The organism is Castellaniella sp. WN (assembly GCF_054457555.1).
The window spans coordinates 2163578-2387749 of sequence record NZ_JBTKZC010000001.1; the positions used below are offsets into that span (position 1 = coordinate 2163578).

Consider the following 224172-nt stretch of genomic DNA (forward strand, 5'->3'; position numbering starts at 1 on the left):
GTTGGCTAGCTCTCTCTCCGCGTATGTCGATCCGACCCCCCTTCCTTTATCCGCTTCGTTGGACAGATTGGCTCCTGTGTATGTTGTCGAGCCACCCGCAAAGGGTGGTATTGCTACGCTGATGACTTCTCGGCTAACGATCATGGTGGTAGGCACCACCCCTGAAGATGAAAGAGACTTTGGGGTGGAAGGTGTTGGGTGAAGGTCGTAAAAGTTTTTGGCGGCTCGACCCCCCGCGGCTAACGTGACCGGCCGGACTGACTCGCACCCCGGATTGCTTCCCTAGAGAGCGCACGCTAAACAGGCCGTTGGCGACATGTCGCCTTCAGGCACGTTCAGTCCCGGCACCCGCCACCTTCCACCCTTAAGTCTAATCGACAGGAGGTGGTATGGAACTGGGAGCGTTATACAAACGGGTGATCGGTCTGGACATTCATCAGGCGCAGATCACGGCCTGTGCGCTGATCGAGGAAGCAGACGGCTGCGCACGCATCGAGCAACGTCAATTCGGCGCGTTCAAGCGAGACCGTCGGGAACTGGCCGACTGGGTGGCGTCACTACGCCCCGACGAAGTCGTGATGGAGAGCACCGGCATTTACTGGAAGAGCCCGTATGCGGCACTGGAAGCGCGTGGCATCTGCGCCAAGGTGGTCAATGCGCGACATGTGAAGAACGTGCCGGGCCGCAAGACCGATGTGGGTGATGCCCACTGGTTAGCGACGCTGGCGCGAGCGGGATTACTGCGCGGCTCGTTTGTACCGCCGGCCAAGCTGCGGGAACTGCGCCTGATCGCCCGCCAACGACAGAAACTTGTCGGGCAACTGGCCAGCGAGAAGAACCGTCTGCACAAGGTGCTCACCGATAGCGGCGTGCGCCTGGGGGTGGTGGTCAGTGATCTGCACGGCCAGTCGGCACGCGCCATGGTCAAGGCGATCATCGCCGGACAAGCGCCGCAGGAGCGGTGATTGTCAACCTATCTGTCGCATTTTCTGAGTGACTCAAGCCGCCCGCTTGAGGTCTGAATTTCGCTTGGCACAGGACGCGTGACCCTTCTGCGGGTTGAGGAAGACCTCGTCGACTCTTGTCCAGTTGCGGGTCCTGCCGCTCCAGCGCTCCGGGTGCTTTTCGCGGGCCGCCCGATAGAGGGCATGGCGCCGTTCGAGCAGGCCGCGATCGCGCCCACAGTGACGCTGCTCAGGCGTCACGAAGCCGATAGCGCTGTGCCGGTGCTCGGTGTTGTACCAGCGCACGAACTCACCGACCCAGGCCCGGGCAGCCAGCAGACCGGTGAAGGGCTTGCGAGGGTAGCGGGGGCGGTACTTCAGAGTCCTGAACAAGGACTCTGAGTACGGGTTGTCATTGCTCACCGCTGGCCTGCTGAACGATGGCGCCACACCCAGCTCCCGTAGTGTCGCCAGCATGGTGGCGCCCTTCATCGGGGAGCCATTGTCGCTGTGTAACACCACCTGCCCTGGGAGGATGCCCTCGCGGCGGCAGATATCGCGCATCAGCTCACTGGCACGGGCGCTGTCCTCGGTGTCATAGACCTGCCAGCCCACGATGTGACGGCTGAACAGGTCAAGAAACAGGTACAGGTAGTAGTACTGGCCCCGCACGGTGGCGGGCAGATAGGTGATGTCCCAGCTGAAGAGCTGCCCTGGCGCAGTAGCCGTCAGCGCCCGAGGCCGATGCACCGGGCCAGGCGTGCGATCAGGCGTGCGATGCACCAGTTGCCCGGCGGTACGCATCAGCCTGTAGATCGTCGATTCACTGGCCAGATAGACCCCCGTATCCGCCAGGCGTGGCACGATCTGAGAAGCGGGCAGGTGGCCGTACTCGCTGCTGTTGACCACCCGCAGGATGCGATCACGCTCGGCATCGCTCAGGCGGTTGCAGGGCCGCTGTACCCGCGTGGGGCGCCCATCGCCTTGCTCCGGGGCCCGCCGCCAACGTTGCAGTGTGCGTGCGCTCAGATTGATTGCTTCACAGGCGCGTGCCTGTCGAGCACCAGCCGTGACCGCCTCAGTAATCAATGCCATGATCTGTCGGCGCTGTGTCAGTGAGGTCATTTGTCCTCGTCCTCCCACAGCGCCTGGTATTTTTTTTGCAGTACCAGCAGGGCTGCCGCCTCCGATAACGCCTTGTCCTTGCGGGCCAAATCACGGCGCACGCCAACCAGTTCCTCTTTGAGCCGACGCAGCTCCTGGATATCGGCTGCGGGCTTGTTCCCCGACTGTTCGAGCTCATGCTTCCAGGCCGTGAGCTGATGGGCGAAGATGCCCCGTTCCCGGCACCAGGCGTTGCGCGCCTCTTCGGCCAGAGAATGGGTCTCAAGCAGGGCCTGCAGCCGCTGTGCGGATGTCCACCGACTGGCGGGGGCCTCTTCTGAGGATTGCCTGCGCAAATGAGCCATCTTCGGATTGCGAATCCAGTTCTTCAGCGTATGGACCGACATGTTCAACTCCTGGGCCATGTCAGCCACCGTGCGCGTGCCGCGCTGCAGGGTCTTGCGGATCGCCTCCTCTTTGAAGGCCGTGCTGTAGGTCGTCAAATTCATCTAATCGTTCCAAATCCGATGCGACAACTAGTCTGACACAGGGGGGGAGGTGCTCAAGCTTGCCAGTCGCCGCCTGAAGGCCAGCCGCGAGGAAATCTTCGACGCCCTGCAAGGCGACCTGACGGCCAGCCATCACTTCGTCCTGGATGAACTGATGCAGCATGTCGAGGAAATCGAGGCCCGTATCGTTCGCTTCGATACCCGGCTGCTCGCCGAACTGAAATCCGAACACAACGCCTTGGCCCTGCTGCAAACCATTCCCGGCGTCGATCAGATCGGGGCTGCCATGCTGTTGGTCGAAATCGGCTCCGACATGGATGTCTTTGGTAGTGCCGATCGTCTTGCCTCCTGGGTCGGCATCTGCCCCGGCAACAACGAATCAGCCGGCAAGCGTAAATCCGGTCGTGTTCGCAAGGGCAATCTGTATGTCCGGCGCCTGTTGTGCGAGTTCGCTCACGCCGCTAGCCGTACTCAATCCGTCTTCAAATCGAAATTCCAGGCCTTGATGGTGCGCCGTGGCTAACGATCATGGTGGTAGGCACCACCCCTGAAGATGAAAGAGACTTTGGGGTGGAAGGTGTTGGGTGAAGGTCGTAAAAGTTTTTGGCGGCTCGACCCCGCGGCTAACGTGACCGGCCGGACTGACTCGCACCCCGGATTGCTTCCCTAGAGAGCGCACGCTAAACAGGCCGTTGGCGACATGTCGCCTTCAGGCACGTTCAGTCCCGGCACCCGCCACCTTCCACCCTTAAGTCTAATCGACAGGAGGTGGTATGGAACTGGGAGCGTTATACAAACGGGTGATCGGTCTGGACATTCATCAGGCGCAGATCACGGCCTGTGCGCTGATCGAGGAAGCAGACGGCTGCGCACGCATCGAGCAACGTCAATTCGGCGCGTTCAAGCGAGACCGTCGGGAACTGGCCGACTGGGTGGCGTCACTACGCCCCGACGAAGTCGTGATGGAGAGCACCGGCATTTACTGGAAGAGCCCGTATGCGGCACTGGAAGCGCGTGGCATCTGCGCCAAGGTGGTCAATGCGCGACATGTGAAGAACGTGCCGGGCCGCAAGACCGATGTGGGTGATGCCCACTGGTTAGCGACGCTGGCGCGAGCGGGATTACTGCGCGGCTCGTTTGTACCGCCGGCCAAGCTGCGGGAACTGCGCCTGATCGCCCGCCAACGACAGAAACTTGTCGGGCAACTGGCCAGCGAGAAGAACCGTCTGCACAAGGTGCTCACCGATAGCGGCGTGCGCCTGGGGGTGGTGGTCAGTGATCTGCACGGCCAGTCGGCACGCGCCATGGTCAAGGCGATCATCGCCGGACAAGCGCCGCAGGAGGTGCTCAAGCTTGCCAGTCGCCGCCTGAAGGCCAGCCGCGAGGAAATCTTCGACGCCCTGCAAGGCGACCTGACGGCCAGCCATCACTTCGTCCTGGATGAACTGATGCAGCATGTCGAGGAAATCGAGGCCCGTATCGTTCGCTTCGATACCCGGCTGCTCGCCGAACTGAAATCCGAACACAACGCCTTGGCCCTGCTGCAAACCATTCCCGGCGTCGATCAGATCGGGGCTGCCATGCTGTTGGTCGAAATCGGCTCCGACATGGATGTCTTTGGTAGTGCCGATCGTCTTGCCTCCTGGGTCGGCATCTGCCCCGGCAACAACGAATCAGCCGGCAAGCGTAAATCCGGTCGTGTTCGCAAGGGCAATCTGTATGTCCGGCGCCTGTTGTGCGAGTTCGCTCACGCCGCTAGCCGTACTCAATCCGTCTTCAAATCGAAATTCCAGGCCTTGATGGTGCGCCGTGGCTATAAACGGGCCATCATCGCCATCGGCCACAAAATACTGCGAACGATCTTCTTCATACTCCAGCGTGGCGAACACTACCGGGACAGCGCCACCGACTATGAGGCCCTATCCGTTCAACGCAACGCTCCACGCTGGATCAAGGCTCTGACCAAGTTCGGATTTATCCAACCTGCCAGCGCCTGAGCCGCACCGCCCTAGCCCTTACAGCCTTCGATGGCTGGGGGGGCGCTCGGTCAGAAATGCCTGTCTTTCACGCTATAAACGGGCCATCATCGCCATCGGCCACAAAATACTGCGAACGATCTTCTTCATACTCCAGCGTGGCGAACACTACCGGGACAGCGCCACCGACTATGAGGCCCTATCCGTTCAACGCAACGCTCCACGCTGGATCAAGGCTCTGACCAAGTTCGGATTTATCCAACCTGCCAGCGCCTGAGCCGCACCGCCCTAGCCCTTACAGCCTTCGATGGCTGGGGGGGCGCTCGGTCAGAAATGCCTGTCTTTCACGCTAAAGAAGGCCAGATACAAGTACAGAAGTTTCAATCCAGCCGAGGATTCAAGGCTTTCTGCGACAGACGCGATGCGCCAGGTCGGCGCATCCGCAGGTGTCCTGCTTTCGCTACTGGGCGGGGAGCACGACGAGAATCTTGTTCACGACACACGAACACTCTTCGTCGCCGGTCTCGCGCATGGGATGGATAAGCCGACACTGATTCTCGCCCACGCAAATGCAAAGATTCCGTTGGATGTGCGCGACGCCGTCAAGACATATTCTCGATCAGAAGACATAGTGCAGCACATTGCTGCCTTCTCGCTTGAAATCACCGAGCATCTGCAACAGGGGGACCCAACCCCGTTGAAAGGTCTTACGCCGCTGCAATCACTGCAAATCGGCGACCCTACTGCAGAGAACGAGATGACCACTCTCGATAGTTACTTTCTGGCGACGGACCAGTTCAGAAAGGCATTGAGAGGTGAGGTGGATATCGTCGTTGGGCGAAAGGGCGCAGGAAAGACTGCGCTTTTCATTCAGGTCCGGGACAAGATTCGATCCGACAAGCGCAACGTTGTGGTGGATCTGAAACCGGAGGGGTATCAGCTACTCAAGCTCAAGGAAGACATTCTTGCCCATGTGACCCAAGGCGCGAGCCATCATTTGGTGACGGCATTCTGGGAATATCTGATACTGCTTGAGATTACGTACAAATTGCTCGAAAAGGATCAGAACACTCACAAATTCAATCACGAGATTCGGGATCTGTACCTCGAGCTCGAGCATACCTATCGTACCGAGGGATATTCCGTTGAGGGCGACTTCTCTGAACGGTTGTTGGCGTTATCCCAGCGCATTGCTTTAGACTACGGTCAGCGTTACGGAAATAATGACGGCACCAAACTGACGACCGATCAGGTGACACAACTCGTCTACTCCCATGACGTGAAGGCGCTACGTGCCCAAGTCGTTCAGTATCTAGGGCACAAACAAGGAGTTTGGGTGCTGTTTGACAACCTCGATAAAGGGTGGAGCACGCAAGGCGTTGACGTCGTCGATGCAATGGTTCTTCGTTGCCTTATCGATGCCGGCCGGAAGGTCGAGCGTGACATGCGAAAGGCTGGGCACACGGTACATTGCATCGTGTTCATTCGGAACGACGTCTACGAACACCTGATGCGCCAGAGCGCTGACTACGGCAAGGAGATGCGTGTGACACTTGATTGGACTGATGCCGACATGCTCAGAGAACTTCTTCGTTTGCGTCTGGCCACATCACTCCCGAGCGGATCGAGTGAACTGACCTTTGATCAGCTCTGGCCCAAGCTATGTGTTTCTCACTACAAGGGTGAAGAAACGTCTTCGTACATCATTGAACGATCTCTGATGAGACCACGCAATATCATCAAGATATTTGCGCATGCCAAGGGGTTTGCGGCGAATCTCACACACGCGAAAATTGAAGAGACTGACTTGGAGAAAGGTGTTCGCACCTACTCACAAGATTTGCTGGTGGAGCTGGACCACGAACTTACCGATGTTTTCCCTGCGGCAAAGGATCTTTTGTACCAATTCATCGATGCTCCGGCGCGCATGTCGAGAGCGGAGCTGGAGTCATTCATACGCAGCGCAGAAATTGAGGATGACCAGATTGGCCGAGTCATCGATTTTCTTCTCTATTACGGAATTCTAGGCGTAGCAGTACCTGACGATCAAGTTCATTACATCTTCAATGTGAACTATGACCTAAAAATTCTTCAGGTCCGCGCAGCAAGAGCCTTGGACGAAGACGTGTATGTCATGAACCCCGCATTTTCCCCTGCTCTGGGAATTCGCGGCTCTGACTAGTACATCATCCTGTAAATAGGTTTAATAATTATCGGGTTGCAAATACGGCTGCAAGAGTGTGGCGACCACCTGTGCCATCTCGTCGAGCGAGCCTGTACCTGGCAACGGTTCCCAACGCCCACTATGGCTTCGAAAAGCCGCGCCATAATGATTGCGGCCCAACTCGGTCAGCCGCGCCACCACGGTCAACTGTTCATCGTCCACACGTTTGATCAGCAGATGGTGCCCGTAGGTTTGCGTAGCGATCTGCTCATGGCCGAGCAGGTGGCGCAGTTGTCGTTGCAAGTGGGTGGCGTGTTCTTTGGCGGATAAGGCTGGCATGTCGCTCCTCGTTATGATTCGCCGGTTTGTAGCGGATAGCCCCGGAAACTCCATTTGAACGGGCGTGCCGCCTGATTATGCGTGCGGACAAATTGTGCCGTGCGCTCGCGCAGGTGCGCAGTGCTGGTGTGACTGGCATGGCGCAGCACTCGGCGTGTATACCGGGCAAACCAGAGTTCGATCTGATTGACCCAGCTCGCGTGCAATGGCGTGAAGTGAAAGTGAAACCGTCCGGCATGCCGCGCATTGAACGCCTGCCAGACGGCCTGGGCGCGATGCGTGTTCAAATTATCCCAGACGACATGCACCTGCTGGTCAGGGTACGCAGCGGCCAGACGCCCCATTGTTCGGCGTCGTACTGGGCCAGCCAGCGGCGCACTGCGCTGTCAATCAGGTCCAGATCGCGACAAACCTGGCCCACGCTCAGACCTTGCTCTCGGATCATCTGCGCCACTTGGAGCTTGAAGGCGGCGTCAAAACTTCTACGAATACGGGTCATATCTTGCTGGCTCTCGTTGGGAAGGATGATCCCCTATCGAGGTGTCCACCAGAATTAGACCAGAACAGCATGTGCCTCTTGCTCGGCCAGTCCACAGATCACTATCACGGGCAGAGGCCTGCGGGACATCGGCGCTGGCATGTGCGTCAGGAAAAACGTCGATTATCACGACTCCTGAATCTCATAGAGGACCTCGCATGACGGAACCAGTATTCGGCGCACCTCCCATGGCCCAAACAGGAGAAGCTACTCACCGATACGCGTGTTGGTCAGCAAGGTAGTGGAGGCGTTGACCAGCGCCTGGACGGCCCGTGTTGCAGCGGGCTCATTCGCGTCGGCCTAAAATTCATACAAGCGCGACAGACTGGAAACCGCCTCGCTTGACTACTTGAGTGCCATCAGCGGGGCACTGGGAGCTCTTGGGCCGTGCCCAAACTATCCGCCCAAGATTTCACCGCCTGATGTTCGATGACCCGACCTGCGTCTACATCAGCCAATGCCTCGTAGGTGAGCCGATCCCGTTCTTCTTCCTGGGCGATCCAGGCGGCCAGTGCCTGCTTCACGACCCAGTCACGTGATCGATCAAGTCGCGCCGCCACCTTGTCCACCTTGTCGGCCAGCTGCAGCGGCACATGTGCGGTCAACACCTTGGTTGTCACCGTCATGTCACACTCTCCATCTAGGTTGGTTAGGAAATCATCCTAGTAATTAGGAATAAATTGATCAAGAGGCGCTCATATCCCACGCATTGGCCATGCGTAGGCCAGCCATGGACCAGCGGGGTAGCGCCCATGCATTCCAAGCAGCAAAAAACACAGAAATGCCCCATTTTTGAACCCCACCTCAACCCCATTTTTGCCTCAAAATCCGCAACAATGCGGGATCTAGCCATTTTTCAGAGTTCAAAACTGAACGGCGGAAGTTCAAAACTCAGTGGCGTTCGACAGCGTTCGACAGCTTCACTCACTTGTAACAACCCCCTTCCCGCTCTTGAAATGCCTGAAATCATCCTTATAATTAGCACTCGATGGGGTTGAGTGCTAACAACGCCTCGCCCCCGCTCCCTTCAATTTCTACGTACAGGAGTTCCTCCATGGCACTGCGTCCTTTGCACGATCGCGTGATCGTCAAGCGTCTGGACAACGAGCGCACCACCGCCTCGGGTATCGTCATCCCTGACAGCGCGGCTGAAAAGCCCGATCAGGGCGAAGTCCTGGCCGTCGGCCCCGGCAAGAAGACCGAGGACGGCAAAGTGATCCCGGTCGATCTGAAGGTCGGCGACAAGGTCCTGTTCGGCAAATACGCCGGCCAGTCCGTCAAGGTCGATGGCGAGGAAGTGCTCGTCATCCGCGAGGAAGAAGTCCTCGCCGTGATCCTGTAAGCCACCTCACCATTCAATCCCAAGGAATTTCGACATGGCTGCAAAGCAAGTTTATTTCGGTGACGATGCCCGCACCCGCATCGTCCGTGGCGTCAACATCCTCGCCAACGCCGTCAAGACCACCATGGGCCCCAAGGGCCGCAACGTGGTGCTGGACCGCTCCTTCGGCGCCCCCACCGTCACCAAGGACGGCGTCTCCGTCGCCAAGGAAATCGAACTGAAGGACAAGTTCGAGAACATCGGCGCCCAACTGGTCAAGGAAGTCGCTTCCAAGACCTCCGACAACGCCGGTGACGGCACCACCACCGCCACCGTGCTGGCCCAGGCCATCGTCGAGGAAGGCCTGAAGTATGTGGCCGCCGGCATCAGCCCCATGGACCTGAAGCGCGGCATCGACAAGGCCGTGATCGCCGCCGTGGACGAACTGCACAAGCTGTCCAAGCCCTGCACCACCAGCAAGGCCATCGCCCAGGTCGGCTCGATCTCGGCCAACAGCGACACCTCCGTCGGCGAGATCATCGCCAACGCGATGGACAAGGTCGGCAAGGAAGGCGTCATCACCGTCGAAGACGGCAAGTCCCTGGACAACGAACTGGATGTCGTCGAAGGCATGCAATTCGACCGCGGCTATCTGTCGCCCTACTTCATCAACAACCCCGACAAGCAAGTCGCCGTGCTGGATGACCCGTTCATCCTGATCTTCGACAAGAAGATCAGCAACATCCGCGACCTGCTGCCGGTGCTGGAACAAGTCGCCAAGTCCAGCCGTCCGCTGCTGATCGTGGCCGAGGACGTCGAGGGCGAAGCCCTGGCCACCCTGGTCGTGAACAACATCCGCGGCATCCTGAAGACCACTGCCGTCAAGGCCCCGGGCTTCGGCGACCGCCGCAAGGCCATGCTGGAAGACATCGCCATCCTGACGGGCGGCACGGTGATCTCCGAAGAAACCGGCCTGTCGCTGGAAAAGGCGACCCTGGCCGAGCTGGGCCAGGCCAAGCGCATCGAAGTGGCAAAGGAAAACACCACCATCATCGACGGCGCCGGCGATGCCAAGAACATCGAGGCCCGCGTCAAGCAGATCCGCGCGCAGATCGAGGAAGCCACCTCGGACTACGACCGTGAAAAACTGCAGGAACGCGTCGCCAAGCTGGCCGGCGGTGTCGCGGTGATCCGCGTGGGCGCGGCCACCGAAGTCGAGATGAAGGAAAAGAAGGCCCGTGTCGAAGACGCCCTGCACGCCACGCGCGCGGCCGTCGAGGAAGGCATCGTCCCGGGCGGCGGCGTCGCACTGATCCGCACCAAGGTCGCCGTGGCCAAGGTCAAGGGCGACAACGCCGACCAGGACGCCGGCATCAAGCTGGTCCTGCGTGCTATCGAGTCCCCGCTGCGCACCATCGTCTCCAACGCCGGCGACGAAGCCAGCGTGATCGTCAACGCGGTTGAACAGGGCGAAGGCAACTACGGCTACAACGCCGCCACCGGCGAGTACGGCGACCTGGTCGAACAGGGCGTGATCGACCCGACCAAGGTCACCCGCACCGCGCTGCAGAACGCCGCCTCGGTCGCCAGCCTGCTGCTGACCACCGAAGCCGCCGTGGCCGAGATCGTCGAAGACAAGCCCGCCGCTGCGATGCCCGACATGGGCGGAATGGGTGGCATGGGCGGCATGGGCGGCTTCTAAGCCCCTGCCCCTCCCGGTCCGGCGCCTCGCGCGCCGGCCGGCACCCGGCCTCATCCCCGTCACGGTTCGCCGTGGCGGGGATTTTTTCATCTGACTCACCCTGTCTCCCCCATGGGCACTTCCGCGCCGCGATGCGCCGGCATGTGCCATCGCCGGCTATTCCGTTCATCAAGAATCCATGCCAGCCGCTCATCGGAAAACGCATGTCTCTCGATGAAAATGCAGGGATGACCTTTGTTGTAAAAGCAAACAACGCTCGACAAGCTTTACGCCATGGAGCGACACGACAGCCAAACTCGCCATCAACCACAGATCCATTGATGAAGCCGGCCGCAAGACGGCCGTCGGTATCGCGACAGACCGTGCACAAGGAGAAACCTTGGAACTGGAAAAGGACGGCAAAGACACCCTGCGCTGCCCCTACGACCGAATCCATATGAGCGCGACACATCATGTCGCCTCCCCCCTCGCACAATCGATGCTCCAGGGCCGCCTGCCCCGTACATCGCCGCCTTCCGTCGAGAATGGCCAACCATCCTCACGTCCGGCTTCTCACACGGCGGCCAGACTCGCCGGCACCCCCATCCATTACAATGCCTGCACCACCCGGACCAGCCGACACATGACCCAGCCCTCCCCCTACAAGAGCACCGGCGGACTGCTGCGCATCGCGCGCGCCTTCGGCTATTCGCTGCAGGGGCTGGGCGCTGCGTGGCGTCACGAGGCCGCGTTCCGCCAGGAAACCGTGCTGGCCGCGATTCTGATCCCGCTGGGCCTGTGGCTGGGCGACACCGCTATCGAACGACTGCTGCTGGCCGGCTCGCCGGTGTTGGTGCTGATGGTGGAGCTGCTCAATTCCGCGATCGAGGCACTGGCCGACGCGATCAGCGCGAACCATCATCCCCTGCTGGGACGCGCCAAGGACATCGGCAGCGCGGCGGTGCTGCTGGCGCTGCTGCTGGCGTGCGCCTCCTGGGCGGCGGTGCTGGCGCCGCGCTGGTGGCCGTCCTGAACACATGAAAACGCTCGCGGCGTGAAATACGCGACGGCGAGCCCGGCCCGCCCTTCCCCGAACCCCTACGACATACGGCCCGATCCCCATGACATTCATCGACAAGCTGAACCGCGCCTGGGCCGCCCAGGATTCCCTGCTGATGGTGGGACTGGACCCCGACCCGCGGCGCTTTCCCAAGGAACTGGAAGGCCGCCCGGACGCGGTCACCGAATTCTGCCTGCGCATCGTCGAGGCGACCGCGCCCTATGCCTGCGGCTTCAAGCCGCAGATCGCGTATTTCGCCGCCCTGGGCGCCGAAGACCAGCTGCAGGACATCTGCCGGACGATCCGGGAGCGGCATCCGGACCTGCCCATCGTGCTGGACGCCAAGCGCGGCGACATCGGCAGCACCGCCGAACAATACGCCCGCGAGGCCTTCGAGCGCTACGGAGCGGACGCGGTGACGGTCAATCCTTACATGGGCCGCGATTCCGTACAGCCTTACATCGACTACGGCGAACGCGGCGTCATCATCCTGTGCCGCACGTCCAACGTCGGCGGAGCCGATCTCCAGGACATGCGGCTGGCCAATGGCACCCCGCTATACCTGCATGTGGCCGATCAGGTGGCCCGCGTCTGGAACACCAACGGGCAATGCGCCCTGGTGGTGGGCGCCACCTTTCCGGAAGAAATCGCCCAGGTGCGCCGCCGGGTGGGGAACATGCCCCTGCTGATCCCGGGCATCGGCGTCCAGGGCGGCGACATCCAGGCCACGGTGCAGGCGGGCCGCACGCCGGAAGGCCGCGGCATGATGATCAATTCATCACGCGCCATCCTGTATGCCAGCGCCCGGGAAGACTGGGAGCAGGCGGCCGCCAAGACCGCGCGCGCCACACGCAGCGCCATCCGCGCGGCACTCCAGGATTAGGGACGGAACACGCATGGCCCTAGACTATTGCTGGCTCCGCGACACGGTACGCGCGCGCTTCGCATCCGACGAGGCCATGGAGGCCATCCTGCCCCGTGCCCTGACACCCGAAGACTTGAAGCGCAAGGGCGACGACCGCTATCTTTCCGCCATGACGCAACGGGTCTTCCAAGCCGGCATGCAGCACACGGTGGTCGATGCCAAGTGGCCCGAATTCGAGAAGGCCTTCCAGGGCTTCGTGCCCGAGGTCATGGCGCGGCTCGGGCCTTCGCTGATCGAAGGCCACATGAAAAACGACCGGATCATCCGCGACCGAGCCAAGCTGAAGACCATTCCCGAGAACGCCCGGTTCATCCTGGAGATCCGCCAGGAGCGGGGCGCCGGCTTCGGCGCGTTCCTTGCCGATTGGCCGGATACCGACATCATCGGCCTGTGGCGCCTGCTGGCCAGGCGAGGCGCGCGCCTGGGTGGGCGCTCGGGCGCCGGCTTCCTGCGCCTGGCCGGGAAGGACACCTTCCTGCTGACCAGCGACGTGGTCGCGCGCCTGATGGCCGCGGGCATCATCGACCGCGAGCCCACCAGCCAGCGCGACCTGCGGGCCGTGCAGGATGCCTTCAACGCATTGCGACGGGACTCGGGCCGCCCGCTGTGCCAGCTGTCGGCCCTGATGGCTCTGAGCACCAATCCCGCATTCTAGTGTCCTGACAGGACACTGGGCGGCCCCGCCCCAGGCTGTCCTCGCGCGCCGGACCGCCAGCGTGCAATCCGGGCGTCAGGCCTTGCCCAGTTCGACCAGCGCCGCCTGCAGGGCGCGGCGCACCGCCGCAGCGCGCACGGCCTCGCGGTCGCCCTCGAAGACCTGGGTGACGGCCCGAGTCACGATCCCGGGACCGGCACGGCGCGCGATACCGAAACACACCATGCCGACCGGCTTGCCCGGCGTGGCGCCGCCCGGCCCGGCGATGCCGGTGGTGGACAGGGACAGATGGGCCCGGGGCACCGCCGCCAGCACACCCCCGGCCATTTCCATGGCGGTTTCCTCGCTGACGGCCCCGAAGCGCTCCAGGGTGTCGGGCGACACCCGCAGCTGCTCGACCTTGGCGGCATTGCTGTAAGTGACGAAACCTCGCTCGAACCACAGACTGGAACCGGGGCAGGACGTGATGGCGCCCGCCAGCAGCCCGCCGGTGCAGGATTCCGCCGTGGCGCACAGCCAGCCTGCGGCGCGCAGCGCGGCGCCCACCTCGCCCGCCAGGGCACGCGTTTCGCGTTCGTTCATGACAACACCCCCAGGCGGACGAGCAGCGCCCCCGCCAGCAAAGCATACAAGGCCGCGACGATGTCGTCGATCATGACCCCGAAGCCGTTCTTGAAGCGCCGGTCGAACAGGCTGACCGGCGGCGGTTTGACGATGTCGAAGAAGCGGAACAACGCCACTGAGACGGCCTGGGCCCAGAAACCCTGGGGCATCAGCCACAGCACCAGCCAGATGGCGACGATCTCGTCCCAGTTGATGCCGCCGTGATCCGGCACGCCCAAAGCATCGCCGCAGCGCTGGGCCGCCCAGCAGCCGACCCCGAAGGACAGCAGCAGGACCAGGATCATCCAGCCGTCGGACAGGCCGCGCAGCAGGACGGCCCACAGCAGCCAGCCGGCCAGCGTGCCCCAGGTTCCGGGAGCCGGATAGATCAGGCCCGAGCCCAGGCCGAAGGCCAGGATCCGCTCGGGACGGGAGAAGACCCAGGCGGCGGACGGACGCAGGATGGGCCGGACGGGGCTTGTATCCTTCGGGTCGGCCTGGTCCATCATGCAATGTCTCCGCGGGGTTCGGCAAAATGATCGAAGCCCCGGCGCGTCACCGACACAGCCCGGCCGGCACCATCCAGTACGCGCACGCCCTGGCCGCGCACCAGCGAGCCCACCCGGGTCACTGGCACATCCAGCTGCCGCCCCAAGGCCTCGATCTGCTCGCGCCACAGGGGCCGGGCCGTAAAGCACAATTCGTAGGCGTCCCCTCCGGCCAGCAGGGCCTCGCGGCGCAGGGTCTCGTCCAGGCCGGCCAGCGCCGGATGCGCCGGCAAGGCGTCCAGCCACAACTCGGCGCCGCAATGACTGGCCTGGAGGATGTGGCCGAGATCCTGCAGCAGGCCGTCGGACACGTCGATGGCGGCATGCGCCACGCCGGCCAGGTACCGGCCCAGCTTCAGGCGCGGGGTCGGGCGATCGAGGGCGGGCCGGGTGGCCCGCAGGCGTTCGGGATCGGGAGGCAGCCGGCCCAGCAACAGGCGCAGGGCCAGGTCGGCTGCGCCCAGTGCGCCGGATACCCAGACGTCGTCGCCGACACGGGCCGCGTCGCGGCGCAGGGCATGCGAGCGGCGGACTTCGCCCAGCACGGTGATGCTGAGCACCACGCCGGACATGCCCCGGGTGGTGTCCCCGCCTACCAGCGGGCAATGGGACTCGCGGGCCAGGGCGTGAAAGCCTTCGGAGAAGGCAGCCAACCAGGCGTGATCCACGGCGGGCAGCGACAGCGCCAGCGTGCAGGCCAGGGGCCGGGCGCCCATGGCGGCCAGATCGGACAGATTGACGGCCAGGGCCTTGTGGCCCAGGGATCCGGGGTCGGCGTCTGGCAGGAAATGCCGGCCCTCGACCAGCATGTCGGTGCTGACGGCCAGTTCGCAGCCCGACGACAGGGGCATCAGGGCGCAGTCGTCGCCCACGCCCAGCATCCGGTCCGGCGAGGGCCGCTTGAAATAACGTGCGATCAGGTCGAATTCGCCATCCGCCCGCATAAGCCCTTCCTGTGCCGCGTCAGCGGCGCGCCGTCGCCTGGACCTCGGGGGCGCGGACTTCGGCCGCGAGCTTGTCGAGCACGCCGTTGACGAAGCGGTAACCGTCCGTGCCGCCAAAAGACTTGGCAAGCTCGACGGCCTCGTTGATGGCCACGCGGTAGGGGACTTCGACGTGCTGGACGAGCTCGAAGCTGCCGATCAGCAGCACGGCGTGTTCGATGGGGGACAGTTCGGCCAGGGGCCGGTCGATGTAGGGCACAAACCGTTCGCGCAACGCGGCGGCCTGGGTGGCCGCCCCCTGGAGCAGGGTCTGGTACCACTGGGCGTCGGCCTGGTCGAAGTCCTCGCCGTCGCGCACATGAGCGTCGATCTCGCCCAGTTCCGCCAGGTCGGCGCCGCCGCGCAGCAGCCAGGCGTACACGCCCTGCAGCGCGAATTCGCGCGCCAGGCGGCGCGCGCTGCGGGCATTGGCGCGACCGGCGCGCGCGGGCTTGGCTTCAGTCATCCACATCCTCTTCGTCTTCGTCGTCCTCACCGTCGAAGTCGTCATCATCCTCATCGTCTTCCGACTCCGGCTCGAGGGCCGCCACCAGATTGGCCATTTCGACAGCGGCACGGGCGCAGTCGCGGCCCTTGTCGGCCGCGCGGGCCAGGGCCTGCTCGTCGGTGTTGGTGGTCAGCACGCCATTGGCGACCGGAATGCCGGTCTCGAGGGCGATGCGGCTGATCGCCGACGCCGATTCGTTGCTGACGATCTCGAAGTGATAGGTTTCGCCGCGGATCACGGCGCCCAGGGCGATCAGGGCGTCGAACTCGAAGGTTTCAGCCATCTGGGCCAGGGTCACGCCCAGCTCCAGCGCGCCGGGCACGGACACCACCATGACGTCGCGTTCGTCCACGCCCAGAGCGGCCAGTTCGTCCAGGCAGGTCTGCAACTCGGCCGTGCCGATTTCCTCATTGAACCGTGCACGCACGATGCCGATATGCAGGCCTTCCCCGTTCATGTCGGGGGTCATCACGTAGGGGTTCATAGTCGCGATTCCATGGTCAGGTCGCGGCGTCGGATACGCCGGGTTCACTATGGTAACCCGTAATGGTCAGGGAGAACCCTGCCATGCTGGGCATTTTGCGCGGTCGCGCCAGCAGCCGGGCCCGACCCACGCCGAGGTCGCGCAGGATCTGCGCGCCGATGCCGAAAGTGCGCAAACCGTGGCGTTCGCCGTCGGCGACCGCTTGCGCGGTCAGGGTATCGCTACCGCTGCGAGCCCAGGCGTCGAACTGCACAAACAGCAGGTCGGCGCCGCCGTGGCAGTTCAGCAGCACCAGCGCGCCGCTGGGCGCCTGCGCGATGGCCCGCAGAGCCTGGGGAATGGTCCAGCTGTGGCGGGTGGCCCCCTCGCAGAGGAGGTCCAGCACGCTGGCCGGCTCATGCACCCGCACCAGGGCTTCCCGGTCGGGATGGATGTCGCCATGGACCAGGGCCAGATGCGGCGCGTTGGCGGCGCGGTCCCGGTAGGCCACCGCCTTGAACGACCCCCAGGGCGTCGCCACCGGACGTTCGACCAGGCGCTCGATCATGGACTCGTGCTCGCTGCGGTACTGGATCAGGTCGGCGATGGTGCCGATCTTCAGCCCGTGCTCCCGGGCGAAGACCATCAGGTCCGGCAGGCGCGCCATGGAGCCGTCCGGCTTGAGAATCTCGCAGATCACGGCGGCCGGGGTCAGGCCCGCCATGGCGGTCAGATCGCAGCCGGCTTCCGTGTGACCGGCGCGCACCAGCACACCGCCCTGAACGGCGCGCACGGGGAAGATGTGTCCTGGCTGGACCAGGTCGGCCGGCCGGGCATCGCGCGCCACGGCCGCCTGGATGGTGCGGGCGCGGTCGGCGGCGGAGATGCCGGTCCCCACGCCCTCGGCGGCCTCGATGGAGACCGTGAAATTGGTGCCGTAGCGGGTGCCGTTCTGGCTGGACATCATCGACAGCTGCAACTGCTCGCAGCGTTCGTGCGTCAGCGTCAGGCAGACCAGCCCGCGCGCGTGGGTCACCATGAAATTGATCGCGTCGGGCGTGACGAAGTCGGCCGCCAGGACCAGGTCGCCCTCGTTCTCGCGGTCTTCCTCGTCCACCAGGATGACCATGTGCCCGGCCCGCAGCTCGTTTACGATCTCCTGGACCGGGGAAATGTCGAAGGACGGCTCGATCGAAGCCGCGCCGGATGCCATGTTCATGCCATGCCTGCCAAATTGAAAATGAATGCGGCCATTTTAGCCCTTGCCGGCCTCCGGCCCGCCCAGCAGGGCGTCGGCGAATTCCGCCGCGACGAAGGGCTGCAGATCCTGCATGCCCTCGCCCACGCCGATCCAGTACACGGGCACGGGCCGCACCCCCTGGCTGCCCGCCGCCACCGCCGCCAGGGTCCCGCCCTTGGCCGTGCCGTCGAGCTTGGTGACGACCAGGCCGGTCAGGCCCAGCGCGGCGTCGAAGGCGCGGATCTGCGCCAGCGCGTTCTGGCCGGTGTTGCCGTCCACCACCAGCAGGATCTCGTGGGGCGCCGTCGCATCGGCCTTGCCGATGACGCGCTTGATCTTCTTGAGCTCTTCCATCAGGTGCAGCTGGGTCGGCAGCCGGCCCGCCGTGTCGACCAGGACCACATCCGCCGACCGCGCGCGCCCGGCGTTGACCGCGTCGAACGCCACGGCCGCCGGATCGCCGCCTTCCTGGGCGATGACGGTGACGCCGTTGCGCGCGCCCCAGGCCACCAGCTGCTCGCGGGCCGCCGCGCGGAAGGTGTCGCCGGCCGCCAGCAGCACCGAGGCCTGGCGCTCCCGCAGGGCATGGGCCAGCTTGCCGATGGACGTGGTCTTGCCCGCCCCGTTGACCCCCGCGATCATGACCACCATGGGCGCGGCCTCGCCCACGACGAAGGGCTTTTCCAGGACCTTCAGGTGCTCGGCCAGGATGTCGCGCAACGCGGCGCGCACGGCCTCGGGCTGCTCGATGCGCTGGCGCTTCACGCGCGCCCGCAGTTCCGCCAGCAGCTTTTCCGTGGCCTCGACCCCGGCGTCGGCCATGATGAGCGCGGTTTCCAGTTCCTCGAACAGGGCCTCGTCGACGCGCCCCCCGGTGAACAGGCCGCCCAGGCTCTGGCCGGTGCGCGACAGGCCGCGCCGCAGCCGACCCAGCCAGGACCCGGAGGACGCGGGCGCGGAGGCGTCCGCGTCCCTGGCCGAGCGGTCCAGCCGGACCAGGGGATCGGCCGCCTCGTCCGGCCGGTCCGACCAGGCGTCGGGAGGCTGGACGGGCTCATCGGCGGGCGCGGACTCGGCACCGGCGGCGAATTCGGGCACCGGCTCGGCCGCCGCGGGCCGCGCATCGGCGGGGACCGAAGCGGCTCCGGCCGCCGATGCGCCGGGTCCGGAGGTACGGGCCTCCCACGAATCGGGCAATTCGGTCGGCGCGACCGGAGCCACTTCCGGCGCGTCCTGAGCCTCCGGCGCGCCATCCTGCCCGAACTCCGATTCCTGCGGCGCGGGCGCCCTCTTGCGTTTAAAGAAACTGAACATAGGCTTTACACTGAAAAAGATCCGGCCAAGGCCCGGCACGGACTTGGCGCCGTGAATCGGCGGACCGCGCATGAAAAAAAACCAGATCCGTATTGTAGGCGGTGCCTACCGCCGCACGCCCATTTCCGTCCCGGACGGCGATCACCTGCGTCCGACGCCCGACCGGGTGCGGGAAACCCTGTTCAACTGGCTGGCGTATTTCTGGGACGGCACATTCGCCGGCCGCCGGGTGCTGGACCTGTTCGCCGGCACCGGGGCGCTGGGCTTCGAGGCCGCGTCACGCGGCGTGGAGACCGCCCAGCTGGTCGAGCAGGCTCCAACCGCCCTGGCCGGCCTGCGGGCCGTCCAGGCTCGCCTGCGGTCGCCCGCCGTCCGCATCCACGCGGGCGATGCCCGCGCCTTCCTGCGCGCCCAGCCGGCCCCCTCCTACGATCTGGTGATGCTCGATCCGCCCTTCGGGGCGGGCTGGCTGCCGCGCCTGCTGCCCCTGCTGGACCGGGCCCTGCTGCCGGGCGGTCTGCTGTACCTGGAATCGGAGGCCCCCCTGGACGCGCCGCCGGAATGGGAATTGCTGCGCCAGGGACGAGCGGGCCAGGTCCACTACGGGTTGATCCGGTTTGCTGCAACGCAAAAAAATATGAATAATGATCGTCTGGAGACTCCTTGAACGGCCGGCCGGGCTTGTGCGCCCGCCCTCCGGAACTCCAATGATCCGAACACCGATTCCGTCAACTCATACGGAGACCGCATGATCACCGCCGTCTACCCGGGCACTTTCGACCCGCTCACCCGTGGGCACGAGGACCTCGTGCGACGGGCGGCCAGCCTGTTCGACCAGGTCGTCGTGGGCGTGGCCCACAGCCAGAACAAGCGACCGTTCTTCACCCTCCAGGAGCGCCTGGAGATCGCCGAGGAGGTCCTGGGGCATTATCCCAACGTGCGGGTGCGCAGCTTCGGCGGCCTGCTCAAGGATTTCGTGCGCGAGCAGGACGCCCGCGTGATCGTGCGCGGCCTGCGCGCCGTGTCGGATTTCGAGTACGAATTCCAGATGGCCGGCATGAACCGCCACCTGCTGCCCGAAGTCGAAACCCTGTTCATGACCCCATCGGACCAGTATCAGTTCATCTCCGGCACCATCGTGCGGGAAATCGCCATCCTGGGCGGAGACGTCAGCAAGTTCGTGTTCCCGTCCGTGGAACGCTGGCTGCACGCCAAGGCCAAGGCCCTGCGCGACGCTCAGGAAACCGCGAACGGGAAGTAGGCCCTAGTGTCCTGTCTGGCTAATTCCGATCCTTACCTTCGGCGCCCGGGCTGGCCATGCTGCGTTGCTTGTCCACCTCACCGCTTGCAAGCGGTTCGGATTCGTCAGGCACGGAGCAGTCCGCAGGGACTGCTCCGTGTCCAGACTCATCCTCGCGATAGCACCGGCCATCGCCGCGGTTCGCGCCTTGCCTGACAAGCCCATGCATCCGAATTCAAGTGACCAAACTCACCAGACAGGACACTAGGCGGGCCAGCTCACGGGATCGGCGTCCGGGTGCACCTTCACCAGCCGGCAGGGCTGGCCCAGCCACTGGGAAAGCCAGGCCGAGGCCAGGTCGCCCTCGTCCACGACCCGCACCGCGCGCCCGCCGATCAGCGCGGTACGTTCGACGCTGTCATCGTCCTCGATCACGTCCAGCGGCACGTCCAGGCGCAGCATGCCGGGCGCGCGGATCACCAGATAGCCGAAGCGCAGGCCGATTTCCAGACCGGCCAGGCCTGGCGCCCGGTTCGCATCCAGCCAGCGATCCTGATCGTCCACCGCCAGCCAGCGGCGGTCGTAGGCTCGGGCTGCCTCGTCGGCCAGGACGATCGCCCCGGCGATCGGCTGAAAAGCGGGTTCGGTCGTCATCGTGCGTTTTCCATCGTGATCGTCATTGTCCCAGCAGGCCCTTGATGGCCTTGCCGATGCGCTCCACCGGATCGGCGCCGGACCCCGCCGGCGCCGCGGAACTCTTCGGAGCGGCGCTCGGCGCCTCGGGTTCCGGCAACGGCAGCGCCTGGTCGATCAGGTCCTTCCCCTTGAGCAGTTCCATCAGTCCCGACTTCAGGGCGCGCTGAATGGACGGGTTGCGGATACTCGACCAGTTCACCTCGTATTCCGGACGATCCCAGGCGCCGGTGATGCGGACGGGAATGGTCGCGCCCAGCAGCGGCATCAACGCAATATCCAGGCCCTTGGGCAACCGCGCCGCCACCTGGGCTAGCAGGACCAGGTCCAGACTGCGGCCGGGCACATCGATGCGCGCCGGCTTGCCTTCGGACACCCTCACCAGGTCGGTCACCAGAGACAGCTTCGACAGGGTGCCCTGGCCATCCTTGAGGTCCAGGCGGCCGTCCAGACTGCTGAAGGCGGTGCTGCGGCGGCTGTCGAACGGCGAAGCCAGGGCATCCAGGCGGCCCTTCAGGACATTGCCCAGCGCCGCCGCCACGTCCACGAGAGTCTGCACGGCATCCACCCCGTGCACCGCCCCGTCCTTGACCTGGAGGGAGGCCCGGCCCGCCAGCGACCGCTGCAGGGCATCGGCCGTCGCGCCCTGCGCGCGCAGGTCGAACTGCGCCGCGCCGCGCCCCGACAGCGGGCTCCAGCCCATCGCGGCCTGCATCAGGGGCGCCACGGCGACCTTGTCCAGGTTCAGTTTCAGGCCGAATGTCTGGTCGGCCGTCGCGCTGAACTGGCCCGACAGCGTGCCTTCGTACAGGCCGGCCGACAGCTTGGAAACGATCAACTCGCCCTTCTGGACACGCGCCTGGAGGCCGACGCCCGTCAACTGCACGTCGCGCACCCGCAGGTCGCCGATCCGCACGTCGCCCTCGACATCCAGCCCCTGCAGGAAAGACAGATCGATCGGCGCGGGGGCCGGCGGCGCCTTCGCATCGCCGCTCCGCGCCTTATCCTGCGCCTTGTCGTCCTGATCCTTGTCCGCTTCCCGGGCCGCGCCGTCCGACTTGGCCGCGGCGGCCGGCGGTGCGGGCAGCCAGCGATTCAGATCGAGCTTTTCCGTGTTCAGGGCGAACCGGGTCCGGGGCTGGGACGTGGCCAGCTTCGTAGTCTGGGACTTGAAGGAGGCCTGTCCGCCGTCGATCACGGCGTTCAGATCCGCCGACAACTGATCCTGCACCAAATCCAGGTGCACGCTGCCGATCATGGGAAACTCATAACTGCCGGACGGCAGCGCACGGTCGCGCACCCCCATGTCACCCTTGATGGCGCTCAGGGACCCCTTTCGCAGGGACATGTTCCAGGTCAGCGGCGACGTCAGTTTCAGACGCAGCAGGCGATCGCCCTGGGTCAACGCCCCGTCCAGGCTGGCCGCGCGGAATTGCCATTCGTTGGCATTGCCCGACAGTCCTTCCAGCCCCAGGGAGACGGCCATCGTATCCTCGCCGGTCCATTTCAGGGTGCCGGTCACCGGATCGGCCTGGGCGGAATCGGGCGAGATCGCCAGGGCCGGAGCGTCCAGGGCCAGGTCCAGAGCGCGCTGGCGGTCCTGACCCACGGCGCGCAGAGCGAGCTTGTCGATCTTGAGCGCGGCATTGCGCTGGTCCAAGCGCAACTGCGCGGCCGTCAGACTGGCCTTCAGGCCCTGGATCGGATGCGCGCCGACGATATCGCCGCTCAGGGCCAGTTCCAGGTTGTCGGCCGAGAAGTGGCGAGCCTTGCCGTCGTAGGCTAGATTGCCCTTCAGGGTGGCCTGCGACCGGTCCAGATTGCCCAGGCGGCCGCCCAGCTGCACATTGATCTTCTGCGCCGAATAGCCGAGCCCCCCCGGATTCAGGCGCAGCAGCGCCTGGGCCTGGAGCTGGGCATTCTGCACCGGATCGTTGCCCGTGATCGCGGCCTTCAGGGACACGTCGAAAGGCTGGTCGTAAGTGACCCGGCCGGTGTTCGCCTCGATCCGGTCGAAGGTCGTGGACAGGCCGTCGCGCTGATCGACGTACTGCACCCGGCCCGCCTTCAGTTCGAGGCCGGCGATGTCGATGTTGAAATCCGACCTGGCGCCGGGCGCCGCGGCGACAGCCATGGGCGCGGGCGCCGAGGCGGCGACCGCCGCTGTGTCGGCATCCAGCAGATCGCTGAAGTTGAACCGGCCCTGGGCGTCGCGCACCACATAGGCCTTCAGGCCCGTGACGGCCACGTGGTCCACCACCAGCTGGTTCGACAGCAGGGGCCAGATCGCCACCGCGAAGCGGGCGCTGTCGATGGACACGAAAGTGTCCTTGGCGTCACGGTCGGACAGGGCCACGTCGCTGACCGACAGGCCGATGCGGGGGAACAGCGACAGACTGATGTCGCCGCCGATGGTCAGCGTGCGGGCGGTGCGCTCGAATACCAGGGATTCCAGCCTGGATTTGTAAGCGTTCGGATTGAAGGTCAGCAGGAAAATCGCCAGCCCGACCACCGCCAGCAGCAGCGCCACGACCAGGCTGAACAGCACCCGCTTCAACCAGACATTCATTTTTTAACCCACACCTTCGATCGGCAGTCCGCCACAGGCCGGACAACAAACGAAATGCTAACCCATGCCCGCGCCCGGCACGGCCGTTTACGGCGTCCGGCCGCATTCTATTGCACCGCATTGCATTTCGTAGAAGAATGCACAGGACTTTATATGACTCACGGCTATATTGAAATAGGGCCATAGACCTTATGCTGTAACGGCATTCGCCGGTACGATGGCTGATTGCCCCAAATCATGCTGCACAGGAGACACACCCCATGACCCGCCGCTTCGAGACTCTGGCGATCCACGCCGGCTACACTCCCGACCCCACGACCAAATCGGTCGCCGTGCCGATCTACCAGACCACCTCGTACGCATTCGACGACACCCAGCATGGCGCGGATCTGTTCGACCTGAAAGTGGCCGGCAACATCTACACCCGCATCATGAACCCGACCACCGCCGTCCTGGAAGAGCGCGTCGCCGCCCTGGAAGGCGGGGTGGCCGCGCTGGCCGTGGCCTCGGGCATGACGGCCATCACCTACGCCATCCAGACCCTGGCGCAGGCGGGCGACAATATCGTCTCCACCAGCAAGCTCTACGGCGGCACCTACAACCTGTTCGCCCACACGTTCCCGCGCCAGGGCCTGGAGGTCCGCTTCGCGCCCCACGACGACGTCGCCGCCCTGGAGGCCCTGATCGACGGGCGCACCCGCGCGGTGTTCTGCGAATCCGTCGGCAACCCGGCGGGCAATATCATCGACATCCAGGCGCTGGCCGAGGCCGCGCACCGCCACGGCGTGCCGCTGATCGTGGACAACACAGTCGCTTCGCCCGCCTTGTGCCGTCCCATCGAATGGGGCGCCGACATTGTGGTGCATGCCCTGACCAAGTACATGGGAGGGCACGGCACCAGCATCGCCGGGGCCGTCGTGGACAGCGGCAAGTTCCCCTGGGCCGAGCACCGCGACCGCTTCCCCATGCTGAACGAACCGGATCCGTCCTACCACGGCGTGGTCTACACCGAGGCCTTCGGGCCGGCCGCCTTCATCGGCCGCTGCCGCGTCGTGCCCCTGCGCAACACCGGCGGCGCGATCTCGCCCTTCAATTCCTTCCTGGTGCTGCAGGGCATCGAGACCCTGGCCCTGCGCATGGAGCGCCATTGCGCCAACGCCCTGGCCGTGGCCCGCTTCCTGAAGGACCATCCGCAGGTCGCCTGGGTGAACTATGCCGGCCTGCCGGACCACCCCGAACACGCCCTGGCGCGGAAATACATGGGCGGGCTGCCCGCCAGCATCCTGTCCTTCGGCATCCAGGGGGGTCTCGCCGCGGGCGCCCGCTTCATCGATGCCCTGCAACTGATCCTGCGGCTGGTGAACATCGGCGACGCGAAATCCCTGGCCTGCCATCCGGCCTCGACCACGCACCGACAGCTCAGCCCCGAAGAACTCGATCGCGCCGGTGTAGGCGAAGACATGATCCGCCTGTCCATCGGCATCGAGCACATCGACGACATCCTCGACGATCTGCGCCAGGCGCTGGACGCCAGCCGCTGACCCCGGCCCCGTCACGCCCCAACCTTCAAGACATCAAGGAACCCCCCATGCAGCAATACAGCCGCACCCCCGCCGGGAGGCCACCATGCAGGTAGGCATCCCCCGCGAGACCCTGCCGGGCGAGACCCGGGTCGCCGCCACCCCCGAAACCGTCAAGAAACTGGTCCAGGCGGGCCATCGGGTGCTGGTCGAACGCGGCGCCGGCACGGCCGCCCGCCATCCCGACGCCGACTATGAAAAAGCGGGCGCCGAACTGGCCGACGCCGGCGCCGCCCTGGGCGGCGAGCTGGTCCTGAAGGTACGCCGCCCCGACGCGGCCGAACTGGGCCGCATGAAGCCGGGCGCCGTGCTGCTCGGCATGCTCGACCCCTTCGACCCCGACGGCCTGAAGGCGCTGGCGGAGGCGGGCCTCACGGCCTTCGCCCTGGAGGCCGCGCCGCGCACGACCCGCGCCCAGAGCCTGGACGTGCTCTCGTCCCAGGCCAACCTGGCCGGCTATAAGGCCGTACTGCTCGCCACCCAGTACTACGGCCGCATCTTCCCCATGATGATGACCGCCGCCGGCACCCTGAAGGCGGCCCGCGTGGTCGTGCTGGGCGCGGGCGTGGCCGGCCTGCAGGCCATCGCCACCGCGCGTCGCCTGGGCGCCGTGGTGGAAGCCTCCGACGTGCGCCCCGCCGCGCGCGAGCAGGTCGAGTCGCTGGGCGGCAAGTTCATCGACGTGCCCTACGAGACCGACGAGGAACGCGAAATCGCCGAAGGCGTCGGCGGCTATGCCCGGCCCATGCCGGCCGCCTGGATGGCGCGCCAGGCCGCCCTGGTGGCCGAACGCTGCAAGCAGGCCGACATCGTCATCACCACGGCCCTGATCCCCGGCCGCCCGGCGCCGACCCTGATCCAGCCGGACACGGTGGACGCCATGAAGCCCGGCTCGGTCATCGTCGACCTGGCCGTGGAGCGCGGCGGCAACTGCCCGCTGTCGGTGCCGGGCGAGGTCGTCGAGCGCGACGGCGTCACCCTGGTCGGGCTGGCCAACCTGCCCGCCCTGCTCGCGACCGACGCTTCCGCGCTGTATGCGCGCAACGTGCTCGATTTCCTGAAACTCGTCATCGACGCCGAGGGCCGCTTCGCCCTCCCGGCGGACGACGACATCGTCACAGCCTGCCTGGTCTGCAAGGACGGCCAGGTCCTGAGGAGCGTCTGATGGAAGCCGTCAATCCCACCCTGATCAACATCATCATCTTCGTGCTCGCCGTCTACGTGGGCTTCCACGTGGTCTGGAACGTGACCCCGGCCCTGCACACCCCGCTGATGGCCGTGACCAACGCCATCTCGGCCATCGTCATCGTCGGCGCCATGCTGGCGACCGGCCTGACCGACGGCGGCCTGGCCCAGTCCATGGGCGTGTTCGCCGTGGCCCTGGCGGCGGTGAACGTCTTCGGCGGCTTCCTGGTCACCCAACGCATGCTGGAGATGTTCAAGAAGAAGGAACGCAAGGGAGGCCAGGCATGATCTCGGCCAATCTCGTCACCCTGCTCTACCTCGTCGCCTCGGTCTGCTTCATCCAAGCGCTCAAGGGCCTGTCCCATCCCACCACCTCGCGCCGGGGCAACACCTTCGGCATGATCGGCATGGCGATCGCCATCCTGACCACGGCGGCGCTCATCGTCGGCCTGGCGCGCGACGGCGCCACCGCCACCGGCCTGGGGCGCGTGATCCTCGGGCTGCTGGTCGGCGGCGCCATCGGCACCGTGCTGGCGCGCAAGGTCCAGATGACCAAGATGCCGGAACTGATCGCCTTCATGCACAGCATGATCGGTCTGGCGGCCGTCGCCATCGCCACGGCGGTCGTGGCCGAGCCGCACGCCTTCGGCATCGCGGCCGACGGCGCTCCCATCCCCACGGGCAACCGGCTGGAATTGTTCATCGGCACTTTCGTCGGCGCCATCACCTTTTCCGGCTCGGTGATCGCCTTCGGCAAGCTGTCGGGCAAGTACAAGTTCCGCCTGTTCCAGGGCGCGCCGGTGGTCTTCCCCGGCCAGCACATGCTGAACCTGCTGCTGGCGATCCTGATGCTGGCCTGCGGCTTCTGGTTCATGGCGACGCAATCCTGGCTGCCCTTCATCGCCATGACGATGATCGCCTTCCTGCTGGGCGTGCTGATCATCATCCCGATCGGCGGGGCCGATATGCCGGTGGTGATCTCCATGCTGAACAGCTACTCGGGCTGGGCGGCGGCGGGCATCGGCTTCTCGCTGAACAACCCGATGCTGATCATCGCCGGCTCGCTGGTGGGCTCCTCCGGCGCGATCCTGTCCTACATCATGTGCAAGGCGATGAACCGGTCGTTCTTCAACGTGATCCTGGGCGGCTTCGGCGCCGAACCTTCCGCGGCGGGCGCCGCGGGCGACGGCGCGCCGCGCAATGTCAAGTCCGGCAGCCCGGACGACGCCGCCTTCCTCATGAGCAACGCCGAGACCGTCACCATCGTCCCGGGCTACGGCCTGGCCGTGGCGCGCGCCCAGCACGCCCTGAAGGAACTGGCCACGAAGCTGTCGGCCCAGGGCGTGACGGTGAAATACGCCATCCACCCGGTGGCCGGCCGCATGCCGGGGCACATGAACGTGCTGCTGGCCGAGGCCGAGGTCCCCTATGACCAGGTGTTCGAGATGGAGGACATCAATGGCGAATTCAGCCAGACCGACGTCGTGCTGGTGCTGGGCGCCAACGACGTGGTCAACCCGGCGGCCAAGAACGATCCAAACTCGCCCATCGCCGGGATGCCGATCCTGGAGGCCTACAAGGCGCGCACGGTGATCGTCAACAAACGCTCGATGGCGGCGGGCTACGCCGGCCTGGACAACGAACTGTTCTACATGGACAAGACCATGATGGTGTTCGGCGACGCCAAGAAAGTCCTGGAGGACATGGTCAAGGCCCTGGAATAGGGTCGTCACCCCCTCGGGAAGGCCCGCGCATGCGGGCTTTCCCGCAGTCCCGGAGCACCGTTTTCCGGAGCCCCATCGTTTAGAATTCATCCTAGTCGCACTCTAGGCGCAGTCCACGACCATGGCCTTCCAGGAAGACGATCCCTGTCTGGTATCGCAATCGCTCGAAATCAGTTCCATCCTGCATGGCCTGCTCAGCCAGCGGGTGCTGGTGCGCCTGGACATTCCCGGCATGGCCGTCTCGATCATTTCCACGCTGCTCGAAGTTGACGCGAAAGCCGGCACGCTGCTGCTGGACAACGCCTCCGAGGACCTGATCAACACCCGGCTGCTGCGCGCGCCCGCCGTGCGCCTGCAGGGCACGCTGGACCGGGTGATGATCGAATTCTCGGGACCGCTGAGCCCCGCCATGCACGAAGGCAAGCCGGCGCTGTCGATGGCCTGGCCCACACAGCTGCGTCGGGTCCAGCGGCGCGCATTCTTCCGGGTCGACGTCCCGGCCAACAATCCCGCCCACTGCCTGATCGAAGACGCCTCCCTCCCCTCGGGCAAGGCCCGCTTCCGGATCGCCGATATCAGCGCGGGGGGCCTGCAGCTGGTGGACCGGGACAACCTGCTCGCTGAAACGCCCATGGGCACGATCTTCGACGAATGCACGCTGGAACTGCCCGGCTCGGGCGACCTGGACGTCGCCCTGCGAGTGCTGCGCTCCACACACCTGACCCAGGACAACGGCAAGCCGCAGCACCAGGTCGCCTGCCGCTACTTCAACCTGCCGGACAACCGCCAGATCGCCATTCAGCAATACATCGGCTCGCTGGAACGCGCCGTCCTCGCCCGCCGCTGGGGCATCGAATGAATGAATCCCGGGTCTCCGGACCTGGAATCCCCTGATAAATATATTATTTGCATATTTGTTGCGTCTGTGAAATCATCCCCGGTACCGGATCCATGCGGGATCCTGACCGGCAACCATCATGAACGCTTCCTCCTGTGACGTCGCCATCGTAGGCGGCGGCATCATCGGCCTGAGTTGCGCCCTGTACCTGCGCGAGGCGGGACACGACGTCGTCGTGGTCGAACGCGACGACCCCGCCAGCGGCGCCAGCCGGGGCAACGCGGGTGCCCTGGCCTTCGCCGAGATCCTGCCGCTGGCATCCCCTCGCATCATCCGCAAGGCGGCCCACTGGCTGTTCGACCCGCTGGGACCGCTCAGCCTGCCGCCCGCCTATCTGCCGCGGATCGCGCCCTGGCTGCTGCGCCTGTGGCGGGCCAGCTGGCCGTCGCACTACCAGGCCAATATCCGGGCGCAGGTCGCCCTGATCGGCCTGGCCCGGGAGGAAATGATGGCCATGCTGGCCCGCACGGGGCTGGACCGCCACCTGCACACCGAAGGCGTGCTGGAAGTCTACGAGGGCGCCGAACGCTTCGCCGCCGCCCGGGAAATCGCCCGCCAGCGGCTGGCCTACGGCATCGAAAGCCATCCGGTCCAGGGCGCCGAGCTGGCCGAACTACAGCCCGGCCTGGCGTCCCGGTTCACCCATGGCATGCTGGTGTCCCGCTGGCGCAACGTCGACGATCCCCAGGCCCTGGCCGTGGACATCGGCCTGCGGGCGCAGGCGCTCGGCGCCCGGTTGCTGCGCCGCGAAGTCCGCGCCGTCGAACCCTCCACCGAGGGCGGCCTCCTGATGCTGGACGACGGCGCCACGCTGCGGGCGCGCCGCGTCGTCATCGCCGCCGGCGCCTGGTCGCACCGGCTGAGCCGCCCGCTGGGCGACCCCATCCCCCTGGAAACCGAGCGCGGCTACAACACCACCCTGCCGCCGGACGCGCTGGACCTGCGCCGCCAGATCACGTTCTCCGATCACGGCTTCGTGATCTCGCCGCTCACCTGCGGCATTCGCGTAGGCGGCGCCGTCGAACTGGCCGGCCTGCGGCGGCCGCCCGACTACCGCCGCGCCCAGGCCATGCTGGACAAGGCCAAGGCCTTCCTGCCGGCGCTGCGCACCGAGGGCGGGGAGCAATGGATGGGCTTCCGGCCCAGCCTGCCCGACTCGCTGCCGGTGATCGGCCGCGCCCGCCGCCATCCGGACATCTTCTACGCTTTCGGCCACGGCCACCTGGGTCTGACGCAGTCGGCCGCCACCGCCCGCCTGATCCGCGACCTGATCGGCGGCCAGGCGCCCGCCATCGACCTCGCCCCCTACCGGCCGGAACGCTTTTTCTGAGGACTCATCATGCATCGTATCTCCATCCTGGACTCCCACACCGGCGGAGAACCGACCCGGCTGGTGCTCGACGGCTTTCCCGACCCGGGTGCCGGCTCCATGGCCGAACGCCGCCGGCGGCTGGCCGAACGGCACGACGAATGGCGCAAGACCGTGATCCTGGAACCGCGCGGCAGCGACGTGCTGGTCGGCGCCCTGCTGTGCGCCCCGGAGGATCCCGCCGCCACGGCCGGCGTGATCTTCTTCAACAACACCGGCTACCTGGGCATGTGCGGCCATGGCACCATCGGCCTGCTGGCCTCGCTGGCCTGGCTGGGCCGCATCGAACCGGGCGAGCACCGCATCGAGACCCCGGTGGGCACCGTCACCGCCACGCTGCACGACGACGGTTCGGTCAGCGTGCGCAACGTCCCCGCCTACCGCCACCGCAAGGCGGTCGCCGTGGACGTCCCCGGCCACGGCATCGTCCACGGCGACATCGCCTGGGGCGGCAACTGGTTCTTCCTGGTGGACGCCCCCGACCGGGTCGTCCCCGGGGCCGACCGGACCGCTCTGACGGAATACGCCTGGGCGATCTGCCAGGCCCTGGACGCCCAGGGCATCCGCGGGCGCGGCGACGCGCGCATCGACCACATCGAATTGTTCGGTGCCGACGAGGACACCGACAGCCGCAATTTCGTGCTGTGCCCCGGGAAAGCCTACGATCGTTCGCCTTGCGGCACCGGCACCAGCGCCAAGCTGGCCTGCCTGGCCGCCGACGGCAAGCTCGCGCCAGGGCAGATCTGGCGCCAGTCCAGTATCATTGGCAGCCAGTTCCAGGCCAGCTACGAGCCGGGCGAGCACGGCGAGGTCGTCCCGACCCTGCGCGGGCGCGCCCACATCAGCGGCGAAACCACCCTGATCCTGCAGGACGACGACCCCTTCCGGTGGGGCATCGAACCGCAGTCCTGACTCTTCCGTGACATGACTTCCGCATCCCCCACCGTCAAGATCCGCGCCACCGAGGCGGCCTACGACCGCATCGAGCAGATGATCGCCACGCTGCAGCTGGAACCCAACCAGCCGATCGTGGAAAGCGACCTGATCCAGATGACCGGTCTGGGCCGCACGCCCATCCGCGAGGCCCTGATGCGGCTGATCGCCAGCGGCCTGATCGAACAGCAGCCCCGGCGCGGGCTGCGCGTCAGCGAGATCCGCATCGCGGAGCACCTGATCCTGATCGAGACCCGCCGGGTGCTGGAGCGGCTGATCGCGGGGTCGGCGGCCCGCCGGGCCACGACCGGACAGCGCGCCGCCCTGCTGCAATGCGCGCACGACATGACCGAGGCCGCGCGCCAGGGTGATCTGGCGGGCTACATGCGGGCCGACCAGGCGCTGGACCGCGTGACCCACGAGGCCAGCCGCAACCCCTACGCCGTGCAGGCAATCATCCCGATGATCATCCAGTGCCGGCGCTTCTGGTATGCCTACCAGCACGAGGGCGACCTGGAACGCGGCGCCCGCTGCCACCTGATGCTGGCCGAGGGCATCCACGCCAACGACCCGGAGCGGGCTATCGCCGGCGCGGACGCGCTGATGGACTACCTGATGGAATTCACCCACACCGTCATCGAAGGATGAAAAAGGCGCCTCACGGCGCCTCAGAATGTTGATAAACCCCCTGTTTTTTGGACAGCGGGGTTTATTTTTTGGTCACAGGCAATGCGCAGGCCGTTGCATCGCTGAAGCCAGAATCGACCTCACAATGAGGCTCCGTGCGGTATTGAAGACTAGAGCAGACCGTGCGGCGCCGTAAAACGACGCTAAAAGCCGCGCCAGCAGCAGCGCGATCTTCTTCATGTTCTGCGCAGTAGCGGCCAACAAGCACTGCTCCATCACTTTTTTCAGTCCGCGCAGACGCGCATACCGATGCCCGTGCAATTGCTTGGCGTCGGCGAAGCTGCGCTCCACCGTCTCTTTGCGCCGGGCGTAGAGTTTTTTGCCCGCCGGAGTCAGGCGACGTGCCTCGACCCGCTCCTTGGCCTGCTCCCACACATGACGCACCAGCACTTTGACATGGTTGGCGCTTCGCGTGCAGCGTGATCGTCCAGGGCAACTGGCACACAGATCCGGATCCGAGTGGTACTCACGATAGCCTGCGCGACTGGTCGTCTTGTACGGTATCTCTTGGTGATGCGGGCAAGTGTAGGTATCGCTTTGCGCATCATAGACATACTCACGCTTATAAAAATAACCGTCCTTGTGGCTCGGGCGACGATACCCCATCACCCCGGCAATCGACCGATCCTCCAGGCCCTTACACACCATCGAGGTGAAGTACCCCGCATCCAGCCCCACCGCATACGGGTTCAGATTAAAACGCTCGCTCTGACGATCCAGCCGTGCCAGATACGGTTGACTGTCATGCACATTGGCCGGTGTCACATGCGTGTCGGTGATGATCGCGTGCTTGGCATCGACCGTGCGATGGTCCAGGTAAAAGAACCCTTTGGGCTTGCCCTCGCGCACCATGTAGCCACTCTCGGGATCGGTGCGGCTGACCTTGAATCACCCCGGGAATCGCGGAGGCTGTTTGGTTAAAGTAAAACCGCCTCAGCAGCGGGTGTTGCAAGCACTTGATAGTACCGTTGTTCGGCCTCGGCGGGGGGGATGTCGCCAATCGATTCCAGCAGCCGCTGATGATTGAACCAGGCCACCCATTCCAAGGTGGCTAATTCCACGGCAGCCTTGGTCTTCCAGGGGCCACGCTGATGAATCAGTTCTGCCTTGTACAGGCCGTTGATGGTCTCGGCCAGGGCGTTGTCATAGGCGTCGCCCGTGGCCCCCACCGAAGGGCTGATACCCGCCTCGCCCAGCCGTTCGGAATAACGGATCGACACGTACTGCGAACCGCGATCCGAATGATGGACAAGGCCTGCGGCCGGATCGGGGTGCCGGTCGTAGAGCGCCTGCTCCAGGGCATCGAGCACGAAGTCTGTGGTCATCCGCGAGCTCGTGCGCCAGCCCACGATGCGCTTGGCATACGCATCGATGACGAAGGCCACGTACATCCATCCCTGCCAAGTGGATACGTAGGTGAAGTCAGCCACCCACAGGCGGTGATTGTCAACCTATCTGTCGCATTTTCTGAGTGACTCAAGCCGCCCGCTTGAGGTCTGAATTTCGCTTGGCACAGGACGCGTGACCCTTCTGCGGGTTGAGGAAGACCTCGTCGACTCTTGTCCAGTTGCGGGTCCTGCCGCTCCAGCGCTCCGGGTGCTTTTCGCGGGCCGCCCGATAGAGGGCATGGCGCCGTTCGAGCAGGCCGCGATCGCGCCCACAGTGACGCTGCTCAGGCGTCACGAAGCCGATAGCGCTGTGCCGGTGCTCGGTGTTGTACCAGCGCACGAACTCACCGACCCAGGCCCGGGCAGCCAGCAGACCGGTGAAGGGCTTGCGAGGGTAGCGGGGGCGGTACTTCAGAGTCCTGAACAAGGACTCTGAGTACGGGTTGTCATTGCTCACCGCTGGCCTGCTGAACGATGGCGCCACACCCAGCTCCCGTAGTGTCGCCAGCATGGTGGCGCCCTTCATCGGGGAGCCATTGTCGCTGTGTAACACCACCTGCCCTGGGAGGATGCCCTCGCGGCGGCAGATATCGCGCATCAGCTCACTGGCACGGGCGCTGTCCTCGGTGTCATAGACCTGCCAGCCCACGATGTGACGGCTGAACAGGTCAAGAAACAGGTACAGGTAGTAGTACTGGCCCCGCACGGTGGCGGGCAGATAGGTGATGTCCCAGCTGAAGAGCTGCCCTGGCGCAGTAGCCGTCAGCGCCCGAGGCCGATGCACCGGGCCAGGCGTGCGATCAGGCGTGCGATGCACCAGTTGCCCGGCGGTACGCATCAGCCTGTAGATCGTCGATTCACTGGCCAGATAGACCCCCGTATCCGCCAGGCGTGGCACGATCTGAGAAGCGGGCAGGTGGCCGTACTCGCTGCTGTTGACCACCCGCAGGATGCGATCACGCTCGGCATCGCTCAGGCGGTTGCAGGGCCGCTGTACCCGCGTGGGGCGCCCATCGCCTTGCTCCGGGGCCCGCCGCCAACGTTGCAGTGTGCGTGCGCTCAGATTGATTGCTTCACAGGCGCGTGCCTGTCGAGCACCAGCCGTGACCGCCTCAGTAATCAATGCCATGATCTGTCGGCGCTGTGTCAGTGAGGTCATTTGTCCTCGTCCTCCCACAGCGCCTGGTATTTTTTTTGCAGTACCAGCAGGGCTGCCGCCTCCGATAACGCCTTGTCCTTGCGGGCCAAATCACGGCGCACGCCAACCAGTTCCTCTTTGAGCCGACGCAGCTCCTGGATATCGGCTGCGGGCTTGTTCCCCGACTGTTCGAGCTCATGCTTCCAGGCCGTGAGCTGATGGGCGAAGATGCCCCGTTCCCGGCACCAGGCGTTGCGCGCCTCTTCGGCCAGAGAATGGGTCTCAAGCAGGGCCTGCAGCCGCTGTGCGGATGTCCACCGACTGGCGGGGGCCTCTTCTGAGGATTGCCTGCGCAAATGAGCCATCTTCGGATTGCGAATCCAGTTCTTCAGCGTATGGACCGACATGTTCAACTCCTGGGCCATGTCAGCCACCGTGCGCGTGCCGCGCTGCAGGGTCTTGCGGATCGCCTCCTCTTTGAAGGCCGTGCTGTAGGTCGTCAAATTCATCTAATCGTTCCAAATCCGATGCGACAACTAGTCTGACACAGGGGGCAGGCGATTGGGTCGATCAGCATGGAAGGCCCGACGCACCAGATCGCGCGGGCAGGGTTTGGAGGCATCGGGAACCGTCGTGCGTATCCGCTTGCCCCGGCGCACTCCCTCGATCCCCAGGCGGCCCATGAGTCGCTCGACCGTACAGCGGGCAATGGGCATGTTCTCCCGATGCATCTGGCGCCAGATCTTGCGCGCGCCGTAGACTTGGAAGTTCTGATCCCAGACGCGGTAGATGTCGACCATGCGCTGCTCGTCCCGTTTGGCCCGGTGGCTGCGTAGATCTGGATTGCGACACCGGGCGGCATGGCGCCTGTAGGCTGACGGGGCGACCTGCAATACCTTGCAGATCGGCTCGACCCCGTACAAGTCTCGGTGCTGATCGATGTAGGCGTTTATTTCTTCAGGACGCGGTCGAGCTCCGCCTGGGCGAAAAAAGCGCTGGCCGTCTTTAGAATCTCGTTGGCTCGGCGCAGCTCCTTGACCTCGCGCTCCAGCGCCTTGATGCGTTCCTGCTCGGCCTGCGGGATACCGGCACGTACACCCGTCTCCACCTCCTGGGCCCGAACCCATTTGAGCAGCGAATGCGGCGAGCAGCCAATCTTGGGTGCAATCGATGTGACGGCAGCCCACTGCGACGCGTACTCGTCGCGGTGTTCCAGGAGCAGGCGCACGGCCCGTTCACGGATCTCAGGTGAAAATTTGGTTTGATTGTTGACCATGGCTCCATTCTCTCAAAGCTTGGAGCCTCCTCAAAACCCGGGGTGATTCAGTTCTGGCTGATCGTCGAGGCATCAGGCACCTTGTCGGTCAACCGCAGCCCCAGAAACCACCGATAGGCCACGTTGACTTGAACCTCTCGGATCAACTGACGTTCGCTGCGGATACCAAACAGGTACCCCAGCAACAGCAGTTTGAACAACACCACCGGGTCGAGCGCCGGGCGTCCGTTGTTGGGGCAATAAAGGTGGGACACGCGATCCCGGATGAACTCCAGGTCGATTGCCGCAGCAATCTTGCGCACCAGGTGATCGGCTGGAACCAAGGATTCCAGCGTCACCATCTCCAGCTCGTGCTGGTAAGCCGTCGGGGTCTTGAGCATGACCCCATTATGAACAAACCCTCCGTTTTATGGGAGGGTTTGTCAGCAGTCTGGGCGCCTCACGGCGCCTTTTTCATCCTCGGTTCAACTCAGTTCACATACCAGATCGTCTTGACCTGCTGGTACTGGTCCAGAGCCTCCAGACCGTTGTCGCGACCGCCGAAGCCGGACTGCTTGTAGCCGCCGAACGGGGTGGTGATGTCGCCTTCCGAGAAGCCGTTGACCGACACCGTGCCCGCCTGGATGGCGCGCGCCACGCGCTGGGCACGGCCCACGTCGCGGGTGTACAGGGACGCAGCCAGGCCGTAGTTGCTGTCGTTGGCCAGGTCGATCGCCTCGGCTTCGGTCTCGAAGGTGGATACGGCCAGGATGGGGCCGAAGACCTCTTCGCGGAACAGCCGCGATTCACGCGCGACGCCGTCGAAGATGGTCGGTTCGACGTACCAGCCGCTGCCCAGGTCCGCATGGATGCGCCCGCCGTGCGCCAGACGCGCGCCCTCGGCCGCCGCGCCTTCCAGGAAGCCGCGCACCTTGTCGAAATGCGCGCGTTCGACCATGGGACCGATCTGCACGGATTCGTCCGTGGGCAGGCCGACCTTCCAGTTCGACAGGCGTGCGCGCAGGCGGTCCAGCACGGCGTCCTTGACGCCCGCCTGGACGATCAGGCGGGAACCGCAACTGCAGTTTTCGCCCATGTTCCAGAAGGCGGCGGCCAGCACGTGGTCCACCAGCCCGTCCAGATCCGCGTCGTCGAAGATCACCTGGGGACTCTTGCCGCCGCATTCCAGGACGATTTCCTTCAGGTTGCTCTCAGCCGAGTATTTCAGGAAATAGCGGCCGACCTCGGTGGAGCCGGTGAAGGACACCACGTCCACATCCATGTGGCGCCCGAGCGCCTGGCCGACTTCCTCGCCCAGGCCGGTCACCAGTTGCAGCGCGGACGCCGGGACGCCGGCCTCGTGGGCCAGCTGGGTCATGCGGTAGGCGCTGAGCGAGGTCAGTTCGGCCGGCTTGACGATGACCGAATTTCCGGCCGCCAGGGCGGGCGCGACCTTCCAGGCGTACATCTGGGCCGGAAAATTCCAGGGCAGCACGGCCCCCACCACGCCGATAGGCTCCTTGACGATCAGGCCCGTGGCGGCCGGCCCGGTCGGCGCGATGCGGCCGAAACACTTGTCGATGGCCTCCGCGTACCAGCGGAAGGTGTCCAGCGTGGCCGGCAGGTCCGTGTTCAGGCATTCGGTGATCGGCTTGCCGGCGTCGATGCAGTCCAGCGCCGCCAGCTCCTCGGCGTGGGCCTCCATCAGGTCCGCCCAGGCCAGCAGGACGCGCTTGCGTTCGGCGGGAGCGCGCTGCGACCATTCGCCGGACTTGAAGCCGGCGCGCGCCACGCGCACCGCCAGGTCCACGTCGGCGGCGGTGCCCGACTCCAGGGCGCCGATCACGCTGTTGTCGATCGGCGTGGTGTTGTCCATCCGGACGCCCGGCGCATCATGTCCGGGAATCAGGTGGCCGGCCCACAGGCCGCCCGCGCGGGCCTGGGCGAAAATCTGTTCCTTGGTTTGCGGCATGGCGGTCTCCTCAGCCCTGATAGGCGTTCAGCAGCGCCAGGAAGGCGCGTTCATCCTGTTCCGACAGCGGCGCCAGGGGCAGGCGCACCGGGCCGGCCTCGATGCCGTGGCGGCGGCAGCCCAGCTTGGCCTTCTGGTTGTAGTCGCCGGATTCCATGGCCTGGATCACCGGATACATGCCGCTCATCAGGCGGCGGACCTCGTCCCACCGGCCCTTGCCGGCGGCCTCGACCATGGCGGCCTGCTCGGCCGGGAAGACGTTGGCGCCGCCGCTGATCCAGCTGCGCACGCCCCAGAACAGGAAATCGGCCGCCATGTCGTCGGAACCGCTGATGATCTGGAAATCCGGGATGCCGGCCTGGATCAGGGCCAGGGCGCGGTTGAAGCTGCCGCTGCTTTCCTTGATGCCGACGATGTTGGGGATGCGCGCCAGTTCGATCACCGTGTCCACGGCGATCTGCACGCCCACCCGCGCCGGAAAGTCATACATGATGATGGGCAGCTTCGTAGCCTGTGCGACGGTGCGGAAGTGCTGCGCGATCCCGGCTTGCTCCGGCAGGCTGTAGGGCGGCGTGGACAGCATCAGACCGTCGTAACCCAGGGCCTCGGCCTGATGCGCATTGCGGATGGCCTGGGTCGTGGACAGGGCGTTGATGCCGGCGATCGCCGTCACGCGGCCCCGCGTGGCCTCCGCCACCGTGCTCAGCACCAGCTCGCGCTCGTCGTCTTCCAGCGCATAGTATTCGCCCGTAGTGCCGCAGGCCACGATGCCGGCGACGCCGGCGTCGATGAAGCGCTCCACCAGCCGGCGCAGCGCGTCGGCGTCGACGTGGCCATCCGCCGCGAACGGTGTGACGATGGGGACCAGGACTCCTTCGGTTTTCATGTGCTTTCCTAAAAGCTAAAAAGACGGCCCGGGCGACCGGGCGGGAACGGGGCGCGATGCCCCGGCATCGGATTCAGAACCCCGAGACACGCTGCGGCAGCCAGGTGGCCAGGGCCGGGAACAGCACCACCAGCGCCAGGGTCGCGAACTGGACCAGGATGAAGGGCACCACGCCTTTGCAGACCTGGCCATACTTCATGTCCGGCGGTGCGATCGACAGCAGGTAAAAGATCGAGGACGCCATCGGCGGGGTCAGATAGCTGGTCTGGATGACGATGATCACCAGCGTGCCGAACCAGATCGGGTCCACGCCGGCCGCCGTGAGCACGGGCAGGAACAGCGGCACGCAGATCAGCACGTTGGCGGTCCAGTCCAGCACGAAGCCCAGCAGGAACACGATGAACAGGAACAGCACCAGCGTGCCCGACAGCCCGAGGCCCATGTCGGAGATCAGGCTCTGGATCAGGCGCGAGCCCCCATTGGCGGCGAAGATCCCCGTGAACATGATACCGCCGGCCACGATCAGCAGGATCATGGCGGAGATCCGCACCGTGATCGCCAGCGCTTCCCGCATCATGGGCACGCTGAACTTGCCGTAGCAGATGCACAGGATCAGCGCGCCGACCGCGCCGACGGCCGCGGCCTCGGTGGGCGAGGCGATGCCGGCCATCAGCGAGCCCAGCACGGCCACGATCAGCAGCATGGTCGGCAGCAGACCGCTGAAGGTGATCTTGAGCTTTTCCATCACCGGCAAGCGCATGTCCGGATCGTCGGCCCGGGGGCCTTTCCTCGGGTCCAGGATGCAGACGACGACGATGTACAGGATGAACAGCCCCACCATCACCAGGCCCGGGAACAGCATGGCGGCGAACAGCTCGCCCACCGAGATCTGGGCCAGCGAGGCGTACACCACGGCCACCACCGAGGGCGGGATCATGGTGCCCAGCGAACCGCCCGCGCAGATGGTGCCGGCGATCAACGAATTGTCATAGCGGAAGCGCTGCATGGCGGGAATGGCCATCAACCCGACCATGACCTCGACCGCGCCCACCACGCCGGCGGCGGCCGCGAAGGTGGCGCCCATGGCGATGGTCGCCACGGCCAGCCCGCCGGGCAGCCGCCCCAGCCATAGCTGCATGGTGCGAAACAGGCGCGCGGCGATGCCGGAACGTTCCAGGATCGCGCCCATCAGCACGAACATGGGAATGGCCGACAGGATGTAGTTGGTGGCCGCCGAATACAGGCCGCCGTAGAGTTGATTGAACACCTGGTCGCCGAAGGCGAACCAGCCCGCGATCAGGGCGGGAATGATCAGGGACAGGGAAACGGGGATGCCCAGGAAAATCAGCAGGAACATCCCCGGGAACATCAGGGCGGCGATGGTCGGATTCATCAGTGATCCTTCTTGGCGGCGGAATCCAGGCCGCGGAAGGCCCGCAGGCCCTCCACCGCCAATTGCAGGGTCAGGGCGACCAGCCCGATCGCGATGCACAAGTAGAACGGCCACATCAGCGGCGCCCAGGGACTGACCGTCTCGACCTCATGCCGCACCCAGGCCCGCCAGGTATGCGACACGGCGATCCAGGACAGCATCCCGAAGAACGGCGCCAGGATCAGCAGGTAGGCGATCCCCTGGACTGCGCGATCGACATGGACGGGCAAGCGGTTGCGCAGCACGTCGATGCGGATGTGCGCGTCCTCCCGCAGGACGTAGGCCACGCCCAGCAGGAAGACGGCGCCGTTGGCCATGTAGGCGACATCGAAGGCCCAGACCGTGGGCGCGTCGAACACGTAGCGGGCGAAGACCTCGTAGACCATGGACACAGTCAGGACGGCCGCCGCCACGCTGGCCAGCTGGGAGGCGCACCAGGACACGCCGTTCGCGAATCGGGTCAGGGCATTGAGCATCTCGGCCTCGCTTGGCGGCGATCGCGGATCAATCGCGCATCAGATAGTTGCTTTCGGCCTTCCAGCGCTTGTGGTAGGCCTCGTAGTCGGCCAGGACCTCGGCCATATCCGGCTTGCCGGCGGCCTTCTGCGCTTCGGCCGTCTTGTGCATCCAGTCGTAGCCCGCGTCGGACAGCTGCTTCACAAATTCCGGACTGAGGGTGATGATCTCGTTGCGGCCGGAACGGTACTTTTCCATGGCCTTCATGTCCGCGTCATAGAAATAGTCCAGGCTCTGTTCGGTGGTCAGTCGGGCGGCGGCCTCGATCAGCGGCTTCAGGTCCGCCGGCACCTTGTCCCAGGTGTCCTGCTTGACGACCACTTCCCACATGAAGGTCGGCTGATGCACGCCCGGCACGACGATGTACTTGGCCGCCTGGTGGAAGCCTTCGGGCATGTTGGCCGACGGCGGCGCCCATTCCACGGCATCCACACCCTTGCGCTGCAGCAGCGTATAGGTCTCGCCCGGCGGCACCACGGTCGGGACGGCGCCGAAATAATCGCGCATCACCTCGGCCCAGGGGCCGGACGTGCGGTATTTCAGGCCCTTGAGGTCTTCCGCGCTGCGGATGGGTTTATTGGCATGGGCCAGGATCTCGGAGGAACCAATACCGACGATCATGGTCTTCAGGCCTTGGCCGGCGCGCAGCTTTTCCAGCTTTTCCTTGCCGCCGCCCTGGTACAACCAGGCCTTGTAGGCGTCCGGTCCCATGCCGCCCGGAAAACCCGAGAAAATGGCGTTTTCCGGATCCTGATTGACCAGGTAGCTGGACGTGGAATGGCCGGCTTCGACCACGCCGTCGCGCACCGCGTCGAACACCTTCAGGGCCGGCACGATCACCCCGGCGCCAAAGGGCTGGATCTCGACCCGGCCGGACGTGATGGTCTTGACGTTGGAGGCGAAGCGCTCCAGGAAGTTCTGATAGAAGGGCGAGCCTTCGGGCACGGAAGTCGGCACGCGCCAGGTCACGTCGGCCGCCGTCGCGGCGCCCGCCATGCACATTGCCAGGGCCGTCACGGCCAGGGTGCGGAAAATCTTCTTCATGGTCTCCCCCTTGAATTGGAATACGCGATCGCCGGACAGCATTCGCGCTGCCGTCAGTCTAATATCCATTAAATATATTTACAACATATTGAGGGTAAACACCAATGCCGCCCGACCATCCGGGCAGGCGGCTCGGGAAAGGCACGGGATATGCTAGTGTCCTGTCTGGTGAGTTTGGTCACTTGAATTCGGATGCATGGGCTTGCCAGGCAAGGCGCGAACCGCATCGATAGCCGGTGCTATCGCGAGGATGAGTCTGGACACGGAGCAGTCCCTGCGGACTATGCCGTGCCTGACGAATCCGAACCGCTTGCAAGCGGTGAGGTGGACAAGCAACGCAGCATGGCCAGCCCGGGCGCCGAAGGTAAGGATCGGAATTAGCCAGACAGGACACTAGACTCCATCCCCGACTTCAAAGGAGCCAGGCCATGCCGACCATGCACATCGAATTGTTCGAGGGCCGCACCCCCGAAAAGAAACGCGAACTCGTTCGTGCCCTGACCGAACGCACCTGCGAAGTCCTGGGCTGTCAGCCGGACTCGGTGGACATCATCCTGACGGAAATCAGCAAGGACCGCTGGGCCACGGGCGGCGTGCTCTGGTCCGAAAAGGACTGACCTCGTCCCGGGAAGGCGCCCGCGCGGCGCGCGGCCCGGGCGCCCGGGAACGGAACCCCGCCGGCCTGGCGTCCCGGCCGCCGGCAGCCCGGGCCGGGGGATGGACAGCGGCTATCGCCGCCGTCACTGGCCGACCAGGCGCTCGACCTTCTGGCGCAATTCCGGATTTTCGCGCACAGCGCGGCTGATGCCGTTGTATTCGGCGACGCTCATGCCGTCCGCCTCGACCTGATCCACCATCTTCTGATCGGCCTCGACGCGCACCGCCTGCCTGGCCGGTTCGTCCTGGGCGGCCTCCAGCCTGGGCTGGTATTCCGCCGCTACGGCGCTGACCTTGCGCACAGCGGCCGCGTAACGCCGCAGTTGCTCGTCGGTCGGCCGGTCCACGGCCTCGTAGGCCGCCTGGGCGCTCGCCGTCCGGGCGACCGTCAGAGGCCCCGCCAAGCCCAACGCAATGACGGAAGCGGCTAACGATCATGGTGGTAGGCACCACCCCTGAAGATGAAAGAGACTTTGGGGTGGAAGGTGTTGGGTGAAGGTCGTAAAAGTTTTTGGCGGCTCGACCCCGCGGCTAACGATCATGGTGGTAGGCACCACCCCTGAAGATGAAAGAGACTTTGGGGTGGAAGGTGTTGGGTGAAGGTCGTAAAAGTTTTTGGCGGCTCGACCCCGCGGCTAACGTGACCGGCCGGACTGACTCGCACCCCGGATTGCTTCCCTAGAGAGCGCACGCTAAACAGGCCGTTGGCGACATGTCGCCTTCAGGCACGTTCAGTCCCGGCACCCGCCACCTTCCACCCTTAAGTCTAATCGACAGGAGGTGGTATGGAACTGGGAGCGTTATACAAACGGGTGATCGGTCTGGACATTCATCAGGCGCAGATCACGGCCTGTGCGCTGATCGAGGAAGCAGACGGCTGCGCACGCATCGAGCAACGTCAATTCGGCGCGTTCAAGCGAGACCGTCGGGAACTGGCCGACTGGGTGGCGTCACTACGCCCCGACGAAGTCGTGATGGAGAGCACCGGCATTTACTGGAAGAGCCCGTATGCGGCACTGGAAGCGCGTGGCATCTGCGCCAAGGTGGTCAATGCGCGACATGTGAAGAACGTGCCGGGCCGCAAGACCGATGTGGGTGATGCCCACTGGTTAGCGACGCTGGCGCGAGCGGGATTACTGCGCGGCTCGTTTGTACCGCCGGCCAAGCTGCGGGAACTGCGCCTGATCGCCCGCCAACGACAGAAACTTGTCGGGCAACTGGCCAGCGAGAAGAACCGTCTGCACAAGGTGCTCACCGATAGCGGCGTGCGCCTGGGGGTGGTGGTCAGTGATCTGCACGGCCAGTCGGCACGCGCCATGGTCAAGGCGATCATCGCCGGACAAGCGCCGCAGGAGGTGCTCAAGCTTGCCAGTCGCCGCCTGAAGGCCAGCCGCGAGGAAATCTTCGACGCCCTGCAAGGCGACCTGACGGCCAGCCATCACTTCGTCCTGGATGAACTGATGCAGCATGTCGAGGAAATCGAGGCCCGTATCGTTCGCTTCGATACCCGGCTGCTCGCCGAACTGAAATCCGAACACAACGCCTTGGCCCTGCTGCAAACCATTCCCGGCGTCGATCAGATCGGGGCTGCCATGCTGTTGGTCGAAATCGGCTCCGACATGGATGTCTTTGGTAGTGCCGATCGTCTTGCCTCCTGGGTCGGCATCTGCCCCGGCAACAACGAATCAGCCGGCAAGCGTAAATCCGGTCGTGTTCGCAAGGGCAATCTGTATGTCCGGCGCCTGTTGTGCGAGTTCGCTCACGCCGCTAGCCGTACTCAATCCGTCTTCAAATCGAAATTCCAGGCCTTGATGGTGCGCCGTGGCTATAAACGGGCCATCATCGCCATCGGCCACAAAATACTGCGAACGATCTTCTTCATACTCCAGCGTGGCGAACACTACCGGGACAGCGCCACCGACTATGAGGCCCTATCCGTTCAACGCAACGCTCCACGCTGGATCAAGGCTCTGACCAAGTTCGGATTTATCCAACCTGCCAGCGCCTGAGCCGCACCGCCCTAGCCCTTACAGCCTTCGATGGCTGGGGGGGCGCTCGGTCAGAAATGCCTGTCTTTCACGCTAACGTGACCGGCCGGACTGACTCGCACCCCGGATTGCTTCCCTAGAGAGCGCACGCTAAACAGGCCGTTGGCGACATGTCGCCTTCAGGCACGTTCAGTCCCGGCACCCGCCACCTTCCACCCTTAAGTCTAATCGACAGGAGGTGGTATGGAACTGGGAGCGTTATACAAACGGGTGATCGGTCTGGACATTCATCAGGCGCAGATCACGGCCTGTGCGCTGATCGAGGAAGCAGACGGCTGCGCACGCATCGAGCAACGTCAATTCGGCGCGTTCAAGCGAGACCGTCGGGAACTGGCCGACTGGGTGGCGTCACTACGCCCCGACGAAGTCGTGATGGAGAGCACCGGCATTTACTGGAAGAGCCCGTATGCGGCACTGGAAGCGCGTGGCATCTGCGCCAAGGTGGTCAATGCGCGACATGTGAAGAACGTGCCGGGCCGCAAGACCGATGTGGGTGATGCCCACTGGTTAGCGACGCTGGCGCGAGCGGGATTACTGCGCGGCTCGTTTGTACCGCCGGCCAAGCTGCGGGAACTGCGCCTGATCGCCCGCCAACGACAGAAACTTGTCGGGCAACTGGCCAGCGAGAAGAACCGTCTGCACAAGGTGCTCACCGATAGCGGCGTGCGCCTGGGGGTGGTGGTCAGTGATCTGCACGGCCAGTCGGCACGCGCCATGGTCAAGGCGATCATCGCCGGACAAGCGCCGCAGGAGGTGCTCAAGCTTGCCAGTCGCCGCCTGAAGGCCAGCCGCGAGGAAATCTTCGACGCCCTGCAAGGCGACCTGACGGCCAGCCATCACTTCGTCCTGGATGAACTGATGCAGCATGTCGAGGAAATCGAGGCCCGTATCGTTCGCTTCGATACCCGGCTGCTCGCCGAACTGAAATCCGAACACAACGCCTTGGCCCTGCTGCAAACCATTCCCGGCGTCGATCAGATCGGGGCTGCCATGCTGTTGGTCGAAATCGGCTCCGACATGGATGTCTTTGGTAGTGCCGATCGTCTTGCCTCCTGGGTCGGCATCTGCCCCGGCAACAACGAATCAGCCGGCAAGCGTAAATCCGGTCGTGTTCGCAAGGGCAATCTGTATGTCCGGCGCCTGTTGTGCGAGTTCGCTCACGCCGCTAGCCGTACTCAATCCGTCTTCAAATCGAAATTCCAGGCCTTGATGGTGCGCCGTGGCTATAAACGGGCCATCATCGCCATCGGCCACAAAATACTGCGAACGATCTTCTTCATACTCCAGCGTGGCGAACACTACCGGGACAGCGCCACCGACTATGAGGCCCTATCCGTTCAACGCAACGCTCCACGCTGGATCAAGGCTCTGACCAAGTTCGGATTTATCCAACCTGCCAGCGCCTGAGCCGCACCGCCCTAGCCCTTACAGCCTTCGATGGCTGGGGGGGCGCTCGGTCAGAAATGCCTGTCTTTCACGCTAAAAAGCCTCCCATGCTGCGCAGCCCATGGCCGCTTGCCGTCCACCTCGCGGCCTGCATGCCGCCCGGGTTCTCCAGGCGCGGGCCAGTCCGCGGGGACTGCCCCGCGCCCAGACGCATCTCCCCAAGGGGGGCGCTTTTCGCCTTGGGGTGGTCCGGCGGCAAAAATGTCTTGATCGGCTGATCCATCCTGTACTCCTGCATCGCATGATCAACCGTTTCATGATCGCGGCGGAGACGGGACGTTTCAAGTTTCCCGATGTACAGTCCTGTGTCATCATGCCACCGGCCACCGCCGGAGCCGGACGCTCCTCAATCCGGCATGCACACCCCCACCCCCACGAAGAGACACACATGGATACGGATTTCTGGCTGCAACGCTGGGAGCACGGACAGACCGGCTTCCATCAATCCCGCGTCATGCCCCTGCTGCAAAAACACTGGCCCGGGCTCGGCCTGCCGGCCGGCAGCCGGGTACTGGTGCCTCTGGCCGGCAAGAGCCTGGACGTCGCCTGGCTGGCGGAGCAAGGCCATGCCGTGCTGGCCGTGGAGCTTTCCCCGATCGCCGTCGAGCGGTTCTTCGAGGAACATGCGCTGCGGCCCGAAATCCGGACCACGCCCCAGGGCACCTCGTACCGCGCCGGCTCGATCGAATTCCTGTGCGGCGACATCTTCGGCCTGGACGCGATGTCCCTGGCCCGCTGCGCGGCCTGCTACGACCGCGCGGCCCTGATCGCCCTGTCCCCTGAACTGCGCGTCCGCTATGCGCGTCACGTCTACGGGCAACTGCCCGCCGGCTGCCGCACGCTGCTGCTGACTCTGGACTACCCCCAGGAGGAAATGGACGGGCCGCCGTTCTCCGTGCCGGAATCCGAGATCCGGACGCTCTACGGCGACCGCTGGCGCATCGAACGCCTGGAGACCCGCGACGTCCTGGCCCAGGAACCCAAATTCGCCGAACGCGGCGTGTCCCGCATGAACACCTGCGTCTTCCGCCTGACGGCCGCCTGATCCGCCTCCCCGCCCCGTCCTCGCCTCGATCGCACGAGGCCCGTTTGATGCGACTCCCGCATGGACAAAGGGGTTATACGCCGATAAACAAAATACTGGGGGCGTTATTGCCCACTGCTGGATCGATCAGAATTCAAGGGTTTTCCCTAGTATTGAGGGTATTCTTTCCACGAGCGGCGCACGCCGCCAAACCCTCATGAAAAACCTCAAGATCAGCACGCGGCTCGCCACCGCTTTCGGTTTCATCCTGTCTCTGGCCCTGATCCTGGCGCTGATCGGCATCTGGAACGCCCTCAACGCCCAATCGATCGCCGAGGAAATCAGCCAGCGCCGTCAAGCCGGGCAGCTGATGGACCAATGGGCCCGGGATGTCGATGTCCGGGCCAATCAGGTCATAGCCTACGCACTGGTCTCGGATCCGGAAATGATCGGGTATTTCAAGCAGGGGATCGACGGCGCGACCGTCAGGATCAAGGACTACACCGAGCAGGCGGACGCCCTGTTCACCGTGCCCGAATCCAGGCGCCTCTTCCAGCACATCATGGACCTGCGCGCCAGCTACCTGGACATCCTGGGCACCATCTACAAGGCGCTGGACGATCACCAGGCCATGGTCGCCAACGACATCGTCCGGGAACGCTTGCCGGAGATCAACCGGACCTACCTCGCCAGCATCGAAGCCCTGCGCGCCTATCAGGAGGAACAGACCAACCTGGCCCAGCAACGCGCGGCGGACCAAGCCGTGCTGAGCGAACGCATCCTCGCGCTGGCCACGATCCTGGCCTTCATCCTGGGCCCCCTGTTCGCCTGGCGCGTCATGCGCGCCATCACCGGGCCGCTGCGGCGTGCGGTCGAGGCCGCCGAAACCATCGCGCACCGCGACCTCAGCCATGAAGTCCATGCGGACTCGACCAATGAAATCGGCCAATTGCTGAGCGCCCTGGCCACCATGACCCGCAACCTGCGCGGCGCACTGGGCGAAGTACGCAGCGGCTCGGACGCCATCGCCTCGGCCTCGGCCCAGATCAGCGCCGGCAACCTGGACCTGTCCTCGCGCACCGAGCAGCAGGCCAGTTCCCTGGCCGAGACCGCCGCCACCATGGAGCAGATCACCGCCACCGTGCGCCAGAACGCCGACAACGCCCAGCAGGCCAACACCCTGGCCGCCTCCGCCGCCAAGACCGCCACCGACGGCGGCGCCATCGTCGCCGAGCTCGTCTCCACCATGAGCGAGATCAACACCAAGTCCCAACAGGTCGCCGACATCATCGGCGTCATCGATTCCATCGCTTTCCAGACCAACATCCTGGCCCTGAACGCCGCGGTCGAGGCCGCCCGCGCCGGCGAACAGGGACGCGGCTTCGCCGTGGTCGCCTCCGAGGTCCGCGCGCTGGCCCAGCGCTCGGCCGGCGCGGCCAAGGAGATCAAGGGCCTGATCGACACCTCCGTGGAATCCACCGCCAAGGGCAATGAGCAGGCCTCGCGCGCGGGCGCCACGATGCAGGACATCGTCGATGGCATCAACCGCGTCACCGACATCATGGGCGAGATCAGCGCGGCCAGCCGCGAACAGACCACCGGCATCGAGGAGATCAACGCGGCGGTCACGCAGATGGACGACGTCACCCGGCAGAACGCCAGTCTGGTCGAGGAATCGGCCGCCGCCGCCTCCAGCCTGCAGGCGCAGGCCGACACCCTGGCCAAGCTGGTCGCCACATTCACCCTGAGCCAGGACGAGGCCGCCACCGGGGCGGGCGCCGGCACGAATGCCGCCCGCACCCATGCGGGCGCCGGCGCGGGGGCCCATGCGGGCGGCGCTTCCGCCTCCGCACCGGGGGCCGGCGCCGCGCGGTCCGCCCAGCCGGCGCGCCTGCCCTCGGCGCCCGAGAAGGTCGTCAGTCCCGCGCCGGCGCGGCCTCGCCACGACGCGCGGGCCGGCGCGCCCGCGCCCCGCGCCGCCGCGAAACCGGCTCTGCGCGCTCCCGGCAAGCCCGCGCCGGCCTCGGCCGACACCGAGGAGTGGACCGAGTTCTAGCGGCCGTCCGGATCCGGCGGGTTCCCCCAAAGCTTTTCATTACATTTTCGCGTGATTCGCGCACGGCCCCCGAGGGGCCGTTTTTACGTGCGCCCCCCTTTCCCGACTGAACTGTGGCAGCACCGGGCGCCTGTTATCCGATTTGAAATCGGGCCGACTTCGTACAATCGGACACAAACGACTGTTTGATCCGAATCGGATGGCTGCCGGACGGATCGAGGAGACATTCCAGCCATGACGCGAGTACACCATGCGTAATCTGAAGATCGGCACCCGACTGGCCCTGGGCTTCGGGCTCATCATCATCCTGCTGCTCATCATGTCCGGCATCGGAGCCTGGCGCATGATCGACAGCCAGCGGGCCAACGACAATCTCGAAGAGCGACAGACCGCGAACGCCCTGATCCTGCAATGGGCTCGCCAAGTGGAGGTCAACGCCAACCAGGCGCTGGCGGCCGCCAACCTGACCAATCCGGACGTGCTGGCGGTTTTCAAGAAAGGCATGGACGCCTCGGACAAGCAGGCGGCCGACATCCGGGCGAAGATCGAGCCCATGATCACCAGTCCCGAAGCCCAGACGCTGTACGCGAACACGATGAAGGTCCGCGAAACCTACATCCAGGGTCGCACTCAGGCCTTCAAGGATCTGGACAACGGCGACTACGCCAAGGCCGATAATTTCTTCAACCAGGAAATGCCCAAGATCACGGCCCACTACATCGCCGAGATCGACAAGCTGTCCCAGTTCCAGGGCGACTTCGTCACCCACCTGTTCGACGAAAGCGAGCAAGCCACCCGTCTGGGCCTGACTGTGCTGGCGGTCGCTACCCTGCTGGCCCTGATCCTGGGACCGCTGTTCGCCTGGCGGGTGACGCGGTCCGTCACCCATCCGCTGCTGCATGCCGTGAAGCTGGCTGAAGCCGTGGCGCACCGGGACCTCAGCGCCGATGTCATCGCCCGAGGCACCGATGAAATCGGCCAATTGCTGAACGCCCTGGCCACCATGACCCGCAACCTGCGCGGCGCACTGGGCGAAGTGCGCAGCGGCTCGGACGCCATCGCCTCGGCCTCGGCCCAGATCAGCGCCGGCAACCTGGACCTGTCCTCGCGCACCGAGCAGCAGGCCAGTTCCCTGGCCGAGACCGCCGCCACCATGGAGCAGATCACCGCCACCGTGCGCCAGAACGCCGACAACGCCCAGCAGGCCAACACCCTGGCCGCCTCCGCCGCCAAGACCGCCACCGACGGCGGCGCCATCGTCGCCGAGCTCGTCTCCACCATGAGCGAGATCAACACCAAGTCCCAACAGGTCGCCGACATCATCGGCGTCATCGATTCCATCGCTTTCCAGACCAACATCCTGGCCCTGAACGCCGCGGTCGAGGCCGCCCGCGCCGGCGAACAGGGACGCGGCTTCGCCGTGGTCGCCTCCGAGGTCCGCGCGCTGGCCCAGCGCTCGGCCGGCGCGGCCAAGGAGATCAAGGGCCTGATCGACACCTCCGTGGAATCCACCGCCAAGGGCAATGAGCAGGCCTCGCGCGCGGGCGCCACGATGCAGGACATCGTCGATGGCATCAACCGCGTCACCGACATCATGGGCGAGATCAGCGCGGCCAGCCGCGAACAGACCACCGGCATCGAGGAGATCAACGCGGCGGTCACGCAGATGGACGACGTCACCCGGCAGAACGCCAGTCTGGTCGAGGAATCGGCCGCCGCCGCCTCCAGCCTGCAGGCGCAGGCCGACACCCTGGCCAAGCTGGTCGCCACATTCACCCTGAGCCAGGACGAGGCCGCCACCGGGGCGGGCGCCGGCACGAATGCCGCCCGCACCCATGCGGGCGCCGGCGCGGGGGCCCATGCGGGCGGCGCTTCCGCCTCCGCACCGGGGGCCGGCGCCGCGCGGTCCGCCCAGCCGGCGCGCCTGCCCTCGGCGCCCGAGAAGGTCGTCAGTCCCGCGCCGACGCGGCCTCGCCACGACGCGCGGGCCGGCGCGCCCGCGCCCCGCGCCGCCGCGAAACCGGCTCTGCGCGCTCCCGGCAAGCCCGCCCCGGCCTCGGCCGACACCGAGGAGTGGACCGAGTTCTAGCGGCCGTCCGGATCCGGCGGGTTCCCTCAAAGCTTTTCATTACAATCTCGTGTGATTCGCGCACGGCCCGCAATCGCGGGCCGTGCTTCATTCAGGAGACATTCGCCGTGAATATCCGCATCCCCGGCGCCGCCCTGGCAGCCGCTCTGACCCTGGCCATCCCGTTTCACGTCCATGCCCAGGTAAAAATCGGCGTGGTCGTGTCCGCCACCGGCCCGACCGCCCTGGTCGGCATCCCCCAGAAAAACACAGTGCCACTGCTGCCGGCCAGGGCGGGCGGCCAGGACATCGAATACATCACTCTGGACGACGCCAGCGACCCGACGCAGACGGTCACGGCCTTCAAGAAACTGATCAGCGAGGCGCACGTCGACGCCCTGATCGGCCCCACCGGATCGCCCAACGCCATGAGCGTGCTGCAATTCGTCGCCGAATCCGGCACGCCGATGCTGGCTCCCGTGGGCGCGGCCTCGGTGGTGCTGCCCATGACCGAACAGAAAAAGTGGGCCTTCAAGACCACCCAGAACACCGACATCATCGCCCAGGCCCTGATCCAGGACATGGTCGGGCGCGGCATCAAGACTGTCGGCTTCATCGGCTTCGCCGACGCCTACGGTGACGACTGGTATCAGGTCTTCAGCCGCATGGCCAAAGACAAGGGGCTGGACCTGACCGTAGCCGAACGCTACCAGCGCACCGACAGTTCCGTCACCGGGCAGGCCCTGAAGCTGCTGGCCGCCAGACCCGACGCCATCCTGATCGCCGGCACGGGCGGCGCCGCCGCCCTGCCGCAGACCGCACTGGCGCAACAAGGCTACAAAGGCCGCTTCTACCAGACCCACGGCGCCGCCCTGCCCGCCTTCCTGAAGTTCGCCGGCACGTCGGCCGAAGGCACCATCCTGGCCGCCAGCCTGATGCTCGTGCTGCCTGAAATCCCCGACAGCAATCCGTCCAAACCCATCGTCCAGGACTATATCCAGCGCTACCAGGCGATGTACGGCGAAAAGCCGGCGACGTTCGGGGCCAACGTCTACGACGCCGGCCTGCTGCTGCGACACGCCATCCCCACCGCCCTGAAATCCGCCAAGCCGGGCACACCGGAATTCCGCCGCGCCTTACGCGACGCTCTGGAACAGACGCATGAGCTGGTCGCCACCCAGGGGGTCTACACCATGACGCCCGAGGACCACAGCGGCTTCGACCGGCGCGGCCGCGAGCTGATCACCGTCAAGGACGGCGCCTGGACGCTGCTGAAGTGACCATCATTCAGTGCGCATCCGGCGCCCAACGAAAAACCCCCGCGTTCATCGCACGACGGGGGTTTTTCGCTTTCAGCGCCGCCAGAACGGTCAGGACTGCGCGTCCAGTTTCTTTTTCAGCGCCTCCAGCGGCAGCGCCCCGTTGACGCGCGTGCCATCGGCGAAGAACAGGGCTGGCGTGCCCTGCACGTTCAGCTTGCGGCCCAGGGCCAGATTGTCCTGGATCGGCGTGTCACACTCGGCCCTGGCCGGATCCTTGCCGTCCAGCATCCAGGCCTTCCAGGCCTTGGCCGGGTCGGCCGCGCACCAGATGTCGCGGGAACGGGTGGTGGAATCCGGCGTCAGGATCGGAAACAGGAAGGTATAGACCGTGACATCGTCGACGTCTTCCAGGGTCCGGTGCAACTGCTTGCAATAGCCGCAGTTGGGGTCCTCGAACACGGCAACCTTGCGCGCGCCGGTACCCTTCACCTGCTTGATCGCGTGATCCAGCGGCAGGCTGCCGAAGGCCACCTGCTGCAGAGCCTCGAGCCGCTCGGCCGTCAGATCACGGCGAGCATGGGCATCGATCATCGAGCCTTGCAGCACGTAATCCACCTGGGCATCGGTATACAGCAGATCCATTCCGACCTGGACCTCGAAGATCCCGGTCATGGGCGTCACCCGCACGGCGTCCACATGGATCCCGGGAAAGCGCTGCTCGAAAACGCGACTGACGGCCTGGACCGAATCGGCTTGGGCGGGCGCGGTGGACAAGACCCGGTCCGCAGTGCCGTCGCGCGCGGGCGCTGACGACCCGGACGGCGCCGACTGATCGGACGACGGCCGGGTGCTCAGGATCTGGTCGCCGGAAGGTTGCGCCAAGGCGGACAGACTGCCACACAACAGCAGCGCGGCCAGGCTCAAGGAATATTTCATGGGAAGGACCTCGGAAAAAACCCCCACGCTGCGCCTTCGGCTCGCTGCCCCCCGAGGGGGCCGTTTTTGCCTTAGGGCGGCCTGGCGGCAGAAAAGACCCCCACGCTGCGCCTTCGGCTCGCTGCCCCCCGAGGGGGCCGTTTTTGCCTTAGGGCGGCCTGGCGGCAAAAAAACGGACCGACGTTCAGTCGCCGGCGGCCGCCCGGATCAGGCGGCGTTTCAGGAAGGGCAGGCCATCGACGAGACGCATGCCCTGGTTGCGAGCCCAGGCCGTAGGGGCGTTCGAGGCGCCGAACAGCCGGTGCAGACCGTCGGTGACCAGGCCCATGGCCCACACGGGCTCGGCCCGGCGGCGACGATAGCGCGCCAGGACATGCGGATCGCCCGGCGCGCGATGGGATTCGCGCGTCCGCAGGACGTCTACCAGGTCCCGCACGTCGCCCAGCCCCAGGTTCAGACCCTGGCCGGCGAGCGGATGGACCCGATGCGCGGCGTCGCCCACCAGGGCGACGCCCGGGGCGATCATGGCGCTGCGCTCGAGCGTCAGCGGAAAGCCCTGGGGGCGCGTGCGCAGGCGCAGCGGCCCCAGCCGGCCACCCGTGATGGCCTGCGCGTGTCCGGCGAAAAACGCCTGCCGGGCGCCGGCGTCCAGCGCCAGCCATTCGCGCGCCCGGCCTTCGGGCATCGACCACACCAGGGACGCCTGCGGACCGTCCGCCGTGTCCGGCATGGGCAGCAGGGCGAACACGCTGTCGCCCGTGAACCACTGGCAGGCGCGGTTCTGGTGGGGCAGGCCGATGTCCAGGTGCGCGACCACGCCCATGTCGCCATACGGCGTGTAATGGTGTTCGATGCCGGCCGCCAGCCGCACCGGGGACTGTGCGCCATCCGCGCCCACCAGCAGCGCCGCATCCAGCGCGCGGCCCTGTCTGGTCGTCACCCGCACGCCCATGCCCCTGGATTCCAGGCGCTCGAAGCGGTCCTCGTGCCAGGCGACCCCCATGACCTGGACGGCCTGCTGAAGCGCCCGCTCGATCTCGCCGGATTCGACGATCCAGGCCAGCGTGTCGCGCGCGTCCTGCCAGGCGGACAGATCCAGGCGGCCGTCGGCGTCGCCCTGGATTTCCATGGCCTCGACGGCGGCGACGCGGCGCGCGTCCATCAGCCGCCAGGCGCCCAGGCGATCGAGCAGATCGCGGCTGGCCGGCGAAATCGCATAGACGCGCGGATGGTAGTCGTCGGCCGCGCGCGCGGCCGGGACCTGGCGCGGTCCCAGCAGGGCGGCGGGCAGGCCCGCCCGGGCCAGGCCCAGCGCGCAGGCCAGGCCGGCGATGCCGGTGCCGCAGACGAGTATGGGTTCCTGATTCATCATCCGATCATCTTACCGCGCCGTATCGCGGCGCGCTTCGTCCCGGCGGGATTTTCGCCCGCACGCCATCCACATGCCATCCGCATGCCTCAGCGCGCCGAGGGCGCCCCGGCCCGCACGGGCCACAGCAGCCACATCCGGCCGGACTGCTTCATGCGGCCGGCGCGCGCGCCGGCCTCGTCGCCGGTACCCCAATAAAAGTCGGCCCGGCCCGCGCCCTTGATCGCCGCGCCCGTGTCCTGGGCGAACACCAGCCGCCGCAGCGGCTCCGCGCCACTCTGGGGCACGGCCTCCAGGAAGACCGGTGCGCCCAGCGGCACGTAGGCCGGATCGACCGCGATCGCGCGCCGCGGCAGCAGCGGCACGCCGTAGGCGCCCCGGGGGCCGAGTTCCGGATCGACGATGGGTTCCTCGCGGAAGAACACCATGGCCGGATTCACATTCAGCAGTTCCGGTACTCGATCGGGATGCGAGCGCGCCCAGGCCTTGATGTTCTGCATGGACGCCTGGGCCAGCGGCATCTCGCCTTGCCGGGCCAGCCACTGGCCGATGGAGACGTAGGGCCGTCCGTTATGGTCGGCGTAGGCCAGCCGCAGCATACCGCCATCGGGCAGGACGGCCCGCCCCGACCCCTGGATCTGCAGGAAGAAAGCCTCGACCGGGTCGTCCGCCCAGACGATCACGGCCGGCTGGCGGGCCGGGTCGGACGTGATCTGGGCCCGCGTATCGTAGGGCACCACCCGGCGGCCCTCGAGCTTGCCGCGCACCCGCTTGCCGGCCAGTTCGGGGTAGACCGCCCCCAGGTCGATGGTCAGCAGGTCGTCAGGCGTGGCGTAGAGTGGCCACTGGTACGCGCCTTCGCGGGTGCGCGACGCCCGGATGAGGGGCTCGTAGTACCCCGTCACCATGCCGCTGGCGGCCCGCCCGGAGGCATCGTCCAGCCGCCAGGGGCGCAGTTGCTCCTGCAGGAACCGGCGCACGGCGGGACCTCCGGCCTCGGCTCCGAGACCGGACTGCGCCACCGCCCGACAGACCGGCTGCCAGGCCCGGGGCGCCGCGCGCGCCGGCAGCGCCAGCGAACCCGACACGGGCCGCATCAATCCCCGGCAATCATTGAGCAGCGCCTTCCAGACATGGTTCAGATCATCGTCCGCCCAGCCCGGCAGGCTGTCCCAGGAAGCCGCCGCATAGCGCCCCTGCAGCGGCCGCACGGGCGTTTCCGGCAAGGCGGAGAGCGGGGGAACGACCAGGGGCTGCTCGACCGATACGGGGGCGCCGGATTCGCCGCCGGGGGCGGGTTCTTCGAGCGGCACCGTGGAGCAGGCGCTCAGGACGACCAGCGCGGCCGCGGACAACCAATGGATTTTCATGCCGGATCGCTGCACCGGGAGGTGCACTAAAATGAAGGAAACGTAAAGACCGTCATCATGACATATCCGGACCCTCCTTCGCCATGACCGAACTGCCCGCCGCCCGCATCGCCCCCAGCCTGCTGTCCGCCGACTTCGCCCGGCTGGGCGAAGAAGTCGCCGCCGTGGTGGCCGCCGGCGCCGACTGGATCCACTTCGACGTCATGGACAACCACTACGTCCCGAACCTGACCATGGGGCCCATGGTGTGCGCCGCCCTGCGCCCCCACACCACCGCCCCCATCGACGTGCACCTGATGGTCGAGCCCGTCGACGCGCTCGTGCCCGCCTTCGCCAAGGCCGGCGCGGACATCATCAGCTTCCACCCGGAGGCCTCCCGCCACGTCGACCGTACGCTGGCCCTGATCCGCGACCATGGCTGCCGCGCCGGCCTGGTGTTCAATCCGGCCACGCCGCTGGAATGGCTGGACCATGTCATGGAGCGCCTCGACCTGGTCCTGCTGATGTCGGTCAACCCGGGGTTCGGCGGCCAGTCCTTCATCCCGCACACGCTGGAGAAGCTCGCCCAGGCCCGTGCCCGCATCGACCGCTGGCGGGCCGAAGGCGGCCAGGCCATCGACCTGGAAGTCGATGGCGGCGTCAAGGCCGACAACATCGCCGACATCCGCGCGGCCGGCGCCGATGCCTTCGTGGCGGGCTCGGCCATCTTCGGCCAGCCCGACTACCCGCGCGTGGTCGCCGACCTGCGCGACGGCATCGCCCTGGGCGACGCCCGGCGCCACGCGGCCACCGGCCAGGATTCGTGACCCCCCGCCAAACAGGGCGGCATATTCCCTGCGGTAATGATACGATGACGCCCGCCCAGGGCACCCCACCCGCCCCCGGCGCTCTCATGATTCACCTGGCCGCCGATCCGGTGCGGCCGCTTTCCCCGGCGCGCGACACCATGCAATTTTCCGGAATTCTGTTCGACCTGGACGGCACCCTGCTGGACACCATCCCCGATCTGGCGGACGCCGCCAACGCCATGCGACAGGACATGGGCCTGGCGCCGATCGCCGAGGACATCATCGCCACTTACGTCGGCAAGGGCGTGGAGCAACTGGTCATCCGCACCCTGGGCCACGAAGGCAGCCCCGCCAGCGTGGACATGGTCATGCGCGGCCTGGCCCGCTACCAGGACCACTACCGTGCCCTGAACGGCCAGCGCAGCCGCGTGTATCCCGGCGTCATGGCGGGCCTGCAGGCCTTCCGCGAGCAGGGCGCCCGCCTGGCCGTGGTCACCAACAAGGGCACCGAGTTCACCGGCCCCCTGCTGCGCCAGATGAGCCTGGACGGCTATTTCGACGCCGTGGTCTGCGGCGACACCTGCGAACGCAAGAAGCCCGACCCCATGCCCTTGTTCCACGCCTGCGACCTGCTGGGCATCGCGCCCGCTCAGGCCCTGTTCATCGGCGACTCGATCAACGACGCCCTGGCCGCCAACGCCGCCGGCATGCGCGTGCTGGCCCTGCCCTACGGCTACAACGAGGGCCGCCCCGTGCAGAGCCTGCCGGTGGATGCTATAGTTGACTCCATCGTCGAGGCCGCTCAGTGGGCCGCCGACGCGACCTCGCAGACCGAACACGCATGAACGTCATCCGCTATTACCCGATCACCGCCGGCGCCTATTGGCGCTGGTGGTGTTCTTGTTCCGGGTAATGACGGTCACCCGGCGCGCGGGCCTACCCGCGCCGCCCGCCCCACAGCCCGGACCCTCGATCGGCCGGGCTGTTTCGTTTCTGTCCCGGCCTGCACCCCACCCAGAGACCACCATGACGGAAATCGAATTCAACGCACTGGCCGCCCAAGGCTACAACCGGATTCCGCTGATCGCGGAAACCTACGCCGACCTGGACACACCCCTGGCGATCTACCTGAAGCTGGCCCATGCGGGACCGGAGGCCGGGCGCAACAGCTGCCTGCTGGAATCGGTGGTGGGAGGCGAGCGCTTCGGCCGCTATTCCTTCATCGGCCTGCCGGCCAAGACCCTGATCCGCGCCACCGGCACCACCACCGAAGTCGTCACCCGCGGACAGGTCGTGGAAACCCACGAAGGCGATCCCCTGGCCTTCATCGAGGCCTTCCAGAAGCGGTTCCGCGTGGCCCTGCGTCCCGGCATGCCGCGCTTCGCCGGCGGTCTGGCGGGCTATTTCGGCTACGATACCGTGCGTCACATCGAGCCGCGCCTGGGTCCCTGCGTCAAGCCGCGTCCGGCCGGCCAGCAGCCGGGCACGCCCGACATCATGCTGCTGCAGATCGATGAACTGGTCATCGTCGACAACCTGGCCGGCCGCACCTACCTGATCGTCTACGCCGACCCCCGGCAGCCGGAAGCCTACGCCCTGGCCCGCCGCCGCCTGAAGGCCCTGCGCGAAAAGCTGCGCACGCCCGTGGTCATCCCCTATGCCTACGCCAGCATGCAGACGCCCACGGAGCGCGACTTCAAGAAGGACGACTACCTGGCCGCCGTGCGCAAAGCCAAGGACTACATCGCCGCCGGCGACCTGATGCAAGTCCAGATCGGTCAGGTGATCGCCAAGCCCTTCCGCGACTCGCCGCTGTCACTGTACCGGGCGCTGCGGTCCCTGAACCCCTCGCCCTACATGTACTACTGGAACTTCGACACCTTCCACATCGTGGGCGCCTCGCCGGAGATCCTGGTGCGCCAGGACCGCGAATTCGAGGATGGCCGCGCCCGTGAAATGGTCACCATCCGCCCCCTGGCCGGCACGCGCAAGCGCGGCGCCACCCAGGACGAGGATCTGCACCTGGAGCAGGAACTGCTGGCCGACCCGAAGGAACGCGCCGAACACGTGATGCTGATCGACCTGGCGCGCAACGACATCGGCCGCGTGTCCAAGCCCGGCACGGTCGAGGTCACCGACACCATGGCCATCGAACGCTACTCCCACGTCATGCACCTGGTGTCCAACGTGCGCGGCGAACTGAACGACGGCATGAGCAATATCGACGTGCTGCGGGCGACCTTCCCCGCCGGCACGCTGACCGGCGCGCCCAAAGTCCGCGCCATGGAAATCATCGACGAACTGGAGCCTGTGCGGCGCGGCATCTACGGCGGCGCCGCCGGCTACATGAGCTACGGCGGCGAAATGGATCTGGCCATCGCCATCCGCACCGGCATCGTCCGCGACGGCATGCTGTACGTGCAGGCCGCCGCAGGCATCGTCGCCGACTCGGACCCCGAAAAGGAATGGCAGGAAACCGAGGCCAAGGCCCGCGCCCTGCTGCGCGCGGCGGAGCAAGTGCAGTTCGGACTGGACGAGCCGATCTAGGTTCCCCCCCCACGCTGCGCAGGCTGCGCCCGCTTGCTGCCCCCCGAGGGGGCGCTTTTTGCCTTGGGGCGGCCCGGCGGCAAAAAAAGGCCCCCCCACGCTGCGCAGGCTGCGCCCGCTTGCTGCCCCCCGAGGGGGCGCTTTTTGCCTTGGGGCGGCCCGGCGGCAAAAAAAGGCCCCCCACGCCGCGCGGGCTGCGCCCGCTTGCTGCCCCCAAGGGCGCTTTTTGCCTTGGGGCGGCCCGGCGGCAAAAAAGGCCCCCCCACGCCGCGCAGGGCAAAAAGGCGGGCTTACGCGGCACAGTTCCCATCGCGGACCAGCAACTCCCGCGTGATGTCGGCGATGGTGCGCGCGCCGGTCAGCGTCATGGCCACGCGCATTTCCTTTTCGATCAGGTCCAGCAGGTTGGAAACGCCCGCCTCGCCGCCCACCGCCAGGGCGTACAGCCAGGCGCGGCCCAGGAGCACGGTATCGGCGCCCAGCGCCAGCATGCGCACCACATCCAGGCCGGTGCGCACGCCCGAATCAGCCAGCAGCGTGATATCGCCCTTGACCGCGTCGGCGATCGCCGGCAGGGCGCGAGCCGTGGACAGCACCCCGTCCAACTGCCGCCCGCCATGGTTGGACACCACGATGCCGTCGGCGCCGAAGCGCACGGCGTCGCGCGCGTCGTCCGGGTCCAGGATGCCCTTGATGATCATCGGCCCCTTCCAGAAATCACGGATCCACTGCAGGTCCTTCCAGGAGATCGAGGGATCGAAATTGGCTCCCAGCCAGCCGATGTAGTCCTCCAGGCCGGTCGGCTTGCCCAGGTATTTCGACACATTGCCCAGGTCGTGCGGCCGGCCCCGCAGGCCCACGTCCCAGGCCCAGCGAGGATGCAGCACGGCCTGGACGTAGCGGCGCAGGGCGGCGTACGGGCCGCTCATCCCCGCGTGGGCGTCGCGATAGCGGGCGCCCGGCACCGGCATGTCCACGGTGAACACCAGCGTCGACACCCCGGCCGCCTGGGCGCGCTCCAGCACGCTCTTCATGAAACCCCGGTCCTTCAGGACGTAGAGCTGGAACCACATGGGCCGGCCGATGGCGGGCGCGACCTCCTCGATGGGGCAGACCGACACGGTGGACAGGGTGTAGGGGATGCCCTTGCGGTCCGCCGCCCGCGCCGCCTGGACCTCGCCCCGGCGGGCGTACATCCCGGTCAGACCCACCGGCGCCAGGGCCACCGGCATCGACAGGGTCTCGTCGAACAGCCGCGTGGACAGATCCAGGTGCGACATGTCGTTCAGCACCCGCTGGCGCAGCGCCACGCCCGCCAGGTCGCTGACGTTGTGCCGCAGCGTGTATTCGGCATACGCCCCGCCGTCGCCATAATGGAACAGGAAGGAGGGCAGGCGACGCCGGGCGGCTTCGCGGTAATCGGTGGAGGCGGAAATGATCATGATGTCAGTGTGAAAGGGGGCAAACGGGAGGAACGGGCGCGCCGCGCCTCGTCTTCGTCGAGCTTGCGCACGCTGCCGTGCACGAACTCCAGGTGCCGCCAGACAGTCGCCCGGGCGGCTTCGGCGTCACCGCGCAGGATGGCTTCCATCAGCGCCTGGTGCTGGGCAGTCAACTGATCCTGGGTATGCTGGATCAGGTACATGCGCTGGCGGTTCTCGGTGACGGTGGATCGCAGCAGTTCGAACACGCCGCGCATCATCTGCAGCAGCACCGCATTGTGGGAGGCTTCGGCAATGGCCAGATGGAACCGGGCGTCGGCCTGCGCCGACAGGTCCGGGTCGCCGCGGCTCTGAAAGCGCAGCATGTCCTCGAAGCGCCGCTGGATCGCCTGACGGTCCTGGGCCGTGGCGCGCAATGCGGCATGCCAGGCGGTGCCGCCCTCCAGCGCGTGGCGGGCTTCCAGCACGTCGTAGCGGTATTCGGGATCGTCGGAGACCAATTCGTCCAGCGGGCGCACCAGATGCCGCCCTGGCCAGTCGTCCGTGGCGGCCACGCCGGCCTGGACGTAGGTGCCCCCGCCCTGCCGGCTGCGCAGCAACCCCTGGCTGGCCAATTGGCGGATGGCTTCCCGGATCGAGGGCCGCGAGGCGCCCAGATCCTCGGCCAGCCGGCGTTCGGCCGGCAAGCGGTCGCCGGGCTTCAGGCCCTGTTCGTCGATCAGGGCCCGGAGCTGTTCCGCGAGTCGGTCGGAAAGGCGCATGGGCGGCGTAAATTTGTTTTATTGGTCTTACCACAACCCGGATTTCTGGGTTGGTCACCGGATTATAGAAATGCGGCATTCCCAGGGTCAATCATTATCCAGGTCCGCATTTACCCTTGAATCGCACTGAAAATCTGATTTATGGCCCTTTCCAAACGAGGCCTGGAGCGATCCGGTTTGAGCATTCCTGCAATGATTCGCGCGACAAGCTGGATTTCCATATTCAAAATGGTATTACCACTTGCAGAACGATATCTTTTGCACCCGGGAGGATCAGGCGCCGCCGCCACCCGGTATTTACCCCGCTCGACAGCGCTCGCGCCGCACAGTAGAATGCTTCCCATGATTTCACACGCGACCGTGCACGCTTCGTTCTGGTGGCGCCCCTCCTAGGGGCGGCATCCTCATGCGTGATTCATCGCACCTTGCCGCCGTTCTGGCAGGCATAGGTCTTCGTGAATCTATCTCCGGTGCGGCGGCTCCTGACTCCAAGGAAGACCATGTCCGTATCACTCTCCCCTCCCCGCTCCCACCGGCTTCCGCAGCCCGTCCCGACGCGCGCGCTCGTTTCCCGACACTGACCAGGACGACCCGATCATGAAGCTGCTGATGCTGGACAACTACGATTCCTTCACCTACAACCTGGTGCAGTATTTCGGCGAACTCGGCGCCCGGGTCCAGGTCGTGCGCAACGACCAGATCGACCTCGCCGGTATCGAGGCCCTCGATCCCGACCGCATCTGCGTGTCGCCGGGACCGTGCTCGCCGGCCGAGGCCGGCATCTCCATCGAACTGATCCGGCATTTCGCCGGCAGGAAGCCCATCCTGGGCGTCTGCCTGGGGCACCAGGCCATCGGCGCGGCCTACGGCGGGCGTATCGTGCGCGCCCGGGAAATCATGCACGGCAAGGTCTCGCCCATCACGCACCGGGGCACCGACGTCTTCGCGGGGCTCCCCTCGCCGTACACCGTCACCCGCTACCATTCCCTGGCGATCGAGCGCGACTCTCTGCCCGACTGCCTGGAAGTCACCGCCGAGACCGCCGACGGCGAGATCATGGGCGTCGCCCACAAGTCCCTGCCCGTCTACGGCGTGCAGTTCCACCCGGAATCCGTGCTCAGCGAGCACGGCCACGCGCTGCTGCGCAATTTCCTGGAACTCTGAAGCCCCGAACCGGCCTATCTGAAAAACACGAAGACAGAAGGAACCATCCATGCCGCCGATCACCCCCACCGAGGCCCTGGCCCGCTGCATCGAACACCGGGAAATCTTCCACGACGAAATGCTGGAACTGATGCGCATGCTGATGCGCGGAGAAATGTCCCCCCAACTGGCCAGCGCCCTGCTGATGGGCCTGCGCGTCAAGAAGGAAACCGTCGGCGAGATCACCGCCGCCGCCCAGGTCATGCGTGAATTCGCCCTGGGCGTCGACACCCCCTACCCCGAGGAGCTGCTGGACATGTGCGGCACGGGCGGGGACGGCTCGCACACCTTCAACATCTCCACCGCGGCCATGTTCGTGGCCGCCGCGGGCGGGGTCAAGATCGCCAAGCACGGCAACCGCAGCGCCTCTTCCTCGTCGGGCAGCGCCGATGTGCTGGAGGCCCTGGGCGTCCAGGTCACCGCCACACCCACCCAGGTCGCCGAGTCCATCGAAGCCACCGGCATCGGCTTCATGTTCGCCCCGTCCCACCACGGTGCCATGAAGAACGTCGCCGCCGTGCGCCGCGAACTGGGCGTGCGCACGATCTTCAACATCCTCGGCCCTCTGACCAACCCGGCCGGGGCCGCCAACCAGCTCATGGGCGTGTTCCATCCCGACCTGGTCGGCATCCTGGTACGGGTGCTGCAACGCCTGGGCTCGCGTCACGTGCTGATCGTGCACGGCAAGGACGGCATGGACGAGGCCTCGCTGGGCGCGGCCACCCTGGTGGGCGAACTGAAGGACGGCGAGGTCCGCGAATACGAGATCCACCCCGAGGATTTCGGCATGGCCATGGTATCCAACCGCAGCATCAAGGTCGCCAACCGCGACGAATCCGCCCAGCTGGTGCGCGCCGCGCTGAACAACACGGCCGGCACGGCGCGCGACATCGTCGCCCTGAACGCCGGCCTGGCCCTGTACGCCGGCAACCGCGCCGACTCGATCGACGCCGGCATCCGCCAGGCATTCGATCTGATCGCATCGGGCGCCGCGCGCGACAAGCTGGAACAATTCCGCCAACACACGCAAAGGTTCTCCGCATGAACGACATCCTGGCCCGGATACTGGACACCAAGCGCACCGAAGTCGCCACCGCGCGGCAGATGCGCAGTGAATCCGAAGTCCTGCGCGAAGCCCAGAGTCGCCAGGACATCCGTGGTTTCGCTCGCGCGCTCGAAGACAAGATCGCGCAGGGCAAGCCCGCCGTGATCGCGGAAATCAAGAAGGCCTCGCCCTCCAAGGGCGTGATCCGCGAGGATTTCCGGCCGGCGGACATCGCCGCCAGCTACGCCGGCCACGGCGCCGCCTGCCTGTCGGTCCTGACCGACGTGCAGTATTTCCAGGGCGGCTACGACCACCTGCGCCAGGCGCGCGCGGCCTGCAGCCTGCCCGTGCTGCGCAAGGACTTCCTGATCGATCCCTACCAGGTCATCCACGCCCGGGCGCTGGGTGCCGATTGCGTGCTGCTGATCGCCGCCGCCCTGGCGCCCGCACAGTTGCGCGAGCTCGAGACCGTGGCCGCCGACCTGGGCATGGACGTGCTGGTCGAGATCCACGACCGCGACGAACTGGATGCGGCCCTGTCCCTGGACACGCCGCTGATCGGTATCAACAACCGCAACCTGCGCACCTTCGAAACCCGCCTGGAAACCACCCTGTCGATGCTGCAAGACATGCCGGCGGGCAAGCGGATCGTGACCGAGAGCGGCATCCTGCTGCCCGGGGACGTCGACCGCATGCGCGAGCACGGCGTCCAGGCCTTCCTGGTCGGCGAGGCCTTCATGCGCGCGCCGGACCCCGGCGCCGCCCTGCACGAACTGTTCTTCGCCCACTGACCCAAAGCCCGCCCCACCCCGCATCGCATCCGCGCCGACGGGCGGCGGGCCGCCGAACCCGTGCCCTGTTCCACCATGACCTTTTCCCCCGACTGCCCGCTCTGCATCCCCGACCACGACACCCTGCTCTGGCAGGACGACAAGCTGCGGATCGTCCGCGTGGACGATCTCCGGCACCCCGGCTATCTGCGCGTCGTCTGGCAGCGCCACGTGGCGGAAATGACGGACATCGACCCCATGGACCGCCTGCATCTGATGCGCACCGTATTTCAGGTCGAACGCCTGCAGCGGATCTTGCTGCGGCCTGACAAGATCAACCTGGCCAGCCTCGGCAACCAGGTGCCCCATCTGCACTGGCACCTGATCCCCCGCTGGCGCGGCGACCCTTGCTTTCCGGACGCCATCTGGGCGCCGCCCCGGCACGACCCCGCCCGCGAGGCCGCCTGGCCGGATGCCTGCGCAACGCTGGCCCCGCAAGTCGAACGGCTGCACCGGATCCTGGCGGCCCACGGCCCCGCGGTGGACGTTCCAGGCTCCGAAGACGACGCCCAAGGCGCCTGAAACATCCGGCGCGCCCCAGGCGCCCGATACCACCTGGGCGCCTCCGACCCCCTACGCACACTCCTCCCATGTCCGCTTCCCCTTCCGAATCCGGCACACCGCCCGCCACCCTGGCGCGCAGCCTGAAGAACCGCCACATCCAGATGATCGCCCTGGGCGGCGCCATCGGCACCGGCCTGTTCTACGGCTCGGCCGCCTCCATCCGGCTGGTCGGCCCCGGCATCATCCTGTCCTACCTGATCGGCGGCCTGGCGATCTATCTGATCCTGCGCTTCCTGGGGGAAATGTCCACCCAGGAACCCGTCAGCGGCGCCTTCAGCCATTTCGCCTACCGCTACTGGGGCGGCTTCGCGGGCTTCCTGTCGGGCTGGAACTACTGGCTGTTGTACATCCTGGTCAGCATGGCCGAGCTCTCGGTGGTAGGCATCTACGTCAACTACTGGCTGCCCGATTTCCCGGCCTGGGCCAGCGCCCTGGCGGTGCTGCTGGCCGTCACGGCGCTGAACCTGCTGAACGTGCGCCTGTACGGCGAAAGCGAATTCTGGCTGGCCTTCATCAAGATCGCCGCCATCGTCGGCATGATCCTGCTGGGCGGCGTGCTGGTCGCGCGCGGCGCCGGCGGCGCGGGCCTGAGCAATCTCTGGGCCCATGGCGGCTTCCTGCCCAACGGCGCGCACGGCCTGCTGCTGTCCCTGGTGGTGGTGATGTTCTCCTTCGGCGGCACCGAACTGATCGGCATCACGGCGGGCGAGGCCGACGATCCCCGGCACAGCATCCCGCGCGCCGTGAACCAGGTGATCTGGCGCATCCTGATTTTCTACGTCGGCGCGCTGGCGGTACTGGTGACCCTGTACCCATGGAACGAGGTCGGCCTGAACGGCAGTCCCTTCGTGCTGATCTTTTCCCGCCTGGGCATCCCCGCCGCGCCGGACATCCTGAACCTGGTAGTGCTGAGCGCCGCGATCTCGGTCTACAACAGCGGCATGTACAGCAACGGACGCATGCTCCACAGCCTGGCCGAACAGGGCAACGCCCCGCGCATCTTCCTGCGCCTGAGCCGGCGCCAGGTGCCCTGGGTCGGCGTGCTGTTCTCGTCGGCCTGCACGCTGCTGATCGTGATCGTCAATTTCCTGGTGCCGGAAGGCGCCTTCATGCGGATCATGGCCGTGGCGACAGCGGCGGCCGCGATCACCTGGATGATGATCGTGCTGGTCCATCTGCGCTTTCGCAAGGCCCATGCACGCGACACGCTGCTGTTTCCCGCGCCCTTCCACCCGTGGACGAACTACCTGTGCGCGGCCTTCCTGGCGCTGCTGGTGGGACTGATGACGCAACTGGACGATACCCGGCCGGCGGTCTACGTGCTGCCGGTCTGGCTGGGCGTGCTGTACGCGGGCTACCGGCTGAAGCGGCCGGCCGCCTGAACGGCGCGGCGGGCCGCTACGCGGGCTTGCGCGACTGCGTGCCCAGGTAGGTGCCCATCAGCACCGCCGCGAGTCCCGCCAGGTGGTTCCAGCCCAGCCGCTCGCCGAGCAGGAGCGCGGCGAAGGCCGCGCCGAACACCGGCACCCAGTACAGGAACACGGCGGCGCGCGCCACGCCGATGCGGGCGATGGCGTTGTTCCAGATCAGGTTGACGAGGGCGGTCGAGACGGCCCCGGAGAACACGATCAGGAACCAGAGCCACGGACTGTCCGGCAGCGCGCCGCCGTATCCCGGGCCCCAGAGCCCGGCATGCGCGATCAGCATCAGCGTGCCCATCGCGTAGATGATCCCGCTGATCGACAGCGCGTCGAGCCGGCGCGCGATCCCCTGGATCAGGGCTCCGCCGCAGGAAAAACTGAGGACGCCGGCCACCACCAGCAGATCGCCGGCGCCCATCACGGCAAGCTGCGCGCCGCTGTGGCCGAGGATGATGACGGCGACGCCGCCGAAACCCAGCAGCACACCGAATAGGCGCAAAGGCCCCAGCCGTTCGCGGAAGGCGAGCGCGGCGAGCAGCGCCGACACCAGCGGGCCGAGCGCCATGATCAAGGCGCCGTTGGTGGCGCTGGTGCGCACCATGCCCTCGGTGAAGAGGATCTGATTCATGTAGACCATCAGGAAGGCGCAGGCGATCAGGCCGGTCCACTGGCGGCGGTCCAGACGGGCCAGGACCGGACGCCGGACGAACCAGATCGCGATGAGCGTCGTGCTGGCGACCAGCATGCGCAGCATCGCGATCGTGGTCGGATCGAGCGTGTTCGTCAACTGCTTGACGATCGTGACGTTCAAGCCCCAGATCGCCATGGAGCCGAGCAGGACCGCCTGGACGGCGAGCGCGCCCCGGACGTGGATCATCATGAGGTGCTTTCCTTGAGCGCGCGTGCCCGGAACCGCCGGGCCGCGACCAGGGACAGCATCAACAGTCCCGGGCCGGCGACGGCGAAGATCAACGTATCCGACAGATGATCGGCGATCCAGGCGGCCGCCAGCACACCCACCGACTGGCCGAGGAACAGCACGCAGGCGAACAGCGCCATGGCGGCGCCGCGTGTCGAGGGCGCCATCTGGGTGGCGTTGGTCTGCAGGGTGTTGTGCAGGCAATAGAAGCCGAAGCCCGACAGCGTGCCGGCCGCCGGAATCCAGACGAGGCTCGGCGCATGGGCAAAGGCCAGGAGCCCCAGGCATAGCGATGCGCCCCCCAGGCGGGCCAGGCCCGATTCGCCGATACGGCGCAGCAGCCGGCCGGCCACCCGAGAGTAGACGAACCCGCCGACCCCGTAGAACGCCGTGAGACCGCCGGCCATCGAAAGCGAGGCCGCATGATGGCGCTGCAGCAGGCTGGGCATGAAGGCCAGGGCGCCGAAGGCCAAGGCCCCTTCGAGAGCGGTGACGGCGAGCAGCCAGCGCGCCGCGGGCAACGCCAGGATGCCCAGCAGCGCGGGACGCCCCTGCCCGGCCGTCCGCGCCGGGAGCGCGTCGCCGCGCGCCGCGCGCAGCAGCAGGCCGCCCGCCACGAGGAACAGCCCCGCCAGCAGGGCGAACATGGGGCGCCAGCCGACCCACTCGGCGATCAGCCCGCTCAGCCACTGTCCGGCCAGCGTGCCCAGGACGCTGGCGCTCACCAGCCGCGCCAGGGCCACCTGGCGCTCGCCGTAGGCCACGTTGTCGCCCACCCAGGCCATGGCCATCGGGTAGATGCCCGCCGCGAAGGCGCCCGAGACGACGCGCGCCGCCACCAGCCAGTCCAGGGTCGGGGAGAAGAAAGCGATGCCGTTGCCGATCACGCAGGCCAGGGCGCACAGGGCGATAACCCGCAGTTTGCCATAACGGTCGCCCAGGGGACCGAAGCAGAGCTGGAACACACCGTAGGCCACCGCGAAGACGAAGATGACCCGGGACGCCTGGCCCACCGTGACCGAGAACTCGGCCGCCAGCGCGGGCAGCAGCGTGTCGCAGGCCCGCATCGAGGCAATGCTGGCGAAGCAGCAGGCGCCCAGAAGCCACGGCACGGCGGCCTGGGATCCGGAGCCCGCGCGGGGCGGGTCGGCCCGAGGATCGGTGGGGTCTTGCCGGTGGGATTCCAGAGGATGCTCCGTCATATCCTGTTGGCTGGGTTCACGCCCACGAACGGATGCGCGCGCATGTTCCGGATACGGCCGAGAAACCGCTTGCCGCGCCCCGGCCGCATCATCTTACCGCCGTAAAGGAAAAAGCGCCCCGAGGGCGCCTTTCCATGGCCGCGCAACCGGCCGGATCAGTGCGAACTGCGCTTCTGGCTGAACTTGCGCGCGGCGGCGGCCTGGGCCGCCAGCATGGCGAGTTCGGCTTCGACCACGGCGATGTCGGACTTTTCCTTGGTGTTGCGCAGGGCTTCCTCGGCGCGCTCGCGCGCGGCGACGGCCTTGGCCTCGTCCAGATCGGCCGCGCGGATGGCCGTGTCGGACAGCACCGTCACGGCGTGCGGCTGGACTTCCAGGATGCCGCCGGCCACGAAGATGTGTTCCTCGGTGCCGTCGTCACGCCGGATTTTCAGCGTGCCGGGACGCACGCGCGAGATCAGCGGAGTATGCCCCGGCAGGATGCCGAGGTCACCCGATTCGCCCGGCAGGGCGACGAAGGCCGCCTCGCCGGAAAAGATCGAGGCTTCCGCGCTGACCACTTCGATGTGCAGAGTCGCCATGTGCAATCCTTATTGGAGGGTCTTGGCCTTCTCGAAGGCCTCGTCGATGCCGCCCACCATGTAGAAGGCCTGCTCGGGCAGCGCGTCGCACTCGCCCTCGACGATCATCTTGAAGCCGCGCAGGGTCTCGGCCAGCGGCACGTACTTGCCGGGCGAGCCGGTGAAGACTTCGGCCACGTGGAAGGGCTGCGACAGGAAGCGCTGGATCTTGCGGGCGCGGGCCACGGCCTGCTTGTCTTCCGGCGACAGTTCGTCCATGCCCAGAATCGCGATGATGTCGCGCAGTTCCTTGTAGCGCTGCAGCGTCTGCTGCACGCCGCGGGCGATGTTGTAGTGCTCTTCGCCGACGATCTGCGGGTCGAGCTGGCGGCTGGTCGAGTCCAGCGGATCCACGGCCGGGTAGATCCCCAGGGCGGCGATGTCGCGCGACAGCACCACGGTGGAGTCCAGGTGGAGGAAGGTGGTGGCGGGCGACGGGTCGGTCAAGTCGTCGGCCGGCACGTACACGGCCTGGATGGACGTGATGGAGCCGGTCTTGGTGGACGTGATCCGTTCCTGCAGCTTGCCCATTTCCTCGGCCAGCGTCGGCTGGTAGCCCACGGCGGACGGCATCCGGCCCAGCAGGGCGGACACTTCGGTACCGGCCAGGGTGTAGCGGTAGATGTTGTCCACGAAGAACAGCACGTCGCGGCCTTCATCGCGGAACTTTTCCGCCATCGTCAAGCCGGACAGGGCCACGCGCAGACGGTTGCCCGGGGGTTCGTTCATCTGGCCGAAGACCATGGCGACCTTGGATTCCGCCAGGTTGTCGAGCTTGATGACGCCCGCGTCGGACATTTCATGGTAGAAGTCGTTGCCTTCGCGGGTACGCTCACCCACGCCGGCGAACACCGAAAGACCGCTGTGGGCCTTGGCGATGTTGTTGATCAGTTCCAGCATGTTCACGGTCTTGCCCACGCCGGCGCCGCCGAACAGGCCGACCTTGCCGCCCTTGGCGAAGGGGCACACCAGGTCGATCACCTTGATGCCGGTTTCGAGCAGTTCGACCGAAGGCGACAGTTCGTCGAACTTCGGGGCGGCCTGGTGGATGGCGCGCTTCTCATCGGACTGGATGTCGCCGCGCTCGTCGATGGGACGGCCCAGCACGTCCATGATGCGGCCCAGGGTGCCGGTGCCCACGGGCACGGAGATCGGCGCGCCGGTGCCGGCCACGGACATGCCGCGGCGCAGGCCGTCGGACGAGCCCATGGCAATGGTGCGCACCACACCGTCGCCCAGTTGCTGCTGGACCTCGAACGTCAGGCCCTGTTCCGCGAATGCGGAGGACTCGTCGGTCAAGGTGAGCGCGTCGTAGATGTTGGGGATGCCGTCGCGGGGGAACTGAATGTCCACCACGGCGCCGATGCACTGAACGATGGTACCGTTGCTCATGTTTAGTCCTATAAGTATCTCTGGGTTGCCGGTGCTTGCGTCGATCAGACCGCGGCGGCGCCGCCCACGATTTCCGAAATTTCCTTGGTGATGGCCGCCTGGCGGGTCTTGTTGTAGACCAGCTGGAGGTCGCCGATGACTTTCTTGGCGTTGTCCGACGCGGCCTTCATGGCGACCATCCGGGCGGACTGCTCGCTGGCCATGTTTTCCGCCACGGCCTGGTAGACCAGACCCTCGACGTAGCGCAGCAGCAGCTCGTCGATCACGGTCTGGGAGTCCGGCTCGTACAGGTAGTCCCAGCCGTACTGGCTCTTCAGGGCGTCCTCGTCCTGGGAACCCGTCTGGAAGGGATCTTCCAGGCCCGAGGGCAGCGGCAGCAGGCGGATGAAGCTGGGATCCTGCTTCATGGTGTTCACGAAGCGGCTGGTCGCCAGATAGACCGCGTCCACCTTGCCATCGACGAAGTCGTCGAGCTGGACCTTGATGGCGCCGATCAGGCGTTCCAGGTTGGGCGCGTCGCCCAGCTGGACTTCCGAGGACACCACATTGACACCGACGCGGTTCAGCAGACCCAGGCCCTTGGAACCCAGGGCCGTGGCCTGGACGCGCACGCCCTGCTGCTCGAATTCCTTGATCCGCGCGAGCACCAGGCGCGAGATGTTGGTATTCAGGCCGCCGCACAGACCTTTGTCGGTGGTGACCAGCACGACGCCCACGGACGACAGCTTCTGGCGTTCCACCATGTAGGGGTGGGTGTAATCCGGGTTCGCCTGCATCAGGTGGGCCGCGATGGCGCGCACCTTGGTGGCGTAGGGGCGGCCCGTCCGCATCCGGTCCTGCGCCTTGCGCATCTTGGACGCGGCGACCATTTCCATCGCCTTGGTGATCTTGCGCGTGTTTTGCACGCTCTTGATCTTGGTTCGAATTTCCTTGATTCCGGCCATTCCACTATCCTGTCAGGGCTGTCCGGGACGCGCGCCGCGCGCCCCGGGCGCTACTTAAAACGTGCCGTGCTTCTTGAATTCCTGGATGGCGGCGCCCAGGGCGGCGTCGTCTTCCTTGGAGAGTTCCTTCACGTCTTCGATGCGCTGGATCAGGGCTTCGTGCTTGGCCTTCAGGTAGTCCTTCAGGGCCTTTTCGAAGGCCAGCACCTGGCCGACTTCGAGGTCGTCCAGATAGCCGTTGTTCACGGCGTACAGGGCCACCGCCAGTTCCCAGACCTGCTGCGGCTGGTACTGAGGCTGCTTGAGCAGTTCGACCACGCGCTTGCCGCGTTCCAGCTGGCGGCGGGTGGCGTCGTCCAGGTCGGAGGCGAACTGCGCGAAGGCGGCCAGCTCGCGGTACTGGGCCAGGTCGGTCCGGATGCCGCCGGAGAGCTTCTTGACGATCTTGGTCTGGGCCGAGCCGCCCACGCGCGACACCGAGATACCGGCGTTGATGGCGGGCCGGATGCCGGCGTTGAACAGGTCGGTTTCCAGGAAGATCTGGCCGTCGGTGATGGAAATCACGTTGGTCGGCACGAAGGCGGACACGTCGCCGGCCTGCGTCTCGATGATCGGCAGCGCGGTCAACGAGCCGGTCTTGCCCTTGACGGCGCCGTTGGTGAATTTTTCCACGTACTCGGGGTTCACGCGGGCGGCGCGTTCCAGCAGGCGGGAGTGCAGGTAGAACACGTCGCCGGGGTAGGCCTCGCGTCCGGGCGGGCGGCGCAGCAGCAGGGACACCTGGCGATAGGCCCAGGCCTGCTTGGTCAGGTCGTCGTACACGATCAGGGCGTCTTCGCCGCGGTCGCGGAAGTATTCGCCCATGGTGCAGCCCGAGTAGGCGGCCAGGTACTGCATGGCGGCGGAGTCGGACGCGGCGGCGGCCACGACGATGGTGTATTCCATGGCGCCGTGTTCTTCGAGCTTGCGCACCACGTTGTTGATGGTGGAAGCCTTCTGGCCGATGGCGACGTACACGCAGGTGACGCCCTTGCCCTTCTGGTTGATGATGGTGTCGACGGCCACGGCGGTCTTGCCGGTCTGGCGGTCGCCGATGATCAGCTCGCGCTGGCCGCGGCCGACGGGCACCATGGAGTCGATGGCCTTCTGGCCGGTCTGCAGCGGCTGCGACACGGACTGGCGGGCGATCACGCCGGGCGCGACCTTTTCGATCACGTCGGTTTCCTTGGCGTTGATCGGACCCTTGCCGTCGATCGGGTTGCCCAGCGCGTCGACCACGCGGCCGCACAGCTCGGGGCCGACCGGCACGGAAAGGATCTTGCCGGTGGTCTTGACGGCATCGCCTTCGGAGATGCCGACATAGTCGCCCAGCACCACGGCGCCCACGGAATCACGTTCCAGGTTCAAGGCCAGGCCGAACTTGTTGTTGGGGAATTCGAGCATTTCGCCCTGCATCACGTCGGACAGGCCGTGGATGCGGGTGATGCCGTCGGTGACGGACACGACCGTGCCCTGCGTGCGGACATCGGTGGATGCGCCCAGGCCTTCGATGCGGCTCTTCAGCAGTTCGCTGATCTCGGACGGGTTAAGTTGCATGGTAAGACTCCTGGAATCCTGTTGGTTGGCCCGCCATCACGCGGCCAGCGTATCGCGCAGACCGGCCAGCCGGGCCTGCACGGAAGTGTCGAGCACGTGATCGCCGACGGCGACGCGCACCCCGCCGATCAGTTCCGGGTCGACCGTCACCTGGGACTTGAGCTTGAGGCCGAACTTGCGTTCCAGCCCCTGCAGCAGGCCGGCCACCTGGGCGTCGTTCAGCGGGTAGGCGCTGGTGATGCGCGCCAGGGCGGTGCCCTCGAGCCTGTTGCGCAGCAGCTCGAATTGTTCGGCGACCTGGGGCAGCGCCTGGACGCGGCCGTTCTCGACCACCAGGGCGACGAGGTTGGCCGCCTGCGCGGGAAGTTCCTGGGGCACCAGACCCGTCAGCAGCGTGGTGCGCTGCGCATCGGACAGGCGCGGATCGGCCATGGCCTCGAGCACGTCGGGCATGCCGGACACCTGGGCCAGCAGCGACATCACGCCGGACCAGTATTCGAGCCCGCGCGCGTCGCCGCGCACGGATTCGAACAGGGCCTCGGCGTAGGGCCGCGCGATAGTAGACAGTTCAGCCATGACTCGCCCTGGTTCAGAGTTGCGCCTGGAGCTGGTCGAGCAGCTCGGCGTGCGCCTTGACATCGACCTCGCGACGCAGGATCTGTTCAGCGCCCTTCACGGCCAGCACGGCCACTTCGGCGCGCAGGGTTTCACGCGCGCGCTGGACTTCCTGGGCGGCGTCCTGACGGGCCTGGGCGACGATCCGGGCCTTTTCGGCTTCAGCCTCGCGGCGGGCCTGGTCGATCAGCGCGGAGGCCTGCTTTTCGGCTTCGGCCAGACGCGCATGGTTTTCCGTCTTGGAGGCGGCCTCCATCAGACTGACGCGAGCCTGGGCCTGGGCCAGGTCGGCCTTGCCCTTCTCGGCGGCGGCCAGACCGTCGGCGATTTTCTGGCGACGATCATCCATTGCCTTCGTCAGGGGCGGCCAGATGAATTTCATCGTAAACCAACCCAGAACGAAAAACACGATCATCTGGAAAAAGAGAGTCGCGTTTAAATTCACGGTCGTTTTCCTAATTTACCCGTTCGTGCCTTGCGGCGATTCCGCAAGGCACCTAATCGGCCGTCCACGGCCCGCAGGCCGCCGACGAACCCCTGGCCCGCAAAAGCGCAGGCCTACGCCGTCATCAGCCCACGAAGGGGTTGGCGAACGCGAACAGCATGGCCAGACCCACACCGATCAGGAAGGCCGCGTCGATCAGGCCGACCAGCAGGAACATCTTGGTCTGCAGGGTGTTCATCAGTTCGGGCTGGCGCGCGGAGGCTTCGAGGTATTTGCCACCCATCATGCCGATACCGATGCAAGCGCCGATGGCGCCCAGACCGATGATCAGACCGCAAGCGAGAGCAACGAACGCAACGTTGGTCATAACAACTCCTTGGTAAGTAAACGTTGTTTAGTCAAAAAATCAAAAACCAGAAATCAGGGCAAGCCCCGCGAGCCCGCCCGGGAGGCCCGGGCGAATTTTTAGTGGCCTTCGTGCGCCTGCCCGATATACACCAGGGTCAGCATCATGAAGATGAACGCCTGCAGCAGCACGATCAGAATGTGGAAGATCGCCCATGCCGAACCGGCGAGCACGTGTCCGAACGCAAGGCTGATACTGGAAGCATTCGCCCCCGTCCAGGCACCACCCAGCAAGGCGATCAGCATGAACAGCAGTTCGCCCGCATACATATTGCCGAACAGCCGCATGCCCAGCGACACGCACTTGGCCGCATATTCGATGAGGTTCAGCAGGAAATTGAAGGGCGCCAGGATCAGCGCCGCGACGCCGTGCGCGTGGAAGGGCGCGGTGAAGAGTTCCTTGACGAAGCCGCCCGGATGCTTGATCTTGATGCCGTAGTACAGCATCAGCACCAGCACGCCCAGGGACATGCCGATGGGGACGTTCAGGTCGGCGGTCGGCAGGATGCGGTGGTAGTACAGCGGGTCGGCGTGATGAGCGCCCAGGCCGGTGATGCGGAAGATCCAGCCGGCCAGATCGACCGGGATCAGGTCGAGCGTGTTCATCAGCGTGATCCAGAGGAACACGGTCAGGGCCAGCGGCGCGGCGAACTTGCGCGTGGTCTCGTTGGGGATGATGCCCTTGGCTTCCTCGTGGACCATGCCCACGAGCATTTCGATGGCCATCTGGAAGCGGCCCGGCACGTCGGTGGTGGCCCGGCTGGCGGCTCGCCAGAGGAAGAAGATGACGATGGCGCCCATCAGGATCGACCAGAACAGCGAGTCGTAGTTGACGACATCGAAGTTGGCGATGATGTCCTGCTTGTGCCCGAGGTTGTTCAGGTGGACCAGGTGGTGCTGGATGTATTCGGACTGAGGCGTCGTTACAGCGTCGGTCATCGGAAACCCTTTTTCGTATTCAAATCATGGCAGGCGGCGCAAGGCCAGCAACACCACGTACCCCTTCATGACGCCCAGCAGGCCCAGCAGGAAGGCCGGCCAGTTCAGCCAGCCGCCCCACCGCCACGCCACCAGGACCACCACCCCCGCCACCGTCAGCAGCTTGAGGAATTCGCCCCAGAAAAAGGCGAGCGATCCCGGGCGTTTCGGCCCGAAGTACCCCAGCAGCAGCCGCAAGGCGAACAGCGCGTTGGGTACGAAATAGGCCCCCGCCCCGATCAGGGCGGAAACCCCGGCGTCCTTCCCCGCAATCCCCCAGGCGCCCAGCACCACCAGCATTCCCGTGAATGCCTGCGCCGCCAGCGCCCGAAACAGGCCGACCCGCGAACGGCGGGCGATCAGCGCGCGTTCCGCATCGCCGAGCACCAGCATGCCGAGCGGACCGGACGACCCGCCATCCAACCCACAGCGCGGATCCGATGCGGACCGATCACCCATAAAGCCCGTCCACAGCCCGGCGCCCACGGCGCAAGGCGATACAGTCAAACCATTGAATTATAGCTTTTTTTGGTCTGGCGTTCAGCACGCCGCCCCAAAAGGCGCACCATTTTAACGCAGTTTGTATTCGCGTGCCCATCGCCCTCACGGACAAAGGGCTACGCCTTTTGGCCGAAAGGGAATGCCCTGCCACCAAAAAGCGTAGCCCTTCCGTCCTATAGGTCTCACGCAGGCGGGCTCTTAACATTTCTCCCACGGATCACAGTTCGATACGTTCAGAAAAAGACGTATCCCATCGGGGAGATCGCTGTGTTTTTCGACGAGTTCCGCCTCGCGTTGGTGATGATGTCGCTGCTGACCTCGCTGGTCGCGGCGCAGGAGCCTGAGCCGCCCAGGCGCAACCTCGACGAGGGTCGGATCAACAGCGACCCCCTGAAGGGCCTGATCATCAATCGCACCGTCACCGTGATGGGATGGGACTTCTACAGCAACTTCACGCAAGTGTGGCAAGCGCTGTACCCGGATTCGCGGGACACGATGACGGTCATTGAACGCCCGACCGCGCAATTCGGCAGCGAGATCTGGATCAGCTACCTGGATCAGACCGTTTTCCACACATTCCTGTCCCCGGCCCGTTCGCGGGCAAAGGATCAGAGCCGGGAAGTCGTCCAGGCGGTCCGGGAGAACATCGACATCATCAATGCCCAAAGGCAGTTCATCCAGAACACCGATCTAGGGCCCGAGGAGATGTAAATGAGCCAGTCCACACGCACCCCCCGCATCAGGCCCCGCAAGCCCGCCGCGATCCTCCTGAGCGCATTGATCGCGCTGCCATGGGCATCGCTGCCCGCATCGGCGGAACAGCTGCTCTACACCCCGGTCAACCCCAGCTTCGGCGGTAACCCGCTGAACGGCCCCACCCTGTTGCAGAGCGCGCAGGCGCAGAAGCGATACCCCTACCCCATGGACGATCTCGGCCTGGACAACATCGGACAGATCCTGCAAACCGACAACGGCTTCCTGATCCAGAAAGGCGACAAGCTCTACTGGGTCGACCTGAATGGCAATTCACACCCCATCGATCTTGGCAATGCCGATGCCGGCAACGCCCCCATCAACTGATCCGGAACCGGAAAGGCCCGTCATGGACACCCTGAAGATGCCTGGAGCCCGCGCATTCACGTCGGTACGCGGTTCATGGATCGCTCCGGTACTGGCGCTGACCCTGTCCGCGTGCGCGATCCAGAAGCCCGCCAATGTTTCCAACGAAGCGCAGCTGACTCCTCCGACCCCATCGGCCACCGCATTGCTGCAGCTGCCCCCGCCACAGAAAAAGATCGTGGCCGCCGTCTACGGTTTCCGGGATGAAACCGGCCAATACAAGCCTTCCCCCAGCAGCGCGTTCTCCACGGCGGTGACCCAGGGCGCGGCATCGATGCTGATGAAGGCCCTGAAGGACTCCGGCTGGTACATCCCCGTCGAACGCGAGGGCCTGCAATCCCTGCTGACCGAGCGCCGGGTGCTGCGGGCCGTGGACGAGGGCACGCAGCACGGCGGCGGAGTCCCGAACCTGCTGCCCGCCTCCATCATCCTGGAGGGCGGCGTGATCGCCTATGACACCAACACAAGAACCGGCGGCCTCGGCGCGAAGTTCCTGGGGATCGGCATGAGCACGCAGTACAGCGTCGATCAGGTCACGATCAGCCTGCGGGCCGTGGACGTCACGACAGGAGAAATCCTGAGCAGCGTCTCAACCACCAAAGCGATCTTCTCGTACGAGATCCATCCGAGCTACTTCCGCTTCGTCAATTACTACGACCTGCTGGAGATCGAAGGAGGCTACACCCACAACGAGCCCGCCCAGCTGGCCGTGAAAGAAGCCATCGATGCCGCCGTCATGCACCTGACAGTGCAGGGGATCAAGAACAACCTGTGGCGCCTGAAGAATCCGGCGGACTGGAACAGCACGCTGATTCAGCGTTACCTGGCTGCCGAAAACAGCGAGGTGGTGACGGTGACGCCGCGCCAGGCGGTCGACACGGACACCGCGGCCACCCCGGCCCAAACCCAATAACCGCCTTGAACACGGCCTGGGGCCTGTTCACACGAATCAAGGAGTCGCGAAGCCATGAACACATCCTCTCTTTCCCGCTTCGGTCCACCTCTCGGTCGCCTCTGCTTGTGTCTGAGTCTCGCGGCCCTGCTGAGCGCCACTCCTCTGCCCGGCCACAGCGCCGACTCCGATCTTTCCACCCCCGGCGAACTGCCGCCCCTGGAGCTGGTCAACGCTGGCATCCGGGCGCACATCGCCCAGCGAGGCGGCCTGAACACCGGCGAAATCACCCAGAAAGGCGCAGATTCCGCAGCATCCATCTTCCAGGACGGCATCCACAACCGAGCGGACACCTCGCAGTCCGGCGTGGGCAACACGGCCGTGATCCAGCAGGCCGGGGCCAACAACGACGCCCAGATCATCCAGGCTGGAATGGGGATCTGGGGCGAAATCCATCAGACCGGCGTATCCAACCGCGGCCGGCTGGAGCAGTACGCCAGCAACAGCTACGCGAACCTGAATCAGATCGGCAATTTCAATCAGCTGTCGGTGACGCTCACCACGCCGGGCCCGCTGGCGCCCATCACCCAGATCGGCAGCGGCCTGAGGCTTTCCGTGTACCGCTGACGCACTCGAACTCTTTCTTTCGACGACGCCCGGTTCCAAGACCGCCGGACAGCGTTTTTCTCTCACTGGTCTTGTCGACTCAAGGAGCTTCAACATGAAACACTCTCTTTGCGCACTGGCGTCCGGTCTTGCGTTGGCCTTCGCCGGCACGGCGGCATTCGCGGGCAGCACCGGCAATACCTACCAGAACGGCTTCAACAATGACGCCGAGATCACTCAGGCATACAACGGGAATGCCACCACGCTCATCACTCAGATCGAGGCGAGCAACGTGGCCAAGGCCAACCAGTCCAACAACTTCTTCGGCACAGCCCAGATCGACATCTATCAGAAGGGGTACAACAACTACGCCAACGCCAAACAGTCGGACAACGTGGGCGCCAGTTCCAAGGTCGTGCAAAAGGGCTGGAAGAACGTGGTCAACACAGACCAGAACCACAATGTGAACGCCCGATCGGATGTCTACCAGGAAGGCGTGAACAATTCGGCCGACGTCAAGCAGACCTGGACCGGCGATGCCAGCGCCAAGATCGTCCAGACAGGCTGGAAGAACGTCGCGAACTCCACCCAGGAGCACAGCCTGGATGCGACGACCGACATCTACCAAAGCGGCATCAACAACTCCGCCGACGTCAAGCAGAAATGGACCTACGATGCCGACGCGAAGATCGTCCAGGCCGGCTACAAGAACACCAGCACGGTGACGCAGCAGTTCGGGAGCAACCAGAAAGCCGATCTTTACCAGGACGGATGGGTCAACTCGGCGACTGTGATGCAGACGGGCTCCAACCTCTCCGCCACGGCGGTGCAGATCGGGTACGGCAACACCGCCACGTTCAATCAGACGGGCTGGTAAACACGCGGGCCTTTGCGCCAGGATCTCTGGCGGGACCTCCATGGCCCGCCAGAGATATTTCTCCCTCTTCCGGAGCATGGTCATGATGGCGGCGGATCTGAATCTCCAGGTATGGCTGGACAGCGGGACCGAAGCGCGGGCCGGCATGATCGTGCCCTACGTCCAGAGCCCGGAACGCCGCATGATCGACTATCGGATCCAGGCCATCAAGCAAGGGCCTTCGGGCACCTCGCGGATCGTGCAGAGCGGTTCCATCGACCTTCCGGCCGACCAGCCAACCGCGCTGACGCAATTTTCCATGTCGCTCGGGGTCCGCGATCAGTGCCGGATCGAGCTCCTCATCTTCTCTCAGGGCGTCCGGGCGGGCACCTATCGCTTCGCCTGCCCCCGTTCTCATTGACATCTCCATGCCATGAGACCCGCAATGAACGACGCCCTGCGCTCCGTCGCATTTACCTTTTGTACGCTCCTGGCACTTCCTGCCACCGGCGAGGAAGCGGCGGCCTCCGATTACCAGGCTCGCATCCGCGAAGCCCGCACGGGGCACTATGCCCCGGCGCTGCACATGCTGAAGCTCCGGCTGGACCGGAACCCCGAGGACAGCCGGACCGTAGCCGACTACCTGGTGATCGCCGGATGGGCCGGTGATCGCGCCGCCGTCCTGCGGGCATACGAACAAGCCGGATCGCCCGCGACGCTTCCCGCCCCCGCCCTGGATGCGGTGGCGCGCGCATACCGGGACGCGCGGCAGTGGCCAATGGCCATCCGTCTGTTCAGCCAGGGAGAGCGCCGATTTCCCGGGCAGGCGATGTTCGCCTACGGGCATGTCATGACCTTGGCGGATGCGGGACACCCGCACGATGCGATCGAACGCGGCAAGACCCTCGTGACGCGCCGTCCCGGCGACCCGGATGCGCATCTCGCACTGGCTTACGCATATGGCCGTAACGCGGAACCGTATGCGGCCCTGGCACACGCATCCCAGGCTTACTCGCAGGCCCCGGACCGTCCTTACGTCGTGCGCGCCTACGTGCTGGCCCAGCAGGATGCGCGACTGCCGCAAAGCGCACTCCAACTGGCCACCGCGCATCCGGGCCTGCTGAGCCCGTCGCAGACTCGATCCCTGCAGGCCGACGTCGCCGCCCAGTTGACCCGGGCGGCGTCGGCCGACGCCCGGGGCGAAGCCGACCGGCACGTTCTGGCAGACCGTGCGCTGGCCCAGTATGACCGGCTGATCCCGCAATGGCGCGCACTGGGTCCGGAGGCCCGCGACGACGTGCGGCGCGCCGAGGCGGATCGCCTGCAGGCCCTGCGCGCGCGAGGCCGCATGCGGGAACTCGCGGCCAGCTACGAATCCATGCGGGCGGAAGGTGCGCCCGTTCCGGATTACGCGCTGGGCGATGCGGCGAACGCCTACCTGGCCCTGCGTCAGCCGGAGGCCGCGGCCCCCTTGTTCCAGCGATCCCTGGCCTCCGACGCCGCGAGCCAGGAGTCGGCGCAGATGGCCGACCGCATTGGCCTGTCCTACGCTCTGGCCGAATCGGGCCGGCACGACGAAGCCGGCGCCGGGCTGGACAAGACGCTGGCCGCGCTGCCGACCTGGGTCCGCTACAAGGGCAACCCCGTGCGCCGCCCGAATCCCGCGAAGCTGGATGCCGAGTTGGCGCGCGCTCTGGGCACGCTGTACCAGGACGACACGCCAAAGGCCCAGGCCGACCTGGACCGGATGGTCGGGGAGGCGCCCGGCAACACCAGCCTGCGCGTCGCGCGGGCCGAGGCCTGGCGTGCCCGGGATCTCCCGCGCCAGGCGGAGCTGGACCTGAAGATCGCCGAAACCCAGGCGCCCCGGTCCGTCGAGGTCGAAACCGGTCAGGCGGAAACCGCCCTCGCCCTGCAAGAATGGCATCAGGCTCAGTTGCTGCGCGACGACCTGGTGGCCCGTGTCCCGGAGAACCCTGCCGTGCGGCGGCTGGACCGGGAATGGACCGCGCACGAGAAAGCCGAATGGCGGACGACCGCCAGCCGGGGCGCGGCCACCGGCAGCCCGGTGCTGGGCAGCCGCGATGCGAGCATCGACTCCGTACTGTATTCGCCGCCCATCGGCGAGAACTGGCGCGTGTTCGCCGGCACGGGCTATTCCGAAGGCCGGTTCGACGAAGGAGACGGACATTACACCTGGGCCCGCGCCGGCCTCGAATGGCGCGGCCGGGACCTGACGGTCCAGGCCGAGGCCTCCGGAAACCGCTACGGCCACGGCACCCGGGCCGGGGCGGCGTTCTCGGCCTTCGTGGACCTGGACGACCATTGGCAGGCGGGCGCCGGCGCCGCCCTGCTGTCGCGCGACACGCCGCTGCGTGCTCTGAAGCACGACATCAGGGCCAATACGCTGAACGCCACCCTCCGCTGGCGCGGCGATGAACGCCGGGAATGGATCCTGACCCTGACGCCCTCCTTCTTTTCCGACGGCAACCGCCGTCTGGAAGCCGGCTTGTCCGGCCGCCAGCGCCTGTACACCGCTCCCCGGGTCCGGATCGACGCGCTGCTGGACCTGTCCGCCTCCCGCAACACGTCCGACGACGCGCCGTACTTCAACCCCAGGTCGGACCTGACGATCCTGCCGGCCCTGCGGATGACGCACACCCTGTACCAGCGCGACGAAGCCCGCTGGGAACAGCAATTCCTGCTCGCCGCCGGCGCCTATGCGCAGCAGGGGCACGGCACGGGCGGCCTCTACACCCTCGGCTACGGCCAGCGCTACCACTATGGCCGCGCGTTCGAGATCGGCTTCCTGGCCTCGGACACCTCGCGGCCCTACGATGGCCGGCGCGAGCGCAGCTTCAACTTCCTCGTCGACATGACGGTCCGGTTCTGACTCGGGAGCGCGCCATGCCACGATCCTTCACCTTCGGCCCGCGCCTGTTCTTCCTGGCCTGCTGCCTGGCGCTGTGCGCCGGATGTGCGCGCGACATCCCGGCATTCGTGCCGCCCGCCGACCGGCCGGTGGCCAGCGTCGACCGGCCCTGGCCCGCCAATCACGTGCTGGCGCTGGCCTACCACGACGTCGAAGACGACGATCCCGACCAGCGCTTCCTCGCCGTGCGTACGGACCAGTTGGTTGCCCAGCTCGAATGGCTGCGGGACAACGGCTACCAGGCCGTGTCCGTCGACCGAATCCTGGCCGCCAGCCAGGGTGGCGAGCCCCTGCCGCCCAAGGCCGTGCTGCTCAGCTTCGACGACGGCTACCGCAGCTTCCGCAGCCGGGTCTTCCCCATCCTGAAGGCCATGGGCTGGCCGGCCGTCTGGGCCCCTGTGGGACGCTGGATCGACACCCCGCCCGGCCAGCCCGTGCGCTTCGGCGACCTGCGCGTGCCCCGGGACCGCTTCGCGACGTGGGAGGACATCCGGGAAATGGCCCGATCCGGCCTGGTCGAGATCGCTTCGCACAGCGACGATCTGCACCAGGGCATCCCGGCCAACCCCCAGGGCAACGAAGAACCGGCCGCCGCCACGCGCCGCTACGACGCCGGAACGCGCGCCTACGAGACCGACGCCGCCTACCGTCGGCGGATCGAGAACGACGTCCGGCGCATCACGCGCAAGATCCTCCGGGCAACCGGCAAGGCGCCCCGTGTCTGGGTCTGGCCCTACGGAGCCGCGAGCGGCGAGGCGCTGGACATCATCCGCGATCAGGGATACCGGATGGCCCTGACCCTCGACGAGGGCCTGGGCGACGTGGACGCCCCCCTGTCCATGCCCCGCATGCTGGTGACGGACTCGCCCGACATGCAGACGTTCGCGCGGTCCGTGCTGGGCGCCGAGTCCCGGGGCGACTTCCGGGTGGCGCAAGTGGACCTGGATTACGTCCACGATCCCGACCCGGCCCAGGAAGACAGGAACCTGGGGGCCCTGGTGCAGCGGATCGCCGACCTGCGGATCGACACGGTCTTCCTGCAAGCCTACGCTGATCCCGCGGGCGACGGCCTGGCGCGCGCGGTCTATTTCCCCAACCGCCGGCTGCCCATGCGCGCCGACCTGTTCAACCGCGCCGTCTGGCAGTTGCGGAACCGCGCCCACGTGAAAGTCTACGCCTGGATGCCGGTCCTGAGCTTCGACCTGCCGCCCGACATCGCCCGCGTCGTCCGGCAGGATCCCGGTCATCCGGACGACCCGCCCGGTCCGGACCCCGTGCAATACCGCAGGCTGTCGCCCTTCGATCCCAGGGCCCGGGCGGCCATCGCGGACCTGTACGAAGACATGGCGCGCGCCGCGCCGATCGACGGCATCCTGTTCCACGACGATGCCGTGCTGAGCGACTTCGAGGATGCCGGTCCGGCGGCGCTCGCCGCCTACCGGCAAGCGGGCCTGCCGGACTCGATCCCGGCGCTGCGCGCCGATCCGGCCACTCTACGACGCTGGACCCGCTTCAAGAGCCGCGCGCTGGTCGATTTCACCCTCGAACTGGCGCAGCGCGTCCGCGCCATCCGCGGACCGCAAGTGAAGACCGCCCGCAACCTGTACGCCGAGCCGGTCCTGAACCCGGCCAGCGAAGCCTGGTATGCGCAGAACCCGGACGACTTCCTGCGTGCCTACGATTGGACCGTGCCCATGGCCATGCCGCTGATGGAAAGGATCCCCGCTTCGCGGGCCGACGCCTGGATCGACCGCCTGGTCGCGGCGATCCGGCGGCGACCCGGCGCGATGCAGCGCACCGTGTTCGAGCTCCAGGCTCGCGACTGGGGCCTTCCGGGCCAGCCGCCCGTGGACAGCCAGGTCCTGGCCGAGTGGATGCGGCGCCTGCAGCGCGCCGGCGCCCGGCATTTCGGCTACTACCCGGACGACTTCGCGCAGAACCGGCCGGCGCTGGAAACCATCCGGCCCGCGATCTCGACCGCCTGGTATCCCCACCGCTGAGGAGAGCCCGCGATGACGGACCGACTGCTCGCCTTCCTGCTCCTGTGCCTCGTCGCGGGCGTGCCCTTCGGGGCGGCCCTGCTGTGGACGGGCAACCTGATCCTGGACTTCATCTTCTTCTATCCCCTGCTCATGTCGGGCCTGTGGATGTTCGGCGGGCTGTACTACTGGTTGCACTGGGAGCGGCGCTGGCCCTGGGGACCGGAGATCGCTCCGCCGGAACTGAAGGGCCAGCCCTGGATCTCCATCCTGATCCCCTGCCACGACGAGGCCGAACACGGGGCCGACACCGTGCTGTCGGCGCTGAGCCAGCGCTACCCGCGGGTGGAGGTGATCGCCATCGACGACGGCTCCACGGACGGCACGGGCGCCATGCTGGACCGGCTGGCCGAAACGCGCCCGCGCCTGCGCGTGATCCATCTCGCCCGCAACCAGGGCAAGGCGATGGCCCTGCGCATGGGCGCGCTGGCGGCCCGCGGAGAGTACCTGGTCTGCATCGACGGCGACGCCATCCTGGAGCGCGACGCCGCAGCCTATCTGGCGGCCCCCATGATCGACCACCCCCGGGTCGGCGCGGTCACCGGCAACCCGCGCGTGCGCACCCGGTCCACGCTGATCGGCCAGGTCCAGGTGGGCGAGTTCTCTTCCATCGTGGGCCTGATCAAGCGCACCCAGCGCGTCTACGGCCAGATCTTCACGGTATCCGGAGTAGTAGCCGCCTTCCGGCGCAGGGCGCTGGACCGGGTCGGCTACTGGAGCCTGGACATGGTGACGGAGGACATCGACATCAGCTGGAAGCTGCAACGCGACCACTGGTCGATCTTCTTCGAACCGCGCGCGCTGTGCTGGATCCTGATGCCGGAGACGCTGCGCGGCCTGTGGAAGCAGCGGCTGCGCTGGGCGAAGGGGGGCGCCGAGGTCTTCCTGAAGAACGTCCCGGGCATCAGGGCCTGGCGCCACCGCCGCCTCTGGCCCATGGCGCTGGAGTACTGCGTTTCGACGATCTGGGCCTTCGCCCTGGCGCTGTCCGTGGCGCTGTGGGCGGCCGGCCTGTTCGTGGCGCTGCCCGGCCACATCCGTATCGAAACGCTGATGCCGCCCGCCTTCACGGGCATGGCGCTGGCCGCGACCTGCCTGCTGCAATTCTGCGTCAGCGTCTTCATCGACCACCGCTACGAACGCGGCCTGTTCCGCTCGTTGTACTGGGTGATCTGGTATCCCCTGGCTTACTGGCTGATCAGCCTGTTCACCACGCTGTGGGGCTTCCCCCTGGTCATGCTCGGGCGGCGCCACGCCCGGGCCCGCTGGGAAAGCCCCGACCGCGGCATCAAGGCGCCCTCATCATGATGATCGTCAAGACCCCCCGCTCCGCCCTCGCATCCGCGACCGACGGCCTGCTCACGGCGCTGGCATGGGCCGCGTTCGGTTCCCTGTTCGCATCGGGCATCCACTCCCTGCTGACGGACCCGGCGCACGCCGCCGTCCCCGCCGTGTCCCGGCTGCTGCCCGATGTGCAGGCCCTGGTGGCATATGCACTGGCGGTGGCCTGCATCGGGCTGCTGCTATCCGCCTGGGCCTGCTACAACGCCGTGCGCTTCGGCGGTCTGGACCGACGCAAACCGCCCGGCGACACGCTGTCCACCGCACTGGCCGGCCACTTCGACGTCAGCCCGGCGCAGCTCCAGATCCTGCGCGCCAGCCGGACGATCCTCGTCCACCATACCGACGAGGGCCGGATCAGCATGATCGATTTCGCCCGCGGCCAGGACTCCGCCCGCAATTTCATACAAATGAAACAATAGTGCACATAATTTGATTACGAACAGAAAAATGAGTCACACATGGCAAATCAAGGATTGCCAAAACGTACTCTGGAATAAAGAATGAACATGCGCCTCACAGTGTGTGCGGCGCGGGGTCCTTCGAAAGGGGAGCTTCACGATGGTGAACGTCACTGTAGTGGAGCCCAACGCGCTCTTGCGCATGGGCCTCCTGACCCTGCTGAGAACGCTCGGCTGTGCCCTCACCAGCACGGGCATCGACTATGCGCAGCTGTTCCACAGCGCGCCGCGACGCACGGACGTGGACCTGATGCTGCTGTCGGTGCCGGATGCCTACGACAGGATGATCGAGCTCGTCACCGCGGCGCAGGAACACTACGCGCCGCGCCACCTCCTGCTGCTGTCCGAAGCCCCGACCCTGCCCTATTCGCTCCTCAACCTGCCCCCCGTGCTGGCCGGGTACATTTCCAAGCACGCATCGCAGGAAGTGCTGAAGACGTCCGTCATGCTCGTCCTGGCCGGCGGCAAATGTTTCCCGCACCCCGACATGTGCCATGCCGGCGACCCGCAGCCGGACGGTCGCGACCAGCCGAGACGGCGCTGGTACGATCACCAGGGCGCTCCCCCCGCGGTCCGGCACGACGAAACCATCCCCGACAATCTCCTGTGTCTTCCGGGAGCCGCGCCTGCGCCGGCCGCGCCGCAGGCCGGAATCCAGACGATCACCCGGGAACTCATCGTCCGGGAAGCCGTCCTGCTGCACCTGACACATCGGCAGTACGAAGTGCTGGTGCTCCTGGCCAAGGGCTACCCGCTGAAGAAGATCAGCCGGGAGCTGAACATCTCGGTAGCGACCGCCAAGACCCACGCTGAAGCGCTCTACCAGCGCCTGGCGGTCAACAGCCGCAATGCCGCAGTCTACGCCGCCGTATCGCGCGGCGCGACGCTGGGATGGCACGACCCCGCCGCGGCGCCGCGCGATACGGCGGCGTAGGTATCTGTTCACACCGACAGGCACCATTGCGCGATGGATCGCGCCGCCCGGCTCGCGGCGGCATCGGGCCGATAACGCGTGACCGGCTGCTTGCACGCAAGGGCTTCGTGCAGGCGCTCGTCGCGGCAGATGGCCTGCGGCAGCACGCGCGCGCCATAGTGATGGCGCCAGTCCAGCACGACGGCCCGCTCCAGCGGCCGGGACGGTTCGAAGTCGTTGATCAGCAGGTGCCTGGTGGCGTCGAGCCCGATCTGCGCCAGCAACACATGGGCGGCGATGTCCGGGCGGGCGACCAGCACGTCCAGCGTGCTGTGGAATCTCAGGGCGGGCGCCTGGCGGCCCGGATAGGACGGGCAATCAAACAGCACCCAGTCGAAATCCCCCGCCAGGCCAGGCAAGGCCCGCACCCAGAAGTCATCGCCATGCAGCAGGGGCGACACTCCGGAGTCTTCGACGGCCGTGCGCCCGAACGGAACCAGCATCAGGCCGGGCGCCAGTTCGAACGCCTGACGCCGCCATTCGAACGGAAACCCGGCGACGATCCAGCCATGACCGTCGCCATGCGCGACGTCGAAATGCAGGCGCAGCAGATCCGAGGCATTCAGATCCACCAGCAGCACCCGCTGACCCAGCGCATGCAGGGCGTCCCCCAGCATCCCCGCGACCGTCGTGGTGCCACCGCCCCCGCGCACCCCCGTCAAGGTCAGGATGTTCATCGCGAGGCACCCGGATCATCGTCCCGCATGGCCGGAGCCCGCCGTTCCCAGCCCAGGTATCGGTCTATTTCCGCCAGCAGCGGCCAATGGGCCAGAGCCCTCCGGAACGCCTTGCGGTCGGCCGGATCGGCCTCGCGCGGCGCCCTCGCGACCGGATGCTCCCGCAGGGCGGCCGGTGCATCGTTGCGGCCATGCGGCAGTTGCGTCTCAGCCATCGCACCCCCGTAACCAGGATCAAGTCATTCAAGACATTCTGTATCTGGCGACGATAAGGGTTTTCCGGCGCGTCCGTAAGGGACGAATGGCCGATCGGCCATTCGGGCTAGGCCCGCCCATCCGCAGAATGGCCGGGCCGCGACCCTGTATGACCCGGCCGGAGGTTCCTTAGCGGTGCTTGAAGTCCGGCTTGCGCTTTTCCACGAAGGCGCGCATGCCTTCCTTCTGGTCCTCGGTGGCGAACAGGGCGTGGAAATTGCGCCGCTCGAACAGCAGCGCTTCGTTCAGCGTGGCCTCGAAGGCGCGGTTGACGCATTCCTTGGCCATCATCACGGCGGGCAGCGACATCGAGGCGATCACCGCGGCGGCCTCGAGGGCCTCGTCGAGCAGTCGCTCGACCGGCACGACTCGCGACACCAGCCCGGCGCGCTCGGCCTCGGCGGCATCCATCATGCGGGCCGTCAGCACCAGGTCCATGGCCTTGGCCTTGCCCACCGCGCGCGGCAGGCGCTGGGTACCGCCATAGCCGGGGATGACGCCCAGCTTGATTTCCGGCTGGCCGAACTTGGCGTTCTCGGCGGCGATGATGAAGTCGCACAGCATGGCCAGTTCGCAGCCCCCGCCCAGGGCATAGCCGGACACGGCCGCGATGATGGGCTTGCGGGCGCGGCGCAACGCGTCCCAGTTGCCGCCCAGGTAGTCGGACTTGTAGACGTCCATGTAGGACCAGTCCGACATGGCGCCGATGTCGGCCCCGGCTGCGAAGGCCTTCTGGCTGCCGGTCAGCACCATGGCGCCGATGCCGTCGTCGGCTTCGAAGGCGCGCACGGCGGCCGACAACTCATCGATGACCTCGTTGCTCAGGGCGTTCAGGACCTGGGGACGGTTCAGGGTCAGCAAGCCGACACGGCCCCGGACCTCGACCTTGACGAACGATTCGCTCATGATGCCTCCAAAGTAAACTATCAGTATGAAAAACGAACAGATGATCCAATACCAAGTACTGCTGGCCGACCCGGCCGGGCACCGCTACGCCATCCGCCTGACAGTCCCGCGCCCCGATCCGGCCGGCCAGAGCCTGCGCCTGCCCGCCTGGATCCCCGGCAGCTACCTGATCCGTGATTTTGCCCGACAGATCGAAACTTTGCAGGCTTCGTCCGGCGGCGTCCCGGTCGCCGTGCGCAAGATGGACAGCCACACCTGGCGCTGCGCCCCCTGCGCCGGACCGCTGACCGTGGACTACCAGGTCTATGCCTGGGACCTGTCCGTGCGCGGCGCGCATTTCGACGAAAGCCACGCCTTCTTCAACGGCTGCAGCCTGTTCCTGGCCGCCGTCGGCCAGGAATCGCAGCCCTGCCTGCTGGACCTGCGTCCACCCGTCCACGCGCGCGGCTGGCGGGTCCACACCAGCCTGCCGTCCGCCGCCGGCCATCCAGGCGCGGCCCCCCTGCGAGGCTTCGGTCTCTACCGGGCCCGCGACTACGATGAACTGATCGACCATCCCGTCGAGATCGGCACGCCCCAGTGCATCAGTTTCGAGGCCCACGGTGCGGTTCACGATCTGGTGTTCACCGGCCGGGTTCCCGGACTGGACCTGGAACGCATCGCCGCCGATGCGCAGAAGATCTGCACCGCCCAGATCGAGTTGTTCGAACCCGACACCCGCCGCGCGCCGTTCCTGGACGGCGCCAGCCGCTACGTGTTCCTGGTGACGGTCACGGGCGACGGCTACGGCGGCCTGGAACACCGCGCATCCACGGCCCTGATCACCCGCCGCGCCGACCTGCCCGCGCGGGGCCGCGAAGCGCCCGAAGGCTATGTCACCTTCCTGGGCCTGCTCAGCCACGAATACTTCCACACCTGGAACGTCAAGCGCATCAAGCCCGCCGCCTTCGTCCCCTACGACCTGAGCCGCCCGAATCACACGGAACTGCTGTGGGTGTTCGAGGGCTTCACGTCCTATTACGACGATCTGATGCTGCTGCGCGCGGGCGTGATCGACGAACCCGCTTATCTGAAGCTGGTCGGCCGCGCCCTGGACCAAGTGCTGCGCGCCGGAGGGCGCCTGAAGCAATCCGTGGCGGAAAGCTCCTTCGACGCCTGGACGCGCTACTACAAGCAAGATGAGAACTCGCCCAACGCCCTGGTCAGCTATTACACCAAGGGCGCGCTGGTGGCGCTGGGACTGGACCTGGAAATCCGCCACCAGTCCGGCGGCGCACGCAGCCTGGACGACGTCATGCGCCTGCTGTGGCGGCGCTACGGCCGCGACTTCTACCAGGGCCGCCCCCGGGGCGTGGCCGAAGGCGCCATGCCGGACCTGATCCGTGCCGCCACCGGCGCCGACGCGACGGACTTCATCGCCCGCCATGCCCTGGGCCGAGAGGACGTGCCCCTGAAAGCCGCCCTGGCCCGCGTCGGTATCGAGCTATCCGCGCAGCCCGAGAACGACCGCCCCTCGCTGGACGTCCGCACCCAGGCGGATCCGGCGGGCCTGCGCCTGGCCACCGTGTACGAACACGGCCCCGCGCACCGCGCCGGCTTGTCGGCCGGCGACCTGCTGGTCGCCGGCGACGGCCTGCGCATCGCCGACACCGCCGGCCTGGACCGCCTGCTGGACGCGCGCCGCCCGGGCGAGCGCCTCACCCTGCACGTGTTCCGGCGCGACGAACTGCGCCAGTACACAGTGCGGCTGGGCAAGCCGGCCCCCCCGCGCCACCAGTTGCGGCGGGTCGGCGGCGGAGCGCCATGAGCGCGCCGGGCCGCCCCAAGCGCGAATTCCCCCCCGGGGGGACGGCGCGCCAGCGCCAAGGGGGCGCCATACGCGTGAACACCCGGCGCGTGATCCTGGACGACCTGCGCGTCCAGGCTCCCATCGGAATGCTGGACCATGAGCGCCGCGCGCCGCAGCCGCTGACGATCCGTGCAGAATTCGACACCGACGCCTCGCGGCCCGTGGACGACGCCGACATCGGCACGGTGCTGGACTACCGCCCGCTGCGCGCCGCCCTGGTCGAGGAAGCCACCCGCGCCCACACCGATCTGTTGGAGACCCTGGTGGACCGTGCGCTGGACCGCATCCTGCGCGATTTCCCCGGCGTCCTGGGCGTTAAAATCCGCATCTGCAAACCGGCGGCCTTCGGCGATTGCACCGTCTGCGTCGAACAGTCCCGCCGCCGCTGAACCCGTCCCCACCCGCTCTATGAACACTCCTTTTCCGGCACCGTCCGTGGCGGCCCCCGGCACCGCTCCGCTCCAGCCACCCGCCGCGCAGCCGCGCACGCCGCAGCGCCGCAGCGTCAACGAGAACAAGCTCGCCAAGCGCCTGCTGCGCGAAACCGGCAAGGCCATCGGCGACTACGGCATGATCGAGAATGGCGACCGTGTCATGGTCTGCCTGTCGGGCGGCAAGGACTCCTACGGCCTGCTCGACATCCTGCTCGCCCTGCGCCAGCGCGCGCCCATCGACTTCGAGATCGTCGCCGTCAACCTGGACCAGAAGCAGCCCGGGTTCCCGGAACACGTCCTGCCCGACTACCTGAGCGCGCGCGGCGTCCCCTTCCACATCGAGAACCAGGACACCTATTCCGTCGTCAAGCGCCTGATCCCGGAAGGCAAGACCACCTGCTCCCTGTGTTCGCGCCTGCGGCGCGGCATCCTGTACCGCGTCGCCCGTGAACTGGGTGCGACCAAGATCGCCCTGGGCCACCACCGCAACGACATCCTGGCGACCTTTTTCTTGAACCTGTTCTACGGCGGGCGCATGAAAGCCATGCCACCCAAGCTCGTGTCCGACAACGGCGAGCACGTCATCATCCGGCCGCTGGCCTACGTGCGCGAAAAGGACCTGGCCGCCTACGCCAGGCTGCGCGAATTCCCCATCATCCCCTGCAATCTGTGCGGCTCCCAGGAAAACCTGAAGCGCAAGGAAGTGGGCCGCATGCTGGAGGAATGGGACCGCCATTTCACCAATCGCACCTGGAACATCTTTCGCGCCCTGTCGCACGTGGTGCCCTCGCACCTGATGGACCCGCGGCTGATGGACTTCGCCGGCCTGCGGCCCACGGGACGCGCCGACGCCGACGGCGATCTCGCCTTCGACGAGGAAGACTTCTCCGCACCCGCCTTCTCCGAGGACGAGGACGACGAGATCCGCGACGCGGACGTCCCCGTCGAACAGGTGATCGCCCGGCCGCGCGTGCGCAGGCCGGACGCGCCCTAAGGCCGCCATGGTCCGCTGGATCCTCGTCGCCTTCGCCCTCGCCCTCGTCGTGCCGGCGGTCTGGTGGCTGAACCTGAAGCCATCGAACGACCGCGACTGGGCCGACGAAGTCTCGCGCCCCCTGCGCGGCGACATCCAGGGCTCCCTCGTCACGTTGCGCGACATCCGCGATTTCGACTGGCGCAGCGACACGGACTACACCGCGCGCTGGCGCGACGGCGTCTACGACCTGGAAGCTCTGGCGTCCGTGGACATGGCGCTGTCCTACTGGATGGGGCCAGCCATCGCGCACACACTGGTGTCCTTCGGTTTCACGGACGGGCGCCATGTGGTGTTCTCCGTCGAGATCCGCAGGGAGCGCGATGAAGCCTTCTCCACCCTGGGCGGTTTCCTCAAGCAGTTCGAACTGGCCATCGTAGCCGCCGAGGAACGCGACATCCTGCATGTGCGCGCCGGCCCCCGGGGCGAGCGGGTCTTCCTGTATCCGATCCGGATGCCCGCACCGGCCATGCGCGCCCTGTTCCGGTCCTACGTGGAGCGCGCCAACCGACTCGCGGACGAGCCGCGCTTCTACCACACGCTGACGGCCAACTGCACGACCCTGGTCTACGACATGGTCCGCCCGCTGGTCCCCGGCCTGCCGCTGGACATCCGGCTGATCCTGTCGGGCTACCTGCCCGAATATCTGTACAGTCACGGCGGCCTGGACACGAGCCTGCCTCTGGAGGCCCTACGCGCCCGGGCCGACATCACGCGCCGCGCCGCCCAGCCGGGGGCCGCGGAGGAGTTCTCCCGGCGCATCCGCGCGCCGGAACCGGCGGCCGAGCCTGCGCATCCGTCATGACCCCCCTGGAAACCGGACGCCGGAGCGCATCCCCGGCCCGCCTTTCACGCTGGATCGGCCTGCTGCTGGCGGGCTGCCTGCTGGCCGGCTGCGCCGGCGTCCGGACCCGCCCCGTGAGCACCCAGGAATTCATCACCCAGCGCCGGGGCGACATCCTCAGTTCCGGCACACTCAGCATCGCCGCCCGCGATGCCCTGTCCATCACGGGCCGGGACCCCGCTCCCTGCCGCCGGAACCCCGCTCCCTGCATCGAAGCGCTGTCCAGCCCTTCGGGCCTGGCCACGGAACAACGGCTCTCGGCGCTGGCGGAGCTCTGGCTGGCACAGGCCCTGAATGAGGAAGCATCCGACGGCGCCACCGGCCTGGACACCTATCTGCAAGCGGCCCGGTACGCCTATGCCTACCTGTTCCGCACCGCGAGACCGCCCGCCCTGCGCGCCTTCGAGGACCGCCAGACCCAGGTGCGCGACTACTACAACTACGCCACCCAGCAGGCTTCCCTGAAAGCCTACCGCCACTACCTGGAGCACCCGGCCGAGTCCCTGCGCGGCGGCGCCGTGCTGCGGACATCGGACTGGCGGCTGCGCATTCGCAACGCCGACTTGCGCCTTCCAGAGGGTGAGCGCCTGCCCAATGAACTGATTCCCGCCAGCACACTGACATTCAGGGGCCTGCGCAACATCTACCGGCGCGATGGCCTGGGCGCCGAACTGGTCGCGGTCACCCGGGCCAGCCGCAAGGACACGGGGGACTTCCCGCATCCCTGGAATGAACCCGCCTTTCCGGCCGTGACCGCCGTCCTGTCGTTTCCGGGAGACGACCTCGAGACCGTCCTGCGCACCCGCGAGGCCGTCCTCACGGTCTACGACCCCTATCGGCACGACGCCATCCGGCTGGCCGGCGACACGGTGCCGCTGGCGGCCAACTTCACCTCAGGCTACGGCCTGTGGCTCGCCCGCTCGGGCTTCTCCATCCAGGCCATCCGCAACGTCCTGGGCAGCGCCGACGGCCTGCGGGCGCCGCGCATCTACCTCTTGCAACCCTACGACCCCGAACGGCGCATCGTCCTGATGCTGCACGGCCTGGCCAGCAGCCCCGAGGCCTGGGTGAACGTGTCCAACGAAGTCCTGGGCGACGAGGAGCTGCGCCGCAACTATCAGATCTGGCAGGTCTACTATCCCACCGGCCAGCCGCTGGCCTACAACAACCGGGCCATCCGCCAGGCATTCCAGGACACCCTGGCCCACTTCGACCCCGGCCGCGCGGCGCCCGCCGCCCGCGACATCGTGCTCATCGGCCACAGCATGGGCGGCGTGCTGGGTCGCCTGCTGGTGTCCTCGTCGGGCAACATCCTGTACGACGCCATCCAGGCGCGCTACCAGCCGGGGCCGGATCTGCAGGCCCGGATCGTCCGCGACTTCGGCGGCCTGCTGCACTTCACCCCGGTCGCGGGCATCAGCCGCGCGGTGTTCATCGCCGCGCCGCATCGCGGCACCCCCTACGCCGACAACAACCTGGCACGGCTGGCCTCGTCCCTGGTCCGCCTGCCACTGACTCTCATCGAGCAGTTCGGCGGCCTGACCCGGCTGGCGCAGCCGGGCAAGGCTGACCGCGCCCTCGTCGCCAACGGCATCGACAATCTGAGCGAGAAGGACCACTACCTGCAACTGAGCAACGGCATGTCGATCTCACCCGCCGTTCACTACCACAGCATCATCGCCCGCCGCTCGGAGGCCGGCCCGCTGGAGGAATCCGACGACGGCCTGGTGTCCTGGCGCAGCGCTCACCTGGAAGGCGCCGAATCGGAGAAGGTCATTCCGGGCTCGCACAGCATCCAGGAAACCCCGCCGGCCATCCTGGAAATCAGACGGATCCTGCACGAACACCTGCGGACGCTTGCACCGCATCGCTGACGGCGCGATCGGGGACCTGACGCGAGTGCCGGGCCCGCCATTCGCTGGGCGACAGCCCGAAGCGGCGCCGGAAGGCATGGCTGAACGCCGAAGTGTCGGTGAATCCATGCGCATACGCCAGTTCGCCGATCTGCCGGGCGCAGGCTGGATCCGCCAGAAGATCCCGGCACCGCTCCAGGCGGGCCCCCAGGATGTAGTCCGCCGGGGTGAGACCCCGGGCGGCGAACAGCTTGTACAGGTAGCGTCGGGACATCCGGAAACGCCCCGCCAGCGTATCGGCATTCATGCCGCCATCGTGCAGGTGCTCGTGCACATGGCGCAGAATGACGCGCAACTGGCCCTGGCGGACCTCCTCCAGACTCGAAACGCCGCCCCCGTCGGCATGTTCGCCCAGGCTGAGGGCGAAGAGCCGCATCACGGTCGAGGACACCTCGAACGCCAGCTCCGGACCCAGCGCCGGACCCTGGGACACGAACGCCCGCAAAGCATCCATGGCGACCCGCGCACTGCCGCTGCCAGACCCGAAGCGCCGGGCGAGCTGCGACTGGATGCAGGATTCCCACACGGAGAGCACATGCGCCGGCACCTGCAGCACGAGGAAATGGGCATCCGGTTCCTCGCTGATCTCGTAGGGCCGCGACGTATCGTAGATGCCCCAGTCGCCCGGATCGAGCAGGGCCGAACGCCCGTCCTGCGCGATCAGGGTACGGCCGGAGATCTGGACACTGAACTTGTATTGCGCGCTTTCGGAGCGGCTGGCCAGCACGCGCGTCCGCCGCACCCGCTGCGCCGAGGTCACCAGTTCGGAGACCTGGAGGCAGCCGAACGTCTCGTTGGCCGCCAGGTTGCGGAACGGACCATTTCCCCTGGGCTCGACCTCCAGGGGCACGAAATGCTCGGAAATGGTGTCCGCCCAGGCGCCGCGCGTATCGAACCGACGCAACGGCGCGCTCAGCCACATCGGGGCGGAGGCGGATACCGCGGACTTCGGCATGGGAGCGGACATGATGTCGATCTCACTTCCTGATATTCAGGGAATCTAGCCTCCGGAAAGGATCACGGCCAGCAGGGCAAACCCCTAGCCAGACGCCGGCACCGAATACCCCGGCACGGACCGGCGATCATCCGGAAAACCCCGGACCGCGCGTGGAGTCAGTTCGACCCATAGAGGTACGGAGCGGGCGTCAGGCCCAGTTGCCCGAGCCTGGCTTCCAGCCGCCGCCGCTCGGCCACCACGTCGTCGAAGCGATACGGCCGGGCCGCCCCCACTTCGCCGGCCGTGAACGGCCTGAAATCGGGTGCCGGCTCGTCGGGGCTGTAGTTGGCGACCATCCAGTTCAGGACGTCCGCGAGCTCGGCGTTGCCCAGTTGCGACTGGGCGGCGCCCGGGACGCGGATCATGTATTCCCTACCCTCGGGCAGGCGGGTGAACAAGCCGATGGAGTTGCGAAAGCTGGGCACCGCGTTGCGGGCGACGCCCTCGCCATCGTAGCGATGGCAGCCCCCGCAATTGAGCATGTAGTCTTTGTAGGCCGATACGCTGGCCCCCATGGACTCCAGCATCGCATGCGGCGCGGGCCCGGTTTCCCCGGCCCCGGCCGACAGGGCCGGCGCCAGGCAGAGGAGCAGGCCGACCCGGATTCCGCTCATGAACTTGGACACGATCCGCCCCCTGCGAAAGTCAATTCTTGCCCAGCCCCACGATGGTGGAAACCGTGCAATGGTAGGTCGTGTTGCTGTTGGCCATGCACCAGTTCACATCGTTGTGCAGGAAGAACTCGTAGCCCGGCCGTTCGCGCACCTGCCCGCCGCAGTAGCACCGGCCGCACGCCGTCTTGCCGCAGCAATCGTGGTAGCTGACCAGATAATCCTTGCCATCCTTGGGATTATGGCAGGTGCCGACCCACGAGATGGGCGAAGGCTCGCTGCCCGGCGGGCAGGTGGTGGCCGAACCGCCACAGCAGGTGCACAGGAACCCGTCCACCGCGCAATAGCGCCAGTAGTCGCACGAGGCCAGTTCTTCCTCGGTCGCGGTTTCCAGGTCGGTCTTGGGCGCCGCTTCCGCGGCCCGCGCGATCCGGGCGACCGGCAAAACCGGCATGACGAAGGCCGTGCCCACGAAGACCTTGCCGATCGAGCACAGCACGCTGCGCCGGGACGAAGCATGGGCCACCTTGCGGGTCAGGGATTCCCCGAAATGATCAAGCCAGCGCATTGCCATTCTCCTTGCGTGAAATTTCCTGGACCGGCACGCCGCGCTCCAGCCACTCCTGGGCCGAGGCCACGCCGATTTCCTTGGCCGTGAACAGGCTTTCGAGCTGTTCACGCGAATTGACCAGGCCCTTGGCCCGGACGATGCCCTGCTCATCGATCAGGATGGCGTAGGGCAGCTTGCTGACCTGGAAGCGCATGCCGATCTCGGTGGAGAGAACATAGGGGAAGGACTCCAGGCCGGCCTTGCGGTAGAAGGCCAGGTGCTCGGGCATCTCACCGTCGCTGGCCAGCACGATGTCCAGCCAGGCGCCCTCGGTCCGCGCCACAGACTTCAGGATGGGCAGCAGCTTCTTGCACACCGGGCACGAGGGAGACACGAAGAACAGCAGCTGGCTGCGCACGCCACCATGGCCGATGCGCAGGGCGCGGCCCAACAGATCGTCGAGCTCGAACCGGGGCGATGCGGCGCCCACCGCCGGCCCCTTGTCGATGGTGAGGGCTCCCATCGGGGCGACCCGCTCGTACAGGACGCCGATCTGCCGGGACAGGGCCAGCACCACCAGCAGCAGAGCCAGTATCACGGCCCACAACACGATATTGGATACGATCAATGCCGTCATGATTGACTCCTTTCTCGCATCTCGAGATGGGATGCGAGCAACTGATTGAAAGCGAGGTAGAGGCCGAGCAGAGCCAGCGACAGGCCGAAGAAAGTCACGCCATCCAGCCACGCCAGGTCGCGCGTGGCGGAACCATCCACCCGCGGCCAGGAGAGCAGGGCCAGTGCGGCCAGCAGGCCGTTGCGCGACACCATCCACCAGGACAGGCTGCCCGGCGCCCGGGACAGGCCGCCGCAACCGCAGTCGATGTCGGTCCGCCCGCGCAACAGGTTCACCGCCACGCCCAGCGAAGCGGCGGCCAGGACGGCCAGGGCCGCAAGGACGCCCTCCGCGCGCGCGGAGGGCCACAGCAGGAGCCCCCCGGCGAGCAGTTCGGCCGCGATGAACGCGAAGGCGAACGGCCGATGCAGGACGGCGGGCAGCAGACGGTAGCCGGCGACGGCCGATTCGAACCCGGCGAAGTCGCGCAGCTTGTGCAGGGCGCCCAGCCAGAAGATCGCCGTCAGCACGGCCAGCGCGGCATACGCGATGACGGGATCACCCATTGCCGCCTCCCGCGTAGCCCATCAGTTGCAAGGATGTCTCGGCCGCTCCCGTAATCGTGCGCACCAGCTTCGGCTCGGGGCCGGAGATGTCATAGATATTGACGTTTCCGCCGTCGAGCGTCAGCAACTGGGGCTTCTTGCCCGGGATGACTGACATGGACAGCGCATCCTTGCCCGGCACACGGGCCACGCGCTTGCGGGTCTTCAGGTCGTAGACCCAGATCTCGGCGGCGGGATGCTTGTGGGAACCCTCGACGCCATCGGGGTGCATGAAGATGTACAGCCGTTCGCTGCGCGGTTCGATCGCCAGCAGGTTGTAGCCGCCCGGCACCCAATGCTTCGCCCGGTCCCCTTCGTCGAGCAGCGACCAGACGGGCTCGAACTTCATGGCGCCGTCCTTCTGCGGTCTGGCCGTGTAGACATTGCCGTAGAAAGACACGAACACCAGCCCGTCGGTCAGGCGGCCCGGAGTGATGAAGATGGGATCGTCCTTCACCGGGAACATGGGCTCGCTGCGCTTCTGGGACGCTACCTTGCCGTCGTCTCCCAGCGTGACGGTCAGCAAGGCGCCGTCGCCGCAGATCGTGGAGAAGCTGCGCGGCGTGCCCGGCAAAGGAATGATGCTCCAGCAGCCCGCCGTGGCGGTGATTTCATCGACAAAGGCGTTCTTCCGCATGTCGACCACGCTGACCGAGGCGGCCGGCGTGGCATTCTGCACCAGGACGAAATGGCCATCGCCCGTCTGGCGGAACATGCCGTCGTAGTTCAGGGAACCCGCCCGCTTGGGCGGAATCTTGATTTCACGCACGAAACTGAGCTTTTCGTTGTCCCAGACCTCGACCACATCGGTGCGTTCGCCCCGGGTGATGCGCTCGAAGTAGGTGGTGGCGACGTAGACCTGCCTGCCGTCCTTGGATAATTGCGCATGGCCGTTGAAAGCGGTCGGAATCATCCCCAGGAATTTCCCGGTGCCGCGATCGAACATGTTGAGGCGGCTGTCGGTCAGGTGGAAGAACACGGCATCCATCACATAGATGCGCTCGGCCGGGGCGACCTTGACCGAATGGCCGCCCGTCAACTGCTCGACCGGCAGGGGCGGAGCGGCCTGGACGCCCGGGGCGGACCCCAGCAGCAGGGCCGCCGACAGCAGGCCCGCCCCGGTTGAGATCCTGAAGGCTGGTTTTTTCATGGCATGAGTCTCCTGGGTTCGGCCTAGAAGGCGTAGACGTAGCGCAACTGCACGCCGCGCATGCGCGGGCCGTTCTCGACCTTCAGGTCGTGGATATACTGCAATTGCACCTGATTGGCGTCATTGATCTGGTGGGTGATCTCGAAGGCCAATTGGTGGTTGTTGGCTCGGGAAACTGTCTCGACTCCGTCGACCTTTTCGCGACCGCCCGTTTCGTAGCGGTAGCGCATGCCGACGTAGGTGCTTTCGGTGATGTTGGTCGACGCCAGCGCCATCAGGCGGATGGCCGGCGCCTTCTTCAGGGTGCCGCCGTAGTAATTGCGGTTGTCGCCGAAAAACTCGAATTCGGCGACGGCTTCGAGGAAGGTCGATTCCCCGACCCCCTGGACGAAGGCGAAATCCTGCACGGTGGTCCAGCGGTTCCTGCCCGGCGAGGCGTCCGCATGGCCGCTGCGATACAGGCCCGTGGGCGCCGTGATGAAAGGCTCCCAGGCGAACCAGGTCCTGGTTTCCTGGTTGTTGACGAACCAGACCGCCGCGCCCAGCTGGGCATCGCCCACACCCGTGACGCGATCGTCGGGCAAGCCGTCGAGCCCGATGGTGGTGCGCAGGGCGGGCAGGATCAATTCGTACTGGACGGTCTTGCCCAGGACCTCGCTGAAATACATGGGCCGCAGGACCAGACCCTGCACATCCACGGAGGGCCCGTCGGGGACCCGCTGGCCATGATCGTAGAAGCCGTGGGAATTCAGGCCCAGCAGGTAGGCCGCGAACACGCCGGTGCCCGGCGGCGCCGGAATCCAGTCCCGCGCGCTGGGATCCCCCGCATGGGCGGAAGAACCTGCCGCCGCCAGGGCAGCGGCCAGCGCAAACCGGCGCATATTGCGCATCATCGTCATTCTCTGTCTCCTCGTGGCCGGCTTCAGGGCCGGCTCTGATGGAATAAAAAAATCGTGGAAGCTAAACCATGGAACTCATTCGATAAAACCCGCCCGGAAGGCGATCCATCGCCCGTCCGGGACCGTCCATCAGGCCACCCCTGGATAAGCGATGCAGACCGACTTGGTCTCGATGTAGTTGCTGATCACGGCATGGCCATGCTCGCGCCCGATCCCGGATTGCTTGTAGCCGCCGAACGGCATGCTCGGGTCCAGCATGTTGTGGGTGTTGACCCAGACCGTGCCGGCCTGGATGCGCGGCACCAGGCGATGCACGCGCCCCAGGTCGTTGCTCCAGATGCTGGCCCCCAGGCCGAACCGCGTGTCGTTCGCCAGAGCCACGGCCTGGTCTTCGTCGCGGAAGCGCGCCGCCACGACGACCGGACCGAAGATTTCCTCGCGGACGATGGCGGCGTCAGGCGCGGCGCCGTCGAACACGGCCGGCCGCACGAAATAGCCCGGCCCATCCCAGTCCCGCCCACCCGCAAGCAGGCGCGCGCCTGACGTCTTCCCGGACGCGATGAATTCGGAGACCCGCTGACGGTGGCGGGCGGACACCATGGGACCGATCTGCGTGTCCGGGTCGAAACCGGAACCGATCTTGAGGCTGTCGGCCGCCGCCGCCAAGCCTTCCAGCACCCGGTCGTAAAGGCCCTCCTGGATGAACAGCCGCGACCCCGCCGTGCAGACCTGGCCCTGATTGAAGAAGATGGCGTCGGCCGCGCCCCGGATAGCCTGGTCGAGCGGACAATCGTCCATGATCAGGACCGGCGACTTGCCGCCCAGTTCGAGCGAGACCCGCTTCATGCCGTCCATCGCCACATGGCCGATGAGCTTGCCGACCTCGGTGGAACCGGTGAAGGCGATCTTGTCGACGCCGGGATGGGCGACGAGCGCCGCGCCGGTCGTCTCGCCCCGGCCCGTGACCACGTTGATCACCCCGGGCGGAAACCCCGCCTCGAGCGCGAGTTCCGCCAGACGGATGGCTGTCAGCGGGGTTTCCTCCGCCGGCTTGAGCACGACCGCGCAGCCCGCCGCCACGGCCGGCGCGATCTTCCAGACCGCCATCAGCAACGGAAAATTCCAGGGCACGATGGAAGCGACGACTCCCACGGGCTCCGCCCGAGTATGAGCATCGTAATGAACGCCCGGCGGGAACGGGATGGACAGGCTCAGGGTATCGCCCGTGATCTTGGTCGCCCAACCCGCCATGTAGCGCAGCCATTGGACGCTGGCGCCGACCTCGAGCATCCGGGACAGACCCAGCAGCTTGCCATTGTTGAGCGTCTCGAGCCGGGCCAGGGATTCCCCCTCGGCCTCGACGCGGTCGGCCAGTGCCAGCAGCAGGCGCTCCCTGCCCGCCGGCGGCATCGCACGCCAGGCGTCGAAGGCCCGGCGCGCGGCGCGCACCGCCTGGTCCACCTGGGCCGGCCCGGCCTCCACCTGATGCGCGATGATCTCGCCGGTGGCCGGATCATGGACCGGCAGACGGCCTTCTCCCTGCACGCAGGGCCGGCCATCGATGATCATGTGTTCGCGTATGGCGGCCAGTTCGGGACGCGTGTCCGTCGCGGTCATGTCTGCCTCTCTTCCAGGTTTGGTTATTTGAAGCTTAACCATCCCCGGGGGCCGCCAATTGTCCACCCGTGCACAGAAAAATGTCCGGGCGTGCACGAGGGGCCCGGTCGTCCCGGCGCGGCGCTACCCCTGCGAGATCCACGCGGTGCCCGCCAGGAGGTCCACCCCCGCGAGCTGTTCCTTGACGAAGTCAATGAACACCCGGGCCCAGGCCGGCATCATCCGCGAAGGGAACAAAGCCACCATGGGCACGGGCGCGAAGGACCAGTCCGGCAGCACCCGGACCAGGCCGCCGCCCTTCATGTCCTGGATGGACAGGGGCACGATCCCCATGCCCGATTCCCCCATGCGGCGCAGCATCATGAACTGATTCAGCGCGATCCGTCCCTTGACCCGGACCTGCTGTTCCTGGCCATCCCCGGAAAACAGCGTCCAGACGGAATCCCCCCGCTCGGTGGTGGCGCGCAGGCACTCGTGGCGCGCCAGGTCCGCCGGACTGGCGGGGATGCCACACGCATCCAGATACCCTCGGGACGCGTACAAGCCCAGGACGAGAGTCCCGAGCCGCCGCGCCACCACTCCGGAATCGGGCGGCTGCCCCACCCGGATCACCACGTCATAGGGATCCGATTGCAGATTGATCCGGCGGATGCTGAGGTCGTATTCGCACTCGATTTCCGGATAGCGCAGCGAGAATTCCCGCAACGCATCCGAAAGGAAGGACATAGCCAGGGAGGGCGGCATCGAGACCTTCAGGCGCCCGCGCGGGTTGCATGTCTCGTCCATGAGCATCTCATGGGCGATGCGCGCTTCTTCCACGATGCGCTGACAGCGGGCGAAATAGGCCGCGCCCGCCTCGGTCAGGCCCACCTTGCGGGTGGAGCGGTTCAGCAACCGCACGCCGATGGACTTTTCAAGCAGGGAAACCCGCCGCGAAATCGTGGAGGCGGGCATGTCCAGCGCCTCGCTCGCGCGAGTGAAACTGCTGCCGCGCGCCACCTCGACGAACAGTTCGATATCGTTCAATGAAGGAGACATGGCTTCTTTCCTGGGCGGAGCCCGGCGGCCCCGGCACGGCATTGTCCCGCATTCCCACCTTCATTGCCTTCATCAGTGGAAAACTGAATTCGCATCCGGCTCATTTATCGCGAGGCAGCCACAGCGCAAAATACGTTTCAACGAAGCAGGACATAGCGCGCAAAACGGAAAGCCCGCAGCGCCCTGCTCCATTCACCCACCTTGATTGAAGGAAACCATCATGAAAGTCGCCACCACCCTCGCCGCTCTCACGCTCGGCCTCGCCACTGCCGGACTGGCCCAGGCCCAGGGCATCGCCACCATCGGCGAACAGTCAGGCTACCCGGTCGAAAACACGCCCAGCACTCTGAGCCGCACGGAAGTGGTCAACGCGCTGCGCCTGGCCCAGGTCCAGGGCCAGGTCGAGTTCGGCGAACAGACGCACTATCCTCAGGCCCGATCCGAAGGCGCCTCCATGACCCGCGCCCAGGTCCTGGATGAACTGGCCGCCGCGCGCGCCGACGGCTCACTGATCATCGGCGAAAGTGAACACTATCCGCTGTAACCTCCGGCGACCATTCCGGCGGCGCCCCGGGCGCCCGCGCCGGCTCCCTGTCCGCCCCCGCGCGGCGCCCTCCCGCGGCGCGCGGGGGCGGCGCCGCTCCGGGACGCCGCCCGCTCATTCCCAGTACATGGCGCCCACGTCATGGGCGAAGACCGGATAATCCATCGGCACGCCGTTCAGGCCCTTGCGCACCACCGAAATGATTTCCGGCGAAAAGATCCAGACGTTGACCGCGTCGTCGGCCAGATGGCGCTGGATCTGCCGGAACAGGCGGCTCTGCACGCGCGGATTGGTGCTGGCGGCATGCTGTTCCACCAGCGTGCGGAACGCCGGATTGTCATAGCCGAAGTAATAGTCCGGCCGGGTGTAGATATCGTAGTCCAGCGGCTCGACGTGCAGGATCAGGGACAGGTCGAACCGACCGCGAAACACGCCGGACAGCCATTCGGCCCAGGAAACCCGCACCAGGCGAACCTGGATGCCGATGGCGCCCAGGTCGCGCGCGATCACCGGCCCCCCCGCCAGCGCATAGGGCGTCGGCGGCAGGGTCAAGTCCAGTTCGAGCGGCGTCCGCACGCCGGCTTCCCGCAACAGCGCCCGCGCCCGGTCCGGGTCGTAGGGATGAACCGCCGTCAGGTTGACGTAGTCCGGGTCGGTCGGCACGAAATGGCAGCCGATGGCCCGGCCCCGGCCATGCAGCACCTCGCGGATGAAGGCCTCGCGGTCGATGGCGTGCGTCAGCGCGCGCCTGACGCGCACGTCGCCCAGGGGCGCGCGCCGATGATTGATGGCCACCATGCCCTTGCCGGACGAGCTGCCGGCCAGGACCTCGTAATCGCTGCTCGCGTCGAACCGGTCGATGCTGGTGGTCGCCGCCCGGAACAACAGATCGACCCGCCGATCCAGGACCGCCTGGATCTGCTGTTCAGGATCGGGAATGAAATGGAAGGCCGCCGCATCGATCCGGATCCGGCCGGAGTCGCGAAATCCTTCCCACCGCTTCAGCTCGATGTCGCCGTCCGGCCGCCGCGCGAGCCGGTAGGGGCCCGTGCCGACGGGGAGCTGCGCGGCCCGCTGCGCGCTGTCCGGATGCAGGATCACAGCCGGCGGTTCACCCAGCCGGAACGGCAGGAAAGGATCCGCATGCCGCAGGCTCAGTTCGACGGTCCGCGCGTCCGGCGTCCGGACAGCCTCGACGTTGGCCAGCGTCCCGGCCAGCTTGTTCGCATGGCCCAGGGACTTCGCCCGTTCGAGGCTGTAGGCGACGACCGCCGCATCCAGCGCCGCGCCATCGTGGAACCGGACGTCCGGACGCAGCCGGAAGCGGTAGCGGAGCCGGTCATCGGACATGTCCCAGTCCTGCGCCAGCAAGGGAGCGGCCTTGCCGTTTTCCTCGATCCGGGTCAGGCCTTCGAGGACATTGCCGTGCACGACCTCGCCGACGGCGGCCGAAGCCACCGAAGTCGGGTCCAGGCTCTCGGGACGCAGGGACAGGCAGATGACGAGCGACCGGTCCCGCGCCTCCGCCCGCAAGGGCGCTCCGGCGGCGACGGCCACGAACGGCAAGGAGAGGAGCATACGACGGGAAATCACCTGGAGATTCCTCGGCTGGATCCGGATGCTTCAGCCATCAAGCGTCGCGGGGGTGCGGTAAGATGCGATCGTCGCCGCCGGAGCAACCGCGCGACGCGGAGCGGGAAGAGCAGGACCCCGGCCTGGAAACAGGCTCGTCAGGCATGAAGATGGCCCATGATAACTTGAACCCCTGGCTGCGGTCAGCCCTGCTGATGGTACTCGGCTCCGGCCTGCTGCTGATCCTGGGCGGCTGCCTGATCTACCAGGACATCAAGGAGCGTCACCAGCACTTGGCCGAACGTGAGTTGCTGCTGGTCAACAGGCTGCAATTGCAGACCCTGAGGACCTGGCGGGAATCCCGGCTGGCCGATGCCCAGACCCTGATGGGCGACGTGCCGTTCAGCCGCGTCGTGGCGCAATGGCGGCTGGCCGCCGCCGCAGGTCTGGCCGACGAGCCGGCGCTGCGCGCCCTGATCCAGGGCAGGCTGCGCCTGCTGCGCGAGCAGGCCGGCTACGATGCCGCCTTCCTGGTGGATCCCGGGGGCACCCTGCTGCTTTCGCCTGAAGGCGACGCCACGGGCCGCCTGCCCGCTCCGGAATCCCGCGCGTTGAGTCGGGGATTCTCCCTGGCCCAACCCGCCACGGTCGAGCCCCGCCGGGACCCGGTGTTCGCCTTCCCCTTTTTCAGCCTCCTGGCGCCGGTCTACGCTGACGACGAGCCCGTCGCGGCCGTCTGGATGGCCGTGGACGTGCGCGCCTCGCTGTATCCCCTGCTCGAAAAATGGCCCTCCGCCAGCCGCACGGCGGAATCCGCCCTCGTCGTGCTGGAGGACGATCACGCGCGGGTGCTGAGCCCGCTGCGCGACCGACCCGACGCGGCGCCGAACCTGCGCATCCCGCTGGCCCGGGCGGACGACCCGATGGTCCGGGCCGTCACCGGCATGCGCGGCCTGTTCTATGCACACGACTACCGCGGCCAACCCGTCATCGCCATGGCCTCGTCCATGACCGGCTCACCCTGGTACCTGGTTTCCAAGATCGATACGCAGGAAGCACTGACCAGCCGCTGGCGGGAACTGCTGCGCATCGCCGCGCCGATCACGTCCGGGATGCTATGCGTATGGCTCGTCCTGGCCTACGTGCAGCACCAGGCCTGGCGCCGTGAACACACGCTCAAGCGCCTGCTGGAGCAGCAGGTGCGGCGGGATCCCCTGACCGAGGTCGCCAACCGGCTGGCGCTGGAGGAGCGGCTCCGGGAAGATTGGCACCGCGCGATCCGGCACGGCCGGCCCCTGTCGGTGCTGATGATCGACGTCGACGACTTCAAGCACTACAACGATCACTACGGCCACGTCACAGGCGATCACTGCCTGCAACATGTCGCGAAGGCGATTTCCTCGGTGGCGTCCCGCACGACCGATCTGGTGGCCCGCTACGGCGGCGAGGAATTCGCAGTGCTGCTGCCGGACACCGGCCCGGACCAGGCCATGGCCATGGCGCAGGCCATCCGCGCGTCGGTGTCCGACGCCGCCCTGGAACACCCTCTTTCGGCCCATGAACGGCGCGTCACGGTCAGCATCGGAGTCGCGAGCATGACGGACGTTCCCGCTCCGAACGTATATTTCGATGAAGCTCGAAAGGGTCTGCTGGAACGTGCGGACGCCGCCCTGTATGCGGCGAAGCGCGCGGGCAAGAATCGGATCGAGATGGGGTGACGAAGGCTGGATGGTGGGCGGTACTGGGTTCGAACCAGTGACCCCTGCCGTGTGAAGGCAGTGCTCTACCACTGAGCTAACCGCCCAATCGGGCTGTTCAGGATCCGCGCGGAACGCCCGGGATCAGCCGACTGGAAAGACGGCTATTGTACATGGTTTTTCGTCGGCCCGCCGGCGCCGTCTCAGCCCGCCACGCCGTCCACTTCGGCGGGAACCTCGATCCGGCGCCACAGGCAGGGCCTGCCCGCGGCCTTGTCGAGTCCGTCCAGATAAGCCTCGTGGGCCCGCAGGGCCTGGGCGTCGACCTGGATGACCGGCAGGCTGGAGGCATCGAACCTGCCCGGGGCTCCGGCCGCGCCGGCGCCGGCGCGGCCCGCCGCGTCGTCGGGAGCTTCGTCCAGCAGGGAATCCTGGCCGCGCGTCATGGCCAGCCACACCTCGCCCAGCAACTCCGAGTCCAGCAAAGCACCGTGCAGGGTCCGGTGCGCGTTGGAAATGCCGAACCGTTCGCACAGCGCATCCAGATTGTTGCGCTTGCCCGGGAACATTTCACGCGCCACCAGCAGGGAATCGGTGATCTTGCCGCACAATTCAGTAAACGGCGGCAGCTTGGCGCGGCGCAACTCGGCGTTCAGGAACTTCACGTCGAAGGCCGCGTTGTGGATGATGACCTCGGCGTCGCGCACGAAATCCACCAGTTGCTGGGCGACTTCCGGAAAACGCGGCTGGCCGGACAGGAATTCGGTCTCCAGTCCGTGGACCCGCAGCGCCTCGGGGTCGCTGTCGCGATCCGGGTTCAGGTACAGGTGCAGGTGGTGGTCGGTGACCCGCCGATTGAGGATTTCGACGCAGGCCAGTTCCACCACCCGGTGGCCCTGATCGGGCTCCAGGCCCGTGGTTTCAGTATCCAGAATGATTTGACGCATGGGATCCCCCGCCGGCCCGCGAGAGCCGGCCGTATGGCGAAATTCAGGAGGCGCGGGTGCCCTGCGGGTCCTCGACGCCGAGATTGGCCAGGGCGTCCGCCCGCTCGTTGCCCGGGTCGCCGGCATGGCCCTTGACCCACCGCCAGTGTAATTCATGCCCGGCGGCCAGCCCGTCCAGGAGCTGCCACAGATCGGAATTCTTCACCGGTTTCCTGTCCGCCGTGCGCCAGTCGCGCCGCTTCCAGTTGGGCAGCCATTCGGTCATGCCCTTCTGGACATAGGAGGAATCGGTATGCACCGTCACCACGCAACGCCGCTTGAGCGCCCGCAGGGCCTGGATCACGGCCATCAGCTCCATGCGGTTGTTGGTCGTGTCCGGCTCGCCACCGTGCAGAGACTTCTCGTGCCGGCCCTGGCGCAGCAGCACGCCCCATCCCCCCGGACCCGGATTGCCCTTGCAGGCGCCGTCCGTCCAGGCATCCACCCTGGGTTCGGAGGGCTCGTTCTTCAGACCGTCCCTGGAGTCAGCCATGTGTATCCTCGTTGATTCGATTGGCGACGGGCGCCACGGCGCCTCGGCGCACGCGGCGGCGGCGCGGCTGGCGCCAGGCCGGCCCGACCAGACGCATGCCCGCCACCCGCTTGACCGCCGCGATCGCGTACACGGCACCGCCGGCGGGCCACCAGCGGTCGCCCGCATGCTCCATGAAGCGCCAGCGATGCAGCCAGGCCCGGGTCGCGCACAAGGGGGTATAGCAGCCGAAGCGGCCCCGGTCCAGTTCGAAGGACAGCAGTCTGAACCAGTCCTTCAGGCGCGCCGGCGAAACCTGGGACGGCACAGGCACCGGCAGGCGCAGGTCCAGGCCCGGAAGGGATTCGCGCAGCCCCCACAGACTGTAGGGATTGAAGCCGGTCAGCACCACCCGTCCCTCGGGCATCAGGACCCGCTCGACCTCGCGCAGGACCTGATGAGGATCCACACACCATTCCAGGGTGTGCGGCATGACCACCAAGTCGATGCTTTGCGTGTCGAAGGGCAACTGCTCCGGTTCACAGACCAGGCGGCCGGCCTGCGTACCGAAAGGCGCGCTGGGACTGTGCGCCCAGGCCTTGTAGGGGATGCGGTTGGCCTGCAGCAGGTTCCAGTGCGGCAGCCCGATTTGTATGGCATGATAACCGAACGCATTGCTGACCATGCCATCGACCTGGCGCTGTTCCCAGGCGCGCACATACCGCCCCGCCGGGGTTTCCAGCCATTCGGCCAATTCGATCGGCATTTCGCGCTGCGCTGCCACCCTGACTCCTTCGCCATGAATCCGTCCGCCCCCTCCCAAGCCGCGCAGGCCATCCTGACGCCCATCCCGGCCCTGTCGGACAACTACATCTGGATGGTACAGAAAAACGGCTACGCGCTCGTCGTGGACCCCGGAGAACCCGGTCCCGTCGAGGCCCTGCTGCGCGACGGGCCGATCCTGGAAGCCATCCTGATCACGCACCATCACGGCGACCACGTCGGCGGGGTGCGTGCATTACAACAGCGAACCGGGGCGCGCGTCTACGGGCCGCGCCACGAAAACATCCCGGTCCGCGACGTGGCCCTGTCCGAGGGCGACACCGTGGACCTGCCTGGAACGGGACTGCGGCTCCAGATTCTGGACATCCCCGGCCACACGGCCGGCCACATCGCCTACGTCGGCCAGCTGGACCCCGGACGGCTGGCGGTCTTCTGCGGCGACACGCTGTTCGCCGCCGGCTGCGGACGCCCGTTCGAAGGCACCCCCGACCAGATGCTCGATTCCCTGGACAAGCTCGCCCGGCTGCCGCCGGACACCCTGGTGTGCTGCGCGCACGAGTACACGGAATCCAATGTCCGCTGGGCCCTGCAGGTCGAGCCCGGCAACGCCGCCCTGCTGCGGCGCGCCCGGGACGTGGCCCGGCTGCGCGCCCGGAACCTGCCCACCGTGCCCTCCACGATAGGCCTGGAGCGGGAAACCAATCCGTTCCTGCGCACAGGCCGGGCCGACGTCCGCGCGGCGGCCGACCGGCATGCCCGGGCATCCCTGGACACGCCCCAGGCGGTCTTCGCCGCCCTGCGGCAATGGAAAAACGACTTCCGGTAGGACAACGCTGCCCGACCGACGCGGCGCCACCCGGCGAGGCCGCCTCCGGGGCCGGACCGGATGCGACGATTCGGGCGATTTCTCAAATACCTCGCACAAACATGTGATTCCCTGGGTAAAATCGGGAAATTCGCGCCCTGAAATCCCCCGATGATCCACCCATGAAAATCCTGCGACTTCTCCTGCCGCTGATCCTGGTGGTGCTGGCCGGCTGCGCCACCCGCCACCAGACGGCCGATCAGCGCCAGGCCTATGTGGCGGAAGACACCTCACGCACCGTCGACCTGACCCATCCGCCCCGCGACATGTGGGACCGCATCCGGCGCGGCTTCGCCATCCCCAATCTGCGCAACGAGCGGGTCGACTACTGGACGGACTACTACGCCTCGCACCCGCAATCGGTGCTGCTCATGAGCCAGCGGGCGGGCAAGTACCTGTACTACATCGTCGACGAGCTCAACCGGCGCGGCCTGCCCACGGAACTGGCGCTGCTGCCTTTCGTCGAATCCGCCTACAATCCCAACGCCCTGTCGCGGTCCCAGGCGTCCGGCCTGTGGCAGTTCATCCCCAGCACCGGCCTGCACTACAAGCTGGAACAGGACTGGTGGCGCGACCAGCGGCGCGATCCGGTGGCCTCCACCCAGGCGGCGCTGGACTATCTGAGCTACCTGTACGATTTCCAGGGCGATTGGTACCTGGCGCTGGCTTCGTACAACTGGGGCGAAGGCGCCGTGAAGCGCGCCATGGACAAGGCAGCCGGAGCCGGTCAGCCGACCGGCTACACCGCCCTGGACATGCCCGACGAGACCCGCAACTACGTGCCGAAGCTCCAGGCCATCAAGAACATCATCGCCCGCCCGGAAAAGTTCGGCATCACCCTGCCCAACGTCAGCAACGCCCCGTACTTCACCACGGTGCGCAAATCACGCGACATGGACATCGCCGTGGCCGCGGCCCTGGCGGAAATGCCGCTGGAGGACTTCCAGGCGCTGAATCCCTCGTACAACCGGCCCGTCATTCTGGCCGCGCACAATCCCGCCCTGCACCTGCCCCTGGACAAGGTCGGCGTCTTCAACGAAAACCTGGAATCCTACACGGGCCGCCTGTCGTCCTGGCAGGTCGTCCACCCGAAAAAGGGCCAGTCCCTGGCCAGCATCGCCAAGGCGCACGGCATCACCCTGGACCAGTTGCGCCAAGCCAACAAGCTGGGATCGAAGCAGACCCGCGCGACCGTCGCCACCTTGCTGATCCCCGCCCGGGAAGTCCCCGCGGGCGGCCTCATGCTGGCGTCCTACCAGACCTCCGCCACGGAACCGGCGGCCGGGGCGGCCCCGGCCAGGCGGGCGGGCGCTCCGACCCAGGCATCAGCCCGGCTGAACGCGCCGAACCTGCGTCCCAAGCCCAGCGTCCGCACTCACACGATCCGCCAGGGCGACACCCTGTATTCGCTGGCGCGGCGCTACAACACCTCGGTGGACGCCCTGCGCAAGCTCAACAACCTGAAGGGCTCCTCCCTGTCGGCCGGCCAGCGCCTGCGCGTGCCGGGGACCGAGGTGCAAGGATGAGACAGTACATGGTCCAGTCCCCTGCGGACTGGACCGTGCCTGACGAATCCAAGCGGCTTGCAAGCCGCGCGGTGGGGAGATCTTCGCTCCAATTGAACTTTCTAGACAGGAACACACCATGGGCTTTCTGAACGGCAAACGCATCCTGATCACCGGCGTACTCTCGAACCGATCCATCGCCTACGGCATCGCACACGCCTGCCGCGCCCAAGGCGCCGAGCTGGCCCTCACCTACGTCGGCGAACGCTTCGAAGGCCGTGTGCGCGGCTTCGCCGAGGAGCTGGGCAGCAGCATCGTCATCCCCTGCGACGTCGCCGACGACACCCAGATCGAAGCCACCTTCACGACTCTGCGCGAGCACTGGGACGGCCTGGATGGCCTGGTGCATTCCATCGGCTTCGCTCCGCGCGACGCCCTGGAAGGCGATTTCCTGGACGGCATGACGCGCGAGAACTTCCGCATCGCCCACGACATTTCCGCCTACAGCTTCCCCGCCCTGGCCAAGGCCGCGCTGCCCATGCTGGAAGGCCGCAACGGTTCGGTCCTGACCCTGACCTACCTGGGAGCGGAAAAGGCCATCCCCAACTACAACATGATGGGCCTGGCCAAGGCGTCCCTGGAAGCCAGCGTGCGCTACCTGGCCAAATCCATGGGCAAGAAGAGCCTGCGCGCCAACGGCATCTCCGCCGGCCCGATCAAGACCCTGGCGGCCAGCGGCATCCGCGACTTCTCCAACATGCTGAAATACGTGGAATCCCAGTCTCCCCTGGGCCGCAACGTCACCATCGAGGACGTCGGCAATGCCGCCGCCTTCCTGCTGTCGGACCTGGCCAGCGGCATCACCGGCGAAATCCTGCACGTGGACTGCGGTTTCTCAAACACTGTGCCGGGCATGGATTGAGGCCCGGCGGCGAAGCCGCCGGGCACGCTGTCCGCCAAGGTACGCGACCAGTCAGGCCGGTCGGCACGCCAACGCAACCGGGTCGCAGCGCGTGATCCCAGGCGGCGCAGCCAGCAGCGCATCGAAGCGCTCCAGCGCCTCGCGCACCGGAGCCAACGCCATGTGCGTCTCCCAGGCGGCCTCGTCCCGATACCATTCGCACAGCAGAAACACGTCGGGCCGGTCCTCGCGGCGCTGCACGGCATAACAGGCGACCCCGGACTCGGTCTCCGCCACCGTAACCAGCGAGCGCAGCACCGACTCCAGTTCGTCCAGCCGCTCCGGGCGGCCGCGTAATTCCACCATCAAAATATGCATGGCATGTTTCCTTCATCTGAACGGGATGGAGCACACAGCATGCCAGCCGCCTCCAGGCGAGTATTGTAGAAATGCGTCCTGGCCCGCGCCGATGCCAGGTAGGCGCCCGGCGTGATGCCTACCCGGCACCCGAAATCCCGGACGAAATGCGCCTGATCCCAGTACCCGCCCTCCAGCGCCGCGTCGACGACGCGCGCCCGCGGGTCCAGCATCAAGCGGCGCACCGTGCGCTGGAATCTCGCCAGGCGGGCGAACTCCGCCGGCGACTGGCCCGTCAGCGCCCGCCAGCGCCGTTCCATCTGCCTGCGCCCCAGGCCCAGTTCGGCAGCCAGATCGCCGATCCGCAACCGCCCGCCTTTCCGGTACGACAGAGCCATGCCCGCCTCGACCCACGGGTCGGGGGCATCGGGACGCAAGCGGGCCAGCAGGAAACGCTGGAGCAGCCCGGCACGCTCGACCCGGTCCGCCGCATCCGACAGACGATCCCGCAAGAGCCGACCCTCGGGCCCCCAGATCCGGGAGAATGAAGGCGCCTCGTCCCGGAGCACGGACTCCGCCGTCGGCATGAACCGGCCCACTGCGCCGGCCCTGAAGCGGACCGCGACGAACCCGACTCCGGACTGAGGCGCCAGATCCAGGACGGCGCGACGCAGGCAGAGCAGGTGGCCCGACGCCAGGGGCGCCGCCCGAGCGCCCGGCACGCGCGGGCGGAAGGGGACGCCGTAGTGGAAATACAGTTCGGCGCCGGTGCCCGGCAGCAGGACCGGCAGCGCGATGGACTCACCCGGAGCCGCTTCCCAGCCCCACAGGCGATCGATGAAGGGACGCAGCGCCGGCACCGGCGCTTGCTGGAACGTGATCATCGCGACAGTACCAATGAAAAAGCCCCTGGTTCCAGCAGATATGGAACCAGGGGCTCGATGGATCCTGGCGGACAAGGGGGGATTCGAACCCCCGATACGCTATTCACGTATACACGCTTTCCAGGCGTGCGCCTTCAACCACTCGGCCACCTGTCCTGCACGTCCGCACGACATGGCGGCAGACGAAGTCCGCTATTCTAACAGAAGAACGCCCGATCTGTCTGAGCACGGAACCAGGACCCGGAACCGGGCCGCGGCCAGTGCGATCAAGCGACACCACGGCCCGCGGGCGTGGCCATCCCCATGCCGCCCACCATGCGCTCGACGTAGCGGGCGATCAGATCGATCTCCAGGTTGACCGGGGAGCCGACCTCCAGGTTGCGCAAGGTCGTGACCTGAACCGTGTGGGGGATCAGGTTGATGGAAATTTCCGTGCCCTCCTCCTGGTCGTCCACGCGATTGACCGTCAGGCTGACGCCATTGACCGTGACCGAACCCTTGTAGGCCAGGTACTTCGACAGGTGGGCCGGGACGATGATGCGCAGTTCCGTCGATTCCCCCACGGCATCGAAGCAGGTCACGCGACCCACGCCGTCGACATGGCCGGACACCAGGTGCCCGTCCAGGCTGTCGCCCAGCCGCAGGGCATGTTCCAGGTTGACCTCGCCGGGGCGGTCCAGGCCGCAGGTGCGGTCCAGGCTCTCGCGCGAGACATCGACCTCGAATGCGTCCCCATGCAAGGCGACGACCGTCATGCAGGCTCCCTGGATGGCGATCGAATCGCCCAGCCGGGCCGCCGCCAGCGGCAGGCCGCCGGCCTGAATGGACAGGCGCACGCCCGCATCCTCGCCACCCCCCAGGGGGTGGACCTCGGTGATGCGGCCCACGGCCGCGACGATTCCAGTGAACATGGGACTATCCTATTTTCAAACCGCAGGCTTCGACCAGCGTCCTCCAGCGGGCCGGATCGCGCAGGCGCAGCCGCATGTCCCGGTCCAGTTGCAGGACATCCAGGAACTCGTACCGATAGGCCCGGTCCAGGCCCGCGACAGGGTCGGGCAGCGCCGCCAGACCCTGGCCGTCGCCCAGGACACTGGGCGCCAGATAGGCCACCCATTCGTCGACGAGCCCGGCCTGGACCAATGCGCCCTGCAGCCGCGCACCGGCCTCGACATGGACCTCGTTGATCTCATGGTCACCCAGCCAGCCCGTCAGTGCCTCCAGGGACAGGCCGCCGCGGTCGTCCGCGGGCAGCACGATGACGCGCACGTTGCGCGCCGCCAGGCGGGCGGCCTTGCCGGCATCGGGCCGCGTGGTGAAGATCCAGACCGGATCGCCGTTGATGATGCGGGCCTGTTCGCCCAGTACGAATTGCGTGTCCAGCACGGCGCGGACCGGCTGGCGCGGTGTCTCGACCGCGCGCACATCGAGCATGGGATCATCGGCCAGGACCGTGCCGATACCGGTCAGCACCATGCAAGCCCGGGCCCGCCAGCGGTGGCCGTCGTCGCGGGCGGCGTCCCCCGTGATCCACTGCGAGCGCCCATCGGGCAAGGCCATGTGCCCATCGAAGGACGAGGCGGACTTCAGCCATAGCCAGGGCGTGCCGCGCGTCATCCTGGCGCAGAAGCCGGGATTCTGCGCCAGAGCGTCCTCGGCGAACAGGCCGACGTCTACCTGGATGCCGGCTGCGCGCAGCCGTTCGATCCCGCCGCCGGCCACCTTGGGGTTGGGGTCCCGAAGCCCGATCACGACCCTCGCGACGCCGGCCGCGACCAGCGCATCGGCGCACGGCGGAGTGCGGCCCGTGTGACTGCAGGGTTCCAGCGTGACATAGGCCGTGGCGCCGCGCACGTCCACGCCCTGAAGGGCGGCCTCGTGCAGAGCCTGGGCCTCGGCGTGGCGCCCGCCCGCCCGCTGGGTGCTGCCCTCGGCCAGCCAGCGGCCGTCGCGCACCAGCACGCAGCCGACGCGCGGATTCGGGCTGCTGACGAACAGGGCCTGCTCGGCCACCCTCAGGGCGCGCCGCATCCAACGGTGGTCCTCGGTGGAGAAGGTGGATTCAGGCCGTGTCATCGGCATCGTCCGCACGGCGAAATTCGTCGATGGCCTGGACGAATTCGCGGATGTCCTCGAAACTGCGATAAACCGAGGCGAAACGCACGTAGGCCACCGGGTCGAGCTGGCGCAATTCCGACATGACCAGTTCGCCGATGTAGTCCGAAGGAACCTCGCGCCGACCGCTGGTCAGGAGGCGTTCCTGGATACGCGCCGCGGCGGCGTCCACCGCCGAGGCGCTGACCGGGCGCTTGCGCAGCGCCAGGGCCATGCTGCCGCGCAGCTTGGACGGATCGAAATCGACCCGCGTGCCGTTGCGCTTGACGATGGCGGGCATCATCAGATCGACCCGCTCGTAGGTGGTGAAACGCCGGTCGCAAGCCGTACAGCGGCGGCGGCGGCGGATCGTGTCGCCTTCCTCGGAAACCCGGGAATCCACGACCTGCGTATCGGCACAACTGCAGAACGGACACTTCATCTGCGCTACGGGCGCCCATGGGCGCCCGTTCCGGTTGGTTTAGCGATAGACCGGCAGGCGCGCGGTCAACTCGTTGACCCGCGCGCGCACCCGGGCGACGTTGTCGGCATCATTCGGATTGTCGAGCACGTCGGCGATCAGGTTGCCGGTGAGTTCGGCCTCGGCCTCCTTGAAGCCGCGCGTGGTCATGGCCGGCGTGCCCAGACGGATGCCGCTGGTGACGAAGGGCTTTTCCGGGTCGTTCGGGATGGCGTTCTTGTTCACCGTGATGTGCGCCTGGCCCAGGACGGCCTCGGCGGCCTTGCCGGTGATGCCCTTGGCGCGCAGGTCCACCAGCATCACGTGACTTTCGGTGCGGCCGGACACGATGCGCAGGCCGCGCTTGACCAGGGTGTCGGCCAGCACGCGAGCATTGGCGGCCACCTGGGCGGCATAGGCCTTGAATTCGGGTTGCAGGGCTTCGCCGAAGGCCACGGCCTTGGCGGCGATGACGTGCATCAGCGGGCCGCCCTGGATGCCGGGGAAGATCGAGGAATTGACGGCCTTTTCGAATTCGGCCTTCATCATGATCACGCCGCCGCGCGGGCCGCGCAGGGACTTGTGCGTGGTCGAGGTGACGAAGTCCGCATGCGGCACCGGATTTGGGTAGACGCCGCCGGCCACCAGGCCCGCGTAGTGGGCGATGTCCACCATGAACAGGGCGCCGTTGTCGTGGGCGATGCGCGCCATGCGCTCGAAGTCGATGTGCAGCGAATAGGCCGAGGCTCCGCCGACGATCAGCTTGGGCTTGTGGGTGCGGGCGAGTTCTTCCAGTTTGTCGTAGTCCAGGACCTCGTTGGCGTCCAGGCCGTAGGAATGGAAGTTGTACAGCTTGCCGGAGGCGTTCACCGGCGAGCCGTGCGTCAGGTGGCCGCCTTCGGCCAGGCTCATGCCCAGCACGGTGTCGCCCGGTTTCAGGACCGCCATGTACACGCCCTGGTTGGCCTGGGAGCCGGAGTTCGGCTGCACGTTGGCCGCTTCCGCGCCGAAGATCGCCTTCAGGCGGTCGATGGCCAGCTGTTCCACCACGTCCACGTATTCGCAGCCGCCGTAGTAGCGCTTGCCGGGATAGCCTTCGGCGTACTTGTTGGTCAGTTGCGTACCCTGGGCCTGCATGACGGCCGGGCTGGCGTAGTTTTCCGAGGCGATCAGCTCGATGTGCTGTTCCTGGCGGGTGTTTTCCTGCTGGATGGCGGCCCAGATGTCCGGGTCGGCCTGATCGAGGGTGCGGGAACGGTCAAACATATGAGGTAGTGGTCCTGGATGCAGAAAGGTCAGAAAAATCAGGGAAGTCAGGTCATTCTAGCGCGAACCCTCCACACCCCTACAGGGCGTGCAGGCGAGGGTTCAGGGTATAGGTTCCGGTCAGGGATGCCTGCGCAAGGACATGCCCCCGCATGGCCTCCAGGGCCTGCGCGCCCGTGAAGCGGCCGGATACACCCAACTCGGCCACGTCCAGCGCATAGACCGTGAAGACGTAGCGATGGACCCGCGCGTCGTTCCAGGGCGGGCAGGGACCGTCATAGCCGAAGTAGTCGCCATTCATATCGCGGTCGGCGGCAAACCAGCCGGTGTAGTCGTTCAGACCCTGGCGCGTGCCGTCCAGGGCCAGGGGGCCGGCCTTGCCGCGCGGCGTGATGCCGTTGGAGTAGTCGCCTTCGGCGACGGCGCGCGTGTCGGGCGACACGTCCACCAGGACCCAGTGGAAGAAATCGGTGCGCGGCAGATCGGCCGGGACCTCGCGACCCTCCTGGTTGACATCGTCGGGCCGCGTCGGCACGTCAGGATCGACGCACAGGATCGCGAAGGATCGCGTGCCCTCGGGCACGTCCGCCCAGGCCAGGTGCGGATTGCGGTTGCCGGCCAGGGTGACGTGGGCCTGCGAATCGATCCGCGCAAAGGCGTTGCGTTCGGGAATGACCCCCTGGTCGGGGAAGGATTCGCTGTGCAGTTTCATGGGGGCCTCCGTGGGTGCTGCGGGCTCAGGTCAGGGTGACCCGGGCGAACTTGCGCTTGCCGACCTGCATGACGTAGGTGCCCGCCGGCAGCAGCAGTGACTTGTCCTCGACGCGGTCGCCGTCGATGCGCACGCCGCCCTGCTCGATATTGCGCTGGGCCTCGGACGCCGAGGCCGCCAGCCCCGATTCGCGCAGCACCTTGAGGATGCCCATGGGCGCGACCCCGGCGGTGACTTCGGGCATGTCGTCGGGAATCACGCCATCGCGGAACCGGGCGTTGAATTGCTCCAGCGCGCGCGCGCCCGCTCCGGCGCCATGGAACCGGTCGACGATCTCGCTGGCCAGCAGGACCTTGGCGTCGCGCGGATTGCGGCCGGCGACGATTTCCGCCTGCAGGACGCCGATATCCTCCAGGGAGCGGAAGGACAGCAGATCGAAATAGCGCCACATCAGGGTATCGGAGATCGACATCAGCTTGCCGAACATGGAATCCGGCGCCTCGGTGATGCCGATATAGTTGCCCTTGGACTTGGACATCTTTTCGACCCCGTCGGTGCCTTCCAGAAGCGGCATCGTCAGGACGCACTGGGGCTCCTGGCCGTATTCCTTCTGCAGTTCCCGGCCCACCAGCAAATTGAACTTCTGGTCGGTGCCGCCGAGTTCGAGGTCTGCCTTCAGGGCCACGGAATCGTAACCCTGCAGCAGCGGGTACAGGAATTCGTGCACGGAGATCGGCACGCCGCCCTTGAAGCGGCGGGTGAAATCATCGCGCTCCATCATGCGGGCGACGGTGTAGCGCGATGCCAGCTGGATCAAGCCGCGCGTGCCCAGCGGATCGCACCATTCGGAGTTGTAGCGGATTTCCGTGCGGTCGGGGTCCAGCACCAGACTGGCCTGGGCGTAATAGGTCTTGGCGTTTTCACGGATCTGTTCCGGCGTGAGCGGCGGGCGGGTGGCGTTGCGGCCACTGGGATCGCCGATCTGGGCGGTGAAGTCGCCGATCAGGAAGATGACTGTATGGCCGAGATCCTGCAGCTGGCGCATCTTGTTGAGCACCACTGTATGGCCCAGGTGGATGTCGGGTGCGGTGGGGTCCAGGCCGAGCTTGATGCGCAAGGGCGTGCCGGTGGCGCGGCTGCGCGCCAGTTTGGCGGCGAATTCGGAAACGACGAGCAATTCGTCGCAACCCCGCTGGGCCACGCGCAGATCTTCGGCGATCCGGGGGTCGGCAGGGTCGGAGGGGGACGACATGATATACGCTTTTACCAGAAAAAAATGAAAAACCGCTCGAAAAAACAGCAGGTATGCGCTAGCATAACGTGCCATCGCAGCTTCTGTACAACACATTCGACGCCAGTCCGGGCGGCGGGGATCTCATGTTAGCAGAACCCCCCTTTTCACCCAGGATGCGCGCAGCCCGAATCCACCGCACCGATTCCGCCCATGATGCCTGAGGCCACCCCGCCGCAACGCCACCGCCACGTTACCCGCAGTTTGTTGTTCGCCGCCGGAGGCCTGTTCCTGACCGCGGCCGCGCTGGCCGTCGTCCAGCCCTCCGCTCCTCCGGAACCCATCTTCCAGGCCCGCCAGACGCTCGACCTGCCGCCCCTGGATGCCCGGGCCGGCCACGACGCCGCGCCCTATATCGCCTCGACCCGCATCCGCCGCGGCGATACGGTGGCCGATCTGCTGAACCGCCTGGGAGTGAACGAGGACGGCCTGCTGGCCTTTCTGACGCACGACGCCCGCGCGCGCTCCATCTACAAGCTCTACCCGGGCCGTACCGTGCAGGCCGCCCTGGACGACCAGGGCCGGATGGTGTGGCTGCGCTACACCCACACGCCGGGCGCCACCAGCAAAGCGGGCCTCGACTCTTCCTGGCTGGAAGTCCGGCCCGCCGCCGACGGAGGCTTCTCCGCCCAGGAACGCACCATCGCCGCCGCCCGCGAGACCCGCATCGCCGAAGGCGAGATCGCCACTTCCCTGTTCGGCGCCGCCGACCAGGCCCAGGTCCCGGATGCGATCACCATGGAAATGGTGGACATCCTGGGCAGCCGCATCGACTTCCTGAAAGATCTGCGCAAGGGCGACCGCTTCCGGATCGTCTACGACGCCTACATGCACGACGGCGAAGAAGTCGGCACCGGTCACATCCGCGCCCTGGAATTCATCAACCGGGGCAAGACCTACAGCGCCGTCTGGTTCCAGAATGGCCAGGCGCCGGGCGGCTATTATGATTTCTCCGGCGCCAGCCTGAAGGGCGCCTTCCTGCGCACCGCGATCAAGTTCACCCGCATCAGTTCGGGCTTCGGCATGCGCATGCATCCGATCCACAAGCAATGGACCGGTCACAAGGGCGTGGACTACGCGGCGCCCTCGGGAACGCCGATCCACGCCACGGCCGATGGCACGGTGGAATTCATCGGCCGGCAGAACGGCTATGGCAACGTCATCATCCTGAAGAACTTCGGCAAGTATTCCACGCTGTACGCTCACCAGAGCCGATTCGCCAAGGGCCTGAAGAAGGGCGATCGCGTCCAGCAGGGCCAGCTGATCGGCTATGTGGGATCGACCGGCTGGGCGACCGGCCCGCACCTGCACTATGAATTCCGCATCGACAAGCGGCCGGTCGATCCGCTGTCCGTGGACCTGCCGGTGGCGCGCACCCTGGAAACGGCCGATCGCAAGGCTTTCCAGGCCGTGGTGGCCCGCTACCAGCCTCAGATCGAACTGATGGCGCGACTGCAGGACAGCCGCATCCAGGTCGCCCAGCAATAGGGCGGCCCGCCGCGAACAGGCCCGGGAAACCGCCGCATGGCCCCCGATCGGGCGACCGAACCGTACATCGGCCTGATGTCGGGCACCAGCACGGACGGCGTGGACGGCGTGCTGGCGGACCTGGGCGGCGGCTCGATCCGGATGCTGGCCAGCGCCGGCCTGGCCCTGCCGGACGAACTGCGTCATGAATTATTGGCCCTGAACGCCCCCGGCCCCGACGAGCTCGCCCGGGCGGCCCGGGCGGCCAACGCGCTGGCGGACTGCTACGCGGCCGTCGTCCGCGATCTGCTGGCGCAGGCCGGCCTGCCCGCCACCCGCGTCCTCGCCATCGGTGCCCACGGGCAGACGGTGCGCCACGCGCCTGAATCGGGCTATACCATCCAGATCAACGCACCGGCTCGACTGGCGGAGCGGACCGGCATCGCGGTCGTGGCGGATTTCCGCAGCCGCGACGTCGCCGCCGGCGGCCAGGGGGCTCCTCTGGTGCCGGCTTTCCATGCGGCGCGCTTCGGCCGCGGCGAGGGCCGCGCGGTCCTGAACCTGGGCGGGATTGCCAACCTGACCGTGCTGGAAGACCCGGTGCGCGGCTTCGACACCGGGCCGGCCAACATGCTGATGGATGCCTGGACCCGGCGCCACCGGGGCCAGCCCTACGACCGCGATGGAGCCTGGGCGGCGCAAGGCCGCTGCCACGGCGGCCTGCTGGCCGCGCTGCTGGCCGAACCCTGGCTCGATGCGACGCCGCCGAAATCCACCGGGCGCGACCTGTTCAGCCTGGACTGGCTGGACAGCCGGCTCGATGCCCTGCCCGCCGGCGACCGGCCGCAACCCGCCGACGTCCAGGCCACCCTGCTGCGCCTGTCGGTGGACTCGATCGCCGACGCCGTGCGCCGCCATGCGCCGGACACACGGGAAATCCTGGCCTGTGGCGGCGGCGCCCGGAACCCGGTGTTCATGGCTGCCCTGGCGCGGGCCCTGCCCTGCCGCCTGACGACCACGGATGCCTACGGCGTACCCGCCCAGGATGTCGAGGCGCTGGCCTTCGCCTGGCTGGCGCAGGCGCACATCCGAGGCCGCTCCGCCTGCCTGCCCGCCGTCACGGGCGCGCGGCGCGCGACCATCGCCGGTTGCCTGTATCCCGCATAAGCAGGTCTTCGCCCACCCCGCGGCCTGCGTGCCGCCCGGATTCGTCAGGTCGGACACACGGCAGTCCGCGGGGACCGCCGTGTCCGGGCTCACGCCGGCGGCGCAATCAAGGCGAGAAAGAGGAACCGCAGCCGCAGGTGGTGTTGGCGTTGGGGTTGCGGATGACGAACTGCGAGCCTTCCAGGTCGTCCTTGTAATCGATCTCGGAACCGACCAGGTACTGGAAACTCATGGGGTCCACCAGCAACTGGACACCGTCGCGTTCGATGGTGGTGTCGTCCTCGGCCACGTCCTCGTCGAATGTGAAGCCGTACTGGAAGCCCGAGCAGCCGCCCCCCTGGACGAAGACCCGCAGCTTCAGATCAGGGTTGTGTTCCTCGATCAGCAATTCGCGGACCTTGGCGGCGGCGGCATCGGTAAAGATCAGGGGGCTGGGCGGAACGTCGAGATCCGCATGTTCGATGGTGCTCAAGGCAAGACTCCTGCGCGTTCGGGGGACGCGCGGTTCAGGTCGGCGTCCTGGGAGGCCCGGACCGTGTCGCCTTCGAGGATTTCGAGGCGGACCGACTGGATCGAGAGATCCGGCACCCGCCGCAGGACGCCCGTGCTGCGCTGGAACTGGTCGAAGACCAGGGCCAGCGGATCCGCCCCCGGGGCGGACGCGGAGACCTCGCCGGCGGCGGAGGCCACTGGCGGGCTCAATTCGATTTTAACGTCTTTACCCTGCGAACGGCCATTGGCCACGAATCGCATGCGGCCTTTGAAGGGTTCGGCCTGGGGCGCGGCGTTGCGCGTCAGCAGCACCCGGTAGCGCAGGAACTCGCCATCCGCCTGGATGTCGAAGGCGCGCACCGCCACGGCGCCCGCAGGCCCCGGCGGGATCAGTTGTTCGTAGAAGGCCAACTGGTCGCGGGTACGGCCCAGCTCCTGCTGCAGCTCGGCGTTCTTGTCCTGGAGCACGCGCTGGGTGCCCGCCTGGACTTCGGCTTCGCTGCGCAGGGCCGCCAGATCGGCCTGGACCCGGGCCAGTTCGGCCTGGAGGGACTCGACCTGGGATTGCCGCGCCTGGAGCGCGTCGCGTTCCCCCGAGTGCATGCCGAAATGCATGGCCAGCGCCCCGATGGCGAACACCACCGCCAGCAGCATGAGCCGGGACAGGCCGCGCACCAGCCACAGGCTGAGACCGCCGCCGCGCGCCGTGGAGGATTGCGTCATGCGTGTCTCCTCAGGGCAGCACCGCCACGTGCCGCAGACCGGTGGTTTCCGGCAGACCGAACATCAGGTTCATGTTCTGCACGGCCTGGCCCGCGGCGCCCTTGACGAGGTTGTCCTGGACCACCAGGACAACCAGGGTATCGCCGCCGGCCGGCCGGTGCACGGCGATGCGCAACATGTTCGAGGCGCGCACCGAGCGCGTCTGCGGCAGGCTGCCAGCCGGCATGACGTCCACGAAGGGCTCGCCAGTGTAGCGCTGCTCGTACAGCGCCTGGAAATCAGTGTCCAGGGCGTCCGGCAGGATGCGCAGGTACAGGGTGGAGAACATGCCTCGGATCATGGGCACCAGGTGCGGCACGAAGGTCAGGCCCACCGGCGCGCCCGCGATGCGGGCGAGGCATTCGGAGATTTCGGGATGATGGCGGTGCCCCGCCACACCGTAGGCCGCGAAATTGTCGGCCGCTTCGGAAAACAGGGAGCCGACCTGGGTCTTGCGCCCCGCCCCGGACACCCCGGATTTCGAATCGGCGATGACGTGCGCGGTGTCGATCAGGGGCCGGCCGGCCTGCAGCACGGGAGCGAGTCCCAGCAACACCGTGGTCGGATAGCAGCCGGGATTGCCCACGACCCGGGCTTGGCGGATGCGATCGCGATCCAGTTCCGGCAGGCCGTAGACGGCGTCCTTGAGCACGTCGGGGCTGCTGTGCGGCATCTTGTACCACTGCTGAAAGGTATCGACGTCCTGCAGGCGGAAATCCGCCGCCAGGTCGATCACCCGCACGCCGTGCTCCAGCAGGCCGCGCGCCTGTTCCATGGCCACGCCGTGCGGGGTGGCGAAGAACACCACGTCGCACTGGCTCAACGCGGCTTCCTCGGGCGTCTGGAAGCGCAGGTCCACATGGCCGCGCAGATTGGGGAACATGTCGGCCACCGGCATCCCCGATTCCTTGCGGGACGTGATGGCGCGCAGCCGGACATCGGGATGCTGCGACAGCAGACGCAGCAGTTCCACGCCCGTGTAGCCGGTCCCGCCGACGATGCCGGCCTTGATGGGGGTGGAGGTATTCTTGCTCATGCGAGGGATCCTGTCTGGAAACACAGCGGCCCGCTCGTCTGTCCGGGCGGAACCGCTTCACGGTTCATCTTCCAGATTATGGCATGCCCTGTAAGCCGCGGCAGGCCGCGAAAACGAAAAACGCCGCCCGAAAACCGGAGCGGCGTTTTTCTTCGCGCCAGGCGGCAGGCCGCCCGGATGCCGGATCAGCGCTTGCTGAACTGCTTGCGCCGGCGGGCCTTGTGGAAGCCGACCTTCTTGCGCTCGACTTCGCGGGCGTCGCGGGTCACCAGGCCCGCCTGCTTCAGCGGCGACTTCAGGGTCTCGTCGTAGTCGATCAGGGCGCGCGTGATGCCGTGACGGACGGCACCGGCCTGGCCGGATTCGCCGCCACCGTGGACGTTGACGTGGAAGTCGAACGATTCCAGGTGGTTGGTCACTTCCAGCGGCTGGCGCACGACCATGCGGCCGGTTTCGCGAGCGAAATATTCATCGACGGGGCGGCCGTTGACGACGATCTTGCCCGTGCCTTTTTTCAGGAACACACGCGCCACAGACGTCTTGCGGCGGCCAGTGCCGTAATTCCAGTTACCGATCATGATGGCCTATCCTCAGAAGTCCAGGGGTTGCGGCTGCTGCGCGGTGTGCGGGTGCTCGGCACCGGCATAGACCTTCAGCTTCTTCGCCATGGCGTAGCCCAGGGGGCCTTTGGGCAGCATGCCCTTGACGGCCTTCTGCAAGGCACGGCCGGGGAAGCGCTGCTGCATCTTCTGGAAGTTGGTTTCCGTGATCCCGCCCGGATAGGTGGAGTGACGGTAGTAGCGCTTGTCCTGCGCCTTGGCGCCCGTGACGACGATATCGGCGGCATTGATGACGACGATGTAATCGCCCGTGTCCACGTGCGGCGTGAATTCCGGTTTGTGCTTGCCACGCAGGCGGCGTGCGACTTCGCTGGCCACACGACCCAGGACCTTGCCCTTGGCGTCGATCACAAACCAGTCACGCTTGACTTCATGCGGCTTGGCCACAAAGGTCTTCATGATGGTGTTCCTGATGAAATGAATGAAAGGATTTTCGCCGACCCGCCAGGGCTTTATAGGAGGGCGGGCAAAGCCGGCCCCGCAACCCGTACGGTACGAACTCGAACGAAAATCCTACCATTGTACATGGAAGACGCTGGATGGACAAACCGAAACCAGCTCCGAACCGGAGAGCACAGGACGGTCCACGCCGGGTGGCCACGCGGGCCGGACACGCCGGCGCGATCCCCGGACATGCATTGAAAAGGGGGCGCTCCTCGCGAAGCACCCCCTTTCCGTGCGGCCAGGAAACTATTTCTTCCGGGCCAGGGCGGCGCCCAGGTAGTTGTCGTAGGAGCCTTCGGCCACCCGGAACCAGGGCACGATGTTGTCGCGGAAGGCCATGTAGTTGTCGAAGATCTTCTTGAAGCCGGGATCCTTGTCGCAGAATTCCTTGTAGACCTTGTTGGAGGCCTCGAACGAAGCATCCATGACTTCGCGCGGGAAGCTCTTGAGCACGGCGCCCCCGGCGATCAGGCGGCGCAGAGCCTCGGGATTGTGGGCGTCGTAGTCCTGGACCATCTTCGAGCCAGCGGCGCGCGAGGCAACGTCGATGACGCGCTGGTAGGCCTTGGGCAGTTCGGCGTAGGCCTTGTCGTTGACGTACAGCGAAACCTGGGCCGAGCCTTCCCACCAGCCCGGGTAGTAATAGTATTTGGCGACCTTCTGGAAGCCGAGCTTTTCGTCATCCACGGGGCCGACGAATTCCACCGCGTCCAGCGCGCCCTTTTCCAGGGACGGGTAGATGTCGCCGGGAGGGATCTGCTGCGGAATCACGCCCAGGCGCGACAGGACTTCGCCCGCGAAACCGGCCGTGCGCATCTTCAGGCCCTTCAGGTCCTCGATGGTCTTGATTTCCTTGCGATACCAGCCGCCCATCTGGGTGCCGGTGTTGCCCAGGGGGAAATTGACGATGCCGCGCGGCGCGAACAGCTCGCGCATCAGCTTCAGGCCGTCGCCCTCGTACATCCAGGCGTTCATCTGGCGCACGTTCAGGCCGAAGGGCACCGCCGTGTCGAAGCAGAAGGAGGGATCCTTGCCGTAGTAGTAGTAGGACGCGGTCTGGCCGCATTCGACGGTACGGTTGCCGACGGCGTCCATCACGCCGTAGCCCGGCACCAGTTCGCCTGCCGGATACAGGCGGATGTTGAAATTCCCGTCGGTGATTTCCTTGACCATGTCGCAGAACATCTGCGCCGTCGAGAAGAGCGGCGGCAGCGACGGCCCGTAGGTCGAGGTCATCTTCCAGTTGATCTGGGGGGCCGACTGGGCGATGGCCGGGGCGGCCACCGCCGCCGTGCCCGCCACCGCGCCCAGGCCCGCCTTTTTCAGAAATGCGCGACGCTGCATGATGAAGGATCTCCTGTCTGTTGGAATATTCGGTAGAGGTCGCTACCAAGCCCTTCGATATTACACTGCACGCCCCCGCGCTGCACGCCGCGCCACATGGAAAACCGCGCGGGCTAAAGCCCGGCAACCGCCATGTCCTCGATCAGCACCGAGCCGGTGGCCTTGGCGCCCCGCGCATGGACGTCGGCCCCCACGGCGACGATCCGGCGGAACATGTCCGCCAGGTTGCCGGCAATCGTGATTTCCTGGACGGGGTGGCGGATGACGCCATCCTGCACCCAATAGCCGAAGGCCCCGCGCGAATAATCACCGGTGACGTAGTTCACGCCCTGGCCGATGAGCTCGGTGACCAGCAGCCCGGTACCCATCTCGCGCAACAGCGCGGGCAGGTCGTCGTCCGGCCGGGTCAGGCGCGAGCGCAGGCTGAGGTTGTGCGAGCCGCCCGCGTTGCCGGTGGTCGGCATGCCCAGCTTGCGGGCCGTGTAGGTGGACAGGAAATACCCCGTGAGCACGCCTTGGTCCACCACCCGGCGGGCCTGCGGGCGGACCCCTTCGGCATCGAAGGGCGAACTGCCCTGGGCGCCGGGGACGTAGGGGTTCTCGACCACGTCCAGATGATCGGCCAGGACGGGCTTGCCCAGCGTGTCCAGCAGGAAGCTGGCCTTGCGGTACAGCGCGCCGCCGCTGGCGGCCTGGACCAGCGCGCCCAGCAGGCCGACGGCCAGGGGGGCCTCGAACAGCACCGGGTAGCGTCCGGTCCTGACCGGACGCGCGCCCAGGCGCGACAGGGCGCGCTCCGCCGCGTAGCGGCCCACCGCGGCCGGCGCGGCCAGGTCGCTGGCCCGACGCGCGGACGTGTACCAGTAGTCCCGCTGCATGCCGTCGCCGCGCCCCGCGATGGGAGCCACCGACAGGCTGTGTCGCGAATAGGGGTAGCCTCCCAGGAAGCCGCGCGAATTGCCCAGGACGAAATGGCCTTCCATCGTGTCCAGGGAGGCGCCCTCGGAGTTGGTGATCCGCTTGCTGGTCGCCAACGCGGCGCGTTCGGCCCGGATCGCCAGGCGGGCCGCGTCCTCGGCGTCGATAGCCCACGGATGGTGCAGGTCCAGATCCGGATAGTGCAGGGCGAAGAGTTCGGGCTCGGGCAGGCCCGCGGCCGGGTCCTCGGCGGTGTAGCGGGCGATGTGCCAGGCGGCGTCCACGGTGCGGCGCAGGGCCTCGGCGGAGAAATCGGAGGTCGAGGCCGAACCCCGGCGCTGACCGGCGAACACCGTCACGGCCATCGACCGGTCGCGTGTCTGCTCGATGGTCTCGATGGCACGATGGCGGACCGAGACGGACAGCCCCCGGCTTTCGGAAATCTCCACGGCGGCATCCGTGGCGCCGGCCTGTTTCGCATGGCGCAGCGCATCGCCGGCCAGTTCGCGGAAATGGGCCTGCTGGGCGGGAACATCGAGGAAATCGTCGGTTCGTTGATTCATGCAAAATCCGCTGGTGTCGAGACGGTTGTTCGGGACGGTTATCATAGACAATCACGGACCATTTTATGCCCGAACCCATGGATGACACGCCCCTGCCCGCCCCGCCGGACGACTTCCCGGAAGACCGGCGGCCCAGCAAATCCCAGGTCAAACGCGACATGCACGCCCTGCTGGACCTGGGCCGCGAGCTGATCGCGCTGCCTCCCGCCAGGCTGGCCCGGCTGCCGCTGGACGAGCCGCTGCGCGAGGCCATCGCCCTGGCCCAGCGCATCCACAGCAACGAGGGCAGGCGCCGCCAGGTGCATTACGTCGGCAAGCTGATGCGCCATGCCGACGCCCAGGCCCTGCGCGCCCAGCTCGACCTGTGGGCCAACGGCTCTCGCGAGGAGACCCGCGCCATGCACCGGCTGGAGGAACTGCGCGACCGTCTGATCGACAGCGACGAGGTCCTGACGCAACTGCTGGAACGATTCCCGGGACTGGATATCCAGTCCCTGCGCGCCCAGATCCGCGCCGCCCGCAAGGAAGCCCGGGACAATGCCGCCCTGCCCCAGGGCCGCGAACCGGCTCGCAGGCACTACCGCGCCCTGTTCCAGACCCTGAAGACCCTGGATTTCGAGGACGAGACTTCCCGATGACCCCGACCCTGGAAACCATCGAACGCACGACCAGCCCCGAGCCCACGCACAGCGTGATCTGGCTGCACGGCCTGGGAGCCGACGGCCACGACTTCGAGCCCATCGTGCCTGAGCTGACCCGCCCCGGAAACGGTCCCCTCCTGCCTGCGCTGCGCTTCGTGTTCCCGCACGCGCCGGTGCGCCCGGTGACCCTGAACCAGGGCCTGCCGATGCGCGCCTGGTACGACCTGTATGGCCTGGACCGCGACATGCGCGAGGACATCGACGGCCTGCGCGCCGCCCGCCACGCGATCACCGAGCTGATCGAACAGGAGAACCGGCGCGGCATCCCCGCCGCACGCATCGTGCTCGCAGGTTTCTCGCAGGGCTGCGCCACGGCGCTGTACACCGGCCTGCGCCACCCGGAACGCCTGGCCGGCCTGATCGGCCTGTCGGGCTACCTGCCGCTGCGCAACACCCTGGCCGCGGAACGTCATCCCGCCAATGCCGGCACGCCGGTCTTCATGGCGCACGGCACGATGGATACGGTAGTACCCATGACCTACGCGGAAACCAGCCGGGACGCGATGGCCGCGCAGCGGCAGCCGGTGGAATGGCACACCTACCCGATGCCGCACGGCCTGCATCCGCGGGAACTGGACGACATCCGGGCGTTTCTGGCACGGGTGACAGGCGCCTGACCCGACGCTCCGATGCGCCAGGCGCCTGACAGTCCGCAAGGGACTCTTGGATTGAGACATCCCTCCACGTCGCGGCTTGCAAGCCGCTCCGATGCGCCAGGCGCCTGACAGTCCGCAAGGGACTGTCAGGCGTCCAGGCGCATCCAGAGCCTTCGCATGCCGGGGTCCGATTCGTCGGGATCGTTCCGCATGCCCAGGGACGTCATCAAGCCCAGCATGGGCCGATTGGTCGCCAGGACAATGCCTTCGATGTAGCTCAGGCTCTGGCGCCGCGCGACGTCGATCAGGCTGCGCATCAGCGCCGCGCCGACGCCGCGCCTCTGCCAGTCATCGGCGATCACCAGCGCGTATTCCGCTCCCTGGCCATCGGCGTTGCGCAGGTAGTGCGCGAAGCCCACGATGCGCTCGCGCAACAGGCCGCGGTTTTCCGGATTGGACACCTGGGTCGTGGCGACCAGGGCGACCTCGCGGTCGTAGTCGATGCGGGTATAGCGCGCCAGCATGCGCGGCGTGAGTTCGCGCAGCATCGATACGAACCGCATGTAGCGCGACTCGTCGGACAGGTCCCGCACGAATTCCTGCAGCAGCACGGCGTCCTCGGGCCGGATGGGCCGCAGCAGCCATTCCTGGCCGTCTTCCCGGATCATCGGCAGGACCAGGCGGCGCGGATACGGATGGATCGCCATGTGGCGATAGGCGCGGTTCTCGGGGCGCTCGCCGTCGTAGTCCGGATCCAGCCCGACCCGGATGCCGCCGGCGTACAGACTGGTGTCATCCCACCAGACCGGATCGATCGACAGCGTGCGGATGCCGGGCAGTTCGCTGACGATCTCGGAGATCCGCTCCAGCGCCTCGCGCAATTGCTCGAACGCGGCCGGACTGAGGTCGCGCTCCAGCACGCGAGACCAGAACTTGCCCCGCTGGATCAACTGGCGCGCCAGGTAGTTGTTCAGCGGCGGCAGCTCGATTTCCCTGTGAGGGGACGCCAGCCGGGCGGCATCGCCGCCCGGGCCGAATTGCATGTACGGCCCGAAGCGCGCATCCTGGCGCACGCGGATGGCCATGGGCACATGCTCGCGGGCGGCGTCGGGCACGGGCTGGTCGTCCAGCCGGATCGGCACGTGGAAGCAGTCCAGCAGCCAGCGGCAACTGGATTGGTCCAGTTCGGATCGGCCCGACATGATGGCGTCGTTGAGCAGCGCGCGGGCCTCGTCCAGGCGCGGAGGCCGGCTGAGCATTTCCGGCGGCAGCGTCTGCTGCGCCAGGGTCTGGTTGTACTGGTAGGACGCCAGGATGCCGAAGGCGTTGGCGGCCGATTCCGGTGTGCGGAAGGCTGGCAGCCCCACCGAGTCCAGCCGATGGCGCTGGGCGCGCATCGCGGCGTCGCCCAGAAAGCAGGACATGATGGGCTTGGAGGATGCCTCGGAGAACCGGGCCAGGGCCTCGGCGGCGCCATCCATGTCCGACAGGGCGTCCGGCGCGATCAGAACCAGCACGCCGTCCACGTTGGCGTCGCCAGCCAGCACGCCCAGGGCCTGCTGCAGCCGCGCTGGATCCAGCGGGGCATGACTGATGACGGGATTGCCCAGGGCCGCGCCCGGCTCCAGGAGCGCCGCCAGATCGCGCTGCGTCTGCATGGACAGGTCTGCCCGCGATACCGGGCCGCTGCCGCCGATGACATCCAGCGCCAGATGGGCCGCGCCGTAGCCGTTGGAGAACAGCGCGATGCGGCGCCCCCGCTGGCGCTTGGCATGGACGAGGACCTTCAGTGCCGAAAAAAGCTGCACGAAGAACCGGATCCGCACCGCGCCGGTGCGCCGCACCAGCGCGTCGAACACCGCGTCGGCGGCCGGGTCCATGTCCGAACGTCCGGCCTTCAGCAGGATGACCGGCTTGACGCTGGCTGCGGCCATCAGCGCGCTGGTGAAACGGCGCGAGGAATCGGCCTCTTCGAGATACAGCACGATGCTGTCCGTGCGCGGATCCATCGACAGATATTCGAGGACCTCGGCCACGGTGACGCCATCCGAGTCGCCGGCCGACACCACGGCGGAGAAACCGAGCTGGATGTCGCCCGCCCAGTCCAGCACGGCGGCGGCCACCATGCGGGACTGCGCAACCAATGCGACCCGGCCCACGGGAGCGCCGCGCTGATCGAGCCCCAGGTTCAGCCCCAGATGCGGGCGCTGGACACCCAGGGCGCCGGGGCCGAGCACCAGGCAGCCGTTCATCCGTCCCCAGGACTGACAGTAGGCGCGGGTCTCGATGGGATCGGCCGCGGGCGTCGAGTGCGGCAACAGCACCAGGGCGCGCGGCTGGTGCTGCTTGAGGGCCCCCAGCGCGGCCGGCAGCCGGGCGGGATCCAGGCACAGCAAGGCCATGTCCAGGCGCTGGCCTTCTTGCAGGAAGTCCAGCCGCTGGGGCATCCGCCATCGGCCGTCGCCCCCGATCCGCACATCGGCGATCCTCCCCTTGAGAAGGGCGGGCGGCGTTCGCACGATGGGCAGTTCGCGGGAACTCAGGATCAGCAGAGAGCGCGGCTCGAACAAGGCCGCCAGGCGGTGGCGCAGCATGTGAAGGACTCCGGACGCCCCCGAACGGGTCGTCCCTTAAAATAGCACATCGACCTTCCGATTCTACAGGGGTTCCTCGGTGTTTTGTTGCACTGCACCAACCCCCATTCGAACCATCACCATGACCGACTCCTCCTCGCGCCCCGTGCGCACGCGCTTCGCCCCTTCCCCCACTGGCTACCTGCACCTGGGCGGCGCCCGCACCGCCCTGTTTTCCTGGGCCTTCGCCCGCCACTTCGGCGGCACCTTCGTGCTGCGCATCGAGGACACGGACCTGGAGCGTTCCACGCCCGAAGCCGTGCAGGCCATCCTGGACGGCATGCAATGGCTGGACCTGAAGGCCGACGAGGGGCCGTTCTACCAGATGCGACGCATGGACCGCTACCGCGCCGTGATCGCCGACATGCTGGCCCAGGGCACGGCCTATCATTGCTACAGCACGCCCGAGGAAGTCGAGGCCATGCGCGAGCGCGCCCGCGCCGTCGGCGCAAAGCCGCGCTATGACGGCACCTGGCGGCCCGAGCCCGGCAAGACCCTGCCGCCGATCCCAGCCGACGTGAAGCCCGTGGTGCGCTTCCGCAGTCCGCAGGACGGCGTCACCGCCTGGGACGACCTGGTCAAGGGCCCCATCAGCTTCGACAACGGCGAACTCGACGACCTGGTGATCGCCCGGCCCGACGGCACGCCCACCTACAACTTCTGCGTGGTGGTGGACGACTGGGACATGCGCATCACTCATGTCATCCGCGGCGACGACCACGTCAACAACACCCCGCGCCAGATCAACATCCTGCGCGCCCTGGGCGGCGAACTACCGCGCTACGGCCACGTGCCGATGATCCTGGGGCCGGACGGCGAAAAGCTGTCCAAGCGCCACGGCGCCGTCAGCGTGATGGAATACGACCGCATGGGCTACCTGCCCGAGGCCATGATCAACTACCTGGCCCGGCTGGGCTGGAGCCACGGCAACGACGAGCTCTTCACCCGCGAACAATTCGTGGAATGGTTCGACCCGCGCAATCTCAGCCGCTCGGCCGCCCAATGGGATCCGAAGAAACTGAACTGGGTCAACGCCCACGCGCTGCGCGCGCTCGACCCGGCCGACCTGGCCGCACGCGTCGCGCCACGCATCGCCCGCCGGGGCGGCGACCCGGCGTCGACCGACCTGCCGGCCATCATGTCGCTGCTGCGCGACCGCGGAGAAACCCTGGAAGACCTGGCCGAAGGCGCCATGCTGTTCTGCGGCCCCTACACACCGGCCGACGACGCCCTGCGCGCCGAAGTCCTGGATGACGCGGCCCGAATCCTGCTGGACGACTTCCGCCAGCGGGCCGGCGCCTTGCCCGGCTGGACCGAGGCGGAACTCGACGACCTGATCAAGACCATCCTGCAAGACCACGGGGTCAAGATGCCGAAGCTGGCGATCCCCCTGCGGGTGGCGGTCACCGGCCGCAAGCACACCCCGTCCATCGGCGCCGTGTTGACCCTGCTGGGCCGGGAAACCGTGCTGGAACGCCTGGCCCGGCTGTGATTTCTAGAACGGCAGGCGGTAGCCCGGCGACATGCGCCGCGCCTTCACGGCGCCGTCCGGGCCGCTCAGATGCAGTTCCGTCGCATCGGCCCGGTCCACGCGATAGCGGTTGGTGTAGATCGGATCCTCCAGGTTGATGGGCGAACCGTTCGATTCCAGGGTACGCAGAATCAGCGTCCGCCCCTCGTGCGACCAGCAGCCGGATTCGTACAGGCCCTGCGACGGCGCGCGCGGACGCTTGACCTGCTCGACGTAATTCATGGTGCCGTCGGGATTCAGCGTATAGAGCGTGCGCAGCGCGCCCGCGACGCCTTTCTGCGAACTGACCGACAGCCAGTTGCCGATCACGGGATCGCCCGCTGCCGCCGCGGAGCAGGAAGGCCGGACGACGGGGGCTTCGGCCGGCGCAGAAGCGGGCTTGATCGGCGCGCAGGCGGTCAGGGTGCCCAGAACAGCTGCGCAAGCGGCCCAGGCATGAATACGAATGCGATCCATTGCTTGATTCCCATCCACGACAAATGTCATTCAATACCCGGGATCGGCGCAGGGCCGCGGCGGGGAGGCCGGACCTTCCGGCCTACAATTTCCCGGTGCGCGCGCGTTCCGCGGGCAAGTCACCATTCTACCGACATGAGCCACTCACTACTCGTTACGCTGCACCTGTTCGCCGCCATCCTGTTCGTGGGCACGGTATTCTTCGAAGTCCTCATCCTCGAAGGCATCCGCAAGCCGCTCGGCCGCGAGGCCATGCGCAACGTCGAGCTGGCGATCGGCCGGCGCGCGCGTCGCATCATGCCCTTCGCCATGATCGTGCTGTTCGGCGCGGGTCTGGGCATGGCCTGGCAATTCCGCGAGGCGCTCGCCCATCCCTTCGCCAGCAGCTTCGCCACGCTGCTGTGGATCAAGATCATCCTGGCCTTCAGCGTGCTGGGCCATTTCATCACCGCCATGACGCTCAGCGGCACCGGCAAGCTGAAGTCCCGCCACTTCCAGATCATCCATCTCAGTGTCTTCTGCCACGTCGTCCTGATCGTGTTTCTCGCCAAGGCCATGTTCTATCTGCAGTGGTGATCACCGCCGGGAACGCGTCTTTTTCGAGACAGGCGCAATCGAATATCGATCCCGTGGCACGCCGCGCCGGGAATAATGCTTGGAACGCGACAGGGCTTACGCTAGACTTGAAGGCGTGCAATATTCATGATATTGCGCGCCTGCGCCATTTGAGATGAGCCGCGCATCCCGCGGGGGTCATATCAAATGGGTGGACACTCTCTTCGATCCCAAGGAGCATGACGATGGCAACCGCCAAGAAATCCGCAGCCCCGAAGTCCGCACCCAAACCGGCAGCCAAGAAGTCCGCCCCGGCCGCCAGAAAAACCTCCCCCGCAAGCACCGCCAAGAAAGCCGCCCCTGCCAAGAAAGCCGCGCCCGTGAAGGCCGCTGCCAAAAAGGCCCCGACAGCCAAGAAGGCCGCGCCCGCCAAGAAAACCGCCGTGAAGGCCGCCGCCAAAAAAACTGCGCCGGTGAAAGCCGCGGTGAAGAAGGCCGCGCCCAAGACGGCGGTGGCGAAGAAAGCCGCGCCCGCAAAAAAGGCCGCGGTGAAGAAGGCCGCTCCAGCCAAGAAGGCCGCCAAGAAAGCCGCGACGAAGACCGCCGCCGTAAAAAAGGCGCCGGCGAAAAAAGCCGCCGCCAAGAAAGCCGCCGCCAAGAAAGCGCCCGCCAAAAAGGCGGCCAAGGCCCCCGCCAAAAAAGCGGAAAAGCCTGCGCCCGCCAAATCCGAGCCTGCCGCGGGCAAGCCGGCGGCCCGGAAGGCCACCAAGCCCGCCACCCCGGCCCCGGATGCCCGCACGGATGCCAATCCGGCGGGCGCTTGGCCGTTTCCCACCGCGAAGCGCCCCTGAGCGCATCGTTCCCGCCCTTTCCGGGGCGGGAACGGACTCCGGCACACCAGGCCCGGCGGCATCCGCCGGGCCTCTTCATTTACCGGAGTTCCATTCGCCAGACGGGGGTGCTTGATGCGACAATGACCGCTTCTTTTCCGCAGCCCACGAGCACCGCATGGCCCAAGACATCCTGCAATTCCTGATCGACATCGTTTTCCAGCTCTTCGGCATCGGCCTGATCCTGCGGGCCTGGATGTTCGCCATCCGCCTGCATCCCTTCAACCCGTTCTCCCAGGCCATCCTGCGCGCCACGGACTGGCTGGTGCAGCCGATCCGGCGGATCGTCCCCGGCGGCGGCCGGTTCGACTGGCCCAGCATCCTGGCCTGCTGGATCACGGCGATCCTGTACCTGCTGCTCACCTGGCTGGTCGCCATGGGCGGCCTGATGCCCGCCGCCTCGGTCATCGGCCCCCTGCTGCTGTCGGGCCTGCTGGTCGGCCTGAAATGGCTGTTCAACGTGATCGTCTGGGTGACGCTGATCCAGGCCATCCTGTCCTGGATCAACCCCCTGTCGCCCATCATGCCGGTGCTCTACACCCTGACCGCGCCGCTGCTCGACCCCATCCGCCGGCTGCTGCCGCGCATGGGCGGGCTGGACCTGTCGCCCCTGGTGCTGCTGGTGCTGGCACAGATCGCCATGATGATGCTGAACCACCTGGTCTTCACGACCTTCGGCGCCTGATCCGGATCCGCATCCGGGCGAATCACGCCGCTGGTTCGCCTCCAACGCGAAGGCCCGGCAATCGCCGGGCCTTCGCGCATCCGGAAGCCGGATCGATTACATCGGCACCACGCGGGTGGGACCGCCACCGCTGATGACCTGAACACGCTGGCCGGAACTGAGCGCCACGTCGGCCGCCTGGGCGATGACACGGGTTTCGCCGTTGTCCAGGCGCACGGTGATTTCCAGGCCATTGGTCTTGCTGACCTGGTTCTCGACCGCGTTGCCGGCCAGGCCGCCCAGCAGGGCGCCGCCGATCGAGGTCAGGATCTGGCCGCGGCCGCCGCCGATGGCGCTGCCCGCCACCCCGCCCAACGCCGCGCCACCGAGCGCGCCCACGCCAGAGGACTTGTCGGACTGGATGACCACGGGACGCACGGACACCACGGTGCCGTAGCGCACGATCTGTTCCTGCTGGGCCTGACCGTAGGTGTAGACGGAACTGGAGGCGGACTGGCTGGCGCAGCCGGCCAGAACGAGAAGGGACAGGGATACCCCGGCGACGGCGGCGAGGCGCGCCGTGCGGGAATGAAGAGCATGCGTGAGGATCGCCATGGGCTGACTCCTGAAATGAAAAGGGGGGGCCGTGTCCGGATCAGGCGAGCAGGCCCGCATCGATGCCGTAGTGCGTCTGCAACGCCGTCGCGATGTCGGCTCGCGACGGACTATGGTTCTGCGGACCTCTGTGGGCAATTTTAAAGCCCCCCATGACGTTCGCCAAGCAGCAGGCATCCCGCATGGACCAGTCATTCGCCAGGCCGTACAGCAGGCCGGCGCGGTGCGCGTCGCCGCAGCCGGTCGGGTCCACGACCCGGGCCACGGGCGGAGCAGGAATGTCGGTGCGGGCGTCGCCGATGAAGAGCGAGGCGCCCTCGCCACCCCGGGTCACCACCACCGCCCGCAAGCCGGCGGCGAGTTCCTGGACGGACCGGCCTGTGCGCTCCTCGATCACGCTGGCCTCGTAATCGTTGGCGGTCAGGATGCTGGCCATGTCCAGCATGCGCCGCAGATCGTCCCCGTCGAACAGCGGCATCGCCTGCCCCAGGTCGAAGATGAAGGGGATCCCGGCGGCCCGAAGGCGTTCGGCATGGCTGAACATGCCGTCCTTGGAATCGGGCGAGACAATGGCCCAGCGCGCGGGGTTGCCGCTCAGGTCGTTCTCGGCCGAGCGCAGCATCGCTCCCGGGTGGAACGAGGCGATCTGGTTGTTTTCCTGATCCGTGATGATGTGGCACTGGGCCGTGTAGGTGTCGGGCAGCACGCGCACCAGGCGGGTATCGATGTCCAGGTCGCGCAGACGCTGCAGATAATCGTCGGCGTCCTGGCCCACGGTGCCGACGGGCACGGGCCGGCCGCCCAGCAGCTTCAGGCTGTAGGCGATGTTGCCCGCGCAGCCACCGTATTCCTTGCGCAGCGAAGGCGCGAAAAACGACACGCTGAGGGACTTGATGCTGTCGGCCAGGATATGGTCGCGGAAACGCCCCTCGAACACGGCGATGGTATCGAAAGCGATGGAGCCGCAGATCAGGACGTCCTTGGACATGGCGATGGAATTCCTTCAGGGATAGAAGAGATCGAGCTGGTAGCCGTTGATGCGGACGCCGCTCAGGGTCAGGGGAATGCGCACCAGGATCTCGCTACGGGCGGCGAAGGGCCTGGCGGCGCGGGCCGGGCCCAGGTAGTCGGCGGGCGAGAGATTGCGGCGCACCAGCAGCGTGCCTGCGGCGTCCTTCAGGTCCAGGACCAGGGTGGGCCATTCCTGCGGCTGCTCGGCCTGATTGCGCAGGGTGGCGTGCAGCACGAAATGCTGCTCGGCGGGTTCCTGGGCGCTGGCGGGCCGATCCGCCATGGCGTCGGCATCGGCCGCCTTGAGCGCGGAGCCCGTGATGGCGATCCGGGCGATGTCCCGGGCATAGGGCACCTGGCAGCGCAGCGGCCCGCAGGCCCGTTCGAGCGCGGGCCGCAGGGCCGGCACCATCCGGGCGATGCCGGCCCGGTAGACGTAGACAGCCTGCGCGGCCAGCAGGAGGAGCAGCAGGACGAACAGCAGCCGGGCACAGAAACGCACCAGAGCATCCCACCAGCCCAGGGCACCCTCGTCCCGCAGCAAGGGGGCTGCGGACCCGCCCTGGCTGCGATGGCCTGGCCGGGGCTCGACCACGAAGGGCGCCTCCTGGGCGGGCGGCTCGCCCCGGCCGAAGGCCGGCTTGCCGCCGGGATCGGGCACCCACCCGTCATCGGCCAGTATCTCCTCGACAGGACGCGGGTCGGCCCGTCCCGCCGCTTCCCCGATCCGGGGCTCGGGCCGGTCGTCGGGCCAGGGCGCCACGCCGATGCGGAACGCGGGCGCGGGATCGGACGGCGCCGGAGGCCGGCCGCTGCGGATCACCTGCGGCGGCGAGACGGCGGGCGGTTCGGGCGCGGCGACCGGACGCGGCGCGGACGTCGTTTCGGACCCGGTATCCGAGACCACCTCGGCATAGCCGTCGAAGATATGAGCGCATTGCACACAACGGATATAGCCCTTGCGCAATTGCAGATCCGACAGGCCCGCCTGGAACACAGTCCCGCATTTCGGGCAGCGCGTGGTCAGGTCCATCACCGTCGCACCCCGTCAGGCCTTGCGCCCCGCCAGGCAGACCCAGCCGTCGCGGGCCGCCCAGACCCGCAGGGGCAGATGAGGCTCGTAGGCCCGGCGGACCTCGTCGGCCTGGCGTTCCAGCACGCCGGACAATGCCAGCCGGCCGCCGGGGGCGACCCGGGCGGCCAGCATCGGAGCCAGGAGCTTGAGCGGATTGGACAGGATGTTGGCGACCACCACCTGGCTGGTTCCGGCGGGCAGGGCGTCCGGCGGGCAAGCCTGGACGTCCACGCGGTTGGCGGCCGCATTGCGGGCCGTGGCCAGCACCGCCTGCTCGTCGATGTCCACACCCCGGGTCGGACCGGCGCCCAGCAGGCGCGCGGCGATCGCCAGGATGCCGGAACCACAGCCGTAGTCCAGCACAGTCTCGCCGCCTTGCAGATGGGCCGCCAGCCATTCCAGACACAGGTGCGTGGTGGGATGGCTGCCGGTGCCGAAGGCCAGTCCAGGGTCGAGCTCGATGCGTACGACGCCATCCCGAGCCCCGGCCGAAGGCAGGCCCGCATCATCCCGGTGCCAGCTCGGCACGATCCAGATGCGCTCGCTCACCACGATGGGACCGAACTGGGACTGCGTCAGGCGCACCCAGTCGGCATCCGGCACGTCGCGCAGGAACCAGTCGTCCGCGCCAGGCGCCGGCCCGGCCAGGCCGTCCAGCGCGGCCAGCAGCAGGGCGGGATCGTCACCATCGGCCAGCAGGGCCACCAGGCGGTTGCGCCGCCAGGCCAGGACCTCGGGTTCCGTGCCCGGTTCGCCGAACAGCGCCTGTTCATGCTCCGTGTCGCCGTCGGCGTCCTCGACCGACACAGACAGGACGCCGGCTTCCAGCAAGGCGTCGGACCAGGCCTCGGCCTGGTTTTCCGCGCAGTTCAGCACCAGCTCTCGCATGCCGGACCTCAGGCGCGCGCGGCGAGCTTCTGTTCGAGGTAGTGGATGCTGGTGCCACCTTCGACGAACCGGGCATCCTGCATCAACTCGCGGTGCAGCGGAATATTGGTGTGCACTCCCTCGACGATCATTTCCGACAGAGCGATGTCCATGCGCATGATCGCCTGGAGGCGATCGTCGCCATAGGTGATGAGCTTGGCGATCATCGAGTCGTAGAAAGGCGGCACGGTGTAGCCGGTGAACACGTGCGAATCCATGCGCACGCCCGGACCGCCCGGCGTGTGCCAGTTGGTGATCTTGCCCGGGCTGGGCGTGAACTTGTAGGGATCCTCGGCATTGATCCGGCACTCGATCGCATGGCCGCGCAGATGGACGTCGCGCTGGCGCAGGGTGAACTTCTCGCCGGCGGCGATGCGCAACTGCTGCTGAACCAGGTCGATGCCGGTGATCATTTCGGTGATCGTGTGCTCGACCTGGATACGGGTGTTCATCTCGATGAAGAAGAATTCCCCGTTCTCGTACAGGAATTCGAAGGTGCCGGCGCCGCGATAGCGCATCTGCCGGCAGGCCTCGGCGCAGCGCTCGCCGATGCGCTCGACCAGAGCGCGGTCGATACCCGGAGCGGGCGCCTCTTCGATGATCTTCTGGTGGCGGCGCTGCATGGAGCAATCGCGCTCGCCCAGCCAGACGGCCTTGCCTTCGCCGTCGGCCAGCACCTGGATCTCGATGTGACGAGGGTTCTCCAGGAATTTCTCCAGGTAGACCTCGGGGTTGTTGAAGGCGGCGCCGGCCTCGGTGCGCGTCATGGCCACCGCGTTGAGCAGGGCGGCCTCGGTGTAGACCACCCGCATGCCGCGCCCGCCACCGCCGCCCGCGGCCTTGATGATGACCGGATAGCCGACCTCGGCGGCGATGCGCCGGATTTCCTTGGGATCGTCGGGCAGCGCGCCGCCCGAGCCCGGCACGACCGGCACGCCGGCGGCGATCATCGCCTGCTTGGCGCTGACCTTGTCGCCCATGGTGCGAATGCTTTCGGGGCGCGGCCCGATGAAGACGAAGCCGCTCTTCTCGACCCGCTCGGCGAAATCGGCATTTTCCGACAAAAAGCCGTAGCCGGGGTGGATGGCCTCGGCATCGGTGACTTCGGCGGCCGAGATCAGCGCCGGCATGTTCAGGTAGCTGTCGCGCGGCGTGGCGGGCCCGATGCAAACGGATTCGTCGGCCAGGCGCACGTATTTGGCCTCTCGGTCGGCCTCGGAGTGCACGACCACGGTCTTGACGCCCAGTTCGCGGCAGGCGCGCAGGACCCGCAGGGCGATTTCACCGCGATTGGCGATCAGGATTTTTTCGAACATGGCGCTCAGGCAATGATGAACAGGGGCTGGCCGTACTCGACCGGCTCGCCGTTCTCGACGAGGATTTCCTTGATCACGCCGGACTTGTCGGCCTCGATCTCGTTCAGCAGCTTCATCGCCTCGATGATGCACAGGGGATCGCCTTCCTTGACGGCCTGCCCGACCTCGACGAAGGCCGCCGCGTTCGGATTGGGCGAACGATAGAACGTGCCCACCATGGGCGCCTTGACCTGGTGACCTTGCGGGGCGGCCGGCACCGGCGCGGCGGCCGGCGCGGCGGCGGGAGCCGCCGCCACGACCTGGGCGGGCGCGGCGGCCACGACCGCCGGAGCGCCCGCGACGGTCTGGGAGAACTTGACGATGCGGACCTTGCCTTCGCCCTCGGTGATTTCCAGTTCGGCGATGCCCGAATCGGCCACCAGGTCGATCAGCGTTTTCAGTTTTCGGAGATCCATGACGATAAATTCCTGTGTGCTGGCCCGCGCATGAGGGGGCCGTCCGATGATCGGATCCGGGCGGCGAAAACAAATACGCCGTCGGTCCGACCCCGACGATGCGGGGAGAATCCACGACGGCCACATGTGTTGCTGCTGCCAGCGGGCAGTCTTCGGTTACTGCCCGAAGCCGCCTGATCCTGGGTATGGGGGTACCCTTCAAAGCGCTTTTTTACGCTAAAACCGCCGATTTGTCCATAAAAACAGGCCCCGCGAGGAGCCGCAAGCTGAGTATTGAAACTTAGAGTATCTGGCCCAGGCGCCTCTCGATGTCGTCCGGATCGAGTTCGCCCATGATCGAATCGGCAACGCGGCCCCCGCGGTCGAACAGCAAGGTGAACGGCAGACCGCCGCCCTTGTTGCCCAGTTCCCGCATCAGCGGGATCCCCTGGGTGCCGGTCAGCAGCAGAAGGTAGGACACCTGGACTTTCTGCAGGAAGCGCTCGACGTTGGCCCGGGTATCGATGGCCAGCCCGAGCAGGGCCAGGTCGGGATAGCGCTGGTGCAAGGTCTCGAGCAGAGGCATCTCGCGCACGCAGGGCGCGCACCAGCTGGCCCAGAAATTCATCAGCACCGGCCGTCCCACGTAGGCCGACAGGGCCTGGTCGCGCCCCTGCAGATCGGCGAACGAACGCCCGAACACCGGGTCGGCCGGCAGGATCGAGGCCCCCGCACCGCGCACCCCGCCCGCGAGCCCCAGCGCCGCCAGGGAAGCCGTGCACAAGAAATTCCGCCTATCCATTTGAGAAATGCCCCCACGCTGCGCCCTTCGGGCTTACATCCACCTCGCAGCCTGCATGCTGCCCGGATTCGTCAGGCTCGAAATAATCTCGTGTCCTGGCTCATCCCCCCGAGGGGACGTTTTTACCTTGGGGCGGCCCGACGGTAAAAAACGCCGTCCATCCAGTGATACCGGCTCATCATAGCATCGGGTCCTTACAACCTTACAATACAGGCCGGAGGATGCGATGCACGTACATATATTGGGAATCTGCGGCACGTTCATGGGCGGCCTGGCCCTGATCGCCCGCGCGGCGGGCCACAGGGTCACCGGCTGCGACGCGGGCGTCTACCCGCCCATGAGCACGCAGCTGCGCGAACAGGGCATCGACCTGATCGAGGGCTTCGACGCCAGCCAGACCGGCCTGGGCGCGGACCTGTACGTGGTCGGCAACGTCGTCAGCCGGGGCAACCCGCTGATGGAGGCCATCCTGGACCTCGGCCTGCCCTACACGTCCGGCCCGCAATGGCTGGCCGACCACGTCCTGGGCGGCCAGCACGTCCTGGCGGTGGCGGGCACGCACGGCAAGACCACGACCAGCGCCATGCTGGCCTGGATCCTCGAACAGTCCGGCGAGCCCGCCAATTTCCTGATCGGCGGCGTGGCGCCGGACCTGGGCGTCTCGGCCCGCTACGACCCCGCCCGCCGCCACTTCGTGATCGAGGCCGACGAATACGACACGGCCTTCTTCGACAAACGCTCGAAGTTCGTCCACTACCGGCCCCGCACCGCCATCCTGAACAACCTCGAATACGACCACGCCGACATCTTCCCCGACCTGGCCGCGATCGAGACCCAATTTCATCACCTGGTACGCACCGTCCCGGCGTCCGGGCACCTCGTCCGCCCGGCGGCAGGCGACGCCCTGGACCGCGTCCTGGCGCGCGGCTGCTGGACTCCGGTCGAGACCTTCGGTCCCGGCGGCGACTGGCGGGCGGAACCGGAAACGGATGACGGCCGTCGCTGCCGCATCCTGCACCGGGGCCAGCCGGTCGGCGTGCTGGACTGGTCGCTCGCCGGCGCCCACAACCAGGCCAACGCGCTGGCGGCCCTGGCGGCCGCCCGCCATGCCGGCATCTCGGCGCAAGACGGCATCGCCGCCCTGAACCGCTTCCAGGGCGTGCGCCGTCGCCTGGAACTGCGCGGCACGCAGGATGGTGTGGCCGTCTACGACGATTTCGCCCACCACCCCAGCGCCATCGCCACGACGCTGGACGGCCTGCGCCGCCGCGTCGGCCCCCAAATCCGCATCCTGGCGGTGATCGAACCGCGCTCCAACACCATGAAGCTGGGCACGATGGCCGCCCGGCTGCCGGAAGCGCTGGCCGGCGCCGACATGGTCTTCTGCCACGGCGCCACCCAGGGCCGGCACGCCCTGGGCTGGGATCCCCGGCAGGTGCTGGCCTCCCTGGGCGAACGCCTGTGGACGGGCGACGATCTGGACGCCCTGGCCGACGCCGTCTGCGACGTGGCGCAGCCCGGCGACCAGGTGCTCGTCATGAGCAACGGCAGCTTCGGCGACATCCACCAGACCCTGCTCGACCGGCTGGCGCGGCGGCGCCTCCGGTCCCCCCACTGAACCCCGCGGTCCCTTCTCTCATTTATGCACGTTCTCTACGAAGACGCCGGCAAACTCAAGGCCGAAACCATTTTCTCCGAAGCCGACACCTCGCTGCAGGTCGAGTCGGCCAGCGGCAAGCGCAGCAAGATCAAGCGCAACGCCGTGCTGTTCACCTTCGAACGACCGTCCCCCGACGGCCTGCTGCCCGCCGCCGAGGCCCTGGCGGCCACGCTGGACGCCGGCTTCCTGTGGGAATGCGCGCCGCAGCAGGAATTCGAGGCCGCCGCCCTGGCCGAGGACTACTTCGGCCACACGCCCGACGCGGTGGAAAAGACCGCCACGATTCTGGCCCTGTCGGCGGCGCCGGCCCACTTCCACCGGCGCGGCAAGGGCGCCTTCCGTCCCGCGCCGCCCGACATTCTGCAGGCCGCCCTGGCCGCCATCGAGAAAAAACGCCGCCAGGCCGAACTGCAGGACGAATGGACCGAGGCCATGCTGGCGGGCACGCTGCCCGAAGCCCTGCGGCCCGTCGCCGCCACCTTCCTGGACCGGCCCGACAAGAACACCCTGGAATGGAAAGCCTTCGACGCCGCCGTGCAGCGCTCGGGCATCAGCCCCGAACGGCTGCTGCTGTCGCTGGGCGTCTGGCCCCATCCCCTGGCCATGATGCGCGACCGGTTCCTGTCGGCCCACTTCCCCCGCGGCACAGCCTGGCCGCCCGTGGAGATCCAGGGCTGGGGCGCGGACCTGCCGCAGGCCGAGATCGAGGCCTATTCCCTGGACGACGCCAGCACCACCGAGATCGACGACGCCCTGTCGGTCTCGATTCCCGCGCCCGGCACGGTCCGCGTCGGCATCCACATCGCCGTGCCGGCCCTGGCTGTCACGCGCGGCGGCACCCTGGACGAGCAGGCGCGCGCGCGCATGTCCACCGTCTATATGCCGGGCGACAAGATCCCCATGCTGTCGCCCGAGCTGATCGCCGCCTTTTCCCTGGACGAAGGCCAGTGGCGCCCGGCCCTGTCGCTGTACGTCACCGGCCGCCTGGAAGACGGCGAGATCCTGGACACCGAAACCCGTCTGGAACGCATCCGGGTGACCGCCAACCTGCGCCACGGCCTGATCGGCGGCGACGTCACGGAGGCTGCGCTGGCCGACCCCGACGCACCCCTGCCGCACGGCCACTGGCTGCGCCCCCTGTGGCAATTCGCCCAGGCGCTGTGCGCCGTGCGCGACCGCGTGCGCGGCAAGCCGGAAAACAACGACCGCATCGAATACAGCTTCGAGATCGATGGCCCGCCCGGCGACCCGGACTCGATCGTCCGCCTGGTGCCGCGCCAGCGCAACGCCCCGCTGGACCGGCTGGTGGCCGAATACATGATCCTCGCCAACACGCAATGGGGCGCGCTGCTGGCCCGCCACGGCGTACCCGGCATCTACCGGTCCCAGCAAATGGGACGCACCCGCATGTCCACCCAGGCGCTGCCGCACGAATCCATCGCCGTGCCGCAGTACATCTGGTCGACTTCGCCGCTGCGCCGCTACGTGGACCTGGTCAACCAGGGCCAGATCCTGGCGGCGGCCGAGCACGGCGTCTCCGCGCGCCTGGCGGCGCCCTTCAAGCCCAAGGACGCGGACCTGTACGCCCTGATCGGCGCCTTCGACTCGCAATACACACTGTGGGGCGAATTCCAGTCCTCGATGGAACGCTACTGGTGCATCCGCTGGATGCGGCAGCAGGGGCTGAAGGAAGTCCGGGCCCATGTGCTGCGGGAGAACCTGGTCCGGCTGGCCTGCGCGCCCTTCGTCACCCGCATCAACGGCCTGCCCGAGTTCGAACGTGGCGAGGAAGTGCGGCTGGATATCCTGGGCTACGACGAGATCGGACTGGAAGTCGAATTCCGCCTGCGGGAAACAGGCTGAGGGGGACGCCATGGACACGCTGCCGCTGCAACTGCTGGAGCGCCGGCATGAGGGCCGAGGCCGCATGGCGGCGGCCCTGCTGCTGTCCCTGGCCTCGCACGCGGCGCTGCTGGCCTGGCGCGTCCTGCCCGAGCAGCCGGCGACGCAGTCGTCCACGCTCGAAGTCACCCTGGTCAACAGCCGCAGCGAACAGGCGCCCCTGAATCCCCAGGCGCTGGCCCAGCAGAACCTGGACGGCGGCGGCGACCAGGCGCGGGGGATGGCCTCTTCCCCCCTGCCCCGGACCACCGACGACAGCGCCGAGGAGACCGTGCTGGCCGCCCTGCGGCGGCGGCAGGCCGAACTCGAGGCCGAACAGCGCCGCCTGCTGACGCAACTGGAATCCCTGGACACGGTCGCCGCGGCCCGGCCGTCCCAGGAACTGCTGGGACGCAGCGCCGACCCGGGCGAGGACGACCGCCAGCAGGACAGCCTGGTGCTCAGTGCCCGCATCGCCGCCCTGAAAGAGCGCATCGAACGCTACAACGCCCTGCCCCGGCAGACCTTCACCGCCCCATCGGCCCGGGCCTCGGACGACGCCCGCTATGTGGAGGCCTGGCGCCAGCGCATCGAACTGATCGGCACGCAGCACTACCCGCCCGAGGCGCGCGGCCGCATCTACGGCGACCTGCAACTGACCGTCTACATCCGGCGCGACGGCAGCCTGGACCACATCCAGTTCGACCGCCCCTCGAACCAGGCCGTCCTGAACGGTGCCGCCCGGCGCATCATCGAACTGGCCGCGCCCTTCGACCCGTTGCCGCCGGAACTGGCGCGGCACACCGACATCCTGGCCATCACGCGGACCTGGCACTTCACCCGCGACGGTCTGGACACAGGGGCGCCATGAGCGCGCCGGGCCGGAAGATCATCACCACCGCCCTGCTGGCGGCGCTGTGCGCGGCCTTCCTGTACCAGATCGGCCTGCTGGGCATGGTGGTCTGGTTCAACTTCCGCAACCCCGCCAACACTCCCATCATGCAGGACACGCTCAACACCCTGCGGGCCGAGGATCCCCAGGCCAGGCTGGTGCACGAGTGGGTGCCCTACGAGCGCATCAGCCCGAACCTGAAACGCGCCGTGATTGCCTCGGAGGACAGCGGCTTCATGGATCACGACGGAGTCGAATGGGACGCCATCCGCAAGGCCTGGAGCTACAACCAGCGCCAGGCCGACCTGGGCCGCTCACGGCGGCGCGGCGGATCCACGATCACCCAGCAACTGGCCAAGAACCTGTTCCTGTCGAATTCACGCAACTACCTGCGCAAGGGCCAGGAACTGATCCTGACCTACATGATCGAGGCGGTCATGAGCAAACGCCGCATCCTGGAACTCTACCTGAACGTGGCTCAGTGGGGCGCCGCCACCTTCGGCGCCCAGGCCGCCGCCCGGCATTACTTCCGCACGGACGCGGCACGCCTGTCGTCCGGCCAGGCCGCGCAACTGGCCGCCATGCTGCCCAACCCGGCCTACTACGACCGCCACGGCGCCACCGCCTTTCTGCGGTCGCATGCGGCCACCGTACGCGCGCGCATGTCGCAGGTCGCAGCCCCGTAGGCGGGACGTGCCCCGGGAGAGATGGGCGCCGGCACGGCGCGCGGTTCCGGCCTTCGCCGCCGTTCAGGGTACTATTGAGGTTTCCACCGCATTTTCCTCCATGCGCACGGCACGACGCTACATCGCCCGCGAAATCTACCGTTCGACCGCCGTCGTCCTGGTGGCTCTGGTGGGCCTCTTCATGTTCTTCGCGCTGATCGAGGGCCTGGACAAGGTCGGCCAGCGCCTGACTCTGCTGAACCTGTTCTACCTGCAGGCCCTGGACCTCCCCAACCATTTGTACGAACTGCTGCCCATCGGCCTGCTGATCGGCGCGGTGCTGGCGCTCGCGGGGCTGGCGCAGCGCAACGAGCTCACCATCCTGCGGGCTTCCGGCGTCAGCGGCATGCGCCTGCTGGGCGCCCTGTGGCTGATCACGATCCCGCTGGTGCTGGGCGCCTTCATCCTGTCGGAATTCATCACGCCGGCGGCTGAACTGCGCGGCAGCGAATCCCGCCTGGCGCTGCTGGGCCGGACCGACGGCGGCCGTCTGTCCAGTGGCTACTGGTTCAAGGAAGCCGACGACCAGGGCGGCACCCGCATCATCAACATCGGCCAGCTCACCGGCCAGGGCCGGGTCGACGACGTGGTGCTCTACGAATTCGCGCCGGACGATACGCTGCGTGACGTCGTCCAGGCCGCCAACGGCCAGTTCGAACAGGGACGTCTGGTGCTGCGCGACCTGACCGAGACCCGCATCCACCCGCAGTCGGCCAGCGCCCTGGCCGACGCCCGCATCCCCGATGCGCCCATCAGCGAACTCGTCCGCCTGGACGAGCGCAGCATCCCCACCTCGCTCACGCCCGAACGCCTGATCGCCCGCATCCTGACGCCCGAACGCATGGCGATCTCGGACCTGCTGGACTACATCCGCTACCTGAAGAACAACCAACTGGAGGCCAGCCGTCAGGAAGTCGCCCTGTGGCGCAAGATCGCCTATCCCTTCACTCTGCTGGTCATGGTCACCATCGCCGCGCCGATCGGCTTCATGCAGACGCGCCGGGGCGGAGTCGGCCTCAAGGTCTTCGCCGGCATCATCCTGGGGGTGGGCTTCTTCATGCTCAACCAGCTGGCCCTGAACGCCGGCATGCTGGGCGACTGGCCGCCCTGGGCCACGGCCCTGGTGCCCAGCCTGGCCGGCCAGGCGGCCGCCCTGCTGGCCCTGCTGGGCATGGAGCACCGCCACCCGCTGTCCCTGTGGCTGCGCCAGCGCCGACTCCAGCGGAGCCCCGCATGACATTTTCCGGAACAGCCCCGGCGGCGGGCGATTCCCGGGGCGACGTCTGGGTCATCGGCGACGTCCAGGGCTGCGCGGGCGCCCTGCGCGCCCTGCTGGCCCATCCCGAGCTTTCCCGCCCCGACACCGAGTTGTGGTTCGCCGGGGACTTGGTCAACCGCGGCCCCGATTCCCTGGGCGCGCTGCGCCTGATCCGTTCTCTCGGCCTCCGAGCCCGCGCCATCCTGGGCAACCACGACCTGCACCTGCTGGCCGTGGTTGCCGGCGTGCGCCCGCCCGGCAGATCCGATACGATCCAGGACGTCCTGGACGCGCCCGACGCCGCCGAACTGATCGACTGGCTGCGTCATCGGCCGCTGCTGGTGCGCGACCGGGGCCACGTCCTGGTGCACGCCGGCATCCTGCCCGCCTGGACCCTGGACCAGGCCCAGACCCTGGCGGGCGAGATCGAGGCCGCCCTGCGCCGGCCCGACTGGCATCCCGCCCTGCACGACCTGTACGGCGAGGAACCCCTGCAATGGGACGACACCCTGCGAGGGCCGGACCGCATGCGGGTGATCGTCAACGCCCTGACCCGCATGCGGGTCTGCCATGCCGAAGACGGCCGCATGAACTTCCACCACAAAGGCGAACCCCACGCCACGCCGGGCCTGGTGCCCTGGTTCGAGATCCCCGGGCGGCGCGATCCGGCCGAGCCGGTGGTTTTCGGCCACTGGTCCGCCCTTGGACTGCTCATCCGCCCGGACGCGATCTGCCTGGACACCGGCTGCGTCTGGGGGCGCTCGCTGACCGCGCTGCGGCTGCGCGACCACCGCATCATCCAGCAGGACTGCGCCGCCTGCCGCTGAGGCTGCGCGAGGACATCGCGTCCCGCGATTTCCGTCAGAGCCGGCCCGCGCTCATTCACCCAGCACGGCCGCACGGATGGCGGCACGCGCGCGATGCGCCAGTTCTCCCCGCACCTGAACGTCCGCCGCGGGGATCGGCGCCAGGAAGACGCATTCGACCGACACGCCCCGGGCCCCGAGCAGGAACCACAGATTCGCCACCAGGGTCTGCTCACCGACGAAGGCCAGCTCCGGCGCCCATCGCCCGCGCTTCAGAAAACGCAGCGCCACCGGTTGCGTGGGCACGCCGGCCCGCACGGCGGCATCGAACAGGCCCGCATGAAAGGGCAGCACGTCAGAACCGTCCGTGGTCGTGCCCTCGGGGAACAGCCCTACGGCGTCGCCCCGGTCGAAGCAGGCGCGCATCTGGCGGCCGGCCGCACGCACCGCGTGCCTGTGGCGCCGGTCGATGAACAGCGTGCCCGCCCATGCCACCAGCAGTCCGATCACCGGCCAGCGCCGGATGTCGCTCTTGGCCACGAAGGACGTCGTGCGCACGCCGTTGAGCACGAAGATATCGACCCAGGACACATGATTGGCCGCCCACAGAACGGCGCCCCGCGTCACGGGCTCGCCCTGGCGGCGCACTCGGATCCCGCACAACCGCAGCAGCCCCCGGGACCATGCGCCCACGACCCGGCGCCTCCCTGCGCGGCTCAGGCCCGGGAACACGACCAACTCGATCAGCAGACCCAGCAGGATCCAGACCGACACGCAGACGAAACGGAACAGGAAAAGAAACGGCGCCACCGGCATCCTCCGCCCGGAATGGGCAATGGCGCCCATCATACCCGGCCGAAGATCAAGCCGTCCGGGCCGGGTCGTCGAGATAGCGCTGCAAGATCACGGCGGCGGCCACGGCGTCATCGGGCGCGTGGGTGCCCAGGATGCGCTGGGCTTCCAGGCTGGAACCGCGCTCGTCCACCAGCACGACGCGCACGCGGAAACGGCCCTCGATCTGGTGCGCGAAGCGGCGGCTGTGCCCCGAAGCGGGCTGCTCGCCTCCATCCAGCGTCAGGGGCAGGCCCACGACCACCCGGTCGGGCTGCCATTCGGCCAGCAGGGCGCCGACCTGGGCGAAGCGCTGCTCGCGTGTGGCCGGCGTCAGGATGCACAGCGGACGCGCCTGGTTCGTCAGGGTATTGCCCAGCGCCACGCCGATTTTCTTCAGGCCGAAATCGAAGGCCAGCAGCGTCTGCTCGGATTGAAGAACTCCGGCCCGGGGGCCGGAGTTCTTCCGCCACCCAATGGGGGTGCCTTCGGCACCGGATAGGAATGGCCTCGCTTGATCTTGCCCTGAAGGGCAAGACTGGCGCTTTGGCACGTGGTCAGGCATGGCCCGCGTCGCTGGCCAGCATCGAGGCGCGAATGCCGAGCTGGGCCAGGGCGGCGTCGTAGCGGTCCTCGGCGGGCGTGTCGAACAGGATGTCGTTGGACGACAGCACGTTCAGCCAGGCGTTGCGGGCGAGTTCGTCTTCCAGCTGGCCCGCGCCCCAGCCGGCATAGCCCAGCGTCACCAGCAGCCGGGCCGGACCGTGGCCGGCGGCGACATCCTGGAGCACGTCGCGTGAGGTGGTCAACGCCACGTCGTTCCCGAGTTCGATGCTGGAACTGTACTTGCCGCGCGGCACGTGCAGCACGAAGCCTCGGTCGGTCTGCACCGGCCCGCCGAAGAAGACCGGCGATTCCCGCACCGGACCGATTTCCAGCGACAGGGGCAGGTCGATGCGCTGCAGCAGGTCGCCGATCGTGAGATCGGTGGGCCGGTTGATCACCAGCCCCAGCGCGCCGTGTTCCGTGTGTTCGCAGACATAGATCACGGTATTGGCCAGTTCGCCCGACACCATTCCCGGCATGGCCAGCAGGAACTGCCGGGACAGGTCGATGCGCGAACCGGTGTCGGAAGCATGCGGTACTTTCGTCATGGCAATCCCCTGTAGTCCGGCCCCGCGGCCCATGACGCTAGAGTATCAGAAACGGGCCGAATCACGAACGGATCGTCGGGGATCATATTTCGATCAGTTCGAAGTCTTCCTTCCGGGCGCCGCATTCGGGACAGACCCAGTTGGGTGGCACGTCCTCCCAGCGCGTGCCGGGCGCGATCCCGTCTTCCGGAAAGCCGGCCGCCTCGTCATAGATCCAGCCGCAGATCAGGCACATCCAGGTTCGCATGGCAATGAAATCCTATCTTTGAAAAAATCCTCGCGTCGCATGCATCTGCGGCTTCGGGCCGTCCGCAGCGTTGCGTGTCCACCTCGCGCCTTGCAGGGCGCTCGGATTCGGCAGGCACAGGGCATCTCCAACCGTGGCAGCTCTCCACCTCGCCGCTTGCAAGCGGCTCGGATTCGGCAGGCACAGGGCATCTCCGGCCGTGGCAGCTCTCCACCTCGCCGCTTGCAAGCGGCTCGGATTCGGCAGGCACGGGGCATCTCCAACCGTGGCAGCTCTCCACCTCGCCGCTTGCAAGCGGCTCGGATTCGGCAGGCACGGGGCATCTCCAACCGTGGCAGCTCTCCACCTCGCCGCTTGCAAGCGGCTCGGATTCGGCAGGCACAGGTCAGTCCGCGGGGACTGACCTGTGTCCGGCCTCATCCATTAGAATGGATGCCATAGTACACAAACCGCCGGCCATGGCGACCGGCTTCCTTTCCGCCATCATGTCCGCGCCCGATTCCCCTTCCGTCCCCCTACCCTTGATTTTCGGCCCGTTCGATCCCAGCGGAGCCAGTCACCTGCCCATCGACGCGGTCATTTGCGCCGGTCTGGGCGCGCACGCGGGTTCGGTGGCCACCGCCATCCACGTTCAGGACACCGCCGGCACCGAGACCATCCAGCGGCTGGCTCCCGAACTGATCGACGACCAGGCCCGATGCCTGCTGGAAGACATGGCCATCGGCGCCCTGAAGATCGGCCCGCAATACGATCCCGAGACCATCTCGACGCTGGCGCAAATCGCGGCCGACTACAGCGCCCTGCCCCTGGTGCTGCAACTGTGCGCGCCGCCGCCGGTGCCTGACCTGGAAGACCTGGATCCAGAGGAAACCGTCGGCGCGCTGCTCGAATTGCTGGTGCCCCAGGCACATCTCGTCGTCGTCGACGCCCGCCTGCCGGAACAATGGGCTGGCCAAGGCCTGCTGTCCTCCGCACGGGCCGACGATCCGATCGGCGCCCTGCACGAGTTCGGCGCGCCGCTCGTCCTGTGCTGCAATGCGGCGCTCGGACCCGGGCTGAACGGCCTGATCCTGCACACGCGGGACGAGGCCGGCCGCCGCTGGCCCTGGCCCGCTCCGCGCGTGCGCACGGGCGACGCCGAAAGCCTGCTGGCCACGGTGCTGTGCTGCCTGCTGGCCCGCGGGCTCGACCCGGCCGAGGCCGTCTCCCAGGCGGTGGCCGCCTCCACCGCCCTGCTGGACCGGCATTTCCACCCCGGCATGGGACAGCGCATCCTGCTGCACGCGGCACCGAGGGGGTAGCATGAACGCACCGGATACGCCCCTGTTCCCGCGCGGCCTGTACGGCGTCACGCCGGACTGGGCCGACACTGACCGCCTGCTGGCCGCCATCGAACAGGCCCACGCGGGCGGCATGACCGCTCTGCAATGGCGCCGCAAGCACGGCGCCCCGGCCGACCTGCGCGCCCAGGCCCACGCGGTCCGCGACCTGTGCCTGCGGCTGGGCCTGGTCCTGATCGTCAACGACGACTGGCGACTGGCGGCCGACCTGGACGCCGACGGCGCCCATCTGGGGAAGGACGACGGCGCCGTCGCCCAGGCACGCCTGGCGCTGGGCTCAGACAAGCTGATCGGCTGTTCCTGCTACGACCAGCCCGAACTGGCCGCCCGACGGCTGAGGGAAAACGCCGACTACATCGCCTTCGGCGCGATGTATCCGTCCAGTATCAAGCCCGACGCCGCGCGCGCCACCCTGGGTCACGTCCGCGCCGGCCGGGTCCTGGCCGAAGCACACATCAACGGCGCGCCCGCCAGCGGGATGACCGGCAAGGCGCCCTCCGGGAGGATGCGGCGCGCGGCGGTCGTCGCCATCGGCGGTATGACCCCCGACAACGCCGCCCCCGTGATCCAGGCGGGCGCCGACAGCATCGCCGTCATCAGCGCCCTGTTCGACGCCCCCGACATCCGCGCCGCCGCGCGGCGCTGCGCCGCCCTGTTCGACACCGATCTTTCCTGAAACCCCGCAGCAACCGGAATCCTGCCATGTCCCGCAACACAGAACTCTTCGAACGCGCCTGCCGCGCCATCCCGGGCGGCGTCAACTCCCCCGTGCGCGCCTTCCGCTCCGTAGGCGGCACCCCGCCCTTCATCCAGCGCGCCCGGGGCCCCTTTCTGTGGGACGCCGAAGGCACCCGCTACATCGACTACATCGGTTCCTGGGGTCCCGCCATCCTGGGCCACGCCGATCCCGAAGTCGTCGCCGCCGTGCAGGCCGCCGCCGTGGACGGCCTGTCCTTCGGCGCGCCGACCGAGGCCGAAATCGATCTGGCCGAGGCCATCATCGAGCGCATCCCCTCGATCGAACAGGTGCGCCTGGTCAGTTCCGGCACCGAGGCCACCATGTCGGCGATCCGGCTGGCGCGCGGCCATACTGGCCGGCCCAAGATCATCAAGTTCGAAGGCTGCTACCACGGTCACGCCGACAGCCTGCTGGTCAAGGCCGGCTCGGGCATGCTGACCTTCGGCAACCCCACCTCGGCCGGCGTACCGCCCGAATTCGTCCAGCACACCTTGGTGCTCGATTACAACGACCTGGCCGCCGTCGAGGCCGCCTTCGCCCAGTACCCCGAGGACATCGCCTGCATCATCGTCGAGCCGATCGCCGGCAACATGAACCTGGTGCGTCCGGCGCCTGGCTTCCTCGAAGGCCTGCGCACCCTGTGCACCCGCCACGGCGCCGTCCTGATTTTCGACGAGGTCATGACCGGGCTGCGCGTCGGCCCACAGGGCATGCAGGGCCTGTGCGGCGTCACGCCCGACATGACGACGCTGGCCAAGATCATCGGCGGCGGCATGCCGGTGGGCGCCTTCGGCGGCCGTGGCGACATCATGGCCGGCATCGCGCCGCTGGGCACGGTCTACCAGGCGGGCACGCTGTCGGGCAATCCGGTGGCGGTCGCCGCCGGGCGTGTCACCCTGCGCCGCCTGGCCGAGCCGGGCTTCTACGACGCCCTGCACCGGCAGACCGGCCTGCTGATCCAGGGCCTGGTCGAACGCGCGCGGCGCCACGGCGTGGCCTTCAGCGGCGACTGGCAGGGCGGCCTGTTCGGCCTGTACTTCCGCGACACGGTGCCGACCAGCCTGGCCGAGGTCTCCGCCTGCGACATCGACGCTTTCAAGCGCTTCTTCCACGGCATGCTGTCCGAAGGCGTGCATTTCGCACCCTCGGCCTTCGAGGCCGGCTTCGTCTCGGCCACCCACGACGACGCCGTCATCCAGGCGACGCTGGACGCGGCCGACCGGGTCTTCGCCCGGCTTAAATAATCCGAACTTCAAGTTTCTTGACGCAGGACAAGGACACGCCTCCGGCGGTTCCCTAAACTGGGGACGCTCTGATCAAGTCCGCCCGGAGGCGCGTCATGACCGACTACACTCAATACGTCGCTACCCAGCATCCTTCCGTCACCCCTCCGGTGCCGGATCTCGAAACCCAGGCCACCGGCCAGGAGCCGCAGGACCTGCGCCTGTGGCTGCGCATGCTCAGCTGCTGCACGCTGATCGAAAACGAATTGCGCAGCCGTCTGCGCGCGGAATTCCAGACCACGCTGCCGCGCTTCGACCTGATGTCCCAGCTCACCCACGCCCCCAAGGGCCTGAAAATGAGCGAGCTGTCCCGTCTGATGATGGTCACCAACGGCAATATCACCGGCATCACCGACCAGCTCGAAAAAGACGGCCTGGTCGAACGCCTGAAGGACGACACCGACCGCCGCAGCTCGCTGATCCGCCTGACGCTGAAAGGCCGCCGCTACCACCGCCGCATGCAGCGGGCGCACGCCTCGTGGATCCAGTCCCTGCTGGGCGGCCTGGCGCCGAACGCGCGCACGGCGCTGTTCGAGCTCCTGGGCGACCTGAAGCAATCCACCTACGCGCGCCTGCCGGCGATCTGACCCCCGCGCGCGGCATCCCCCACGCCCCCATTCGGCATAGAATGGGGGCTGTTTTTTTGCCGACGAACCCTACCGCCTCCGGACTCCCTCGCCATGGCCATCAACCTGATCATCCCGGCGCAAGACGCCATCCACCCGATTCCCGGCATCCGCATCGGCACGGCCGAGGCCGGCATCCGCAAGGCCGGACGTCGCGACCTGACCGTCCTGCTGCTGGACGAAGGGACCTCGGTGGCGGGGGTCTTCACGCGCAACCGCTTCCGCGCCGCGCCGGTCCAGGTCAGCGAAGCGCACCTGGCCGCCGGCGCCGGCATCCGCGCCCTGGTCATCAACACCGGCAACGCCAACGCGGGCACCGGAGAACCCGGCCTGCGGGCCGCCCATGACACCTGCCGCGCCCTGGCTGACCGGCTGGGCGCCGCGCCGGAGCAGATCCTGCCTTTCTCCACCGGGGTCATCCTGGAACCGCTGCCCGTGGACCGCCTGATCGCCGGCCTGCCGGCCGCCCTGGACGACGCCCGCCCGGACCACTGGTTCCAGGCGGCCCACAGCATCATGACCACGGACACCCAGCCCAAGATCCACTCCACCCGGATCGACCTGGGCGGCACCCAGGTCTCGATCACAGGCATCAGCAAGGGCGCCGGCATGATCCGCCCCAACATGGCGACCATGCTGGGCTTCCTGGGCACGGACGCGGGCCTGCCGCCCGCGCTGCTGCGCGGCCTGGCCGGACGCATCGCCGACCAGTCCTTCAACCGCATCACGGTGGACGGCGACACCTCCACCAACGACTCCTTCATCCTCATCGCGACCGGCGCCAGCGGCGCGCGCATCGAATCCGAGCAGGATCCGCGCTTCGCCGTCCTGGCCGAGGCCCTCACGGCCGCCGCCCGCGACCTGGCCCAGAAGATCGTGCGCGACGCCGAGGGCGCGACGAAATTCATGACCATCCGCGTCGAGCAGGCCGCCTCCACGGACGAAGCCCTGAAGATCGCCTACGCCATCGCCCACTCGCCGCTGGTCAAAACCGCCTTCTACGCCTCCGACCCCAACCTGGGCCGCATCCTGGCGGCCATCGGCTACGCCGGCGTCGAAGACCTGGACGTCTCGAAGCTGACGCTGTGGCTGGGCGACGTGCGCGTGGCCTCGCAAGGCGGCCGCGACCCCGGCTACCGCGAGGAAGACGGCCAGCGCGTGATGAAGGAATCCGAGATCCTGGTACGCGTCGCCCTGGGACGCGGCGACGTGGCCGACACGGTGTACACCTGCGACTTCTCGCACGAGTACGTCAGCATCAACGCGGACTACCGGTCGTAGAGGCGGCGGCGCAGGCCATGCCGTCTCATTCGTTGATCTCCGCGAACTTCCACCAGCCCTCGCGCGACTTGGCCTTGAGCAGATCCCGCAGGATCATCTCGACGCGCCTCGCCGTGCGCGTAAGCGGCCGGTCCGAAGCGTAGGCCAGGGATATCCGGCGCTCGATCACTGGATCGACGATGTGGGCGGTATAGAGTTCGCCCTCGCGCAGCCGGGTCCCCTGCAGGGCGGCCAGAGAGAGAATGGTCGCGTCGGACGTCCGCAGGACCCACTGCACCAGCAGTTCGGATGCGTCCAGTTCGGTACGCACGTCGAGCTTCAGGCCGACGCCCGCGGCGACTTTCTCGGCCAACGCCCTCAGGCCGTGTTCGCGGCTGGGCATGACCAGCGGAGTATGGCGCATGTCGGCAAAGGCGAGGTCCCCCCGGACGGACTGCCGCCGGATTTCCGCCGAATTCTTTTCGCCGACGGCCAGGAACAGATGCTCCTTCATGAGCAATTCCAGGTCCAGCCCCAGGACCGGCGCATCGATGTAGACGAGACCGAAATCGAGCGTGCCGTCCATGATCCATTTGGAGAGATGGCCCGAGAGGCCGGTGACGACCTTGATCGCGATGTTGGGGCACTGGCGCCGCACCTGCTCGATCAGCGGCAGGCTCAGCATGGTGCTCAGGGAACCGGGGATGCCGACCGTCACGGAACCGACCTCGGTAACCTGCCGCGACCTCAGGGCCGCTTTCGCGGCCGCCAGGGTATCCAGGGCGCTGCGCGCGTACCCCAGGAACTCCTTGCCCTCCGGGGTCAGGATGGTGCCATCCTGCCTGCGCTCGAACAACTGGACCTCGAGCTCCTCTTCGAGCAACTTGATCTGCGTGCTGACCGACGGCTGGGAAATGTGCAGCGCCTCGGCCGCCTTGATGATGGACCGATGATCGGCGACGGCGATGAAATAGGAAAGCTGGCGCAGGTTCATCCGGGGGGGAAATACGCGTGATGACGCCCGAGGAGCTGGCGGGCTCGCAGCACCACGGGCAGGTCGACCATCCGCCCCTTGAACGTGCATGCGGCGCGACCCTGAGCCATCTGGGCCTCGAATTCGGCGATCAATTGCCGTGCCTCGTCCACTTCTGCTGCGTCGGGAAGGAAGGCCTCATTGACGATTTCAACCTGTCTGGGGTGGATGCAGAACGCCGCATCGAATCCCAGGGCGCGCGCGCGCCGGATCCGGCCGCGGAAATCGTCAGGATCGGCGAAATCGGCGACGGACCCCACGAACCCGATCGGCGTGATGCCGGCCCGGCGGCACGCCGCCACCGCCATGACATTGGGAATGTACAGGGAATCGTCGCCGACCGCCATCCGCATGCTGACCGCGAGATCCTCGGCGCCCACGATCATGCCGTACATGCGCGGGCTGGCCGCGGCGATCGCCCCCATGTTCGCCAACCCCTCGGGATCCTCCACCATGGCGATCAGCCGAGTGTGGCCGACGGGCAGTCCCTGCTCGACTTCGCAGGCGTCCAGGATCTCTCCGACGAACCGGACACAGGATGCGTCGGGCACCTTGGGCAGGGTCAGCACCGCGACATCCTCGCAGACGGACGCCTCGATGTCCCGCACCGCCAGGCGCCAGGGCCGGTTGATCCGGACAGCCACCCCATAGCCCGCCTGCGCGAACCGGCCGGCGATCGTCCGGACGCGCCCGCGGGCAAGTTCCTTCTCGTCCGGCGCCACGCTGTCTTCGAGATCGATCTGCAGCACGTCGGCGGGCCGTCGCAGGGCGCCTTCCACGAAGCGGTCACTGGTCGCCGGGACGAACAGGATCGAGCGCCAGTATTTCATCTCAAGCATGGGACCTCCGGTGGCCGGACTCGGCTTCCAGGCGTTCTAGGGCATCGACGATCTCGCGGGTGTGCTCGCCCAGGACGGGCGCGGGACGGCGGAATGCCCCCGGCGTGGCGCTCAGTCGGGGAATGATGTTGTGGGCCTTGATTTCGCCCAGGTCGGCGTCCTCGAGGGATACGATCGCCTGCCGGCCCTCGATGTAGGGATGGCCGATCAGATCGGCCACCGAGCAGACCGGTCCGACGGTGACGGCGGCCCGCTCGAACAGGTCCAGGTTTTCCCGCTGCGTGCGCCCGCGGATGAACTGCCCGATGATGGCGTCGAGCTCATCGCGGTTGCGCACGCGCGCGTCGTTGGTGGCGAACCGGGGATCCTCCTTGAGATCCGGCCGGCCGATGGTATCGAAGATGCGCATCGCCATCGACTGCATGGATCCCGACATGGCGACATGCTTGCCGTCCCCGCACTCGTAGACATTGCGCGGCGCGGTATGCGTGGACTGGTTGCCCGAACGCATGGTGGGCTGTCCGGTCAGGCTGGATTTCAGGGCCTCGGAGGAAATGAAGGAAAAGATCGGCTCGAACAGAGACAAGTCCACCACCTGGCCCTTGCCTTCCCGTTCGGCCACGCGCAAGGCGGTCAGAACGCCGGCGGCGCCGTAGATGCCGGCGATCATGTCGGCGAGCGCGAGCGGCGGCAATACGGGAGGCTTGTCGGCATAGCCGTTCAGGTAGGCGAACCCCGACATGGCCTCGACCAGCGTGCCAAACCCTGGCTTGTGACTGAACGGCCCGGTCTGCCCCCAGCCGGACACCCGCACGATCACCAGGCGCGGGTTGATCTCCAGCAGCGCCCCGGGCGCCAGGCCCATCTTTTCGAGGCCGCCCGGCACGAAGTTCTCGACCAGCACATCGGCATGGCGCGCCAGGCGCCTGAGCAGCGACAGACCTTCCTCGGATTTCAGATCGAGGACCATGGACCGCTTGTTGCGCCCGTAGACCTTCCAGTAGATGGCCTCGTCGGCCTCGCGCCAGCTGCGCAGGTCGTCGCCCTTGCCCTCGCGCTCGATCTTGATGACGTCCGCCCCGAAATCGGCGAGGAACAGGGTCAGCATGTTGCCCGCGACCAGGCGGGACAAATCCAGGACCCGTACATCCTTCAACGGGCCTTCGCGCGCCGGATCAAAAGTTTCCATCGATTCGCCTTCCTGCTTCAAAAAGTGATGACCGGCTTGATTTCCTGGTAATTCTTCATGCGTTCGAGCGCCACGTTCACTTCATCGAGGCGATAGCGCCCCGTGATCATCCGCTCGAACGGGAACACACCCTGATGCGCCTCCATGAAGTCCAGGGCCAGCGCATAGCTGCGCGCATCCCCGGAGAAGGAACCGATCACCTGGATGTTCTTCTTGACGATCATGGAGGGCTGGATCTCGACTTTGCCCTCGCCCAACTGGCCGACGATCAGGTAGCGGGCGCCCTTGCGCGCCAATTGCAGGCCCTCATTGAACGCGGCGGGCACCCCGGTGAACTCCATGACGATATCGGCGCCCCTGCCCTGCGTGTGGGACAGCACCTGCTCCAGGCGTTCGGCGGGGGTCGTCCCTTCGACCGGGATACAGACGTCCGCGCCGAACTCCCGCGCCATCTCCAGGCGCGCGGCGGGCGAACCGATCACGATGACCTTGCGCGCGCCACGCACCTTGGCGTTGGCCGTGGCCAGCAGGCCCAGCGGCCCGGCCCCCTGTACCAGGACCGTCTCGTAGGGCTCGATCCGGCCGAGCTGGGACATCGCGTTCATGACCGAGCGCAGCGCGCAACTGGAAAGGCTGGCGAGTTCGCTGGGCACGGAGTCGGGCACTTTCAGCCGGCCGGATTCGGGCAGCACATAGCCGTATTCCGAAAACCCTCCCATGAGGTGGGGCGCCTTCTCCATGGTCTCGTACATGTAGGCCCGGCGGTTGACGCACAACGTCGGCTGGCGCGCCGTGGTGCAGAAGAAGCAGTTGTCGCAAGACGTATGGGTGTAGACGACGCGATCACCGACCTTCAGGTCCTGGCCCACGGAGTCCGTGCGGACCGTATCCCCCAGCGACACGATCCTGCCCACCATTTCATGGCCGATGATCACAGGCAGGTCAACCTTGAGCGACAGTGAACCCTGCCACAGGTGGACGTCGGTGCCGCAGATCGAGCAGGCCTCCATCTTGACCAGGGCGGCCCGCGGTTCGAGATACGCCGGCACCGGCACGTCCTCGATCCTCAGGGGATCCTTGAACTTGCGCAGGACGGCGGCCTTGGAAAATCCGGGCAGAGCGGACATATGCGATCCTTCAGAAGAAATACCGGTACCACGTCGTCAACGCGGGCACGTAGGTGATCAGGGCCAGCACGGCCAACGCGCCGCCCAGGAACCAGAACACATAGCCGAACATGTCGATCAGCCTGGCGCCGTTGGCCCGCTGGGCCACGTACAGGTTCGCCGCCATGGGGGGCGTCAGCAGGCCGATCTCGATGTTGGTGACCAGCACGACCCCGAAATGGACGGGATCGATGCCGTACCCCACCGCGGCGGGCGCCAGCAGCGGCCCCATCAGCAAGGTGGCGGCATTGGTCTCCATGAACATGCCCACCAGAATGAGGACGACGTTCACCGCCAGCAGGAAGACCAGGGGATCCGCGGTCAGACCCGTGGCGGCGGCCGACAGCGCCTGTGGAATCTGCTCGAGGATCATCGCGCGATTGAAGATGCTGGTGAACGCGATGATGGCCAGGATGGCCGCGCTGGCCAGCGCCGTACTTTCCAGTATCTTGCGCAGGTCCGAGGCCGAGGCCTGGCGCGTCAGCAACGTGAGCGCCAGGGCGTAGACGCCGGCCACGGCGGCTGCCTCGGTCGCGGTGAAGACTCCGCTGTAGATCCCCCCCAGGACCAGGATCGGCAGCATCAGCGCCGGCAGGGCCTTGAACAGGACTCCGCCCTTGCCCCGCGGCGCTTCGTCGCGCTGCGTCGGGACCGCGGCGAGAGCGGATTCCACGCCTCCCGGCAAGACCCGCCTCGACAGGAACGCGTGAATGATCGAGAACACGGCGGCGGTCAGGATGCCGGGCACGATCGACGCGAGGAACAGGTTGGTGATCGAGACGCCGACGATCGCGCCGTACAGAATCAGGGGGATCGACGGCGGGATGAGTACCCCGAGCAGCCCCGTCGATGCGTTCAGAGCGGCGGTATAGCCAGGAGAATAGCCGCGCTGGCGCATCTCGACGCCCACGGTCCCGCCCATCGCCGCAACCGTGGCGACCGAAGATCCGGTGATGGCCCCCATCAGGGCGCTGGCCATGACCATGATATGGCCCATGGGCGCCCGGATGCGCGACATGAACAGATCGCACACCGCCGTCAACTGCCGGACCAGACCGCCACGGTTCATCAGTTCGCCGACCAACAGGAACAGAGGAATCGCCAGCAGGGCGAAATTCGATACGATATCGAAAGGCAGCGCTGCCAGCGAAAACGGATCGATGTTCCATGCCTCGGCGTTGACGATCACGATCAGAGCGAAGGCGACCCCGATCGGGACGCCCACCAACAACAGAGCCAGCAGTGCGGTCACGATCATGATGCGGACTCCGGTTGCCGCGCGCGGTCTTGCGCCGGCCCCACCCCACCGCGCCGGAATACGCGCAGCACGTCGCAGACGCCATGGACGGCCATGCAGACCATCCCGGCGAAAAAGAAGAAAATAGGCACATATAGCGGTGTGCCCATGTCCAGCCAGCGCTCGCCGGTCAGCCGGGCGTCTTCGAACAACCCCCAACCCAGCCAGGCGTAGATCGCCGAGAACACCAGCATGAGCAAGGCGACCACCATCGCCGCCAGGCGCCGGACGAGCGGGGAGCGGACCTGTTCGATGACATCCACGGAAATATGCTCGCGCCGGCGTGCGCACATCGCCGACCCCACGAAGGCGAGCGGCGACATCGCCGCCATCGCCCACTCCGCCACGTTGGGCACGGGCCAATCGAAAACCCGGATGCAGACGCCCAGCGCGACGGTCGCCAGCATGACCAGAAGGCTGAGCGAGCACACCAGGTTCTCGATTGCGTACAAGCGGTCTTCCAGCGCGTTCGTCCAGCGCATGATCCGTCCCCCCCCCCCGCCGCGCTTACCGAGGCAACGCCCCGACTTCCTTGCGCAGGGCCGCGACGCGCTCCTTGCCATAGACAGGCTCGAGCTTGGACCAGACCTTGTCGGCGACTGCCCGGAACCCGGCCAGCGCCTCGGGCGAGAGCGTCGTCACCTGCACGCCGCCCTCGGCGATCTTCTTGAGATAGTCGGCGTTCAGCGCCCGGTTGGCCTGGATTTCCTTGGCCGCGACCTCTTCGGCGGTCTGCGTGAATATCCGCTTCTGCTCCTCGCTCAGCCGGTCCCACAGCCGCCGGCTGGCCGCGATCGCGCCCATCGCGTAGACGTGATTGGTCGTCGTCATGTACTTCTGGGCCTCGAACAGCCGCGAGTTGTAAGTGATGCTGGCCCCGTTGTCCTGCCCATCGACCGTACCTTGCTGCAGCGCGGTGAACAATTCCGGGAACGGCATGGCCACGGCCTGGGAACCCGCGGCGATGAAGAAGTCGCGGATGCCGGCGGAGCCGGGCACCCGCAGCTTCAGGCCTTCCAGGTCCGCAGGTTTTTCGACAGGCTTCCTGGAGTTCGTGACCGCGCGGAACTCGAGTTCGAAGAAACCCAGAGTCACCATGCGATGCTTGGCCATGGTCTCGCGCAGCGTGGTCTGCAAAATGCCCTTCGGGTTGTAGAAGATCTTGTCCGCCTCATCGAAGCTGGTCACGATGTACGGCAGGTAATGGAAATCCAGCAGGGGATCGAGACCCGAGAGAGACCCGGGATTGACGAACGCCAGATCCAGCGAGCCCCGGGCCAGATCCCGCGCCAGGGATTCGTCGCCGCCGATCTGGCTGTTGGGGAACACCGCCACCTCGATTTCGCCGTGGGTCCGCTCTTTCAGGAGCCTGGCGAATGCCTGGCTCGCCTGGTCCACCGGGCTGTCGATCGCGAACACGTGCCCCAGCCGGAGCTTGAGGTTCGCCGCGTCCGATGCCGGCGCAACCTGCAGCATCCCGATGGCCAGGATCGTCCCCAGCAGGGCGGTCAGTTTGGGGCGGGTCGTCTTGAATGACTTGAACATGGTGTCGTCTCCTCCCGGCGGTCTTGCCGGACTCATTTATGGTTGATCACTTGTGGTTGATCACGATCGTCTTGGCGACCGTGTATTCCTTCAGCGCCTCGAAGCCTTTTTCACGGCCGTGGCCGCTGCGCTTGAAGCCGCCGAACGGCAGCTCGATCCCGCCGCCCGCGCCATAGCCATTGATGTAGACCTGGCCGACGCGCAGCTTCTTGGCCAAGCGCATCTGGCGCGCTCCGTTCTCCGTCCAGATGCCGGCGATCAGGCCGAAATGCGTGCCGTTGGCGATCCGGATCGCATCGTCCTCGTCATCGAACGGGATGGCGGCCAGCACAGGGCCGAACACCTCGTCCTGCGCCAGTTCGTGGTTCTCATCCACGGGACCCAGCAACGTCGGTTTGACGTAGAAGCCGCCGCCCACCGCGCTGGCATCCAGCCGGCCCTCGCCGATCACGGCAATGCCGTCGGCATGCGCCCGCTCCAGAAAGCCCCGGACCCGCTCGCATTGCACGGCGCTGATCACCGGCCCGCAATCCAGGTCCGCGTCATGGGAGCCGACGCGCACGGCATTGACCCGCTTGGCCAGCGCGGCGACGAATTCCTCGTAGATCGTCCGCTGGATCAGCACCCGGCTGCCCGCCGAGCATGTCTGGCCGGTGTTCTGAATGATGGCCGAGACGATTACGGGCAGGGCCTTTTCCACGTCGGCATCGTCGAACACGATCTGCGGGGACTTGCCGCCCAGTTCGAGCACGCAGGGCACGTGATTGTCGGCCGCCGACTTCTGCACCAGGGTACCGACCTCGGGGGATCCCGTGAACGACAGAAAATCGACATCGGGGTTCGCCGTCAACGCCGCGCCCGCCTCTTCGCCATAGCCCGTCACCAGATTGATCACCCCGGCCGGGATGCCGACATCGATCGCCAGCTCGGTCAAGCGGACGATGCTCAGGCAGGCTTCCTCGGCGGGCTTGAGGACCGCAGTATTGCCAGCGGCCAGCGCGGCGGCGATCGTGCGTCCGAACATCTGCGCGGGATAGTTCCAGGGGATGATGTGACCCGCGACACCCCGTGGTTCGCGCACGATCAGCACCTGGTAGCCTTCCAGGAAGGGAATCGTCTCGCCATGGAGCTTGTCCGCCGCGCCCCCGTAGTATTCGAAATACCGGGCGGTGGCCGCCACGTCGTTGCGAGCGAGCTTCATGGCCTTGCCGGTGTCGAGAGCTTCGATCCGGGCCAGTTCCTCGGCGCACTCGGCGATCCTCAGGCCCAGTTTCGAGAGCAGGCGGCCGCGATCGACCGCCGGAGTCTGCCCCCAGACACCCTCGAAGGCCCGCCGCGCGGCCGCGACCGCCGCATCGATGTCTGCCTTGCCGCCACGCGAGATGGCGCCGATCCGCTGCCCCGTGCTCGGCGAGACGACCTCGATGACATCGCCGTTGCGGGCCTCCCGCCACTTGCCGTCGACCAGGATGGTCTTGATGCTTTCCGTCATGTCGTTCGTCCTCCGCTTCCAGCTGATGCGGGCCATGCGTGGGCAAGCCCGTGAATTGGAAGCAGTCTAAGAACAATCGAAGGCAGCGGCCAATACTCTTTGTTGATGGGCGCTTAGGCCCAGGCTATGTCGGTACTAACCCCGAACCAGGAAAACGGCCTACGGACGCCTTATCCAGAAACCGCTTGATTTACAAAAGGAATTCCGCATAAAATACAGGGCTTGGCCTTGTCCCCATCGGATCGGGCCGTTTTTGGCATACCCGGCAGGTCGACGGGCAGGCACCGATACCAAGGGCCATCCCCAGGCATCCATCCCCTGAACGTCGCACGGCCCCGGGCATTCTCACAGGAAATCCCCATGTACGCGGTCATAAAAACCGGCGGCAAGCAATATCGCGTTTGCGCCGGCCAGAAACTGAAAATCGAACAGATACCGGCTGACATTGGGCAAGAAATCTCGCTCGACCAGGTGTTGTCCGTCGGCGAAGGCGAAACGCTGAAAATCGGCGCCCCCTTCGTCGAAGGCGCCGCGGTCAAAGCCACCGTTCTTGCACAAGGCCGTCACGACAAGGTCAAGATCTTCAAGATGCGCCGTCGCAAGCACTACCAGAAGCACCAGGGCCATCGTCAGAACTACACCGAAATCCGCATCGACGCCGTTGCGGCCTGATCCGGTCATCGTATTTAGGAGCTCATCATGGCACACAAAAAGGGCGGCGGCTCGACTCGCAACGGCCGCGATTCCGAATCGAAACGACTGGGCGTGAAAGTCTACGGCGGCCAGCGGATCTCGGCCGGCGGCATCATCATCCGCCAGCGCGGCACCCAGTTCCACCCCGGCGTCAACGTCGGCATCGGCAAGGACCACACGCTGTACTCCCTGGTGGACGGCGTCGTGCAATTCTCCATCAAGGGCGCGCTGAACAAGCGCACCGTTTCGGTGAACGCGGCGAACTGATCCCGGTCGCCATGCGCGCAAAGGCCCTGCCTGCCGGCAGGGCCTTTTTGTATTGGATAAAATGAATCCCGCGCGTCCATCGCGCGCGAGACCGCCTCACCGTTCGGGCCAAGGCCCCGGAATCCACCATGAAATTCGTAGACGAAGCCACCATCGAGGTCATCGCCGGCAAGGGCGGCAATGGCGTCGCCAGCTTCCGCCGGGAAAAATTCATTCCCATGGGCGGCCCCGACGGCGGCGACGGCGGCCGTGGGGGATCGATCCTGGCCGTGGCCGACCGCAACATCAACACCCTCATCGACTATCGCTACGCGCGCCTGCATCGCGCCAAAAATGGCGAGAATGGCCGGGGGTCGGACCAGTACGGCGCCGGCGCGCCCGACATCGTCCTGCGCATGCCGGTCGGCACCGTGGTCTACGACGCGGACACCGGCGAACAACTGTTCGACCTGGACCGCCACGGCGAACAGGTCACGCTGGCGGCGGGCGGCAACGGCGGCCTGGGCAATCTGCACTTCAAGTCCAGCGTCAACCGCGCGCCGCGCCAGTTCACCCCCGGCCGCGAGGGCGAACAGCGCCGCCTGCGCCTGGAACTGAAAGTACTGGCCGACGTGGGCCTGCTGGGCATGCCCAACGCGGGCAAGTCCACCCTGATCACGCGCGTGTCCAACGCCCGCCCGAAGATCGCCGACTATCCCTTCACCACCCTGCACCCGAACCTGGGCGTGGTGCGCACCTCGCCGTCGCACAGCTTCGTCATCGCCGACATCCCCGGCCTGATCGAGGGCGCCTCGGAAGGCGCCGGCCTGGGCCACCTGTTCCTGCGCCACCTCAGCCGCACCCGCGTGCTGCTGCACCTGCTGGACGTGCATTCGCCCGATCCGGACATCGACGCCTGCGCCCAGGCCGTGCTGGACGCCCAGGCCATCGCGCGCGAACTCGAGCGCTACAGCCCGGACCTGGCCGCCAAGCCGCGCTGGCTGGTGCTGAACAAGATGGACATGGTGGAGGACCCCGCCGCCGTCCAGGACCGCATCTGCCGCGAACTCGGCTGGACGGGGCCGGTCTTCGGCATCTCCGCCCTGACAGGCGAGGGCACCCAGGCCCTGACAGGCGCGCTGCAGTCCTGGCTGGACGAACAGCGGCGCGGCGCCCACGCTCACGACGAAGACCCCCGCTTCAGGCGCGGCGATACGCCCCCGGGCGCGGGCACGGCCCCGGATGCGCCGGACGTCCCCGATCAGGACGACCCTCGCTTCGCCCGCTGAGATTTCCGCCTCCGTTTTCCGCCTCGTGCCGCCCACCATCATGACCCGTCCGGATCTTCCCTCTTCCGTCGCCCAGGACGCGCGACGCCTCGTCCTCAAGGTCGGCTCCTCTCTGGTCACCAACGAGGGCCGGGGCATCGACCTGGAGGCCGTCGCCCAATGGGCGGAGCAGATCGCGGGCCTGCACGCCTCGGGCCGGCAACTGGTGCTGGTGTCCAGCGGCGCGATCGCCGAAGGCATGGCGCGCCTGGGCTGGCCCCGACGGCCCAAGCTCATGCCGGAACTGCAGGCGGCGGCGGCCGTGGGCCAGATGGGCCTGATCCAGGCCTACGAGGCGGCCTTCGCCCGCCACGGCGTGCGCACCGCCCAGATCCTGCTGACGCACGAGGATCTGGCCGACCGGCGCCGCTACCTGAACGCGCGCAGCACGCTGAACACCCTGCTGGCCCTGGGGGTGGTGCCCATCGTCAATGAAAACGACACGGTCGTCACCGACGAGATCCGCGTGGGGGACAACGACACCCTGGGCGCCCTGGTGACCAATCTGATCGAGGCCGACGTGCTGGTCATCCTGACCGACCAGTCCGGCCTGTACAGCGCCGATCCGCGCAAGCATCCGGATGCGCGCTTCATCCACCAGGGCCAGGCGGGCGATCCGGCGCTGGAAGCGATGGCGGGCGGTTCGGGCAGCGCCATCGGCACGGGCGGCATGCTGACCAAGGTCCTGGCCGCGCGGCGCGCCGCCAACAGCGGCGGCCACACCATCATCGCGTCCGGCCGCGAGCCCGCCGTCCTGCGGCGCCTGGCCTCGGGCGAACCGATCGGCACCGAACTGCGCGCCGTCCTGCCGGTCCGCTCGGCCCGGCAGCGCTGGCTGGCCAACCACCTGCGCCTGCGCGGACGCGTCACCCTGGACGCCGGCGCCGTGCGCGCGCTGACCCAGAGCCACCGCAGCCTGCTGCCCATCGGCGTGATCGCCGTCGAGGGCGATTTCGAACGCGGCGACGTGGTGGCCTGCGTGGACGAGCACGGCGTCGAATGCGGACGCGGCCTGATCAACTATTCGTCCGCCGACACGGCGCGCATCCTGCGCCAGCCCAGCGCCCGCATCGCGGAGATCCTGGGCCACCTGTCCGACCCGGAACTGATCCACCGCGACAACATGGTCGTGGCGCGACCGCGCGCCTAGGACGCCGGCCCGCCCCCGCGTCTCCGCCTGCCGCGGGAATCTTCTGGAAAGGCCGCCGGCTACTTTTCAGCGGAAAGATCTACAGGAATATGCTCTACAGGAATATACATCGCCAGCCGTTCCAACATTGCTAACATTGATTTTTCCTGGCTCGACTCCACATTATCCTGCCCTCTCAATATCTTCGAAGCGTTACTCAGCTTGTTGACCCAGTCCTTTCCGTCCTCGCCGTTCGTGACGATTGCGTTCATGTCAGCGCGTAATTGCCAAGCCCCGTCCCCTCGCCATACCTCACTGAAACTTATGGATTGAAGCGCTTCCTTCACAGCACGCAACTGCTCCTGCCGCTCGGGCGTGCCCACCGCCGCCAACTCCTCAGGCAAACGTGTGCGAATATCCGCTAAACGTTCCCGGTACAACGGTTTGAATCCATTCAACCGTTCCCGCACCTGTTCCCGCTCCTGTCCCCGCACTTGTTCCCGCACTTGTTCCCGCACCTGTTTCAACACGGCGGCAACTTGCTCTCGCTGAGTCGGATGCACATGTTTCAACACTTCCTCTGCTTTAGAATCATTCAATTTTGTGTTCACGGAGCGCAACTTTTGAGCGTCCAAACTCGACCGCAGTGATTCTATGCCCCGCAGCGTGGTCAACTCCCCACCGGACCTTTCCGCCAGTTCAACCGCGGCCAGCGCGATCGACCGGTACGCCTTCGAATCATCAACCCGCGCCAGATTACCCAACAGATTGTTGATACAGCGTTGATTATCACGCGCCGAATACACCCGCGACCGCAGCGCCCGTGGCACGAGGCCGGTCTTGACCGCCACGACCCGGGTCAGGAACTGGCTGAACCTTTGCCGCGTACTGAGCTTGGCCCGAAAGGCGTCACCTTTCTGCGCGGTAAAGGCAGCGTCTGGCCTTGTCCCCGCTCCGTTCAAAGCGCCACTTTTATCTTTATTGACCGCAGCGCCCTGCGCGAAAGAACCGGCGTTCCCTGTATTGAGCTTAAATGAATCGACACCCATAATGCCACCCTCCACGTATCCATCGTGCCCGCCGCGCGACCCGGAATCCAGGCGCGCGTTCTCCCTGCCTCCGGCGGGGCCGGTCCGGCATCGTTCAATGAGTAACGCCCCCCTCCTTCGGCGTTCCCTCGGGAGAAGCATCGGCCGGACCCGCGCCGGCTAGCGCTGCGCCGGAATGAACTGGGTCTCCTTGACCTCTTCCATCACCACGCAGCTCTTGGTCTGGGTCACCCCCGGCAGGCGCAGCAGGATCTCGCCCAGCAGATTGCGGTACTGGCCGATTTCCTTGATCCGCGCCTTGATCATGTAGTCGAAGTCCCCGGACACCAGGTGGCATTCGAGCACCTGCGGCACGCACAGCACCTCGCGGCGGAAGTCCTCGAAGGTGCGGCCGGACTTGCTGGACATGCTGATTTCCACGAACACCAGCAGGCCGGCGTCCAGGGCGGAGGGCGAGACCCGGGCGTGATAGCCCGTGATCACGCCATCGCGCTCCAGACGGCGCACCCGCTCGATGCAGGGCGTCACCGTCAGTCCCACCGCATCGGCCAGCTCCGTCATCGACAGGCGGCCGTTCTGCTGCAGCAGGTCCAGAATGCGGCGGTCGATCTTGTCCAGGGCATGGACGGATTCCTTTTGCACGCGCATGATGATTCTCCGGAAAAGGGGGATCGACAGGGGTTCGAACCCGCGTCCGCGCGCGAAAAACCGCCCTGAAAAGCCCCGGGACGCGCACACGGTGCGGCGCACCAGGATTTTGTCCTGCGCACCCACACGGGTCTTCGCCATTACTTGCAGATTTTCATGAAAACTTCATTTTTTCATAAAAATTTATCTGGGTACATTGCCTATCATCATGAAAAATTAATCCATCGAGGATACATCATGAAGGTTCTGGTTCTAGGGGCGGGCGTCGTGGGCGTCACGAGCGCCTATTACCTGGCCCGGCAAGGGCATGAAGTCACCGTGATCGACCGCGAGGCCGGCACGGCGGAGGAAACCAGCTTCGGCAACGCCGGCCAGCTGTCCTTCGGCTATTCCTCGCCCTGGGCCGCGCCCGGCATTCCGCTGAAGGCGCTCAAATGGCTGTTCACGCCACACGCCCCGCTGACCATCCGGCCCGACGGCAGTCTGTTCCAGCTGCGCTGGATGCTGGACATGTGGCGCAACTGCACGCCGGCCCGCTACGCCGCCAACAAGGACCGCATGCTGCGCCTGTCGGCCTACAGCCGCCAGTGCCTGCACGCGCTGCAGGCCGACACCGGCATCCAGTTCGAGAGCCGGCGCCAGGGCACGCTGCAGGTCTTCCGCACCCAGAAGCAGATGGACGACGCCCAGCGCGACGTCCAGGCCCTGAGCGACGCCGGCGTCGCCCACGAACTGGTCGACGGCGACCGGCTGACCCGGTACGAGCCCGCGCTGGCCCAGGTCCGCCACAAGCTGGTCGGCGGCCTGCGCACGCCGGACGACGAGACCGGCGACTGCCGCCTGTTCACCCAGGCCCTGGCCCGGCTGGCCGAGGCCGAGGGCGTGCGCTTCCAGTATGGCGAGACCATCCAGTCCCTGCAGACGGCGGGCGACCGCGTCACGGGCGTGCACTGCACCTCCGGCCTGGAGCGGGCCGACGCCTACGTGGTCGCGCTGGGATCGTATTCGCCCCTGCTCCTGCGCGGCCTGGTCAATATCCCGGTCTACCCCATGAAAGGTTATTCCATCACTGTGGACATCGCCGACCCGGACCGGGCGCCGGTGTCCACCCTGCTGGACGAGACCTACAAGATCGCCCTGACCCGCTTCGACCAGCGCATCCGCGTCGGCGGCATGGCCGAGGTCGTGGGCTACGACACCGCCCTGGACCCGCGCCGCCAGCGGACCCTGGAAATGGTGCTGAACGACCTGTTCCCGGGCAGCTACGCCCCGGGCGACGTACATTTCTGGACCGGACTGCGCCCCAAGACCCCGGACAGCACGCCCATCGTAGGCCCCACCCGGCTGGGCAACCTGTTCCTGAACACCGGCCACGGCACGCTGGGCTGGACCATGTCCTGCGGCAGCGGCCGGCTGATCGCGGACATCGTGTCCGGCAGGCAGACCGATATCCGCCACGACGACCTGGGCGTCCAGCGCTACCACTGACCAGCGGCCGGCTCAGATTTCCCAGACGTAACCGTAGCCGCGCAGGGACTCGACCGGCGGCTCCATGCCGGCCCGCAGCCCCCGCCAGCGCAGGCGGCTGATGACGCCGCGCGGCTTGGGATCGTGCGGATGGCGTCCGCAGGCATGCCGCCAGGCCTGGAGCAGAGCCCGGTTGAGCATGGCGTGGCTGGCGACGTGGCCGGGCGCCTCGAACAGGCAGACCAGGATCGCGCGCTCCGAGACCGTCAGGCGCAGCGAAGCGCCATCGCGATGCCGCAGGCTCCAGCCCTGGTCCTCCAGGAACCAGGGACCGATACCGGGCGCCGGGCCGACCGCCATGTCCACGACACGGTCGAGACGGCGCAGACGCAGCGCCCGCAGGACGGCGGCCAGCAAGACAGGCGGTTCACCCTGCCGCATCACCCAATCCACCCCGACCCGCAGCAGCGCCGTCAGCTCGCCCCGGCGGGCGGGCCCCATGACGGCCACCAGGTCCAGCGGCAGATCCATATCACGGGCCAGCCTGGCCGCGCGGCAATTGGCGGCCGCGTCCGCCATCAGCAGCGCGGCATCGCACGCCAGCATGCCGGCCCGGACCGTTTCCCGGTCGGCGTCTTCGATGGAGCCGCAGCGCCGCACCCGGCACCCCTCGGCCCGCAGGTACCGCAAGTTGGCGTTGTCCTCCGGCGCCAACGCCCAGATCCGGCGGCCTTGCATACGATTCCCCTTCATCGATCCGCTGAATATTACAAATGTATTATTTCACGAACACCAATGTGATTCATCTTTTTAGTCCAATGGGCGGGTGGAAACCTTTGCAGAACGGCTCCGGCACGCCCGGCTCCTGCGCGGCCTGTCGCAGGAGGCACTGGCGCGCGCCTGTGGCCTGTCGCAAAGCGCCATCTCCAGCTACGAGAATGGCACCCGCCAATCACCGAAGAAACTGCTGAACCTGGCCCAGGTTCTGGAAGTGGACATCTACTGGCTGAGCCGCGGCCTGGGCGACATGACACCGGTCCCCGGCGCGACCGACTCACTGGGGGAAGGCGCCTGGCCCTTCTCCTCGATCGACCCCCGGCAATTCTGGACCCTGACCCGCAAGGACCGCCTGGTCGTGGAAAGCGCCGTTGGCGCCCTGATCGACAGCCTGCTGATTTCAGGGAAAGAATAAGACAGCGCTTTCCGGCCAAGGGCGACCCGACGGCGAAAGGCCCCCTCCCCCCCGCGGGGCGGGTATACTGCACCACACGCAGGGGTACTCGCCGGCCCGACCGGCGTGTTGAGAGAAACCCTTCGTACCAGTACGGATAATGCCGATGCTGGGAGCGTGCGCGGTTTCCTCCCCGGTTTCCAGTTCATTCCCGAAACCATTCCTCCCTGGAACGCGCTTCCCCCCTCCCCGACTCGGCTCCATTTCCGAATCCTTTTCGAACCTGGAGCTACATCTTGAACGCCAATCCGCAATTCCTGGCCGCCCGCGCCACCGTCGACCTGGCCGCCGTCGAGCCGCTGCCGCAATCCCGCAAAATCCACGTCACCGGCTCCCGGTCCGACATCCGCGTGCCCTTTCGCGAAATCAGCCAGGATGACACGCCCACCCTGTTCGGCGGCGAGTCCAACCCGCCCCTGACGGTCTACGACACCAGCGGCCCATACACCGACCCCGACGCGACCATCGACATCCGCAAGGGCCTGTCCGCCCCGCGCCTGCCCTGGATCCTGGAGCGCGGCGACACCGAGGAACTGCCCGGCCTCACCAGCCAGTACGGCCGCGCCCGGCTGGCCGACCCGGAGCTGGACGCGCTGCGCTTCGACCTGAAGCGCGCGCCGCGCCGCGCCCGCGCCGGCGCGAACGTGACCCAGATGCACTACGCCCGCCGGGGCATCGTGACGCCCGAAATGGAATTCGTCGCGATCCGCGAGAACCTGCGCCGCGAACAGTACGTCGAATCGCTGCGCCAGAGCGGCCCGGACGGCGCCCGCCTGGCCGAGCGCCTGACCCGCCAGCATCCCGGCCAATCCTTCGGCGCCGCCATCCCCGAACGGATCACGCCCGAGTTCGTGCGCGACGAGGTCGCCCGCGGACGCGCCATCATCCCGGCCAACATCAACCATCCCGAGGTCGAGCCCATGGCCATCGGGCGCAACTTCCTGGTCAAGGTCAACGCCAACATCGGCAATTCCGCCATCCGCTCCGACATCAGCGAGGAAGTCGAGAAGATGACCTGGGCGATCCGCTGGGGCGGCGACACGGTGATGGATCTGTCCACCGGCAAGCACATCCACGAGACGCGCGAATGGATCATCCGCAACTCCCCCGTGCCCATCGGCACGGTGCCCATCTACCAGGCGCTGGAAAAGGTCGGAGGCATCGCCGAGGAGCTGAACTGGGAGATCTTCCGCGACACGCTGATCGAGCAGGCCGAGCAGGGTGTGGACTATTTCACCATCCACGCGGGGGTGCGCCTGCCCTTCGTGCCCATGACGGCCAGCCGCATGACGGGCATCGTGTCGCGCGGCGGCTCGATCATGGCCAAGTGGTGTCTGGCGCACCACAAGGAAAGCTTCCTCTACGAACGCTTCGAAGACATCTGCGAGATCATGAAGGCCTACGACGTCAGCTTCTCGCTGGGCGACGGCCTGCGGCCGGGATCGGGCTACGACGCCAACGACGAGGCCCAGTTCGCGGAACTGCGCACGCTGGGCGAGCTGACCCGGGTCGCCTGGGAGCACGACGTGCAGGTGATGATCGAGGGTCCGGGCCACGTGCCCATGCAGATGATCCGCGAGAACATGGACCTGCAGCTCAAGCACTGCCACGAGGCCCCGTTCTACACCCTGGGCCCGCTGACCACGGACATCGCGCCGGGCTACGACCACATCACCTCGGGCATCGGCGCGGCGCTGATCGGCTGGTACGGCACGGCCATGCTGTGCTACGTCACACCCAAGGAGCACCTGGGCCTGCCCAACAAGAAGGACGTGAAGGACGGCATCATCACCTACAAGATCGCCGCCCACGCGGCCGATCTGGCGAAGGGCCACCCGGGCGCGGCGATCCGCGACAACGCCCTGTCCAAGGCGCGCTTCGAGTTCCGCTGGGAGGACCAGTTCAACCTGGGCCTGGACCCGGACACGGCGCGCGCCTTCCACGACGAGACCCTGCCCAAGGACTCGATGAAGGTGGCGCACTTCTGCTCCATGTGCGGCCCCAAGTTCTGCAGCATGAAAATATCGCAGGACGTGCGCGACTACGCCAGGGAGAACGGCCTGGACGAAGCCGCGGCCCTGGCCCAGGGCATGGCCGCGAAGTCGGCGGAGTTCATCAGCCAGGGGGCGGAAATCTACCAGAAGGCGTGACAAGCGTGCGGTGCGGGCAAGTGAGCCCCCGCACCTTGCGCACCGCTCACGGGACGAGACATGACAAGCACACCTCTCGCCTCAACGACGAATAAGACCGAACACTAACGCCATGGAACTGATCGGTCTCGGACTCTATACGCCCACTCAGGCGGCTCGCCTCACGGGGGCGAACCCCCGTGAGGTTCGCCGCTGGCTGTTCGGGTACAAGAACCAAGCCGGCGAACGGCTTCCCCCGCTCTGGCAACCCCAGTTCGCCCAGTCCGACGAAAAAATCATCGGCTTCATGGACCTGATGGAGCTGCGTATCGTCAAGGCCTTCGCACGCCACGGCGTTCCTATGCAAACCATCCGGGCAGCGATCCAATCGGCGCGCCAGCTATTCAACACGCCATATCCTTTCACCGCAAACCGGTTCCTGACTGACGGCAAATCCATTTTTCATGAGGCCATCAATCAAGAACCCCTGCTCACGGACCTGCTGAAAAGACAGATGATCTTCGAGTCCATCATCCGCCCGAGCCTCTATGCCGGCATTGAATTCGATGCGAACGGCACGGCCACACGATGGTATCCACTCAAGAACAGCAAGGCGGTCATCCTGGACCCCAAGCTGTCCTTCGGGCGCCCCTCCCTGAGCAGATTCGGGATCCCCACGGAAGTCATCGCCACCGCCGTCAAAGTCGAAGGCGACAAGAAACAGGTCGCTGCGCAATACGATATCCCGGTTGCCGACGTATCCGCCGTAAAGTTCGAAGCGCAGCTCATGGCGACGTGAGATTCCTGTTCGACAACAATCTGTCACCCCATTTCGCTGCGGCATTGCATGAGCTTTGCCAAGGCGCTTCGCGGCACCAAGTCATTCACCTGGGCCAGAAATTCCCCCGAAATGCGCCGGATCACGAATGGATCACCGCGCTGTCAGTAGAGGGCGGCTGGGCCAGCGTATCCCAAGACGGTTTTCGCAAGAATGACCTGGAGCGCGAGGCACTACGCAAATGCGGGCTCGCCGTTTTTGTGTTGTCCAGACAATGGATGGATCACGCCTATTGGGCCAAAGCCCGGAATCTGGTGAAATGGTGGCCTGCAATCGAAGATTACCAAGCCCGTATTCAGGGCGGCGCCGCTGTACGCATACCCTGGAGAATGACGGGCCGCTTCGAGCAAATTCGCCTCTGACGGACCCGTCAGCTTCTGCTTTCTCCCGCCAAACCCAACAAGACCAAGTTCCAGACACCGGGACCTGGTGCAAGCTTATTTCACCGCGTACAGGAACAATTCCACGCGGCGGTTCAGTGCGCGGCCCTCGGCGGTATTGTTGTCGCCCACCGGGCTGGCCGCGCCGCGGCCTTCGGCCATGAGGCGATCGGCGGCCACGCCCTGTCCCGCCAGGTACTGCGTCACCGCGCCGGCCCGGCGCCGGGACAGCGGCACGTTGATGGCGTCGGTTCCCGTGGAGTCGGTGTAGCCGATCGCCTTGGCGCGCAGTTCGGGATGCTGGCTCAGGGCTCGCGCCACACTGTCCAGGACCGGCAGCAGCGCCGGCTTCAGCACGGCCTTGTTGGTGTCGAACGAAACGTTGCTGGGGATGTTGACCTTCAGGGTGCCGTCGGGCATTTCGATGACGGCGATCCCCAGACTGGATGCGCCGGATTTCTCGACGTCCTGCTTGACCACTTTCCAGTTGTAGCCGACGACGCTGCCCACCACGGTGCCAAGGCCGGCGCCGATCAGGGCCGCCTGGCTGCTGTCGCCGATCAGGACCCCCAGCCCGGCGCCCAGGGCGGCCCCCGCGCCGGCCCCCACCGCCGTGTTCTGGCCCTGGGGCGACATATTGGCGCAGGCCGTCAAGAGCACCAGGCTGCCGATCACCGCCGTCCGGGCGGCCCGTTCCGTTGCTGTGCGCATCGCGTTCTCCTTGTTGTGCGAACGGGGACAGCGTAGCAAGAAGCCCGGAAGGCGGTGTAAGTCGATGCTGCGAAAAACGACACGACATTTCCGCCGGAAACGCCCGGGCGCGCGGGATGCGCCAAGCGGACGGGCGCGGCAAGCCGCGCCCGTCGGGATCGAGCCGGAAAAAAGATGATCAGTGCAGGATCTGGCTGAGGAACAGCCTGGTGCGCTCGTTCTGCGGATTGTCGAAGAAGGCGTCCGGCGCGTTCTCTTCGATGATCTCGCCGTGGTCCATGAAGATCACCCGGTCGGCGACCTTGCGCGCGAAGCCCATTTCATGGGTCACGCACAGCATCGTCATGCCGGTTTCCTCGGCCAGTTCGACCATGACATCCAGCACTTCCTTGACCATTTCCGGGTCCAGGGCGGAGGTCGGCTCGTCGAACAGCATGATCTTGGGGTTCATGCACAGCGACCGGGCGATGGCCACGCGCTGCTGCTGGCCGCCGGAGAGCTGGCCCGGAAACTTGTTCGCCTGGTCGGGGATGCGCACCCGTTCCAGGTATTTCATGGCGGTCGCCTCGGCCTCGGCCTTGGGGCGCTTGAGCACCCAGACCGGGCCCAGCGTCAGGTTCTCCAGCACGGTCATGTGGGGGAACAGGTTGAAGTGCTGGAACACCATGCCGACGTCGCGGCGTATGGCCTCGATCTGTTTCAGATCGTTGGTCAGTTCGGTGCCATCGACGATGATCCGGCCCTCCTGGTGCTCCTCCAGGCGGTTGATGCAGCGGATCATGGTCGACTTGCCCGACCCGGAAGGTCCGCAGATCACGATGCGTTCGCCGGGCGCGACGTCCAGGTTCAGGTCCTTCAGGACGTGGAACTGACCGTACCACTTGTTGACGTTCTGCAGGCGGATGATGGGTTCCGACATGGGCGGAGGCTCCTGCGGCGGGGTCGTCGCCCCGCCGGTACACGAAGATTAACGACGCTGCCCCTGATCCAGCTTGCGTTCCAGCGACAGGCTGTAGCGCGAGATCGAGTAGCAGAAGATGAAGTAGATGACCGAGATGAACAGGTAGGATTCCGTGCTGAAGCCGCGCCAGACGGCGTCGGACACGGCAGCCTTGGCCGCCTGGGTGAGGTCGAAGATGCCGATGATCACCACCAGGGACGTATCCTTGAACAGGGAGATGAAGATCCCCACCAGCGGCGGGATGACGATCTTCAGCGCCTGCGGCAGGATGATCTTGCGCATCTGCTGCCAGTAGCCCAGTCCCAGCGAATCGGCGCCCTCGTACTGGCCCTTGGGGATGGCCTGCAGCCCGCCGCGCACGGTCTCGGCCACGTAGGCCGCCGCGAACAGGATGATGGCGATCTGGGCGCGCAGCAGTTTGTCGATGGAGAAGCCCTCCGGCAGAAACAGCGGCAGCATCACCGAGGACATGAACAGCAGGCTGACCAGGGGCACGCCGCGGATGAGCTCGATGTAGACCACGCACACGGCCTTGACGCCCGGCATGTGCGACCGCCGCCCCAGGGCCAGCAGCAGTCCGAAGGGGAACGCGAAGGCGATGCCGAAAGTCGACAGGATCAGGGTCAGCGGCAGGCCGCCCCACTTGGCGTTTTCCACGTAGGTGAGGCCCAGGACCCCGCCCCACATCAGCACGCCGACGGCCACCAGGGCGGCGATCCACAGCAGCCCCAGGAACGGCTTCCAGAACCAGCGGATGCAACTGCAGACGATGACCCCCACCAGGATCGCGGAGGCCAGCAAGGGCCGCCACTGCTCGTCGTAGGGATAGATGCCGAAGAGGATGAGGCGGTGCTTTTCACGCACGAAGGCCCAGCAATAGCCGCCGGTTTCCCGGCACTGGGCCGCCGTGGTGGCGGCGAAGTCGGGCTTGACGAACAGGTAGTCGATCAGGGCCGGGATCGCCAGCAGCAGGATCCACAGGACCAGGATCGTCAGGATCGCGTTCAGCGGCGAGGAGAACAACCGGCTGCGCAGCCAGCCGAGCACGCCCGTGTCGGCGCGCGGCGGCAGGCGATCGGTGCCAGGGAGAGTGCGGTCCATCTATCGCTCCACCAGCGCGATGCGCTTGTTGTACCAGTTCATGAAGATCGAGATCGACAGGCTGACCACCAGATAGGCCGCCATGATGATCATGATGCCCTCGATGGCCTGCCCGGTCTGGTTCAGGATGGTGTTGGTGACGGCTACGATGTCGGGGTAACCGATGGCCACGGCCAGCGAACTGTTCTTCGTCAGGTTCAGGTACTGGCTGGTCATGGGAGGGATGATCACCCGCATGGCCTGGGGCAGGATCACCAGCCGCAGGGTGCGCGCCCGCGACAGGCCGATCGAGGAAGCGGCCTCCCATTGGCCCTGGCTGACGGCCTGGATGCCGGAACGCACGACTTCGCCCACAAAGGCCGAGGTATAGGTCACCAGCCCCAGCAGCAGCGCCGAGAATTCTGGCGACATGTTCAGCCCGCCCTGGAAGTTGAAGCCCTTGAGTTCGGGCCGGTCCAGCTCCAGCGAGCCGCCGCTGATCCAGAAAGCCAGCAGAGGCACGACGATCAACAGGCCCAGGGCGGCCCGCCCCAGGGGGAAGATCTTGCCGGTGGCGTCCTGGTGGCGGCGCGCCCAGTGGGCCAGCAGCACGATCAGTACGATGGCCAGCGCCAGCCCGCCGAAGATCCAGTCCATGGCGTCGCCCTTGAACCAGGGGATCTTGAAGCCGCGGTTGGAGATGAAGACGTCCGGCAGGGGCTGCAGCGCCTGCCGGGGGCCGGGCATGATCTCGGTGATGAGGGCATACCAGAAGAACAACTGCAGCAGCAGCGGGATGTTGCGCATGACCTCGATGTAGAGGCCGGCCAGGCGCGCGAGCAGCCAGTTCTTCGACAGGCGGCTGATGCCCAGCAGCGTGCCGAACAGGGTGGCGGCGATCACCCCGATCACGGAGACCTTGAGGGTGTTCAGCAGGCCGACCACGACCGCGTGGCCGTAGGTGTCGGCGGGGGAATAGTCCACCATCGATTCGCCGATGGCGAAGCCGGCTTCCTCGTGCAGGAAACCGAAACCGGTGGAGATGTTGCGCGCCGCCAGGTTGTGCAGCGTGTTGGAGGCCAGGTACCACACACCCAGGGCGACGAGGCCCAGGATCAGGACCTGGTAGATCAGCGCGCGCGTGGCCGGATCGTTCCAGGACCAGCGCCGGCGCGGCGCCCTGGGTGCGCGAGGTGTCGTTTCAGTCATAGGATGCGGGCGGTGAAGGCGGCGGCCGCCGCCGCCGGAATCCGGCCGCCGGGAGACTCCCGGCGGCCGAAAGAGCCGTGGACCGGATCAGGCGATCAGCGGATCGGCCAGGCGTACATCACGCCGCCCTTGGTCCACTGGGCGTTCAGGCCGCGTTCCAGCTTGAGCGGGGAGCCCATGCCGATGTTGCGCTCGAACGATTCGCCGTAGTTGCCGACCTGCTTGATGATGTTGTAGGCCCACTTCTTGTCCAGACCCAGGCCCTTGCCCATGTCGCCGGACACGCCCAGGATGCGCTGGATGTTGGGGTTGGGGCTCTTCAGCATCTCGTCCAGGTTCTTCGAGTCGATGCCGTATTCCTCGGCCTCGATCATGGCGTTCAGCGCCCAGCGCACGACCATGAACCATTCGTCGTCGCCCTGGCGGACCATGGGGCCCAGGGGTTCCTTGGAGAAGTCCTCCGGCAGGATGACGTAATCGTCCGGCGTGGCCGAGGACGCGCGCAGGCTGCCCAATTGGGATTTGTCGCTGGTGACGACGTCGCAGCGGCCGGACTCGAAGGTGCGGAAGCCTTCTTCGGAGGTGTTGATCACGACCGGCTTGAAGTCGAGCTTGTGGGCGCGGAACCAGTCGGCCAGGTTCAGTTCGGTGGTGGTGCCCTGCAGCACGCAGACCGCGGCGCCGCCCAGTTCGGTGGCGCTCTTGACGCCCAGGCTCTTCTTGACCAGCACGCCCTGGCTGTCGTAGTAGTTGACCCCGGCGCTCATCAGGCCCAGCGTGGTGTCGCGGGTCATGGTGGCGGTGGTGTTGCGGGTCAGGACGTCGACTTCGCCGGATTGCAGGGCGGTGAAACGCTGCTGCGTGGTCAGCGGAGTGGCCTTGAACTTGCTGGCATCGCCGAACACCATGGCGGCCACGGCACGGCACATGTCGACGTCGATGCCTTGCCAGACACCCTTGCTGTCGGCCTGGGAGAAGCCCGGCAAGCCGGCGTTCAGTCCGCATTGCACGAAGCCGCGCGCCTTGACGGCGTTGTAGGTTTCACCTGCCTGAGCGGTCGCGCCGGCGAACAACAGCGCCGCGCTGACGGCTGCGAGTTTCATCAGTTTCATAATCTTCCTTTCCCGATTTGAGCAAGTGGTGGTGAACGACACGGAATACAATCTCGTGGAATTGGTCCGTCTGGCCTAGATCGTAGCCTGCCATCGCAGGCATGAAACATGCGGGATATCCCTGCACCTGTCATGGCGATGCGCCATATCAGGTGCAGGGAGCCCGCCGACCGGCCCCGGATCGTCCCGCCAGGCACACCAAATACGCATGATCGAATTTCAGCACGTCTTCAAATCCTTCGGCCGGGGGCGCAACATCCTCGCGGACGTCAATTTCGGCATCGCGCCGGGGGAATTCGTCTTCGTCTCGGGGCCATCGGGCGCGGGCAAATCCACCCTGCTGAAGCTGGTCGGCGGGCTGGAGCCCGCCAGCCGGGGCGCCGTCACGGTCAACGGCCACCGCATCGACCGGCTGTCGGCACGCACGCTGCCTTACCTGCGCCGCACCGTCGGCCTGATCCTGCAGGACGCCCACCTGCTCTTCGACCGCAACGCCTTCGACAACGTCATGCTGCCCCTGGCCGTGCTGGGCCTGGACCGCGCCACGGCGGCGACCCGCGCCCGCGCCGCCATGGAAAAGGTCGGCCTGCGCGGCAAAGAGGACCTGTCGCCCATCGAACTGTCCGGCGGCGAGCAGCAGCGCCTGGCCATCGCCCGCGCCATCGTGGGCCGGCCCGCCATCCTGATCGCCGACGAACCCACAGCCAACCTGGACCACGACAGCGCCACCCGCATCATGGACGTATTCCGCGACTTCAACCAGGTCGGCGTCACGACCTTGATCGCCTCGCACGACACTGCGCTCATGGCCCGCTATGCGCGGCGCACCCTGCGCATCGACGCCGGGCGGTTCGAGGATATTCCGGGAGTGACCGAATGAGCGCGCAAGGCCGCCCCGACAGCGCCAAGGAGACGACATGAACCGCTGGCTGCGACATCACCGCTATGCCCTGGGCGTGGCGCTGCGGCGCCTGCGCCAGCATCCCTTCTCGTCCCTGGCCAACATCGCGGTCATCGCCCTGATGCTGGCCGTGCCCATCCTGGGCGCCTCGGTCCTGCAGTCCAGCCAGCCGCTGGCCCGGCAACTGGCGGTCGCGCCGGAACTGACCCTGTTCCTGAAGGCCGGCACGCCGCCAGCCGCCCAGCAGGCCCTGCTGGTGCGCGTGCGCGAAGAGGCCGGCGAGCGGATCGCCCAGGCCCGGCTGATGCCGCGCGACCGGGCCATGGCCCAGCTGCGCGCCGATCCAACCTGGGCCCGCGCCCTGGACGCCCTGCCCGACAATCCCCTGCCCGACGCCCTCATCGTCACCCTGCGCGACTCCGACGCCCCGGCGCGCGAGGCCGCCGACCTGGCGCAGGCCTGGCGCCAGTGGCCGGAAGTCCAGGAAATCCAGCTCGACAGCGAATGGGTGCGGCGCCTGGAATCCCTGCTTTCCTTCGTGCGGGTAGGCCTGGGCATGCTGGCCGGCGCGGTGGCCGTCGTCGTGCTGGCGACCGTGTTCAACACCGTGCGCCTGCAGGCCCTGACCCAACGCGAGGAAATCGCCGTCGCCCGGCTGGTGGGCGCCACCGAATCCTTCGTCCGCCGCCCCTTCCTGTACCTGGGCGCCCTGACCGGCCTGGCCGCCAGCCTGCTCGCGCTGCTGCTGGCCTGGCTGGCGCTGGCCCCGCTGAACGCGATCCTGGGCGGCTTCGCCCGCAGCTACGGCGTGGACTGGGCCATCCGCCTGCCGGCCGTCCCTGATCTGCTGCTGTCCGGCCTGCTGGTCGCCCTGCTGGGCGCCATCGCGGCGCGCCTGTCGGTCACGCGGCGCACCCGGTTCTGATGGCGCGCGGCACCCCCGACGGTCCCGGCGGATCCGCCGCCCCGGACGACGCCGCGTCGCGCATCGCCGCCTGGCAGCGCCGGGCCGGGCGCCACGGGCTGCCTTGGCAGCATACCCGCGACCCCTACCGCGTCTGGCTGTCGGAAATCATGCTGCAGCAGACCCAGGCCGCCACCGTCGTCCCATACTACGAGCGCTTCCTGGCCCTGTTCCCGACCGTCGTCGATCTGGCCGACGCGCCGCAGGACGCGGTCCTGCGAGTCTGGGCCGGCCTGGGCTACTACGCCCGCGCGCGCAATCTGCACCGCTGCGCGCAGGCCCTGCGGGACGAGCACGGCGGACGCTTCCCCGACACCGCCGCCGAACTGGCGCGGCTGCCCGGCATCGGCCCCTCGACCGCCGCCGCCATCGCCGCCTTCGCCTACGGCGAGCGTGCGCCGATCCTGGACGGCAACGTGCGCCGGGTGCTGGCGCGCTATTTCGCCGTCGAGGGCGACCCCACGGCGGCACGCACGGCGCGGCGGCTCTGGGCCCACGCGCAGGCGCTGATCGACGCCGCGCCCGCCGGCCTGGACATGGCGGCCTACACCCAGGGCCAGATGGACCTGGGCGCCACGATCTGCACCCGGACACGGCCCGATTGCCCGCGCTGCCCGCTGGCGCCGGACTGCCGGGCGCGCATCCAGAACCGTCAGGACGAACTGCCGACGCCGCGCGCCCGCCGGGCGCAGCCGCTGCGCCACTGCTGGATGCTGATCGCGGAATGCGAAGGCCGCGTGCTGCTGGAGCGCCGGCCGGACACAGGCATCTGGGGCGGCCTGTGGACCCTGCCGCAATTCGAGGACGCCGACGCGCTGCGGGCCGCCTGCGCCGGCCTGGCCGCGACCGAGCCGCCGCTGGCGCTGGCGGCGATCGATCACGTGTTCACACATTTCCGGCTGCGCATCCAGCCCTGCTGGCTGCGGATGCCGGGCGCCGCGCCCGAGCAGCCCGGCGCGGACCGGACCTGGGCGCCCATCGCGGACCTGGACGCCCACGGCATGCCGGCGCCCGTCGCCCGGCTGCTGGGGGCCCTCTGGACAAGTCGAGCGGAAAACAGGTACTGAGGATCCGGGCTGGAAGCAAGGCGCGAACCGCAGCGATGGCCGGTGCGATCGCGAGGGACGGCGCGCCCCCACCGCGCTGAATCAGGGATCCGGACGCGGCTGGTGCGCGCCGATGCTCATCAGCAGGCCGCAGGCCACGCCCAGCGTCATCAGCGCCGTGCCGCCATAACTCATGAAAGGCAGCGGCACCCCCACCACCGGCAGCACCCCGGTCACCATGCCGATGTTCACGAAGACGTAGACGAACATCATCATCGACATGGCGCCCGCCAGCAGCCGCCCGAACTGGGTAGGAGCGCGCGCGGTGATGGTCAGGCCGCGCAGCACCAGCAGTGCGTACAGGACCAGCAGCGTCACCCCGCCATACAGACCGAATTCCTCGGCGAACACGGCGAAAATGAAATCCGTGGTCCGCTCGGGGATGAAATCCAGGTGTGTCTGGGTGCCCTGCATGTAGCCCTTGCCATACAGGCCGCCCGAGCCCACGGCGATCATGGACTGGATGGTGTGGAAACCCTTGCCCAGCGGGTCCGACCCGGGATTGAGCAGCACGCAGACGCGGTATTTCTGGTAGTCGTGCAGCACCACCCAGTCCACCTCCGGCTGGCAGATCTGGTCCTCGTAGGCCACCAGCGTCCCCAGCGCCAGCGTGACGGCCAGCACCGCCGGGATCAGCAGTTTGAACGACAGACCGGCGAAATAGATCACGCAGAAGCCAGAGGCCAGCACCAGCAGCGCCGTGCCCAGGTCCGGCTGGTCGATGATGAGTCCCGCCGGCACCGCCAGCAGCACGCCAGCCACCAGGAAGTCCAGGATGCGGAAGCGGTTCGCCGACTGGCGCTGGAAATACCAGGCCAGCATCAGCGGCACGGCGATCTTCATCATTTCCGAGGGCTGGATGCGCGCGATGCCCAGGTTCAGCCAGCGGGTCGCGCCCTTGCTGGTCTCGCCGAACAGCATGACCGCCACCAGCAGCCCCACCCCAAGGACGTAGAACAGCGGCGCCGAGCGCATGATCCAGGCCGGACGCAGCAGCGCGACGGCCCACATGGCCGCGAACGCCAGCAGGAAGTTGCGCAACTGGTCGGCGAAGCGCCAGTCGGTGTTGCCCACCGCCGAATGCATGGTAGCCATGCCGACCAGGGCCATGACCACCAGCAGGACCAGCAGCGGCCAGTCCAGGACGGCGAACATGCGGCGTACCGCCTGCACGATCAGTTTCATGGGTTCTCCTCCTGGGCGCCGTCCTCGGGCGCCGAGGCATCGTCGGGCAGGGGGGCCGGCTCCGGCGCCTCTTCGTCGTCGGGCGCCGGCTGCGCGTCGGGCCGTCCCGGCGAGGCGGTCGCCGGACCCGTCTGGGCGTCCCGCGCGGCCTGCTCCGCCTGCAGGCGCGCGCTGCGCCGCGCCACGCGGGCCGGATCCAGCCAGTAATCGAACACCGTGCGGGCGATCGGCGCGGCCACCGAGGCCCCCCAGCCGCCGTTTTCCACGATCAGGGCCACCGCGATCTGCGGATCCTCGACCGGCGCGTAAGCCATGAACAGCGCATGATCGCGCAGGCGCTCGTCCACCGAGTGCGCCTTGTATTTGGCGCCGCGCAGGCTATAGACCTGGGCCGTGCCGGTCTTGCCGGCCGCCTGGTAGGCCGCGCCCTCGAAGGCGCGCCGCGCCGTGCCCTTGCGCACGACGTCCACCATGGCCTCGCGGATCACGCGCAGATTGTCCGGCTTGAGGTCGATGGTGTATTGCGACCCGACCACCGGGTAGCTGAACCGGCCGGTGAGCGGATTGATGATCCGGCGCACCAGGTGCGGCTTCATGTAGACGCCGTCGTTGGCCAGCACCGAGGTCGCCTGCGCCAGTTGCAGCAGGGTGAAGGCGTTGTAGCCCTGCCCCACGGTGACGGACACGGTCTCGCCCTGGTACCAATGCTGCTGCTCCGGCTTCTTGTAGGTCTTGCGCTTCCAGTCGCGCGAAGGCAGCACGCCGCGGCGCTCTCCGTCCAGGTCGATGCCGGTGATCCGGCCAAAGCCGAACTGGCTGGTGAAATCGTGCAGGGCATCCACGTCCATCTGGGCGCCAAGCGAAAAGAAATACGTGTCGGAGGACACGACGATCGCCCGGTGCATGTCGGTCGGCCCGTAGACCGCTCCGCCGGCGTTGCGGAATTTCTGCCCGGCCAGCTCGAAGTAGCCCGGATCGGGGACCAGCTCCCTGGCCGAGCGCAGGCCCATTTCCAGGGCGGCCAGGCCCACGAAGGGCTTGTAGGTCGAGCCGATGGGATAGGTGCCGTACAGCGGCCGGTTGATGAGCGGATGGTCCGGCGATTCGTTCAGCTTGCGCCAGTTCTCCACATCGATGCCGTCCACGAACAGGTTCGGGTCGAAGGATGGCGAAGACACGAAGGCCAGGATCTCGCCTGTATGCGGCTGGATGGCGACCAGCGCGCCGCGCCGGCCGGTGAACTGAGCTTCGGCCAATTGCTGCAGGCCGATGTCCAGGGACAGTTCCAGGTTGGAGCCGGGCACCGGATCCGTGCGGCTCAACTCGCGCACCGGGCGCCCGCCCGCCGTGACTTCGAGCTCCTCGACCCCGGTGCGGCCGTGCAGGGCCTTTTCCCAGGTCTTCTCGACGCCCTTCTTGCCAATGACCAGCGTGCCCCGGTAATTCCCGAGCTGGCCGGATTCCTCCAGCTCCTGCTGGTCCTCCTCGGAAATCCGTCCGACGAAGCCGAGCACGTGCGCGGCCGACTCGTGCATGGGGTAGGACCGCACCCAGCGGGCCTCCAGGCTGACACCGGGAAAGCGGTAGGCGTGGACGGCGAACCAGGACGCCTCGATGTCGTTCAGGTTGTTGCGCAGCAGGACCGGCGCGTAGCGGCCGCTCTGCTGGTACAAGCGCATGAACTTGCGCCGGTCACCCTCGCTCAGATAGACCAGTTCTCCCAGCCGGTCGAGCACGTCGTTGATGTCGCCCCGGACCTGGGCGCGCGTCACCATCAGAGTGTAGTCGCGCAGATTCTGCGCGAGCACCGCGCCGTTGCGGTCGGCGATCTGCCCGCGCCGGGGCGGGACGGGCACGATGGTGATGCGGTTCTGTTCGGCGCGCGCCGCCAGGGTATCGTAGCGCACGACCTGCAGATACCACAGGCGGCCGGCCAGCAGCAGCAGGCACACCAGGGCGAACAGCCCTGCCACCCAGGCACGCAGCAGCACGGTCTGCCGCTGGCGATGGCCGGTCTTGCGGAACTCGAACATGCCGGCCCTAGGGCCCCGCGCCGTCGCCGCCCAGGCGGCGCGGATGCAAGGACATGAGGATGTCGGGCAAGGGCCACAGCGCCCCGGTGAATAGCGCCGACCACAGCCATTCCCAGCCTTCCCAGGCACCGTTCAGCCAGGCGCCCAGCAGGCTGGACAGCGTGCATGCGGCCACGAACACCGGCAGGACCTGGAGGGTCTGCAGCCAGGCGCTGAAATGCCGCAACCGCTGGCTCAGCCGCAGCACGCCATAGGCAGCGAGCACGTAGCACAGGGCATGCAGACCCAGCAGGCCGGCGTCCTGGACGTCCATCAGCAGGCCGAACACGAAGGCCGTCGTCAGCCCCACCCGGGCGGGCGCGTGCAGGCACCAGTACAGGATGAGCAGGAGCAGCACGTCGGGCACCGGCTGCCAGAGCCGCCAGGGCAACAGGGAAGCCACCCATACCAGGATCAGCGACCCCCACACCAGCCAGCCGGAGGCGGCGCTCTGGAACGCGCCGGCGTCCACCGGCTGCAGATCCATCAGGGAAGAGCCCCCCGGGCGCCTATTGTTCGTCGAGGGCACGCTCGATCTCCTCGGGCCGGGGCACGTCGGCCACGTCTACGCGCAGGACCAGGAAGTGGCGATAGCGCTCGGGGTGCGACAGCGGCTCGGCGATCGCCATGGCGAAGCCGGTGCCCGGATCGCGCTCGACCCGTTCCACACGGCCGACCGACAGGCCGGCCGGGAACAGCCCGCCGATGCCGCTGGTCACCAGCGCATCGCCGGGACGCACGTCCACATTGGCCGACAAGTAGCGGACTTCGAGCTTGCCGACCTCGTTGCCGCCGAACGCGATCAGCCTCAGTCCGTTGCGCAGCACCTGGACGGGGATGGACACCTGATCGTCGATCAGCAGGGCGGCCTCGGAGGTGAAGGGCGTCACGCGCACGATCTGGCCCACGACCCCGCCCTCGTCGATCACCGGCATGCCCGGGGCGATGCCGGCGCGCGAGCCTTTGTTGAAGATCAGGCGATGGCTGAAGGCGTTGGACGGCACGTAGAAGACTTCGACCGCCACGGACTGCTGGGCGATGGACCCGGACACGTTCAACAGACGGCGCAGCTGTTCGTTTTCCGCGGCCAGCTGGGCCGCGTGTGTCGACAGCTGGGCCATCTCGATACGCTGGCGGCGCAGGGCTTCCTGTTCGTCGCGCGCCAGCGTGGCCGCCTGCGACCAGCTGTCGAAATATTCCAGCGCATCGCGCGGAGCCAGCGCGATGCGCTGGAAAGGATAGAGAACCACGGACAGGGCGCTGCGCACCGGACCCAGCACGGGCCAGTGCGCATCGGTCACGACCATCCCGAGACACAGGACCAGCAGCATGACCAGCCGGACTTCGATGCTGGGGCCGCGCTTGAAGAGTCTCAGGGTTCCCGGTTCATGCATGACGAGGAACGCCTGGCTGACGGTCAATCGTAGATGAACACCCCGCCCAGGCGCTCGAGATGTTCGAGCGCCTCGCCGCAGCCGCGCACCACGCAGGTGAGCGGGTCTTCGGCGACCACCACGGGCAGGCCGGTTTCTTCCTGGAGCAGACGATCCAGGTCGTGCAGCAGCGCGCCGCCGCCGGTCAGGGCGATGCCCTTGTCCGTGATGTCGGCGCCCAGTTCGGGCGGAGTCTGCTCCAGAGCCGTCTTCACCGCCGACACGATCTGGTTGAGCGGGTCGGTCAGGGATTCCAGGATTTCGTTGGAGGACACCGTGAAGCTGCGCGGCACGCCTTCGGACAGGTTGCGGCCCTTGACCTCGATCTCGCGGATCTCGGAGCCCGGGAAGGCCGAGCCGATTTCCTTCTTGATGAGTTCGGCCGTGGGCTCGCCGATCAGCATGCCGTAGTTGCGGCGGATGTAGTTGATGATGGCCTCGTCGAACTTGTCGCCGCCGACGCGTACCGAGCCCTTGTAGACCATGCCGCCCAGGGAGATCACGGCAACCTCGGTGGTGCCGCCGCCGATGTCCACCACCATCGAGCCGCTGGCGTCGGACACCGCCAGGCCGGCGCCGATCGCGGCGGCCATGGGCTCCTCGATCAGGTAGACCTGGCTGGCGCCCGCGCCCAGGGCCGATTCGCGGATGGCGCGGCGCTCGACCTGGGTGGAACCGCAGGGCACGCAGACGATGATGCGTGGGCTGGGGGCCAGCATGCTGCGCGGATGCACCATGCGAATGAACTGCTTGAGCATCTGCTCGGTCACGGTGAAGTCGGCGATCACGCCGTCCTTCATGGGCCGGATGGCTTCGATGTTGCCGGGGACGCGGCCCAGCATCTGCTTGGCCTCGTGGCCGACGGCCTGGATGATTTTCTTGCCATTGGGGCCGCCGTCATGGCGGATGGCGACGACCGAGGGTTCATCGAGCACGATGCCCTTGCTGCGGACATAGATCAGCGTATTCGCCGTGCCGAGGTCGATCGCCATGTCGCTGGAAAAGTAGCTGCGTAGGAATCCGAACATGGGCGCACTAATAAAATGGGGGTGTCTGGTGGATCCGCGCGAGCGTGCCGACTGATGCTGAACAAAGACCGCCAGAACGAAGGCGCAGGCCGGGCAAACCGCATGGAATCAGCAATGATAACTTATAATCCCCTACGGCTAGGCCCGGATCAGAGGGGAATGTTTTGCAAAATTCCCGCTTTTAGCCGCTCCAGTCACATCCGCACACACTCAATCCGGCCGCCCCCGGCGGCGGCCCCTCGGCACGACGACATGGCACTCACCGAACAGGACATCGCCCGGCTGGCACGGCTCTCGGGCCTGCGGCTGGACTCCAACGACCAGATCCGCGCCCGCCAGGAGCTCGACCGCATCCTGGGCCTGATCGAGGAACTGCAGGCCGTGGACACGGCCGGCGTCGAACCCATGGCCCACCCGCTGGCCGCCCACCAGGACATCGCCCTGCGCCTGTGCGACGACGCGCCCGACCCGGCGCTCACGCCCGGGCAGCGCGACGCCTGCATGGCCAACGCCCCGGCCGCCCACCAGGGCCTGTTCCTCGTGCCCACCGTCATCGAATGATGCCATGACCCAGCTTTCAGAATTCCGCAGCATCCAGGCGCTGGGCGAAGCTCTGCGCGCCCGGCGCGTCAGCGCCGCCGAGCTGGCAACCGACGCCCTGCGCGCGGCCCGCTCGTATGCCGACTCCAATGTCTTCCTGCACATCGACGACGAACTGACCCTGAAACAGGCGCGCGCCGCCGACCAGGCCATCGCCGAAGGCGTCGCCGGACCGCTGACCGGCATCCCCGTCGCCCACAAGGACCTGTTCGTGACGCGCGACTGGCGCACCACCGCCGCCAGCAAGATGCTGGCCGGCTACGTCAGCCCCTTCGACGCCGCCGTGGTCGACCGCTGGCGCGAGGCCGGCGCCGTCTCGCTGGGCAAGCTCAGCTGCGACGAGTTCGCCATGGGCTCGGGCAACGAGAATTCCGCCTTCGGCACGGTGCGCAATCCCTGGGATCCGGAACGGATCCCGGGCGGCTCGTCCGGCGGTTCCGCCGCCGCCGTGGCCGCCGGCCTGGTGCTGGGCGCCACCGGCACGGACACCGGCGGCTCGGTGCGCCAGCCCGCCGCCCTGTGCGGGGTCAGCGGCATCAAGCCCACCTACGGCACGGTCTCGCGCTACGGCATCATCGCCTACGCCTCCAGCCTGGACCAGGCCGGCCCGCTGGCGCGCAGCGCTCGCGACCTGGTACCGCTGCTGGACGCCATGAGCGGCTTCGATCCCCGCGATTCGACCAGCCTGGAAACCTGCGACGGCGCGGCCAACGCGCCCGGCCGCGTCCAGGCCGCGTTCGACGCCGCCCAGGCCGGCTTCCAGACGGGCGGCGAACGCCCGCTGGCGGGACTGCGCATCGGCGTGCCGCGCGAGTTCTTCAACGAGGGCCTGTCCGCCGAGGTCGGCGCCGCCGTGGAATCGGCCCTGCAAGTCTTCGAATCCCTGGGCGCGGTCCGCGTGGACGTGTCCCTGCCGCGCACGCGCCTGTCGATTCCGGCCTACTACGTGATCGCCCCGGCCGAGGCCTCCAGCAACCTGTCGCGCTACGACGGGGTGCGCTACGGCCACCGCGCGGCCGAATACGCCGACCTGTCCGACATGACCAGCCGGTCCCGCTCCGAGGGCTTCGGCGGCGAGGTCCGCCGCCGCATCCTGGTGGGCGCCTACGTGCTGTCGCACGGCTACTACGACGCCTACTACCTGCAGGCCCAGCGCGTGCGGCGCATGATCGCCGAAGATTTCCAGCGCGCGCTGTACGGCGGATGCGACGTGATCATGGGACCGGTCACCCCCGCCGTGGCCCGTCGCATCGGCGACAACCGCCAGGACCCGATCGCCGACTGGCTGGGCGACATCTACACGCTGGGCGTCAGCCTGGCGGGCCTGCCGGGCATGTCCATCCCCTGCGGCTTCGGCGGCGAATCGGGCCGCCTGCCCATCGGACTGCAGCTCATCGGCCGCTATTTCGACGAAGGCCGCCTGCTGGCCCTGGCCGACCGCTACCAGCAGGCCACCGACTGGCACCAACGCATTCCGGGACACGCATAATGGATTGGGAAATCGTCATCGGGCTGGAAACCCACGCCCAGCTCTCCACGCGGTCGAAAATATTTTCCCGCAGCAGCACGCGTTTCGGCGCCGAGCCCAACACCCAGGCCAATGCCGTGGACATGGCCCTGCCCGGCTCGCTGCCGGCCATGAACCGGGGCGCGGTGGAACGCGCGATCCGGTTCGGCCTGGCCGTGGGCGCCCGGGTGGCCGAACGCTCGGTGTTCGCGCGCAAAAACTATTTCTATCCGGACCTGCCGAAGAACTACCAGATCAGCCAGTTCGAGCTGCCGATCGTGGTGGGCGGAAAGCTGTCCTTCTTCGTGGGCGAACAGGAATACACGGTGAACCTGACGCGCGCCCACCTGGAAGAGGACGCGGGCAAGTCGCTGCACGAGCACTTCACGGGACCGCACGGGGAATCATCCAGCGGCATCGACCTGAACCGCGCCGGCACGCCGCTGCTGGAAATCGTGACGGAACCTGAAATGCGCTCGGCCGCCGAGGCCGTGGCCTACGCCCGCACGCTGCACGGGCTGGTGGTGTGGCTGGGCATCTGCGACGGCAACATGCAGGAAGGCTCGTTCCGCTGCGACGCCAATGTGTCGGTGCGCCCGCGCGGCCAGGCCGAATTCGGCACGCGCTGCGAGATCAAGAACCTGAATTCCTTCCGCTTCCTGGAACGCGCGATCCAATACGAGGCGCGCCGCCAGATCGAGCTGATCGAGGACGGCGGCAAGGTGGTGCAGGAAACGCGCCTGTACGACGCCGACCGCGACGAAACCCGCAGCATGCGCACGAAGGAAGACTCCGACGATTACCGTTATTTTCCCGATCCCGATCTGCCGCCGCTGGTGGTGGCGCCGGAATGGGTCGAACAGGTGCGCCAGGCGATGCCGGAACTGCCGGCGGCCAAGCGCGCGCGCTTCGAGGCCGACCTGGGCCTGTCGGCCTACGACGCGGCCCAGCTGACGCTGCACCGCGCGACGGCGGATTATTTCGAGGCCGCGGCGGCGGCCCTGCCGGTCGGTCAGGCGAAGCAGGCCGCGAACTGGATCCTGGGGGAATTGTCGGCGGCGCTGAACCGCGACGATCTGGACATCGGCGCGTCGCCGGTGTCTCCGCAGCGTCTGGCGGCGCTGATCGCCCGGATCGTGGACGGGACGGTCTCGACGAAAATCGCGCGCGATGTGTTCGCGGCGATGTGGGCGGGGGAATCGGGCGGCGATCCGGACGCGATCATCGAGTCGCGCGGGCTGCGCCAGATCAGCGACACGGGTGCGATCGAGGCGATGATCGACGCGGTGCTGGCGGCGAATCCGGCGATCGTGGAGGAGTACCGGGCGGGCAAGCAAAAGGCGTTCAATTCGCTGGTGGGCCAGGTGATGAAGGCGGCCAAGGGCAAGGCGAATCCGCAGCAGGTGAATGATGTGCTGAAGCGGAAGCTGGATTCGTAATCGGTCTTGGCTGGGGCTGTTATCTCGGCCGGCGTGCGCCCCGTGTAGATCTCGGCCGGTGCGTGCCCCCGCGCCAACGCGAACTCACACTCCGTATTTGCCCCGGTACGCCGACACGGCGTCGCGGTGCTTGGCCAGGGTGGCGTCGTTTTCCAGCAGCGCCATGATGTCGGCCAGCGAGGCGATGCTGATCACGGGGATGCCGTAGGCCCGCTCCACTTCCTGGACGGCCGAGCCTTCGGACAGCGCACCGTCCGCGCCGGCGCGTTCCATGCGGTCCAGGGCGATCAGCACGGCGGCGGGCTGCGCGCCGGCGGCGCGGATCATGGCGACGGATTCGCGCACGGACGTGCCCGCCGTGATCACGTCATCGATGATCACCACGCGGCCCTTCAACGGCGCGCCGACCAGCATGCCGCCTTCGCCGTGGTCCTTGGCTTCCTTGCGGTTGAAGGCGAACGGCACCGGGCGGTCGGCGCGCGCGAGGTGGTTGGACAGGGCGATCGCGGCGGTGGTGGCCAGAGGGATGCCCTTGTACGCGGGGCCGAACAGCATGTCGAAGTCCAGCCCGGAATCGGCCAGCGCCTGGGCGTAGAACTGGCCCAGGCGGCCGACGCTGGCGCCGTCGTTGAACAGGCCCGCATTGAAGAAATACGGGCTCCGGCGGCCGGATTTCATCGTGAAGTCCCCGAAATTCAGGACGCCCTGTTCCAGGGCGAAACGGACGAAGGCTTGAGCGCGGGAACCGGGCATGGCGAATGATCTCTGTGCGGGAAAGGCGACATTATCGGATATTTGAGCGGGACGGTCGCGTGTCCAGGCGCGAGGACCGGGCCCATCCAGCCATTGAAAGCGATGGCGGCGGGAACGCAATGGAGCGCGGCCCAGCGCACGGCTATGATGTGTTTTCCACGATCCCGGCCCGACGAGGCACCCCATGCGCCAACCCGTCTATTTCCTGTCCCACGGCGGAGGCCCCTGGCCCTGGATGCCCGAGGCGCGTGACGCCTACGCGCCCCTGACCGCCGCGCTGCGGGCGATTCCCGCCGCCCTGCCCCAACGGCCCGAGGCCATCCTGATGGTCTCGGCGCACTGGATCACCCGGGGCGGCGTACTGCTGGGCAGCCACCCGCAGCCGGGCATGCTGTACGACTACTATGGCTTCCCCAACCATACCTATGAAATCCGTTACCCCGCCCCCGGATCGCCGGACCTGGCCGCGCGCGCGGCGGATCTGCTGCGGACCGGCGGCATCCCCGTGGATTTCGACGCGCAGCGCGGCTTCGATCATGGCGCCTTCGTACCCGCCCACGTGATGTTCCCGAAGGCGGACATCCCCATGGTCCAGTTGTCGATCGAACGCGGGTTCGATCCGGACTGGCACCGCCGGCTGGGCGCCGCCCTGGCGCCGCTGCGTGACGAGAACGTCCTGATCGTCGGCAGCGGGCTCAGCTATCACAACCTGCGTTTGTTCGGCCCGGCGGGCCGCGAGCCTTCCGCCCAATTCGACGCCTGGCTCCAAGAAGCGTTGGCGCCCGCCACGACGGCGGCGCGCCACGAACGGCTGCGGGCCTGGGAAGAGGCCCCCGCCGCCCGGATCGCCCACCCCATGGAGGACCACCTGGTTCCCCTGTTCGTCGCCAATGGCGCGTCGGGGGATCGCCCCGCCAGCCTCTGCCACCACGAAACCGAGGCGGCGGGCGGGCTGACCGTATCCAGCTTCCGCTTCGATTGAAGCGCAAGCCGGCGGTCACGCGTCCGTGCGCACCGGGCGAACGTCATCCCCCTGCATCCTGGGTTAAAGTTCAGGCTTGCAACGATCACCGGATACCCACGTGCTGCGCATCACTTCCCTGAACGTCAACGGCATCCGCTCGGCCTTCCGCAAAGGGCTGGCCGACTGGCTGGCCGACGCCCGTCCCGACATCGTCTGCCTGCAGGAAATCAAAATCCAGGACGATGATCTGGCCGACGACCTGCGCCATCCGGACGGCCTGACCGGTCATTTCCACCACGCCGAGAAAAAAGGCTATAGCGGCGTGGGGCTCTACCTGCGCCAACCGGCCGACGCCATCACGGAGGGCATGGGCTGCCCCGAGTTCGATGCCGAAGGCCGCATCCTGCGCGCCGACTGGCCCGGCCTGACCGTCATCAGCGCCTACCTGCCGTCAGGATCCAGCGGCGACGAACGCCAGACGGCCAAATACCGCTTCCTGGATCATTTCGAGACCTGGATGGACGGACTGATGCGGGAACACCGCGACACCGGCCGCGAATTCGTCATCTGCGGCGACTGGAACATCGCCCACAAAGAAATCGACCTGAAAAACTGGAAGGGCAATCTGAAAAACAGCGGCTTCCTGCCCGAGGAACGCGCCTGGCTGAGCAAGGTCTTCGACGAGCACGGCTGGGTGGACGTCTACCGCCGCCTGCACCCGGACGCCACCGGCGAGGCCTACACCTGGTGGAGCAACCGCGGCCAGGCCTGGGCCAAGAACGTCGGCTGGCGCATCGACTACCACATCGCCACCCCCGGCATCGCCGCGCGTGCGCGAGCCGCGTCGATCCATCGGGAACCGAGGTTCAGCGACCACGCCCCGCTGACCATCGATTACGATTGGTCGTGAGCACCGGGGCGACCTCGGGCGTACAAACCTGAACTCCCGGCATGCGAACCTGAACCCAGGGGACATGCAAACCTAAAGAACGTACAATCGGTGTCGTAAAAGAGGCCCTCAGTCCGCTTTTTGCCGCCAGGCCTCATCGCGTGAAGGCCGCAACCCCCACAGGAGCCCGCCATGTCCGATTCCGTCGAAAGCACCGTCGCCGCGGCCACCGGCCTGCAAAACTGGGCCATGATGCAGGAAAAAGACAACCTGCTGCTGCGCAAGGTCCTGGACGGCCAGGCCAACACCATCCTCAGCCTGGTCAACTCAGTGCCCTCCGCCCCGCAGCTGGCGAACGGCGGCATGGTCGGCACGCTGCTGCATGTGACTGCCTGACGCACCGCTTTTCTCCGTGGATTGGGGCCTGGGTTTCCAGGCCTTTTTTCGTTGGCGCTCGAAGCAACTGCACACGAACGGCTGCTTACGACCCAAACCGGAAGCTGCCAGTGGTGAAAGGCTGACGGTCAGGAATTGGGCTCAGCGGATTGATGGCGATTGACAGCATCTTCGATAGAAGGAATCGGTTCGCCATAATAATCTCGAATTAGGTCTTCACGGAAAGCGCGAATGCCCACGAACTGAGCATCAGGAGTTGCCCCCGGCGGAATAAAACAAATGATGGCGCCGGCGTTCATTTTCTTTTCATACAGTTCAAGGGTGACAAGAAATGCCCTCAGTGCAAAGCGGGGCAGGCCTCGAATGGACCATTGGCTCGGATTAAGACTGGCTTCCCTGAATATTCGTTCGGCATGTTGCCTGGAAAAGGTGAGTGGGATTAGGCGTTCTTTGAATCCAGGAAAGGTCGTTCCGTAGTGCGATCCCGTAACTTTTCCATCCCGGGTTTCCATGATTATCCAGAATGGCTCACCGACATAGCCTTCGCCTGGCAGCGCAACTGTTTCAAGGCGTTCGGCCAGAAGTCTGTTGAAGGAAGGCAAATCATCAAAGCAAAGCGGAAGAATATCGTTGAATTTTGCGAAGCCTTCAGCCCCGCTTTGGTATCCATTTCTTGAAACCACCACCCCGGTAACATTTCCAATATCTCGCAGCTTAGATTCGAATTCCTGGATCTGGCCTTTTGATACCGGCGTGGCCCAATCCTTGCACTCAATGGCAACTCGGTGACGGATGCCGGCCTTTGTGAATTCATAGTACACATCGATTTCATGTTGTTGGCCTGATTTACCGGTCATAAAGACAGGGTTGCCAACCATGACACCTTCGTCTCGCATGTTGAGAAGAAAGCTATAAACACGCTGGACGTCTTTTTCAAGAGATGAGCCTGGTTTCATATCCATGCATCGCGGGTGATTATTGAATGAACCTGTTCGATTCAAATATGGATTTGTATGCGTCAACCTATTATGAACAGTCCCCGCCAGACAAGAGGCCGGCAAGGCCGCCTTCATATAACAACGTCAACAATATGGAGCAAAGATTCCGACCGGGACGTCCGCTAGCGGGGCCAAACATCAACGGCCGGTTGAATCCACAGCCGATAGCAGCCAATAACCTTCAACCCAGCACGTCGCGTCTCGCACCGCCACTGGCCACATCCACCGCAAGTGCGCATCCTCAACAACAACTCTCAGCCAGTCACGATACACTGAATCGAACGATTGAATATAAGGAAACCCATGACCCAGCTCCCCAACTGCCCTCAGTGCAACTCCGAATACACCTACGAAGACGGCGACCACTTCGTCTGCCCTGAGTGCGCCCACGAATGGTCCCAGGCGGCCGCGGCGGATGCCGAGCAGGCGCGCGTCGTCCACGATGCGCACGGAAACGTGCTGCAGGACGGCGACACGGTGGTGGTGATCAAGGATCTGAAGGTGAAGGGTTCGTCCTCGGTGGTGAAGGTCGGCACCAAGGTCAAGAACATCCGCCTGGCGGATGGCGATCACGACATCGACTGCAAGATCGACGGCTTCGGTGCGATGGGGTTGAAGTCGGAATTCGTCAAGAAGGCCTGAGCAGGACAGACCTGTTCCCCACAGATCAAGCCCTCAACTGCCACTTATTCACCACCGCCAGCTCGACGCTCTTGCGCCCCGACGGGGCCTGTTGGAGGGACGGGTAGCCGTCAGGCCGAGGGCGCACGACCTGCGCCCGAGCCGTCCCGACCTGGCCCCGGCGGGGTGCGAGGGCGGCGGGCGGGTCAAGAACTCAAACCACAAACGCAAACAGGGGCCATCAATAGCCCCTGATCACCAGAAAAACGCAGGCTGGAAATTGCCAGCTAAAAGCCCGAATCAAGCAGCCGCACGCCGGCGCCCGGAATCCTTCCCCCGCTCCTGCCCCAACCGCAAATAATGCTGCGCCAGCACTGCGCACACCATCAGCTGGATCTGGTGGAAGATCATCAGCGGCAGCAGCACCGGCCCGATGGCCCCCGCGCTGAACAGCACCCCCGCCATCGGCACGCCCGTGGCCATGCTCTTCTTCGAACCGCAGAACACGATCGTGATCTCGTCCGCCCGATTGAACCCCAGGCGGCGTGCCGACCACGTGTTCAGCACCAGCACCAGCGCCAGCAGCACGCAGCACACCACCACCAGCCAGGCCAGCGAAGCCGGGTCCACCGTCTGCCACAGCCCGCCGATCACCGACTCGCTGAATGCCGTGTAGACCACCAGCAGGATCGAGCTTTGATCGACGCTGGTGACCAGCTTGCGATGGCCATCCATCCAGCGGCCGATCACCGGACGCATCAGGTGGCCGGCGACGAACGGCAGGAAGATCTGCACACTGATGCGGCCGATCGCCTGCAGCAGCGAACTGCCGCCCAGGGCGGACGTGTCCGCGCCCAGCAGCCATTGCAGGAGCAAGGGGGTGATGACGATGCCGACGATGCTGGACGCCGAGGCAGCGCAGACCGCCGCGGGCACGTTGCCGCGCGCGATCGAAGTAAAGGCAATGGCCGACTGGACCGTGCCGGGCAGCACCGTCAGGTAGACGATGCCCACGTAAAGCGGTTCGCCCAGCAACGGCAGAAGAACCGGCCGGAACACCCACCCCAGGATGGGGAAAATCACGAATGTCCAGGTGAAGATCACCCCATGCAGCCGCCAGTGCGTGGCGCCTGCGATGATGGCCTCGCGGGAAAGCTTGGCCCCATGCAGGAAGAACAGCAACGCAATGGCCGCGGCCGTGAGCCGCTCGAAGAACACCGCGCCCTGACCGTGGGCTGGCAAGACCGTGGCGGCCGTGACGACCGCGATCAGGATCAGGGTGAAACGATCGAACAGCAGACGTAATTTCGACATCATGGAAATGGGCGCTCCGGCGGTCCGGGGCTCTCGAAGAGAAGGTTAAACTGGGAGGAAAGCCATGTTTGGCGGTAAACAGCTATGAAATATTCGCGAAAAGACACCCCAGGCCTCGCTGGAACCGCCCGGTCCGGCGACGGTCCCGCGAACGCCGCCCTCCAAGGGCCGGCGCAACCACGGCGCGGCGGCCTGCGCCGCCTGCCCCGCCCCGTCTACGGCCACATCGACAGCCAGTCGAACATCCTGATCCCACGGCGCCACAAGCACACCTGGGCGCAGCTGTCCTACGCCACCCAGGGATACCTGCAGGTCTGGACGCCGGACGCCCGCTTCGTCGCCCTGGCGCAGCGCGCGGTCTGGATTCCGGCCGGGGTGACGCACCAGGTGCGGCAATCGCCCCACACCGTCATCCGCAGCCTGTACCTGGACGCCGACGCACTGGGACTGGACTGGCCCGCCTGCCGGGTGCTGGCCGTCAGCCCCCTGCTGCACGAACTGATCCGGCGCTTCAGCACCCTGCCCATCGAATACGACGCCGACGGCCCGGAAGGCCGCCTGGCCCGGGTGCTGGCCGACCAGTTGGCCGTCTGCCCGGACGCCGGGCTGATCCTGCCCTGGCCCACCGACCCGCGCCTGCAATCCGTGTGCCGCCAGTTGCAGAGCCATCCCGACAGCGCCCCGGACCTGGGCGCATTCAGCCGCCGCCTGGGGGTATCGGACAAGACCCTGACGCGCCTGTTCCAGCGACAGACAGGGCTGGGGTTCCGGCTGTGGCGCCAGCGCGCCCGGCTGGTGCATGCCCTGCCGCTGCTGGAACGCGGCGACCGTATCACCGACGTGGCCCTGGCCTGCGGCTACGACAGCCTGTCATCCTTCATCGCGACCTTCCGGGCGCATACCGGCGTCACGCCCCGGGCGTTCGCCGCGGGGGCTCGTGAAGACGATCAGCCGGTCCCCCGCTAAGCAGCCGGGACGCGGCAGTCCGGCGAGACGACCGGGGCGAAAAACGGCCCCTCAGGCCGGCGCATCCAGTTCCCGCACCCGCTCGCGCATCCACCACAGCAGGCCCAGTCCAGGCAGGGCGATCGCCACGGTCAGAACGAAGAAGACCGGCCAGCCGAACGCGGCGACCAGCACCGGCGTCAGCGGCCCGGCCAGATAGGTACGGCCCACGGCCGACAGCGCCGACAGCAGCGCGAACTGCGTCGCGGAAAACTTCGCCTGGCACAGGGCCATCAGCAACGCCACGAAGGCCGCCGTACCCAGGCCGCCGCACAGGTTCTCCACCGCTACGACCAGGGCCATGGAATACAGGTGCGGCGGGGTGACGGCCAGCATCCAGTAGCCCAGGTTCGAGACCGCCTGCAGCAGGCCGAAGGCCATCAGGGCGCGGTACAGGCCCAGACGCGTCATCAACGCGCCGCCGGCCAGCGCGCCGACGATGGTGGCGGCCAGGCCGAAGATCTTGTTGACCATGCCGACCTCGGTGACGTCAAAGCCGGCTCCCCGGATCAGGAAGGTGGTGGACAGCGCGCCCGCGAACGCGTCGCCCAGCTTGTACAGCACGATGAGCAGCAGGATGGCCCAGGCCTCCCGGCGACCGAAGAACTCCTTCAGCGGCTCGGCCACGGCCTCGCGCAGGGTGCGCGGCGGCCGCGCGGCGCTCTCCGGCTCCGGCGCCCGCAGGGTCGCCAGGGACGCCAGCGCCATCAGCCCGCCCATCAGCATGTACATGGCACCCCAGCCCAGCCATTGGTCGGCCAGGATCAGGGCCAGCCCGCCGGACACCACCATCGCCAGCCGATAGCCCATGACCTTCAGCGCCGCACCCGCGGCGCGCTCGTCCTGGCGCAGCACATCGGTGCTATAGGCATCGAAGGCGATGTCCTGGGTAGCGGACAGGAAAGCCACCCAGACCGCCAGCAGGGCCAGCGTTTTCAGTTCCGACCCCGGATCGAACAGGCCCATGGCGGCGATCGAGGCCGCCAGCAGCCACTGCGTGAGGAAGACCCAGCCGCGCCACCGCCCCAGCCAGGGGGGCGCGTAGCGGTCCACCAGCGGAGCCCAGAGGAATTTCAGCGTATAAGCCGTGCCCGCCAGCGTCAGGAAGCCGATGCTCTGCAGCGAGACCTGCGCCACCGTGGCCCAGGCCTGCAGCGTGCCGGACGTCAGCGCCAGCGGCAACCCGCTGGCGAAGCCCAGAACCAGTAACGGAGCCACGCGCCGGCCGCCGTAGACCCGCCAGCCCCGCACCGTATTCCCGGAGCCGGCCGCGTCGGGGTCGGCGCCCCGCGCCTGCGTCATGCGCGCCCGCTCCCGGGCGATTCGAAGCGGTAGACCGCCAACTGGCTGCGCCAGCCGCGCAGCCAATGGATTTCCTGGTCGCCCCGGAACGTCGCCAAGTGCGTCACCCGCAGTCCCAGCTGCGCCGCCAGGTCCTGGAAATCCCGCAGGGTGCACAGGTGGATGTTGGGCGTGTCGTACCACTGGTAGGGCATCTGGTCGTTGACCGGCATGCGCCCGCGCAGGATCGACCAGCCATGCGGCCAGTAGCCGAAGTTCGGAAAGGACACGATGCCGTATCGGGCCACCCGCGCCATTTCCCGCAGGATGTGTTCCGTATGGTGCATGGACTGCAGTGTCTGGGACAGCACCACCGTGTCGAACTGCTTGTCGTCGAACAGCGCCAGGCCTTCTTCCAGGTTCTGCTGGATCACGCGCACCCCGCGCCGCACCGCCGCGATCATGCGCTCATCGTCCAGTTCGACCCCCGCCCCGCGCACCCGGCGAGTCCGCTGCAGGTAGTCCAGCAGCCGGCCATCGCCGCAGCCCAGGTCCAGCACCCGGCTGCCCGGTTCGATCCATTCGGCGATCCGCAGCAGGTCGATCCGCAGCGGCTGGTCCTTCCCCGCCACATCCTGCGTGGCCCGCGCCGGCACCGAAGCCTGCACCGCCGTCATGCCAGCACTCCCGTGACGCGGCGGCGTTCACCCAGGCCCAGGCGGGCGGCAATGCCGTCGTAATAGCCCTGCACCACCGCATGATAGCGCCGGTCGCCCAGCAGAAAGGCGTCGTGGCCGTGGGGCGCGTCGATCTCGGCGTAAGTGACTTCGCGCTGGTTCTTCAGCAGCGCGCGGACGATCTCGCGCGAATGTTCGGGCGCGAAGCGCCAGTCGGTGGTGAAGGACACCAGCAGGAAACGGGCCTGCGCCGCCGCCAGCGCGCGGGCCAGATCGCCGCCGTGCGCACGCGCCGGATCGAAATAATCCAGGGCGCGGGTCAGCAGCAGATAGGTGTTGGCGTCGAAATAGCGGGAGAATTTCTCCCCCTGGTGGCGCAGGTAGGATTCGACCTCGAATTCGACATCGTAGTTGTAGCGGTAGTCGCCCGACGGCCCGGGCGCGCGCTGCGCGCGCCCGAACTTCGAGGCCATGACCTCGTCGGACTGGTAGGTGATGTGGCCCACCATGCGCGCCACCGACAGGCCGTTGGCCGGCACCACGCCGTGGGCGTGGTAATCCCCGCCGCGGAAATCCGGGTCGGTCAGAATGGCGCGACGGGCGACTTCGTTGAAGGCGATGTTTTGCGCCGACAGGCGCGCCGTGCTGGCGATCACGATGCAGTCGCCCACCCGCTCCGGGCAGGCGATCGCCCAACTGAGGGCCTGCATGCCGCCCAGCGATCCGCCCATCACGGCGGCAAAGCGTTCAATGCCGAAGTGATCGGCCACGCGCGCCTGGGCATGCACCCAGTCTTCGACCGTCAGCAGCGGGAACGACGCCCCCCAGGGGCGGCCGGTGGCGGGATTGATCGTGGCCGGCCCCGTGGAGCCGAAGCACGAACCCAGGTTGTTGATGCCGATGACGAAAAACCGGTCGGTGTCCACGGCCTTGCCGGGACCGACCATATTGTCCCACCAGCCGACCTGGTCCGGCCGCTCGGCGTCCATGCCGGCCACGTGATGCGAAGCGTTCAGGGCATGGCAGACCAGCACCGCATTGCTGCGCGCGGCATTGAGCTGGCCGTAGGTTTCCACCGCCAGGGTGTAGGACGGCAGCACCTGGCCGCTGGACAGCGTCAAGGGTTCGGAAAAGTGCAGGAATTCCGGGGAGACGAATCCGACGCTGCCTTCCGGCACGGCGCGTGGATCGATGGCGGGAGCGTCCGGCGCAAGGGCGGGCGCGGAGGAAACGGCGGTCGTGGTCATGGGACCTCTTTAGCTGGATTTATGGAGCGCCCGCAAGCGGATCAGGCAAATCGGCGCCAATTCGTGTTTCATTCTAGCACCGCGGCCTGTCACGCTGGCAAGCCCGGCTCATCGGTCCTTCGCCCATCGGCGGTACGGGTTCCGATGCCGGATGAGCCGACGCGCCACGAACCGGCCGGGCGCCGCCCTGAAATTAAGGCACATCAATGTTTTCTGGATTCTCCGTTCGGTAAACGGGATGGCGATGATACATTTGCTCACGATGGCTTTCATTAGGGCGTGAATGAATCCGACGGAGGGACGCGTCACATGAAATTGCTGACCGCGCGCGAACACGACTGCCTGTATTGGGCTGCGCAAGGCAAGACCAGCTGGGAAATCGGATGCATCCTGGGCATCAGCGAACGAACCGCCAATTTCCACATTGCCAACCTCTGCGACAAGCTGGACGTGCGTACCCGCCAGGCCGCCATCACCGCGGCGATGCGGCAGGATCTCCTGTCCCCGCCCCGCCAGGCCAGCGCAACGACAGCCAGAAATCACTCACCGGCGCACGCGCATGGGCGTCGGGCCCGGCAATCACCACCGCCTCCAGCCACTCGGTCGCCGTCACCCTGACCTGCGCTTCGACCCGCACCGGGCCTTGCGGTCCCTGTCCCGAGAAAGAAAATCGCTGTTCCGGATCGGCGTCCGGACCGGGCGGCTCGGCTCCGGCGTTGCGGTACAGGGCATCGACCGCCCAGCGGGCCAGGCGCCGGCGGACCGCCGCGTCGTCGGCCCAGCCGGGCGGCAGTTCCGCCACCCCCAGCGCGAACAGCACGCCGCCGGCCCGCGCCGAACGCATCGTCAGGTCAAGCGTCCGGCCCTCGAACGGCACCGGCCGCGTCTGCGTCCGCGGCGTATCCGGCAAGACCCCGGCTGCGCCCCCCTGTCCGAAGGCCACCGGCCGCCAGTCGAAGGTCGGCGAACAGGCGGCCACCAGGACCGCGCACACCCCCACCGCTAGAGCCCTGAACATGCGTGTCTCCCGCCCGTGCCTCGAACCCGTCCGGCGCGCCCGCGGCGCCGGACGCCCGTCGGCCGCATTGTACGTCGCCCGATCCGGCCCGACGACCCGGCGGCGATCCGGGACGGGCCATCATGCAGCTAAAATCCCTCTTATTCAGACCAACCCGGTACCCATTCATCATGAGCCTGGCCTCGGAACGACGCTCCCACCTGGCGGCGCAACCAGAACTGCTGCGCGCCATCCGGCGCGGGATCGAAAAAGAAGGGCTGCGGGTGGACGCATCGGGAAATCTGGCCATGACCCCGCACCCGTCCCCGCTGGGATCGGCGCTGGCCAACCCCCGCATCACCACCGACTATTCCGAATCCCTGCTGGAGCTCATCACCCGCCCCCTGCCCGATGCCGAGGCGCTGATCGGCGAACTGACCGACATCCACAGCTTCGTCGCCCTGCGCAACCCCGGCGAACCGATCTGGAACCAGTCCATGCCGGCGCACCTGCCGCCGGAAGCCGACATCCCCGTCGCCTGGTACGGCACGTCCAACACCGGCATGCTCAAGCACGTCTACCGCCTGGGCCTGGCCTGGCGCTACGGCAAGGTCATGCAATGCATCGCCGGCGTGCACTACAACTTTTCGCTGCCCGAAGCCGCCTGGGACCTGTTGGCCGACGGCGACACGCCGCAGGATCGCCGCAACACCGGCTACATGGCCCTGATCCGCAATTTCACGCGCCATGCCTGGCTGCTGATGTACCTGTTCGGAGCCTCGCCCGCCGTGTCCCGCAGTTTCCTGCAGCGCGCCGGCTTCGAGACCCGGCTCACGCGACTCAGCCCGGACACCTACTGCATGCCCTGGGCCACCAGCCTGCGCATGAGCGACCTGGGCTACAAGAGCCCGATCCAGTCCGACCTGCAGCTCTGCTACAACGACCTGGACACCTTCACCGCCCGCATCCACCGCGCCGTCACCACCCCATGGCCCGCCTACGAGGCCATCGGCACTCACCGCGACGGACGGCGCATCCAGCTGAACACCAACATTCTGCAGATCGAGAACGAATACTATTCCAGCATCCGGCCCAAGCAGACCACCGGCCGCTGCGAACGGCCCAACACCGTGCTGCGCCAGCGCGGCATCCAGTACATCGAGGCCCGCTGCATGGACATCGACCCCTGGACGCCCGCCGGCATCGCGGCCGAAACCAGCCGGTTCCTGGACGCCTTCCTGCTGTACTGCGCGGTCGAGGAAAGCCCGCTGTTCCCGCCGCCCGGCTTCTGCCAGGAAAGCCAGGACAATTTCGCCCTGGTCGCCCGCGAAGGCCGCCGCCCCGGCCTGCTGTTGCAGCGCGACGGCTGTGCCGCCAGTCTGCGCGACTGGGCCGAAGAGACCCTGGACCGGATCGAACCCTATGCCCGGCTGCTGGACGCGCATTCAGGCGACGGCGGCCACGTCATCGCCCTGGATCCGCAGCGCGCCAAGGCCCGAGACCCGGATGCCACGCCCTCGGCCCGGCTGCTGGCCGCCCTGCGCGACGAAGGCCGGGAGTTCCATGACTGGACCCTGGTGCAGAGCCAGGCTCACTGGGACTTCCTGCGCGCGCGAGGACTGCCGGACGGCACTCTGGCCGCCTACGACGCGGCGGCCCGTGAATCCATCACCGAGCAGGCCGCCATCGAGGCCGCCGACACGATGCCCTTCGAGGACTACGTGGCGCGCTTCCACGCGGCGCTGGGGCCGGCGCCGACGCGTTGAGGCGAGTGATACAAATGTCAGACTGGAAGGACTGCGCGACGCGGCGGACCGGCTGGCGGACTGATGCCGGCCCGAAATGAAGAATGCCCAGCCGTGGCTGAGCATTGAACAGGTGGCGCGTCCGACCGAATAAAGACACGAGCACGTCGCCGGCACCCCGGGGCCGTCCTGGGCCAACGAAACGACAGCCCCGGGTTTTCGCATGGTCAAGTCTCAGATTGTAATTCCGCCATCAACGTTGATGGTCTGGCCCGTGATGAACGTGGCATCATCGGACGCCAGGTACATGCAAATTCCGGCGATCTCGTCGACGGTTCCGAACCGTCCGCTGGGCTGCCTGTCGATAAAGAAGCGATAAGCCTTGTCCGGATCGCCCATGGTTTCCGCCAAGGCTTCGATGCGCTGACGCAATGACGGCGAATCCACGGTGCCCGGACAAACGGCGTTGCATCTGATGTTGCTCGCGAGGTAGTCGGCCGCGACCGCCTTGGTTAGCGTGAAAGACAGGCATTTCTGACCGAGCGCCCCCCCAGCCATCGAAGGCTGTAAGGGCTAGGGCGGTGCGGCTCAGGCGCTGGCAGGTTGGATAAATCCGAACTTGGTCAGAGCCTTGATCCAGCGTGGAGCGTTGCGTTGAACGGATAGGGCCTCATAGTCGGTGGCGCTGTCCCGGTAGTGTTCGCCACGCTGGAGTATGAAGAAGATCGTTCGCAGTATTTTGTGGCCGATGGCGATGATGGCCCGTTTATAGCCACGGCGCACCATCAAGGCCTGGAATTTCGATTTGAAGACGGATTGAGTACGGCTAGCGGCGTGAGCGAACTCGCACAACAGGCGCCGGACATACAGATTGCCCTTGCGAACACGACCGGATTTACGCTTGCCGGCTGATTCGTTGTTGCCGGGGCAGATGCCGACCCAGGAGGCAAGACGATCGGCACTACCAAAGACATCCATGTCGGAGCCGATTTCGACCAACAGCATGGCAGCCCCGATCTGATCGACGCCGGGAATGGTTTGCAGCAGGGCCAAGGCGTTGTGTTCGGATTTCAGTTCGGCGAGCAGCCGGGTATCGAAGCGAACGATACGGGCCTCGATTTCCTCGACATGCTGCATCAGTTCATCCAGGACGAAGTGATGGCTGGCCGTCAGGTCGCCTTGCAGGGCGTCGAAGATTTCCTCGCGGCTGGCCTTCAGGCGGCGACTGGCAAGCTTGAGCACCTCCTGCGGCGCTTGTCCGGCGATGATCGCCTTGACCATGGCGCGTGCCGACTGGCCGTGCAGATCACTGACCACCACCCCCAGGCGCACGCCGCTATCGGTGAGCACCTTGTGCAGACGGTTCTTCTCGCTGGCCAGTTGCCCGACAAGTTTCTGTCGTTGGCGGGCGATCAGGCGCAGTTCCCGCAGCTTGGCCGGCGGTACAAACGAGCCGCGCAGTAATCCCGCTCGCGCCAGCGTCGCTAACCAGTGGGCATCACCCACATCGGTCTTGCGGCCCGGCACGTTCTTCACATGTCGCGCATTGACCACCTTGGCGCAGATGCCACGCGCTTCCAGTGCCGCATACGGGCTCTTCCAGTAAATGCCGGTGCTCTCCATCACGACTTCGTCGGGGCGTAGTGACGCCACCCAGTCGGCCAGTTCCCGACGGTCTCGCTTGAACGCGCCGAATTGACGTTGCTCGATGCGTGCGCAGCCGTCTGCTTCCTCGATCAGCGCACAGGCCGTGATCTGCGCCTGATGAATGTCCAGACCGATCACCCGTTTGTATAACGCTCCCAGTTCCATACCACCTCCTGTCGATTAGACTTAAGGGTGGAAGGTGGCGGGTGCCGGGACTGAACGTGCCTGAAGGCGACATGTCGCCAACGGCCTGTTTAGCGTGCGCTCTCTAGGGAAGCAATCCGGGGTGCGAGTCAGTCCGGCCGGTCACGTTAGCCGCGGGGTCGAGCCGCCAAAAACTTTTACGACCTTCACCCAACACCTTCCACCCCAAAGTCTCTTTCATCTTCAGGGGTGGTGCCTACCACCATGATCGTTAGCCCGATTACCCCGCCCTTGGCCGCGCCATAGGCCGCCCGCTTTGGCAGGCCTTTGATCGACGATGCAACCGACGCAATCGTCGTGATGCTGCCGCCATGCGTCTTCATCCTGGGAACCGAGGCCCTGAGCACATAGTATGCACTGTCCAGAGTGATCGCCGTCGAGCGGCGCCAATCTTCAATGCCGCACTCCTCGATCGTTCCTTGATGGACATAGCCGACCGCATGCACCAAAGCGTCAATACGGTCGAAGCCCTCGAAATACCGTTCGATCGCCGCCGAATCGGTGGCATCCAGGCTGCTGGTCCGTGCACCGTTCAGGTCGGAAACGAGATCGCCCCTCAAATCGCTGGCATATACCGTTGCGCCTTCGGCAAGGAAGCGTTCCGCAACTGCGCGGCCGATTCCTTGCCCTGCCGCCGTCACGACCGCGATCTTGCCTGAAAGACGCCGCGAAGGATTTTCATATGTAATCATGATGTCTATCCCAAGTTGTTTTGGCGGCTACACCGCACTTTTAACGGTCTGACGTTGTTCACCCAGACCTTCGATCCCGAGTTCGACAACGTCGCCGACGGTCAAGTAGCGAGGCGGCTTCATGCCGGCGCCAACGCCGGGCGGCGTTCCCGTGCAAATGAGATCGCCGGGTTCGAGCTGGCAAAATTCACTCATGTAAGAGACGATCGTGCGCACATCAAAGATCATGTTGCGGGTCGAGCCGGACTGCATCCGTGTCCCGTTGACGTCCAGCCACATGGTCAGCTGTTGTGGATCTCGCACGTCATCAGCCGTGACCAGCAGAGGTCCCGCCGGGCAAAAATTGGGATAGCTCTTGCCCTTGACCCATTGTCCGCCCCGCTCCATCTGCCAGGCGCGCTCGGAGACGTCATTGACGATCGTGTAGCCGAAAACGTGATCCAGGGCGTCCTCCGGCGTAACGCCCAGTGTTCGTTTGCCGATGACGACGCCAAGTTCCACCTCCCAATCGAGCTTGGTCATCGTCTTCGAGTACAGGATCGGGTCGTTCGGTCCGCAATAGGTCGCAGAGGACTTGTTGAAAAGAATAGGTTCCTGCGGCACAGGCAGACCGGCCTCCGCCGCATGATCGGAGTAGTTGAGGCCAATGCACCAGATGTTGCGCGGCTGGTTCACGGGCGCGCCGATGCGCTTTGATCCGAGGGCGACCTCAGGAAGCGCGGAACAATCACTTCCTGCCAACCGTTCGGCTACAAACCCGATCGTTGCCGGCGTGATGTCGCCGATTAATGAGGATACATCCCGCGCCTTGCCACTTGCGTCGATGACGCAGGGCGTTTCGCGGCCGATTTCGCCTACCCGTAGTAATTTCATGCTCTTGTCCCTCCGTTCTTTCTGCCCCACCAGGTCCCGTTCAGCGGCACGCCGGCAGCAAAGGCTTTGGCGCCAAGTTGTTCCTGGATGCGAATGCATTCATTCCATTTGGCCATCCGCTCCGACCGCGTGAACGAGCCGACCTTCAACTGGCCGGCACCGAGCCCGATGGCGAGATGGCTGATGGACACGTCCTCGGTTTCCCCTGAGCGCGCGGACACGACTGACCGCCAGCCAGCCTGCTCGGCGGCAAGAAACGTCTCCACCGCTTCCGTGACGTTGCCCACCTGATTGGCCTTGACCAACACGGCATTGCAGGCGCCGTTGCCGGCGGCCTCCCGGACAAGAGCCGCATTCGTCACCAGAAAGTCGTCACCGATGATCTGGACGCGGTCGCCGAAACGCGCGGTAAACGCGGCCATCCCTTCGGCATCGTCTTCCGCCAGCGGATCTTCGATCGATACGATCGGATATGTGTCGAGCCATCGGCCGAGCTGATCGATCAGACCGGCCGAGTCCAGTTCGCGATTTTCCAGGGCAAGCTTGTATCGGCCGTCGCGCCCGAACTCGGAGGCCGCGACATCAAGCGAGATGACAACCCGGTCGCCCGGTTTTTCCCCCGCGAGCGCGATGGCCTCGCACAGCGTTTCGAGCGCCTCTTCGTTGCTGTCGAATACCGGCCACCAGCCGCCCTCGTCCGCCACGCCCGCCAGGCAGCCTTTCCGCGCCATGATATCGCCTGCCGCGAAGTACACCTCGTTGGTGATCTCCATCACCTCATCGAAGCTGGACGCACCGGGAACCATGATCATGAAATCCTGTACGTCCACGCGCCTGCCGGCATGGGCCCCGCCGCCGAAGATCTGGATTTCCGGGAGCGGGATCGAGGGCTGGCGGCCATACATGCCGGCTATGTGCCGCCACAGCGGCGTCTGGGCGGCGACCGCGGCGGCATGCAGCACGGCGAGGGACACGGCAACCGTGGCGTTGCCGCCGAGCGTGTCCTTCAGGGGCGACGGATCGAGTCTGCGCAGCGCCGCATCAATATCGGCCTGATCGGCGGCGTCCCTTCCAGCCAACGCACCGGCGATGGCCCCGTTGACATTGGCAACGGCTTTCGCAACGCCCTTGCCGCGCAGGTGCTTGCCGTCATCGCGCAGATCGATTGCCTCCCGTGCTCCCCGCGAGGCGCCCGCCGGCGCGATGGCGCGCCCTTGCACTCCGTTGGCGAGCGTAACTTCCGCCTCGACCGTGGGGTGGCCGCGCGAATCCCATACGCGCCGGCCCTTGATGTGAGCAATTTGCGTCCCGTTCATTTGTATAGTTCCTCGGCCCAGGCCCGGTGAACATCGACTAGTACAGCATCCTGTAAATAGGTTTAATAATTATCGGGCTGCAAATACGGCTGCAAGAGTGTGGCGACCACCTGTGCCATCTCGTCGAGCGAGCCTGTGCCTGGCAACGGTTCCCAACGCCCACTATGGCTTCGAAAAGCCGCGCCATAATGATTACGGTCCAACTCGGTCAGCCGCGCCACCACGGTCAACTGTTCATCGTCCACACGTTTGATCAGCAGATGATGCCCGTAGGTTTGCGTAGCGATCTGCTCATGGCCGAGCAGATGGCGCAGTTGTCGTTGCAAGTGGGTGGCGTGTTCTTTGGCGGATAAGGCTGGCATGTCGCTCCTCGTTATGATTCGCCGGTTTGTAGCGGATAGCCCCGGAAACTCCATTTGAACGGGCGTGCCGCCTGATTATGCGTGCGGACAAATTGTGCCGTGCGCTCGCGCAGGTGCGCAGTGCTGGTGTGACTGGCATGGCGCAGCACTCGGCGTGTATACCGGGCAAACCAGAGTTCGATCTGATTGACCCAGCTCGCGTGCAATGGCGTGAAGTGAAAGTGAAACCGTCCGGCATGCCGCGCATTGAACGCCTGCCAGACGGCCTGGGCGCGATGCGTGTTCAAATTATCCCAGACGACATGCACCTGCTGGTCAGGGTACGCAGCGGCCAGGCGTTCCATGAAGGCCAGCAAATCGGCCTGGGTGCGCCGATCGCCACAGTCCGCCGTCACCTGCCCGGTATGCACATCCAGCGCGGCGATCAACGACTGGGTGCCATGGCGGACATACTCAAACTCGCGCCGACGCAGCCGCCCCGGCGCGGGATCGCGGCCCCGGTGCTTGCGCTCAATCGCCTGGATGCCGGTCTTCTCGTCGATGCTAAGCACCACCGCATCTCGAGGCGCTCTGCGGTACAACTTGCAAATCTCGTTGACCCTCTCGCGAAAGGCCGGATCCGGACTATGCAGCCATTGCTGGACCCGGTGCGGACGCACATCGCCGGCCTGCAAGATGCGCTGCACGTGGCTGCGGCTGTGAATCACCCCGGGAATCGCGGAGGCTGTTTGGTTAAAGTAAAACCGCCTCAGCAGCGGGTGTTGCAAGCACTTGATAGTACCGTTGTTCGGCCTCGGCGGGGGGGATGTCGCCAATCGATTCCAGCAGCCGCTGATGATTGAACCAGGCCACCCATTCCAAGGTGGCTAATTCCACGGCAGCCTTGGTCTTCCAGGGGCCACGCTGATGAATCAGTTCTGCCTTGTACAGGCCGTTGATGGTCTCGGCCAGGGCGTTGTCATAGGCGTCGCCCGTGGCCCCCACCGAAGGGCTGATACCCGCCTCGCCCAGCCGTTCGGAATAACGGATCGACACGTACTGCGAACCGCGATCCGAATGATGGACAAGGCCTGCGGCCGGATCGGGGTGCCGGTCGTAGAGCGCCTGCTCCAGGGCATCGAGCACGAAGTCTGTGGTCATCCGCGAGCTCGTGCGCCAGCCCACGATGCGCTTGGCATACGCATCGATGACGAAGGCCACGTACATCCATCCCTGCCAAGTGGATACGTAGGTGAAGTCAGCCACCCACAGGCGATTGGGTCGATCAGCATGGAAGGCCCGACGCACCAGATCGCGCGGGCAGGGTTTGGAGGCATCGGGAACCGTCGTGCGTATCCGCTTGCCCCGGCGCACTCCCTCGATCCCCAGGCGGCCCATGAGTCGCTCGACCGTACAGCGGGCAATGGGCATGTTCTCCCGATGCATCTGGCGCCAGATCTTGCGCGCGCCGTAGACTTGGAAGTTCTGATCCCAGACGCGGTAGATGTCGACCATGCGCTGCTCGTCCCGTTTGGCCCGGTGGCTGCGTAGATCTGGATTGCGACACCGGGCGGCATGGCGCCTGTAGGCTGACGGGGCGACCTGCAATACCTTGCAGATCGGCTCGACCCCGTACAAGTCTCGGTGCTGATCGATGTAGGCGTTTATTTCTTCAGGACGCGGTCGAGCTCCGCCTGGGCGAAAAAAGCGCTGGCCGTCTTTAGAATCTCGTTGGCTCGGCGCAGCTCCTTGACCTCGCGCTCCAGCGCCTTGATGCGTTCCTGCTCGGCCTGCGGGATACCGGCACGTACACCCGTCTCCACCTCCTGGGCCCGAACCCATTTGAGCAGCGAATGCGGCGAGCAGCCAATCTTGGGTGCAATCGATGTGACGGCAGCCCACTGCGACGCGTACTCGTCGCGGTGTTCCAGGAGCAGGCGCACGGCCCGTTCACGGATCTCAGGTGAAAATTTGGTTTGATTGTTGACCATGGCTCCATTCTCTCAAAGCTTGGAGCCTCCTCAAAACCCGGGGTGATTCAGCTGATCTGCTCAACGACACCGCGTTCCAACGCGCGCGCCACGATCTCGTCGAGCGTGGGAGTGACCCGCCCCTCAGGCTCCTGCGCTTCGCACGCCAGTGCGATCAGTTGCAGCCGCTCTTCGTGCGTGATGCGCGCCGGGCGACCGCTGCGTTCGCCTTCACGAATACCCTGGGCGCCTTGCTGAGCAATGCGCTTGCGCCACAGGCAGACTGTTTGCACCGATACTCCCAGTTTGCGCGCAATGACCGTGCTGCTATGGCCCTCATGCGCCTCCAAGGCGATTCGTGCACGCATGACATCGCGCTGCGTAGCGGTCTTGCGCGCGATCAGCGACAGCAGTTCCTGTCTGTCCTTCTTTGCCAGCTTCACTGGCGTTGCAGGGCGGCCTCGGTTCATCACGACATGATAGCCGAGGCGATTAATTATTCAAAGTATTTAAGGGATGTTGTACTAGGGAAAGTGGGGGTAACTGGATGAACTTTCGTCCGAATTGACGCACGAAGTTCTTGTCCGCCTCCGCGGTGATGTATTCGACGGGCGATTTGCCATCTATACGGGCCAGCAGAAGCGCCGGCAGCAACCTCGATGCCCGAGCCTCCAGTTCGGCCCGCGGCTCCCAACTCACGCCATCGAGGTACGCTTCCGCAAGCGCCTGGAAACAGGCCAGAAACCCGGCCGCGTCCTGTCGGCGCCAGACGCACTTCAGCAAAAGATGATTGAGGCAAAAAGCAATGTCGAAGGCCGGATCGCCGTACCAGGCACACTCGGCGTCGAGAATGATGGGGCCCTCGCTGCCGACCAGAATGTTCTTGGGGCTGACATCGCCATGAACCAGCACCAGCTTCGTGTTCAAAACATCCCGTGAAAGGGCAAGCAGCGGCCCCGAAAGATCGGCATGAACCCGCGCCGTGGCTTCGAGATAGGGTTCGAGCCGGATCGACTGGAACACCTCGTCATTGGCAAATCGCCGGCCAAGCTCCTGCGACCGCGCGGTCGCAGAATGGATTGCGGCGATGCTGCTGCCCAGTCTGCGCGCGAAGCCGGCGTCGGCGCGTCCATGCCTAAGCGCCTCTTTCCAGACCGGATTCTCGAAAGGATCGAAATAGGTCATGGCGAACGCGCCAATCAACGGATCATGCGCAAGGATGCGGGGCACCATGGCCGGAGAGGTCTTGGAAACCTCGAGCAACCATTCAACCTCGCTGGCATTGCGTGCGACCGGAGCTTTCCACTCCTGGGCTACACGCAGGCTCGACAGCGCCTTCTTGACGACGAAGGCCGCCCCTTGTCCCTGGACCTTCCAGATATCCGATGCGACACCCCCGACAAGCGGCTCGATCGTCCACGGCTGGTCATATTGCAGCAGCCCGGACCGTTGGAGAAACTCGATAATAGCCGGGTCAACAACCGCCCCCCCCGGGGGGCCCGCTAGATTGGTCATCCGTTTGCTCGATTTACTATAGATCAGGCCCATAAATAGATTGAAATTCTGTCGATCTGATGCGATGCTTTGCGGATGGAAAAAGATGATGCAAGAAAGCTCAGTCCGGCCGAGCAGCATGAGAGGCGTCGGCAGGTGATTCGTGCGTACAAACGCGGACGAAGCAAACCTCAGATCCCCCTGTGTCAGACTAGTTGTCGCATCGGATTTGGAACGATTAGATGAATTTGACGACCTACAGCACGGCCTTCAAAGAGGAGGCGATCCGCAAGACCCTGCAGCGCGGCACGCGCACGGTGGCTGACATGGCCCAGGAGTTGAACATGTCGGTCCATACGCTGAAGAACTGGATTCGCAATCCGAAGATGGCTCATTTGCGCAGGCAATCCTCAGAAGAGGCCCCCGCCAGTCGGTGGACATCCGCACAGCGGCTGCAGGCCCTGCTTGAGACCCATTCTCTGGCCGAAGAGGCGCGCAACGCCTGGTGCCGGGAACGGGGCATCTTCGCCCATCAGCTCACGGCCTGGAAGCATGAGCTCGAACAGTCGGGGAACAAGCCCGCAGCCGATATCCAGGAGCTGCGTCGGCTCAAAGAGGAACTGGTTGGCGTGCGCCGTGATTTGGCCCGCAAGGACAAGGCGTTATCGGAGGCGGCAGCCCTGCTGGTACTGCAAAAAAAATACCAGGCGCTGTGGGAGGACGAGGACAAATGACCTCACTGACACAGCGCCGACAGATCATGGCATTGATTACTGAGGCGGTCACGGCTGGTGCTCGACAGGCACGCGCCTGTGAAGCAATCAATCTGAGCGCACGCACACTGCAACGTTGGCGGCGGGCCCCGGAGCAAGGCGATGGGCGCCCCACGCGGGTACAGCGGCCCTGCAACCGCCTGAGCGATGCCGAGCGTGATCGCATCCTGCGGGTGGTCAACAGCAGCGAGTACGGCCACCTGCCCGCTTCTCAGATCGTGCCACGCCTGGCGGATACGGGGGTCTATCTGGCCAGTGAATCGACGATCTACAGGCTGATGCGTACCGCCGGGCAACTGGTGCATCGCACGCCTGATCGCACGCCTGGCCCGGTGCATCGGCCTCGGGCGCTGACGGCTACTGCGCCAGGGCAGCTCTTCAGCTGGGACATCACCTATCTGCCCGCCACCGTGCGGGGCCAGTACTACTACCTGTACCTGTTTCTTGACCTGTTCAGCCGTCACATCGTGGGCTGGCAGGTCTATGACACCGAGGACAGCGCCCGTGCCAGTGAGCTGATGCGCGATATCTGCCGCCGCGAGGGCATCCTCCCAGGGCAGGTGGTGTTACACAGCGACAATGGCTCCCCGATGAAGGGCGCCACCATGCTGGCGACACTACGGGAGCTGGGTGTGGCGCCATCGTTCAGCAGGCCAGCGGTGAGCAATGACAACCCGTACTCAGAGTCCTTGTTCAGGACTCTGAAGTACCGCCCCCGCTACCCTCGCAAGCCCTTCACCGGTCTGCTGGCTGCCCGGGCCTGGGTCGGTGAGTTCGTGCGCTGGTACAACACCGAGCACCGGCACAGCGCTATCGGCTTCGTGACGCCTGAGCAGCGTCACTGTGGGCGCGATCGCGGCCTGCTCGAACGGCGCCATGCCCTCTATCGGGCGGCCCGCGAAAAGCACCCGGAGCGCTGGAGCGGCAGGACCCGCAACTGGACAAGAGTCGACGAGGTCTTCCTCAACCCGCAGAAGGGTCACGCGTCCTGTGCCAAGCGAAATTCAGACCTCAAGCGGGCGGCTTGAGTCACTCAGAAAATGCGACAGATAGGTTGACAATCACCGAGATCGCCGTTGACGTTGGGCTGAGTCACACGGCGGTGAGCAAGGTGATCGCACGCTATGAGGCGGGGGGGATGCTGTCGCTGGCACCCCGTCGGCGTGGCCGTCGCCGTGGCGAGGATCGCGCACTGACCGCCGAGCAGGAACAGACGGTGTGCCGCATCATCTGCGACAAGCGCCCCGAGCAGCTGAAGATGGACTTTGCGCTGTGGAGCCGTGCGGCGGTTATGCAGCTGATCGAGCGCGAGTGTGGTGTGACGCTGCATGTGCGCTCGGTGGGCAAGTATCTGGCCCGCTGGGGCTTCACCCCGCAGAAGCCGATCAAGCGTGCTTACGAGCAATCGCCCGCCGCGGTGCAAACCTGGTTGGAGGACACGTATCCGGCCATCGCCGAACGTGCCAAGGCCGAGGGCGGCGAGGTCCACTGGGGTGACGAGACGGCGCTGGTGAACACCGACGTGCGCGGTCGCAGCTATGCGCCCAAGGGCAAGACTCCGGTGGCGATGGCCATTGGCGGGACGCGGCAGAAGCTGTCGATGATCGCCAGCGTCACCAACCAGGGCAAGGCACGCTGGATGATCATTGATGGCGCGTTCAATCACGAAAAGTTGATCGAGTTCTTCGAGTCGCTGGTCCAGGATGCCGGGCGCAAGGTGTTTCTGATCCTGGACAACCTGGGCGTGCATCACTGCAAGCCGGTGAAGGCGTGGTTGGCCGCACACTCCGATCAGATGGAAGTGTTCTATCTGCCCAGTTACAGCCCCGAACTCAATCCCGAAGAACGCTTGAATGCCGATCTCAAACACGTCATCGGGCGCAAGGTTCCGATACGCACGAAGGCCAAACTACGCGCCGCTGCAGAAGAGCACATGCAAGTCGTCGCCAGCGAGCCGGCACGTGTCAAAGCCTACTTCCAAGACTTCCACGTCAAATACGCTGCGTAAAACTGTTTGAGGGCCGGATCAATAATGGGTGGGTGGCGTCCGCCCGCCCCTATCCAGTCGCCATCAGATCACCGTTTACCGCACCCACGCCCATGAACAACGAAGCCGAAGCGCGGGCAACGCCAAGCCGGGATCAGAACTTGCCGAAATGGAGATAGGCCTGCTTCGGATCGGTGCCTTCGAGGATAGCCTTGCGCACGAAGTTCTCCGTGTTGATCACCGCCTCGACCTTTGAAACCACCTCCTCCGCGATTGCCTGCGGGATGATGACGATCCCATCGATGTCAGCCAGCACATAGTCTCCGGTTTCGATGCGGACATGGCCGATAGTGATCGGCTCGCCGAGCGCCTCGGGTCGCCAAGCCGCGACCACATCGCGAGGCGTCTGGAAGCGTGAAAACAGCGGGAACCCGATCTTGCGGATGAACGCATTGTCACGCGATCCGCCATCGACGATGTAACCCCGAACCTTGCGGTACTGCAACGTTTCAGCGGAAAGTTCTCCCATCAGCGCGCGCATGTCGTCCTGGGGCTGGCAGACAACGACGTGGTCTGGAGGCGCGATGCTAAGGAACTGCGTCCATTCCAGCATGCTCTCCTCCGCAGAGAGCTGGGCATCCGGCGTTCCGCGCAAGGTAAATGCGCGACCAAAAACGCGCGTGTCTGGATCGATGGCCCGGATCTGGCGCGGCAAGACGCAATCGGGGCGCCCCATGTCGCGCATGATGTCGTAGACCGCACCGGAATAGCAGGCACCCAGGCGCTGTGTGAGGTCAGTCATCGTACTATGTCCTTTTCTGATTTCAGTTGTTTCATGCGACGGTTATGCAGAGGCGACATGCCTGCCGCATGACAGCCATTGGTCGCGACAAAGTGGAAGGGGCGGACGCACCCGAAAGACGCTCGGTTATCCCCGCCTTCCAGAGCTGGGAGATTGATTTTTCGACGGTGAGGCGCATTTCGCCGCCCTCACCATCGAATACGAGTTCTGCTTGCCCGCTTGGCTATCGTGACGCCAACTATCGTCAGCACGCAGCAAAACATGAGGTAGCAGGCCACGAGCGACGGCTTGCCGCCAGCGATGTTGACCAGCGCCGCAGCGATGAATGGCGTAGGGCCGGCGACCAATGCGCCATTGAGTTCGCGCGCAAGGGCCAACCCTGAAAAGCGGTATCTTGTTTCGAACAACTCGGACAGAAATACACCTTGCGCGCCGGCCATTGCGCCGTATCCGATTCCGTAGAGGAGGCTCATCGCCAGCGTGGCGATGGCGAGGTTGCCAGTATCGAGCATCCAAAAGAACGGGAAGGCGAACAAGATCGCAAACAGAGCGCCAAGCGAAAAGACCTTGGCATGGCCAATACGATCCGAAAGCGCACCCATCAAAGGTACGCTAACGATGGCAACCATCGTCGAAATCGTAACGGCAAGCAAACTCTCCGAACGACTCATTCCAACCGTGTTGATCAGATAGCTCAGCGCAAAGGCAGCCAGGATGTAGGCATTTGCATTATGGCCGGTAACGGAAAGAAAACCGCAAATCAGCTCCTTCCGTCCCTTTGCGAAGAGTTCCTTCAAGGGCGTGTGCTGCTGCATGCTTTGTGCGTTCGCCTTCTCGACGGCAGCGGTATATTCGGGAGTTTCGTCGAGGCGCTTTCGGATATAGAGCGCGACCGCGAAAAGCAGGCCCGACAGCAGGAAAGGGACACGCCACGCCCAACCCAGAAGCACATCCTCCGGCAATGCTGAAATCGCAAGGAACGAGAGTGTGGCAAGCAATATCCCGCCGCCAGGAGCCGCGTTGACAATCGCGGTGTAAAAGCCCCTGCGCCGCGGCGGGGCGTATTCGGCAACGAGTACGACTGCACCGGCCAACTCCGCGCCAGCGCCGAAGCCTTGGATCAGACGAAACAACACGAGCAGTACCGCCGCCCAGATCCCGATCTGGGCAAAAGTAGGCAACAAGCCCATTGCTACCGTAGCGCCGCCCATCAGCATGATGGTGAGGATGAGAGCCGGTCTGCGGCCGAACTTGTCTCCGATGTGTGAAATCAGAACTCCCCCCAGAGGTCGAGCGACGAAACCGACCGCGAATGTAGCGAAGGCGGCAAGTATGCCGCTCGCCTCGGATAGATTGGGAAAGAACAGCTTGTTGATGATCAATCCGGCGGCGGCGCCATAGAGCGCATAGTCGTACCACTCAATGAGTGTCCCGACTGTGGCCGCTCCAACCGCCTTTCGAACGCCAGAATTAAGAGTTGCCGCCTGACTACCCACGTCGAAGCCCCGCAACGGTTCAGCTCGATCCACGCTCAAGATTTGTCTCCTTTCAGGTAACCCACGATTAGGTGAGCTTGCCCCTGAATGACGAAGTCCTTAGTTCCAGTTAAATTGGAACTCAAGGAGTAAGAAATGACAGATTTGAGAAGGCGTGCGAAGTACACGCAGGAGTTCAAGCAAGAGAGTGTGCGTCAGGTGCTGGCGGGATCGTCAATCCGTGCCGTGGCCGATTCGCTGGGGATTCCGAAGGCAAGTTTAGGCAACTGGGTACGTCAACACGAGCTCGGGGATCTAGGCCCAGGGCCCACGAAAGCGACAGCGCCAGTCTCGGTGGAACAGATGGAGATTGCCCGTCTGAAAGCTGAGAATGCCCAGCTTCGGATGGAGCGTGACATTGCAAAAAAAGCCGCGGCGTACTTTGCGCTGGACACGCTGCAAAGTACGCCTGGATTCAAAAAATGAAAGGTCGCTGGCCGATTCGTGCGATGTGCAGGGTGTTGTGTGTCAGCGAAAGCGGCTACTACGGCTGGCAGCGTTCTGGACGTGTCTCGGCAGGTACTCGCTTGCCCGATGAACGGGTACTGGCTCACATTTGCGTCATCCACCGTGAGGTAAAGGCAGAGTACGGCTGGCCGAGGATCTATCGGGAGCTTCGGCGACGTGGGCTGAAGGTAGGAAAGGAGCGGGTTCGGTTGCTGATGAAAGCCCACGGAATACGCGCTCGCGTCAAACGCAAATATGTTGTGACGACCGACAGCAGGCATGCCTTGCCAGTAGCCCCAAATCTGGTGAAGCGGCAATTCAATCCGCCGCAACCGGACCGGATCTGGTGCGGCGACATCACGTATTTGCGTACGGACCAAGGGTGGTTGTACTTGGCGGCCGTGATCGACCTGTTCAGCCGTAAGATCGTTGGCTGGAGCCTGAAGCCGCACATGCAGACCAGCTTGGTCAAGGATGCCCTGGAGATGGCCTATTTGCGCCGCCGACCGGCACCGGGACTGATCTTCCACAGCGACAGGGGCGCCCAGTATTGCAGCCATGACTTCCAGCAGGCGCTGCGCACCTGGAAGATCCATCCGTCGATGAGCAGGAAGGGAGACTGTTGGGATAATGCGCCAACAGAGAGCCTCTGGGCGCGTTTGAAGGCCGCTTGCTTTGATGGCCGAAAGTTTGCTTCCCACCGCGCAGCCAGAGTTGCCGTGATGGACTGGATTACGTTCTACAACCACCGGCGACTGCATTCGGCACTGGGCTACACCAGTCCAATGGAATACGAAAAAATCTGGCACGCGAATCACTATAAAATCGCTGCCTGAACCCCGAACTAAGGACTACGAAAAACGGGGGCAATATCAAGCAACGCAGCATGGCCAGCCCGGGCGCCGAAGGTAAGGATCGGAATTAGCCAGACAGGACACTAGGCCAATAGCCACTACCAGCGACTGGCCTACAGCGTTCGGGAGCGCTGTCTTGCGCAGTGCTTGTGCCCAAAAGACCCTCAGCCACAGGATAACTGTTACCCTACGGCTTCCTCCCCCTTGGTCATGGCAATTTCATTGTTGGTGAGAAGCCTCAGCATCGCCGTGCGAGCTGCCTGTGGATCGCGATCTCGGATAGCTTCGGCTGCAAGGCGATGTCCGATCAGATTTCCAGAATAACCTATGACGGTTATTTCGAAGTTCGCACGCAACAACACCATGAATGCCCGCAGAAGGCTCGACAAGAGCGGGCTATGCGCTGCTTCGAACATACGCTCATGAAATGAAATATCGGCCTCGATTGCCCGTGCAGCGTCGCTCTCGAAGCGCTCCATCTCCTCGTAAGCTGCGAATAGACGGAGAACCTCGGTCGTTGTTGCGTTGACGGCGGCAAGTGCCGCCACCTCCGGCTCGATCATTCTGCGTAGCTTGGCGAGTTCGCACAGCATCTCGGCGCGAAGGTTGTCTGTCGCCAGAATCCATCGCAGGATGTCAGGGTCGAGCATATTCCATCGGGACTGCGGAAGCACAGACGTGCCCGCCCGACGGATAGTATGTACCAAGCCCTTTCCAGCAAGGATTTTCAACCCCTCTCGAAGGACGTTTCGTCCCACGTCGAGCTGCTGACACATGATCGATTCAATGGGCAGGGTTTCTCCTGGCCTGAACTCTCCGCTCGCGATGGACGATCCGATCGTGTCTACGACCCACCGGACCTTGCGGCCTGAACTGTTCGTCTCGCTGGCTGGTTGTTCATCAGCGGGAATCTTTTTGTTCAAGGTTATCTCCTTACGTCGATCGTTGGTTCTGTTGCAAATTTGCAAGTATCCGCCGAACACACCTCGAGGGAGCTTGGTGATCGGTGAACGATAGTCCCCACTTGTTTTTGATGGGGACTATCCATGGGTCCGGATAGTTCGGCGCAGCGGCCCGCGCGGCGCAAGCACAGCCAGGCCTTCAAGGCACAGATTCTTGAGGCTTGTGACCGGCCGAGCGCTTCGGTTGCAGGCATCGCCATTGCGCACGGCCTGAACCCGAACATGGTGCAGCGCTGACGCCGCGACGCTAGGCGCGGCGAGCCAGGACCGCCAGACACGCCCGCGTGTATTCCCATTGCCTCTCATTGTCGCCGCCTCGACCTCCGTGAGGGTAACGCATCAGGGCGCACAGGCTCCGACGACAATTGAGGTCCGACCGCAAAGGCAATTCCATTCCCATGCTCGACACGGGAGTGGTTCGCGCCCTGAAGGAGAACCTATTCACGCAAAAACGCCTGACGGAGCCGCTCTCGTCGCTCGCCGAGCGCCGTGCGGCCCGCACGACTGCCGCCAACAGCCGGCTCGTCGCCCTCCAGGCTGAAGTCGCAAGCGTCGAGCAGAAACTGAAACGACTCTACCAGTCGATCGCGGACGGCATTGACGACCTCGATGATCTGCTCGATTCCGGCGATACACCGGCCCTCAAAGCCTGCCTCCGTTTGATCCCTGGAAGCGTGATCGTGGGCGACAAAACCATCAAAACCATGCTCTCGCGCAGGGCCTACGGCTTCAGGAACTTTGAGAATTACCGCATCAGAGTCTTGGCTCAATACGGCTGGAACGGTGTCATCAACCGTGTCCGATGAAGGCCCATCCACCGTTTATGGGGTAGGGCCTGGGGTAGAGCCTGATTTGATTGGCGCGCCCGACAGGAATCGAACCTGTATCAGAAGCTTCGGAAACTCCTATTCTATCCATTGAACTACAGGCGCGGCATGGGGACGCCATTGTAGCGTGTTTGCGCCGCTCCCGCTGGCATGACCGCATGCGCGCCATGCAGCGGCACAGGCCAGTCGCTATAATCGACGGTTGAAGCCTGTAACACAAACGATTATCAGGATCCCATCATGAGCCTCCCCGAACACGCCCACGGACACGAAAGCGCCATCAAGACCCCGCGTCAGCTGCTGATCACGGTCATCCTGGCCTTCCTGATCCCGATCGCGGTCATCATCCTGCTGGTCAATCTGGTCGGATCGTCCATCCGCACGGGCGCGGGT

Annotated in this window: 213 protein-coding genes, 3 tRNA genes, 15 pseudogenes, 1 riboswitch and 2 other annotated features (1 of these 234 running past the window's edge); of the genes and pseudogenes, 102 read left to right on the top strand and 129 right to left on the bottom strand. The window is 66.4% G+C overall.

The annotated features are described in order from the left end of the window. Nucleotides 1-389: 389 nt before the first annotated feature. Nucleotides 390-956: pseudogene (locus tag ACTPOE_RS10110) on the top strand (IS110 family RNA-guided transposase); the annotation flags it as partial. Between the two features lie 42 nt (nucleotides 957-998). Here ACTPOE_RS10110 and ACTPOE_RS10115 read toward each other — a convergent pair. Then, nucleotides 999-2557: pseudogene (locus ACTPOE_RS10115) on the bottom strand (IS3 family transposase). Nucleotides 2558-2606: 49 nt separating this feature from the next. On the opposite strand from ACTPOE_RS10115, the pseudogene ACTPOE_RS10120 reads away from it, so the two are divergent. From ACTPOE_RS10120 to ACTPOE_RS10130, 3 genes and pseudogenes are all read left to right on the top strand, one after another. Next, nucleotides 2607-3077 (top strand): annotated as a pseudogene (locus ACTPOE_RS10120) (transposase); the annotation flags it as partial. A gap of 253 nt (nucleotides 3078-3330) precedes the next feature. Further along, nucleotides 3331-4554: an IS110 family RNA-guided transposase gene (locus ACTPOE_RS10125; protein ID WP_458870713.1), complete on the top strand. Its 1224-nt coding sequence runs from the start codon at nucleotides 3331-3333 to the stop codon at nucleotides 4552-4554. Between the two features lie 400 nt (nucleotides 4555-4954). Beyond that, nucleotides 4955-6715: a P-loop ATPase, Sll1717 family gene (locus ACTPOE_RS10130; protein ID WP_458872079.1), complete on the top strand. Its 1761-nt coding sequence runs from the start codon at nucleotides 4955-4957 to the stop codon at nucleotides 6713-6715. A 21-nt stretch (nucleotides 6716-6736) separates the two neighbouring features. Here the strand turns inward: ACTPOE_RS10130 and ACTPOE_RS10135 are convergent, their stop codons facing one another. The 4 genes and pseudogenes from ACTPOE_RS10135 to ACTPOE_RS10150 form a co-directional block, all read right to left on the bottom strand. Next, complete coding sequence (locus ACTPOE_RS10135) at nucleotides 6737-7036, bottom strand: hypothetical protein (RefSeq protein WP_458872080.1); 300 nt, start codon at nucleotides 7034-7036, stop codon at nucleotides 6737-6739. An 11-nt stretch (nucleotides 7037-7047) separates the two neighbouring features. Continuing rightward, nucleotides 7048-7380 (bottom strand): annotated as a pseudogene (locus ACTPOE_RS10140) (transposase); the annotation flags it as partial. Further along, a pseudogene (locus ACTPOE_RS10145) lies at nucleotides 7374-7535 on the bottom strand (transposase); the annotation flags it as partial. The pseudogenes ACTPOE_RS10140 and ACTPOE_RS10145, both read right to left, overlap by 7 nt. A 398-nt stretch (nucleotides 7536-7933) precedes the next feature. Next, nucleotides 7934-8200 carry a CopG family ribbon-helix-helix protein gene (locus ACTPOE_RS10150; protein ID WP_458872082.1) on the bottom strand — a complete coding sequence of 89 codons (267 nt, stop codon included), beginning with the start codon at nucleotides 8198-8200 and terminating at the stop codon, nucleotides 7934-7936. 428 nt (nucleotides 8201-8628) lie between these two features. Between ACTPOE_RS10150 and ACTPOE_RS10155 the strand changes: the two genes are divergently transcribed. The 5 genes from ACTPOE_RS10155 (at nucleotide 8629) to ACTPOE_RS10175 (ending at nucleotide 13216) form a co-directional block, all read left to right on the top strand. After that, nucleotides 8629-8916, top strand: a complete 288-nt coding sequence (locus tag ACTPOE_RS10155; protein WP_343836007.1) for a co-chaperone GroES — start codon at nucleotides 8629-8631, stop codon at nucleotides 8914-8916. Nucleotides 8917-8950: 34 nt separating this feature from the next. Beyond that, nucleotides 8951-10597 (top strand): chaperonin GroEL, encoded by a 1647-nt coding sequence (groL, locus tag ACTPOE_RS10160; RefSeq protein WP_458872083.1) that lies wholly within the window; start codon nucleotides 8951-8953, stop codon nucleotides 10595-10597. A gap of 622 nt (nucleotides 10598-11219) precedes the next feature. Next, the gene (locus ACTPOE_RS10165; protein ID WP_458872084.1) at nucleotides 11220-11609 is read left to right on the top strand and encodes a diacylglycerol kinase; all 390 of its coding nucleotides are present in this window, start codon (nucleotides 11220-11222) and stop codon (nucleotides 11607-11609) included. 88 nt (nucleotides 11610-11697) lie between these two features. After that, nucleotides 11698-12519, top strand: coding sequence for an orotidine-5'-phosphate decarboxylase (gene pyrF / locus ACTPOE_RS10170; RefSeq protein ID WP_458872085.1), 822 nt, complete (start codon nucleotides 11698-11700; stop codon nucleotides 12517-12519). A 13-nt stretch (nucleotides 12520-12532) separates the two neighbouring features. Further along, nucleotides 12533-13216, top strand: a complete 684-nt coding sequence (locus tag ACTPOE_RS10175) for a DNA-3-methyladenine glycosylase I (RefSeq protein ID WP_458872086.1) — start codon at nucleotides 12533-12535, stop codon at nucleotides 13214-13216. Between the two features lie 75 nt (nucleotides 13217-13291). Here ACTPOE_RS10175 and ACTPOE_RS10180 read toward each other — a convergent pair whose 3' ends face one another. Genes ACTPOE_RS10180 through ftsY form a run of 7 tightly spaced genes read right to left on the bottom strand, consistent with a single transcriptional unit; the run spans nucleotide 13292 to nucleotide 18875 of the window. Then, on the bottom strand, nucleotides 13292-13798 hold the full coding sequence (locus tag ACTPOE_RS10180; protein ID WP_458872087.1) for a CinA family protein: 507 nt from the start codon (nucleotides 13796-13798) through the stop codon (nucleotides 13292-13294). Next, complete coding sequence (locus ACTPOE_RS10185) at nucleotides 13795-14328, bottom strand: phosphatidylglycerophosphatase A family protein (RefSeq protein ID WP_458872088.1); 534 nt, start codon at nucleotides 14326-14328, stop codon at nucleotides 13795-13797. Before ACTPOE_RS10185 ends, ACTPOE_RS10180 begins: the two co-directional genes overlap by 4 nt. Further along, a complete protein-coding gene (thiL, locus tag ACTPOE_RS10190) occupies nucleotides 14325-15311 on the bottom strand; it encodes a thiamine-phosphate kinase (protein WP_458872089.1) in 987 nt (328 codons plus the stop codon). The genes ACTPOE_RS10185 and thiL overlap by 4 nt, the downstream gene beginning before the upstream one ends. A gap of 19 nt (nucleotides 15312-15330) precedes the next feature. Next, nucleotides 15331-15816, bottom strand: a complete 486-nt coding sequence (gene nusB, locus ACTPOE_RS10195) for a transcription antitermination factor NusB (protein ID WP_458872090.1) — start codon at nucleotides 15814-15816, stop codon at nucleotides 15331-15333. Further along, nucleotides 15809-16342 (bottom strand): 6,7-dimethyl-8-ribityllumazine synthase, encoded by a 534-nt coding sequence (gene ribH, locus ACTPOE_RS10200; RefSeq protein WP_458872091.1) that lies wholly within the window; start codon nucleotides 16340-16342, stop codon nucleotides 15809-15811. The genes nusB and ribH overlap by 8 nt, the downstream gene beginning before the upstream one ends. 16 nt (nucleotides 16343-16358) lie before the next feature. Further along, the gene (gene ribBA, locus ACTPOE_RS10205; protein ID WP_458872806.1) at nucleotides 16359-17534 is read right to left on the bottom strand and encodes a bifunctional 3,4-dihydroxy-2-butanone-4-phosphate synthase/GTP cyclohydrolase II; all 1176 of its coding nucleotides are present in this window, start codon (nucleotides 17532-17534) and stop codon (nucleotides 16359-16361) included. A gap of 42 nt (nucleotides 17535-17576) precedes the next feature. Beyond that, nucleotides 17577-18875 carry a signal recognition particle-docking protein FtsY gene (ftsY, locus tag ACTPOE_RS10210; RefSeq protein WP_458872093.1) on the bottom strand — a complete coding sequence of 433 codons (1299 nt, stop codon included), beginning with the start codon at nucleotides 18873-18875 and terminating at the stop codon, nucleotides 17577-17579. A gap of 70 nt (nucleotides 18876-18945) precedes the next feature. Here ftsY and ACTPOE_RS10215 point away from each other — a divergent pair, with 70 nt between their 5' ends. Together ACTPOE_RS10215 and coaD are read left to right on the top strand one after the other, a co-directional pair. Beyond that, the gene (locus ACTPOE_RS10215) at nucleotides 18946-19542 is read left to right on the top strand and encodes an RsmD family RNA methyltransferase (protein ID WP_458872094.1); all 597 of its coding nucleotides are present in this window, start codon (nucleotides 18946-18948) and stop codon (nucleotides 19540-19542) included. Nucleotides 19543-19623: 81 nt separating this feature from the next. Then, a complete protein-coding gene (gene coaD / locus ACTPOE_RS10220; RefSeq protein ID WP_458872095.1) occupies nucleotides 19624-20136 on the top strand; it encodes a pantetheine-phosphate adenylyltransferase in 513 nt (170 codons plus the stop codon). 243 nt (nucleotides 20137-20379) lie between these two features. Here coaD and ACTPOE_RS10225 read toward each other — a convergent pair whose 3' ends face one another. Together ACTPOE_RS10225 and ACTPOE_RS10230 are read right to left on the bottom strand one after the other, a co-directional pair. Next, nucleotides 20380-20769: an MOSC N-terminal beta barrel domain-containing protein gene (locus tag ACTPOE_RS10225; protein WP_458872096.1), complete on the bottom strand. Its 390-nt coding sequence runs from the start codon at nucleotides 20767-20769 to the stop codon at nucleotides 20380-20382. Between the two features lie 22 nt (nucleotides 20770-20791). Next, a complete protein-coding gene (locus tag ACTPOE_RS10230) occupies nucleotides 20792-23377 on the bottom strand; it encodes an AsmA family protein (RefSeq protein ID WP_458872097.1) in 2586 nt (861 codons plus the stop codon). 260 nt (nucleotides 23378-23637) lie between these two features. Here ACTPOE_RS10230 and ACTPOE_RS10235 point away from each other — a divergent pair, with 260 nt between their 5' ends. From ACTPOE_RS10235 to ACTPOE_RS10270, 8 genes are all read left to right on the top strand, one after another. Further along, nucleotides 23638-24918, top strand: coding sequence for a bifunctional O-acetylhomoserine aminocarboxypropyltransferase/cysteine synthase (locus ACTPOE_RS10235; protein ID WP_458872098.1), 1281 nt, complete (start codon nucleotides 23638-23640; stop codon nucleotides 24916-24918). 85 nt (nucleotides 24919-25003) lie between these two features. Continuing rightward, complete coding sequence (locus ACTPOE_RS10240; protein WP_458872099.1) at nucleotides 25004-26122, top strand: Re/Si-specific NAD(P)(+) transhydrogenase subunit alpha; 1119 nt, start codon at nucleotides 25004-25006, stop codon at nucleotides 26120-26122. Then, nucleotides 26122-26430 (top strand): NAD(P) transhydrogenase subunit alpha part 2, encoded by a 309-nt coding sequence (locus tag ACTPOE_RS10245; protein ID WP_043684843.1) that lies wholly within the window; start codon nucleotides 26122-26124, stop codon nucleotides 26428-26430. Before ACTPOE_RS10240 ends, ACTPOE_RS10245 begins: the two co-directional genes overlap by 1 nt. Beyond that, nucleotides 26427-27866: an NAD(P)(+) transhydrogenase (Re/Si-specific) subunit beta gene (locus ACTPOE_RS10250; RefSeq protein WP_458872100.1), complete on the top strand. Its 1440-nt coding sequence runs from the start codon at nucleotides 26427-26429 to the stop codon at nucleotides 27864-27866. Before ACTPOE_RS10245 ends, ACTPOE_RS10250 begins: the two co-directional genes overlap by 4 nt. A 121-nt stretch (nucleotides 27867-27987) precedes the next feature. Then, nucleotides 27988-28725 carry a flagellar brake protein gene (locus ACTPOE_RS10255; protein WP_458872101.1) on the top strand — a complete coding sequence of 246 codons (738 nt, stop codon included), beginning with the start codon at nucleotides 27988-27990 and terminating at the stop codon, nucleotides 28723-28725. A 118-nt stretch (nucleotides 28726-28843) separates the two neighbouring features. Beyond that, nucleotides 28844-30094, top strand: coding sequence for an NAD(P)/FAD-dependent oxidoreductase (locus ACTPOE_RS10260; RefSeq protein ID WP_458872102.1), 1251 nt, complete (start codon nucleotides 28844-28846; stop codon nucleotides 30092-30094). A gap of 9 nt (nucleotides 30095-30103) precedes the next feature. Next, complete coding sequence (locus tag ACTPOE_RS10265; protein ID WP_458872103.1) at nucleotides 30104-31045, top strand: 4-hydroxyproline epimerase; 942 nt, start codon at nucleotides 30104-30106, stop codon at nucleotides 31043-31045. Nucleotides 31046-31057: 12 nt separating this feature from the next. Next, nucleotides 31058-31714, top strand: coding sequence for a GntR family transcriptional regulator (locus tag ACTPOE_RS10270; protein WP_458872104.1), 657 nt, complete (start codon nucleotides 31058-31060; stop codon nucleotides 31712-31714). Nucleotides 31715-31786: 72 nt separating this feature from the next. On the opposite strand, the pseudogene ACTPOE_RS10275 reads toward ACTPOE_RS10270, so the two are convergent. The 10 genes and pseudogenes from ACTPOE_RS10275 to dctP all read right to left on the bottom strand — a co-directional run. Beyond that, nucleotides 31787-32638 (bottom strand): annotated as a pseudogene (locus ACTPOE_RS10275) (IS1182 family transposase); the annotation flags it as partial. Nucleotides 32639-32670: 32 nt separating this feature from the next. Beyond that, nucleotides 32671-33195: pseudogene (locus tag ACTPOE_RS10280) on the bottom strand (IS3 family transposase); the annotation flags it as partial. A gap of 34 nt (nucleotides 33196-33229) precedes the next feature. Beyond that, nucleotides 33230-34788 (bottom strand): annotated as a pseudogene (locus ACTPOE_RS10285) (IS3 family transposase). A gap of 45 nt (nucleotides 34789-34833) precedes the next feature. Continuing rightward, nucleotides 34834-35555: pseudogene (locus tag ACTPOE_RS10290) on the bottom strand (IS3 family transposase); the annotation flags it as partial. Next, nucleotides 35158-35274: a sequence feature (AL1L pseudoknot), on the bottom strand. It overlaps the preceding pseudogene by 117 nt. Nucleotides 35556-35605: 50 nt before the next feature. After that, nucleotides 35606-35935 (bottom strand): annotated as a pseudogene (locus ACTPOE_RS10295) (transposase); the annotation flags it as partial. Between the two features lie 89 nt (nucleotides 35936-36024). Further along, a complete protein-coding gene (locus tag ACTPOE_RS10300; RefSeq protein ID WP_458872105.1) occupies nucleotides 36025-37506 on the bottom strand; it encodes an aldehyde dehydrogenase in 1482 nt (493 codons plus the stop codon). A gap of 10 nt (nucleotides 37507-37516) precedes the next feature. Beyond that, nucleotides 37517-38392: a 4-hydroxy-tetrahydrodipicolinate synthase gene (gene dapA, locus ACTPOE_RS10305; RefSeq protein ID WP_458872106.1), complete on the bottom strand. Its 876-nt coding sequence runs from the start codon at nucleotides 38390-38392 to the stop codon at nucleotides 37517-37519. 73 nt (nucleotides 38393-38465) lie between these two features. Beyond that, complete coding sequence (locus ACTPOE_RS10310; protein ID WP_458872107.1) at nucleotides 38466-39785, bottom strand: TRAP transporter large permease; 1320 nt, start codon at nucleotides 39783-39785, stop codon at nucleotides 38466-38468. Beyond that, the gene (locus ACTPOE_RS10315; protein WP_458872108.1) at nucleotides 39785-40300 is read right to left on the bottom strand and encodes a TRAP transporter small permease subunit; all 516 of its coding nucleotides are present in this window, start codon (nucleotides 40298-40300) and stop codon (nucleotides 39785-39787) included. Before ACTPOE_RS10315 ends, ACTPOE_RS10310 begins: the two co-directional genes overlap by 1 nt. Nucleotides 40301-40328: 28 nt before the next feature. Further along, nucleotides 40329-41384: a TRAP transporter substrate-binding protein DctP gene (dctP, locus tag ACTPOE_RS10320; protein ID WP_458872109.1), complete on the bottom strand. Its 1056-nt coding sequence runs from the start codon at nucleotides 41382-41384 to the stop codon at nucleotides 40329-40331. A 389-nt stretch (nucleotides 41385-41773) separates the two neighbouring features. Here dctP and ACTPOE_RS10325 point away from each other — a divergent pair. After that, nucleotides 41774-42001 (top strand): annotated as a pseudogene (locus ACTPOE_RS10325) (4-oxalocrotonate tautomerase); the annotation flags it as partial. A 123-nt stretch (nucleotides 42002-42124) separates the two neighbouring features. On the opposite strand, the gene ACTPOE_RS10330 reads toward ACTPOE_RS10325, so the two are convergent. Continuing rightward, nucleotides 42125-42445 (bottom strand): DUF4168 domain-containing protein, encoded by a 321-nt coding sequence (locus tag ACTPOE_RS10330; RefSeq protein WP_458872110.1) that lies wholly within the window; start codon nucleotides 42443-42445, stop codon nucleotides 42125-42127. Nucleotides 42446-42826: 381 nt separating this feature from the next. Here ACTPOE_RS10330 and ACTPOE_RS10335 point away from each other — a divergent pair, with 381 nt between their 5' ends. The 6 genes from ACTPOE_RS10335 (at nucleotide 42827) to ACTPOE_RS10360 (ending at nucleotide 51963) form a co-directional block, all read left to right on the top strand. Then, nucleotides 42827-44050: an IS110 family RNA-guided transposase gene (locus ACTPOE_RS10335; RefSeq protein WP_458870713.1), complete on the top strand. Its 1224-nt coding sequence runs from the start codon at nucleotides 42827-42829 to the stop codon at nucleotides 44048-44050. A gap of 222 nt (nucleotides 44051-44272) precedes the next feature. Continuing rightward, complete coding sequence (locus ACTPOE_RS10340; protein ID WP_458870713.1) at nucleotides 44273-45496, top strand: IS110 family RNA-guided transposase; 1224 nt, start codon at nucleotides 44273-44275, stop codon at nucleotides 45494-45496. Between the two features lie 427 nt (nucleotides 45497-45923). Next, the gene (locus ACTPOE_RS10345) at nucleotides 45924-46580 is read left to right on the top strand and encodes a thiopurine S-methyltransferase (RefSeq protein ID WP_458872111.1); all 657 of its coding nucleotides are present in this window, start codon (nucleotides 45924-45926) and stop codon (nucleotides 46578-46580) included. Nucleotides 46581-46776: 196 nt separating this feature from the next. Continuing rightward, nucleotides 46777-48615 (top strand): methyl-accepting chemotaxis protein, encoded by a 1839-nt coding sequence (locus ACTPOE_RS10350; RefSeq protein WP_458872112.1) that lies wholly within the window; start codon nucleotides 46777-46779, stop codon nucleotides 48613-48615. Between the two features lie 250 nt (nucleotides 48616-48865). Next, a complete protein-coding gene (locus ACTPOE_RS10355) occupies nucleotides 48866-50704 on the top strand; it encodes a methyl-accepting chemotaxis protein (RefSeq protein ID WP_458872113.1) in 1839 nt (612 codons plus the stop codon). Nucleotides 50705-50811: 107 nt separating this feature from the next. Continuing rightward, entirely contained in the window at nucleotides 50812-51963 is a 1152-nt protein-coding gene (locus ACTPOE_RS10360; RefSeq protein WP_458872114.1) for an ABC transporter substrate-binding protein, read from the top strand. Nucleotides 51964-52053: 90 nt separating this feature from the next. On the opposite strand, the gene ACTPOE_RS10365 is transcribed toward ACTPOE_RS10360, so the two are convergent. The 3 genes from ACTPOE_RS10365 to mltA form a co-directional block, all read right to left on the bottom strand. Further along, nucleotides 52054-52881 (bottom strand): DsbC family protein, encoded by an 828-nt coding sequence (locus ACTPOE_RS10365; protein WP_458872115.1) that lies wholly within the window; start codon nucleotides 52879-52881, stop codon nucleotides 52054-52056. A 184-nt stretch (nucleotides 52882-53065) separates the two neighbouring features. Next, a complete protein-coding gene (locus ACTPOE_RS10370; RefSeq protein WP_458872807.1) occupies nucleotides 53066-54250 on the bottom strand; it encodes an FAD-dependent monooxygenase in 1185 nt (394 codons plus the stop codon). Between the two features lie 89 nt (nucleotides 54251-54339). Then, complete coding sequence (gene mltA / locus ACTPOE_RS10375; RefSeq protein WP_458872116.1) at nucleotides 54340-55620, bottom strand: murein transglycosylase A; 1281 nt, start codon at nucleotides 55618-55620, stop codon at nucleotides 54340-54342. Between the two features lie 83 nt (nucleotides 55621-55703). On the opposite strand from mltA, the gene rpe reads away from it, so the two are divergent. From rpe to trpE, 3 genes are all read left to right on the top strand, one after another. Beyond that, nucleotides 55704-56426 (top strand): ribulose-phosphate 3-epimerase, encoded by a 723-nt coding sequence (rpe, locus tag ACTPOE_RS10380; protein WP_458872117.1) that lies wholly within the window; start codon nucleotides 55704-55706, stop codon nucleotides 56424-56426. 140 nt (nucleotides 56427-56566) lie between these two features. Further along, nucleotides 56567-57253 (top strand): phosphoglycolate phosphatase, encoded by a 687-nt coding sequence (locus ACTPOE_RS10385; protein ID WP_458872808.1) that lies wholly within the window; start codon nucleotides 56567-56569, stop codon nucleotides 57251-57253. Between the two features lie 181 nt (nucleotides 57254-57434). After that, nucleotides 57435-58955 carry an anthranilate synthase component I gene (gene trpE, locus ACTPOE_RS10390; RefSeq protein ID WP_458872118.1) on the top strand — a complete coding sequence of 507 codons (1521 nt, stop codon included), beginning with the start codon at nucleotides 57435-57437 and terminating at the stop codon, nucleotides 58953-58955. Between the two features lie 290 nt (nucleotides 58956-59245). Here the strand turns inward: trpE and lldD are convergent, their stop codons facing one another. Both lldD and lldR read right to left on the bottom strand, forming a co-directional pair. Further along, nucleotides 59246-60397, bottom strand: a complete 1152-nt coding sequence (lldD, locus tag ACTPOE_RS10395; protein WP_458872119.1) for an FMN-dependent L-lactate dehydrogenase LldD — start codon at nucleotides 60395-60397, stop codon at nucleotides 59246-59248. After that, complete coding sequence (gene lldR / locus ACTPOE_RS10400) at nucleotides 60394-61158, bottom strand: transcriptional regulator LldR (RefSeq protein WP_458872120.1); 765 nt, start codon at nucleotides 61156-61158, stop codon at nucleotides 60394-60396. The genes lldD and lldR overlap by 4 nt, the downstream gene beginning before the upstream one ends. A gap of 597 nt (nucleotides 61159-61755) precedes the next feature. Between lldR and ACTPOE_RS10405 the strand changes: the two genes are divergently transcribed. The 5 genes from ACTPOE_RS10405 to ACTPOE_RS10425 all read left to right on the top strand — a co-directional run bounded on the left by ACTPOE_RS10405 (nucleotide 61756) and on the right by ACTPOE_RS10425 (nucleotide 66182). After that, nucleotides 61756-62322 carry an anthranilate synthase component II gene (locus ACTPOE_RS10405; RefSeq protein WP_458872121.1) on the top strand — a complete coding sequence of 189 codons (567 nt, stop codon included), beginning with the start codon at nucleotides 61756-61758 and terminating at the stop codon, nucleotides 62320-62322. Between the two features lie 49 nt (nucleotides 62323-62371). Further along, nucleotides 62372-63406 (top strand): anthranilate phosphoribosyltransferase, encoded by a 1035-nt coding sequence (gene trpD / locus ACTPOE_RS10410; RefSeq protein WP_458872122.1) that lies wholly within the window; start codon nucleotides 62372-62374, stop codon nucleotides 63404-63406. Then, nucleotides 63403-64197, top strand: coding sequence for an indole-3-glycerol phosphate synthase TrpC (gene trpC / locus ACTPOE_RS10415; protein ID WP_458872123.1), 795 nt, complete (start codon nucleotides 63403-63405; stop codon nucleotides 64195-64197). The genes trpD and trpC overlap by 4 nt, the downstream gene beginning before the upstream one ends. 75 nt (nucleotides 64198-64272) lie before the next feature. Next, a complete protein-coding gene (locus tag ACTPOE_RS10420) occupies nucleotides 64273-64758 on the top strand; it encodes an HIT family protein (RefSeq protein ID WP_458872124.1) in 486 nt (161 codons plus the stop codon). A gap of 68 nt (nucleotides 64759-64826) precedes the next feature. Next, nucleotides 64827-66182 (top strand): amino acid permease, encoded by a 1356-nt coding sequence (locus tag ACTPOE_RS10425; RefSeq protein ID WP_458872125.1) that lies wholly within the window; start codon nucleotides 64827-64829, stop codon nucleotides 66180-66182. Nucleotides 66183-66198: 16 nt separating this feature from the next. On the opposite strand, the gene ACTPOE_RS10430 is transcribed toward ACTPOE_RS10425, so the two are convergent. The 11 genes from ACTPOE_RS10430 to ACTPOE_RS10480 form a co-directional block, all read right to left on the bottom strand. Beyond that, nucleotides 66199-67101: a DMT family transporter gene (locus ACTPOE_RS10430; RefSeq protein WP_458872126.1), complete on the bottom strand. Its 903-nt coding sequence runs from the start codon at nucleotides 67099-67101 to the stop codon at nucleotides 66199-66201. Beyond that, on the bottom strand, nucleotides 67098-68342 hold the full coding sequence (locus ACTPOE_RS10435) for an MFS transporter (protein WP_458872127.1): 1245 nt from the start codon (nucleotides 68340-68342) through the stop codon (nucleotides 67098-67100). The genes ACTPOE_RS10430 and ACTPOE_RS10435 overlap by 4 nt, the downstream gene beginning before the upstream one ends. Before the next feature lie 155 nt (nucleotides 68343-68497). Continuing rightward, nucleotides 68498-68923: a F0F1 ATP synthase subunit epsilon gene (locus tag ACTPOE_RS10440; RefSeq protein ID WP_323026627.1), complete on the bottom strand. Its 426-nt coding sequence runs from the start codon at nucleotides 68921-68923 to the stop codon at nucleotides 68498-68500. A 9-nt stretch (nucleotides 68924-68932) separates the two neighbouring features. Next, the gene (gene atpD / locus ACTPOE_RS10445; RefSeq protein ID WP_458872128.1) at nucleotides 68933-70354 is read right to left on the bottom strand and encodes a F0F1 ATP synthase subunit beta; all 1422 of its coding nucleotides are present in this window, start codon (nucleotides 70352-70354) and stop codon (nucleotides 68933-68935) included. 44 nt (nucleotides 70355-70398) lie between these two features. Then, complete coding sequence (gene atpG / locus ACTPOE_RS10450) at nucleotides 70399-71298, bottom strand: F0F1 ATP synthase subunit gamma (protein WP_458872129.1); 900 nt, start codon at nucleotides 71296-71298, stop codon at nucleotides 70399-70401. A 54-nt stretch (nucleotides 71299-71352) separates the two neighbouring features. Further along, nucleotides 71353-72894, bottom strand: coding sequence for a F0F1 ATP synthase subunit alpha (gene atpA, locus ACTPOE_RS10455; protein WP_458872130.1), 1542 nt, complete (start codon nucleotides 72892-72894; stop codon nucleotides 71353-71355). Nucleotides 72895-72930: 36 nt separating this feature from the next. After that, the gene (locus ACTPOE_RS10460) at nucleotides 72931-73470 is read right to left on the bottom strand and encodes a F0F1 ATP synthase subunit delta (protein WP_458872131.1); all 540 of its coding nucleotides are present in this window, start codon (nucleotides 73468-73470) and stop codon (nucleotides 72931-72933) included. Between the two features lie 13 nt (nucleotides 73471-73483). Further along, entirely contained in the window at nucleotides 73484-73954 is a 471-nt protein-coding gene (locus ACTPOE_RS10465; RefSeq protein ID WP_458872132.1) for a F0F1 ATP synthase subunit B, read from the bottom strand. Between the two features lie 124 nt (nucleotides 73955-74078). Further along, complete coding sequence (gene atpE, locus ACTPOE_RS10470) at nucleotides 74079-74321, bottom strand: F0F1 ATP synthase subunit C (RefSeq protein ID WP_043684944.1); 243 nt, start codon at nucleotides 74319-74321, stop codon at nucleotides 74079-74081. Between the two features lie 98 nt (nucleotides 74322-74419). Then, nucleotides 74420-75298, bottom strand: coding sequence for a F0F1 ATP synthase subunit A (gene atpB, locus ACTPOE_RS10475; protein ID WP_458872133.1), 879 nt, complete (start codon nucleotides 75296-75298; stop codon nucleotides 74420-74422). Between the two features lie 24 nt (nucleotides 75299-75322). Further along, entirely contained in the window at nucleotides 75323-75796 is a 474-nt protein-coding gene (locus ACTPOE_RS10480; RefSeq protein ID WP_458872134.1) for an ATP synthase subunit I, read from the bottom strand. Between the two features lie 309 nt (nucleotides 75797-76105). Between ACTPOE_RS10480 and ACTPOE_RS10485 the strand changes: the two genes are divergently transcribed. From ACTPOE_RS10485 to ACTPOE_RS10535, 11 genes are all read left to right on the top strand, one after another. Beyond that, the gene (locus ACTPOE_RS10485; protein ID WP_458872135.1) at nucleotides 76106-76549 is read left to right on the top strand and encodes a CsgE family curli-type amyloid fiber assembly protein; all 444 of its coding nucleotides are present in this window, start codon (nucleotides 76106-76108) and stop codon (nucleotides 76547-76549) included. Further along, complete coding sequence (locus ACTPOE_RS10490) at nucleotides 76550-76918, top strand: curli assembly protein CsgF (RefSeq protein WP_458872136.1); 369 nt, start codon at nucleotides 76550-76552, stop codon at nucleotides 76916-76918. It begins immediately after the preceding gene. A gap of 22 nt (nucleotides 76919-76940) precedes the next feature. Further along, nucleotides 76941-77870, top strand: a complete 930-nt coding sequence (locus ACTPOE_RS10495; RefSeq protein WP_458872137.1) for a CsgG/HfaB family protein — start codon at nucleotides 76941-76943, stop codon at nucleotides 77868-77870. 54 nt (nucleotides 77871-77924) lie between these two features. Continuing rightward, nucleotides 77925-78476: a hypothetical protein gene (locus ACTPOE_RS10500; RefSeq protein WP_458872138.1), complete on the top strand. Its 552-nt coding sequence runs from the start codon at nucleotides 77925-77927 to the stop codon at nucleotides 78474-78476. A 94-nt stretch (nucleotides 78477-78570) separates the two neighbouring features. Next, a complete protein-coding gene (locus ACTPOE_RS10505) occupies nucleotides 78571-79332 on the top strand; it encodes a hypothetical protein (protein WP_458872139.1) in 762 nt (253 codons plus the stop codon). Between the two features lie 82 nt (nucleotides 79333-79414). Beyond that, a complete protein-coding gene (gene csgH / locus ACTPOE_RS10510) occupies nucleotides 79415-79732 on the top strand; it encodes a curli-like amyloid fiber formation chaperone CsgH (RefSeq protein ID WP_458872140.1) in 318 nt (105 codons plus the stop codon). Between the two features lie 24 nt (nucleotides 79733-79756). Further along, nucleotides 79757-82204 carry a poly-beta-1,6 N-acetyl-D-glucosamine export porin PgaA gene (gene pgaA / locus ACTPOE_RS10515; protein ID WP_458872141.1) on the top strand — a complete coding sequence of 816 codons (2448 nt, stop codon included), beginning with the start codon at nucleotides 79757-79759 and terminating at the stop codon, nucleotides 82202-82204. A 14-nt stretch (nucleotides 82205-82218) separates the two neighbouring features. Beyond that, nucleotides 82219-84243, top strand: a complete 2025-nt coding sequence (gene pgaB, locus ACTPOE_RS10520) for a poly-beta-1,6-N-acetyl-D-glucosamine N-deacetylase PgaB (protein ID WP_458872142.1) — start codon at nucleotides 82219-82221, stop codon at nucleotides 84241-84243. Nucleotides 84244-84255: 12 nt separating this feature from the next. Continuing rightward, nucleotides 84256-85590: a poly-beta-1,6-N-acetyl-D-glucosamine synthase gene (gene pgaC / locus ACTPOE_RS10525; protein WP_458872143.1), complete on the top strand. Its 1335-nt coding sequence runs from the start codon at nucleotides 84256-84258 to the stop codon at nucleotides 85588-85590. Then, the gene (gene pgaD, locus ACTPOE_RS10530) at nucleotides 85587-86045 is read left to right on the top strand and encodes a poly-beta-1,6-N-acetyl-D-glucosamine biosynthesis protein PgaD (RefSeq protein WP_458872144.1); all 459 of its coding nucleotides are present in this window, start codon (nucleotides 85587-85589) and stop codon (nucleotides 86043-86045) included. The genes pgaC and pgaD overlap by 4 nt, the downstream gene beginning before the upstream one ends. 139 nt (nucleotides 86046-86184) lie before the next feature. Beyond that, entirely contained in the window at nucleotides 86185-87018 is an 834-nt protein-coding gene (locus tag ACTPOE_RS10535) for a response regulator transcription factor (protein ID WP_458872145.1), read from the top strand. A gap of 8 nt (nucleotides 87019-87026) precedes the next feature. Here the strand turns inward: ACTPOE_RS10535 and ACTPOE_RS10540 are convergent, their stop codons facing one another. The 3 genes from ACTPOE_RS10540 to ACTPOE_RS10550 all read right to left on the bottom strand — a co-directional run bounded on the left by ACTPOE_RS10540 (nucleotide 87027) and on the right by ACTPOE_RS10550 (nucleotide 88895). Continuing rightward, nucleotides 87027-87734, bottom strand: coding sequence for a cellulose synthase operon protein YhjQ/BcsQ (locus ACTPOE_RS10540; RefSeq protein WP_458872146.1), 708 nt, complete (start codon nucleotides 87732-87734; stop codon nucleotides 87027-87029). After that, entirely contained in the window at nucleotides 87731-87949 is a 219-nt protein-coding gene (locus ACTPOE_RS10545; RefSeq protein ID WP_458872147.1) for a hypothetical protein, read from the bottom strand. Before ACTPOE_RS10545 ends, ACTPOE_RS10540 begins: the two co-directional genes overlap by 4 nt. 169 nt (nucleotides 87950-88118) lie before the next feature. After that, nucleotides 88119-88895, bottom strand: coding sequence for an enoyl-CoA hydratase (locus ACTPOE_RS10550; RefSeq protein ID WP_458872148.1), 777 nt, complete (start codon nucleotides 88893-88895; stop codon nucleotides 88119-88121). Between the two features lie 25 nt (nucleotides 88896-88920). On the opposite strand from ACTPOE_RS10550, the gene ACTPOE_RS10555 reads away from it, so the two are divergent. Genes ACTPOE_RS10555 through ACTPOE_RS10575 form a run of 5 tightly spaced genes read left to right on the top strand, consistent with a single transcriptional unit; the run spans nucleotide 88921 to nucleotide 94929 of the window. Further along, complete coding sequence (locus tag ACTPOE_RS10555) at nucleotides 88921-90702, top strand: M61 family metallopeptidase (RefSeq protein ID WP_458872149.1); 1782 nt, start codon at nucleotides 88921-88923, stop codon at nucleotides 90700-90702. Beyond that, complete coding sequence (locus ACTPOE_RS10560) at nucleotides 90699-91133, top strand: dihydroneopterin aldolase (protein ID WP_458872150.1); 435 nt, start codon at nucleotides 90699-90701, stop codon at nucleotides 91131-91133. The genes ACTPOE_RS10555 and ACTPOE_RS10560 overlap by 4 nt, the downstream gene beginning before the upstream one ends. A gap of 19 nt (nucleotides 91134-91152) precedes the next feature. Beyond that, nucleotides 91153-92172 (top strand): tRNA 2-thiocytidine(32) synthetase TtcA, encoded by a 1020-nt coding sequence (gene ttcA / locus ACTPOE_RS10565; RefSeq protein WP_458872151.1) that lies wholly within the window; start codon nucleotides 91153-91155, stop codon nucleotides 92170-92172. A gap of 7 nt (nucleotides 92173-92179) precedes the next feature. Next, nucleotides 92180-93016: an Lnb N-terminal periplasmic domain-containing protein gene (locus tag ACTPOE_RS10570; RefSeq protein ID WP_458872152.1), complete on the top strand. Its 837-nt coding sequence runs from the start codon at nucleotides 92180-92182 to the stop codon at nucleotides 93014-93016. Next, nucleotides 93013-94929, top strand: a complete 1917-nt coding sequence (locus ACTPOE_RS10575) for an esterase/lipase family protein (RefSeq protein WP_458872153.1) — start codon at nucleotides 93013-93015, stop codon at nucleotides 94927-94929. The genes ACTPOE_RS10570 and ACTPOE_RS10575 overlap by 4 nt, the downstream gene beginning before the upstream one ends. Here the strand turns inward: ACTPOE_RS10575 and ACTPOE_RS10580 are convergent. The 9 genes from ACTPOE_RS10580 to ACTPOE_RS10620 form a co-directional block, all read right to left on the bottom strand. Further along, a complete protein-coding gene (locus tag ACTPOE_RS10580; protein ID WP_458872154.1) occupies nucleotides 94880-95935 on the bottom strand; it encodes a helix-turn-helix domain-containing protein in 1056 nt (351 codons plus the stop codon). The genes ACTPOE_RS10575 and ACTPOE_RS10580 overlap by 50 nt on opposite strands. A 146-nt stretch (nucleotides 95936-96081) precedes the next feature. Beyond that, entirely contained in the window at nucleotides 96082-96579 is a 498-nt protein-coding gene (locus ACTPOE_RS10585; protein ID WP_458872155.1) for a cytochrome C, read from the bottom strand. 31 nt (nucleotides 96580-96610) lie between these two features. After that, nucleotides 96611-97144, bottom strand: a complete 534-nt coding sequence (locus ACTPOE_RS10590; protein ID WP_458872156.1) for a methylamine dehydrogenase light chain — start codon at nucleotides 97142-97144, stop codon at nucleotides 96611-96613. Next, the gene (mauD, locus tag ACTPOE_RS10595) at nucleotides 97131-97763 is read right to left on the bottom strand and encodes a methylamine dehydrogenase accessory protein MauD (RefSeq protein ID WP_458872157.1); all 633 of its coding nucleotides are present in this window, start codon (nucleotides 97761-97763) and stop codon (nucleotides 97131-97133) included. The genes ACTPOE_RS10590 and mauD overlap by 14 nt, the downstream gene beginning before the upstream one ends. Beyond that, on the bottom strand, nucleotides 97760-98308 hold the full coding sequence (locus ACTPOE_RS10600) for a MauE/DoxX family redox-associated membrane protein (RefSeq protein ID WP_458872158.1): 549 nt from the start codon (nucleotides 98306-98308) through the stop codon (nucleotides 97760-97762). Before ACTPOE_RS10600 ends, mauD begins: the two co-directional genes overlap by 4 nt. After that, entirely contained in the window at nucleotides 98301-99497 is a 1197-nt protein-coding gene (locus tag ACTPOE_RS10605; RefSeq protein WP_458872159.1) for an amine dehydrogenase large subunit, read from the bottom strand. The genes ACTPOE_RS10600 and ACTPOE_RS10605 overlap by 8 nt, the downstream gene beginning before the upstream one ends. A gap of 23 nt (nucleotides 99498-99520) precedes the next feature. Then, complete coding sequence (locus ACTPOE_RS10610) at nucleotides 99521-100396, bottom strand: transporter (protein ID WP_458872160.1); 876 nt, start codon at nucleotides 100394-100396, stop codon at nucleotides 99521-99523. Nucleotides 100397-100525: 129 nt separating this feature from the next. Beyond that, on the bottom strand, nucleotides 100526-102013 hold the full coding sequence (locus ACTPOE_RS10615; RefSeq protein WP_458872161.1) for an aldehyde dehydrogenase family protein: 1488 nt from the start codon (nucleotides 102011-102013) through the stop codon (nucleotides 100526-100528). Between the two features lie 123 nt (nucleotides 102014-102136). Beyond that, nucleotides 102137-103051 (bottom strand): LysR substrate-binding domain-containing protein, encoded by a 915-nt coding sequence (locus tag ACTPOE_RS10620; RefSeq protein ID WP_458872162.1) that lies wholly within the window; start codon nucleotides 103049-103051, stop codon nucleotides 102137-102139. 220 nt (nucleotides 103052-103271) lie between these two features. Here ACTPOE_RS10620 and ACTPOE_RS10625 point away from each other — a divergent pair, with 220 nt between their 5' ends. After that, nucleotides 103272-103595, top strand: coding sequence for a DUF4148 domain-containing protein (locus ACTPOE_RS10625; protein ID WP_458872163.1), 324 nt, complete (start codon nucleotides 103272-103274; stop codon nucleotides 103593-103595). 114 nt (nucleotides 103596-103709) lie between these two features. On the opposite strand, the gene ACTPOE_RS10630 is transcribed toward ACTPOE_RS10625, so the two are convergent. Beyond that, nucleotides 103710-105173 (bottom strand): ABC transporter substrate-binding protein, encoded by a 1464-nt coding sequence (locus ACTPOE_RS10630; protein ID WP_458872164.1) that lies wholly within the window; start codon nucleotides 105171-105173, stop codon nucleotides 103710-103712. A 164-nt stretch (nucleotides 105174-105337) separates the two neighbouring features. Between ACTPOE_RS10630 and ACTPOE_RS10635 the strand changes: the two genes are divergently transcribed. Next, nucleotides 105338-106885 (top strand): GGDEF domain-containing protein, encoded by a 1548-nt coding sequence (locus ACTPOE_RS10635; RefSeq protein ID WP_458872165.1) that lies wholly within the window; start codon nucleotides 105338-105340, stop codon nucleotides 106883-106885. 11 nt (nucleotides 106886-106896) lie between these two features. On the opposite strand, the gene ACTPOE_RS10640 is transcribed toward ACTPOE_RS10635, so the two are convergent. The 4 genes from ACTPOE_RS10640 to ACTPOE_RS10655 form a co-directional block, all read right to left on the bottom strand. Continuing rightward, nucleotides 106897-106971, bottom strand: a tRNA-Val gene (locus tag ACTPOE_RS10640). Between the two features lie 96 nt (nucleotides 106972-107067). Continuing rightward, on the bottom strand, nucleotides 107068-107811 hold the full coding sequence (gene dnaQ, locus ACTPOE_RS10645) for a DNA polymerase III subunit epsilon (protein ID WP_458872166.1): 744 nt from the start codon (nucleotides 107809-107811) through the stop codon (nucleotides 107068-107070). Between the two features lie 43 nt (nucleotides 107812-107854). Next, the gene (gene rnhA / locus ACTPOE_RS10650) at nucleotides 107855-108343 is read right to left on the bottom strand and encodes a ribonuclease HI (RefSeq protein ID WP_458872167.1); all 489 of its coding nucleotides are present in this window, start codon (nucleotides 108341-108343) and stop codon (nucleotides 107855-107857) included. After that, nucleotides 108336-109106: a class I SAM-dependent methyltransferase gene (locus ACTPOE_RS10655; protein WP_458872168.1), complete on the bottom strand. Its 771-nt coding sequence runs from the start codon at nucleotides 109104-109106 to the stop codon at nucleotides 108336-108338. Before ACTPOE_RS10655 ends, rnhA begins: the two co-directional genes overlap by 8 nt. Before the next feature lie 15 nt (nucleotides 109107-109121). Here ACTPOE_RS10655 and gloB point away from each other — a divergent pair, with 15 nt between their 5' ends. From gloB to fabI, 3 genes are all read left to right on the top strand, one after another. After that, nucleotides 109122-109931, top strand: a complete 810-nt coding sequence (gene gloB / locus ACTPOE_RS10660) for a hydroxyacylglutathione hydrolase (protein ID WP_458872169.1) — start codon at nucleotides 109122-109124, stop codon at nucleotides 109929-109931. A gap of 161 nt (nucleotides 109932-110092) precedes the next feature. Continuing rightward, complete coding sequence (locus ACTPOE_RS10665; protein WP_458872170.1) at nucleotides 110093-111496, top strand: transglycosylase SLT domain-containing protein; 1404 nt, start codon at nucleotides 110093-110095, stop codon at nucleotides 111494-111496. A 118-nt stretch (nucleotides 111497-111614) separates the two neighbouring features. After that, nucleotides 111615-112397: an enoyl-ACP reductase FabI gene (fabI, locus tag ACTPOE_RS10670; protein ID WP_458872171.1), complete on the top strand. Its 783-nt coding sequence runs from the start codon at nucleotides 111615-111617 to the stop codon at nucleotides 112395-112397. 51 nt (nucleotides 112398-112448) lie between these two features. Here fabI and ACTPOE_RS10675 read toward each other — a convergent pair whose 3' ends face one another. The 9 genes from ACTPOE_RS10675 to tyrS all read right to left on the bottom strand — a co-directional run bounded on the left by ACTPOE_RS10675 (nucleotide 112449) and on the right by tyrS (nucleotide 119401). Then, nucleotides 112449-112754, bottom strand: a complete 306-nt coding sequence (locus ACTPOE_RS10675) for a putative quinol monooxygenase (RefSeq protein WP_458872172.1) — start codon at nucleotides 112752-112754, stop codon at nucleotides 112449-112451. Next, nucleotides 112742-113617, bottom strand: coding sequence for a helix-turn-helix domain-containing protein (locus ACTPOE_RS10680; RefSeq protein WP_458872173.1), 876 nt, complete (start codon nucleotides 113615-113617; stop codon nucleotides 112742-112744). Before ACTPOE_RS10680 ends, ACTPOE_RS10675 begins: the two co-directional genes overlap by 13 nt. Nucleotides 113618-113682: 65 nt before the next feature. After that, nucleotides 113683-113773 (bottom strand) — tRNA-Ser (locus tag ACTPOE_RS10685). Nucleotides 113774-113883: 110 nt separating this feature from the next. Further along, the gene (locus tag ACTPOE_RS10690; protein ID WP_458872174.1) at nucleotides 113884-114528 is read right to left on the bottom strand and encodes a riboflavin synthase; all 645 of its coding nucleotides are present in this window, start codon (nucleotides 114526-114528) and stop codon (nucleotides 113884-113886) included. A 4-nt stretch (nucleotides 114529-114532) separates the two neighbouring features. After that, nucleotides 114533-115693, bottom strand: a complete 1161-nt coding sequence (gene ribD / locus ACTPOE_RS10695) for a bifunctional diaminohydroxyphosphoribosylaminopyrimidine deaminase/5-amino-6-(5-phosphoribosylamino)uracil reductase RibD (RefSeq protein WP_458872175.1) — start codon at nucleotides 115691-115693, stop codon at nucleotides 114533-114535. Beyond that, nucleotides 115680-116153 carry a transcriptional regulator NrdR gene (nrdR, locus tag ACTPOE_RS10700; RefSeq protein ID WP_458872176.1) on the bottom strand — a complete coding sequence of 158 codons (474 nt, stop codon included), beginning with the start codon at nucleotides 116151-116153 and terminating at the stop codon, nucleotides 115680-115682. The genes ribD and nrdR overlap by 14 nt, the downstream gene beginning before the upstream one ends. A 39-nt stretch (nucleotides 116154-116192) precedes the next feature. Continuing rightward, complete coding sequence (gene glyA, locus ACTPOE_RS10705) at nucleotides 116193-117437, bottom strand: serine hydroxymethyltransferase (RefSeq protein WP_458872177.1); 1245 nt, start codon at nucleotides 117435-117437, stop codon at nucleotides 116193-116195. Between the two features lie 79 nt (nucleotides 117438-117516). Further along, nucleotides 117517-118149, bottom strand: coding sequence for a YbhB/YbcL family Raf kinase inhibitor-like protein (locus ACTPOE_RS10710; protein WP_458872178.1), 633 nt, complete (start codon nucleotides 118147-118149; stop codon nucleotides 117517-117519). Nucleotides 118150-118174: 25 nt separating this feature from the next. After that, the gene (tyrS, locus tag ACTPOE_RS10715) at nucleotides 118175-119401 is read right to left on the bottom strand and encodes a tyrosine--tRNA ligase (protein ID WP_458872179.1); all 1227 of its coding nucleotides are present in this window, start codon (nucleotides 119399-119401) and stop codon (nucleotides 118175-118177) included. A gap of 192 nt (nucleotides 119402-119593) precedes the next feature. Here tyrS and ACTPOE_RS10720 point away from each other — a divergent pair, with 192 nt between their 5' ends. Continuing rightward, nucleotides 119594-120928 carry a peptidoglycan DD-metalloendopeptidase family protein gene (locus tag ACTPOE_RS10720; protein ID WP_458872180.1) on the top strand — a complete coding sequence of 445 codons (1335 nt, stop codon included), beginning with the start codon at nucleotides 119594-119596 and terminating at the stop codon, nucleotides 120926-120928. Nucleotides 120929-120964: 36 nt separating this feature from the next. Then, the gene (locus ACTPOE_RS10725; RefSeq protein WP_458872181.1) at nucleotides 120965-122074 is read left to right on the top strand and encodes an anhydro-N-acetylmuramic acid kinase; all 1110 of its coding nucleotides are present in this window, start codon (nucleotides 120965-120967) and stop codon (nucleotides 122072-122074) included. A gap of 106 nt (nucleotides 122075-122180) precedes the next feature. Here the strand turns inward: ACTPOE_RS10725 and erpA are convergent, their stop codons facing one another. The 7 genes from erpA to pmbA form a co-directional block, all read right to left on the bottom strand. Continuing rightward, the gene (erpA, locus tag ACTPOE_RS10730) at nucleotides 122181-122546 is read right to left on the bottom strand and encodes an iron-sulfur cluster insertion protein ErpA (protein ID WP_458872182.1); all 366 of its coding nucleotides are present in this window, start codon (nucleotides 122544-122546) and stop codon (nucleotides 122181-122183) included. Further along, complete coding sequence (locus tag ACTPOE_RS10735; RefSeq protein WP_458872183.1) at nucleotides 122543-123289, bottom strand: DUF6776 family protein; 747 nt, start codon at nucleotides 123287-123289, stop codon at nucleotides 122543-122545. Before ACTPOE_RS10735 ends, erpA begins: the two co-directional genes overlap by 4 nt. Before the next feature lie 10 nt (nucleotides 123290-123299). Further along, nucleotides 123300-124364 (bottom strand): N-acetyl-gamma-glutamyl-phosphate reductase, encoded by a 1065-nt coding sequence (argC, locus tag ACTPOE_RS10740; RefSeq protein WP_458872184.1) that lies wholly within the window; start codon nucleotides 124362-124364, stop codon nucleotides 123300-123302. A 185-nt stretch (nucleotides 124365-124549) separates the two neighbouring features. Next, on the bottom strand, nucleotides 124550-124942 hold the full coding sequence (gene rpsI, locus ACTPOE_RS10745; RefSeq protein WP_043685028.1) for a 30S ribosomal protein S9: 393 nt from the start codon (nucleotides 124940-124942) through the stop codon (nucleotides 124550-124552). A 12-nt stretch (nucleotides 124943-124954) separates the two neighbouring features. Next, nucleotides 124955-125383, bottom strand: a complete 429-nt coding sequence (rplM, locus tag ACTPOE_RS10750; RefSeq protein ID WP_043685031.1) for a 50S ribosomal protein L13 — start codon at nucleotides 125381-125383, stop codon at nucleotides 124955-124957. A gap of 291 nt (nucleotides 125384-125674) precedes the next feature. Then, on the bottom strand, nucleotides 125675-126772 hold the full coding sequence (locus tag ACTPOE_RS10755; RefSeq protein ID WP_458872185.1) for a TRAP transporter substrate-binding protein: 1098 nt from the start codon (nucleotides 126770-126772) through the stop codon (nucleotides 125675-125677). Nucleotides 126773-126885: 113 nt separating this feature from the next. After that, nucleotides 126886-128253: a metalloprotease PmbA gene (pmbA, locus tag ACTPOE_RS10760; RefSeq protein ID WP_458872186.1), complete on the bottom strand. Its 1368-nt coding sequence runs from the start codon at nucleotides 128251-128253 to the stop codon at nucleotides 126886-126888. Between the two features lie 77 nt (nucleotides 128254-128330). Between pmbA and yjgA the strand changes: the two genes are divergently transcribed. Together yjgA and ACTPOE_RS10770 are read left to right on the top strand one after the other, a co-directional pair. Then, nucleotides 128331-128891, top strand: a complete 561-nt coding sequence (yjgA, locus tag ACTPOE_RS10765; protein ID WP_458872809.1) for a ribosome biogenesis factor YjgA — start codon at nucleotides 128331-128333, stop codon at nucleotides 128889-128891. Next, nucleotides 128888-129571, top strand: coding sequence for an alpha/beta hydrolase (locus tag ACTPOE_RS10770; RefSeq protein ID WP_458872187.1), 684 nt, complete (start codon nucleotides 128888-128890; stop codon nucleotides 129569-129571). The genes yjgA and ACTPOE_RS10770 overlap by 4 nt, the downstream gene beginning before the upstream one ends. Before the next feature lie 125 nt (nucleotides 129572-129696). Here the strand turns inward: ACTPOE_RS10770 and ACTPOE_RS10775 are convergent, their stop codons facing one another. Next, nucleotides 129697-132144 (bottom strand): bifunctional acetate--CoA ligase family protein/GNAT family N-acetyltransferase, encoded by a 2448-nt coding sequence (locus tag ACTPOE_RS10775; protein WP_458872188.1) that lies wholly within the window; start codon nucleotides 132142-132144, stop codon nucleotides 129697-129699. Nucleotides 132145-132265: 121 nt separating this feature from the next. Between ACTPOE_RS10775 and gltX the strand changes: the two genes are divergently transcribed. Further along, complete coding sequence (gltX, locus tag ACTPOE_RS10780; protein ID WP_458872189.1) at nucleotides 132266-133675, top strand: glutamate--tRNA ligase; 1410 nt, start codon at nucleotides 132266-132268, stop codon at nucleotides 133673-133675. A gap of 3 nt (nucleotides 133676-133678) precedes the next feature. On the opposite strand, the gene ACTPOE_RS10785 is transcribed toward gltX, so the two are convergent. Continuing rightward, nucleotides 133679-134170 (bottom strand): hypothetical protein, encoded by a 492-nt coding sequence (locus tag ACTPOE_RS10785; RefSeq protein WP_458872190.1) that lies wholly within the window; start codon nucleotides 134168-134170, stop codon nucleotides 133679-133681. A gap of 135 nt (nucleotides 134171-134305) precedes the next feature. Here ACTPOE_RS10785 and ACTPOE_RS10790 point away from each other — a divergent pair, with 135 nt between their 5' ends. The 3 genes from ACTPOE_RS10790 (at nucleotide 134306) to ACTPOE_RS10800 (ending at nucleotide 136300) form a co-directional block, all read left to right on the top strand. Continuing rightward, entirely contained in the window at nucleotides 134306-134746 is a 441-nt protein-coding gene (locus ACTPOE_RS10790; protein ID WP_458872191.1) for a CopD family copper resistance protein, read from the top strand. 224 nt (nucleotides 134747-134970) lie between these two features. Continuing rightward, nucleotides 134971-135576 (top strand): histone, encoded by a 606-nt coding sequence (locus ACTPOE_RS10795; RefSeq protein ID WP_458872192.1) that lies wholly within the window; start codon nucleotides 134971-134973, stop codon nucleotides 135574-135576. Between the two features lie 157 nt (nucleotides 135577-135733). Continuing rightward, complete coding sequence (locus ACTPOE_RS10800) at nucleotides 135734-136300, top strand: YggT family protein (protein ID WP_458872193.1); 567 nt, start codon at nucleotides 135734-135736, stop codon at nucleotides 136298-136300. Nucleotides 136301-136396: 96 nt separating this feature from the next. Here the strand turns inward: ACTPOE_RS10800 and ACTPOE_RS10805 are convergent, their stop codons facing one another. The 7 genes from ACTPOE_RS10805 to ACTPOE_RS10835 all read right to left on the bottom strand — a co-directional run bounded on the left by ACTPOE_RS10805 (nucleotide 136397) and on the right by ACTPOE_RS10835 (nucleotide 142441). Then, nucleotides 136397-136894: an outer membrane lipoprotein gene (locus ACTPOE_RS10805; RefSeq protein WP_458872194.1), complete on the bottom strand. Its 498-nt coding sequence runs from the start codon at nucleotides 136892-136894 to the stop codon at nucleotides 136397-136399. Between the two features lie 40 nt (nucleotides 136895-136934). Then, nucleotides 136935-137882: a carbohydrate kinase family protein gene (locus tag ACTPOE_RS10810; RefSeq protein ID WP_458872195.1), complete on the bottom strand. Its 948-nt coding sequence runs from the start codon at nucleotides 137880-137882 to the stop codon at nucleotides 136935-136937. A gap of 15 nt (nucleotides 137883-137897) precedes the next feature. Then, nucleotides 137898-138938 carry a zinc-ribbon and DUF3426 domain-containing protein gene (locus tag ACTPOE_RS10815; RefSeq protein ID WP_458872196.1) on the bottom strand — a complete coding sequence of 347 codons (1041 nt, stop codon included), beginning with the start codon at nucleotides 138936-138938 and terminating at the stop codon, nucleotides 137898-137900. A gap of 15 nt (nucleotides 138939-138953) precedes the next feature. Further along, nucleotides 138954-139868 (bottom strand): 50S ribosomal protein L11 methyltransferase, encoded by a 915-nt coding sequence (gene prmA, locus ACTPOE_RS10820; RefSeq protein WP_458872197.1) that lies wholly within the window; start codon nucleotides 139866-139868, stop codon nucleotides 138954-138956. Between the two features lie 8 nt (nucleotides 139869-139876). Further along, nucleotides 139877-141223: an acetyl-CoA carboxylase biotin carboxylase subunit gene (gene accC / locus ACTPOE_RS10825; RefSeq protein WP_458872198.1), complete on the bottom strand. Its 1347-nt coding sequence runs from the start codon at nucleotides 141221-141223 to the stop codon at nucleotides 139877-139879. A 5-nt stretch (nucleotides 141224-141228) separates the two neighbouring features. Continuing rightward, nucleotides 141229-141678 carry an acetyl-CoA carboxylase biotin carboxyl carrier protein gene (accB, locus tag ACTPOE_RS10830; RefSeq protein ID WP_458872199.1) on the bottom strand — a complete coding sequence of 150 codons (450 nt, stop codon included), beginning with the start codon at nucleotides 141676-141678 and terminating at the stop codon, nucleotides 141229-141231. 280 nt (nucleotides 141679-141958) lie between these two features. After that, nucleotides 141959-142441, bottom strand: coding sequence for a TlpA family protein disulfide reductase (locus tag ACTPOE_RS10835; RefSeq protein ID WP_458872200.1), 483 nt, complete (start codon nucleotides 142439-142441; stop codon nucleotides 141959-141961). Between the two features lie 244 nt (nucleotides 142442-142685). Between ACTPOE_RS10835 and mpl the strand changes: the two genes are divergently transcribed. The 6 genes from mpl (at nucleotide 142686) to ACTPOE_RS10865 (ending at nucleotide 149702) form a co-directional block, all read left to right on the top strand. Then, nucleotides 142686-144077, top strand: a complete 1392-nt coding sequence (gene mpl, locus ACTPOE_RS10840) for a UDP-N-acetylmuramate:L-alanyl-gamma-D-glutamyl-meso-diaminopimelate ligase (RefSeq protein ID WP_458872201.1) — start codon at nucleotides 142686-142688, stop codon at nucleotides 144075-144077. Between the two features lie 24 nt (nucleotides 144078-144101). Next, complete coding sequence (locus tag ACTPOE_RS10845) at nucleotides 144102-145982, top strand: ribonuclease catalytic domain-containing protein (RefSeq protein ID WP_458872202.1); 1881 nt, start codon at nucleotides 144102-144104, stop codon at nucleotides 145980-145982. Between the two features lie 10 nt (nucleotides 145983-145992). Continuing rightward, nucleotides 145993-146871, top strand: coding sequence for an energy transducer TonB (locus ACTPOE_RS10850; RefSeq protein ID WP_458872203.1), 879 nt, complete (start codon nucleotides 145993-145995; stop codon nucleotides 146869-146871). Continuing rightward, nucleotides 146868-147578: a monofunctional biosynthetic peptidoglycan transglycosylase gene (mtgA, locus tag ACTPOE_RS10855; RefSeq protein WP_458872204.1), complete on the top strand. Its 711-nt coding sequence runs from the start codon at nucleotides 146868-146870 to the stop codon at nucleotides 147576-147578. The genes ACTPOE_RS10850 and mtgA overlap by 4 nt, the downstream gene beginning before the upstream one ends. A gap of 100 nt (nucleotides 147579-147678) precedes the next feature. Continuing rightward, nucleotides 147679-148854 (top strand): LPS export ABC transporter permease LptG, encoded by a 1176-nt coding sequence (gene lptG / locus ACTPOE_RS10860; RefSeq protein WP_458872205.1) that lies wholly within the window; start codon nucleotides 147679-147681, stop codon nucleotides 148852-148854. Continuing rightward, nucleotides 148851-149702 (top strand): symmetrical bis(5'-nucleosyl)-tetraphosphatase, encoded by an 852-nt coding sequence (locus ACTPOE_RS10865; RefSeq protein WP_458872206.1) that lies wholly within the window; start codon nucleotides 148851-148853, stop codon nucleotides 149700-149702. Before lptG ends, ACTPOE_RS10865 begins: the two co-directional genes overlap by 4 nt. Before the next feature lie 51 nt (nucleotides 149703-149753). On the opposite strand, the gene ACTPOE_RS10870 is transcribed toward ACTPOE_RS10865, so the two are convergent. The 4 genes from ACTPOE_RS10870 to ACTPOE_RS10885 all read right to left on the bottom strand — a co-directional run bounded on the left by ACTPOE_RS10870 (nucleotide 149754) and on the right by ACTPOE_RS10885 (nucleotide 151913). Continuing rightward, nucleotides 149754-150497, bottom strand: a complete 744-nt coding sequence (locus ACTPOE_RS10870; protein ID WP_458872810.1) for a lysophospholipid acyltransferase family protein — start codon at nucleotides 150495-150497, stop codon at nucleotides 149754-149756. Between the two features lie 46 nt (nucleotides 150498-150543). Continuing rightward, complete coding sequence (ruvX, locus tag ACTPOE_RS10875; RefSeq protein WP_458872811.1) at nucleotides 150544-150990, bottom strand: Holliday junction resolvase RuvX; 447 nt, start codon at nucleotides 150988-150990, stop codon at nucleotides 150544-150546. A 79-nt stretch (nucleotides 150991-151069) separates the two neighbouring features. Beyond that, nucleotides 151070-151666 carry a YqgE/AlgH family protein gene (locus tag ACTPOE_RS10880; RefSeq protein ID WP_458872207.1) on the bottom strand — a complete coding sequence of 199 codons (597 nt, stop codon included), beginning with the start codon at nucleotides 151664-151666 and terminating at the stop codon, nucleotides 151070-151072. Between the two features lie 82 nt (nucleotides 151667-151748). After that, nucleotides 151749-151913 (bottom strand): rubredoxin, encoded by a 165-nt coding sequence (locus tag ACTPOE_RS10885; RefSeq protein ID WP_043685094.1) that lies wholly within the window; start codon nucleotides 151911-151913, stop codon nucleotides 151749-151751. Between the two features lie 458 nt (nucleotides 151914-152371). Here ACTPOE_RS10885 and thiD point away from each other — a divergent pair, with 458 nt between their 5' ends. From thiD to argJ, 5 genes are all read left to right on the top strand, one after another. Further along, complete coding sequence (gene thiD / locus ACTPOE_RS10890) at nucleotides 152372-153214, top strand: bifunctional hydroxymethylpyrimidine kinase/phosphomethylpyrimidine kinase (RefSeq protein WP_458872208.1); 843 nt, start codon at nucleotides 152372-152374, stop codon at nucleotides 153212-153214. A 1-nt stretch (nucleotide 153215) separates the two neighbouring features. Further along, on the top strand, nucleotides 153216-153929 hold the full coding sequence (gene thiE, locus ACTPOE_RS10895) for a thiamine phosphate synthase (RefSeq protein WP_458872209.1): 714 nt from the start codon (nucleotides 153216-153218) through the stop codon (nucleotides 153927-153929). Between the two features lie 26 nt (nucleotides 153930-153955). Beyond that, nucleotides 153956-155236 carry a glutamate-1-semialdehyde 2,1-aminomutase gene (hemL, locus tag ACTPOE_RS10900; RefSeq protein ID WP_458872210.1) on the top strand — a complete coding sequence of 427 codons (1281 nt, stop codon included), beginning with the start codon at nucleotides 153956-153958 and terminating at the stop codon, nucleotides 155234-155236. 95 nt (nucleotides 155237-155331) lie between these two features. Then, nucleotides 155332-155862: a MarR family winged helix-turn-helix transcriptional regulator gene (locus ACTPOE_RS10905; RefSeq protein ID WP_458872211.1), complete on the top strand. Its 531-nt coding sequence runs from the start codon at nucleotides 155332-155334 to the stop codon at nucleotides 155860-155862. 93 nt (nucleotides 155863-155955) lie between these two features. After that, nucleotides 155956-157182: a bifunctional glutamate N-acetyltransferase/amino-acid acetyltransferase ArgJ gene (gene argJ / locus ACTPOE_RS10910; RefSeq protein ID WP_458872212.1), complete on the top strand. Its 1227-nt coding sequence runs from the start codon at nucleotides 155956-155958 to the stop codon at nucleotides 157180-157182. 25 nt (nucleotides 157183-157207) lie between these two features. On the opposite strand, the gene ACTPOE_RS10915 is transcribed toward argJ, so the two are convergent. From ACTPOE_RS10915 to ACTPOE_RS10950, 8 genes are read right to left on the bottom strand one after another with little or no spacing between them, the layout of a single operon-like run. Then, the gene (locus ACTPOE_RS10915; protein ID WP_458872213.1) at nucleotides 157208-158155 is read right to left on the bottom strand and encodes a LysR substrate-binding domain-containing protein; all 948 of its coding nucleotides are present in this window, start codon (nucleotides 158153-158155) and stop codon (nucleotides 157208-157210) included. Next, nucleotides 158152-159033: an HpcH/HpaI aldolase/citrate lyase family protein gene (locus tag ACTPOE_RS10920; protein ID WP_458872214.1), complete on the bottom strand. Its 882-nt coding sequence runs from the start codon at nucleotides 159031-159033 to the stop codon at nucleotides 158152-158154. The genes ACTPOE_RS10915 and ACTPOE_RS10920 overlap by 4 nt, the downstream gene beginning before the upstream one ends. Beyond that, the gene (locus ACTPOE_RS10925) at nucleotides 159026-160222 is read right to left on the bottom strand and encodes a CaiB/BaiF CoA transferase family protein (protein WP_458872215.1); all 1197 of its coding nucleotides are present in this window, start codon (nucleotides 160220-160222) and stop codon (nucleotides 159026-159028) included. The genes ACTPOE_RS10920 and ACTPOE_RS10925 overlap by 8 nt, the downstream gene beginning before the upstream one ends. Before the next feature lie 17 nt (nucleotides 160223-160239). Next, nucleotides 160240-161349 (bottom strand): zinc-binding dehydrogenase, encoded by a 1110-nt coding sequence (locus ACTPOE_RS10930; RefSeq protein WP_458872216.1) that lies wholly within the window; start codon nucleotides 161347-161349, stop codon nucleotides 160240-160242. 10 nt (nucleotides 161350-161359) lie between these two features. After that, nucleotides 161360-162646 (bottom strand): TRAP transporter large permease, encoded by a 1287-nt coding sequence (locus ACTPOE_RS10935; RefSeq protein WP_458872217.1) that lies wholly within the window; start codon nucleotides 162644-162646, stop codon nucleotides 161360-161362. Beyond that, on the bottom strand, nucleotides 162643-163167 hold the full coding sequence (locus tag ACTPOE_RS10940; RefSeq protein WP_458872218.1) for a TRAP transporter small permease: 525 nt from the start codon (nucleotides 163165-163167) through the stop codon (nucleotides 162643-162645). Before ACTPOE_RS10940 ends, ACTPOE_RS10935 begins: the two co-directional genes overlap by 4 nt. Before the next feature lie 25 nt (nucleotides 163168-163192). Continuing rightward, complete coding sequence (locus ACTPOE_RS10945; RefSeq protein WP_458872219.1) at nucleotides 163193-164230, bottom strand: TRAP transporter substrate-binding protein; 1038 nt, start codon at nucleotides 164228-164230, stop codon at nucleotides 163193-163195. A gap of 46 nt (nucleotides 164231-164276) precedes the next feature. Next, the gene (locus ACTPOE_RS10950) at nucleotides 164277-165722 is read right to left on the bottom strand and encodes an aldehyde dehydrogenase family protein (protein ID WP_458872220.1); all 1446 of its coding nucleotides are present in this window, start codon (nucleotides 165720-165722) and stop codon (nucleotides 164277-164279) included. 360 nt (nucleotides 165723-166082) lie between these two features. Here ACTPOE_RS10950 and rplU point away from each other — a divergent pair, with 360 nt between their 5' ends. From rplU to proB, 4 genes are all read left to right on the top strand, one after another. After that, complete coding sequence (gene rplU, locus ACTPOE_RS10955) at nucleotides 166083-166394, top strand: 50S ribosomal protein L21 (RefSeq protein ID WP_043685103.1); 312 nt, start codon at nucleotides 166083-166085, stop codon at nucleotides 166392-166394. A 27-nt stretch (nucleotides 166395-166421) separates the two neighbouring features. After that, nucleotides 166422-166682, top strand: coding sequence for a 50S ribosomal protein L27 (gene rpmA, locus ACTPOE_RS10960; protein WP_458872221.1), 261 nt, complete (start codon nucleotides 166422-166424; stop codon nucleotides 166680-166682). Nucleotides 166683-166810: 128 nt separating this feature from the next. Next, nucleotides 166811-167950 (top strand): GTPase ObgE, encoded by a 1140-nt coding sequence (obgE, locus tag ACTPOE_RS10965; RefSeq protein WP_458872222.1) that lies wholly within the window; start codon nucleotides 166811-166813, stop codon nucleotides 167948-167950. Between the two features lie 40 nt (nucleotides 167951-167990). Beyond that, a complete protein-coding gene (gene proB / locus ACTPOE_RS10970; protein ID WP_458872223.1) occupies nucleotides 167991-169139 on the top strand; it encodes a glutamate 5-kinase in 1149 nt (382 codons plus the stop codon). A gap of 59 nt (nucleotides 169140-169198) precedes the next feature. On the opposite strand, the gene ACTPOE_RS10975 is transcribed toward proB, so the two are convergent. Together ACTPOE_RS10975 and ACTPOE_RS10980 are read right to left on the bottom strand one after the other, a co-directional pair. Continuing rightward, nucleotides 169199-170167, bottom strand: a complete 969-nt coding sequence (locus ACTPOE_RS10975) for a hypothetical protein (RefSeq protein ID WP_458872224.1) — start codon at nucleotides 170165-170167, stop codon at nucleotides 169199-169201. 159 nt (nucleotides 170168-170326) lie between these two features. After that, complete coding sequence (locus ACTPOE_RS10980) at nucleotides 170327-170815, bottom strand: winged helix-turn-helix transcriptional regulator (protein ID WP_458872225.1); 489 nt, start codon at nucleotides 170813-170815, stop codon at nucleotides 170327-170329. Nucleotides 170816-171052: 237 nt separating this feature from the next. On the opposite strand from ACTPOE_RS10980, the gene ACTPOE_RS10985 reads away from it, so the two are divergent. Then, nucleotides 171053-172303 (top strand): D-amino acid dehydrogenase, encoded by a 1251-nt coding sequence (locus ACTPOE_RS10985; protein ID WP_458872226.1) that lies wholly within the window; start codon nucleotides 171053-171055, stop codon nucleotides 172301-172303. A 12-nt stretch (nucleotides 172304-172315) separates the two neighbouring features. Here the strand turns inward: ACTPOE_RS10985 and ACTPOE_RS10990 are convergent, their stop codons facing one another. Further along, nucleotides 172316-173020: a hypothetical protein gene (locus ACTPOE_RS10990; RefSeq protein WP_458872227.1), complete on the bottom strand. Its 705-nt coding sequence runs from the start codon at nucleotides 173018-173020 to the stop codon at nucleotides 172316-172318. A gap of 88 nt (nucleotides 173021-173108) precedes the next feature. Between ACTPOE_RS10990 and ACTPOE_RS10995 the strand changes: the two genes are divergently transcribed. The 4 genes from ACTPOE_RS10995 (at nucleotide 173109) to ACTPOE_RS11010 (ending at nucleotide 176842) form a co-directional block, all read left to right on the top strand. Beyond that, nucleotides 173109-173474 (top strand): helix-turn-helix domain-containing protein, encoded by a 366-nt coding sequence (locus ACTPOE_RS10995; RefSeq protein ID WP_458872228.1) that lies wholly within the window; start codon nucleotides 173109-173111, stop codon nucleotides 173472-173474. Between the two features lie 275 nt (nucleotides 173475-173749). After that, nucleotides 173750-175663, top strand: coding sequence for a phosphomethylpyrimidine synthase ThiC (gene thiC, locus ACTPOE_RS11000; protein ID WP_458872229.1), 1914 nt, complete (start codon nucleotides 173750-173752; stop codon nucleotides 175661-175663). A gap of 112 nt (nucleotides 175664-175775) precedes the next feature. Beyond that, nucleotides 175776-176441, top strand: coding sequence for a DUF433 domain-containing protein (locus ACTPOE_RS11005; RefSeq protein ID WP_458872230.1), 666 nt, complete (start codon nucleotides 175776-175778; stop codon nucleotides 176439-176441). Further along, on the top strand, nucleotides 176438-176842 hold the full coding sequence (locus tag ACTPOE_RS11010; RefSeq protein ID WP_458872231.1) for a PIN-like domain-containing protein: 405 nt from the start codon (nucleotides 176438-176440) through the stop codon (nucleotides 176840-176842). Before ACTPOE_RS11005 ends, ACTPOE_RS11010 begins: the two co-directional genes overlap by 4 nt. A gap of 75 nt (nucleotides 176843-176917) precedes the next feature. Here ACTPOE_RS11010 and ACTPOE_RS11015 read toward each other — a convergent pair whose 3' ends face one another. From ACTPOE_RS11015 to ACTPOE_RS11035, 5 genes are all read right to left on the bottom strand, one after another. Further along, entirely contained in the window at nucleotides 176918-177571 is a 654-nt protein-coding gene (locus ACTPOE_RS11015) for an OmpA family protein (protein ID WP_458872232.1), read from the bottom strand. Between the two features lie 178 nt (nucleotides 177572-177749). Beyond that, on the bottom strand, nucleotides 177750-178490 hold the full coding sequence (locus ACTPOE_RS11020) for an amino acid ABC transporter ATP-binding protein (RefSeq protein ID WP_458872233.1): 741 nt from the start codon (nucleotides 178488-178490) through the stop codon (nucleotides 177750-177752). Between the two features lie 48 nt (nucleotides 178491-178538). Continuing rightward, entirely contained in the window at nucleotides 178539-179633 is a 1095-nt protein-coding gene (locus ACTPOE_RS11025) for an amino acid ABC transporter permease (RefSeq protein ID WP_458872234.1), read from the bottom strand. Continuing rightward, nucleotides 179634-180821, bottom strand: coding sequence for an amino acid ABC transporter permease (locus tag ACTPOE_RS11030; protein WP_458872235.1), 1188 nt, complete (start codon nucleotides 180819-180821; stop codon nucleotides 179634-179636). A gap of 95 nt (nucleotides 180822-180916) precedes the next feature. Further along, entirely contained in the window at nucleotides 180917-181933 is a 1017-nt protein-coding gene (locus tag ACTPOE_RS11035) for an amino acid ABC transporter substrate-binding protein (RefSeq protein WP_458872236.1), read from the bottom strand. 208 nt (nucleotides 181934-182141) lie between these two features. On the opposite strand from ACTPOE_RS11035, the gene ACTPOE_RS11040 reads away from it, so the two are divergent. The 3 genes from ACTPOE_RS11040 to mutY are packed head-to-tail and all read left to right on the top strand — an operon-like array spanning nucleotide 182142 to nucleotide 184865. After that, entirely contained in the window at nucleotides 182142-182813 is a 672-nt protein-coding gene (locus ACTPOE_RS11040; RefSeq protein ID WP_458872237.1) for a cell division ATP-binding protein FtsE, read from the top strand. Nucleotides 182814-182850: 37 nt separating this feature from the next. After that, nucleotides 182851-183759, top strand: a complete 909-nt coding sequence (locus tag ACTPOE_RS11045; RefSeq protein WP_458872238.1) for a cell division protein FtsX — start codon at nucleotides 182851-182853, stop codon at nucleotides 183757-183759. Beyond that, nucleotides 183759-184865 carry an A/G-specific adenine glycosylase gene (gene mutY / locus ACTPOE_RS11050; protein WP_458872239.1) on the top strand — a complete coding sequence of 369 codons (1107 nt, stop codon included), beginning with the start codon at nucleotides 183759-183761 and terminating at the stop codon, nucleotides 184863-184865. Before ACTPOE_RS11045 ends, mutY begins: the two co-directional genes overlap by 1 nt. Nucleotides 184866-184946: 81 nt before the next feature. On the opposite strand, the gene rodA is transcribed toward mutY, so the two are convergent. The 5 genes from rodA to ACTPOE_RS11075 are packed head-to-tail and all read right to left on the bottom strand — an operon-like array spanning nucleotide 184947 to nucleotide 190622. Further along, entirely contained in the window at nucleotides 184947-186089 is a 1143-nt protein-coding gene (gene rodA / locus ACTPOE_RS11055; protein ID WP_458872240.1) for a rod shape-determining protein RodA, read from the bottom strand. After that, nucleotides 186086-188122 (bottom strand): penicillin-binding protein 2, encoded by a 2037-nt coding sequence (gene mrdA, locus ACTPOE_RS11060; protein WP_458872241.1) that lies wholly within the window; start codon nucleotides 188120-188122, stop codon nucleotides 186086-186088. The genes rodA and mrdA overlap by 4 nt, the downstream gene beginning before the upstream one ends. Before the next feature lie 7 nt (nucleotides 188123-188129). Beyond that, complete coding sequence (mreD, locus tag ACTPOE_RS11065; RefSeq protein ID WP_458872242.1) at nucleotides 188130-188690, bottom strand: rod shape-determining protein MreD; 561 nt, start codon at nucleotides 188688-188690, stop codon at nucleotides 188130-188132. After that, nucleotides 188671-189555 (bottom strand): rod shape-determining protein MreC, encoded by an 885-nt coding sequence (mreC, locus tag ACTPOE_RS11070; RefSeq protein WP_458872243.1) that lies wholly within the window; start codon nucleotides 189553-189555, stop codon nucleotides 188671-188673. Before mreC ends, mreD begins: the two co-directional genes overlap by 20 nt. Before the next feature lie 23 nt (nucleotides 189556-189578). Beyond that, nucleotides 189579-190622, bottom strand: coding sequence for a rod shape-determining protein (locus ACTPOE_RS11075; protein ID WP_043685149.1), 1044 nt, complete (start codon nucleotides 190620-190622; stop codon nucleotides 189579-189581). A 252-nt stretch (nucleotides 190623-190874) separates the two neighbouring features. Here ACTPOE_RS11075 and gatC point away from each other — a divergent pair, with 252 nt between their 5' ends. The 3 genes from gatC to gatB are packed head-to-tail and all read left to right on the top strand — an operon-like array spanning nucleotide 190875 to nucleotide 194168. Continuing rightward, nucleotides 190875-191183 carry an Asp-tRNA(Asn)/Glu-tRNA(Gln) amidotransferase subunit GatC gene (gene gatC / locus ACTPOE_RS11080; protein ID WP_458872244.1) on the top strand — a complete coding sequence of 103 codons (309 nt, stop codon included), beginning with the start codon at nucleotides 190875-190877 and terminating at the stop codon, nucleotides 191181-191183. A gap of 4 nt (nucleotides 191184-191187) precedes the next feature. Then, on the top strand, nucleotides 191188-192711 hold the full coding sequence (gatA, locus tag ACTPOE_RS11085) for an Asp-tRNA(Asn)/Glu-tRNA(Gln) amidotransferase subunit GatA (protein WP_458872245.1): 1524 nt from the start codon (nucleotides 191188-191190) through the stop codon (nucleotides 192709-192711). Next, nucleotides 192711-194168: an Asp-tRNA(Asn)/Glu-tRNA(Gln) amidotransferase subunit GatB gene (gene gatB, locus ACTPOE_RS11090; protein WP_458872246.1), complete on the top strand. Its 1458-nt coding sequence runs from the start codon at nucleotides 192711-192713 to the stop codon at nucleotides 194166-194168. Before gatA ends, gatB begins: the two co-directional genes overlap by 1 nt. Before the next feature lie 84 nt (nucleotides 194169-194252). Here the strand turns inward: gatB and pyrE are convergent, their stop codons facing one another. Then, complete coding sequence (gene pyrE / locus ACTPOE_RS11095) at nucleotides 194253-194921, bottom strand: orotate phosphoribosyltransferase (protein ID WP_458872247.1); 669 nt, start codon at nucleotides 194919-194921, stop codon at nucleotides 194253-194255. A gap of 184 nt (nucleotides 194922-195105) precedes the next feature. Here pyrE and ACTPOE_RS11100 point away from each other — a divergent pair, with 184 nt between their 5' ends. The 3 genes from ACTPOE_RS11100 (at nucleotide 195106) to ACTPOE_RS11110 (ending at nucleotide 197170) form a co-directional block, all read left to right on the top strand. Beyond that, a complete protein-coding gene (locus ACTPOE_RS11100) occupies nucleotides 195106-195903 on the top strand; it encodes a DODA-type extradiol aromatic ring-opening family dioxygenase (protein WP_458872248.1) in 798 nt (265 codons plus the stop codon). A gap of 100 nt (nucleotides 195904-196003) precedes the next feature. Then, a complete protein-coding gene (locus ACTPOE_RS11105; RefSeq protein ID WP_458872249.1) occupies nucleotides 196004-196795 on the top strand; it encodes an exodeoxyribonuclease III in 792 nt (263 codons plus the stop codon). A 171-nt stretch (nucleotides 196796-196966) separates the two neighbouring features. Further along, entirely contained in the window at nucleotides 196967-197170 is a 204-nt protein-coding gene (locus ACTPOE_RS11110) for a hypothetical protein (protein WP_458872250.1), read from the top strand. A gap of 128 nt (nucleotides 197171-197298) precedes the next feature. On the opposite strand, the gene ACTPOE_RS11115 is transcribed toward ACTPOE_RS11110, so the two are convergent. After that, nucleotides 197299-198132, bottom strand: coding sequence for a restriction endonuclease (locus ACTPOE_RS11115; protein ID WP_458872251.1), 834 nt, complete (start codon nucleotides 198130-198132; stop codon nucleotides 197299-197301). Between the two features lie 339 nt (nucleotides 198133-198471). Between ACTPOE_RS11115 and ACTPOE_RS11120 the strand changes: the two genes are divergently transcribed. Further along, complete coding sequence (locus ACTPOE_RS11120; protein ID WP_458872252.1) at nucleotides 198472-198810, top strand: zinc ribbon domain-containing protein YjdM; 339 nt, start codon at nucleotides 198472-198474, stop codon at nucleotides 198808-198810. A 279-nt stretch (nucleotides 198811-199089) separates the two neighbouring features. Here the strand turns inward: ACTPOE_RS11120 and ACTPOE_RS11125 are convergent, their stop codons facing one another. Then, entirely contained in the window at nucleotides 199090-200103 is a 1014-nt protein-coding gene (locus ACTPOE_RS11125) for a bile acid:sodium symporter family protein (RefSeq protein WP_458872812.1), read from the bottom strand. Between the two features lie 84 nt (nucleotides 200104-200187). Here ACTPOE_RS11125 and ACTPOE_RS11130 point away from each other — a divergent pair, with 84 nt between their 5' ends. Next, nucleotides 200188-201069, top strand: a complete 882-nt coding sequence (locus ACTPOE_RS11130; protein WP_458872253.1) for an AraC family transcriptional regulator — start codon at nucleotides 200188-200190, stop codon at nucleotides 201067-201069. 51 nt (nucleotides 201070-201120) lie between these two features. Here the strand turns inward: ACTPOE_RS11130 and ACTPOE_RS11135 are convergent, their stop codons facing one another. From ACTPOE_RS11135 to metX, 3 genes are all read right to left on the bottom strand, one after another. Then, nucleotides 201121-202410 carry a muropeptide transporter gene (locus ACTPOE_RS11135; RefSeq protein WP_458872254.1) on the bottom strand — a complete coding sequence of 430 codons (1290 nt, stop codon included), beginning with the start codon at nucleotides 202408-202410 and terminating at the stop codon, nucleotides 201121-201123. Beyond that, the gene (gene metW / locus ACTPOE_RS11140; RefSeq protein ID WP_458872255.1) at nucleotides 202407-203066 is read right to left on the bottom strand and encodes a methionine biosynthesis protein MetW; all 660 of its coding nucleotides are present in this window, start codon (nucleotides 203064-203066) and stop codon (nucleotides 202407-202409) included. Before metW ends, ACTPOE_RS11135 begins: the two co-directional genes overlap by 4 nt. Further along, complete coding sequence (metX, locus tag ACTPOE_RS11145; protein ID WP_458872256.1) at nucleotides 203063-204313, bottom strand: homoserine O-succinyltransferase MetX; 1251 nt, start codon at nucleotides 204311-204313, stop codon at nucleotides 203063-203065. The genes metW and metX overlap by 4 nt, the downstream gene beginning before the upstream one ends. Continuing rightward, a riboswitch (SAM riboswitch) is annotated at nucleotides 204302-204380 on the bottom strand. Its footprint overlaps the gene before it by 12 nt. Nucleotides 204381-204622: 242 nt before the next feature. Here metX and ACTPOE_RS11150 point away from each other — a divergent pair. Then, a pseudogene (locus ACTPOE_RS11150) lies at nucleotides 204623-204733 on the top strand (helix-turn-helix domain-containing protein); the annotation flags it as partial. Between the two features lie 52 nt (nucleotides 204734-204785). Here the strand turns inward: ACTPOE_RS11150 and ACTPOE_RS11155 are convergent. Beyond that, nucleotides 204786-205331 (bottom strand): hypothetical protein, encoded by a 546-nt coding sequence (locus ACTPOE_RS11155; protein WP_458872843.1) that lies wholly within the window; start codon nucleotides 205329-205331, stop codon nucleotides 204786-204788. 167 nt (nucleotides 205332-205498) lie between these two features. Between ACTPOE_RS11155 and gshA the strand changes: the two genes are divergently transcribed. Further along, nucleotides 205499-207076: a glutamate--cysteine ligase gene (gene gshA, locus ACTPOE_RS11160; protein WP_458872813.1), complete on the top strand. Its 1578-nt coding sequence runs from the start codon at nucleotides 205499-205501 to the stop codon at nucleotides 207074-207076. Nucleotides 207077-207289: 213 nt separating this feature from the next. Here gshA and ACTPOE_RS11165 read toward each other — a convergent pair whose 3' ends face one another. The 10 genes and pseudogenes from ACTPOE_RS11165 to ACTPOE_RS11210 form a co-directional block, all read right to left on the bottom strand. Beyond that, nucleotides 207290-207613, bottom strand: a complete 324-nt coding sequence (locus ACTPOE_RS11165; protein ID WP_458872257.1) for an SDR family oxidoreductase — start codon at nucleotides 207611-207613, stop codon at nucleotides 207290-207292. Between the two features lie 30 nt (nucleotides 207614-207643). Continuing rightward, nucleotides 207644-208867 (bottom strand): IS110 family RNA-guided transposase, encoded by a 1224-nt coding sequence (locus ACTPOE_RS11170; protein ID WP_458870713.1) that lies wholly within the window; start codon nucleotides 208865-208867, stop codon nucleotides 207644-207646. A gap of 185 nt (nucleotides 208868-209052) precedes the next feature. After that, nucleotides 209053-209598 carry an SDR family NAD(P)-dependent oxidoreductase gene (locus ACTPOE_RS11175; RefSeq protein ID WP_458872258.1) on the bottom strand — a complete coding sequence of 182 codons (546 nt, stop codon included), beginning with the start codon at nucleotides 209596-209598 and terminating at the stop codon, nucleotides 209053-209055. A 27-nt stretch (nucleotides 209599-209625) separates the two neighbouring features. After that, nucleotides 209626-210471, bottom strand: a complete 846-nt coding sequence (locus ACTPOE_RS11180; RefSeq protein ID WP_458872259.1) for a fumarylacetoacetate hydrolase family protein — start codon at nucleotides 210469-210471, stop codon at nucleotides 209626-209628. Further along, nucleotides 210468-211787 (bottom strand): phosphopyruvate hydratase, encoded by a 1320-nt coding sequence (gene eno, locus ACTPOE_RS11185; RefSeq protein ID WP_458872260.1) that lies wholly within the window; start codon nucleotides 211785-211787, stop codon nucleotides 210468-210470. Before eno ends, ACTPOE_RS11180 begins: the two co-directional genes overlap by 4 nt. Before the next feature lie 62 nt (nucleotides 211788-211849). Further along, a complete protein-coding gene (locus ACTPOE_RS11190) occupies nucleotides 211850-212149 on the bottom strand; it encodes a hypothetical protein (RefSeq protein WP_458870379.1) in 300 nt (99 codons plus the stop codon). Between the two features lie 11 nt (nucleotides 212150-212160). After that, nucleotides 212161-212847: pseudogene (locus ACTPOE_RS11195) on the bottom strand (IS630 family transposase); the annotation flags it as partial. Nucleotides 212848-212881: 34 nt separating this feature from the next. Continuing rightward, nucleotides 212882-214119 (bottom strand): IS3 family transposase gene (locus tag ACTPOE_RS11200; RefSeq protein ID WP_458870381.1). Its coding sequence is split into 2 segments (ribosomal slippage): nucleotides 212882-213837 and nucleotides 213837-214119, totalling 1239 coding nucleotides; the frame shifts between segments, so codons are not numbered across the junction. Continuing rightward, nucleotides 213722-213838 (bottom strand) — a sequence feature (AL1L pseudoknot). (Overlaps the previous gene by 117 nt.) Before the next feature lie 47 nt (nucleotides 214120-214166). After that, nucleotides 214167-214541, bottom strand: coding sequence for a helix-turn-helix domain-containing protein (locus ACTPOE_RS11205; RefSeq protein WP_458872261.1), 375 nt, complete (start codon nucleotides 214539-214541; stop codon nucleotides 214167-214169). A gap of 49 nt (nucleotides 214542-214590) precedes the next feature. Next, a complete protein-coding gene (locus ACTPOE_RS11210; RefSeq protein ID WP_458872262.1) occupies nucleotides 214591-215733 on the bottom strand; it encodes a phosphotransferase family protein in 1143 nt (380 codons plus the stop codon). 101 nt (nucleotides 215734-215834) lie between these two features. Here ACTPOE_RS11210 and ACTPOE_RS11215 point away from each other — a divergent pair. Together ACTPOE_RS11215 and ACTPOE_RS11220 are read left to right on the top strand one after the other, a co-directional pair. Further along, a pseudogene (locus tag ACTPOE_RS11215) lies at nucleotides 215835-217393 on the top strand (IS3 family transposase). Between the two features lie 32 nt (nucleotides 217394-217425). Continuing rightward, nucleotides 217426-218373 (top strand): annotated as a pseudogene (locus ACTPOE_RS11220) (IS630 family transposase); the annotation flags it as partial. A gap of 133 nt (nucleotides 218374-218506) precedes the next feature. Here ACTPOE_RS11220 and ACTPOE_RS11225 read toward each other — a convergent pair. Both ACTPOE_RS11225 and ACTPOE_RS11230 read right to left on the bottom strand, forming a co-directional pair. Beyond that, complete coding sequence (locus ACTPOE_RS11225; RefSeq protein WP_458872263.1) at nucleotides 218507-219154, bottom strand: RraA family protein; 648 nt, start codon at nucleotides 219152-219154, stop codon at nucleotides 218507-218509. A 188-nt stretch (nucleotides 219155-219342) separates the two neighbouring features. Next, nucleotides 219343-220683: an MFS transporter gene (locus ACTPOE_RS11230; RefSeq protein ID WP_458872814.1), complete on the bottom strand. Its 1341-nt coding sequence runs from the start codon at nucleotides 220681-220683 to the stop codon at nucleotides 219343-219345. Between the two features lie 102 nt (nucleotides 220684-220785). Here ACTPOE_RS11230 and ACTPOE_RS11235 point away from each other — a divergent pair. Beyond that, nucleotides 220786-221972 (top strand): IS3 family transposase gene (locus tag ACTPOE_RS11235; protein WP_458869997.1). Its coding sequence is split into 2 segments (ribosomal slippage): nucleotides 220786-221050 and nucleotides 221050-221972, totalling 1188 coding nucleotides; the frame shifts between segments, so codons are not numbered across the junction. A 200-nt stretch (nucleotides 221973-222172) separates the two neighbouring features. Here ACTPOE_RS11235 and ACTPOE_RS11240 read toward each other — a convergent pair. Further along, a complete protein-coding gene (locus ACTPOE_RS11240) occupies nucleotides 222173-222913 on the bottom strand; it encodes a FadR/GntR family transcriptional regulator (protein ID WP_458872264.1) in 741 nt (246 codons plus the stop codon). Between the two features lie 123 nt (nucleotides 222914-223036). Between ACTPOE_RS11240 and ACTPOE_RS11245 the strand changes: the two genes are divergently transcribed. Together ACTPOE_RS11245 and ACTPOE_RS11250 are read left to right on the top strand one after the other, a co-directional pair. Then, nucleotides 223037-223189, top strand: coding sequence for a transposase (locus tag ACTPOE_RS11245; RefSeq protein WP_458872265.1), 153 nt, complete (start codon nucleotides 223037-223039; stop codon nucleotides 223187-223189). Nucleotides 223190-223350: 161 nt separating this feature from the next. Then, a complete protein-coding gene (locus tag ACTPOE_RS11250) occupies nucleotides 223351-223758 on the top strand; it encodes a hypothetical protein (protein WP_458872266.1) in 408 nt (135 codons plus the stop codon). Between the two features lie 51 nt (nucleotides 223759-223809). Here the strand turns inward: ACTPOE_RS11250 and ACTPOE_RS11255 are convergent. Continuing rightward, nucleotides 223810-223884 (bottom strand) — tRNA-Arg (locus ACTPOE_RS11255). 132 nt (nucleotides 223885-224016) lie between these two features. Here ACTPOE_RS11255 and ACTPOE_RS11260 point away from each other — a divergent pair. After that, nucleotides 224017-224172 carry the 5' portion of a c-type cytochrome gene (locus ACTPOE_RS11260; RefSeq protein WP_458872815.1) on the top strand. The gene runs 744 nt beyond the window's last position, so 156 of the gene's 900 nt are visible here — the first part of the coding sequence; it begins with the start codon at nucleotides 224017-224019; the stop codon falls past the right edge of the window.

Bases quoted from the DNA above. Each gene is read 5' to 3' on its own strand.
- ACTPOE_RS10310 (WP_458872107.1), bottom strand. From the start codon at position 39,785: ATGAATCCGACCATCGCCGCCCTGATGTTCCCGGGGATGTTCCTGCTG.
- ACTPOE_RS10600 (WP_458872158.1), bottom strand. From the start codon at position 98,308: ATGGGTGATCCCGTCATCGCGTATGCCGCGCTGGCCGTGCTGACGGCG.
- trpD (WP_458872122.1), top strand. From the start codon at position 62,372: ATGCCGCCGATCACCCCCACCGAGGCCCTGGCCCGCTGCATCGAACAC.
- rpe (WP_458872117.1), top strand. From the start codon at position 55,704: ATGACCGAACTGCCCGCCGCCCGCATCGCCCCCAGCCTGCTGTCCGCC.
- ACTPOE_RS10580 (WP_458872154.1), bottom strand. From the start codon at position 95,935: ATGTCCGCTCCCATGCCGAAGTCCGCGGTATCCGCCTCCGCCCCGATG.
- rplM (WP_043685031.1), bottom strand. From the start codon at position 125,383: ATGAAGACCTTTGTGGCCAAGCCGCATGAAGTCAAGCGTGACTGGTTT.
- ACTPOE_RS10335 (WP_458870713.1), top strand. From the start codon at position 42,827: ATGGAACTGGGAGCGTTATACAAACGGGTGATCGGTCTGGACATTCAT.
- ACTPOE_RS10810 (WP_458872195.1), bottom strand. From the start codon at position 137,882: ATGTCCAAGGACGTCCTGATCTGCGGCTCCATCGCTTTCGATACCATC.
- ACTPOE_RS10370 (WP_458872807.1), bottom strand. From the start codon at position 54,250: ATGAATCAGGAACCCATACTCGTCTGCGGCACCGGCATCGCCGGCCTG.
- ACTPOE_RS10165 (WP_458872084.1), top strand. From the start codon at position 11,220: ATGACCCAGCCCTCCCCCTACAAGAGCACCGGCGGACTGCTGCGCATC.
- ACTPOE_RS10930 (WP_458872216.1), bottom strand. From the start codon at position 161,349: ATGTCCGCTCTGCCCGGATTTTCCAAGGCCGCCGTCCTGCGCAAGTTC.
- gatA (WP_458872245.1), top strand. From the start codon at position 191,188: ATGACCCAGCTTTCAGAATTCCGCAGCATCCAGGCGCTGGGCGAAGCT.
- ACTPOE_RS10725 (WP_458872181.1), top strand. From the start codon at position 120,965: ATGGCCCCCGATCGGGCGACCGAACCGTACATCGGCCTGATGTCGGGC.
- mtgA (WP_458872204.1), top strand. From the start codon at position 146,868: ATGAGCGCGCCGGGCCGGAAGATCATCACCACCGCCCTGCTGGCGGCG.
- rpsI (WP_043685028.1), bottom strand. From the start codon at position 124,942: ATGATCGGTAACTGGAATTACGGCACTGGCCGCCGCAAGACGTCTGTG.
- ACTPOE_RS10625 (WP_458872163.1), top strand. From the start codon at position 103,272: ATGAAAGTCGCCACCACCCTCGCCGCTCTCACGCTCGGCCTCGCCACT.
- ACTPOE_RS11120 (WP_458872252.1), top strand. From the start codon at position 198,472: ATGACCCAGCTCCCCAACTGCCCTCAGTGCAACTCCGAATACACCTAC.
- ACTPOE_RS10315 (WP_458872108.1), bottom strand. From the start codon at position 40,300: ATGCTCAATGCCCTGACCCGATTCGCGAACGGCGTGTCCTGGTGCGCC.
- ACTPOE_RS10555 (WP_458872149.1), top strand. From the start codon at position 88,921: ATGAAAAACGAACAGATGATCCAATACCAAGTACTGCTGGCCGACCCG.
- nusB (WP_458872090.1), bottom strand. From the start codon at position 15,816: ATGACTGAAGCCAAGCCCGCGCGCGCCGGTCGCGCCAATGCCCGCAGC.
- argJ (WP_458872212.1), top strand. From the start codon at position 155,956: ATGGCCATCAACCTGATCATCCCGGCGCAAGACGCCATCCACCCGATT.
- ACTPOE_RS11110 (WP_458872250.1), top strand. From the start codon at position 196,967: ATGTCCGATTCCGTCGAAAGCACCGTCGCCGCGGCCACCGGCCTGCAA.
- argC (WP_458872184.1), bottom strand. From the start codon at position 124,364: ATGAGCAAGAATACCTCCACCCCCATCAAGGCCGGCATCGTCGGCGGG.
- ACTPOE_RS10150 (WP_458872082.1), bottom strand. From the start codon at position 8,200: ATGACGGTGACAACCAAGGTGTTGACCGCACATGTGCCGCTGCAGCTG.
- ACTPOE_RS11225 (WP_458872263.1), bottom strand. From the start codon at position 219,154: ATGACTGACCTCACACAGCGCCTGGGTGCCTGCTATTCCGGTGCGGTC.
- proB (WP_458872223.1), top strand. From the start codon at position 167,991: ATGACCCGTCCGGATCTTCCCTCTTCCGTCGCCCAGGACGCGCGACGC.
- ACTPOE_RS10845 (WP_458872202.1), top strand. From the start codon at position 144,102: ATGCACGTTCTCTACGAAGACGCCGGCAAACTCAAGGCCGAAACCATT.
- ACTPOE_RS11075 (WP_043685149.1), bottom strand. From the start codon at position 190,622: ATGTTCGGATTCCTACGCAGCTACTTTTCCAGCGACATGGCGATCGAC.
- ACTPOE_RS10125 (WP_458870713.1), top strand. From the start codon at position 3,331: ATGGAACTGGGAGCGTTATACAAACGGGTGATCGGTCTGGACATTCAT.
- ACTPOE_RS10605 (WP_458872159.1), bottom strand. From the start codon at position 99,497: ATGAAAAAACCAGCCTTCAGGATCTCAACCGGGGCGGGCCTGCTGTCG.
- eno (WP_458872260.1), bottom strand. From the start codon at position 211,787: ATGAACGGGACGCAAATTGCTCACATCAAGGGCCGGCGCGTATGGGAT.
- ACTPOE_RS10500 (WP_458872138.1), top strand. From the start codon at position 77,925: ATGAACACATCCTCTCTTTCCCGCTTCGGTCCACCTCTCGGTCGCCTC.
- obgE (WP_458872222.1), top strand. From the start codon at position 166,811: ATGAAATTCGTAGACGAAGCCACCATCGAGGTCATCGCCGGCAAGGGC.
- yjgA (WP_458872809.1), top strand. From the start codon at position 128,331: ATGGATGACACGCCCCTGCCCGCCCCGCCGGACGACTTCCCGGAAGAC.
- prmA (WP_458872197.1), bottom strand. From the start codon at position 139,868: ATGCGAGAGCTGGTGCTGAACTGCGCGGAAAACCAGGCCGAGGCCTGG.
- atpE (WP_043684944.1), bottom strand. From the start codon at position 74,321: ATGACCAACGTTGCGTTCGTTGCTCTCGCTTGCGGTCTGATCATCGGT.
- ACTPOE_RS11035 (WP_458872236.1), bottom strand. From the start codon at position 181,933: ATGAAACTGATGAAACTCGCAGCCGTCAGCGCGGCGCTGTTGTTCGCC.
- ftsY (WP_458872093.1), bottom strand. From the start codon at position 18,875: ATGTTCAGTTTCTTTAAACGCAAGAGGGCGCCCGCGCCGCAGGAATCG.
- hemL (WP_458872210.1), top strand. From the start codon at position 153,956: ATGTCCCGCAACACAGAACTCTTCGAACGCGCCTGCCGCGCCATCCCG.
- ACTPOE_RS11210 (WP_458872262.1), bottom strand. From the start codon at position 215,733: ATGCTGCTCGGCCGGACTGAGCTTTCTTGCATCATCTTTTTCCATCCG.
- ACTPOE_RS10385 (WP_458872808.1), top strand. From the start codon at position 56,567: ATGCAATTTTCCGGAATTCTGTTCGACCTGGACGGCACCCTGCTGGAC.
- ACTPOE_RS11030 (WP_458872235.1), bottom strand. From the start codon at position 180,821: ATGACTGAAACGACACCTCGCGCACCCAGGGCGCCGCGCCGGCGCTGG.
- ACTPOE_RS10665 (WP_458872170.1), top strand. From the start codon at position 110,093: ATGAAAATCCTGCGACTTCTCCTGCCGCTGATCCTGGTGGTGCTGGCC.
- ribBA (WP_458872806.1), bottom strand. From the start codon at position 17,534: ATGGCATCCGGCGCGGCTTCGATCGAGCCGTCCTTCGACATTTCCCCG.
- ACTPOE_RS10630 (WP_458872164.1), bottom strand. From the start codon at position 105,173: ATGCTCCTCTCCTTGCCGTTCGTGGCCGTCGCCGCCGGAGCGCCCTTG.
- ACTPOE_RS10235 (WP_458872098.1), top strand. From the start codon at position 23,638: ATGACCCGCCGCTTCGAGACTCTGGCGATCCACGCCGGCTACACTCCC.
- ACTPOE_RS11040 (WP_458872237.1), top strand. From the start codon at position 182,142: ATGATCGAATTTCAGCACGTCTTCAAATCCTTCGGCCGGGGGCGCAAC.
- ACTPOE_RS10935 (WP_458872217.1), bottom strand. From the start codon at position 162,646: ATGATCGTGACCGCACTGCTGGCTCTGTTGTTGGTGGGCGTCCCGATC.
- accB (WP_458872199.1), bottom strand. From the start codon at position 141,678: ATGGATCTCCGAAAACTGAAAACGCTGATCGACCTGGTGGCCGATTCG.
- ACTPOE_RS10535 (WP_458872145.1), top strand. From the start codon at position 86,185: ATGGTGAACGTCACTGTAGTGGAGCCCAACGCGCTCTTGCGCATGGGC.
- ACTPOE_RS10345 (WP_458872111.1), top strand. From the start codon at position 45,924: ATGGATACGGATTTCTGGCTGCAACGCTGGGAGCACGGACAGACCGGC.
- ACTPOE_RS10405 (WP_458872121.1), top strand. From the start codon at position 61,756: ATGAAGCTGCTGATGCTGGACAACTACGATTCCTTCACCTACAACCTG.
- ACTPOE_RS11190 (WP_458870379.1), bottom strand. From the start codon at position 212,149: ATGCCAGCCTTATCCGCCAAAGAACACGCCACCCACTTGCAACGACAA.
- ACTPOE_RS10480 (WP_458872134.1), bottom strand. From the start codon at position 75,796: ATGGGTGATCGGTCCGCATCGGATCCGCGCTGTGGGTTGGATGGCGGG.
- ACTPOE_RS10570 (WP_458872152.1), top strand. From the start codon at position 92,180: ATGGTCCGCTGGATCCTCGTCGCCTTCGCCCTCGCCCTCGTCGTGCCG.
- ribH (WP_458872091.1), bottom strand. From the start codon at position 16,342: ATGAACCCCTACGTGATGACCCCCGACATGAACGGGGAAGGCCTGCAT.
- mauD (WP_458872157.1), bottom strand. From the start codon at position 97,763: ATGACGGCATTGATCGTATCCAATATCGTGTTGTGGGCCGTGATACTG.
- ACTPOE_RS10560 (WP_458872150.1), top strand. From the start codon at position 90,699: ATGAGCGCGCCGGGCCGCCCCAAGCGCGAATTCCCCCCCGGGGGGACG.
- fabI (WP_458872171.1), top strand. From the start codon at position 111,615: ATGGGCTTTCTGAACGGCAAACGCATCCTGATCACCGGCGTACTCTCG.
- atpB (WP_458872133.1), bottom strand. From the start codon at position 75,298: ATGACCGACGCTGTAACGACGCCTCAGTCCGAATACATCCAGCACCAC.
- thiL (WP_458872089.1), bottom strand. From the start codon at position 15,311: ATGCGGGCGGATGGCGAATTCGACCTGATCGCACGTTATTTCAAGCGG.
- coaD (WP_458872095.1), top strand. From the start codon at position 19,624: ATGATCACCGCCGTCTACCCGGGCACTTTCGACCCGCTCACCCGTGGG.
- ACTPOE_RS10690 (WP_458872174.1), bottom strand. From the start codon at position 114,528: ATGTTCACTGGAATCGTCGCGGCCGTGGGCCGCATCACCGAGGTCCAC.
- ACTPOE_RS10925 (WP_458872215.1), bottom strand. From the start codon at position 160,222: ATGGAAACTTTTGATCCGGCGCGCGAAGGCCCGTTGAAGGATGTACGG.
- ACTPOE_RS10865 (WP_458872206.1), top strand. From the start codon at position 148,851: ATGACATTTTCCGGAACAGCCCCGGCGGCGGGCGATTCCCGGGGCGAC.
- rplU (WP_043685103.1), top strand. From the start codon at position 166,083: ATGTACGCGGTCATAAAAACCGGCGGCAAGCAATATCGCGTTTGCGCC.
- ACTPOE_RS10425 (WP_458872125.1), top strand. From the start codon at position 64,827: ATGTCCGCTTCCCCTTCCGAATCCGGCACACCGCCCGCCACCCTGGCG.
- ACTPOE_RS10785 (WP_458872190.1), bottom strand. From the start codon at position 134,170: ATGGATCGCATTCGTATTCATGCCTGGGCCGCTTGCGCAGCTGTTCTG.
- ACTPOE_RS10680 (WP_458872173.1), bottom strand. From the start codon at position 113,617: ATGATCACGTTCCAGCAAGCGCCGGTGCCGGCGCTGCGTCCCTTCATC.
- ACTPOE_RS11005 (WP_458872230.1), top strand. From the start codon at position 175,776: ATGGAACTGATCGGTCTCGGACTCTATACGCCCACTCAGGCGGCTCGC.
- trpE (WP_458872118.1), top strand. From the start codon at position 57,435: ATGACGGAAATCGAATTCAACGCACTGGCCGCCCAAGGCTACAACCGG.
- ACTPOE_RS10505 (WP_458872139.1), top strand. From the start codon at position 78,571: ATGAAACACTCTCTTTGCGCACTGGCGTCCGGTCTTGCGTTGGCCTTC.
- ACTPOE_RS10350 (WP_458872112.1), top strand. From the start codon at position 46,777: ATGAAAAACCTCAAGATCAGCACGCGGCTCGCCACCGCTTTCGGTTTC.
- ACTPOE_RS11115 (WP_458872251.1), bottom strand. From the start codon at position 198,132: ATGGATATGAAACCAGGCTCATCTCTTGAAAAAGACGTCCAGCGTGTT.
- ACTPOE_RS11165 (WP_458872257.1), bottom strand. From the start codon at position 207,613: ATGGCTGGGGGGGCGCTCGGTCAGAAATGCCTGTCTTTCACGCTAACC.
- ACTPOE_RS10980 (WP_458872225.1), bottom strand. From the start codon at position 170,815: ATGCGCGTGCAAAAGGAATCCGTCCATGCCCTGGACAAGATCGACCGC.
- ribD (WP_458872175.1), bottom strand. From the start codon at position 115,693: ATGACACGGCCTGAATCCACCTTCTCCACCGAGGACCACCGTTGGATG.
- glyA (WP_458872177.1), bottom strand. From the start codon at position 117,437: ATGTTTGACCGTTCCCGCACCCTCGATCAGGCCGACCCGGACATCTGG.
- ACTPOE_RS11045 (WP_458872238.1), top strand. From the start codon at position 182,851: ATGAACCGCTGGCTGCGACATCACCGCTATGCCCTGGGCGTGGCGCTG.
- ACTPOE_RS10850 (WP_458872203.1), top strand. From the start codon at position 145,993: ATGGACACGCTGCCGCTGCAACTGCTGGAGCGCCGGCATGAGGGCCGA.
- mpl (WP_458872201.1), top strand. From the start codon at position 142,686: ATGCACGTACATATATTGGGAATCTGCGGCACGTTCATGGGCGGCCTG.
- ACTPOE_RS11025 (WP_458872234.1), bottom strand. From the start codon at position 179,633: ATGGACCGCACTCTCCCTGGCACCGATCGCCTGCCGCCGCGCGCCGAC.
- ACTPOE_RS11180 (WP_458872259.1), bottom strand. From the start codon at position 210,471: ATGAAATTACTACGGGTAGGCGAAATCGGCCGCGAAACGCCCTGCGTC.
- atpG (WP_458872129.1), bottom strand. From the start codon at position 71,298: ATGGCCGGAATCAAGGAAATTCGAACCAAGATCAAGAGCGTGCAAAAC.
- rpmA (WP_458872221.1), top strand. From the start codon at position 166,422: ATGGCACACAAAAAGGGCGGCGGCTCGACTCGCAACGGCCGCGATTCC.
- thiD (WP_458872208.1), top strand. From the start codon at position 152,372: ATGGCGACCGGCTTCCTTTCCGCCATCATGTCCGCGCCCGATTCCCCT.
- ACTPOE_RS11130 (WP_458872253.1), top strand. From the start codon at position 200,188: ATGAAATATTCGCGAAAAGACACCCCAGGCCTCGCTGGAACCGCCCGG.
- ACTPOE_RS10735 (WP_458872183.1), bottom strand. From the start codon at position 123,289: ATGACGCAATCCTCCACGGCGCGCGGCGGCGGTCTCAGCCTGTGGCTG.
- ACTPOE_RS11155 (WP_458872843.1), bottom strand. From the start codon at position 205,331: ATGTTCAGGGCTCTAGCGGTGGGGGTGTGCGCGGTCCTGGTGGCCGCC.
- ACTPOE_RS11020 (WP_458872233.1), bottom strand. From the start codon at position 178,490: ATGTCGGAACCCATCATCCGCCTGCAGAACGTCAACAAGTGGTACGGT.
- dctP (WP_458872109.1), bottom strand. From the start codon at position 41,384: ATGAAGAAGATTTTCCGCACCCTGGCCGTGACGGCCCTGGCAATGTGC.
- ACTPOE_RS10180 (WP_458872087.1), bottom strand. From the start codon at position 13,798: ATGAACGAACGCGAAACGCGTGCCCTGGCGGGCGAGGTGGGCGCCGCG.
- ACTPOE_RS10675 (WP_458872172.1), bottom strand. From the start codon at position 112,754: ATGCATATTTTGATGGTGGAATTACGCGGCCGCCCGGAGCGGCTGGAC.
- ACTPOE_RS10135 (WP_458872080.1), bottom strand. From the start codon at position 7,036: ATGCCAGCCTTATCCGCCAAAGAACACGCCACCCACTTGCAACGACAA.
- rnhA (WP_458872167.1), bottom strand. From the start codon at position 108,343: ATGGCTGACTCCAGGGACGGTCTGAAGAACGAGCCCTCCGAACCCAGG.
- ACTPOE_RS11015 (WP_458872232.1), bottom strand. From the start codon at position 177,571: ATGCGCACAGCAACGGAACGGGCCGCCCGGACGGCGGTGATCGGCAGC.
- ACTPOE_RS10590 (WP_458872156.1), bottom strand. From the start codon at position 97,144: ATGCGCTGGCTTGATCATTTCGGGGAATCCCTGACCCGCAAGGTGGCC.
- pmbA (WP_458872186.1), bottom strand. From the start codon at position 128,253: ATGAATCAACGAACCGACGATTTCCTCGATGTTCCCGCCCAGCAGGCC.
- mutY (WP_458872239.1), top strand. From the start codon at position 183,759: ATGGCGCGCGGCACCCCCGACGGTCCCGGCGGATCCGCCGCCCCGGAC.
- ACTPOE_RS11245 (WP_458872265.1), top strand. From the start codon at position 223,037: ATGGGTCCGGATAGTTCGGCGCAGCGGCCCGCGCGGCGCAAGCACAGC.
- ACTPOE_RS10460 (WP_458872131.1), bottom strand. From the start codon at position 73,470: ATGGCTGAACTGTCTACTATCGCGCGGCCCTACGCCGAGGCCCTGTTC.
- ACTPOE_RS10130 (WP_458872079.1), top strand. From the start codon at position 4,955: ATGCGCCAGGTCGGCGCATCCGCAGGTGTCCTGCTTTCGCTACTGGGC.
- thiE (WP_458872209.1), top strand. From the start codon at position 153,216: ATGAACGCACCGGATACGCCCCTGTTCCCGCGCGGCCTGTACGGCGTC.
- mltA (WP_458872116.1), bottom strand. From the start codon at position 55,620: ATGAAAATCCATTGGTTGTCCGCGGCCGCGCTGGTCGTCCTGAGCGCC.
- ACTPOE_RS10790 (WP_458872191.1), top strand. From the start codon at position 134,306: ATGAGCCACTCACTACTCGTTACGCTGCACCTGTTCGCCGCCATCCTG.
- ACTPOE_RS10225 (WP_458872096.1), bottom strand. From the start codon at position 20,769: ATGACGACCGAACCCGCTTTTCAGCCGATCGCCGGGGCGATCGTCCTG.
- trpC (WP_458872123.1), top strand. From the start codon at position 63,403: ATGAACGACATCCTGGCCCGGATACTGGACACCAAGCGCACCGAAGTC.
- csgH (WP_458872140.1), top strand. From the start codon at position 79,415: ATGATGGCGGCGGATCTGAATCTCCAGGTATGGCTGGACAGCGGGACC.
- ACTPOE_RS10340 (WP_458870713.1), top strand. From the start codon at position 44,273: ATGGAACTGGGAGCGTTATACAAACGGGTGATCGGTCTGGACATTCAT.
- ttcA (WP_458872151.1), top strand. From the start codon at position 91,153: ATGAACACTCCTTTTCCGGCACCGTCCGTGGCGGCCCCCGGCACCGCT.
- mrdA (WP_458872241.1), bottom strand. From the start codon at position 188,122: ATGTTCGAGTTCCGCAAGACCGGCCATCGCCAGCGGCAGACCGTGCTG.
- ACTPOE_RS11125 (WP_458872812.1), bottom strand. From the start codon at position 200,103: ATGTCGAAATTACGTCTGCTGTTCGATCGTTTCACCCTGATCCTGATC.
- ACTPOE_RS10990 (WP_458872227.1), bottom strand. From the start codon at position 173,020: ATGCAAGGCCGCCGGATCTGGGCGTTGGCGCCGGAGGACAACGCCAAC.
- ACTPOE_RS10880 (WP_458872207.1), bottom strand. From the start codon at position 151,666: ATGACGAAAGTACCGCATGCTTCCGACACCGGTTCGCGCATCGACCTG.
- ACTPOE_RS10885 (WP_043685094.1), bottom strand. From the start codon at position 151,913: ATGCGAACCTGGATGTGCCTGATCTGCGGCTGGATCTATGACGAGGCG.
- ACTPOE_RS10185 (WP_458872088.1), bottom strand. From the start codon at position 14,328: ATGATGGACCAGGCCGACCCGAAGGATACAAGCCCCGTCCGGCCCATC.
- pyrE (WP_458872247.1), bottom strand. From the start codon at position 194,921: ATGCCCGGTTCCCGCGCTCAAGCCTTCGTCCGTTTCGCCCTGGAACAG.
- ACTPOE_RS10270 (WP_458872104.1), top strand. From the start codon at position 31,058: ATGACTTCCGCATCCCCCACCGTCAAGATCCGCGCCACCGAGGCGGCC.
- ACTPOE_RS10620 (WP_458872162.1), bottom strand. From the start codon at position 103,051: ATGTCTCCTTCATTGAACGATATCGAACTGTTCGTCGAGGTGGCGCGC.
- ACTPOE_RS11100 (WP_458872248.1), top strand. From the start codon at position 195,106: ATGCGCCAACCCGTCTATTTCCTGTCCCACGGCGGAGGCCCCTGGCCC.
- ACTPOE_RS10245 (WP_043684843.1), top strand. From the start codon at position 26,122: ATGGAAGCCGTCAATCCCACCCTGATCAACATCATCATCTTCGTGCTC.
- gltX (WP_458872189.1), top strand. From the start codon at position 132,266: ATGACCGACTCCTCCTCGCGCCCCGTGCGCACGCGCTTCGCCCCTTCC.
- ACTPOE_RS10985 (WP_458872226.1), top strand. From the start codon at position 171,053: ATGAAGGTTCTGGTTCTAGGGGCGGGCGTCGTGGGCGTCACGAGCGCC.
- ACTPOE_RS11135 (WP_458872254.1), bottom strand. From the start codon at position 202,410: ATGACGCAGGCGCGGGGCGCCGACCCCGACGCGGCCGGCTCCGGGAAT.
- rodA (WP_458872240.1), bottom strand. From the start codon at position 186,089: ATGAAACTGATCGTGCAGGCGGTACGCCGCATGTTCGCCGTCCTGGAC.
- pgaA (WP_458872141.1), top strand. From the start codon at position 79,757: ATGAACGACGCCCTGCGCTCCGTCGCATTTACCTTTTGTACGCTCCTG.
- ACTPOE_RS10155 (WP_343836007.1), top strand. From the start codon at position 8,629: ATGGCACTGCGTCCTTTGCACGATCGCGTGATCGTCAAGCGTCTGGAC.
- accC (WP_458872198.1), bottom strand. From the start codon at position 141,223: ATGTTCGAAAAAATCCTGATCGCCAATCGCGGTGAAATCGCCCTGCGG.
- ACTPOE_RS10260 (WP_458872102.1), top strand. From the start codon at position 28,844: ATGAACGCTTCCTCCTGTGACGTCGCCATCGTAGGCGGCGGCATCATC.
- ACTPOE_RS10975 (WP_458872224.1), bottom strand. From the start codon at position 170,167: ATGGGTGTCGATTCATTTAAGCTCAATACAGGGAACGCCGGTTCTTTC.
- ACTPOE_RS10215 (WP_458872094.1), top strand. From the start codon at position 18,946: ATGAAAAAAAACCAGATCCGTATTGTAGGCGGTGCCTACCGCCGCACG.
- ACTPOE_RS10250 (WP_458872100.1), top strand. From the start codon at position 26,427: ATGATCTCGGCCAATCTCGTCACCCTGCTCTACCTCGTCGCCTCGGTC.
- gatB (WP_458872246.1), top strand. From the start codon at position 192,711: ATGGATTGGGAAATCGTCATCGGGCTGGAAACCCACGCCCAGCTCTCC.
- ACTPOE_RS10800 (WP_458872193.1), top strand. From the start codon at position 135,734: ATGGCCCAAGACATCCTGCAATTCCTGATCGACATCGTTTTCCAGCTC.
- ACTPOE_RS10755 (WP_458872185.1), bottom strand. From the start codon at position 126,772: ATGCAGCGTCGCGCATTTCTGAAAAAGGCGGGCCTGGGCGCGGTGGCG.
- ACTPOE_RS10905 (WP_458872211.1), top strand. From the start codon at position 155,332: ATGACCGACTACACTCAATACGTCGCTACCCAGCATCCTTCCGTCACC.
- ACTPOE_RS10915 (WP_458872213.1), bottom strand. From the start codon at position 158,155: ATGAACCTGCGCCAGCTTTCCTATTTCATCGCCGTCGCCGATCATCGG.
- atpD (WP_458872128.1), bottom strand. From the start codon at position 70,354: ATGAGCAACGGTACCATCGTTCAGTGCATCGGCGCCGTGGTGGACATT.
- ACTPOE_RS10550 (WP_458872148.1), bottom strand. From the start codon at position 88,895: ATGAGCGAATCGTTCGTCAAGGTCGAGGTCCGGGGCCGTGTCGGCTTG.
- ACTPOE_RS10175 (WP_458872086.1), top strand. From the start codon at position 12,533: ATGGCCCTAGACTATTGCTGGCTCCGCGACACGGTACGCGCGCGCTTC.
- mreC (WP_458872243.1), bottom strand. From the start codon at position 189,555: ATGCATGAACCGGGAACCCTGAGACTCTTCAAGCGCGGCCCCAGCATC.
- lldD (WP_458872119.1), bottom strand. From the start codon at position 60,397: ATGATCATTTCCGCCTCCACCGATTACCGCGAAGCCGCCCGGCGTCGC.
- dapA (WP_458872106.1), bottom strand. From the start codon at position 38,392: ATGAAAACCGAAGGAGTCCTGGTCCCCATCGTCACACCGTTCGCGGCG.
- groL (WP_458872083.1), top strand. From the start codon at position 8,951: ATGGCTGCAAAGCAAGTTTATTTCGGTGACGATGCCCGCACCCGCATC.
- dnaQ (WP_458872166.1), bottom strand. From the start codon at position 107,811: ATGCGTCAAATCATTCTGGATACTGAAACCACGGGCCTGGAGCCCGAT.
- ACTPOE_RS10430 (WP_458872126.1), bottom strand. From the start codon at position 67,101: ATGATGATCCACGTCCGGGGCGCGCTCGCCGTCCAGGCGGTCCTGCTC.
- ACTPOE_RS10300 (WP_458872105.1), bottom strand. From the start codon at position 37,506: ATGCCGCAAACCAAGGAACAGATTTTCGCCCAGGCCCGCGCGGGCGGC.
- ACTPOE_RS10815 (WP_458872196.1), bottom strand. From the start codon at position 138,938: ATGGACCTGACCACGCGCTGCCCGAAATGCGGGACTGTGTTCCAGGCG.
- tyrS (WP_458872179.1), bottom strand. From the start codon at position 119,401: ATGTCGTCCCCCTCCGACCCTGCCGACCCCCGGATCGCCGAAGATCTG.
- ACTPOE_RS10240 (WP_458872099.1), top strand. From the start codon at position 25,004: ATGCAGGTAGGCATCCCCCGCGAGACCCTGCCGGGCGAGACCCGGGTC.
- metW (WP_458872255.1), bottom strand. From the start codon at position 203,066: ATGACGGCGGTGCAGGCTTCGGTGCCGGCGCGGGCCACGCAGGATGTG.
- nrdR (WP_458872176.1), bottom strand. From the start codon at position 116,153: ATGAAGTGTCCGTTCTGCAGTTGTGCCGATACGCAGGTCGTGGATTCC.
- ACTPOE_RS10945 (WP_458872219.1), bottom strand. From the start codon at position 164,230: ATGTTCAAGTCATTCAAGACGACCCGCCCCAAACTGACCGCCCTGCTG.
- ACTPOE_RS10920 (WP_458872214.1), bottom strand. From the start codon at position 159,033: ATGCTTGAGATGAAATACTGGCGCTCGATCCTGTTCGTCCCGGCGACC.
- ACTPOE_RS11170 (WP_458870713.1), bottom strand. From the start codon at position 208,867: ATGGAACTGGGAGCGTTATACAAACGGGTGATCGGTCTGGACATTCAT.
- ACTPOE_RS10710 (WP_458872178.1), bottom strand. From the start codon at position 118,149: ATGAAACTGCACAGCGAATCCTTCCCCGACCAGGGGGTCATTCCCGAA.
- ACTPOE_RS11175 (WP_458872258.1), bottom strand. From the start codon at position 209,598: ATGATTACATATGAAAATCCTTCGCGGCGTCTTTCAGGCAAGATCGCG.
- ACTPOE_RS10940 (WP_458872218.1), bottom strand. From the start codon at position 163,167: ATGCGCTGGACGAACGCGCTGGAAGACCGCTTGTACGCAATCGAGAAC.
- ACTPOE_RS10805 (WP_458872194.1), bottom strand. From the start codon at position 136,894: ATGGCGATCCTCACGCATGCTCTTCATTCCCGCACGGCGCGCCTCGCC.
- ACTPOE_RS10545 (WP_458872147.1), bottom strand. From the start codon at position 87,949: ATGGCTGAGACGCAACTGCCGCATGGCCGCAACGATGCACCGGCCGCC.
- ACTPOE_RS10610 (WP_458872160.1), bottom strand. From the start codon at position 100,396: ATGACGATGATGCGCAATATGCGCCGGTTTGCGCTGGCCGCTGCCCTG.
- ACTPOE_RS11250 (WP_458872266.1), top strand. From the start codon at position 223,351: ATGCTCGACACGGGAGTGGTTCGCGCCCTGAAGGAGAACCTATTCACG.
- atpA (WP_458872130.1), bottom strand. From the start codon at position 72,894: ATGCAACTTAACCCGTCCGAGATCAGCGAACTGCTGAAGAGCCGCATC.
- ACTPOE_RS10575 (WP_458872153.1), top strand. From the start codon at position 93,013: ATGACCCCCCTGGAAACCGGACGCCGGAGCGCATCCCCGGCCCGCCTT.
- ACTPOE_RS10435 (WP_458872127.1), bottom strand. From the start codon at position 68,342: ATGACGGAGCATCCTCTGGAATCCCACCGGCAAGACCCCACCGATCCT.
- lldR (WP_458872120.1), bottom strand. From the start codon at position 61,158: ATGCGCCTTTCCGACCGACTCGCGGAACAGCTCCGGGCCCTGATCGAC.
- ACTPOE_RS10265 (WP_458872103.1), top strand. From the start codon at position 30,104: ATGCATCGTATCTCCATCCTGGACTCCCACACCGGCGGAGAACCGACC.
- ACTPOE_RS10540 (WP_458872146.1), bottom strand. From the start codon at position 87,734: ATGAACATCCTGACCTTGACGGGGGTGCGCGGGGGCGGTGGCACCACG.
- ACTPOE_RS10355 (WP_458872113.1), top strand. From the start codon at position 48,866: ATGCGTAATCTGAAGATCGGCACCCGACTGGCCCTGGGCTTCGGGCTC.
- pyrF (WP_458872085.1), top strand. From the start codon at position 11,698: ATGACATTCATCGACAAGCTGAACCGCGCCTGGGCCGCCCAGGATTCC.
- pgaC (WP_458872143.1), top strand. From the start codon at position 84,256: ATGACGGACCGACTGCTCGCCTTCCTGCTCCTGTGCCTCGTCGCGGGC.
- ACTPOE_RS10635 (WP_458872165.1), top strand. From the start codon at position 105,338: ATGGCCCATGATAACTTGAACCCCTGGCTGCGGTCAGCCCTGCTGATG.
- ACTPOE_RS10615 (WP_458872161.1), bottom strand. From the start codon at position 102,013: ATGACCGCGACGGACACGCGTCCCGAACTGGCCGCCATACGCGAACAC.
- pgaB (WP_458872142.1), top strand. From the start codon at position 82,219: ATGCCACGATCCTTCACCTTCGGCCCGCGCCTGTTCTTCCTGGCCTGC.
- lptG (WP_458872205.1), top strand. From the start codon at position 147,679: ATGCGCACGGCACGACGCTACATCGCCCGCGAAATCTACCGTTCGACC.
- ACTPOE_RS10365 (WP_458872115.1), bottom strand. From the start codon at position 52,881: ATGAAATATTCCTTGAGCCTGGCCGCGCTGCTGTTGTGTGGCAGTCTG.
- ACTPOE_RS10775 (WP_458872188.1), bottom strand. From the start codon at position 132,144: ATGCTGCGCCACCGCCTGGCGGCCTTGTTCGAGCCGCGCTCTCTGCTG.
- ACTPOE_RS10420 (WP_458872124.1), top strand. From the start codon at position 64,273: ATGACCTTTTCCCCCGACTGCCCGCTCTGCATCCCCGACCACGACACC.
- ACTPOE_RS10495 (WP_458872137.1), top strand. From the start codon at position 76,941: ATGGACACCCTGAAGATGCCTGGAGCCCGCGCATTCACGTCGGTACGC.
- ACTPOE_RS10255 (WP_458872101.1), top strand. From the start codon at position 27,988: ATGGCCTTCCAGGAAGACGATCCCTGTCTGGTATCGCAATCGCTCGAA.
- ACTPOE_RS10490 (WP_458872136.1), top strand. From the start codon at position 76,550: ATGAGCCAGTCCACACGCACCCCCCGCATCAGGCCCCGCAAGCCCGCC.
- ACTPOE_RS10950 (WP_458872220.1), bottom strand. From the start codon at position 165,722: ATGACGGAAAGCATCAAGACCATCCTGGTCGACGGCAAGTGGCGGGAG.
- ACTPOE_RS10230 (WP_458872097.1), bottom strand. From the start codon at position 23,377: ATGAATGTCTGGTTGAAGCGGGTGCTGTTCAGCCTGGTCGTGGCGCTG.
- ACTPOE_RS10720 (WP_458872180.1), top strand. From the start codon at position 119,594: ATGATGCCTGAGGCCACCCCGCCGCAACGCCACCGCCACGTTACCCGC.
- gloB (WP_458872169.1), top strand. From the start codon at position 109,122: ATGAATCCGTCCGCCCCCTCCCAAGCCGCGCAGGCCATCCTGACGCCC.
- ACTPOE_RS10870 (WP_458872810.1), bottom strand. From the start codon at position 150,497: ATGCCGGTGGCGCCGTTTCTTTTCCTGTTCCGTTTCGTCTGCGTGTCG.
- pgaD (WP_458872144.1), top strand. From the start codon at position 85,587: ATGATGATCGTCAAGACCCCCCGCTCCGCCCTCGCATCCGCGACCGAC.
- ACTPOE_RS10770 (WP_458872187.1), top strand. From the start codon at position 128,888: ATGACCCCGACCCTGGAAACCATCGAACGCACGACCAGCCCCGAGCCC.
- ACTPOE_RS10440 (WP_323026627.1), bottom strand. From the start codon at position 68,923: ATGGCGACTCTGCACATCGAAGTGGTCAGCGCGGAAGCCTCGATCTTT.
- ACTPOE_RS10585 (WP_458872155.1), bottom strand. From the start codon at position 96,579: ATGAGCGGAATCCGGGTCGGCCTGCTCCTCTGCCTGGCGCCGGCCCTG.
- ACTPOE_RS10795 (WP_458872192.1), top strand. From the start codon at position 134,971: ATGGCAACCGCCAAGAAATCCGCAGCCCCGAAGTCCGCACCCAAACCG.
- metX (WP_458872256.1), bottom strand. From the start codon at position 204,313: ATGACCACGACCGCCGTTTCCTCCGCGCCCGCCCTTGCGCCGGACGCT.
- gatC (WP_458872244.1), top strand. From the start codon at position 190,875: ATGGCACTCACCGAACAGGACATCGCCCGGCTGGCACGGCTCTCGGGC.